Origin of the sequence: Nocardia sp. NPDC050378 (assembly GCF_040655675.1) — a bacterium.
GTDB lineage: Bacteria > Actinomycetota > Actinomycetes > Mycobacteriales > Mycobacteriaceae > Nocardia > Nocardia coubleae.
Genome location: NZ_JBFAKI010000001.1, coordinates 458,628 through 687,028 on the forward strand (window position 1 = coordinate 458,628; position 228,401 = coordinate 687,028).

Here is a 228,401-nt window from a genome sequence, read left to right on the forward strand (position 1 = left end):
GCCATGAACGGCTTCCACGCCTATCAGGACTGGCGTGCGATGCGCGAGCGCAGCCTCGCCCTGCTCGCCGCCCGCGGCAGCGACGACCTCGACGTTCTCGCCGTCTCGGCCCGGCTGGCCGCCGCTGCCCGCGCCGCCGACGACTCCGCCCTGCTCGACCGTTCCGGTCTCGGTGCCCTGCACGCCGCCCTCGCCGCGGCCACCGCGCAGACCCCGGTCGACGGCGCCCGACGCCGTGCCGCCGTGCTCGCCCGGGTGCTCGCCGACACCAGGGCCCGCATCGCCGAACAGATCACCGCACTGCGCGCGGGCACCGAGACCGCGCGCATCCGGGAGGAGCGGGTCGCTCTGCTCGCCGAGCGCGACGGCGGCCGTCAGACCGGTCTCGCGGCGGTGCGCAGCCAGGTGCAGCTGGCCCGCGTCGACCTGTCGACCGAGGTGGGGGCCATGGTCCGGGCCCTGCACATGCGCTCCCGTGCCGAGCTCGACCGCTGCGACCGCACCGAACTGCGCGCCTACCCCGAGCGCTTGCAGCAGGCCGCCGGTGAGCTGTCGGCCGCGGTCGACGCCGCCATCGACGAGCGCGTACTCGAGACCGCGCGGCGCGTCGGCACCGCCGCACCCGCCCAGCGCCGCTACGACGCGGCGCCCAGAGTGGGTCCGGAACCCACGCCGAGGCACCGTGGTGTCGAAGATCACCTGGTGATCGCGCTCGGCGCGTCGGCCGGTGTCGGTCTAGGCCGGTTGATCGTCGCGCCGCTGTCGCTGGTGCCGACGCTCGACGTGGCGAGCGTGCCGGTGGCGTTGCTGCTCGGCGCCGGTGCGGCGGCATGGGTGGTGCGTGCGCGCGGGCAACTGGCCGAACGCAGTCACATGTCACAGTGGGTGTCGGAGGCGCTGGTGAATGTGAAAGCCCAGCTCGAGCAGCGTGTCGCGGCCGTTCTGGTGGACGTGGAGGCGGAGCTGGCCGAACATGTCGTCCGCGAATCCACGGCCCGCGCGGTGGCTGTGGACCGGCGCATCGCCGAGCTCGACACGCTCGTCCGGCGCCTCGCCGCGGAGCGGCCCGCACAACTTTCCGCCTGCGAACGCGATATCGCGACACTCGACCAGGTGTGACGAGAACGATTGGTCCACCCGCCGATGGGTACTAGGTTGGGCGAACCCGATTCCTTATCGATCGTCAGATCGCGTTAACCTTTAAGCAGGAACCTGGGCGTCCTGCTCCGTGCCAGTCGATGCGCGGCTCCGTCCGTGTGCGGCCCTGTACGCCGTCCATTGGGGTTGTGCGGTGGCTGGTTCGCTGCCGGACGTCTTCCCGCCACGGTGGCGCCCCCGCCCATCTCAGGAGAGTTTTCATGACCTCAGCGACCATTCCTGGTCTTCGTGGATCCGACGGCACCGCGCCGACCGAGCACAGTGAACTGCTCGCCTGGGTACAGGAAGTCGCAGAGCTCACTCAGCCTGACCGCGTTGTCTGGGCCGACGGCTCCGACGCGGAATGGGATCGCCTGACCACGCAGCTGGTCGAAGCGGGCACGTTCAAGAAGCTCGACGAGAAGAAGAAACCGAACTCCTTCCTCGCCCTGTCCGACCCCTCCGATGTGGCTCGCGTGGAATCGCGCACCTACATCTGCTCCAAGACCGAGGCCGACGCGGGCCCGACCAACAACTGGGTCGACCCCGCCGAGATGCGCGCCACCATGACCGAGCTGTACCGCGGCTCGATGAAGGGCCGCACCATGTACGTGGTGCCGTTCTGCATGGGCCCGCTCGGCGCCGAGGACCCCAAGCTGGGCGTGGAGATCACCGACTCCGAGTACGTGGTCGTCTCGATGCGCGTGATGACCCGCATGGGCCAGGCGGCGCTGGACAAGCTCGGCACCGATCGTCCGTTCGTGAAGGCGCTGCATTCCGTCGGCGCTCCGCTGGCCGAGGGCCAGGCCGACGTGCCGTGGCCGTGCAGCGACACCAAGTACATCACCCACTTCCCCGAGGACCGCGAGATCTGGTCCTACGGCTCGGGCTACGGCGGCAACGCGCTGCTCGGCAAGAAGTGCTACTCGCTGCGTATCGCCTCGGCGATGGCCCACGACGAGGGCTGGCTGGCCGAGCACATGCTGATCCTCAAGCTGATCTCGCCCGAGAACAAGGCCTACTACATCGCCGCCGCGTTCCCCAGCGCCTGCGGTAAGACCAACCTGGCGATGATCCAGCCGACCATCCCCGGCTGGCGCGCGGAGACCCTCGGCGACGACATCGCCTGGATGCGTTTCGGCAAGGACGGCCGCCTCTACGCGGTGAACCCGGAGTTCGGTTTCTTCGGCGTGGCGCCGGGCACCAACCACAGCTCCAACCCCAACGCGATGGCCACCATCGATGCGGGCAACACCGTCTACACCAACGTCGCCCAGACCGACGACAACGATGTGTGGTGGGAGGGCCTGGAAGGCGACCCGCAGCACCTCATCGACTGGAAGGGCAACGACTGGACCCCCGAGTCCGGCACGCACGCCGCGCACCCGAACTCGCGCTACTGCACCCCGATGTCGCAGTGCCCGATCCTGGCCCCCGAGTGGGACGACCCGCAGGGCGTGCCGATCTCGGCGATCCTGTTCGGTGGTCGCCGTAAGACCACCGTCCCGCTGGTGACCGAGTCGTTCGGCTGGGAGCACGGCGTGTTCATGGGCGCGACCATGGGCTCGGAGCAGACCGCCGCCGCCGAGGGCCAGGTCGGCACCGTCCGCCGCGACCCGATGGCGATGCTGCCGTTCCTCGGCTACCACGTGGGCGACTACCTCGACCACTGGATCGAACTGGGCAAGAACGCCGACTCCACCAAGCTGCCGAAGATCTTCTACGTCAACTGGTTCCGTCGTGGTGCCGACGGCCGCTTCCTGTGGCCCGGATTCGGTGAGAACTCCCGCGTGCTGGAGTGGATCGTCGGCCGCATCGAGGGTTCGACCGGCGCGTCGTCCACCCCCGTCGGTCACGTCCCCACGGCCGCCGACCTCGACCTGGACGGCCTCGATGTCGACCCGGCCGATGTCGACGAGGCCCTCGCGGTGAACGCCGACGAGTGGCGCCAGGAGATCCCGTCGATCGAGGAATGGTTCGAGTTCATCGGCGACCGGCTCCCCTCGGGCGTCCGCGACGAGTTCGAGGCGCTCAAGCAGCGCCTCGGCTGATCCCCCGAACAACGACCGCCCGCACCGGGTTTCCGGTGCGGGCGGTTTCGTGCTATTCGGGGAAGGGCGCGAACTTGATGAACTGGGTGAATCCGGTCGACATGAGCCAGGCCACCCGCCCTTCGGGGACCGCGGCGGCTTCGGCGGCGAACAACGCGGTCAGGTGCTTCTTCAGCTGGTGGCGCGGGTGCCGGGTGAGCAGTTCGCCGACCCACCGGGGATCGAGGTCGGCCAGCCGATCGCCGAGCACGTCCACCGACGCGCCCGCGGACACGAAACCGCCCGGGTCGCCGAGGTTCGCCGCGATGCCGGGGGTGAGATGGGCGGCGATGGCCGCACCGATGGTCGCGGCCCGTTCGGCGGAGGCACCGTGCCGCCGGGCGAGGCCGACCGCGCTCTCCCCGCCGACCACCGCGAAACACCTGCCAGGCGTGGGCTTTTCGAGGGCGATGTCGTGCAACAGGCAGGAGACGTAGGCGATTTCGTCGTCGTACTCGGCGCCGTCGAGGTCGGCGAGAGCGCGACCGAAGAAGTAGGTGCGGAACGAATGCGCCAGCAGTGCGCCCGAAAGCTCCTCGCGCGCATGTAGTTCCGCCTCTCTGGCCAGCCGGGTGTCCGGGAGCCGCACGTCCTCGACGCGTCCGGTGCCGCGCCGACCGAGTGCCAAGCGCAGCCATCCCGGCGCGAATCTCGGTACGGTGCGCCCGAGTACCGCCAACAGCCGACGGCGCTGCGCCGCGGTGAGGTTCCCGCCGGTGCGCTGTGCCCAGGTCCAATCGAGGCCTGCCGGATTCGTCATCAGATCTCCCTTGTCGTGCCTGCGTCAAGCAAAGCCGGAGCGGGGCGGGGAGAACGAGTGGCAGGCATGCCAGCAGTGCCCGGATTCGTGCCAAACTCGGGGAGTGATCTCGGTGGCCGCACTCGCCCTGGACGGCGTGATGACCTACGACCTCGCGTGCGTGGTCCAGATCTTCCGCCACGGACCGGGCCGGACCGGCGAGCCCGCCGGCTTCGACATGCGAACCTGCGGTGTGCGGCCCGGCCCGGTGTGGACACCGAACGGCTTCGAGCTGCGGGTGGAGCACGGTGTCGAGCTGCTCGCCGACGCCGATCTGATCGTGGTCCCCGGCATCGGCCTCCCGACCCTGCCCACCCCACCCCCGGCGCTCGACGCCCTGCGTGCGGCCGCCGCCCGGGGCGCAACCATCGCCAGTATCTGTATCGGCGCCTTCGTCCTCGCCGAGGCCGGGCTGCTCGACGGCCGCCCGGCCACCACCCACTGGGGTTACTGCGACGAATTCGCCCAGCTCTACCCGGCCGTGAAACTCGACCCCACCGCCCTCTACGTCGACGACGGTGACATCCTGACCTCGGCGGGCCTGTCCGCCGGATTGGATCTGTGCCTGCACATCGTGCGCCGCGAACTCGGTGCCGCGGCCGCCGCCGACCTCGCCCGCTGGAACGTGGTGCCGCCGCACCGCGAAGGTGGTCAGGCGCAGTACATTCCGCGGCCGATGGCTCGCGTCGCGGCGCACGGTGGCATGGCGGCCACGCTCGATTGGGCAGCGGCCAATCCCGTGGACGCCGTTGATGTCTCAGCGCTTGCCGCGCACGCGTTGATGAGCGAGCGGACTTTCATCCGCCGCTTCAAGGCCGAGGTCGGCACCACGCCGCGCGCCTGGCTCGACGCGCAACGGCTCGGACGGGCCAGGGAACTGCTCGAGCGAACCACGCTCACCGTGGAGACCGTTGCCCAGCGATCGGGCTTCGGCAGTGTGACGGCCCTGCGCGAACACTTACGTGCGGCCACCGGGCTTACACCGTCCGCATATCGACGCTCATTGCGTCATTGACCCACTTTCCCGACGCGGAGTTTCCTTTCGGGCACAAAATAAGACGATTCCCCCGTGTGAATTTCGGGTACCTATTTCGATGACAGAGAGTCGCTGGGGCAAGGGAATCGCCGTCACCTATATTCCCAGTCAGGTTTCTGTGAACGTCGCACCATCCCCGAGCAAACTCCGTTGAGATCGACGCTGAGAGGTGGTTGACGCATGACCGATCTGGTGACCCGCCCGGAGGACGACACCTGCTCGAGCACGCCACTGCACCGGGTGGCAGGTCGCCTGCAGCGAGTCCTGCCACCCGGATGGCGCGTCGACGTGGTCGACCTGCCCGCCAACGGCGAGGTACGTGCCCAGCCGGTGCTGCGGGTAGTGATGCCGGAGGACTAGCCGGTCCAGCCCATCGGCATCAGCACCGACTTCTGCTCACAGAAGGCGTCCAGGCCCTCGGGCCCGTTCTCGCGGCCGATGCCGGAACTCTTGTACCCACCGAACGGCGCGGTGGGGTCGAAGGCGTACCAGTTGATCGCGTAGGTGCCCGTGCGCACCCGTGCGGCGATCTTCGCGCCGCGTTCGATGTCGGTGGTCCAGACCGAGCCCGCCAGGCCGTACACGGAGTCGTTGGCGATGGCGACGGCCTCGTCCTCGGTGTCGTAGGGAATCACCGACAGCACCGGCCCGAAGATCTCCTCCTGGGCGATGGTGCTGGAGTTGTCCACGTCGGCGAAGATCGTCGGCTCGACGAACCAGCCGCGCTCCACGCCGTCGGGCCTGCCGCCGCCGAGGACCAGCCGCGCGCCCTCGGCCTTGCCCTTGGCGATGTAGCCCTCCACGCGCTCGCGCTGGCGCTCGCTGATCAGTGGGCCGAACTGTACCGACGGGTCGGTGGGGTCACCGGTCTTCAGGGTGCTCACGTGGGCGACGAGCGCGTCGAGGATCTCTTCGTAGCGGCTGCGCGGTGCGAGGATGCGGGTCTGCGCGACACAGCCCTGGCCGCTGTTCATCAGACCGGAGAACGCGAGAACGGGAATGCTCGCCGCCAGATCGACGTCGTCGAGGATGATCGCGGCCGACTTGCCGCCCAATTCGAGGGAAACGGTCTTGAGTTGTTCGCCGGCGAGAGCGGCGAGTTTCCGGCCGACGGCGGTACTTCCGGTGAAGGTCACCTTGTCGACGCCGGGATGACCGGCCAGGTATTCGCTCGCCTCCGCCTCGGCGGGCAGCACCGAGATCACGCCGTCCGGCACGCCTGCCTCGGTGAAGATATCGGCGAGGATATTCGCGCTGAGCGGGGTGAGTGGCGACGGTTTGAGCACGATCGTGCACCCGGCGAGCAATGCGGGCGCGAGTTTGTTCACCGCGAGGAACATCGGAACATTCCACGCGGTAATAGCGGCGACGACACCGCGCGGTTCCCGTGACACACGGGTAGTTCCGAACGGGCCGACCCGAGTCTCGTTCCAGGGGAAGGTCTTAGCGAGCGAGACTAACGCGTCGAGCGCCGCGACGGCGGGAATTTGGTTGAATGTCAAGGCGCCTACCGTTGTTGCGCCCATCTCGGCCGTGAGTGCGGCGAGCAATTCCGGGGAACGCTGCTCGATGAGCCGCGCGGCCTTGCCGAGTACCTCGGCTCGTTCCAGTGGATCCTTCTTCGGCCACGGTCCGCTGTCGAAGGCGTCGCGTGCCGCGGCGACCGCGGCGTCGACGTCGTCCTTCGTTACCGCGGGCACGCTGCCCACGGTCTCCTCGGTGGCCGGTGAGACCACGGGAATGCGGTCACTACCGGCCGGGGTGGTCCACTTGCCGCCGATGAACAGACTGTCGTAGTGCATGAGAACACGTTACAGTTTGGCGGCCGGATTGTCTGCAACACGTTCTACTTTGCCTGGTCGCGGGCACTCTGAAGTGCGCGAATTCCAACCCGTCGGTTCGCTTTTCGGGAAAACGCACTATTGCGTTCTCGTGGTGAAAAGGGGATGCTTTAGCTACTGATCAGCTCGCTCGATTCATCGGACCTTTACAGCGAATTGGGGAGACCGACTCATGGCTGTGCAAGTGATCGGCCGATCGTTGATGACCAGCGACCAGACCGACCATCAAGCGAAGAGTGTGGGCAGTGGAGGATGGGTTGTGTCATTCCTTCCGGGCCGCACACTGACGATCGAGCAGGCAACTGCCGCCATTCAGGCCGCTGAGGCGGTCGCGATGGTCGGCGCGCTCGCCGATCAGGTCGGCCTGACCACGTTGGAGACCGTCGGCCTCGCGATTCAGGAATCCCCGTGGGCCAGTTCGTTACCCGAGCCGGTGCGCCGGACGCGGCGATTGAGCTGGCTGGCCTGAGTCACCGTTTCATCGCCACCACAACGAGATTGCTCACGAGTAGCTCGCGAATCACCGGAATCCGAACCAGCCACCACGCCCAGCGCGGGTGATAACGAGGGAAAACGGTTCGCACGTCCGCCGATGTCGTTGCCGCCCAGCGCAAACCCTCGGCGGCGGTGACAGCGAACAGTGACCTGCCGAATCTGTTCTTGGGTTCACGACCGTGCTTACGGACGTACCTTCGGGCCGCGTACTCGCCGCCGAGGTAATGCCACAGCCCGGTCTCGTGCCCGCCGAACGGCCCGTGCCACACCGTGTACGAGTAGACGACGAGCCCGCCGGGCTTGGTCACGCGGACCATCTCGTCGGCCATCGCCCACGGCTCGGGGACGTGTTCGGCGACGTTGGAGGAGAAGCACACGTCGAAGGCGTTGTCGCGGAAGGGGAGTGCCATGCCCGAGCCGCGCACCGAACCGGCCACCCGCAGGCCGGCGGCATGCATCTCCGACGGGTCGGGTTCCACCGAGATATAGCGCGCACCGCGTGCGGTGAACTCGTCGGCGAAGTAGCCGGGTCCGCCACCGACGTCGAGCACGACGGTTCCGGCGAGATCGTGGCCGGTGATGTCGGCGTAGTAGTCGTCGATCATCTCGGCGCTGTCGGTGGCGATGCCGCCGTAGAACCTGGCCGGGTCGGACTGCTCGAACCGGAAGCTCGTCAGCAGGCGCAGGGAGCGGCGCAGCGTGGCGCGACGGGCGAAGCGGGGGGCTCGGCCCGGCTGGTCGGTTCTCGGCGGGGATGCGGTCGGCACGGCAGGAGTTTAGGGGCTCGGCGGCGGCACATCGCGGCCGTGTGCGTGTTCGGCGGTGATATTGCCGTGTCGCGTGGGCCACACCCGCTAGGGTGGTGGCCGACGTTTGTCCGAAGCCGATCCGATTGCGAGCCCGACCGTGCGTGAAGTCCTCCTGTTGTGCTGGCGTGACACGGGGCACCCACAGGGCGGCGGCAGTGAGCGGTACCTGGAGCAGGTGGGTGCGCAGCTGGCGGCCCGTGGGGTCAAGGTCACCCTGCGTACGGCCGGGTACCCCGGTGCGTCGCGACGCGAGCGGATCGACGGCATCGACATCAGCCGCGCCGGTGGTCGCTTCACCGTGTACCCGCGCGCGCTGGCCGCCATCGTCGCAGGTCGGCTCGGTGTCGGCCCGCTGCGCGGTGTGCGGCCCGACGTGGTGATCGACACCCAGAACGGCATCCCGTTCTTCGCGGCGGTCACCGGTGTGCCGTCGGTGGTGCTCGTGCACCACGGGCATCGTGAGCAGTGGCCGGTCGCCGGGCGGCTGGTCGGGCGGATCGGCTGGTGGATCGAGTCCAAGCTGTCGCCGCGCGTGCACCGCGACAACCAGTACCTCACGGTGTCGCTGCCCTCGGCCGAGGAGCTGTCGGTGCTCGGGGTGGACCGCGAACGCATCGCCGTCGTCCGCAACGGTGCCGAGCCGGTGCCCGCCGAGGTCGTCCCCGGCGGCACGAGCACCCGCGCCACCCACCCACGCATCGCCGTGCTGTCCCGTCTCGTCCCGCACAAGCAGATCGAAGACGCCCTCACCGCCGTCGCCACGCTGCGCGAGCGCTTCCCCGATGTGCACCTGGACGTGATCGGCGACGGCTGGTGGGCGCCGAACCTGCGCGCGTGCGCCGAGGAGCTCGGCATCACCGACGCCGTCACCTTCCACGGCCACGTCGACGAACGCCGCAAGCACGAGATCCTGTCCACCGCGTGGGTGCACGTGATGCCCTCCCGTAAGGAGGGCTGGGGCCTGGCCGTCATCGAAGCCGCCCAGCACGGTGTACCCACCATCGGCTACCGCAGCTCCCGGGGTCTGACCGACTCCATTGTCGACGGCGTCACCGGCCTGCTCGTAGACGACGCCCCCGCCCTGGCCCGAGCCGCCGCCGACCTCCTCGCCGACCCGGAAACCCGCTCCATGATGGGCGAAAAGGCCCGCGCCCGCGCCCACGAATTCTCCTGGGAACAAACAGGTTCCGGCGTCTACGAAGTCCTCGCCGCAGCGGCCCGAGGCGACTACACCACCGGCCTCGTCGCCCCCTCGGCGATCAGTCGCTGAACACGTCGTCGACAGTCTGCGCCCCGATCTCCCGCGGTGACCATAGCGAGCGAACTAGATCGTCACTCGAATGTGGCCATCTTGACGCGGCGTGTTCCGGGACGCGCGGGCGGCTGGCCGGGTGACACTCCGTCAGTTGGGTTTTCGGCGGAGGGCGGCGGTCAGGAGGGCTCCGAGTAGGAGGGTGGCCCAGAGGAGGTGGGCGGTGGCGGAGATTCGGCGTTGGGTGGGGGTTGCGGTGTCGGTGGGGGTTGGGTTGGGGATTCGGTAGAGGGCTAGGTCGGGGTCTTCGTAGGTGAGTTGGGTTGTGGTCAGGGTGGATCGGGAGGCGCCGAGGGGGCCGGGGGTGGTGCGTTCTATGAGGATCCAGCCGACGCCGAGGGCGGCTAGGTCGGTGGCGGGGGCACCTTCGAGCAATGCCGTTTCAACTGTGCGGGCGCGGTTTCCTTCGCCTGCTACGGCGTAGCCACGGACGCGGAGTTCGCCTGTTTGGAGGACGTCGTTGGGCAGGATGCGGGGGGCCGGGTCGAGGACGGGAGCTGTTCCGCTGTAGGGGAATCGGCGGAACATGCCTGCGGGGAGGACGGCTACGTCGCCCGGTGCGTCGATATGTTCGACGACCTTTTCCCAGCCGGCGGGGTAGTGGACGGGGCGCATCTCGCCGCCGACGCCCCAGGTCAGATCAGGGAGAGGGAGAATCAGCAGTCCGATGAAAAATGTTGCGACAGCGGCTTTTCCGGTTCGTGCACCGTCTTGGATCGTCGGCGCGAACCTGCGGGCGAAGGTGAGCACGGTGGTGCAGGCGGCCGCCGCACACAACACATACGCCGGCATCGCGAGCGCCACGTATTTCTGGCTGTCACGCAACAACCCCGCACCGGGCACGTGCGCGACCAACCATTCGCCGACCGCGATCCCCCCGCTGGTCGCCCCGAGCGCGGGCACGACCACGGCCACCACCGCGATGACCAGCAGCGCCCGGTGCCCCCGCGCCCACACCGCCCGCACTCCGAGCGCGACTATCCCGAGCAACAACATCGTGGCGACGAACGCCACCGGCGTTGTCCGACTGGCCGGAACCGCCTCCGCGTTCCAGATCCCCCCGAGCCCGGCCAGGCTCCCCAACGTCCCCAACCACGGCTCCGCCCGCGCCGCGAAGGCCGAAACCCCCTCGGGATCCGACGGTTCGGCACCGGCCCCCAACGCGGTCGCCGTCAACCACGGCGCGCAGGTCAGCACCCACAGCAGGCCGGCGGGCACCAGATTCCGCCGCCCGACCAGCGCCAACCCGATGATCGCCGCCAACAACGACCCGGTCGGCGTGAGCCCGGCAGCCGCGAACGCCGCGACCAACGCAGCCCATTGGCCTACATCGACTCGAAGCCGACGAGCGCGAGCGCCGGAAGCGACCTCGATCTGCCGGCTCGCTCGTTCCGGGCCGGCCCCCGGGCTGTCTTGGTCGTCGCCGACCTCGGTGTGTGCGAGGTCGGCTCCGCTGTTCGAGCCGCCGATGTCGTGCTCGCGTTCTACGCCGGTGACGTCACTACCGATCTCGGTTGCGACACCGCCTGCACCTTCCCCGGCGATCTCATGACCGCTGCCGACATCGTGCCCATTCGAGTCCGCCCAGGCGCGGCTGTCTCGGCCTCGTCGGGACGCGGTCACCGACCCCGACTCGCGAAGTCGCACCGCCGCCAACGCCGTCCAAGGCAACGCCGCGTACCCGGCGAGCAGACTCCAGTGCCCCTGGAGCAACCGCTCGGCGACGAACGGATTCCACAGTGCGAGGGTCGCCGCCACGAGTTGGGGCCCGGTGGTCGCGCCGACGAAACGGCGGGCGAGGACGGCGGCACCGTAACCGGCCGACCACAGGGAAACGATCAGGATGGCTTTGACGAGGATGCCGCCGTCGACGACGGGGGAGAGGGCGGCGAGCAGCGCGTCCTGGGGCACCGCGCGTGGCGCCGCCGCGCCGAGCCCGAGCGCGGAGTCCGTCAGATAAGAGCGCGGGGTACTCACCGCGTCGCGCAGCAGCAGGTACCCGGAGCCTGCCAGCGGGCCGACGATCACCGCCGTGAGGAGCGCGCAGTACGCGGCAACCCAGAGCCTCGCGCTACCTGTCACATCAGAGCACCCTAGATGCTGCGGGGAGCGCAGCGGGGCCCACCCTGATCTGGACCGACCACCCGAAGGGCCTCGCCTCGAACGCGCCGGCGCTCCGGAAGCGAAGCTCGAGGTGAGTCCGCTCGGACTCACATTTCGGGGTACCGCTCACCGCATGGGCGATGAGGTGCGACGATGGGGCGTGTCTTCGGTCCGCCGCCCCCCTGTTGTTGCCGATCTGACGTGGGTCACGGCCGGCGCGATGACCGCCAATGTCGCCGGTTACCTGCTGCAGATGTTGGCCGGTCGCTGGCTCGGTGTGACCGGCTTCAGCGAGTTCGCGAGTCTGCTCGCGGTCCAGTTGTTGTGCGCGGTGCCCGCCTTGGCGATGCAGAACGTGGTGGCGCGCGAAGTGGTGCGCGGCGCCGGTCTGCGCGCGGTGCGGGCGATGCAGTGGCGGTGCGCGGCACTGGTCGCGGCGGTCGCGGTGGTGCTGATCCCGGTCGTCGCGACGGTGCTGCACGTCGGTGTGCCGGCTGCGGCCGCTGCCCTCGGCGCCGCTCCCGCTCTGGTGATCCTGTCCGGTGAACAGGGAATCCTCCAGGGCGCCAACCAGTTCCGTGCGCTGGCCACCGTTCTCGCGCTGGCTGGAACCGCTCGCGTCGCGCCTGCGCTGATCGCCCTCGCCCTCGGCGGCGGATCCGCAGGTGCCCTGCTCGCGGCAGCAGGCGGGCTCGTCGTCGCCGCGATCGTCGCGGGCCGCATCGTCGGTTCGGCGACCACAGGCGAACCAGCGACCGCTTCGCCGCGCGATTCCGCATCACCTCGTCGGGCCGCGTCGACGGCCACACCGATGCGAGATTCGACAGATCCAGCGAGTCGCGCCGAGTCGATCGCCGAGCCATGGCGCGCCACCACTCCGAGCCGAGCCGACTCGCGCACCCGAAAGTCCGGTGCACACTCGCTCGCGGCGCGCCTGTTCGGCAGCGCACATCCGGATGCGATCGGCGTCCTGCCGGTATTGCGCGCGGTTCAGGTGCAGGCCGCGCTGATGGCCCTGTCCTCGGCCGACCTGATCGTCGTGCGCATCGTCCTCGACGACGCCGACGCCAGCCGCTACTCCCTCGGCACCATCGCCACCAAGATCGCCTTCTGGCTCCCGCAGGCCGTTGGCGTGGTGCTGTACCCGCGCATGGCCCAGCCGACGCATTCGGCCCGCGCCATCCGCGACGCCCTGTCGGTGCTGTCGCTGATCGGCATCGTGGCGGTCGTCGGCGCCGCCCTGGCCGCTCCGCTCGCGCCCCTGTTCGCGGGTCAGGACTACTCGCCCATCCAAGGCATGCTGTGGATTTTCGCGCTGCACGGCGCCATGCTCGCGGTCCTGCAGGGTGCGCTGCTGTCGGCGATCGCGGTGGAACGCACCGGCCTGGCGATGGTCACCTGGGTGGGATTGGCCGTGGAGGTCGCGCTGATGCTCGCCTTCGCCGACAGCATCGGTTCGCTCATCGGCATCGCTGTCTGCGTCGCCGCCGTCACCACGACGATCGTCGCCTTGGTCGTGTTGCGCACCGCGCGAAACGACGACGGCCCCGGTCGGTGACCAGGGCCGTCGTGAACCGTCGCGCTCAGGGGCGTTTGTTCGTGTCGATCTGTTCGGTCGGCGAATCGTAGTCACCGCGCGGGAACTGGGTGGTCGGCGCTTCGTCGCCGTCCCAGCGGGTGGCGCCGGTGTCGGCGGCGGTGGGCGCGGGCGTGGGCCGGGTGCCACGCGGCGACGCGTGGGCCGGAGCGCTACCACCGCGCAGACCGAGGAACAGGCCTGCCAGCAGCGCGATCACGCCGAGGATGCCGAGCACGATCGGCACGATGCGCCCGAACAGCGACAGCTTGTCGGTGTTCTCCTCGGCGATGGCCAGCTGCGACTCCACGGTCGACTCGTCGAAGACGATGTGCGACTTGAGCGCGGTCACCTCGGGCTTGTCGGCCGTGCGCGCGTAGAACAGGTGGATCGATTCACCACCCTTGACGACGGTGCCGGTCTGCGGCTCGACCCACAGGTCACGCACGTTGGTGTAGTAGCGGGTCATGGTGACCGGCGCGTCGGCGGGCACATCGGTGACGCCCCACTTGGCGGCGGGCAGGGTGAGCCGGTTGGTCGGCGACTTCACCACGTCCCAGGTGCTGGTGACCGGCGCGATCATCTGGAACCGGTACACCTTGGTGCTGTTGATCTCGGTCTCTTCGATGAAGTTGGCGTCGAAGGACTTTCGCACGTTGATGTCGAAGTACGGGTACGTCTTCTTCTCGGTACCGATCGGGAAGCGGTAGCCGATGCCGGTGTGCTGCACCGGTTCCATCACGCTGCCGTCCTTGTTGACGGTGACCGCGATGGAGCCGTTGGGCTCCTCGTCGACCGGCATGCCGGTGGTGCGCGAGATGGTGACGCGGTCGATGGCCGCGGTGAGCAGGCCCGTGTCACCCTGCACATCGGTGCGGCGCAGCGTCTGACCCGCCTGCAGCGTCATCTTGTCGGCGTCGGAGGGCTCCTCGACGGTGACGAAACGTTGCGAGATCAGCGGCACGTTCTTGTCGACAACGGCCGGACCGTCACCGGAGGTCAGCGACTTGGAGTCGAGGACGAGACTGTCCTCGCCCGGCTGGTTCTCCGCGATGGTGGTGATCTCGAGGTCGAGCGGAGTCTTGGCCACCTTGCTCACGGTGTAGGTGGGGATCATGAGCGCGGCAACAAGCAATGCCGCGCCCAGACCCACGAGCACGCAGGCGACCGTCCTTCTGGTACCGGCACTCAGTGCCATGCAAACTCTCCTCGTCGTTCGAACACGGATTGAGCCGACACTAACAGCCCATGACGACGGAAGGCGGCGCTGTGCCCGCTAAATCGCCGACACGGCAGACTGGACCCCGATGACGAGCCCGCACGCCCCCGTTCCGCCGCCGCGCGCCTTCATCCCCGCCCTGGAAGGAATGCGTGGGATGGCGGCGCTCGGCGTGCTCGTCACCCACGTGGCTTTCCAGACCGCGGCATCCGGAACACCGGTGCTCGGGCCGATTCTGGAGCGCTTCGACATGGCGGTCGCGGTGTTCTTCGCGCTGTCGGGTTTCCTGCTGTGGCGTCCGCACGCGGCGGCCGCGCACGGGGTGGGTGCGGCGCCGTCGACCGCGCGGTACCTGCTGCACCGTTTCGCCAGGATCATGCCCGCCTATTGGGCCGTCGTGGTGTTCGTGCTCGTGTTGCTGCCCGGCGCCGCGCAGACGGCGAACCTGCGGGTATGGGTGTCGAATCTGTTCCTGCTGCAGGTGTTCGTCCCCTTGACACTCACCGACGGCCTCACCCAGATGTGGAGCCTGTCGGTGGAGGTGGCCTTCTACCTGGTGCTTCCGGTGTTGGCGTTGGCGTTCGTCCGGCTGCGTGGTCCGTCGGCGCGGTGGCGGGTCCCGGCGCTGTGCGCGCTGGCCGCGGTGAGCCTGACGTGGAACCTGTGGCCGGTGCCGACACCCGACGCCATCCACGCCGACAACTGGCTGCCCGCCTACATCCCGTGGTTCGCGGCGGGCATGCTGCTCGCCGAGCTGATCTACCGCCTGCGCACCGATGCCCGCTGGCCGAAGCTGCTGGCGAATCAGCCGCTGATGTGGGGCTTCGCGCTGATCGCGTTCCTGATCTCGGCGACGGAGTTCGGCGGACCGGCCGGTCTGGAACGTGCCGAGCCGTGGCAGTACGCGGTGAAAATGCTGCTCGGTGCGATCATCGGCTTCGGCCTGCTGGCGCCGCTGGTGCTGCGCCCGGCCGACGCGCCACCGCATCGCTGGCTGGAATCGCGCACGGCGGCGGTGCTCGGCCGGTGGTCCTACGGGGTGTTCCTGTGGCACCTGGTCGTACTGTCCATGGTGTTCCCGGTGTTCAGCCTGTTGCCGTTCAGCGGCAGCTTCCTGTACGTCCTCGTGCTCACCACCGCGCTCACATTGCCGCTGGCCGCCGCGAGCTACGCGCTGATCGAGGAACCCGCGCGCCGGCTGGCCCGGCGCTGGGACAAGCGAAGGGCTGTGCAGGAAGCCGCCCGCGTCTGAGCCCGGTGAGGCGGCATTGTCGGGCGACATCCCGTCCGCTCGCCTCGATGGAGTCGGCCGGACACAGGTCAGTGCCGGCGTGGAAGTGCGGCGACTCCCACCGCGACAACAGCGATGACCGCGGGTGCCTGCGCCCAGATCGAGCCACCCATGTAGGCGGTCCCCGACCGCCACGTGCCGGTCGACAACGCCGCCACCGAGACCAACGTCCCGACACCGGCGACCCAGGGCAGTACCCGGCTGGTGACAGCAGGCCGGAAGTGACTGCACACAACCGCGACAACTGTGCACACCACCCCGAACGGACCGGAAACCACCGCCACCGCACCGGTGAGGCCGAGCGTTGCCAGTGGACGGTTACCCCACGTGGTCGGTGCGGGGCCGAGGTCGGGAAGGGGTCGTCTACGCGGAATGGCAAGCAGTGCGAGCGGAATCAGCAGCAGCAGACCACCGAAGATCGCCAGCCGGTACCAGCGGTCGTCCGGGAACGAGACGGTGATCTCCCCGGTGGCCTCCGCCGGAACCAGCCACCCCTGCTGCCACCCGTCGACGACAACGGGCTTCAGTAGCTGCCCGTCGGCGGTGTGCGCTTCCCAACCGACGTTGGTGCTCAACGGCAAGACGAGCAATCGTGTCGTCGCCGGATCGGCTGGCGGCGCGGCGGGGCTGTCGCTGGTTACATCGCGGGCGGGGGGTGAATCAGGACCACGGGTCGAGCCGTCGGCATCGGTCGGGCTCGCGGGCACATCAGCACTGTGCTCGCCGGTAGGGTCGGTGGGTTCGTCTGCGGTGCCGCCGACCGGTCCAGTGGGCTCCTCGCCTTTGCTGTTCTCGTCGGCAGGGCTCGATTCGGAAGGTTCACCGGCCCTGCCCAGGATCGGGGTAGCCGGAAGATCGGTGCGCGGCAGCCGAATTCGGTCGACCGTGAACAGTTCGGTCGGCACGACGGTGAGGTCGGGCTTGCCGGGCAGCAACTCGATATCGGCCGCGTCCAGTTCGCAAGGGCGGGCGGAAACCGGTGCACCCGAACGGAGTTCGTCGGCGGTCGCGGTGACGGTCGTGTGTACGGCGCGCCCGCCGATGGCGATCACGGGTCCGGCCTCGCAGCCGATGGTGACGAGCCGGTCACCGGGGGCGCGGGCCGGGTAGTCGGGGCCGAGTACTTCCACTTCGGCGAGACCGGCGGGCTGGGTGAGCACGAAGCCGAGCGCGGTGCGGTCGAGCACCTCGTTCCACTGCTGAATGCTCACCTCGACCCGATCGGTGACGGTGGGGTGCAGCGAGATCCGTGCGGGTTCGCCGTGTTCGCGTTCGGGCAGTTCGCGCATCTGCGGGCCGTTGCCGAGGTTCACCAGGACGGAGGTGGCGGTGGCGGGCAGACCGCCGAGGGCCGTGGTGATGTCGAGCCCGGTCACCAGTGCGGGTTCCGGAAGTTCCAGTACCAGCGTGGGTTTGGCCCCGGCGAGTCCACGGACGGTGGCCTCCGGTGCGGTCCAGGTGGTTCGGGGGTCGCCGTCGGTGGCGGCGAAGGCGGCGCCGCGCAGGTCGGCCACATCCGCCTTGCCGCGCGCGATCGGTCTGTCCGGGTCGGTGAGCAGCGCTTCCAGCGCGGGCCCGGGCCGGGTGCGTACCGTCAGGTCGGTGCTCACCCGCATCGGTTCGGGCACCGAAAGGGTCCGCCCGAAGACGCCGGGTTCCTCGGCGGGCAGACCGAGTCCCTTGCTGCAGTGCACGCGCAGCGGCCCGTCGAAACACGCACTGCGACCGGGGAATTCCTGACCGAGGTCCCAGCCGGTCACCGTGGTGCCCGCCGGAACCTCGGGAAGCACGACGCGATGCCGGATATCGACGCGGACCGGTGCTTCACGTACCGAATAGTCGTCGAGGGTGAGTTCACTGATCCCGAATTGCCCACCACGGGTACCGGTTTCGGTGCGGGCGGCGGTGATCATCACCCAGTCGGTCCGGCCCGCGGGCAGCGCCACGGTGGCCGGCGCACCGGGTTCGGTGATCCGGGCCGACACGGTGCCGCGCGGCGTGCGCACCTCCACCCACTTCACCGGGTCGCCGAGCGCGGCGGCGGTGGTCGTGAACTGCAGGGAACCGCTGGTGATCGGCTTGTCCAGATCCAGCCTGAGCCACTGGCCGAGTGCGGATTCCGCGCCGTTGCTGATCCATGCGGTGCTCGGGTCGCCGTCAACGGCGGCGGCGGTGGAGCTGCCGGGTGCCGCGCCGCCGATCTGGGTGGCATCGGCTGCCGAACTCGAGCTGGTCACCTTGGCACCGGACCACTGGCCACGGACGAGTTCGGTTCCGTCGACCGGATAGTCGGGGACGAGATTGTGGGTGCGCCGGGCGTCGTCCGTGGCGCGAACGGCGGAGTTGTGGTTGTCCACCCGCCCGAAGTCCGCTTCCCGGTCCATCGGTGTGTCGGTCAGCAGCACCGGCTCGGTGGGCAGTCCGGCCCGCGCCGCGTCGGCTTCGAGAAGTACTGGGGCGCTCGCGCCGTCACGCCGGACACGCTCGAGCACCTCCGGCCCGCCGCGTACGACGGGAACCGAATCGAGACCCACCGTGTAGGCGCCGTGGATGGAATCGGGTGCGCCGGTGCCGCTGCGTACCTGCGTCGGCGTGCCCGGCGTCGCGGGATCCACCCGGTAGATCTCGATGGCCGGGTACGACGGCAGCAGGTCGTTGTCGACGACCAGCCCGGCGTCGTCGGCGCGCGGTCCGATGGGCGCGCCGAATTCGGCGACCTTGGTCAGTCCCGGTGAACCCTCGACGGCTTGGTGCGCCAGCATCGGCCGGGTGGAACGGGAGGTCTCCGGGTCGAGATCATTGCGCAACACCACGACTCCGATGCCCTGACTCACCAGGGTGGCGGCCAGCCCGGTCGACGGTCGTCCGTCGGCGATGAGCCGCTGCACCGAATCCATGGCCCGGATGGTGCCCGGCGGATTCAGCGGCACCGAATCGCGCACGGCCCATGGGGTACTCGCCAGCGCCTGGAGTGGTTCGTCGCGGGTGAGTCCCCAGATCTGGCTGCCGAAGGGCGCGCCAGGGACCACCAACGCGCGGGTGTCGGCGGCATTGTCGGCCAGCCATCGCGCGGTGTCGGTCCAGTAGGCGGGCACCCGGTCGTAGGCGCCGCGCGGGGCGAGTCGGCCGGTCCACGCCAGCGAGGTCGCGAGGGTGAGCGCGGCGAGAACCAGGGCCGCCACGGCCACGACCCGATCGCGCTCCGGATGAGCGAAAGCATTGCGCCACACCGGCATCGGCGCCGACGCGGGCAGCGGCACCCGGCCGAGCAGGTGCGCGAGCCCGACCACCAGCGGCAACCGGATCAGCGGCTCCAGCTTGTGCACATTGCGCAGCGGCGCACCACCGGAGTCGAGGAAGATCCGCACCGATTCCGCGAACGGCCCACCGAGCGTGCCGACATACCCGGCGCAGATCCCCGCCAATCCCACACACAGGATCAGCACGAAGCGCCCGCGATACGGCATCGACGACCGCGCGAGCCCTGCCATTCCCGCCGCCGCGAGCAGCCCGGTGGCGAGCACCGCGGCGGGCTGGGTCACCAGCACGGCCCCCGCGATCCGCTCGGGCGACACGAACGGCGTCCAGCTGTCGGTACCGCGCAATACCTCGCTCAGCGCCGCCCACTGCGTGGTCACCCCCGACGACTCGATGTAGTCGAGGAACGGCGGACTCACCTTCCCGAGCAGCAGCAGCGGCACCACCCACCAGAACGTGGCGAGCACGAGCAACGGAATCCACGCCCGCGTGAACCGCCACCACCGCCGATTCGGCCGGTAGGAGGCCCACCACAGCGCGGCGGGCAGGAACGCGGCCACCGTCGCGACAGCATTCACCGACCCCATCAACGCGAGCGCGAGCGCACTACCAGCGGGCGAGAGCATTCCGCCGCGTGTGGGTCCAGGCGCGACCGACTCGCCGGTGCTCGCGCCGCGACCGGCCCGCACCACTCGGCCACGCAGGCGACCGACTTCGCCGGGCTCGGTGTTCCCGACCGCGCTCCCCGCAGTGCCGGCGGTGGCAGGCTTGGCCACGCTGTCGTCCGGCGCGTTGTCGCTTGGACTGTCGGACCGCTCGCTGTCGGGCCGCGGACTTTCCGGCGCCGCGTCGACCCTCGTGGACTTACCGCGCAGTGCGACGCCGAGCGCGGCGGGCGCGAGCAGTACCCACGGCGCCAGCATCATCGGCAGCGTCTCCGAGGAGATCGAGCCGAGCGTGGTGAGCACCCGCGGCGACAACGCGAACGCGACACCCGCGATCACCCGCGACCCGCGCGCCCCGATGCCGAGGGTTTCGCAGAGCTTGACGATGCCCCAGAATCCGGCGAGCAGCAGCAACGCCCACCAGACGCGCTGGGTCACCCAGGCGGGTACATGCAGAAGGTGTCCCGCGGAGAAGAACGCGCCGTGCGGGAAGAAGTAGCCGTAGGCCTGGTTCTGCACCTGACCCATGGGCGCCTGGCTGCTCCACAGGTGCGCGGCGCGCGCGAGGAAACCGAGGGGGTTCTGGGCGAGGTCGTATTTGGTGTCGGCGACGGTGAGGCCGGGCGCCTGCGCGAAGGTCAGGACGAAGGCGGCTACGACCGAGCCGACGAACCAGCGCCAGCCCAGTGGCGCCTTGTTCAGGTGCCCCGAGGGGCGCGACGCACGGGCCTGCGCGTCAGCGGCTGCCGTATTCAGGAGCGTTGAGCAGCGAGGAGTCCTTGTCACCGCTGCGGTCGATCGAGGGAGCCGTGTTCTGCTGCACCGCTGCCGTGATGGCGAAGACGGCGATCGCGCTCAGCAGGGCGCCGCCGACCGCGCTGGCAACAGCCGGAACAGCAAACTTCATCGCGCACTCCAATACGTCGACGTCGGGGCCTGTCTGGTGGCCAACCTAGCAGGTGTGCGCCGGTAGGTCAGCGTTCGGGCAGTTCGCAACGCAGGGCGGCGAGCAGAGTGCGGAATTTGGCGGTGGTCTCGGCCAGTTCCTCGGCCGGATCGGAGTCGGCGACGATCCCGCCGCCCGCGCTCGCCCGCAGCACGCGCCGGTCGGCCGACAGTTCCCCGCCCCGGATGGCGACCACCCATTCACCGTCGCCGTGGCTGTCGCACCAGCCCACCGCCCCGCCGTAGAAACCGCGCCGTTCGTCGGCGGTGACGGCGTCGAGCGCCGCGGCGAAAGGGGTGCCGTTCACGGCGGGCGTCGGATGCAGCAGCAGTGCCAGGTCGAGCGCGGTGGTCGACGGGTCACGCAACACCCCGCTGATGGGGGTGGCGAGGTGCCAGACCTGTTCGGTGCTCAGCAGTTCGGGCCGCTCAGGGATGCGCAGTTCCGCGCACACGGGTCCGAGTTGCTGCCGGATCCACTCGATGACGAATCCGTGCTCGTCGTTGTTCTTGCTGCTGGACAACAACTTACGGGCCTGCGCCGCGTCGGCTGCGGCATCGGGCAGGCGCGGCAACGTGCCCGCGAGCGGATGCAGGCTCACGCGGTCACCGTGGCGCGTGACCAGTACCTCGGGCGTCGCGCCGAGCAATGTCTGCGATGCCCGGCCCGCCACCGACAGGTCGACCGCGTACACATTGGCCGTCGGATGCCTGGTGAGCAGGTACCCCGCGAGCACTTCGGGATCCAGCGGCGCATCGGCTTCGACGACAACGCTGCGCGCGGCGACCACCTTGCGCAACTCGTCGGCCGGATCGGCCAGCTGTTCCACCAGCTTGCGAACGCGCGCCACATGCTCTGCCGCACTGGGCGTTTCAGTCACAACGCGCATCTGCGGCAACGGCGGGAGCGCGGCCGGACGCCACGGCCCGGCCATGTGCAGAGCGGTCTCGGGCTGCCACAGCGCGGCGGGTTCGCGGGGATCGAACGGCAACGCACCGACCACCAACTCGGGCGCCGCGTCGCGCAGCGCCGCGACCGCCGCCGTCGGATCGGCGAAACTCGCGCGCACCCCCTCGGCGCGCAGCACCGCGTCCGGCCGGGCCAGCAGAAATCGGTTCATAGTGCTTCGACCATAACGCCGGGAACCCACCGCCGAACCGCGAGAGCGACGCAACTCTCAGTGCTCGGGCGGCACCAGGAACACCGGCCGGTGCCCGTGCTTGAGCACCGCCTCGGCCACACTGCTGTGCAGCAGCGCACGCAGCCCGGTATTACCCCGTGTACCTGCGACGATGATGTCCACATCGAGCTCGTCGGCACAGTCGACGATGGCGTTCCAGATGGTTGTCGTGCACTCGACGGTTCGGGCCTCGGCATCGATACCGGCCTGCTTGGCCAGCTGCACACCTTCGGCATTGATCTTGCGGGCATCGGTGTAGGCGATGTCCTCGATCTCCTCGTCGGGCACCCATTCCGGTTGCATCACCCCGGCGAGCCCGGAGATGCGGGCGGCTTGGCGGACCATCGGTTCCCAGGCGGTGAGCAGAATGGCGCGTTCGGCGGAGAGGAACCGGCCCGCGTACTGCACAGCGCGCTTGGCATGTTCGGAACCGTCGTAGGCGATGAGCATCCGATCGCACGGCATGACGACCTCCTGCGCAGGGTCTTTCCCCCAGGTTACCCGGCTATTTGCCGCTTGAACCCAACCTGACGACGCCACCGGTTCCGGTCCGGGTCTACCGTGGAGTGCATGCGGAAATCGCCTGTGGTCGTGTTCGCAGTTGTCGCCGCCGTCGCCACCGCGTGTTCGGGAGGGTCGTCGACCGAGACGACCACCGCCGCGAGCAGCAGCGGAACGGCACCGTCGTCGGAGAGCGGCTCGCCTGCCGCCACCACCGGAGCCCAAAAATCCTGCGGGGCCGACTATCTCGACACCTTCTCGCAGCGTGAGAAGCTCGCCCAGCTGCTCACCGTCGGCATCACCGGCGCCGACGACGCCACGAATGTGGTGACCACCGAGCAGGTCGGCGGCATCTTCGTCGGTAGCTGGACCGATCCGGGCCTGCTCGATCGCGCCCAGCTCGACGCGGTGAAGGCCCTCGCCAAGGCGCCCCTGATGGTGACCATCGACGAGGAGGGCGGGCGGGTCTCGCGCGCGTCGGCCGTGATCGGTGAGGCACCCTCGGCTCGGGTGGTCGCCCAGACCCAGACGCCCGAACAGCACTACCAGAACACGCTCACCCGCTCGAAGGCGTTGAAGGACCTGGGCATCACGGTCGATTTCGCACCAGACACCGATGTGAGCGCCCAGCCCGACAACAGCGTCATCGGCGACCGCTCCTACAGCGATGACCCGCAGGTGGTCACCGAATACGCCGACGCCTACATCCGCGCCTCCAACGAGGTCGGCCTCGGTTCGGTCATCAAGCATTTCCCCGGGCACGGCTCCGGTTCCGGCGATTCGCACACGGGCGCGGTGCGCACGCCCCCGTTCGACGAGCTGAAGACCAAGGACCTGGTCCCGTTCCGGAATCTGGTGAACTCCGGCGCCGCCGTGATGGTCGGCCACCTCGACGTGCCCGGCCTCACCGAACCCGACACTCCGGCCAGCATCAGCCCGGCCGTGATGTCGCTGCTGCGTGAAGGCACCGGCTACGGCGCGGCGCCGTTCAACGGCCCGATCTTCACCGACGATCTGGGTGGCATGGCCGCCATCACCGACCGCATGACGATCGCCGAAGCCGTCGAGGCCGCGCTCGTCGCCGGGGCCGACAACGCGCTCTGGATCACCACCGATGCGGTGCCGCAGGTACTCGACCGCTTGGAGCTGTCGGTGTCGAGTGGCAAACTGCCCGCTGATCGAGTCGATGCGTCGGTGCTGCGGATGGCCCGCTACAAGGGTGTCGCACTGGGCTGCTGAGCGGCGTGGCGACTGTGCGGCAAATGGGCACGGGTGAAACTTACCTTCAAGTAAGATGGAGTCTCACCCTGCGGTAGGAGAGTGGATGGCAGGCGGGACGAAGCGGCTTCCCCGGGCGGTTCGCGAGCAGCAGATGCTCGATGCCGCCGTCGAGGTATTCGCACGCAAAGGCTTCCACGACACATCGATGGACGCGATCGCCGCCGAGGCGAAGATCTCCAAACCCATGCTCTACCTGTATTACGGCTCCAAGGACGAGCTTTTCCGCGCGTGCATCCAGCGCGAGGGACTTCGCCTGATCGAGGCCGTCGCGCCCGCGGGCAATCCCAAACTCAAGCCGCACGAACAGGTGCGAACGGCGCTCGAGGGCTTCCTCGATTTCGTCGACCGCAACCGGCAGTCCTGGCAGGTTCTCTACCGGCAGGCAATCGGTCAGCAAGCATTCGCCGCCGAGATCGAGAACGCCCGCGAGCGCGTCATCGAACTCACCGCGAAACTGCTGGAATCCAGTGCCAGGCACGCCGAGCCCGGTACCAATTTCGAGGTGGTCGCCGCCGCCGTGATCGGGGCGGGTGAGGCCATCGCCGACCGCGTCGCCGGTGGCCGCATCGAGGTGGCCGAGGCGGTCGACCTGCTCGACGATCTGGCCTGGCGCGGTCTGGCGGGCCGCAAACCCGAGTAGCGGTTGCTCCGACCGCCGCGACCTGCGATCGTGCTTGTCTGGTAGTTCAAGACCGACGGGGTGGCAGTGTTCGGAGTGTTGAAGCCGTGTGCGCACGGTGCGGCGAAGTACGGCATCGATCCGGACCAGTGGCAGGCACATATGTGCGGGCTGTGCCTCGGTCTGCGCGACCGCCACGGCCAGCTGGCCCGCGCGGCGACCAATACCGACGCGATCGTGCTCAGCGTCCTCACCGAGGCTCAGTCGGGCGCGGGCTCCCGGGCGAACGCCGCGCCCTGCCCGTTGCGCGGTATGCGCCGGGCCTCGGTGGTCGCGGCCGACGCGCCGGGTGTCCAGCTGGCAGCGACAGCGTCACTTCTCCTGGGAGCGGCCAAGATTCGCGACCATATCGACGACGGCGATGCGGGCACCTTCGCCCGGACGCCGATGCGCAAGGTCTCCAGTTCATGGGCCGCCCGCGCCCAGCGTCAAGCCGACAGCATCGGCCTCGACGTGTCACCGCTGCTGGCGGCCATCGCCTCGCAGCCAGACCTGGAAGCGCGCGCCACGGGTCGCGCTGTCGACGTACGGTCGGCTGGTGCGCGAGGTAGGCGCGAACTCGGCGCGAAGTCGGCCGCCGCGCGGGGTACAGGCCTGCGCCGAGCCGACGCGGAGCCGGCCGGTCGGGCGCCATCGGCAGGCGGGCAGCCTGCGGCGGCACCGGGTGCACGGGCAGGCGGGCGGCAGCTGGACGTCGAAATCACCCTCGACGAGCTCACCGGCCCCACTCAGCTGTGCGCGGCGACCTTGTTCGGCCACACCGCAACCCTGGCGGGGCGACCGGAAAACGTTGCGGCGCTTCAGGAGATCGGTCGCCACGTCGGCCGCATCGCCCACCTCGCCGACGCCATCGAAGACCTCGAACGCGACCGTGCGCGCGGCCGCTTCAACCCCCTCGACGCCACCGGCACCGACATGCCGCGCGCCTACGAACTGGTCCGCGAAAGCGAGGCGAGCATCCGCCGTGCGGCCGCCGAGGCACACCTCGACCAGGTGCCGACGGTGCGCTGGGCCCTGCTCGACCCGCTGGCGGCATTACTGCGCAACCTCGGCCGTGGACTCGGGCTGATCACCGGGCACGCCTGTCGTGCCTCGGCGAATCACGACCCCTACCGATTCCCTTCCGCACCGGACCAGAAGCCGTCCGCGTCCGGACCCGGCCGCGACTTCGGTCCGCTCCGGGCGATCGGCCAGATCTGCGGCGTCTACTGCACCGGTGCGGCGTGCTGCGTCGACCACAACAGTCCTTGCGACGGCAGGCGCAAGAAGGCCTGGCGCAAGAAGTGCAAGGACTGCTGCGACGCGTGCGAGTGCTGCGGCAACTGTGGCGAGTGCGGCAAATGCTGCGGCGACGGTTGCTGCTGCGACTGCAACTGCTAGGAAAACCTCACTCGCACTTCACGATCGGGATGGGGTCGTACTTCACGGTCCGTGTGTGCCGCGAGATCTGCTGCCCCGTCTTGCGATCGGTGATCACTCGGGTATCGGAGATGGTGAATCCGGGCGCGCCTTCGGAGGCGATGCAGTCCTTACCCTTGGGCAGGGTGATCTCGGTCGGTTCCGTCGGCTTGGACTTCTCGCCCGTAATCGACTCCACATCAACAGTTTTCGTCCCCCAGAGCCGCACCGTGATGTCGGACCCGGTGGCGACGGCCTGGATGAACACGCCGTGTTCGGAGTTGTTGCGGAAGGCGAGGTCGATCGCGCCGTCGAACACCGTCGCCTCGCGCGCGGCGGGGTAGCGCGAGATGTAGTAGCTGTGCTCGGTGTGCCCGGCGTCTTCCATGCCCGCGAAGTAGGCGGCGTTGTACAGCGTGGTGGCGAACTGGCTGATGCCACCGCCGACCGCCGTGCTCGGCCTGCCCTTGTCGATGATCCCGGACTCGACATACCCTTCCGCGGCGGTGCGCGGACCGGTGAACCCGTTGAGCGAGAACGTATCTCCCGGCTTCACGACGGCACCGTTCACCTTGGCGGCAACGGTCCGGATGTTCACCCCGGAGGGCCCGCTGAACCCGCCGGTGGTGAATTCGCCGATGGTTTCGTTGATGCCGAGCTTCTCGGCGGCCTCGGTGGTGAGCTTCGGTTCGATGCGCTGGTAGACGGCCTCGAACGCCCGCTCACCCGGTTGGGTGAGCAGCGCGGGCAGCTTCTCCAGCGTCTTCGCCCAGTCGATCTTTTCGCCGACCACGGCCGGTACGACCGTAGGCTTTCCGGCGCCGACGGTGAACGTGGCGTCCTTGGGCTCGATCTCGGTGGTCACCACCTGTGGTCCGAGCAGCCCGATCACGGCATCGTTGTCGATCTGCGGTGCGAGCCCGCCGTTGCCGTCGGGTACGAAACTCAGCACGCTCGCGATCTGCTCGGGCGTCAGGGCCACCCGGGTGTCCTTGGCCGCCAACGTGATCGGCGAGGCGACAGCGGGTGTGGCGATATCGCGCAACGCAGCCTGCACCGCTTCGGTTCGCACCTCGACCGGCGCCGCGACGACGGGCAGGTCGAGCAGGCTCACCTCGGCCCAGCGCTCGGTGATGGTGCTGCGCGCGCCGTCGATGTCGAGCACCCGGCCCGGGACCGGCGGCACCGCGACGGGTGCACCGTTCTCGAAGCGAACGGTGCCTTCCACGGTGGGGTTGTCGTGGGTGCGGAACGTGCTCAGCTGCTGATCGAGCGCCGCATTGTCAACGGTGCTGGACACGGGGACGTCGCGCGTCCCGAACAGTGAGACCAATCGGCCGACCGGGTTCAGCGGCTGACCGCCGACGGCATCCCAGGTGGCGTCCCAGTCGATGCCGAGACCGGCCGCCGAGGGCACCATGCTGGCCTGCACATCGCCGATGCGCACGGGCAGCGGTTGGTCGGCGCGCGGTCCGAGGACGCTGCGCAGCTTGGCATCGGCCTCGCTCTGGTCCATGCCGCCGACCTCCACGCCGGCGACGACGACGCCGCGCGGCACCTCGCCCACGTTCAGCGCTAAGTCGGCCAGGTAGGCGGCGGTGCCGACCGCGAACACGGCACCGACGGCGATCCCGATCCGCTTGACCAGCTGCTGGTCGCCCGGCGGGGTCGGCTGAGGCGCCTGTGGGCGGTGGTCACGGGCGATGGTGCTGATGGGCTGGGTGGGCAGGGCGGTGGTGTCGGCATCGAAAGTGCGATTTGCTTCGAGCAGCTTGCGTAGTCCGACCTCGCCCCGCCCTCGGTCCGCCGGTCGTCCGGCGGTCGACTCGCTGGGCACGGAGGTCCTTCCGTTTCATGGGCCCCGTTGGGTTTACCGGGTGCTCGCCAAGGGTAACGGCCCGGCGCGCACTCGGCAGCCCGGCGAAGTGGGGCAGACAACAGGAAGGCCCCGTGTAGTTGCCGGGTCGGGGGTCTGGCAACTACACGGAGCCGATCTGTTTATCGCGGCCCTCACCGGGGCGTTACAGCCGATTTTCGGTCGATTTCGACCGGGCGCGCGATGCCGCCGGGCAGCTGGGCTCGGTCGCGCGCGACAATCAGGGGTGAGACTCGCCACCAGGGACCGGACAACGAGGGAGAACTGATGCAGTTGGGAATGATCGGCCTCGGCCGGATGGGCGCCAATATCGTGCGCCGCATCGTGCGTGACGGGCACAGCGCCGTCGGGCACGAGCGCCACCAGGGCCACATCGACGAGCTGTCCGCCGAGCTCGGCGACAGCTTCCGGGGCAGCACCGACCTGAAGGAATTCGTCGGGATGCTCGACGCGCCACGGGTGGTGTGGGTGATGATTCCCGCCGGTGCCACCGGCGCCGCGATCGACGAGCTCGCCGATCTGCTCGAGCCGGGCGACACCATCATCGACGGCGGCAACAGCCGCTACCACGAGGACATCAAGCGCTCGAAGGCGCTGGCCCCCAAGGGCATCCACTACCTCGATGTCGGTACCTCGGGCGGCGTCTTCGGTCTGGAACGCGGCTTCTGCCTGATGATCGGCGGCGAGGACGAGCAGGTGCGCAGGCTCGAGCCGCTGTTCAAGTCGATCGCGCCCGGTGTCGATGCCGCACCGCGCACCCCCGGCCGCACCGGTGAGCCCACCCCGTCCGAGCAGGGCTGGCTGCACTGCGGCCCGGCGGGCGCGGGTCATTTCGTGAAGATGGTGCACAACGGCATCGAGTACGGCGCGATGAGCGCCTACGCCGAGGGCCTGAACATCCTCAAGCACGCCGATATGGGCGCCGATCACGGCGGCGAGCACTCCGCCGAGGAAACCCCGCTCGAGCACCCGGAGTACTACCAGTACAAGCTCGACATCCCGGAGATCACCGAGGTGTGGCGGCGTGGCTCGGTGGTGGCCTCCTGGCTGCTCGACCTCACCGCGGGCGCGCTGTTCGCCGACCCCAACCTCGATTCCTTCAGCGGTCGGGTGTCCGATTCCGGCGAGGGTCGCTGGACCATCGACGCCGCCATCGACACCGCCGTCCCGGTTCCGGTGCTGTCGGCCGCGCTGTTCCAGCGCTTCTCCTCGCGCGGGGAGGCCGAATACGCCGACAAGATGCTCTCGGCCATGCGCAAGGCGTTCGGCGGCCACATCGAGCTGCCGAAGTAGACGTCCGCACCCGGCCGCCCGTCATCACGGGCGGCCGGTCCGCGTGGGGCACAAACTTCCGGAGAATACCTGGTCAAGCATGTCTTCAAGAGTAAAACAAGGATGTTCCACAAATAGTGGAACACGTTCCTGTTTTCCAGGACAACTGTCCAGTTCCACCGTTACCTTGTCGCCAGAGGGGGAGCACCACTCGATGAGGATTCGCCCCACCCGTTCAGGGTGCGGCTTTGGAGGAAATCATGTTCCGGACTTCGCGCACCGCCGCGGGAATCGCCACGACCGCGCTGGTCGTCGCCTGCGCGGGCGTAGCCCTCGGCTCCGGCGTCGCCGCCGCCGACACCACCTGCTCGGTTCGTAGTCACGCCGAGAAGCGCGACGCGAGCACCGTCGGCGTCACCCACGTCTACGACAAGATCGCGAGCGCCGAGGAGATCGGCGTGGGCACCACGGTCACCTACAAGGTGGTCGTCGGGACCACCGGCATCGGCAACCCCTACGTCAACACCATCACCGACTTCCCACCCAGCGGCTTCGGTGCCCCCGTCAAGACCACTGTCACCGCCTATCACGCCATCGGCGGCCAGGTCACCGAGGATGTGACGCCCGAACCGAACGCGGGCGGCTGGAAGGTCACCAGCACCGGCTGGTTCGTGAACTCGGGCAACCCCGTGACCCTCACCATCACCTACCCGGTTCCGTCCTCGTTGCAGCCAGGTCAGCAGGTGACCAGCGGTGGTGTCGGCGTCGCGGGCACGGTGGGCGTGAGCAACGAAATGCCCAACCTCACCGCGTGTTTCACCGCGCGCGGCGCCAATGCGGGCGAGACGGTGATCGGCAGTCTCGGCGAGAACGGCCTCGGATCCTCCGAGGGTCAGCTGAGCTCCACCGGTTCGGCGACCGACATCCTCTCCGACGTGCTGCGCAACCTGATCGGCAGCTGATGTTCGCCCGGCTGTGTTCGATCGTGGCAGCGGTCTCGGCGTCGATCGTGCTCACGGTCGGCACGGCCGGGGCCGACGTCTCCCGCCTCGACAGCGTCGAGCGGCCCGGCCAGCGGCAGCAGACGCTGCACGTGTACTCCGCGTCGATGGACCGGGTGATCCCGTTGCGGGTCATCACACCCTTCGACACCAGCGAACCCCGCCCGACCCTGTATCTGCTGAACGGGGCGGGCGGGGGCGAGGACGTGGCGAACTGGTACGACCAGACCGACATCGTCGAGTTCTTCGCCGACAAGAACGTCAACGTGGTCACCCCCGCCGAGGGCGCGTTCTCCTACTACACCGACTGGCAGCGCGACGACCCCGAGCTCGGACGCAACAAGTGGCAGACCTTCCTCACCGAGGAGCTACCGCCGATCATCGACGCCACCCTCGACACCACCGGGGTGAATGCCGTTGCGGGCCTGTCCATGTCGGCCACGTCCGCCTTGAACCTGGCCATCACCGCGCCCGACCGCTACCGCGCCGTCGGTGCCTTCAGCGGCTGCGCCACGGTCGAAGATCCGATGAGCCGCGCGTTCATCGACCTGGTTCTGGCCCGCGCCGGCGCCGATCCGGTGAACATGTGGGGCCCGCCCGACCACCCCGCCTGGCGTGCCAACGACGCCTACCTCAACGCGGATCGACTGCGCGGCAAGGCGATCTACCTGTCCAGCGCCTCCGGGCTCCCCGGGCCCGCCGAAACCCTTCCGCCCGGAGCGACTCCCGGCAAAGCCCTCGGCATGGCCAACCAGATCATGCTCGGCGGTGCCATCGAAGCGGCGGCCAACTTCTGTACTCAGCGGCTGGCTGCTCGCCTTGCCGAGTTGAACATCCCGGCGCACACCGTGTTCCGGCCTGCTGGCGCGCACACCTGGCACTACTGGGAGCAGGATCTGCACGCCTCCTGGCCGGTGCTCGCCGCCGCGATCGGCACGGAATAGCCAGTTACACAATAAGTTTCGCGAGTCAAGCCCCCACAAGTTTCGGAAACGCGCTCGCTGAAACCCCCGATGTGACAGTTAGCTCTGCTCAGTTACCCGAGAGGTTCCCCCATGCACCGTCGAATGATCCGAGTCCTCGTCACCACCGCTGCCGTCGCGGGCATCGCCGCGGGCGCCACCTCCCCGGCCCTCGCAGCACCCGCGCAGCCCGCGGTCATCGCCGAGACCGGTTCCGCGGGCACCGGCTCCGCGCTGGTCGACTTCCCCCTCGGCATCATGAAGATCCTCGTTTGCGGCATCTGGGCATCCTCCGAACCCCACCCCAGCCCGATCTGCCGCTGACCTGAGAACGCGAACGGCGGGTGGCTTCCTCGGAAGCCACCCGCCGTTGTCGTGTGTTTTAGCGCTCGATGATCGCGACGACGCCCTGGCCGCCCGCAGCGCAGATGGAGACCAGCGCGCGACCGGAACCCTTCTCCGCCAGCATCTTCGCGGTGGATGCGACGATCCGGCCGCCGGTCGCGGCGAACGGGTGGCCCGCGGCGAGCGAGGAACCGTTCACATTGAGCTTGCTGCGGTCGATCGAGCCGAGCGCGCCGTCGAGACCCAGGCGCTCCTTGCAGTAGGCGTCGGACTCCCACGCGGCGAGCGTGCACAGCACCACGGAGGCGAAAGCCTCGTGGATCTCGTAGTAGTCGAAGTCCTGCAGTGTCAGGCCGTTGCGGGCAAGCAGACGCGGCACCGCGTAGGTGGGCGCCATCAGCAGGCCGTCGGGGCCGTGGATGTAGTCCACCGAGGCCACCTCGGAGTCCACCAGGTGCGCGAGCACCGGCAGCTTGCGCTCGGCGGCCCACTCGTCGGTCGACAGCAGCACCGCCGACGCGCCGTCGGTGAGCGGGGTGGAGTTGCCCGCGGTCATGGTGGCGTCGCCCAGCTTGGTGCCGAACACCGGCTTCAGCGTGGCCAGCTTCTCGACCGTCGAACCGGGACGCAGGTTGTCGTCGCGGGTCAGGCCGAGGAACGGGGTGATCAGGTCGTCGAAGAAACCACGGTCGTAGGCGGCGGCCATGTTCTTGTGCGAGAGATAGGCCAGCTCGTCCTGTGCCTCGCGGGAGACGCCGAATTCCTTGGCGGTGATGGCGGCGTGCTCACCCATCGACAGCCCGGTGCGCGGCTCGGCGTTGCGCGGGATCTCGATGCCGAGCATCGAGGGCCGCAGCTGCCCGACCAGCTTGAGCCGGTCCTTGTTGGTCTTGGCGCGGTTGGCGTTGAGCATCCACTCGCGCATGTCCTCGCTCACGCCGATCGGCGCGTCGGAGGTGGTGTCGGTACCGCCGCCGATGCCCGCGTCGATGCGGCCCATCGCGATCGCGTCGCCGACGGTCGCCACGGCCTGCAGGCCGGTGCCACAGGCGAGCTGCAGGTCGTGTGCGGGGGTGTAGGGCGAGAGCTTGGAACCGAGCACGCTCTCACGGATCAGGCTGTGCTCGCCGACGCGCTTGAGCACGGCGCCGCCGACGACCATGCCGAGGCGTTCGCCCTGCAGGCCGAAGCGGCTGACCAGCCCGTCGAGGGTGGCGGTGAACATGTCCTGGTTGGACGCGTGCGCGTAGGCCTTGTCGGAGCGCGCGAACGGGATTCGGTTACCGCCAACGATCGCGACCGGGCGCTGCGTCTTCGCGGTTTTGGCGGTACTTGCCTTGGCCGCCGTCGAGCGGGCTTTGCTTGTCACTCGAGTTCTCCATGGTCTCGTCGGGTGATCGGTTGTCATCCAACTTACTCTGGAGTAAGTTCGTTGTCGACACCGTACCCGCGAATGTGAAGGTAGGAACAGTGGCAGCCAAGAGCAAGGGCGCACCCAACCTCTACGGATCCTTCATCCACTCCGCCCCCGGCGCGTTCCTCGCGAGCAAGCTGGGCCTGCCCCAGCCCGCGGAGCTGCGCCGCTACAAGGCAGGCGAGCCCGCGCTTCCGGGCCCGGTGCTGCTCGGCGGCAAGGGTCGCCTCGCCGAGCCGATCCGTGCCCTGCTCACCGATTACACCATCGCCGACTCGTTCGAGTCCGGAACCAAGTACGGCGCGCTGGTCTTCGATGCCACCGGTATCGACTCCATCGAGAAGCTCGAGCAGCTGTTCGAGTTCTTCCAGCCCGCCATGCGCAACATCGCGCCGTCGGGCCGCGTCGTGGTGCTCGGCAGCACACCGGAGCTGGTCGGTTCGGTCGACGAGCAGATCGCCCAGCGCGCGCTCGAGGGCTTCACCCGGTCCGTGGCCAAGGAGCTGCTGCGCGGCGCCACCGCCCAGCTCGTCTACGTGCACCCCGAGGCCGGCTCCTCGGCCACCGGTGTCGAGTCGACCCTGCGCTTCCTGCTCTCGGCCAAGTCGGCGTTCGTCGACGGCCAGGTCATCCGCGTCGGCAAGGCCGAGTCCGTCGCCCCCGCCAGCTGGGACAAGCCCCTCGCGGGCAAGGTCGCCGTGGTCACCGGCGCCGCGCGCGGTATCGGCGCAACCATCGCCGAGGTGTTCGCCCGTGACGGCGCCACCGTGATCGTCGCCGACATCCCCGCCGCCGGTGAGGCCCTGTCCGAGACCGCCAACAAGGTCGGCGCCACCGCCCTGGCGCTCGACGTCACCGCGCCCGACGCCGCCGAGCGCCTCGCCGAGTTCGCCACCGAGCGCTTCGGCGGCATCGACATCGTCGTCCACAACGCCGGCATCACCCGCGACAAGCTGCTCGCCAACATGGACGAGGGCCGCTGGAACTCGGTCATCAACGTCAACCTCGCCGCACCGCACCGCATCACCTCCGGCCTCGTCGCCAAGGGTGTGCTCAAGGAGGGTGGCCGCGTGATCGACGTGTCCTCCATCGCCGGCATCGCGGGCAACCGCGGCCAGACCAACTACGGCGCCTCCAAGGCGGGCGTCATCGGCATGGTCGACGCCGAGGCGCCGCTGCTGTCGGAGAAGGGCATCACCATCAACGCGGTGGCGCCCGGCTTCATCGAAACCGCCATGACCGCCGCCATCCCCGTCGGCACCCGCGAGGCGGGCCGCCTGATGAGCTCGCTGCTGCAGGGCGGCCAGACCGTCGACGTCGCCGAGACCATCGCCTACTTCGCCAGCCCGGCGTCGAACGCGGTGAGCGGCAACGTTGTTCGCGTCTGCGGGCAGAGCCTGATCGGCGCCTGATGACCGAGACCATCACGCTCACCGAGATCCCGGGCAACGGCGCGCTGTACGCGAAGGCGGCGATCGGCGCAGTCCCGCTGCCCGCGCCGCTCTCGGGCCGCAAGCCCGCCCTGCCCGACCGGCGGGTCACCATCGAGGGTGTCCAGGTCGACCCCGACCACCTCGCCGCCTACTGCCACGCCACCGGCCTGCGCTTCGGCGATACCCTCCCGCTCACCTATCCGTTCGTCCTGGCGTTCCCGCTGATGATGGAACTGCTTGTGGCGCGCGACTTCCCGTTCACCGCAGTGGGTTCGGTGCACTTCTCGAACGTCATCGAACGCACCCGTGAGATCTCGGCGGCCGAGCCGTTGGACTTCACCGTCTACACCGAGAACCTGCGGGAACACCCGAAGGGCCTGCTGGTGGACGCGGTCACCGAGATCCGCGTCGGCCGGGAACTGGTGTGGCGTCAGGTGGCGACCATGCTGCACCAGCAGCGCACCTCGCTGTCCGGTGGCCCGAAGTCCGCGCCCCCCGCCGACGAGGTCCCGCCGCCCCCGCTGCGTGTCCAGCGCGTCGACCAGAAGATGATCAACCGCTACGCCGCCGCTTCGGGCGATCGCAACCCGATCCACGTCTCCGGAATCGGCGCCAAGGCAATGGGTTTCCCCACCACCATCGCCCACGGCATGTGGTCGGCGGCGACCATCCTCGGCACCATCGAGGGCCGGGTCCCCGAAAAGGCCACCTACACGGTCAAATTCGGTAAGCCGATCCTCCTGCCTTCCTCGGTGAACATCTACGCCGAGAAGGCCGATACCGGCTGGGATCTGTCGATGCTGCACCCCAAGAAGGGTTTCCCCCACCTCACCGCCACCGTGCGCTGAGTTCTTCGTTGCCGGAAGGCCGCGTATCCCATTCGGGATATGCGGCCTTTTCCGTTGTGCACGTGGTTATATGGCGGGCAACATGTAGCTATACAGTGTCAATCAAACCGGTTGCGCGACAATCGTTCTGGCTGATCGTTCTGTTACTGGTCCAGCGTGTGACATCAATCATGGTGTACGCCAGGTATTAGCTGGGTATCAAGATGGGTTCGGCACCGTGCCGAAAGATCACGAGTGCATCGGGCTTCGGGTCGAATCCGCCTCTGAGCCGCAACCGACCGCTTGTACTGCAGTGTTCAACTTTTCCACCTGGCATCGAGTTCTCGATTCCGAACGATCGTTCTGAAACCCTCGCACCGCTCTCCGATTACCTCCACCTCGACGGCAAATGTTCAGCATTGCCCTGGCAAGTGCCCCGAAAACAAGTGTCTGCGGAACTGTCCGCCACCCGTGTTAGAAACATTCCAGTCGGCAACGCTGTCGGCAATCATGCTTAATACCAAGGGGTTTCACTTCATGAAGAAGATCCGCACGCTCGGCTTCGGCATCGCCCTCGCGGCCGGCATCGCCATGTTCGGCACCGGCGTCGCCTCCGCCGCCGAAGAGCCCGCAACCGGCTCCTCCGAAAGCCTGGCCGCCATCGTCGAGGCCCTGTCGTCCGGTTCGGCTGCTGCGGAGGACCCGACCGATCCGGCCACCGACATCGCCGAGGAGCCGGCGGAGACCCCGGACACCGGTTCGGCTGACAGCCTGGCCACCATCCTCGAGGCCCTGTCCTCGGGTTCGGCCGGCGCGGAAGAGCCGACCGATCCGGCCGACATCGCGGAGGAGCCCGCGGAGACTCCGGACACCGGTTCGGCTGACAGCCTGGCTACCATCCTCGAGGCCCTGTCCTCGGGCTCCGCCGGCGCCGAAGAGCCGACCGACCCGGACACCACCACCCCCTGATTCATCAGCACGTAGAAAGCAAATGCCCCGTCCCCCGACGGGGCATTTGCCATACCGGCACGCGGCCCTCGACACACAACTCGGCGGCTCGGTCCTGGTCGAGATGACCGAAGAAGACCTTGTCGCCGAACGGCCAGTGGAACATGGGGTCGCGCTTCGTATACGGCGCCGCCGAATCCAGGAAAAGGCCGCCATCGACAACCCTCACCGAGCACGGTCTTCGCCGGCAGTGCGTTTCCGGCGCTTCTTCGGTCAGTCCGGCAGCTCATAGGGAAACTCTGGGTCGGTGTAGGCAGTGCCGTAGCGCGACACACATACGGTCGGTGTCCGCATCGTGTTTGCCGCGCGCGTTCAGAGCACCTCTCGTCGAATACTGCGGGGGCGGTGCTGATTACTAATCATTCGGAGGATCGGCTGTGTACAAGATGAGGGCATTTGGGTCTGCTGTCGTGGTGGGGCTCGCGTTGACGTTGTCGGGGGCTCAGGCTTCGGCGGTTCCCGGCCTGCCCAGCGGTTCGTCGGAGGTCGTCACGCCGACCGCCGAATCGATCAGCGCTGCGTTTCCGCGGTTGGTTCCGCAGAGTGCGGAAAGTGAAATCGGGTACCGGGGTGCGACCTGCTGGCAGACCGATCGCGGGTACGTTCCCAGCGCCAATGCCGGCGACCCGGAATTCGGCAACTGGGCGTGGCAGTGGCGGTGTTATGGCGGAGGGGATGGCAACGACCCCCTCTATCGGATCTACGCCTACCACTCCGCCGTCGACGTTCAGTCGGTGGTCGCCGCCCTCCCTCCGTCATCGGTGACAACCGACCTCAATCACGGCCGCGCGTACACGAACCATCAGTACACCAACAACGGAAACAAGATCATCACCACCTTTTCGGGCGACGCCCAACGCGCAACCTTCCTCATGTTCACCGACGGATACGGCACACCGGACGAGGTCATGAACTGGTGGCGGGATGCCCCACTGAACTAGCATCCCGTCACCCGCAGGGCGCCCGCAGCACAGAAGATTTCACCCTTTGCCTGGTTACGCGCTGATCGAGATCTGTCAACCTCGGCATCACGCTCGAAGAGGTCGCCGTTGAGCCGCATCCTTCTCCAACATGCTCTGACTGACCCAGGTCTCAGACCGCTGCCCGCGCGAGTGGAAGATCTCCTGCGAAATCTCGCGGCTCCACCTCGTCTGGCCGCTCACCTTCGAGCAGTTCACGAGGTCGCGTGGGAGCTGGCCGACTGGGTCGACAGCCACTATCGAGGCCTGTTGTTCGACCGCGATGCGGTGCTGTTCGGCGCGGCAACACATGACATCGGCAAGATTCTCCATCCCGAGGAACTGTCGGGGCCGGGTTCGGCCCACGAGCTGGCCGGGTACGAACTACTTGTGGCACAAGGCTTTGCCGAGGAATCGGCGCGCTTCGCGTGGACCCACGGCTCGTGGACCGCGCCCGAGGTGCGGATGGAGGATTTGCTCGTCAGTCTGGCCGACAAGGTGTGGAAGGCGAAGCGCGTTCCTGAACTCGAGGAGTTGGTGGTGCGGCACCTGGCCGTCGCTGATAGCCGGGAATCCTGGCAGGTATTCATGGCACTCGATGACGAACTCGACCGGATCGCCGCCGATGCCGACCGAAGACTCGCATTCCAGGCACGCTATCCGGTCAGTGCGTGACTTCGTGTCGCGCGAGCTGGCTGGTTATCCGGCGGTGAGGTCGGCCGGGGTCGGGACTACCACTCCGTAGATGTCGCCGATGGTGGCGAGGGCGGCGGCGTGGAGTTGGGGGGCGGTGACTTCGGCGAGGGGGCGGGTGGCGCAGGCGTTGGCTACGACGGTGGGCTTGTTGCCTCGGAGGAAGGCGCCTTCGGTGGTGAAGGTGACGCACATGTGGGTCATGAAGCCGGCGATGACGACGGATTCGTTGCCTGCGGCGTCGACCAGGTCGCCCAGTTCGGTGTCGACGAAGGAGTTGGGGAAGGACTTCACCACGACGGCTTCGTCGGCGGTGGGGGTGAGTTTGGGGTGGATTCGTCCGATGTCGGTGGTGATGTCGTAGGGGCTGCCCTCGCCGCCGTTGTGCATCACGTGGATGACGGTGGTGCCTGCTTGCCGGGCCTTCTCGAGCAGGTCGGCGGCGGCGTCGATCGCCTGTTCCCAGCCGGTCAGTTCCATGACACCGCGGGTGTAGGTGTTCTGATAGTCGACCAGGATCAGGGTCGAGGTGGCGAGGGCGGCGGGGGTTTCGTCGAGGCCGCTGAGCTGGCGCAGGGTTGTGGAGGTCATGGGTTCAACGCTATGGCCGGGCGGTGATGTCTGCAATGTCATGTAACCTGCAGATTAGGACATCGGCAGGAGGTGGATGGTGGGACGGCTCATTGTGGTGGTGCTGTTCGAGGGGGTCGACCTGCTCGACGTGACGGGGCCGCCCGAGGTGTTCTCGCTGCTGCAACGGGAGATGGACGAGCCGACCGGCTACGAGGTGGTGCTGGCCGCCGAGACGCTGGATCCCGTCACGACCTCAGCGGGTGTCCGGGTGCTGCCCGACGTGACGTTCGACGGGTTGGCCGGGCGGCGGATCGACACGATCGTCGTGCCGGGCGCGGTCGAGACCGATGAACGACGACAAGTTCGCGCGGTCGTGGAACCCGCTGTAGTAAAGGCTGTTTCGACGATGGCGACCGGTGCGCGCCGGGTGGCTTCGGTGTGTGTCGGTGCGCATGTGCTCGCGGCGGCGGGGTTGCTCGACGGCAAGCGCGCCACCACGCACTGGTCGACCGCGCACCAACTCGCCGCCGAGCATCCGGCGGTGCGGGTCGATGCCGATCCGATCTATATCCGCGACGACAATGTATGGACCGGTGCGGGGCTCACCGCCTGTCTCGATCTCACGTTGGCGCTGGTCGCCGACGACTTCGGTGAGGAACTCGCGCTGCGCGTCGCCCGTCAGCTGGTGATGTTCCTGAAGCGGCCGAGTGGGCAGAGTCAGTTCAGTGTGTCGCTCGAGCCGGTCTCCACCACCCGTCGCATCGACGAGCTGCGGCACTACATCGCGGGCAATATCGCGCGTCCGCTCACGGTGACCGAGCTGGCCGAACAAGCGCACGTGAGCGAACGCCAGCTCACCCGGATCTTTCGGACCGAGCTGGGGATGACGCCTGCCGCTTATATCGAGGCGGCGCGGGTGGAGGTCGCGCGGCATCGGCTCGAGACGACCGACGAAACGCTGCAGCGCATCGCGGCGGGCTGTGGGTTCAACACCGTCGACACGCTGGCGCGTGCCTTTCGCCGCCGGCTCGACACCACGCCTGCGGAGTACCGGAATCGGTTCCGCATCGGGTGATCACTAAGCTGTCGACTTTACGGTGAATTGATGAGTAACAAGGGGATTCGGGTGTTCGGTATCGCGGAAGAATGGCCGACGTGGCCGGTTACGACAATGCTGTGGGCGATGACGGGTCTGATACGCCTGCTGACCAGCGGTTCGGGCGCCTGAGCAAACCCTCGGCTGCTGTCTTGCCCCCCTTTCAGACGTCTGCCGAGCGGTCTGGCGTGGTGTTAGACATCTTGTGCGGCGGAAATTCGCCGCAAATCTGAAAGATGAGGGGTTCACAATGGCAAAGATTCGTGCATTCGGTGTGGCGATGGTCGCGGCGGCTGGCATGTCGATGATGGGCATGGGGGTCGCGGCCGCCGAGGAACCGGCCACCGGGTCGTCGGAACTGCTGAGCGGGCTCACCTCGGGCACCGCGGAGACCGAGCCCGTCGCGGAGGAGCCGACCGGCTCGCTCGAGGGCCTGGACCTTGCGGCCCTGCTCGCCCTGCTGAGCAGCGGCTCGGGCGAGGCCGAGACCGTGGCGGAGGAGCCCGCCACCGGTTCTGCCGAAGGTCTGGACCTGGCCGCGCTGCTCGCGCTGCTGAGCAGCGGCACCGCCGAGACGCCTGCCGAGTAACAGGCCCTGGACCGGGTGCGAACGCACCGACGGGATCGGCCGTCGGTGCAGATGAGTTCTTCTCACGTTCATCCGAATTATGTGCTGCGTAATTCGGCGCTGATAAGAAGTGACTATTCGTCTAGAAGGAGAAGCATGTTCGACACCCTGGTCCAGATCCTGCCCCTGCTCGCCGCCTTCGCCTCCGGGTCGGCCGGCTGAGCATCGAGGCAGTGCAACACGGCGCCCGTCGGATTTCGACGGGCGCCGTTTTGTTGTATCTACCGCGACGGGATCATCCGGTACAGCCACCACGGGCGGGTGGGGAAGGCCGGGTCGTAGATGCGCAGCAGGTAGCGGCGTTCGACGCCGGTGGTGCGGTCGCGCACCCGCACATGCCGCCGGGCGACATCTTGCGGCCGGATCTCACTGGCCCACACCGCATCCCAATCGGGTGAGACGGCACAGGCGGTCGTGATCGCGGTGACGCGCTGAGTGGGAGCCAATGGCGACAGCATGCGGAAGGCGTGCACGAGCACCTGAGCTTCGGTGGTCCAGTCGAGCAGGGTCTTCTTGGCGGCCGGGTTCAGGAACATCCATTCGAGCAGGTTCACCCCGGCGCCGGTGCCGGGGAAGATGCGCTGATACTCGGCGTTCGCGGCGAGCAGGTCCATGGTGGGGAAGCGCTGGTAGCAGGCCGGATGGGTGAGACTGCCGAGGTCGGCGAGATCCTCGGTCGACGGTGCCGTCGGCGCGGCGCCGGTATCGACCGACGGCAGACCGAGCACGAGAATGTGCTTCCTGTACCACGGCGGCACATCGAGACTGTCGAAAAGCCGTTGCAGCATCGCGGTATTGGGCACCAGCGCCCCGGTCTCGATCTGTGTGACCAGCAGCGGCGCCATCTGCGCACGAGCCGCCAGCTCCGCCCGCGCCAACCCCGCCGCCAACCGCCGCTCGCGCAAATACACACTGAGCGCAGAACTTTCAGCCATCCCAACCCCCGAGCCTCACCCCGACGACGGTAAAGCCAAGAGTACGCCGCAAAGATCACCCGGAAACAACGAAACGGCCCGGAGCTCGAAAGCTCCGGGCCGTCCGGGAGAGACGAACCTAGAGGGTGTTCAGGTCGATTGCGGCGGCCATCGCTCGGTAGCCTGCCGCGTTCGGGTGCTTGTGGTCGCCGGAGTCGAAGGCGGGGTCGAGGCGCTCCGGGTCGGCCGGGTCGGCGACAGCGGTGTTGAAGTCGGCGACGGCGTCGAATTCGCCGCTGGTGCGGATCCATTCGTTCAGTGCGCGCAGTTTGGCGGCGGAGGTGGGGGTGTAGTACTCGGCGCCCTTCATCGGCAGGAGGGTTCCGCCGATCACGCGCAGCCCGGCTCGGTGGGCCCGGGCGATCATGTCGCGGTAGCCCGCGATCAGCTGTTCGACGGTGACGACCGGGTTGGGCTTGTAGGTCGGCAGATCGACCTCCGAGAAGCCGATATCGTTCAGTCCGCCGAGCATGACGACCGTGCGGGCACCGTCCTGGGCGAGGACGTCACGGTCGAAGCGGCGCAATGCGCTCTCGCCGTACCAGGGCGAATCGCTGATGATGGTGTTGCCGCCGATGCCCGCGTTGAGGACGGGGCGGGGGGTGCCTGCGGCGGCGAGGCGGTCGGCCAGGGCGTCGGGGTAGCGGTTGTTGCCGTCGTTGTCGGAGCCGAAACCGTCGGTGATCGAGTCACCGAACGCGACGATCGCATCCGCGGAGGCGGCGCCGCTCATCTGCACGCTCGACAGGTAGTACCAGGAGTGGGTTGTCTCGGTGAAGGCGGTGGCGTCGGCGTCGATGGCGTGGTTGCCTGGCGCGCGGTAGGACGTCGCATAGCCCTGGGCGTGGAAGGTGGCGGGCCCGGTGGGTTCGTCCAGATACAAAGTGACCGTGGCAAATTCGAGCGGAGACAGGTTCAGCTCGGCGGGGTCGCTGGTCAGGTCGGCGCCGGGGGCGATGGTGGTGGCTTCGCTGCCGTGGAAGCGGAGGGGGCGCAGCGTGTCCTGATGAACGCGAGCCCCGGAATCGGTACGGGCGATCGTGGCCGAGGCGATGCGCAGATCGGTGCGGCCGAAGCGGTTGGAAAGGGTGATCCGGGCGGAATCACCGCCGGTGGTGACCCGGACGACCTGCCGGAGTGTGTGCTGGGCGAATCCGTCGAGCGACCAGTTCGGCTCGAAACCGGTGCTCGGCTGCTGCATCGGCACCGACCAGGCGGTGCTGGCGGTGTCGGCGGCGGCGGCCTGGGTGTTGGCGCAGGCTGCGGTGAGGGTGGCGGTGATCGCGATGGCGGCGGTCATCATCTTCTTCCAGACGTGCATGGGTTCGTCGATTCTCGGTAGTCGGTCTAGCCGCGGCGCTCGAGCGCACGGGCGAACAGGGTGGTGAGCAGGGCGGCGGCGGCCAGAGCCGCGCCGATCCAGGCGGGCGCGGTCAGCCCGAACCCGGCGTCGATGGCGGCGGCGCCGAGCCAGGAGGCCACCGCGATGCCGATATTGAAGGCGGAGATATTGGCGGCCGAGCCGAGCGCCGATTCGCCGCCCGCGGTGTCGAGTACGCGCATCTGCACTGCGGGGACGATGGCGAAACCGGTCGCGCCGAGCGCGAGGATGCCGACGGCCGCGCCGACCGGATGCCCGGCGACTACCGCGAAGATCATCAGCACCACGGTCAGTGCGGCGAGCGCGCCGATCAGCGTAGGTAGCAGGGCGCGGTCGGCCAGTCGGCCGCCGACGATATTTCCCGCGAACAGGCCGACGCCGAAAACGACGAGCAGCCACGGGACGGCACCGTCGGGCAGGCCGGTCACCTCGGTCAGGATCGGTTCGAAGAAGGTGAACGCCGCGAAGACGGCACCGAATCCGAGCGCGGTGATCGACAGCGCCAGCCACACCTGCGGCCGAGCGAACACAGCCAATTGCTCTGTCAGAGAGATGGATTCGCCGCTTGGCTGATGCGGAACCAGCATGAGGACGGCGAGCAGCGCGGCCACCCCGACGGCGGTCACCGCCCAGAATGTCGACCGCCAGCCGAATGCCTGGCCGAGCGCCGTGCCCAGCGGCACGCCGGCGACATTGGCCAGGGTGAGCCCGGTGAACATCGTGGCGATGGCGGCCGCCCGGCGGTCGGGTGCCACCAGGCTCGCCGCCACCACGGAACCGATGCCGAAGAACGCGCCGTGGGTGAGCGCGGCGACGATCCGGCCGGTGAGCAGCAGTTCATAGGTGGGGGCCAGGGCCGACAGCAGGTTGCCCGCGATGAAGAGGCCCATGAGTGTCGCGAGCATGGTCTTGCGAGGGACCCGCGAACCCAGCGCGGTCATCAGCGGCGCTCCGACGGCGACGCCCGCGGCATAACCGGAAACCAGCAGGCCTGCGGTCGGGACCGAGATGGACAGGTCGTCGCCGATCACGCCCAGCAGTCCGACGATGACGAATTCGGTGAGGCCGATGCCGAAGGCGCCCAGCGCAAGCGCGCCGAGGGCGAGGGTCGGCCGGTCGGTCCCCGCCCGGGGCGGGGCGGTCAGTGTCGTGGTCATGTGAGTGTGCAACTCCCTTAGTGGGAAAATTGTTCCGTTAAGCCCATTCGTGTCGGTACCCGGACGTACGGTTTCGAATGGAGTGATTTCAGACTGCCGGTCGCGTTCACGTGCATCAACGGCCGTCGCCGACATGGTCGATTAGCGGGAGTTATGGAACGGCAGGAGATCGAGATCTTCCTGGCTCTATGCGAGGAATTGCACTTCGGACGGGCCGCGGAACGGCTGTATCTGACGCAGGCGCGGGTCAGCCAAACCATCAAGAAGCTCGAACGCCACTTCGGCGCACAACTTTTCGAACGCACCAGCCGCCAGGTGCGGCTCACGCCGGTCGGCCGGATCCTGCGCGACGACCTGATTCCGATTCACGCGCAACTGAACCGGGCCATCGAACGCGCGCAGGCGGCGGCACGCAGCGTGGAAGGGACACTGCGCGTGGGCTACCTCGGCGGTTTGGCGGCGAGCCTGCTGGTCGACACCGTCCTGGAGTTCCGGAACCGTCATCCCGAATGCGAGGTACACGCCCGCGAGGTCCACCTGGGCGATGTCTTCGGCCCGCTACGCCGCGACGAACTCGACCTGGTCATCAGCCACTCCCCGGTCGGCGAAAACGACGTGGTCGCCGGGCCGGCCCTGCTCACCGAGCCCACGGGCCTGGTGGTTCCGCGCGATCACGCCCTCGCCCGCAGAAGTTCGATCGACAGCACCACGGGGGGCCTCGAGGTGATCGCCATCGGCGGACCCGCAAGCGCGTACTGGCACCGCTACCTCGACGAAACCTGGCACATCAGTCCGGCAGGCCCGAACGGTGCGCAAACCTTCGAAGACGTACTGACCGCCGTCGCTTTCGGCGCCGGGGTCCACCCGGCCGGTGCACATGCCGAGCGGCATTACCCCCGGCGAGGAACGGTCTACGTACCGTTCAGCGACGGACAGGGACACGTGTGGCGCCCGGTATGGATACCTGGCGCGGAGACGGCGCGCCTACGAGCCTTCGTGCAGATGCTGCTCGAGTCAGTTGCTCAGCGAGGTGCGGACCACTACTTCGCTTGAGTGAGGGTATAGACGGCAGCCGCCGGCACGGGGGAGTGCACAGGGTATCCGGTCGCGCCAAGCTTGAGAACATGGAGGCCAATTTCAAGGTTGCCTCGTTAACCTTGAAATTACGTTGCTGCCCAATCCTGATCTTCTGGCGCGTCCGGCTACCCGCCGCGAAGCGGTAAGTACCTCCGCGTTGGAAGGCACCTACGCGACACTCAGCGATGTCTTCGAGGCGGACTTTCTCGAGCGTGGCCAAATGTCCGCCTCGGTCAGCGAGGTGCAGAACTACGTCAGCGCGGCGGAACACGCCTACGGATGGCTTGCCGAAGGTCGGCCCATCACTCTGAGCATGATCGAGCAATTGCACCAGGTTCTGATCGATGGGACACCGAGCGATGGCCCGGAAGCCGGTCACGTTCGGACAACGCAGGTGTTCATCGGCGCCGGACGTGGGCGGGTTCCTACGGCTAGGTATGTTCCTCCGCCCCCGGGCGATCTTCTTCGGGATGGTCTGCTCGATTGGGAGCAGTGGATTCGGCAGCCGTCCTCCACGCCGTCATTGATCCGCATCGCGGCCGCGCACTATCAATTCGAATCGCTGCACCCCTGCAACGATGGAAACGGTCGTCTGGGACGATTGATTGCTGTTCTTCAGCTCATGGCGTACCGGGAGTTGCGCTATCCCATCCTGAACATCTCGCCGTGGCTGGAACGAAACCGCACGGAATACTTGGATCAGCTGCTCCGCGTCTCCACCACCGGTGAATGGGACAACTGGGTCCAATTCTTCTGTGCCGCAGTGCATGCCGAGTCGATCGAGGTGGTCAGCCGCGTCGATCGATTGGTGTCGCTCCGCTCGGACTTCCATCAACGACTCGTCGCTGCCCGTGTGAAGGGCGTTGCGCTGCGGATCGCCGACGACCTGATCGGCTACCCCATGATTACCGCCACGCTTGCCAGCGAGCTGTACGGCGTGAGCTACCAAGCCGCCAACCAGGCAATAAAGCGACTGACCGAACTCGGAATTCTGAAGCAACGCGGCAGCGGTCGATACGACCGGATCTTCTCCAGTGGTGCTGTCCTGCAGGCTCTCGACTACTGACCTGAAATGGCAAACGGCCCGGAGCAAACGCTCCGGGCCGTTCCTTCAAGCTGTCAACCTCAGAAGGCGGCTTCGTCCAGCTCCATGATGTCGTTGTCCAGCGTGGTGAGGATCTGACGGGTGGCGGTCAGCTCCGGCAGGACGTTGCGGGCGAAGAACTGCGCCGAGGCGACCTTGCCGGTGTAGAACGGCACGTCGGAGCCGGTGGCGCCGTTGTCGAGGGCGGCCAGGGCGATCTCGGCCTGGTTCAGCAGCATCCAGCCGATGAACAGGTCGCCGACGGCCATCAGGAAGCGGACCGAACCCAGGCCGACCTTGTACAGCTCGGACGGCTGCTCCTGGGCACCCATCAGGTGGCCGGTCAGGGTGGCGGCCATGGCCTGCACGTCCTCGAGCGCGGTGGCGAGCAGCTTGCGCTCACCCTTGAGACGCTCGTTGGCGTTGTCGGCGTCCAGGAACTTCTGGATCTGGCCCGCCACGTGGGCCAGGGCCACACCGCGGTCGCGGGCGATCTTGCGGAAGAAGAAGTCCTGCGCCTGGATGGCGGTGGTGCCCTCGTACAGCGAGTCGATCTTGGCGTCGCGGATGTACTGCTCGATCGGGTAGTCCTGCAGGAAGCCGGAGCCACCGAAGGTCTGCAGCGAATCGGTCAGGTACTGGTAGGCGCGCTCGGAACCGACACCCTTGACGATCGGGAGCAGCAGGTCGTTCACGCGGAACGCGACGTCCTTGTCGGCACCCGAGACGGCCTCGGCGATCTCCGGGTTCTGGTGCGCGGCGGTGTAGAGGTAGATGGCACGCAGGCCCTCGGCGTAGGCCTTCTGCATGGCCAGCGCGCGACGCACGTCCGGGTGGTGGGTGATGGTCACACGCGGCGCGGTCTTGTCGGTCATCTGGGTGAGGTCGGCACCCTGCACGCGGGTCTTGGCGTACTCGAGCGCGTTCAGGTAACCGGTCGACAGGGTCGCGATGGCCTTGGTGCCCACCATCATTCGCGCGTTCTCGATGACGTCGAACATCTGGGCGATGCCGTTGTGCACCTCGCCGACCAGCCAGCCCTTGGCGGGGACGCCGTGGCCACCGAAGGTGAGCTCACAGGTGGCCGAGGCCTTGATACCCATCTTGTGCTCGACGTTGGTGACGAACACACCGTTGCGGTCGCCGAAGGTCTCGGTCTCGAAGTCGAAGTGGGTCTTCGGGACGTAGAACAGCGACAGGCCCTTGGTGCCCGGTCCGGCGCCCTCGGGGCGGGCCAGCACCAGGTGCATGATGTTTTCGAACATGTCGTCGGAGTCGGCCGAGGTGATGAAGCGCTTCACGCCCTCGATGTGCCAGGAGCCGTCCTCCTGCTTGATCGCCTTGGTGCGGCCGGCGCCGACGTCGGAGCCCGCGTCGGGCTCGGTCAGCACCATGGTGGCGCCCCAGTTGCGCTCGGCGATCTTCTTCGCCCATTCCTTCTGTTCATCGGTGCCGTTGTTGTAGAACACCTGAGCGAAGCCCGCGCCTGCGGCGTACATCTGGATCGGCGGGTTGGCGCCGAGCACCATCTCGGCCAGCGCCCAGCCGATGACCGACGGGGCACCGAGGCCACCGAGCTCCTCGCGCAGCGGGACCTTGACCCACTCGCCGTCCTCGAGCGCCTTGTAGGACTTCTTGAAGGACTCGGGGATGGTGACGGTGTGGGTGTTCGGGTCGAAGACCGGCGGGTTGCGGTCGGCGTCGGCGAACGACTCGGCCAGCGGGCCCTCGGCCAGGCGACGGACCTCGGAGAGCATTTCCTTGACGGTGTCGGTGTCGAGGTCGCCGAAGGCGCCCGCGTCGAGCACCTTGCCGACGCCGAGAACCTCGAAGAGGTTGAACTCGAGGTCGCGAACGTTTGCCTTGTAGTGGCCCATGTGAGTACTCACTCTCCGTTGAGTTCTGGTGCGGTCGGTTGTGTGCCGTTCCCGCCCGTCAGGTCGTCCACCGGGTAGCTGACCGGTTTTCCGCATGCTACTCGCGGGTAACTTATCTGCCATATTACCGATGGGTAAGGCTCTCGGCAAAGGGGTTCGCCGGCAATGTGACGTGAAAAACACGCGCGCGTGCCGAGACGTTGCTCGCGGCGACCGCGGGGCTACCGTGAGGTGTGCGCATCGAGACGTCAGCCGGACCGGCCGAGATCGAGCTCGACGAGGTGGCCGATCCGGCATTCCTGCTGGTGATGACCCATGGGGCGGGCGGCGGCGTCGATGCGAAAGACATTCTCACCGTGCGTGATTCGGCCCTCGCCGCGGGTGCCGCGGTAGCCCGTGTGGTGCAGCCGTACCGGGTTGCCGGACGGCGGGCGCCGGGCAATGCGGTGGCCCAGGACCAGGCATGGGTCCAGATCGTCACGGCGTTGCGCGATCGATTTCCCGGTGTGTCGCTCGTGCAGGGCGGCCGGAGCAATGGTGCGCGGGTGGCGTGCCGGACGGCCGTCGAGCTGGGTGCGCGCGGGGTGATCGCCTTGTCCTTCCCGCTGCACCCGCCCGGAAAGCCGGAGAAGTCCCGGCGCGACGAGCTGGTGTCGGTGGGCGACGCGCAGGTGGTCGTCATCAACGGCGGCAGCGACCCGTTCGGGATCCCCGACCCCGCCGATGCCGCCGAGGTACGCGTCATTCCAAAGCAACCCCATTCCTTCCGCACCGGATTCGACGTGATCGCGGCGACAGTGCAACCGTGGTTCGGCCGGTGGAGTTAGGCTTTCGGCACATCGGACCAGGTAGGGGGAGCCAATGAAAGCGCTCATCGTGTGCACGTCCAAGGCGCTCGGCAACACCAGGAAGGTCGCCGACGCCATCGGCTCGGTGCTCGACGCGCGGGTGGTTGATCCGGCCGAGATCAGCGCCGCCGAGCTGGGTGATTACGACCTGATCGGATTCGGATCGGGGGTGTACTGGATGTCGCTCGACGCCCGGCTGCGCGCCTTCGTCGGCGCGCTGCCCGCCGGACAGAACCGTGACGCCTTCATCTTCGCGACCAGCGGGCTGCCCGAACTGCGGGTGCGTCCCTATCTGCGCAATCTCGGCGAGCAGCTCGAAGGCAAAGGGTTCGAGCTGGTCGGTGGGTTCTCGTGCCGTGGGCTCGACACGATGGGACCGCTCGGGCTGGTCGGCGGGCTGAACAAGGGGCGGCCCAACGCGGACGATCTGGCGTCGGCGCGGGAATTCGCCGAGCAGCTGCGCGGTCGTTTCGACTGACGCCGCGGACTGTCGTCGAGCAGCCTCGCGGTCGTTTCGACCGCTTGTCGTCGCGGCTTTCGCCCAGCAGTTACTCGGCAGGTTCGGACAGTTCGGCCACGACCAGCGAGTCGATGGCGTCCGGCCCCTCGGTGGGGCGGAACACCTCGCGGGCGGTGGTGACGGTGACGCCGGTGCCGTCCAGGTCGGCGCGGATGTCCTCCGGGGTGAACAGGATGCTCGGGTCCTGAGGGCCGCCGTAACCGTCGGTGATGTTGCGGGTGGCGTGGCCCAGGACCAGCAGCATGCCGCCGGGGGCGAGCATCGACGCGAGTTGATGGAGGAGCGGGCGCCGCTCCTGCGGTGGCATATGGACGAAGACCATCAGGATCAGTTCGAACGGACCGCTGACCCCCGCAGCATCGAGGTCGGTGATGTCGGCGCAGGTCCACTCGACGCGCGAACGTACCGAACGCGACAGGCGTGCGGCGACCGTTCGCCCCTTGTCGATACCCACCTGGGCGAAGTCGACGGCCTGCACCTGCCAGCCGTGAGTGGCCAGCCACAGCGCGTGACGGCCTTCACCGCAGGCCAGATCGAGGGCGCGCATCGGGGCGGCGGTGCCGTCGGCTTGCAGCGGGAGCCTGCGGTCGAGGCCGTGGACGTATTCGACAACCGTGCTGTTGGGCGGTGCGCCCCAGACCAATTCGCTGCGGGCATAGCGTGCGTCCCACTCCGCCGCGTCCATGCTGTTCCGCCTCCCCGCGAATTCTGGCCAGACTCAGGTGCGTTCTCGGTTGCGACGCGGCTGGCGGGATGTCGCTGTCATGGTAGCCCGTGCCCGGTGAGTTACCCATGTGCTTACTTGCGGTGGTCGAACTGTCAGAGGGATGTGCGCATCAGGATGACGTTGTACTGGGTGTGGACGGTTGTGAGGAAATAGAGGTCGCGGCCGGTCTGGTACGGGAAGATCTGTGGGGCGTACGCGGTGGGCAGTTCGCGGGCATCGATGAGGATCTCGGGCGGGCTCCACGGGCCTTCCGGTGACGGTGCGCGGCGCAGCACCACCGAGTTGCCGGGGTCGGTGGTGAGGGAGACGAACTGGCCGAGGTGCTCGTTGTACATGACCGACAGTTCGGCTGCCCCGGCCATGATGGGGGCCGCGGCGTTCGCGTCGCCGCGCTGCCAGCCACCGCCGTCCCAGTACTCGTAGGCGTCCAGATTCTCGATCTCGCCCTCGGGCACGCGGGCGAGGAAGGCTTCGTTGTCGCGGCCAGGCGGGGTGCCGAACTCGTAGACGTAGCCGCCGTCCTTCAGGAAAGCATTCATCTGGAACTTGTTGTGGCCGTGGTCGTTCGGCCTCCGAGTATGGGCAAGGTCCGCCCATGTCTCGCCGTTGTCCGACGACGCGGCCAGCCCCGAGTAGTTCGTGCTCCATTCGCCGGGCGCATCCCAGCTGCGCACCGACATCAACGACATGTACTGCACCCCGCCGACCGACACGCCCGCCGTGGGAATCCGGCTGATCTCCTCGCCGTCCTTCGGGCTGAAGACGAGTTCGCGGGCCTGGCCGATACCGTCGCGCACCACGCTGTGGAAATGGATGCCCTCGGCCGGATTGCGGCTGAAACTGCGGGCCAGGAAATTCGAGCGCCAAGCCCACTTGCTGTCGCGCAACAGGTTCGGGAGGCCGACGCCCGCGGTGTCACCGAAGGCGGTGAGCATCTCGCCGTGCCCGTTGTCCCACATGATCCCCAGGTCGGTGCCGAGGACGTTGTAGGTGTGGGTGGCGTTCGGGCTCGCCATGCCGGTCACCTGGAACACGGCCTGTGCCCGGCCGTGCAAGACCGGCAGGCCGTAGGTGCCGTTGAGGACCGGGATCGGGTTGATCGCGTTCGGGTCGGCCGCGGCGGGCGCCGTCCCCACGAGCAGTAGTGCGGTGGCCCCCGTCAATACGGTCATCGCGAGCGAGTTCACGTCAGCCTCCGGGCACACGGGAATAAGCACACCCGGTTGAAGCGGGTGCACTTTTCCGTCGGATTGAGTGAACTGAAACTAACAGCCGGAGGCGGAAGAAAGTACTGTGACGCGGCCTAGAGTTGGGGTTGGGTTTATTTGTCCGCGTCAGCGAATAATTGCCTTACGCAGCAGCAGGGGGATTTGTGCCGCCCGCTCCGCGGCGAAACTGCCGCGTGCGCGTCGATGCCAGGAACGGTCGAACAGGCGCTTGGCGGCGGCGACCGCGCGGGGATCGCGGGCCGCGATCCGATCGGCCAGGGACTCGGCGGCGGCCACCGGATCGTCGGCGATATCGGTGACCAGACCGATCCTCCTGGCGTGATCGGCGTCGACGCGCTCGGCGGTCATGGTGAGCAGCAGGGCCTGATCGATGCCGATGAGCTGCGACAACGATGCGGTGCCCGACATGTCGGGAATGAGGCCGTGCGCGGCTTCCATCACCGAGAACTCGGCGTCCGGGGCGGCGATGCGGAAGTCGGCCGCGAGGGCGAGTTGCAGTCCGCCGCCGAAGCAGCGGCCGTGCACCGCGGCGATCACCGGGACGTCAAGGCGACGCCATGCCCAGCAGGCTTCCTGAAAAGTATTGGTGCCCCGCCACGGTCGCGGCAGGAATTCACGCACAATGGCGATCGGGTCGCGCGTCGCAGCGGCTATATCGAGTCCGCTACTGAAACTCGGGCCGTTACCTGTCACGATGACCGCGCGAATTTCTTTGTGCCCGGACACCGCATCTGCCGCTGCGACTAGGTCACGCAACATTTCCAGCGTCAGTCCGTTGTGTTTCGCCGGACGATTCAGCGTGACATAAGCGCGTGCGTTCTCGAACCGCAGATCGATGTGCTCTCCCATGACCCGATCTTACTCGTGAGTCAGTTCAAGGGTATGGCTCATCCGTCGCCGTTCGGGCATGATCCATGGCGGCCACGCATCGGCCGATGCGCGTCGACCGGGAGGACACAGAGTGCGGATCTGTCTGATCGCCGCAGCGCTGATAGCGCTGCCGGCACTGTCGGCCTGCGGCAGCGACGAGCCTGCGGTAACCCAGGCAGAACTGTCGAAGTCCCTGCAGGACAAGGGTTTGAAGGACGTATCACTCGCCGACTGCGCCGCCCAGGTCTTCCTCGACTCGGGCATGTCCCAAGGCGGCCTGCGCGTGATGGTCGCCAACGGCCAGGCCGGCGACCAGGCCAAGGAGCTCAACGAGGAAGACGCGGCCAAAGTGGGAGCGGCTCAAGCGAAGATCGCCGCCGAGTGCGTGAAGCTGGGCGGCTGACGCCGGGACGGTCCTGCGTTCGGATCGTTGTCGGTGGTAGCTGATTCGATGTGCTCATGAGCGAGCCCGATCTGTACACCTTGATCCGCGAACACATCCCCAAGCGATACCAGGATGACTATCGGCTCGCCGTGCGCGACGCGATCCGTCTCATGCATGCGAAGGACGACGACGAGATCGTCGGATGGCTCGGTGGCGCACCGGTGTTGCCGGAGGGCTTCGACTGGCCGAGAACCGAGGGGCACTACTACGAACACGTCGCCACCATCGATCTGGGCAAGCTACCCGCGATAGATCTGAATTTGCCTGATGCGGGGACCATTTCGCTGTTTCATGACGGCGGTGGGATCGTCTGCTGGTTCCCCGCCGGGGTGGCGACCACCGAGGCTGATATCCCGTCTCGGCTGGTCGACCAGCGCAGGGCGTACCCGCGCATACCGTTGACCTGCCGGATCATCCCCACGCTACCCACCTGCTATGAGATGCCGCTGCCTGCCCTGGACGATTGGGAAGACGAGTTCGACGAGCTGCTGTTCGAGGCGGCGGAGAAATTCGACGCGGCACGGTCGGCCGTTACTGAACCCTGGCATCAGATCGGCGGCTGGTCGTACCAGATTCAGGGTGAGAACGACCGCGGAGTTCTGCCCGGTAGCGCGGCGGAACAGCGCTTCTACTCGCACCGGGATCTGCCGGAGGGGCAGCTGTTGCTTGTCCAGATCGACCACGACGGTGGCAATGGCATCGGGTTCGGTGACATGGGGATGTTCTACTGCTTCATCGCACCGGAAGACCTGGCGGCGGGGAATCTCGGCGCGGCAGTGGCGTATTCGGAAAGCCACTGACGCGGTGGTGGTCGGGCTCAGCGGGGATATGGCTTCGATCACATGGGTTGACCTGAATTTAAGTTGAGGTTGGAGGCTGTGGCAGCGCCAGAGCTGGTGCGATCGTCCAGAGGAGGGGCCTCAATGAGCAACTGGCACGTCGATTCCGAAGGGTCGCGAGGCGGTCTTGGTACGGCTCCGCTGCGAGTCGCGGTGGTTGTCGGCAGCACCCGGGAGGGTCGGTTCGGTACGACCGTCGCGGACTGGTTCGTCGGTGAGCTCCGGCGCGACGGCGCCCTGGAGGTGGAGATCGTCGATACCCGGCAGGTCGCGCTGTCGCACGCCTTCGGTGTGGTCACCGATCACCCGTCGCGGGCAGAGACGACTGAAAAGCTCTCCCGCGCGGACGCTTTCGTGGTGGTGACACCAGAGTACAACCACAGCTACCCGGGTGCGTTGAAGAACCTGATCGACGAACATCACGTCGAATGGCAGGCCAAGCCGGTGGGTTTCGTTTCCTACGGCGGGATCTCCGGCGGTCTGCGCGCGGTGGAACACTTGCGGCCCGTCTTCGCCGAACTACACGCGGTCACCATCCGCGACACGGTCAGCTTCGCGAACCCGTGGCGGCGATTCGACGACGCGGGCGAGCTGGCCGATCCGGTCGACGCGGTCACCGCCACCAAGATCATGCTGAGGCAATTGACTTGGTGGGGTGAGGCGTTGCGTACCGCCCGTGCCGCGAACCCGTACGGGGCGTGAGAGTCGTGACCACTACCGCGAAGACTGCCGCGTCGCCCGTCGCCGCCCGCAATCCGATGACGATCGCCCTCGTGCTTGTACTCGGCACGATCATGGCGACGCTGGACCAGACCATCGTCAATGTCTCGATCAACACGCTGTCCGCGGAATTCGACGCGGGACTGAACACCATCCAGTGGGTGGCGACCGGTTACTCGCTCGCGCTCGGCGCCGTGGTGCCTGCCTCGGCCTGGCTGGTCGGCCGGTTCGGAGCCAAACGGCTGTACCTGACCGCGGTCGCCGCGTTCGCGATCGGCTCCGTGCTGGCCGGGCTGGCCTGGAACATGGAGTCGCTCATCGCTTTCCGGGTCGTACAGGGAGCGAGTGGCGGGCTGCTCATGCCGGTCGCGATGACGATCCTGCTGCGCGCGGCCGGGCCGGACGGGCTCGGGCGGCTGATGAGCACCCTTGGTCTGGCCATTCTGGTCGGCCCCCTGCTCGGGCCCGTGATCGGCGGCTACCTGATCGACGAGGTGTCGTGGCGGTGGATGTTCTTCATCAATCTGCCGATGGGGGTGTTGGTGCTGGTCCTGGCCGCGCGGATCGTGCCCGCCGATCTGCCGGAACCGCGGCACGCACTCGACCTACCCGGGCTCCTGTTGATGTCGCCCGGCCTGGCCCTGGTGATCTACGGGGTTACCGCAGCAGGTGAGCAGGTCGGATTCGCCACGCCCGGCGTGCTCGTCCCGCTGCTGGTAGGGGCCGGGCTCATCGCCGGCTTCGTGCGCCGGTCCTTGACCACCGCGCATCCGCTGCTGAATCTGCGGGTGCTCGGCAACCGGATCAGCGGTACCTCCGCCGTGCTGCTCGCTTTGTTCGCCGCCGGCTACTTCGGTTCGATGCTTCTGCTGCCCTTGTATTTTCAAGTGGTCCGGGGTGAATCCGCTCTGGTGGCAGGCGCACTGGGCATCCCGTTCGCGATGGCTTCCGGTCTCACCGTGCAGGTGGCGGGCCGGCTGATCGACCGGATTCCGCCCGGTCGCTACCTGCCGGTCTCGATCACGGTGGCGCTCACCGGGTTCGTGCTGTTCATCGTCCAGCTGGACGCGGACGCGTCGTACTGGGCACTCGGCGCGAGCATGCTGCTCATGGGCGCCGGTGGTGGCGGCACGATGATGCCGGTCATCACGACCGCGACCCGATCGCTGAGCCGGGAGGATCAGCCTGCGGGATCGACGGTGCTGAACATGATCAGCACCACCGCCCTCGCGGTCGGCACCGCGGTGTCGTCGGTGACCCTGGGCGCTATGCTCCCGGTGACCGGCGGGCTGCAAGCGCTGCACGGCATGGAGCCGGCCCGGCGCGCCGACATCGCTCCCGCCCTGGCCGAAGCGTTCCAGCACACCTACCTGATCGCTCCCGTTATGATCACGCTCGCGTTGATCCCGGCCCTGCTGCTACCGCGCCGGTCGGCCGGCGGACCAGCCGCGGGATGAGCCGGAACCAGGCGGGCAGCGCTCCGCGCGGAGGCCTGAGTACTCAGCGGGAGCCGGCTGGACGAGTAAGTGGCATAGATGGCGCAGTCTGGTTGTCTATCCTGCCGTCATGTTCTCATCGAGCGGCTGGGCTCGCGTTCTTGCCGGACTCGGGGCCTGCGTCGCTGCGGTACTGGTGTTGGTCTACTCGTTCTTGTTGATGGTGGAAGGTGCACCGGACAGGAGGTCTCGGCGGGCAGCCACAACCTCCTCGTCACCAAGCTGGTCGTTGTGGGCCTCGCGGGTGTGGCATTGATCGTCGGTGCTGCGAGCGGGTGGCGGCGGGCGATCGTCGCCGGCTGCTCGTTGTACTTCATCGATTTCGCACTCTGGCTCATTTGGTCCACCGGAACTTTCCGGCTTCCGACCTACGAGCACCCCGACCCCGGCCCGGTCGCGCTACCACCGGTGTTCTGGTTGATCCTGATCACCGTGTGGGTCGTCTTCCCCGGACTGCTCGCAGCCCTCGCGCATCGACAGTCCCTATAACCACCGGCCGCACAAAAAGCCTCCCCGCGTTCAGGGCTGGCCTGAGTTCGTGGGGAGGCGGGAGAGCCGATGACGGGAATCGAACCCGCGCTACCTGCTTGGGAAGTAGGAGATTGAACGGGCAGGGCGGTCTGACCTGCGTTTGCTGTTGTGCGATGGGCACCTCGGTTTACCCCTGCTGACCCTGGCTCATGGCACGCATGTGGCACGACGGATCTCCGCGCCACAGCGCCCCGCCCTCGACCATCAAGTCCGGTAACCACGGTGCTAGCAAATCTGGCAGGACAGAATCGCTACCGGACCTCTGCCAGCGCCAGCGCCGACGCAAGGTAGGTGGTGGTTGGGCGGGTGACGGTGGACCCGCAGATTAATCGACTAAACCGCGGTTGCCGCCAAGACGGAGGCGGCATGATGTCTACATGAGCCGAATCGAGTGGACGCGAACGAGCCCTGACGATATCGAGGAAGCCGTTTCCATGTTTATCTGCCGACTCTATCCTGGGGGGTTTCGTGTACGGCCATCGAGAGGCGATGGTGGCATTGATGTTTGTGTCCCAACTGAACCGAACCATTTTGAGATTTATCAGGTGAAGCGATTTGCGTCCAATTTGACTGCGACACAAAAGGCGCAAGCCATTAAGTCGCACAAGCGAATAGCCGCTTACGCTAAAAAGCAAGGGTGGGAAATCGATAAGTGGTATCTGACAATGCCACTCGATCCGACAAAGGAGAATCTGACCTGGCTGAAAGCGTTAGAGGCATCCGCAGAGTTTCCATGCGAATGGCGAGGTCTGACACATATCGATGGATGGGCTGCAAAGTTTCCAGATATTGTCGACTACTACTTCGAAAATGGGCGGTCGCGACTTCAAGATGAGCTCGCCAGGTTTGCGGCTATATCTGGGCTGATGATGCCCGGGGGAACTTCCATAAGTCCGAGCGGCTACACACACCTCACACCCTCCGACACTCTCAACGGGCTTACCCAGCTCAGGGAAGCACTCAACACGCGTGATCCTCATTTCTATTATGATTTCTCTGTTACCGGCACGCCACCGACATGGAATTATGAAGATTCGACCAAACCTTCATTAGCGGCCCGAGCTGTTCGACAGGTGGGAGATAGCTACGTTACATTCGACGTGCATGCCCGATGTGTCGAATCGTTGCGCGAGAGGCCAATTCAAGCCCGGATGACCCTGGTTGCGGAGCCGGGCAGCGACAACGAGCGAGAACTGCAAGAGTTCATGAAATATGGTCGAGTTCCTCGCGGTTCGATAACCGCACGAGGAATGGATATCGATCTTCCAGGCGGCCTGGGGCAAGTAGGCGAAGATGGGCAAGTTCGTATACTTGAGCCCGATCGCGAAGAGAGTTCGTTCGAACGGCGCTTGGATATCCTGTCTTCAGATCGGCAGGTTATAGGGTCGGTTGAGGTCAAGATGTACCCACCACTAATTAGCCCTGATGGCAACGGGGTGTCGAATAGGGGAATCGACAAGAGTGGAGTACTTGAACTAGAGACCCTGACTGTACTCAAGCCAAATCCGGAAATGACCGTTCGCTTCCGGTTTGGCACTGTTGAGGGTAAGCATCCCGACGAGGTCGAGCCGACGCTGTCAGTCATCTCCGGACTCCGGGTGGGGAATCTGTTTCAGCTCAGCGCTTCCAGGGGGTCAAAGAAGGCGCCTCCCGAAGAAATTAGAGCGGAAATGATGCCTGAAGCTGACATGGCATACTTTGGGCTCATGTTAAAGTACGCCCGGGCGTTGATGGTAATTCAAGAACACACGGACGTCGAGATAGTCATTCCCGAATTTCAAACTCTAAACGATCTGAGGATTTCAGAAGTCCTGCGCGCCGCTCGACTTCTGAAAGGTGAAACGATAGAGATTACGTGGAACAGGTCAGAGCTGGTGGCATATGCTGACACGCCGAGACCGACAACACCTTTCGCTATCGCGCTCGCGGAACCTCTGATAGTGCCTGTCGGAAACACTGAAATCGCCCTAGGAATGAAGCGAACGGTTATTGAAGCGGCAGAGGTTGTAAGCGTTGAAGGGCGATCCGACGGCAACCAAACTTTCACCATAGAGCCCGCGCAAGGTAGGAACACAGGGCAAGTGGACTGGCTGGGTATTCCTCCGGCAGATTCGTGATGATCGACGACCGGTTGGCCTTATGCGGTGCTTCCACTGGCCAATTTGCCGACACACGCCCGGCTTTGGGATCACCTAGGCGGGCTTCTGCGTGCCTGGACCACGGTTGGCCCTGCTGCTCTGGGTTGGGTCGCACACACTGGGCTGGCTCAGCGCCTGCCCGATAAGGCCTGCCTTTCACGCGCAGAGGCTCACAGGTCAAGGGTGGCGATAGCCATCAGCGAAGCTGACGCTAATGCGCCCTTGAGGTGTGAGGGGCGCGGGATCACAATGCAGGCCAACCCAGAACAGGGCCACGCGGCCACCGGTCGCGATACCACCGACCTCACCGCGGTTTCGTTCAGCAATTCACCGCGCCGGGGTTCCTGGCCTGGGGTCGGCTTCGTTGGCGACCCGCTACCGGCCTCGTTGACGGCGGCCGGGAGGTGAGAAAGGGGGCCGAAGCCCCCTCCCGGGCTAGGCGTATTCGGTCATGGCGGTCTCGGTGGCGAGGTAGTCGGTGAGGCAGGGCTGGCAGGCGAAGAGGGGCTTCCAGGGGCCGGGCTCGTGCTCGGGAAAGACGGTGGTAGCGGGTGCGGTGGTGCAGGCCCAGCAGGTGGGGGCGGTGGTGATGATCATGATCGGGGTTCCTCTCCGGTCGGGGTGGTCTGGCTGAGGGCGTCTCGATCACGACTGCGGTGGGTGTCAAGGGTTGCGAAGCAATCACGTAGTGACGCCGTAGGCGCCCTTGATGCCCGCCGTAGTCGTGATAGCCCTTGGATCAGTCAGACCGCCACGACCGGAGAGGAAACATGGTGAGCGTCGCCGCGGAACTGGGTGCGTCGCAACGCGAGCCATGACCAACTGAGCGGAACGACTGGACATGCTGCGACCTGACCGAACCAGAACAACCGACCCGGGGCAGGGTGGCGACCATTCGCCGGGGCTGGTGACGGTTCGGTGACCCCGTGCCCAAGTCCGGCAGATGGGTCTATGAGGCAAGCGAGCGAAGCTCGTGCGGCAGCACCGTATAGGAGTCGGTGTGCTGGTGGCCGTCGATCGGGGCAGATGCCAGGCCGAATCGGGTTCGTGAAGTCGTTCAGCAATTCTGCCGGGCTGGTTCCTCGTGCCCGTTGACGCTTCCGGGTCCGTGCGGATTGAGCATTCAGGAGCTCCGGCGTCTGCCGTAAGCGCGTGCTCGTCGCCGACGCGCCGACGCGCCCAGGCGGCGCCTTACCAGCCTGGTTGCGCGTCGAAGCGCGGCGGCGGCGCGCATGCGCCGCCGCAGGCGCCTTGACTCTATATAGCGAAATTCAGCAACAACTCCGTGTGGTGACGGGCGCTGCGGTTGCTACTGCGAGACGACTTGGCCGTGAACGGCGTCGAGTAGCGCGGACATGCTGGTGATCGTCGCTGCTGGCGCGTAGGGAGCGAAACGCTCGACCTTGCCGGGCTTGTTCGCGTAGGCGATCGCGGGGACGGCTGCGGAGTTGGCTGCCTGTAGGTCGGTGGCTGAGTCGCCGGTAAATGTGGCGGCCGTGGCCTCGGTTCGTAGACCGGTCAGGGCGGCGTGGAGTAGGTGCGGGTTCGGCTTGAGTGCGGTAGCCGCTGAGCTGCGCGCGTAGATGCCTGCGACGTGTGTACGGAGTCCGTGACGGCGGAGATAGGCGTCGATCGCGGCAATGGAGTTGTTGCTGACGATTGCGACTGAACCGCCGTGCCTGGCTGCTCCGTCGCGAATTACGTTGTGGGCGTGCGGTGTTGGCGTTGCAACTGCGACGGCTTCGACCTCGAGGCGGGTTAGTTCCTGCTCGGTTGAAACGGCTACCGCGTCTGAGAGTTCGGCGGCGTAGTCGAGGAGGTCGAACGGATCGGATGTGGCGCCGAGGTGAGCGGGCAGAGGGACACCCATCGCGGCGCCGAGTCGTTCGGCAACGCGTCGGCTCGACAGGCCAGCGAACACGGAACAAACCGGGCCGTCGAAGTCGAGCAGAAGGCACGGCCGGGCAGCGATGAGGGCTCGGAGTTCGGTCACGGTCGGTAGTCCTGTGCGACCGAGTTCCAAATGCTGTCGAACCACAACAGCGACTGTGCGACGAACTGGCTGCCCGTCGAGTCGGGGTCGACATCGCGGGCGTGGTGGAACAGCGTCGCGTCTTTGCCCATGAGATCCCACATCGCGACGTTCTCACCGTCGAGCGGGATCGTGTGCTCGACCACCGGGTAGTAGCCGGAGAACGCCTGTTCGCCGTTGAGTATGTACAGCTTGAACAGCGGGACAGCCGGGTAAGTCCTGATTTGAGCTGTCGCGGTGGGGACCAGGCCGAGACGACCGAGCTCCTCGACCGACTCAACGATTGCACTGCTATGGCGCTCCATGATCTTGGTTGCGCGCTTGCGGAACGCAGGGCTGTCCTGGAGGTCGTCCACTCGGGCCGGGAGTGACCAAGGCTGCGACGGGTCCGGCAGTAGCAGTCGGATGCTGAGGCTTTCTGGTCGTAGCCGTCCCTCGCGGATTCGGTCGAGTGGTTCGGCGATAGCCCCATGAAGGGTTTCCCCGGAGAATCCGGCGAAGTCGACGGTGACGTTGGTGGACTCGAATGCCTGCTCGATGTGTGGGCGAAGGCCTACGGGGCGTTCCGTCCGTTCGCGAACGTAGGTGCCGCTCCCGGGCCTGCTGACAACTAGACCCTCCTCGCGAAGGGTGCGAATGGCTGATTCGGCAGTGGCCTTCGCGACGCCGAATCGCTCGACCAGTTGGGGGCCAGACGGTAGCCGCTCGCCCGGCGCGAACTTCCGGGTGAGGATGGCGGCTCGCAGGATGTTGGCGATTTGCTGCGATGCCGGTCGCGGGTCGTCGGGGTCGATTGTCTCCATTCGCCCAGCATAAGGGCCCTTCCCTAGGCAAGTCATGTAGCTATTGACCTCCCTAGGGAGCTAAGCTAACCTGAAAGCTACCTAGGGAACCTAGGGGCTTGGCAAGGCCAAATATGGCGCATCCGATATTTCTGTCTATCCCCACTGACACACAGGAGCTGATTTCAATGGCACTCAAGGACATGTGGATTCCCACCGACTTCGCCGCCGTCTTCCCGCAGGGGCTGATGCTGGTGGGCGACATCGAGCCGGACGAGGAGTTCAGCTCGGATCGCAACGCGCCCAAGCGGCAGAAGATCGACATGGACCGCGACGGCAACGGCTCGCGTATGCGGCTGTGGAAGGCCACGGTCATGGACCCGGCCGGTGCGGGCAAGGGTGCGAAGAATACCGGTTTGGACATCACGTTCGTCTCCGATGTCGTTCCGGTGCCGGTCGCGGCTGAGGTGATGCCCGGTTTCCGGCCGATCCAGTTGGAAGGGCTGATGCTCAAGCCGCGTGTGGTCGGCAACGGTGAGTTCAAGTCGATCGGGTTCTACATCCGGGCCACGGGCATCGTCGGTGACAACTCGGGCGCGAAGGTCAACGAGCCTGCAGCACGTAAGGCCGCGTGATCGCCATGTCTCACGTGAGTATGTCGGCCATCCTGCTCGACTCGGTCGCTGTCGAGTACCACCCAGCCAGCGTCGATGACACCTTCGATTTCGTGCACCCGGCCAAGGTCTGGGTGAGGCTGGAAACCAGGGACGCGCATTCGACGGTGTTCCTCGATATCGAGCACGTTCGCCAGCTCGCCGAGGAACTCCCGAAGCTGCTGATGGTTCATGATGCGTCCGAGCACGTGGCCAAGGAGCAGGCTGCGGCCCTGGCTGAGGCGGCCTGAGATGGGCACGGCGGATCAGCAGTCCTCGGGTATGCGGTGGGCGCGCTGGTCCGCCGTCCTGGTTCTGATCGGTATCGGTGCCGCGGCGTTCGTGTTGTCGTTCGCGGCGCTGCAAGACCTCGCGATCATGGGCGGCACACCACGGGGTTTGGCGTGGTTGTTCCCGGTGATCGTGGACGGCACCATTATCCAAGCCACGATGGCCGTGGTCGCTCTGCCACCGGAATCGGCTGAGCGGTCCTGGTTCTCCCGCATCCTTGTCGGCGGGGCGGCGGTGTCGGTGTCGAGCAACTCGATTCACGCCTACCTGACCGGCCACGGCTGGGGCGGTGCCCTACTGGCAGCGATCCCACCCCTCGCCCTGCTCATCGACACACACGGCCTGGTCCTGCTTCGCCGTGCGGCACAACAGGAATCGGCTCCGGCTGTGGCCGAGTCGGCACCCGACACACCTGCCGTCGCGCCTGATCCGGCGCCCACGGTCGAACCCTCCCTTCCTGGCCCGGTCCCTGCATCGGCGCCGACCTTCCACACTTCTCCGCGTTCGGCTGCGCCGTTGCTGCCTGTCGCGGTCCCGATCCCTACAGGGGGCAACTGACATGTCTGACTATTCGTTCATCTCGGTCACGTCGCCGACCTACGACTGTGACTTCGACGTCCGCTACCTCGAAGACTTCGGCAAGATCCTCGCCTCCCTCGGCTGCGGTGATCTGTACCTGACCCCGTTCGACGCTGCCGACCTCGCAGACAAACTGGTTGCGGCGCTGGACGTCTACGCCTCGACTCTGCGGGCGGTGGCGTGATGGGGCCGCGTTTGGTTTTCGTGTCGGTCGTGCTGCTGGGTCTGCTGTCGACCCCGGTGGTCGTGCCGATGATCTTGGCCGGTGAAGAGTCCGGCGATGGTCCGAACGTGGTGTCGTCGGTGAATCCGCTGGTGCTGGGGTGCTCGATGTTCTGCGACGACGGCCCGGCCGTGATGCCGCTGCCCGGCCCCGAAGTTCCCGCGTGTGTGGCGTTCTGCGATGACGGCCCGGTGTCGCTGCCCATGACCTCGTCGGGGGTGAAGTGATGGGTTCGACGATTGTTCCGCTCGCGGCCGTGTTGGCCTCGGGGCTGATGTTGTGGTGGCGACACCTCGACAGCCCCACCCGCCCGGTGGGTGACGTGGACCTGTTCGCGGGAGTGCCGGCCGAATTGCGCACCGCCGCCATGGTGCTGACCGATGTGCGCCACCTCAAGCTGATGTGGTTGGCGGTCGGGTTGGGTTCGGAAACCGGGTGGCCCCACGTCGTCGGTGGGGTCGACCTGATCCCGTCCGGGGCGGTGTTCGACGTGCAGATGATCGGTGGGCAGAAGCTCACCGACTGGACCAACGAACAAACCCGCGACGCTCTCGCACACTACCTCGGTGTCGGCAAAGTCTTCGTCCAGCAATCGGGTCCGTCGTTCGTGCGGGTGGAGCTGCGGACCTTCGACACCCTCGCGGCCGCGGTCGATGTCCCGGACGTGAGGGCCTCGACAGGGGTCGATCTGGAAGCGGTGCTGACCGGGGTTCGTGAAGACGGGCAACTGTGGTTGCTGCGGGTGCTGTATGCCCACATCCTGCTCGCTGGTGCGACCGGTTCGGGCAAGGGCTCGGTGTTGTGGTCGATCATCCGGGGTATCGGTCCGGCGATCAAAGCCGGGTTCGTGGATGTGTGGATGGCAGACCCGAAGGGCGGCATGGAATTCGGGCGCGGCTCCCGGATGTGGGTGCGGTTCCAGTGGACCGCTGACGGCATCCTCGCCCTGCTCGCCGAAGCAGTCGAGGTGATGCAGAACCGGGCTGCGGAACTGCGCTCGGCCGGTATCCGCAAGCACGTCCCGACCACGGACGCACCGCTGATCCTGATCGTGATCGATGAGGCTGCCGCCCTGTCGGCCTATGCCAATCGTGAACAGCGCCAGGAGTTCGAACGCCTGCTCGGTCTGCTGCTGTCGCAGGGGCGTGCGGTCGGGGTCTCGGTGATCGCCGCGTTGCAGGACCCGTCGAAGGAGACGATGCCGTTCCGGCAGCTGTTCCCGGTGCGGATCGGGCTGCGCCTGGATGAGCCTTCCCAAACCGCGATGATCCACGGCTACGGCGCCAAAGATCGCGGCGCTTTGTGCCATGAGATCCCTGAGACCACACCGGGTGTGGGCTATGTCGGGGAGGACGGCACCGCCGAGTTCGTGCGGGTGCGGGCGTTCTGGGTCTCCGACGAACAGATCGACGCGATTGTCGACGCCTACGCCCCGACCCCGACCATCACCACCGCTGATGACAGCGACGAATTCGACCCCACCACCTTCGACCCGGACTACATCCCCGGCGAAGACGACAACCCGATGGAGCGTGCGGCATGAAACGCGGACTCGTCACCGAATCCCACGTCGTCATCTACTGCGACACCTGCGGAGATGTCCTCACCGACGCCGATGGGGAATCGATCTGCTTCGACACCACCCACCAGGCCGTCGGATTCCTCAACGTCAAGGTTTCGGGCTGGTCCTACGACGGCGACCGCGTCACCTGCGATGCCTGCTCCGGAGCCGCGGAATGCGCCGCCAAAGGACACCGCTGGGCCCCGGGCTGGCAGCAGGAGATCTGGCCCGTATCCGGCGCCCAAACGGCCTGCAACAACTGCGGCATCACCAAATCCGAACTCGCACAGGAGAAGTGACTATGAGGAACCACAACACCGGCCTCGCTGACGTGACCGACTTCGCCGCCCGTGCCCGCTGCCGTGCCGAAGCCCGCGGCCTCGACCCGGCCACCGTGGCGGCAACCGTGCTCGCCGAAACCGGCACCGTCCCAGCCTGGAACGACTACGCCGAAACGGGCGGATGGGACGACGTGGCATGACCACTCGCAAGCCCAAAGCCGCAGGACCACAACCGAACCCGGTTGTGGCTAGAGCGGCCGAGGAAGTCGCCGCAGCGAAGAAGAACACCCACCAGCTCGAACTGTTCCCTGTGACCGATCTGTACCGGAAGAAGACGCCATGAGCCGTACTCAGAAGATCACCATCACCGAGCAGGTCGACTACTTCGACGTGATCCTCGACGCGCTCGGGCGGGCCATGATCGCCGCTGTTGTCGGGGTCGGGTGGTTGCTGTGGTGGGCGGTGCTGTTCCCAATGGTCTCGGCCCCGATCGCCGCTGTTGTCGCGGCGTGGGTGCTGCTCGGGTGGGTTGCCGGGCTGGGGGTGGCCGGGGTAGCTGTCGCGGGGATGGTGCTGTGGCGACTGCGGAGTCCGCAGACCTTCGAGCGCTTGCTGTCCAGTCGCATCCGCTCCCGGTGGTTGGCCTGGTTCCGGTACCGGCGCCGCTGGGCCACCCTGCTCACCGCCTGCGACCTGGTCAACCGTGACGGGGACCGGGTGCTGGTTCCGCGGCTGGTCTCGGTCCACATCGGCGACGCCCTCGACACGGTGCACGCCCGGATGTTGCCCGGCCACACTCCCGACTCCTGGGCACGCCGGGCTGATGCCCTCGCCCACGGGTTCGGTGCCCGACAGGCACGGCTCCGATTCTCCGGGCCCGGACAACTGGCGATCACCTTCCGCCGCTCCGATGCCCTGGCCGAACCGATCCTCGCTCCGATCGAATCCATCGCCGGATTCAAGACCGTTCCCGGCACCGAAGCCGCATGAGCACACACACCACTACGACCGAGGGAGGCCGCACCATGTCCACCACGACCGCTACGGCCTCTCTCGGCCGTTCCACCGCACCGATCATCGGTCTTGCGCCGAACCGGGAAACCGCGGCTGATCGTCGCGCGATGCCCGACATCACCGACATCGCCGAAGCTGCCGCCGAGAAAGAAGGCGTGTGCGCTCGGGTCGTCCCCATGCGCGCCTTCGACCCCATTACCTCCCGCACGTCGTACGTCGGGGCGCCGTGCAAGTCGACGGTGGCCTCGGTCTGCCCCGCCTGCGCCAAGGCGAACCGGTACCTGCGCATGACACAGTTGCGCGAGGGGTGGTGCGCCGAACACGAACCGGTCGACCCCGAAACCGTCGTCACCCCAGCACAGCAAGACGTCTTGGGCGCTCGCGCATTGCTGTTCAACGATTACCACGATGCTCGCCGCGCTGGGGATCATGAACTCGCCGAAGCTATCAAGGCTCTGGTGGCCGACCTCGACACCGAGCTCCGCGAACTCGGCGTGCGTGGTCGACTCCCCGCCCTCGATGAGAAGCCACGCCGCAAAGCCAAATCGACCCGTCGCCGTGACGACGTGCCGGACCTGCCGCGTAAGAAGGTGAACAAGAACCTCACCATCGGGCAGGCGTACGCCGAGGGCAAGTACCGGCCCTCGACGTTCTTCACGCTGACCCTGCCGTCGTACGGGTCGATCAACCGTGTCCGTGACCGGGAAACCGGTGAGATGGTCTCGGACGGTTCCCCGCGTGACCCGGACTCCTACGACTACACCCGGCAGGCTCGCGACACGATCCACCTGGCCAAGCTGTTCGACAGGTGGGTTCAGAACCTGCGGCGTGCGGTCGGCTGGAACGTCCAGTACTGGGCTTCGGTCGAACCTCAGAAACGCGGGGCACCGCACCTGCACATCGCGATCCGGGGTTCCATCCCGACGAAACTGCTCTACCAGGTCACCGCCGCTACCTACGTCAACGTGTGGTGGCCGCACTTCGACCGCCCCGTCTACACCGATGCGAACATGCCGGTCTGGGACTACTCCGCCGGCACTTTCGTCGACCCCCGCACCCACAAACCGCTGACCTACTGGGATGACGCACTGGCGGTCATGGATACCGTCGATGACCTCGAGCCAGCTCACACGATGCGGTTCGGTGGGCAGGCCAAGCCGGTGCCGATCCTCGGCGGGTCTGAAGAGATGGACACCAAGGTTCGGTACCTGACGAAGTACCTCACCAAGTCAATCAGCGAAGTCCTCGAACCGGACTCGACCCGCGTCGCCGTGCACTACGACCGGTTATACGCGGAGTTGTGCGACACCCCGTGCTCGCCCCGCTGCGGGGTCTGGCTGCGCTACGGCATCGTCCCCAAGGGCGCCAGCGAGAAGACCCAACCGGGCAAGTGCAAAGGCAACGCACACCGCCGCGAAACCCTCGGCCTGCCCGGCCGCCGCTGCCTCAACTCCGGCAAGTGGTCGGGCAAAACGATCCCGGACCACAAAGCCGAACGCCTCGACTACGTTCGCGCCGAACTCGCCCGCGTCGGCATCATCAAACCGGACACCTCGCACCTGCGGATCACCCCGGTACACCCTGGCGACAAAGACGCGCCCCCACGCTCACACCTGGTCATGAACCTCGTCACGCGGCGGATCAACGAACGCGCCGAGTACACAACGGCCAGGCTCGCGATAGACGAAGGACCACCAGGCGTTTCACGTGAAACCGTTGTGCCACAACAACGTTCAACAAACCAGCAGACGGCAGCATAGGGAGGGTGAGGAAAATGGCAACCGAGAGCGGCTCGGAATATCTGACGGTCGAGCAGGCCGCCGAGTATCTCGGCACGGGTGTCCGGTTCATTCGGCGCATCGTGGCGGAGCGGCGGGTGGTGTTCTACAAGGTTGGGAACTACGTGCGGTTCAAGCGGTCGGACCTGGAAGCGTTCGCGCAGGCCGGTCGTGTCGATGTTGCGCCGAGCTATCAGGCGGTGGCGTGATGGGTGGAAAGCGGGCCTTCGGGAGCGTGCGCAAGTTGCCGTCGGGTCGGTGGCAGGCGCGCTATCGCGGACCAGACGGCCAAATGCGCCCTGCGCCAAGGACATTTGCGACCAAGCGTGCGGCAGAGCAGTGGTTGTCCACTACCGAGGTGGCGATCCTTCAGGGCGACTGGATTGATCCCGAGCGGAGCAAGATCCTTGTCGGTCAGTACGTGAAGCGGTGGATCGATCAGCGTCCGGGCCTGCGACCCAAGACGCTCGAACTGTATCGGTGGCTGTTGCGCGCTCACGTCGAATCGACCGCGCTGGGTGGAACGGAACTCGGCAGGCTGACGACGCCGATGGTTCGGCAATGGCGTTCGGAACGGCTCGACGCGGGCGTATCGGAGATTACGACGGCGAAGGCGTATCGCCTCGTTCGAGCTGCGTTGAACACTGCGGTGGACGAGGACAAGATCATTCCTCGCAATCCGTTCCGTGTGAAGGGTGCCGACAAGGAGACCAGTGCAGAGCGCCCTGTGCTCTCAGTCGGTCAGGTGTTCGCGCTGTCCAAGGCTGTTCCGGATCGCTATCGGGTCCTGGTCCTGATGACGGCGTTTCTGTCGCTGCGCTGGGGTGAGGCTGCCGCGCTGACTCGCTCGGACATCACAGAGGGCGCCAAAAACGTTCGCATCGGAAAGTCGCTGCTGGAAATCGTGGGGAAGGGGCTGGTGGTGGCCGCACCGAAGTCGCGGGCGGGAGTTCGGACGCTGACCGTTCCCGAAGCCATCCGCGCCGACATCCTTTCCCACCTCGAGCTCTACGTCGACAACCGGCCGGATGCCTACGTCTTCACCGGGGTGAAGGGGAACCCGCTGCGACGGACGAACTTCACCAAGATCGTGAAATGGCGGATGCTCACGGCGTCGGTCGGCGTCCCGGGTATTCACTTCCACGACCTTCGCCACGCCGGAAACCTCTGGGCGTCGAAGTCGGGAATGTCGACCAAGGACCTGATGGCGCGCATGGGGCACGACGACATGCGGGCCGCGCTGATCTACCAGCGGGCTACCGACAGTGCCGAACGCCGGATTGCCGACGATCTTTCGCGGATGGCGACGGAGTATCGCGAGGGCCGTTCCAGCGCGTGAGTGGCACGTGTGTGGCACGGCGGCTCTGCGTGGTGCCGCTCTCACAACTACAGAAACGACGAAAGCCCCCGGATCACCTGGGGGCTTTCTCTTTGAGCCGATGACGGGAATCGAACCCGCGCTACCTGCTTGGGAAGCAGGAGTTCTACCATTGAACTACATCGGCAGTTGTGCGATCGCGACTCTATCAGAACTGGCGTGCGGGGATGCAAGTCTTCGGGGGCTCGGTCGGGTGGTGGGGGCGTCACCTGCTTAAACTGGGCCGGTGCTGCTCTCCGATCGTGACATTCGCGCCGAGATCGCCGCTGGGCGGCTCGGGGTCGAGCCGATGCTCGAGTCGATGGTTCAGCCGTCGAGTATCGATGTTCGGCTCGACGGGCTGTTCCGGGTGTTCGACAACAGCCGGTACACCCATATCGATCCGGCCCAGCAGCAGGACGAGCTGACCAGTCTGGTCGAGCCGAAGCCGGGGGAGCCGTTCGTGCTGCATCCGGGGGAGTTCGTGCTGGGGTCGACGCTGGAGATGTGCACCTTGCCCGACGACCTGGCGGGGCGATTGGAGGGCAAGTCGAGTCTGGGCAGGCTCGGATTGCTCACGCATTCGACGGCGGGGTTCATCGACCCGGGATTCAGTGGGCACATCACGCTCGAGCTGTCGAATGTGGCGAATCTGCCGATCACCCTGTGGCCGGGGATGAAGATCGGGCAGCTGTGCCTGATCCGGTTGACGAGCCCGGCCGAGCATCCGTACGGGAGTGCGGCGGCCGGGTCGAAGTATCAGGGCCAGCGGGGGCCGACGCCGTCGCGGTCGTACCTGAATTTTCCCCTGTCGCCCGATTCGCTCAACGCGGTCGAGACGCGCTGAGGACCGACTTCCAGGGCGATCCGCAGCACCTGCGTGAGCGGCGGGAAAGCGTCGCCAGGGCACGGCGGACGCACCCAGTGGCAGCCCTCGCGGCTCCAGCGGCCGAGGCTGGTCGGAAGCATGACGGCGCTGCCGATGCCGGGGACGTCGATATCGAGGCCCGACAGTTCGGCGGCGAGATCGTCGGTGGGTCTGGCATCGGGTGTGGCCAGCACGCTCCAGCGGATCTGACGGGCGAGCACGGGACCTTCCGCCCGTTGCTCACGCAATCGCGCGAACACTTTCTCGGCGCGTGCGGTCGGCAGATGGACCACACACAGCCGATCGGTGATCGGCAACATCACGAAGCCACCACGCTCGCGCACGGGCAGCCCGAATTCGCGCTGGTAGCAACGCACCCAGTCATCGACAGTCCTGGCTTCCACCCCTTCAGGATCACCCCTCACGGCGGTCGGTGACCACTGCCCCGCACCGCCCTTTCGCTGCCTCAGACAACCGATTCGGCGAACCTGTGGTGTGTCTCACTGTCGCGCTCGTACTCTGGAAGATGTTGTCCATCGGATGAGGTGACGTCGTGGTCGGGGAGTGGACGGGTAGAGAGGCCAGAGCTCTTCGCGATGCCAAACGAATGAGCATCCGGGAGTTCGCGGCTCATCTGGGCGTGCACGAACGGCTGGTGTCGAAATGGGAAGCCGGTGGGTCGCGGGTGAAGCCGCGGCCGGTGAACCAGGCGGCACTCGATACGTCGCTGGCCCGCTCCGACGAGGTGGTCCGCGCCAGGTTCACGGCGCTGCTCGCCCCGGCGGGCGAGACCGACCTGCTCGCCTTCGTCGACGCGGGGGTAAGCAAAAGCGCTGTGCCCGAGTTGATGTCGGAGAGGGAGTTGATCATGGCGGCTGCGCACGAGGCCAGCGAACACGCGGCCGCCGCGGAGAGCACCAATGTCGGACCGACAACGTTGGCCCAGCTCGATGCCGACGTGCGACGGATCGCCACGGAATACGTCTATGCCGCACCGGCTCCCATGATGGTGGAGATGCTGCGGGTGCGGCGGCGGGTGTACCGGCTGCTCGACGGCCAGCAGAAACCGGTGGACACCTCGCACCTGTATTTACTGGCGGGCACCCTGTCCGGGTTGCTCGCCAACGCGAGCACCGACCTCGGCTATCTCGACGCCGCGGGCGAACAGATCAGGGCCGCTTGGGCTTACGCCGAACTCAGCGGGCACAACGGGTTACGCGCGTGGACGCGCGGTATGCACGCGCTGATCGAGAACTGGTCGGATCGCCCACGAAACGCCGTCCAATTAGCCCGTGGTGGACAGGAATTCGCGCCGGGCGGATTGGCGCGCGTGCGGTTGCTCAATATCGAGGCGCGGGTGTGGGCGCGGCTGGGGAACGACTCCGAGACCGACCGATGCCTACGCGCGGCCGAGTCGGTCGATCCGGACCGGCGCGAGGAACTGCACGACGAGATCGGCGGGGTCTTCGGCTTCCCGACAGCCAAGGCCGCCTACTACGCGGGCGCCACCTGCATCCAGCTCGGTCGCGCCGAACCGGCGCTCGCGGCCACCGAACGCGCGATCGCGCTGTACTCGAGCGGACCGCCGCTGCAGCGTTCCTACGGTGCCGAGTCGCTGGCGCGCGTCGACAACGCGGCCGCGCACCTCATCAACGGAAGTATCGACGGCGCGGCCGACGCGCTGCGCCCGGTGCTCGGCCTGCCGGAGGACCGGCGCATCGCTCAGCTGGGCGAACGGCTGGTCGGTCTGCGCCGCCGGATCGCCGCCCCGAACTACCGCAACGCGGTCGAAGCGCGCGGGCTCGACGAGCGCATCGAGGAGTTCTGCCTGGAAACGGCGGCTCAGGCGGGCAAACCCCGCCTGTGAATGTGGTCGGCAACCATCTTTAACATGGGGTGGGTGAGTCCACAGCATCCGCATGTCGCCCCGCGCGTCCTCGAGCAGTCGAAGAAACTGCAGGACGTGGTCTACGAGATCCGTGGGCCGGTACACGCGCAGGCAGCACGCCTGGAGGCCGAGGGGCATCGCATCCTCAAGCTCAACATCGGCAACCCGGCCCCGTTCGGGTTCGAGGCGCCCGATGTGATCATGCGCGACATGATCGCGGCGCTGCCGTACGCGCAGGGGTACTCCGAGTCCAAGGGCATCCTGTCGGCGCGGCGCGCGATCGTCACCCGCTACGAGCTGGTGCCGGGCTTTCCCGAGCTCGACGTGGACGACGTCTACCTGGGCAACGGCGTGTCGGAGCTGATCACCGTCACCATGCAGGCGCTGCTCGACAACGGCGACGAGGTGCTGATCCCGGCGCCGGACTACCCGCTGTGGACGGCCATGACCAGCCTCGCCGGCGGCACCCCGGTGCACTACCTGTGCGACGAGGAGAACGGCTGGCAGCCCGATATCGCCGATATCGAATCGAAGATCACCGACCGCACCAAGGCGCTGCTGGTGATCAATCCGAACAACCCGACGGGCGCGGTGTACTCGGCGGAGGTGCTGCAGCAGATCGTCGACCTGGCGCGCAAGCACCGGCTGCTGCTGCTCGCCGACGAGATCTACGACAAGATCCTCTACGACGACGCCAAGCACATCTCGCTGGCCTCGCTGGCTCCCGACCTGCTGTGCCTGACGTTCAACGGCCTGTCCAAGGCCTACCGGGTGGCCGGGTACCGCTCGGGGTGGCTGGCGATCACGGGACCCAAGGATCACGCGGCCGGGTTCCTCGAGGGGATCGACCTGCTCGCCTCGTCCCGGTTGTGCCCGAATGTACCTGCTCAGCACGCCATTCAGGTAGCGCTGGGCGGTCATCAGAGCATCGAGGACCTGATCCTGCCCGGCGGGCGGTTGCTCGAGCAGCGCGATGTGGCGTGGGAGCGGCTGAACATGATCCCTGGCGTGTCGTGTGTGAAGCCGCGCGGCGCGCTGTATGCCTTCCCCCGTCTGGATCCGAATGTGCACGAGATCCACGACGACGGGAAGCTTGTGCTCGATCTGTTGTTACAAGAGAAGATCCTCATGGTGCAGGGCACGGGCTTCAACTGGCCCGCCACCGACCATTTGCGGATCGTGACGCTGCCGTGGGCGCGGGACCTCGCGGTGGCGATCGAAAGGTTCGGTAACTTCTTGTCCAGTTACCGACAGTGAGTGTCACTGTGTCAGGGGCCTTGACGGGGGCGGCATAGGGTTAGACCGGCTGAAACCAACCCAGGGTTCGGAAATCTGGGGATTTTGAAGATGCACTAGCGCAAAAGTCCAACTTTTGTGTACAGTGGGCTTCGGCGCTTCGGCGCCCCGGCCCGGTCGTCTACCCCCCCTGGACGACCGAGAGCCCTAGGTACGAGCGCCTACCCCCCTGGGCGCCTGCCTGACGGGCGGCGGAGACAACCCCCTGCTCTCCGCCGCCCGGTACCGCCTCCCCGCGAATTTTGGCCGGACTCAGGTGCGGGGTTTCTTTGCGTTGGCGGCCAGACTTGCGTTCTTGGTGCTGGTAGCCCGGGCCCGGTGATTACCCATGTTCTTGCGAGATCTGGGGCTGCGTTCTTCGGCTGCGTGAGTCGTTCTTGAAAACGGATTCCCTTAAGCTCTCTCGGGTGAGCGATCATCATCACCACCATCACCACGATCATTCGGGGCCCATCGCTATCGGGGCTACCGCTGCCAAGGTTGTCGTCGGGCTGTTGGCGGTTATCGGGGTGGCGGTGTTGATTGCTACCGCGCTGTTGTGGCCGAGTAAGCCCGAGATCGATATTCCCGCGCCGATGGGGACCGTCAGTGGTGGGGCGGTGCAGACCGAGGCCGGGACCGTCGTCATGCAGGATGTCGGGCTGTGTGGGAGTCCCTCGCACGGGAAGGCGTTTCCCGACAAGCCGGTGCAGCCGCAGGTGGGGTACTCGTGTCAGCGCAGCATCATCGACATCCGGTCGGGGCCCGACGAGGGTAAGAAGACCCTGTTCGAAATCGCGCCGGGACCGGGGCAACCCGATCTGCGGGTGGGCGACGAGATCCGGATCGTGCGGGCGGCCGACCCGAGCGGCGGGACCATCTACGGATTCGAGGACTACTCCCGCGGGTTGCCGCTGACATTGATCGTGATCGCGTTCGTCGCGGTGATCTGCATCGTCGCGCGGTGGCGCGGGTTCCGGGCGCTCGTCGGGCTGTGTTTCGCCTTCGGCGTCGTGGTGATCTTCCTGCTGCCCGCTCTGCTCGACGGGAAACCGGCGATCCCCGTCGCGCTCGTGTCGGGAGCGCTGATCCTCTACGTGGTGCTCTACCTCGCGCACGGACTGAATCTGCGGACCAGTTCGGCTCTGCTCGGCACGCTGGCATCGATGCTCGTGGCGGCGGCATTGTCGTGGCTGACGTTGAAGGTCACCCACCTCACCGGGCTGTCCGAAGAACAGAACACCAACGTGGCCACCTACATCCAGCACGTCAGCATCACGGGGCTGCTGCTCGCGGGGTTCATCATCGGCTCGCTCGGCGTGCTCAACGACGTCACCATCACCCAGGCCTCGGCCGCCTTCGAACTCGCCGCACTCGACGAAGGGGCGTCGCGGCGCGAGATCTTCACCGCCGCCATGCGCGTGGGACGCGACCACATCGCCAGCACCGTCTACACCCTCGTGCTCGCCTACGCCGGTGGCGCGCTACCGCTGCTGCTGCTGTTCAGCGTCGCCGGACGGTCCATCACCGATGTGCTCACCGGTGACGCCGTCGCCATCGAGATCACCCGATCCGCGGTCGGCGGTATCGCCCTCGCTCTGTCGGTCCCGCTGACCACCGGCATCGCGGTGCTGCTCGCCCGGCCCTTCGGGGCACAGAAGGCGACCGTCGCGCCGCCACGCGCCCGGCACGCGAGGAACTGACTTACCGCCCGGGCGGCGGCATACCGGGCAGCACCACCGGCGGCAACGTCGGCACGATGATCGGCGGCAGACCCGGCACCACGGTGAAGGTGTTGGGCCCCTGCGTCGGCACCGGTTCCTCCGTCGGGGTATTCGGCGGAAGCTGGACGGGCGGCGCCGCCACTGTGCCGTGCACCGCTTCGGTCGTCGACGGCGGCGCCGTGGTGGGCACGGTCGGGCGCGGCGTCGAACTGGCCGGTACCGCCTGCGAACCGTCGCTGGAATTGCCGCTCTCGAGCACCTCGGGGCCGTAACCGAGGCCGATACCGATCGCCGCGACCACCGCCAGCGAACTCACCGTGAGCACCGCGCCGTTCAACTCCCGGCGACTGTGGCCGCGACCGGTCAGCGCGGCGAGCGGACGCCTGCCACGGGTCGGGGCGGTGAGCCAGGCGGGCGTCACATCGTCGAGCTGCTCGATGGGTGCGATCGGCGGCGCGACCGGTGCCTGCGCGACCTGCGCGGGCCTGGCCAGCAACGCGGCGCCCCGCGCCAACGCTGTCTCCGGTTCGAGCGGGACGATCACCGGCACCCCGATCGTGCGTTCGAGCACCCGCGCGATCAGCGGAATCCGGGCGCCGCCACCGATCACCAGCACCGCCTGCACCGGATGCTGGGCCCGGATGATGACATCGCGGGTCATCCGCGCCGACGACTCGATCGCCAGCATCATCAGCGCTTCGAAGTTCTCCTGGGTGAGCAGCACCAGCCCCTGCTCACTGGGCAGTGCCACCGCATTGCTGGTCGACAGCTGCTCCTTGGCCGCCCGGCACAACGCGTCGAGCGCGGCCAGGCCGGCCGGATCGGCGGGGTGGGCGATCCGGCCCGATGCGATCTGCTGCTCGCGGATCAGCGAATCGAGGTAGTCGCCGCTGATGTCGCTGATGCGTTCACACTGGTGCACATCGCTGGTTCGCGCGTCGACCACGCTCACCGTGAGACCGGAACTGCCCAGGTCGTAGACGGCCAGCGTGGCTACTTCACGCAGGTCGGCGGTGGCGTGCGCGAAATGCACGGCGGCAACGGCTTCGGGAATCAGCTGATAGTTGGTGAGTTGCCTGCGGGCCATGGCGGCGCGGATGGCCCGAGCCTGCGGTTCGCTGCGGAAGGTGACGGTGGTCGCCGCGACCTCGGGGCCCGCGGCGAGGGTCGCGGCGATCGCGTCGGCCGCTGATTCTTCCGCGTGTTGTTCGGGGACCGGAAGGGTATGCACCTGAAAGGAATTCGGTGCACCACCGGGCTGGGGGCGCGCCAGGCGCACCGTCGCCGCTCCGACGGAAACTCCCAAAACCGCACTCATCAGCTGCCCATCTCGTTGCACGACATGCGGAGCCTGCACAACCTGCCAGCCCCCGCCCGCCGTAACTCTACGGGGTGCCGAGTCCGGCGTACACCCACCCGGCATCACGCCAGGCGTGACGATCCAGACAATTGCGACCATCGATGATCGAGCGGGAACGTACCACCGGTTCCAGATCGGCGGGCGTCAAATCCGTGAATTCATTCCATTCGGTAAGGACCAGAACCACATCGGCGCGATCACACGCCTCGGCGACGGATGTCGCGTAGTTCAGTGTGGGGAAGACGCGACGCGAATTCTCCACCGCTTTCGGGTCGTACACGGTGACCACGGCGCCGTGCAGCTGGATCATCCCGGCCACGTTGAGCGCGGGCGAATCGCGCACGTCATCGGACTCCGGCTTGAACGCCGCGCCGAGGACAGCGACGTTCGCGCCGAGCAGGGAACCACCGCAGGCGCGGGCGGCCATGTCGACCACTTTGGTGCGGCGGCGCATATTGATGTTGTCGACCTCGCGCAAGAATGCGACCGCATGGTCGGCGCCGAGTTCGCCCGAGCGGGCCATGAAAGCGCGAATGTCCTTCGGTAAGCAGCCGCCGCCGAAACCCAGTCCGGCATTGAGGAATCGGCGACCGATGCGCGCGTCGTAACCGAGCGCGTCGGCGAGCATCGTGACATCGGCGCCCGTTGCCTCACAGACTTCGGAAACAGCGTTGATGAACGAAATCTTTGTGGCCAGAAAGGCATTCGCCGAAACTTTCACCAATTCGGCGGTGGCTAAATCGGTGAGGAGGAAGGGGATTTCGGCTGAGATGAGATCGGCGTAGATGTCGCGAATGTGTTGTTCGACCCAATCGGCGCGCTCGCGGGTGCGGTCCAGGCCGAGGACGAGGCGGTCGGGGCGCAGGGTGTCGTGCACCGCGAAGCCCTCGCGCAGGAATTCGGGGTTCCAGGCCACCTCCACGTCGACGTCGGTCAGCGCGCGAGCCCTGATGCCGAGGGCGGCAGCGGTTCCCACCGGGACGGTCGACTTGCCGACGATCATCGCCGGGCGTTCCAGCATCGGCGCGAGGGTGTCGACCACGGCGTGCACGTACTTCAGGTCGGCGCCGTACTCGCCCTTCTTCTGCGGTGTGCCGACACCGAGGAAGTGGACGTCGGCGTGCGCGGCCGCGTCCTCGTAGTCGGTGGTGAAGCGCAGCCTGCCCGCCGCGAGGTTGCGTTGCAGCACCTCGTCCAGGCCGGGTTCGTAGAACGGCACCACCCCGTCGGCCAGTTTGGCCACCTTGCCGGGGTCGACATCGACCCCGACCACATCGTGCCCCAGCTCGGCCATACACGCTGCGTGCGTGGCCCCCAGGTACCCCGTTCCGAAGACTGTGCATCGCATACTCTCGTTGGTAAGCGGCGCGCGTGGCTACGCCGCGTCAGCGAGGCAAGGGCGGGCGCAACATCTGGTGTACAGGGGGGAACGTGAGTTCGTCCCGCCGTTGTACGGGGCTTCTACCTGCGGTGATATGTCGCTGGTGTGTGCATGGTTCGCTTCGTGGGCGTGCATCGAGCAGTGGCTAGCTCGGTTTGTGGTGCCGTCGGCCGCGGTCGCTTTCACAAGGTCGGACCAGGCCCGTGACTTCGAGCATGACGGAGCGGTTGTAGTTCCAGACCGAGGTCGAGCGCCAGGCGAAGGCGGTGGGTGGGTGGTCGCCGGTGAGGGCCAGACCGTCCTCGTAGACGTAGAGGCGGGCGTTGTTCAGGCGGGTGAATACCCAGCGTTGATACGGGCCGAAGACCTCACGCAGTGCACCTAGATTGTGTTGTGCCGCCCGGTGTCACCAATGCTGCTGTGCAGCACGATGTTTGATCCTGTGGCACAACTTATCCGGGATCCGGCCGCTCGGCCAGTGGTGTTGCCTCTCTCGGGTGGGTGCTCGGTCGGTGTCGCTCGAGGCGGGTCAGCCCGGCTCGGTGACCGGATGGGGGCATACCATCGGCGGATGCGCCGCAAGGTGGTGGTGGGTTGTGTGGTCGTCGTGGTGTTGTTCGGGGTGGTGCTGTGGCCGGTGTACGGGCGGCCGCAGACGGATGAGCCGCGGCGTGCGGATGCGATTCTGGTGCTCGGTGGAGCGCATGACGGTCGTGAAGAGCTCGGGTTGCGGTTGGCCGCAGAGGGATTCGCGCCGCGGGTGCTGATATCGGATCCGTATGAGCGCAGTGCGATGGTGAATCGGATCTGCCACGGGGGCTACTCGTTCGAGGTGATCTGTTTCGATCCGAGTCCACGGACCACACTCGGCGAAGGCCGCGCCCTCGCCCGTCTCGGTGCCGACTGGGATCGCGTCATCGTCGTCACCTTCACGCCCCACATCTCTCGCGCCCGCTACATCCTCGGCAAATGCTGGCCCGGCGAACTCCTTTTCGTCGACCCACGCCCCCACCTCTCACCCGCCCGCTGGGCCTGGGACTACGTCTACCAATCCGCGGGCTACGTCAAGGCCTGGTTCGCCGACTGCTGAATCAACTGGTCGACAGCCGGTGATGCGGCTGACCTGTTACCTCGGCGATCGTCTGATAGTCGTTGTCCACATGCATCACGGTCGCTCCGTGGACCTCCGCTGTCGCTGCGATGACCAAGTTCGGGATAGGTATTGGATGGGCACCACGTTCGGCTAGCAGACCTTGCACGGCAAGTGCGCGATCCATTACCTCCTCGGTGACCGGCAGCCACACCAGCGACTTCTGCAGGCCGATCCGTTCGTTGTAATCGGACAGCGTTCGCGCCGAATACCCGATCTCGAGGGCGGTGAGATGGCATGCGGCGACAAGTGCTCCCGGCATGCTGGTGGCAGCGTGAAAATCCGCAGCAGCTGCGGGGTCCCGGAGGACCCACTCGAAGGCGGACTTGTCCGCCAACATGAACATCGTCCTCAGCGCCAGGCCCCCTGCATTCCCTCTGCTGACAAGTCGGTGCCGGTATCGCGCAGATGCTGGAGCATCTTCGCCACAGCACGTCGGTTCGCGACCTCGCGTAGTGCGGCGTTGACCGTCGCCACCTTGGTCTTGGTCCCCAACTCTTCTGCGGCCAGGCTCAAGGCATCTGGCAGTGCCCCCAATACACAGCAGTGAGGCGCGGATTCTTGGAATCCGCGCCTCACTGGTTGTTCAGTTTGTCAGTTCTTGCGGCCGGGAGCCTTTGCTCCGGACTTGAAGCCGAGGCCGCCGGGCTTGGCGGTCGGCGGGGCCACCGGTGGGGTGCCGTTGCCGTTGGAAGGTGTGGGCTCGTGGGCCGTGTCTTCCTGGGCGGTGGGCTCAGCCGGGGTTTCCGGTTCGGCGGGGGCCGCTGCCGGTTCCGCCGGCTTCGGGGCGCCGGGGGCCTTGGGGCCGGGGCGCTTGAAGCCGGACTTCATGGCGAGGCCCTTGGCCGCGACGGTCGGCTTGGTTTCGGTGGGGGCCGAAACCGGTTCGGCGGCAGGGGCTTCGGGGGCCGGTGCGGACTCGGTCGGGGAGTCGGCGGCGGGGGCCTGTGCCGATTCCGCGGGCTTCGGAGCACCCGGCGCCTTCGGGCCGGGGCGCTTGAAGCCGGACTTCATCGCGAGGCCCTTGGCGGCGACCGTGGGCTTGCTCTCCGTGGCAGCGGCTTCGGCGGGCGCTTCCGCAGCCGGAGCCGCATCAGCAGCCGGAGCCGCATCGGCGGCCGGGGCGGCAGGAGCCTTGGCGCCGGGCGCCTTCGCGCCGCCCTTCATGCCGAGTCCGCCACCGGGGGCCTTGGCACCACCCTTCATGCCGAGACCCTTGACCGGGGGAGCGGTGGTTTCGGGGGTCGACTCGGCGGCCGGAGCTTCGGCAGCGGGCGCCTTCGCACCCGGGGCCTTCGCGCCGCCCTTCATGCCGAGACCGCCACCGGGCGCCTTCGCCCCGCCCTTCATACCGAGGCCCTTGGCGGGCGCGGCCGGAGCCGACTCCGCGTCGGCGGCAGGGGCCTTCGCGCCGGGCGCCTTGGCGGCACCCTTCATACCCAGGCCACCACCGGGCGCCTTGGCAGCGCCCTTCATACCGAGTCCGCCACCGGCCGGTGCGGCCTTCGGGGCAGCTTCGGCGGGGGCTTCGGCGACCGGCTCCGGCTCGGCTTCGGGCTCCGGCTCGGGTTCGGCCTTCGGCTCCTGGACGACGAGCAGGTTCGCCGACAGCTCGGCGGCATCGATGCGGGTGATCGAGTCGAGCATCAGCTGCGACACGTCGACCACCTCGACGCCCTCGCCCTGGCCCTGCTCCTGACGCGCGGTGACGCCGTCGTTGAGCATGACGCGGCAGAACGGGCAGCCGGTGGCGATCTTGGTCGGGTTGGTGGACAGCGCCTCGTCGACACGGTCGACGTTGATGCGCTTGCCGAGCTGCTCCTCCATCCACATGCGGGCGCCACCGGCACCACAGCACATGGAACGTTCGCCGTGGCGCGGCATTTCGACCAGAGTCGAACCGGAGGCTTCCATCAGCTCACGCGGCGCGTTGTAGATCTTGTTGTGGCGACCGAGGTAGCAGGGGTCGTGGTAGGTGATGTTCTGCGACACCGTGGCCACCGGCACCAGCTTCTTCTGCCGCACCAGGCGGTTCAGCAGCTGGGTGTGGTGCACGACCTCGTAGGTGCCACCGACCTGCGGGTACTCGTTGTTGAGCGCGTTGAAGCAGTGCGCGCAGGTGACGACGATCTTCTTCTTGGACTGCTCGACACCCTCGAACACCGAGTTGATGACCTCGATGTTCTGCATCGCCAGCTGCTGGAACAGGAACTCGTTGCCGGCGCGGCGAGCCGAGTCACCGGTGCAGGTCTCCTCGGCGCCCAGCACCATGAACTTGGTGCCCGCGGTGGCGAGGAGTTCGGCGACGGCCTTGGTGGTCTTCTTGGCGCGGTCCTCGTAGGCGCCGGCGCAACCGACCCAGAACAGGTACTCGTAGCCGTCGAAGCTGTCGGCGTCCTTACCGAAGACCGGGATGTCGAAGTCGACTTCCTTGATCCAGTTCAGGCGGTCCTTGGAGTTCTGGCCCCACGGGTTGCCCTTGTTCTCCAGGTTCTTGAACAGACCGGCGAGCTCGGAGGGGAACTCCGACTCGATCAGCACCTGGTAGCGGCGCATGTCGATGATGTGGTCGACGTGCTCGATGTCGACGGGGCACTGCTCCACGCAGGCACCACAGGTGGTGCAGCTCCACAGCACCTCGGGGTCGATCACACCGTGCACGTCCTCGCCGCCGACGAGCGGGCGCTCGGCCTCGGTGCGGGCTTCCTCGGTGATCTTGGCCAGCTTGGCCTCGTCGGGCTTGCCGTCGGCGTCGACCAGACCGATCTCGTCGCCGCCCATGTCCTTGCGGCCGCCGGCCAGCAGGTAGGGCGCCTTGGCGTAGCCGTGGTCGCGCAGCGACATGATGAGCAGCTTGGGCGAGAGCGGCTTACCGGTGTTCCAGGCGGGGCACTGCGACTGGCAGCGACCACACTCGGTGCAGGTGGTGAAGTCCAGCCAGCCCTTCCAGGAGAAGTCCTCCATCTTGCCCGCGCCGAGGGTGTCGGTGTCGGGGTCGACGTTCTCGATGGTGAGGACCTTGCCGTCCGACATCATCGGCTTGGCGGCGCCGAGGGCGACGCCGCCGTCGGCCTCACGCTTGAAGTAGATGTTGGGGAACGCGGCGAACCGGTGCCAGGCGACGCCCCAGTTGACGTTGCGGCTGACCACGACGACCCAGACCAGCGCGGCCATCAGCTTGAAGAAGGCGAAGACCGAGACCGCTTCCGCGCTGGCGGGCAGCACCGAGGCGATGTGCATGCTGACGAAGTCGCTGCTGGCGTGGGATTCGCCGGTGTAGGCCAGGACGAGGGACTTCGCGCCGAGCATGCTGATGCCCTCGACGAGCACGATGAGCTCGACGAAGTAGGCGGCGAAGAAGTTGGAGCCGGAGAAGCGCGACTGCCGGGCGGGGACGCGAGGGTGGTTCAGCTGACGGATGACGATCAGCACGATCGCGCCGATGATGGTGCCGAGGGCGAGCAGTTCGTCGAGCAGGTGGTAGACGAAGGTGTTACCGACCAGCGGCCAGGTGAAGGTGGGGCTGAAGATCTGCCCCTGCGCCTGGAAGACCGTGACGAAGCCGAGCATGAAGCCGACCATGACGAGCCAGTGCGCCCAGCCGACGGTCCGGAACTTCACCATGCGCGTGTGCGCGGCGAACTCCTTGATCATGGTGGCGAACCGCGGCACGAACGGAGTGAACCGGTCGGGGGCGGGCTGCCCGAGCATGATCGTCCGAGCCATCTTCCGGATGGCGAGGCCGAACCCGATCCACGCGGGGACACCGACCAGAATGGAGATGATGCCCAACGTCAAAGATATGGGGCTCATGCTGTGGCCTTTCGTTCACGAAGCGACGCGGTGCCGCTCGTCCCAGGTCGCATCATAGTACGGTCCAAGTTACCCGCCAGTAAGGGTACGGATTCTATGTTACCGATGGGTAGCTTCGATGTCTTCCCGGAGCTGAGGATCATCCTAACGGTGCAGTTCAGGGGTTTATTTGGCGCATGGCCGTTGCGGCTCGTTCCGGGATCGCGCAGGAGGGGTCCGCGTGTCGGCTTGTGCCGGTGGCGGGTGCGGCGGCCGGGTGCGTGCGCTGAGACGCGACGCCCAGCGCGGATGTGGAACAAGATGGAATTAATCTATCGTCCAGTTGGTTTGGTCCGTGAAACAAATCCCGGCGAATTCACATCCTCACCTGAGCGAGCTCATGGCTGTGAGTTGCGTAGACCATTCTATTCTCGGGGCGTCAGCTGGGCGGATCGTGACATCGGGGCATGAACATGCCTGTCCAACTGTAGGTTTCACCAGTTGGACACCGTCAGGTCGGTTCGTTACCGGCCGGTCGGGCAGGGCGCCGCACGCTACTGACCTGCGCGGCGACCTGGGCGGGGGTCTCGGATCGAACACTTGCCCGAATTGACTCACTGCGATATTTTTTTACGCGGCTCTTGATCTTGATATCGATGCACAGCTTGAAAGACTGGGGGGCTTGATAGGTGAATCGCCCGCTGAAATCCAACCGGGTAAAACAGTCTGTGGAAATCGCGTCGCTCGTCATGGCGGGCTCCCCCCGATTCGAAGGGGAGGACCCCGCTCATATCGAGCGGCTGGTCGAGGCGGAATGGCCTTTGCCGCCCATTCTCGTCCATCGTCCGACGAATCGAATCATCGACGGATTTCACCGGACGAGCGCGGCGCTACGCAAAGGTCTCACGCACATCGACGCGTATATGGTCGATGGTTCCGAAGAATTGGCGTTCATTCTCGGCGTGCAGGAGAATGTGCGGCACGGCCTGCCGTTGTCGCTGGCCGATCGCCGGGCCGCGGCGGAACGTATCATCCGTTCCCATCCGCACTGGTCGAATCGGTCGATCGCCACCGCTGCCGGGCTTTCCGCGAAAACTGTGGCCTCGATCCGGAGCGGTACCGGCGATACGTCGCAAGCGAGCCATCGGCTCGGCAGTGACGGCAGGCTCCGGCCGGTCGACACGAATTCGGCGCGCAAGACGGCCGCCGAACTCCTGCTGGCCCGCCCCGATGCCTCGCTGCGTTCCATCGCCCGCGAAGTGGGCCTCTCGCCGTCGACCGTCCGCGACGTCCGGGCCCGGCTGGAAAGCGGCATGGGCCCGCTCGTCCAGCCCGACGACACCAGGACACCGGTGCCCGGCGGACCGGCGGAGAACGACCGGCTCGCGCCGACACCGCACAAGAAGCAGGTGGACCTCGACGCCCTGCTCGCCGTGCTCTCCCGCGACCCGGCGCTGCGGATGAGCGTCGGCGGGCGCGAATTGCTGCGGTGGCTGCATCAGCATGCGGTGAACGCGGGTGACGCCGAGAAGATCGTCGAATTCGTGCGGCCCCATTCCTCCTACCACGTGATCGAACTCGCCAACCAATGCGCGGCCAACTGGGCGAATATCGCCCAGGCCCTGCAAGCCGCTTCCGATAATGCGTACGGTAATTCGCCGGGCGCCCGTTCGGCCTGAATCTCCGAACTGTTTCCCATTCTTACGGACCTAAGGATCGGCATGTCCAAAATCGCCGTTGTCACCAGTGGACTGCAATACGACATCGTCGGGAAGAATCCCGAGCGAGAAGCCGCTATCGCGGCCGCGACGCCCCGGGTGAACGAATTCCTGACCGAGATGCGTAAACGGGGCTGCACGGTTTATCATCTGCAACTCTTGAATCAGCCCGACGACCCGCTGGCCGAGCGGTACGACGGTCGCGTACCGGCACTGCGCGGAACTCCCGGCGCCGAGGTGATCCGGGAATTCGTCGACCCCGACGACGTGATCCAGGAACGCAGTAAGGACAGTGGCTTCTACGAAACCGACCTGCACGACCGGCTCCAGGCCGAGGGCGTGGAAGCCCTGGTGCTGATCGGTCTGCAGACCCAGATCTGTATCCAGACCACCGCCGCCGACGCCTTCTTCCGTGGCTACATCGTCGCGGTCCCCGGCGACTGCGTGTTCTCGGCGCAGGAGGCCGACCGGGTGCGGGCGCTGGACTGGCTGGAGAGCTACTGCGCCACCGTCGCCGACTCCGCCGAGATCCTGCGGCTCATCGACACCACCGGCGGCCTCCCGCGCAAGGAGACCAAGACACCATGACCGTGGCCACGCAGCACATCCAGCTCGACCACGGCACCGGCGCGGTGCTCTCGGGCGAGCTGGTCGACTTCATCGCGCGCACCCTCGGCGACGTATACGTGGGGGAGATGGAGGACAGCGCGGTTCTGCCCGTGGAGGGCGACCGGATCGCGATGACCACCGACAGCTTCGTGGTTGACCCCCCGTTCTTCGGCAACGGCGACATCGGCAAGATCGCGGTCTGCGGCACGGTCAACGACCTGGCCGTCTCGGGTGCGGTGCCGCGCTATCTCACCCTCGGACTCATTCTCGAGGCCGGATTGTCCTTCGACCAGCTCGAGCGCGTACTCACGTCGGTGCGCGAGACCGCGCGCGAGGCGCGGGTGCAGATCGTGTGCGGTGACACGAAGGTGGTGCGGGCGGGCGAGGCCGATCAGCTGTACCTCAACACCAGTGGTGTCGGGTTCTTCCTGCGCGAACCGCTGCGGATGGACGCGGTCCGCCCCGGCGACGCGGTGATCCTGTCGGGCCCGATCGGCAATCACACGGTGCACCTGCTCTCCATCCGGGAGGGGCTCGGCTTCGAGAGCCGGGTGCTCAGCGACTGCGCGCCGCTCAACCTGATGATCGACAGCGTCTTCGCGGCAGTGCCGCGCGAGGCGGTGCGGTCGATGCGTGACGTGACGCGCGGTGGTCTCTCGGCGGTGCTGCACGAATACGCGGGGCGTATGGGCAAGGCCATCACCATCGACGAGCAGTCGCTGCCCATCCAGCACGAGACCGCGATGGCGGCGGACATGCTCGGCATCAATCCGCTGAATTGCGCCAACGAGGGCTGCCTGGCGATCTTCGCCGATCCGGCCGCCGCCGACCACATCGTGGCCGCGCTGCGCGGGCACGAGTACGGCAGGCACGCCACGGTAATCGGGGAGGTGACCGGCCGGGACGGCGCGGCGGTCGTGCTGCGTGACACCGCCGGACGCGAATCGGTACTGCAACCACTGCGGGGCGCCGAGCTGCCCCGCCTGTGCTGACCGGGCCGCCATGACCGCCACCTGGCAGATCAGGGTCACCGGGGTCGTGCAGGGCGTCGGGTATCGCCCGTTCGTCTACAAACTCGCCCGCGAACGGCAGCTCACGGGCTGGGTGCGCAACGACCCCGAGGGCGTGCTCGTCGAGGCGAGCGGCGCCGAGGCCGCGCTGGAATCGTTCTGCGCGGAGCTGGCCGACCGGGCGCCCGAGCTGGCGCGGGTGGACCGGGTGGTGACGCAGAGCCGGGTGGCGGGCGGGTCGGCCGCGTCGAGCTTCGAGATCGTGCACAGCGAGCACACGGGGGAGAAGGTGGCGCTCGTCCCCGCCGACACCCACGTGTGTGCGGACTGCCTAGCCGAGCTGCGCGACCCGGCCGACCGGCGCTATCGCTACCCGTTCATCAACTGCACCAACTGCGGGCCACGGTATTCGATCATCCGGGCGTTGCCCTACGACCGATCACAGACCACCATGCGTGCGTTCACGATGTGCGCGGATTGCGCTGCGGAATACCGGAATCCGATGAGCAGGCGGTTCCACGCGCAGCCGAACGCGTGCCCTGACTGTGGGCCGAGGCTGTTCCTCGCCTACCCCGACGGGACGGTGCACGAGGACGCGTTGAGCCGGAGTGTGCGTGAGCTGTCGGCCGGTCGGATCGTCGCGGTGAAAAGTGTTGGCGGTTTCCATCTGGCCGTCGATGCGATGAATGCCGCGTCGGTGGCGCTGCTGCGCAAGCGCAAGCGGCGCGATTCGAAACCATTCGCGGTGATGGTGCGGGATCTGGATACGGCGCATCGGATCGTCGAACTGTCGCCTGCCGAGGAGCAGGTGCTGCGTTCGCCCGCACGACCGATCCTGTTGGCACGTAAGCGAACCGATGCGGTTCCGGAAAGTGTCGCGCCACGGAATCCGAACCTGGGGGTGATGCTGCCCTCGGCACCGCATCACCACCTGCTGCTCGACGAGGCCGACACCGATGTGCTCGTGATGACCAGCGGCAATGTGTCGGGATATCCCATCGTGCACCGCAATGAGGACGCGTTGGCACACCTTTTCGAGATCGCGGACGCGATTCTGTACCACGATCGCGAAATCGAGTCCAGGGTGGACGATTCCGTGGTCCGCGTGTCGATCCACCCGGATCTGGACGGGCCACTGCTGACCTTCCTGCGCCGTGCGCGCGGGTACGCGCCGTACCCGGTGGAGGTGGGTCGTCCGCTGCGGCCGCTGGTCGCCTATGGCGCCGAACTCAAGACGACGGTCGCGCTGTCGGCAGGCACGCGGGTGTATCTGAGCCAGCACATCGGCGATCTGAAGAACGACGAGACGTTCGACTCGCACCGCCGAACCGCTGCCCACCTGGCCTCGCTGTACGACCTGCGACCCGAGGCCGGGGTGTACGACATGCACCCGGACTTCCGGATCAACCGGGGCCACAGCGGTATCGGGGAGACCGGTGAGCCGATCGCGGTGCAGCACCATCACGCGCACATGGCGGCCTGCATGGCGGACAACAAGCTCGACGGGCCCGCGATCGGTGTGGTGTTCGACGGGGCCGGGTACGGCACGGACGGCACCATCTGGGGCGGTGAGTTCCTGGTCGGTGACTACGGCAAGGTCGAACGGGCCGCACATCTGCGGCGAGTGACGCTGATCGGTGGTGATCAGGCTGTGCGCGAACCGATCCGGACGGGCGTCGCTGTCGGTGTCGACGCGCTCGGGGCCATCGATGCCGCGGTGCGAGCGTTTCCGGTGCTCGAGACGCTCGACGACGATCGCAGACACGTCTACGCGACCATGTGCGCCCGTGGCATCAACTCGCCCGAGGTGACAAGTATGGGGCGCTTGTTCGACGGGGTGGCGGCTCTGCTCGGGGTGTGTTCGCGGGCCGAATACGAGGCGCAGGGCCCGATCGAACTCGAGGGCCTGCTCGATCGCGACCTCACGCTCGTCGACGGCTACGAGTTCGGCTATACCGCAGGAGAAGTCGACCACCGGCCGGTGATCCGTGCGATAGCGGCCGACCTGGCCGCCGGGACCGCGCTCGAACGGATCAGCAGGCGGTTCCACAGCGGGGTCGTCGCCATGGTCGTCCGGCAGTGCCGGAACCTGGCCGACACCACCGGTATTCGGCAGGTGGTGCTCTCCGGCGGCGTGTTCCTCAATGAGTTCCTGCTGGTCAACTGCATGGTGATGCTCGAACGCGCCGGACTGGCGGTGTACAGCCATCGGCAGGTTCCGCCGAACGACGGTGGTATCGCCCTGGGGCAGTTGCTGGTGGCCGACCGGGCGAAACAGGAGTGATGATGGGTTCTTCGCAATTCGCGGTGGTGCTGCCGATCGCGCTCGTGGTGGTGATGCTGGGCCTCGGGCTCACGCTGACACCCGACGACTTCCGGCGGGTGGTCCGCCATCCCAGAGCGGCGGCCGTCGCCCTCGTCTGCCAGCTCGTGGTGCTGCCACTGATCTGCGTGCTGCTCGTGCTCGCCTTCGGGCTCACCGGGGTGCTCGCGGTGGGCATGATGCTGCTCGTCGCCTCGCCGGGCGGCACCTCGGCCAACCTGTTCAGCCACCTCGCCGGTGGCGATGTGGCGCTCAACATCATGCTCACCGCGATCAACTCGGTGATCGCGGCGTTCACCATGCCGCTGGTGATCACCTTGTCGGTGGCGGCGTTCATGGACGGTGACGCCTCGGTCGGGCTGCAGCCGGCCAAGCTGGTGCAGGTGATCGTCATCGTGCTGGTGCCGGTGGCCGTCGGGATGTGGATCAGGCACGCCAGGCCCGCGTTCGCCGACCGGATGGGTAAACCGGTGAAGCTCGGTTCCATGGTGGTGCTGGTCATGGCGGTGGGTGTGGCCGTCGGGTCCGAATTCGACACGCTCCGTGCGAACTTCGGCAAGCTCGGCGCGATCACCGTGCTGCTGTCTGCGCTGAGCCTGGCTGTCGGCTATTACGTGCCGCGCTGGTTCGGGGTCGATATCCGGCAGGCCATCGCCTCGTCCATGGAGATCGGCATCCACAACGCGACGCTGGCCATCGCGGTCGCGGTGTCGGCGCTCGGCAGCGAGGCGATGGCGGTGCCCGCCGCCACCTACGGGATCGTGATGGGCGGGCCGGCGGCGGTCGCGGCGTTCCTGCTGGCGCGACGGTCCCGCGCGGAATCGGGTGCGCCCGCGCCGGTCGCCGCGACCGCGCTGCCATGAGCTAGGGGAACCGTTTGGCGATGGCCTCGGCGATCTCGACGGGCGCGTGCTCCTGGATGAACTGGCGGGCCTGCGGCAGCTCGACGACCTCCACGTCGGTGAAGGTCGACACCATGCGAGGAATGTGGGCCTTGGGCCGGTACACCATGTCGCGCATGCCCCAGACCAGCAGCGTCGGCTTGTCGGCGAGGACCGCGGGCACGTCGCGGGCGAGCTGGGCCATCAGTGGGCGCGCGTCGACGATCTGCTTGGCGATCACCGCGAGACCCTTGCGTGCCTCCGGTGACGGCTGCACCAACCGGTAGTGGTCGATCTCGGCCGGGCTCAATGTCTTACCGAGTTCCGACAGCAACACCCGCTCGACGAGGAAGTTCTGCTCGCGTACCCGCCGCTGCATCGGTCCGGTGCGGATGGCCTGGGCGAAGACCCGGTTCGCCATCGCCTCGATGGGCCAGAAGATGGTGTTGCCCAGCACGATCCCGCGCAGGCGGTCGGCTCTCGGGATGCAGGCGCCCAGGCCGATCGGGCCACCCCAGTCGTGCCCCATCAGCACGTAGTCGTCGAGGCCGAGGTGGTCGATGAGCTCGCCGAGGATGCCGGTGTGCTCGGCGACGGTGTAGCCGAAACCCTCGGGCCGCTCGGACAACCCGAAGCCGAGATAGTCGACGGCGACGCACCGGTACCTGGTGCGCAGCTCGGCGATGACGTGACGGTAGAGGAAACTCCAGGCGGGGACGCCGTGGCAGAACAGAATCGTCGGCCCCGATCCCTCATCGATGTAGTGGACACGGCCTGCGGACGAGTCGAACCAGCGTGACTCGAAGGGGTAGAGGTTCTTGTCGGGCACGAAGTCGATCAGCATAGGGAAACCTATACCCCATTTGTGAAACGGCCGGAGTGTGCAACCGGAGAAAGCGCCGGTTGCACACACTGCCGCTCTTTCCGGAACTCGGGTATGGTCGCCCCAGCCGCCTCTTCCGCGGCCGGGCCGCAAACGGGTGACGAGTGGGCTTTGATTGTGACTGGAACAATTCCTGAACCGACGCTTGACGAATTCCTGCATAAATCGGCGGAGAAAAGAATCGACTGGGTTAACTCGTCCGACGGATTCACCACGGGCACGGTGGAACGGGTCGGCCTGTTTCTCTCGTTCGCACGGCCGCGCACCTGCCTGCCCGGGATGCTCGCGTTTTATCTGGGTTGTGTACTGCTGGACGTGCCGATGGGTGTCGACGTTCTGCTCGGCTTCTTCGTCACGTTCCTCTACAGCGCCGTGGCGAATCTGTTCAATGCCTATTCCGATATCGCGGAAGACAATGAGAACATCCCGGCCCGCTTGTACCTGCTCGGCCTGTACGGGCGCCGGCGCCTGCTCCGGAGCAGTTACGCCGCCGGTGCGGTGATGCTCGTGGCCGCGGCCGTGGTGAGCCCAGCATTCCTGCTGCTCACGGCCCTGTGTCTGCTCATCGCCCACCAGTACTCGTTGCCGCCGCTGCGGATGAAGGCGCGGCCGATGGGTTCGCTCGTGTTCTTCGCGCTCGACGTGACATTGCCCTTCCTGATGGCGCCCGCCGTCGTGGAGAACGGTCCGGCGATCACGGGAAACTGGTCCTTCCTCAGCATGGCCGCGTATTTGTTGCTCTGGTTCGTCGCGAAGGGATTCGTGAAGAACCTGCCCGATTTCGAGGGCGACCGCCAAGCCGGATTGTCGACCTCGGCCACCATTTTCGCGACACGGCAGCAGGCGGCTGTCGCTGCTGCCGTCGCCACTGTTCTCGTTTATCTCGGGCCGCTTTTCCTGGTGGTCGCCGGGCAATTCGAAGCGAAGTACTTGTTTGTGCTGATCTGGTTCCCGGTGGCGTGTGTGCAAGGTGCGCGGATGATACTGCGCGACGACAATCAATCGGCGAACAACATGCTTCGATTCGACATGATCGTATCGACGGGATATCTGTCGACCTGGGTGTTGCTGGCGGATCCGTCTATTACTTCACTGCTGGTCGTCGCCGGATCTCTGGTGGTCATTTTCGCGATGGACGCGCTGAAACTCGATACCCGGAAAAAGGAAGACATCGGGTGACGGCGGAAAGGACGACAGCGGTGCGCGACACGGTATTGCTGAACGAATATCGATCCGGTGAGGAGGCCGATACTTCGGCGGCCGCGCTCGATCTGTCCAATAACGCACTGCCCTTCGCGCCCCTGCCGAGCGTGCGCACCGCGATCGCCGACGAGGTGGAACACGCGGCCGCGTACCCCGCCGCCGCGTACGGCGATTTGCGCGGCGCCATCGCCGAATTCGCCAGGTGCACACCGGATCAGGTCGTCGTCGGGCCGGGCAGTGTCGGCGTGCTCGCCTATCTGCTGCGCTGGGTCGCCGGCCACGGTGGGCGGGTCGTCTACGCGGTGCCCGCGTTCGACGCCTACGAACGGGTGGTCCTCGGCGCGGGCGGTATCGCGGTGCCGGTGATCGGGACACCGGACCGATGGCAGCCCTTGACGGAGATGGTCGCCGCGGCGGGTGACGACGCGGCCGCGATCCTGATCTGCTCACCGCACAACCCGACCGGTGAACAGGTGAGGCCCGAGGAGATCGAGCAGGTATTGGCGCGGGTGCCGGACCACACGATCGTCGTGGTGGACGAGGCGTATATCGAATTCGACCGGGACAACGACCGGTCGGCGGCCCTGCGAATGGCCGAGGAACACCCCAATCTCGTTGTGCTTCGCACCTTTTCGAAGGCGTACGGGCTGGCCGGACTGCGGGTCGGTTACGCGGTCGGTCACGGTGACCTGATCGGCGCCTGCCGATCGATGGCGATGCCGTTCGGGGTGAACCGGCTCGCGGTGGCCGCGGCCGTCGCCTCGCTCGGCGTGGTGAACGAGCTGGAGGCACAGGTCGATTCGGTGATCGCGGTGCGGACCGACTTCGTCGCGGCCATTCGCGAACACGGCATCGATGTGCCCGATTCGTCCGGCAACTTCGTCTGGGTGCCGACGCCGAATCCGGCGGCACTCGTGGCGCACCTCGCCGAGTCGGGTATCGCGGTGCGCTGCTACCCGGACGCGGGCGTCCGGATCACGGTTCCTGCCAGGGGGCACCTCGCCGACGTCGTCGACGTACTCGCGCGGGGATACAGACGAGTGGAGGCACTGACATGCAGATGAACACCAACCTTGGCGCCGACGTGCTCGGGCGGCCACGGTTCGCCGACGCCCTGGTCGACCGGCTGATCGGCCACGATGTGCGCTACCTGTTCGGCATGCCTGCCGAATCGGTGAACTGTTTGGTCGATGCGGTAGGGCGGCGGTCGGAGATCGAGCTGATCGCGGTGCGTCACGAGAGCGCGTCCGCCTGGATGGCGGTCGGTTACGCGCAGGGGTCGGGCACCGTCGGGGTGTGCTTCGGCACGGCCGGGCCGGGCGCCACCCACCTGCTGCCCGGCGTGTACGGCGGGCTCTACGACCGGGTGCCGGTGCTGGCGATCTCCGGCCAGGTGGCGCGCGCCGAGATCGGCACGAAATCGTTCCAGGAGATCGACTCGGCGCGACTGTTCCGTGACGGAACGTGGCGCTCCACCGACATCGTCTCGCCGGATCAGCTCGCCGTCTTCGACCAGACAGTGCTGTCGGTGCGACTCGAGCAGACCTCCGCGCACCTGGCCGTGCCGTCCGACGTGCTCAATTCACCCATCGAGGGGCTCGAGCAACAGAGCCCGTACCGGTTCGGCGCACGGACAGCGCCCGACGTGGACAAGAAGCGCGTCGAAGATCTGGCCGACTACCTGTGCTCCACACCGGGCGTCATCGTGCTCGGCGCGGGCGGCCGGGCGGTGGCGGACTGTGCGCTGCTGCTCGCGGACGCGCTGGGTGTGCCGATCGTGGCCCTGCCCGAAGCGGGGATTCCGGACTGGTCGGTGCCGCCCGTCGAAGAGTCCGACGCCCGCCAGGTGCTGTTGATCGGCAGGCCGACCGCGGGTGTGGCACGGCACTTTCCGTCGCTCGACCTGCTGCTCGAGATCACCGATGTGGCCACGTCGGGATTCGACGAGGAAAGCAGGCGGATCGGGATCGCGGGGGAGGTTCCGCAGATCCTGCACGCGTTGGTGTCGGCCGTGTGGAGCAGGCGCGGTACCCCGGCAGCGGCGAGCGCCCCTGTCGCACCGACAGATCCGAACGCACCCGCGGGCTGGGGTGTGCTCGCCGACGCGCTCGCCGGTGTGTCGGTGGCGGTCGATCCCGGGGCGACGAGGGAGCTCGCCCGCCGTTATCTCGGTGAGCGCGCGCACCTGCACAGTGCCTGGAATCTCGAGGCCGAGGGTTCGGCGCTGCCGCTGGCCATCGGTCTGGCCCTCGCGAACGGCGCTCGCTCCTACGCGCTCACCGACCTGGACTCGCTCGACCAGTACATCTCCGAATTCTCCACTGCCGCACGGTATGACGTGCCGGTGACCGTGGTATGCCGGGCCGAACCCGGTGTGCCGGTGAGCGACCTGGCCAAGGCGTTCGGTATCGGGGTGTTCTGGGCCGGCGACGCCACCGAACTGCGGTCCCGCCTGAGCGAGGACCGGCACGGTCCGGCGCTGATCCTCACCTCGGCGCTCGCGGACGACCGGCCCGCTCCGGCACCGGATGTCGATGTCGTCGACTACGTCACCGATCTGTTCGCGGCACTCGCGCACCGGGGCATCGGCTCCGCGTACCTGTCGAAGAACAGCCGTGCGCGGCTCGGTGCCACCGCTGAGCTGAACCTGCACGTCGTCGCCGATGTCCAGGCCGCGGCCATGCGGGCGAGCGCGGCGTACAAGGCCGACGCAACCACCTCCTGCGCTGTGGTGACCACGCCCGCCGAACTCCTCGGCCAGCTCAACGGGCTCTACGACGCCGCCTTCGACGACGCGTCCGTGGTGCTGGTCTCCGTCGAGACCACACCCTGGCTGCTCGATCCCGTCGACGTGCTCGCCGACATCGCCGCCGTCTCGGTGGTTCTCGACGGTGGTGACAAGGATGCGGTACGGCTGCGCGACGCCTTCACGACCATCGCCGGTGGTGGACGCGGCGTCACCCACATCCACGTGACACGCGCCGCGATCGCCGCCCGCACCAGCGCCGCCCTCGTCGACAGCGCGCGGTCGTTCGCGATCCCGCCGTCGCTGATCGGTCTGCCCGGCCGGGCGACCGCGGCACCCGAGGACATCGTGCGCGCCGCCGAACTCATCGATGCCGCCGGGGACATCTCGATCATCGTCGGGCGCGGGGCGGCGGGCGCGCGACGCGAACTCGTCGAACTGGCGGCTCGCACAGGCAGTCCGCTCTACTGCACGATGGGTGCGCTGGCGGCCGACGTGGTCGGCGAACACTGCGCGGGACTGGTCGGCACCTCCGGGACCGACGACGCCATGCAGCGGGTCCGGCGCAGCGGGCTCGTGATCGTTGTCGGAGTGTCATGGCGCGGTTCGGCTTTCGAGATGGTCGGGCACAACCCGGTGATCTCGGTGAACACCGATCCGCTCACCTTCCTTCGCCTGCCGTCGGATTCGGTCGGCCTGCTCGGTGACGCGCGGGAAACCCTCGAAGCTCTGGTCGGCCTGCTCGGCGAGGAGCGCGACGCACCCGAGGCCACCGAACGGCCGCGTCGCAAGCCGAGGGAGAGCGCACGCAAGCTGCGCGCCGCCACGGTGGCCCAGATCATCGACAGCGAACTGGCGGACCTCGACAAGCCGTCCACCTTGAGCGTCGACGTCGGCATAAACACGCTCTGGGCCTACCGCTACGTGCGCTCGGCGCACCGCTACCTGTGGACCGCCTCGTTCGCGACCATGGGATTCGCGGTACCCGCCGCCGTCGACGTGGCCGTGCGCCACCCCGACGAGGTGTCCGTGGCGATCGTCGGCGACGGCGGCATCGGCATCACCCTCGCCGAACTGCGCAACGCCGCCGACGTGCGTTCGCCGCTGGTGATCGTGGTGTTCAACAACAACGCCCTGGCCGCGATCAAATTCGAGAGCTGGATCATGGGCTGGCCCGACCGGGCGTCGGGCTTCCACGAAATCGACTTCGCCGGGTTCGCCAGGCACTGCGGCGTGCGCGCGACAACGGTGCGCAGCGCCAAGGAATTCGGCAACGCCTTCCGCACCGCACTCGCCGGTGCCGGGCCGACGCTGATCGACGCCAGAATCCCCGCCGCCGAAGCACCCGTGCTCGCCGGGCGCGCGCACATCCGCCAGTTCGCCGGCCTGCTCACCGGGTGGGCCCGCGACGGCAAGAACGCCCGCACCGGCGCCCTGTCCACCCTGCTGGCCTTCGGCGCGGAGAAGGCGGTGCGCGTCGCGCGTCGCGCCGACCCGCGCCGGTGAAACCCGAGGAGATCGCGATGGCCGGAACACGCCCCGCCACCCCGCAGGCCATGTTCACCCGAATCGCACCGCGCTACGACGCGGTGAACTCGCTGCTCACCCTCGGCGGCGACAAACGGTTACGCCGCCGCGCCGTCCGCGCGCTCGACCTGCGGCCGGGCGCCGAAGTGCTCGATATCGCCGCCGGGACGGCCGAGATCGGCGCCGCGCTGGCAGCCGTGTACCCGCTGCGCCTGTCGTATGTGGCCGTCGACCTCAACGAGCAGATGCTCGCCGTCGCCGAGCGGAAATTCGCCCGGTTGCGCCGCAAGCGGCCGAGCAACGACTGGCAGCTGGCCCTCGGCAGCGCGGAATCGCTCGACTTCCCTTCGTCGAGCTTCGACGCCGCCGTGATGTGTTTCGCGCTCGACGACATGGACGACCCCGCCGCCGCGCTCGCCGAGACTGTGCGGGTGCTGCGCGCCGACGGGCGGTTCCTGCTGATCGAACTCGCCATGCCCGACAGCCCGCTGCTGCGCAATCTGCTGAGACTGCGGCTGCGACTCATCCGCGGTGTCGCCGCCATCGCGGGCATGGATTCCGTCGCCCACATGACCAGGGAAGTCGAACTCGATCGCGGCGTCGAACACACCCTCGCGCGCTGCGAGAACGCCGGCCTGGAACTGGAATCCACGGCCCGGCACCTCGGCGGGCTGGTCCGTGCCCACGTCTTCCGTAAGAGGAAAGGTTTGTGATGACCGAGAAATGTCCCCACGCCACGGCGGAGAAGGTGCCCTCCGTCACCGGAATCACCAGTCGCAGGCTCTCCAACCGGCACCTGCCCGGCCCGCCCGGCCACCTGATCATGGGCTCCTATCCGGAATACGCCAAGGACCGCAACAAATTCCTGCGGGACGCGGTGCGCCGGTACGGCGATGTGGTGCGGATCAAACTGCCGCTGCGCGACCTGGTGGTGATCGCCAATCCCGAAGACGCACACGCGGCGATGGGCGACACCTCCGGCGACTACAGCAAATTCGGCAACTACCATCCCGCGATCGCCAAGCGGCAGAACGGATTGTCCTTCATCGAGGGCGAATTGTTCCGCGAGCGGCGCCGCATCGTCAGCCCGCTGGTGACCCGCGACGGCCTCAAGAGCACCTTTCACGCCAATGCCGATGCCTACCTGGCAAGCCTCGAGTCGAATATCGCCGCCGCGACAGACGCCGACGGGGTGACCGACCTGCAGGAGGCGATCTTCCAAACGCTGCTGCGCGGCGTGCTGGCCCAGACCTTCACGGAACCGTTCACGCCCAAGGAAATTCACGATCTGCACGACGGTCTGTCGACGTTCACGAAGTTCCTCGGTTCCACGCTGAAGATCGCGGATCCGCCGAATCTGGTTCGCCCCTGGGGCCGGTACAAGATCCGGCCGTGGGCGGTGTACTCGGCGGGCAAGATCGTGCGCGACCGGGTGGTCGAACGGCAGAACTCGCCCTCGCTCGGCACCTACAACGACGTGCTCGACGGCATGCTCGCCGGCTACAAGAAGCTCAAGACCCCGATGACGTTCTGGGACCTGTGCTTCGACGTGGCGACCATGACCAGTGCCTCCTACGGCACGACGGCGGGGGCCATCACCCAGACCGTCGTGCGGACCTGCCTGGCCGAGGAAGCCAAGAACCGGCTGGTCGAAGAGGCCGGTTCGGTCGACCTGTCCAAGCCGACCATCGAATCGGTGCGCAGCATGCACTGGGTGAAGGCGTGCTTCGAGGAAGGCATGCGCATGCAGGGCCTTCCACTGCTGCTGCGATTCACCGCGCGGGGCGCGAACTATCAGGGCTACGACATCGCGCCCAACACCATGCTCGGCGTGCCGATCTCGACGATCCACCGCGACCCGCGCTGGTGGACCGACCCCGATGTGTTCGACCCCGAACGCTTCTACGACCAGAGCAAGCGGGTCGACCAGCCGCGCGTGCTGCACTACCTGGCCTGGGGTGCGGGCCCGCACCGCTGCACCGGCGCGCAGCTCGGCTACCTCATCGCGCCGTACCTGGTCGCGCTCATCTTCAGCCGCTACAAGATCGAGCTCCCGCCGAACTGGCAGCTCGTGGAAGACCCCGGCCTCGCGCCGATGATCAAGGGCGGCTTCAACGTCCGGCTCACCCCCCGATAACCCACCGACGAGAGATCCGAGAGATTCGCATGAAATTCGCAGAGCGGTACGACATCGCGGCCCCCATCTACGACCGGACGGCGTGGTTCCTGTCCCTCGGCGGCATCGACAAACTGCATCCAGGCCTGGTCGAAGGCCTCGACCTGACCGGTAAGAAGGTGGCCGACCTCGGGTGCGGCACCGGCCTCGCCTTCCCGGCGTTGCTCTCCGCCGTCGGGCCGACCGGACACGTGATCGGGGTGGACAACAACGCCGCCATTCTCGCCAAGGCGCAGAAGCGGGTCGACGAGAACCATTGGCCCAATGTCACTCTGCTCACCGAGGACATCGCCGAACTGCCCGTGAACCAGGATGTGGACGTCCTGTTCAGCTGTATCGCGTTCAGCTGTGTGCCGCACCCGTCGGACAAGTTGGCCGAACTGCTCGGCAACCTCACGCCGGGCACCCAGGTGCGCATCATCGACGCGCTGCCCCGCACATCGGGGCTGAGCCGGTACCCGATCAACGGCTACAACTTCGTGAAGTCGGGCATCGTCGGATCGCATTTCCGGGAACTGCACCCGTTCGAACAGGTCTTCCGTGACCGGCTGACCGACGTGGTCGTCGACTACCTGCACGGCGGCATGTACACCCGCCTGACCGGCGTCAAAGGCGCGTAGGCATTCCGCGCGCACCGGCGTCGACGTCGGTGCGCGCGGCCCTTGGTTACACCTTCTCGAGAGACGGCCGAAGTGAGTATCTGGGAACTGAAAGTCGACGGCGGTGGCAAGACATTCGGCGAAACCACCGTGCTCGACGACGTGGACTTCCACGTGGATCGCGGGGAATTCCTCGCCGTGCTCGGCCCGAGCGGCAGCGGCAAATCGACACTGCTGCGCGTGCTGGCCGGACTCGAACAGCTGAGCACCGGAACCATCAGCTGGAGCACCGACGGTGCCCGGCCGCGCACCGGGGTGGTCTTCCAGCAGGCGCTGCTGCTGCCCTGGCTCACCGTCATCGACAACATCTCGCTCGCCGGCCGGTTCGCCGCGCACCGGCGCGAGTTCGACAAGGACTACCCCGAAACCCTGCTCGCCCGTTTCGGTTTGGGGTCGCTGGCGCAGCGGTACCCGGGCGAACTGTCGGGCGGGCAGGCACAGCGCGTCGCCGTGCTGCGTGCGGCCGCCACCCGGCCCCGGCTGCTGCTGCTCGACGAGCCGTTCAGCGCCCTCGACCCGGCCACCCGCCTTGACCTGCGAAAATGGCTGGCCGAACTCGTCACCGAGATCGAGGCGACGGTCGTGCTCATCACCCACGACGTCGACGAGGCGATGGATCTGGCCGACCGCGTCGTGCTGCTCGACAAGGGTCGCATCCGGCGCGAATGGACCGAGGTGCGCGACGGCGGCGACGCCTTGCGCGCCGATATCCTCGGGCAGTACCACCCGGACGAAGTAGTGGTGTCGTGAGCGGGCTTTCACGACGTCACCTGCTCGCCGGGGCGGCCGGGCTCACCGCGGCCGCCGGGCTCTACGGGTCGGCCGACCTGGTCCGCAGCGCGGCAGGCGCCGGGCAACGGCGCGAACAGGCGCTGCGGATCGGGTACCTGCCGATCACCGACGCGGCGCCGCTGCTGATCGCGCACTCGGCACACCTCTACCCCGCGGGATCGGTGAGCAGCGCCAAACCGGTGATGTTCCGCAGCTGGTCGGGGCTGGCGGAAGCGTTCGTCTCACGTCAGGTGGATGTGGCGCATCTGTTGATGCCCATGGCGATTCAGCTGCGGCAGGTGCTCGGCGCGAACGTGCGGGTGCTCGGGTGGAACCACACCAACGGGTCGGCACTCACCGTCGCACCCGACATCACCGAACTGGAACAGCTGATCGGCACGCAGGTGGCCATCCCGTTCTGGTGGTCGATCCACAACATCGTGCTGCAGAAACTCCTGCGCGCCCACGACATCACACCCGTGGTGCGCAGGCCGGCCTCGCGCGCCAAACGGACCGTCGAGCTCATCGTGATGAGTCCCTCGGACATGGTTCCCGCCCTGGCCAACAGGTCCATCTCCGGCTACGTGGTCGCCGACCCGTTCAACGCCATCGCCCAGATCAAGAAGATCGGGCGCATCCACGTGTTCCTCGGCGACGTATGGCGTGAACACGCCTGCTGCGTGTTGGTGACCCGCGACGACGTGATCGCCGAACGACCGCACGCCGTCCAGGCCGTGACCGACGCGGTGGTCGCGGCGCAGCTGCGCATCAGCACCGACCGGCCGCGCGCCGCGGAAGCGCTCACCACCGGCAGCTACCTGCCACAACCCTTGCCCGCCGTGCGGACCGCGCTCGCCTACCCCGATCCGCCCTACCAGTTCCAGCGGCCCGACTGGTCGCCGCAGCTGGTGGGATTTCAGCCCTACCCGTACCCGAGCTTCACCCGGCGGCTGGTCGAGGAGATGCACGAGACCGTCGTCGACGGCGACCGGGGCTTCCTCGACACCCTCGACCCGGCCCGCGCGCACAGCGAGCTCGTCGACGACACCTTCGTGCTGAATTCCCTTGCCGCACAGGGTGGGCGACAAGCGTTCGGGCTCACCGGCCTCGACCGAACTGAACAGGTGCACCTGCTGTGACTACAACGACCCAAGCCCCACCGAAAACCGGCTCGACCGTCTCGCGCTCGGTCCTGGCCAGGGTGTGGCCGCCGGTGCTCGCCGTGCTCGTCACCGTCGGATTGTGGTGGACGGCGACCACGGTGTTCTCCCCGGAACACTCGTTGCTGCGCCGCACCGCGCCCCAGCACGTGCTACCCGCCATCGCCGATCTGCACGAACGCGGTGTGCTCGTCTCCGACGCGGGAATCAGCCTGTGGCGGTTGCTGATCGGGCTCGCGATCGCCACCGTGCTCGGCGTGCCGATCGGGTTGCTGATCGGGCTCAGCACCCGGATCGAACAGGCCGCCTCGCCCGTGGTGCAGTTCCTGGGAATGATCTCGCCCCTGTCGTGGACCCCGATCGCCATCGCCGTGTTCGGCATCGGCAACCAGCCGGTGTACTTCCTCGTCGCCGCGGCGGCCGTGTGGCCGATCATGCTGAACACGGTGTCGGGGGTGCACGCCATCGACCGCGGCTTCCTCGACGTGGCCCGCTCGTTCCACGCGACCCGGGCCGAGCAGCTGCGCGTGGTCATCATTCCGGCGGTGCGCGACCACATCCGCACCGGGCTGCGGCTCGGGCTCGGCACGGCCTGGATCGTGCTCGTGCCCGCCGAGATGCTCGGTGTGCGATCGGGACTCGGGTACCAGATCCTCAATGCCCGTGACCAGCTCGCTTACGATCAGGTGGTCGCCATCATCCTGGTGATCGGCGTGCTCGGATCGGCCGTCGATTTCCTTGCGGGCAGGTTGCCGGGCCGGTCGCTGAACAGTCGTTCGTACCGATAGTTATGTGATGTATGTCACTGACATGTTTGCCCCGGTCGGGCCGTGTTTGTGATTGAGCATGGGAAACCCCCTCTGTCGGCGGCACGGGTTAGGGCAGCCTCACCCGTGCCCCTGGAAACTGTGCTGGCATCAGGGGTTTCGGTCTACTAGGCTCCAGACGTTCTGTCTGCTGTGCCGGTCTTCACACTGCTCGGGGAGAAGTTGGGAGCATCTCACAAGGGTGCACCCGCTTGACGAGTCTCGCGTGTCGCTTGATCGCACGCCGCAACAAACCTGATGGATAGGAACCTCAATGAACTTCCGTAAAACCGCTGCGGGTGCCGCACTGGTTATCGGGGCGATGACTGTGTCGCTGGGGACCGCGCACGCCGAGCCTGTCCCCGCTCCGGCACAGGACATCAAGTACTCGGTCAAGATGGTCGACAAGACCATCGTCGCGACCCTGCAGAACGGCACCTTCGCCATCGTCGAGCAAGAAGGCGAAACCCCCGAAGCGCCCAAGACCAAGATCGCCGAGATCAAGGACACCACCGGCGCCACCGTCGTCTCGCTGCCGATCGACTTCACGATCAACGGCACCGACATCCCGGCCAAGGCCGAGGTCGTCAAGGACAACACCGTCCTGGAGCTCACTCCCGAACGTCCCGCGGGCGTCGAGCTGGGCACCGAGCCGGTCGGCGTCAAGCCGGTCCTGAAGGCCGACCCCATCGCCTCGGCCCAGGAAAACCAGAAGGCCATCAACGACTTCTCCTCGAAGTTCAGCATCGGCACCGCTATCGGCACCTTCGTCGGTACCGCCATCGGCGCCGTGGTCGGCTGTGTCTTCGGTCTGCCGCTGTTCGGTGTGGGCTGCCTCGCGGGTCTGCCGCTCGGTGCGGCTGTCGGTGGCATCATCGGCATGATCGCGATCGGTGGGCCGACGATGCTCGCCGCCGGTATCGAGCTGATCAATGTGATGCAGGCGCCGGAGGGCACCACGGTTTGGGCTGAGAAGCCTAAGAACTAAGGTTTTTCGTTCGAAGCCCCGCTCCCTTGTGGAGCGGGGCTTTTGCGTGGTTGGGGTGCGGTCATGGCGGACTTGGGTGGTGCGGTGTGGCTGGGAGTGCGGTAGGTGGCCCACTGAGTGGCGCAGTAGGGCTGGGAGTGCGAGAGCCGAAGGCCTTGGGTGATTCGCCGCCCGGGTGGGTTTCCCCGCAGTCCGCCATGACCGCATTCCCAGCCCCGCCCGTCCCGGCCCTCCAGGGGCCGCGCTCGAGCGCGCCAGCGCTCCAAAAACACAGCCCAATACCTCTGTGGTGCACAAAACCCCAAGGCTGTTCCACACGGCTGAAACCTCGCCCCACAGCGACCCCCAGAAACGGCAAAGGCCGGTAGCTCAACGCTACCGGCCTCCACCGTCGTTCAGGGCATGCTCACTGCCCGCCAGGGCGTCAGTTCGTACGAACCGCCAGGCCGGGGTTGTCCGACAGGACCACGCTCAGCGGCTGCGCGAAGAGCTGGGGGGTGTCGCCGGTGATGGCGCCGATGATGTTGGGGATTTCGCAGATCGGGTAGTCGGCGACCGACGACGCGCTGGAGATGCCGAGGGCCATCCGGCCGGTGACGATCGCACCGCCGGAATCGCCGGGCAGCGCGCAGATGTTGGCGGAGAAGCTCTGGGTGAGCTGGCGATCGCCGACCTGCACGGTCTGGTCGACACCGTTGACGATGCCGCAGCTGAACCCGGTCCGCGAACCCGACTTGCACACGGGGGCGCCGACGACCGGCACACCGACGCCGTCGACGGCGATGGGCGCCGCGCCGGGGACGGTGACGAGGTTGTTCTCGAAGCGTGCGCGCGCGTTGTCGTTCACGCGGATGATCGAGTAGTCCTGCTCGCCGAGGATCGACTTCTGGAAGGTGCCGAGCTGGGCGCCGGCACGGTCACCGTTCATCTCGTACACGGCGGCGGCGGAACCGGTGCCCGCCGACTCCAGGTCGGGGTTGCAGTGGCCCGCGGAGATGTTCACGACGTTGCCGGAGCGGTCGGTGCCGTTGAAGCCGAACGAGCAGCGCAGCGAGCTGTTGCCCGCGATGGCGGCGTAGCCCTCGCCACCGGCGATCGGGCCGGTGCCGTTGCCCGCCACGGGAGTGGCTTCCAGGTCGATCTTCTCACCGGCCACCGGCGGCGCGGTGACGACGACGCGGGCCGGGTCGATGAAGCTGGGCAGGGGCAGCCCGGCCTGCTCGACGCGCACGGCGATCGCGTTGTTCACGGTGTCGATGACGACGCCACGCACCAGGTTGGCGATCTCCGGCGGCGCGGCGGCCAGCCAGTTCTCGAACGCGGTCTTCTCACCGCGCAGCATGGATTCGCTCTTGGCGACGTTGCGGACCTCGAAACCGGCCGATTCGGCGGCGGCGCGGGCCTCGTCGGCACCGGGGCCCTGGGCCAGCGCGACGACGGCGTTGCCCTGGTCGTTGAGCCAGGAACCGGCGAACACCTGCGGGAACTGACGCTGGGCGGTGGTGGCGAACGCGGCGACCTGCTGGGCCTCGTCGGCGCGGCGCAGGTATTCCTGCGGGGAGAGCTTCAGATCACGGCTCACGGCCTCGATCAGCTGGGCGGGCAGATCGACCGCGGGTTCGGCGTCGGCCACTGCCATCGTGGGGCCGAACAGCAGAATCGCCGCCGAAGCGGCGATCACGGACTTGCGAGCTCGTCTGGAGCTTCGTGCGAGGGGGGCGCGACCCATACGTGGCAGGAGCATGATCGAACTATATGGGCTCGGACCGGTTATGCCTACTCGGACCGGGCAAGAGATTTCGCTCACCCGGTCCGTTCGGTGATTCGTTCGGTACTAACCCGCGTTGGGGTTGGTACGCACCATGATTCCGCTGCCGAGACCGCCACCGGAATTGGCCTCGATATCGGCCAGGATCGGCCGGATCGGCACACCGAGGGTCGCGGTGCCGCCGAAGGGCGCGAGCTGGGTGTTGGCCTCGGTGCAGTTGGGCGCCTCGGCGGCGTTGGAGCCGCTGGTGATGCCGAGCGCGAGGGTGCCCGACACGATCGCGCCGCCGCTGTCACCACCGAGGGTGCAGGCGCTGGTGGCGAAACCACGGATCGTCTTGCTGACACCCTCGGCGGTGAACAGCTGGGTCTCCACGTGATCGGCCGAGACGAAACCACAGGTGAAGGTGGACGACTGACCAGTTTTGCAGACCGGCGCACCGGTCACCGGTTCGGCGGTGCCGGTGATGGCGAGGGTGGTGCCGTTGGCGCCACGCACCCGGGCCTGGTCCATGCCCGCGTTCACCGCCCGCTCGTTGAGCTTGATGACCGAGTAGTCCAGCGCGCCCGGCCCGCCGAGCACGGACATGGCGAACTGACCGACCTCGGGACTGTTGGGGATGTCGCGCACGTTCGGCACGTACACCGCGGCGGGTGTGCCGTGGTCGACATTCGGATTGCAGTGGCCCGCAGAGATGTTCAGCGCGTTGCCCGCCGCGTCGGTGCTGTTGAAACCGAACGAGCACACATCGACACCGCGAAGGTCGGCGTCGTGCAGGTCCTTGGCCGCGGTGATGTAGGTGTCGCCGCCCATCGGCCGGTTCACCACCTCGCCACCGCCGCCCGGCGTGATGACCACCTTGATGGTGGCGATCAGGGTCGGCAGGTTCAGCAGGTGGCCGGTGCTGGAATTGGCGATGCTCATAACGATCTGGCTGTTGAGCACGTCGATGGCGATCGAGCTGATCGGCGCGGAGATCTCGCGCGGCAGCGTCGAGATCCACTGACTCAGTTGCAGCAGAGCGCCTTCCAGTCCGCCGGCCGAGATCGGGGCGAGATGGGTCTGGTAGCCGTCCGCGGCGGCCAGGCGACCGGTCTCGGCATCGGTCACCGCGACAACGGCTTTGCCCTCGGGCGTGAGCCAGGCACCGGCGAAGGTGTCGGGATTCTCGGCGCGGAAGTCGGCGGCGTAGGCGCGCAGTTCCTGGGCGCGCGCGGCGCGGTCGAGGTATTCGTTCGGGGTCATGCCCAGGTCGCGCGAGATGGCTGTCACCAGTTCGGCGGGTAGGGCGTCGGCCGAAAGCTGCTGCGGCGCAGCGGGTTGCGCGCTAGCGACACCGGAGCCGAGCAGAGGGGCGAGAAGAACGGTCGCGGCGAACCCGGCGGAGGCTGCCTTGACCGCGGCGCGACGCGCCACCAACTTGCGCATGAAATCCCTTCGTCACCGAACGAGTGACCGAGACCACCGCCGGCGGCGGGTATGTCGGTCAGCGCATCACTCTAAGGCACGCCCGCCGATGAGGTGCGATTACCCGCTACCAGCTTCGGTTTTGCGCCAACCGGGGATCTCGAGCGGCGGCGGAAGCTCGCCGGGCTCGCGGGGCTGGAAGGGGAACGGCCGGGTGGTCGTGGTGCGGCCGGGCGTCGTCGTCGGCGTGGTGGTGGTCGGTGACGGCGTGGTGGTCGTCGGAGCTTCGGTGGTGGTCGGCTCCTCGGTGGTCGTCGTCGGTTCCGGGGTGGTGGTGACGACCGGTTCCTCGGTGGTCGTCTCCGGCGGCGGAGCGACCACGGGAGTGGGAGCCGGTTGCTGGGTCGTCTCCGAGTGCGCGTCCGAGATGGTCGGCGGCTCGGTCGGCTCGGTGCCGCGCAGCAGCACCGACACCGCGATGCCACCGAGCACCAGGCCGATCAGCGCGGCCCCGGCGATCAACAGCGGCGTCTTGGTCCGCGCCGGAGCCGGCGTGGGGGCCGGGGCGGGCGACGGCACGGTGACGGCCATCGCCTTGGTCGGCTGCTGCACCGGAAGCGCCGCCGAATACGCCTGCGCGACCACGACCGGCGGCTCCACAGCGGGCATCACATCGGTCTTCACCAGGGAGTTCTCGGTGACGATCGGATCCGGCGGTGTCGCGCCGGCCGGGGTCGCCAGCACCGCGACCAGCGCGGCCTCGGCGGCCGACGACGCGAACGCCTTCCCGCGATCCACGCCCTCGGCGGGCTGGGGCAGCTCGTCCTCACCGAGCAGCGCCACCGATTTCAGACCCAGATAGTCCAGCGCCTCACGGACGCCGCGCACCACTTCCGGCGACCACTGCGCCGGATGCGTCGCGTAGAACTCGGCCGGGCCGCTCAGATGCTCGGTGGTGAGATCGATGAGGCAGAACATGGCCGTGGCCAGCAGGTCTTCGGACCGATAGGCCTCGCCGCCGTCGACATCGACACCGGCCGGATCGCCGATCGCGCGGACGAAACCGGAGATCGCGTGTGCCTTCCCGGACAGCGGTGCGTCGCCGAGGGCGGCGTCGCCGTCGTCGGACATGTGCAGCACCGACGACCGCTCGACGAAATGCTTCGCCCCGTCGTCGGTGACCACCGCGGCGACACACTCGTCGTCGGCGATACGCAAGCCGACTCCAGTGGCCATCCGGTTACCTCGCTTCGACGTTCGTGGTCTGCGGCGAGTCCGGCGGTCACACCAGGAGTGAGCCGTGTCCCATCGCGCGCAGCATCGACAATAATTCCGATCGTGAACGTGCGCCTATCCGACGTCGGATACGCGCCACGTGATGCTCCACGGTCTTGGCGGAAATGTACAGCCGTGCGCCGATCTCCCGGTAGGTGAGACCGAGTAGCACCAGTTCGGCGACCTCGCGTTCACGGTCGCTGAGCGCGGCGGAGTCGCCGTTCGGCGGCACCGGTCCGGGCTGGACTCGCGGCGCCGACCGCGTGGCTTGGTGTTCTTGCTCGACCGGCTTGGCCTGAGCGCGCACCGAACGGGCGAGCTTGAGCAGAGCAGTCGCGGTCGCCGAATCACCGACCGCGAGGGCGGCCTCGCTGGCCAGGCGGGCGGCATCCCAGGTGAGTCCGAGTTGGCCCAGTGCCGACACGGCGGCCTGCACCTCGGCCGCCGCCACTTGCCCGCGCAGCACCAGCACCCAGGTGCGCCCGGCGTCGGCCAGCACGGCGGCCTGCCGGTCACCCGCTTCCGCTGCGGTCTTGAGGGCGTGGGCATGGGCCAGCAATTCGCGCGGTGATTCGTCGGCCAGCGCGGCCTGCACGCCGTACCAGTGGAAGCAGTTGGCCCAGGCGGGCGCGCGACCCAGGGTGCGTAGCAACGCCTTAGCCGCGGCGACCAGCGGTTCGATACGACGCACGTCGCGCAGACGGATGCCGGCCAGCCACAATTCGCCGATCGGCAGCAGGCTCAGCAGGTCGGCTTCCAGTTCGTCGAACAGCGGGCAGGCGGCTTGCCACGCGCGGGCCAGGGTCGCGTGATCGCCACTGCGACGGGCCAGCCCCACCGCCAGCGCGTGCGCGAGGAATTGATCACGCGGGGCCAGCGTGGCGATGTCGACCCCGGCCAGCGTGCTCGCGGCGCAGCGTTCGTCACCGCCGAGTAATGCTGTCCACGCTGTCAGCACCGGAGGCTGGCGGGCACCGCCCAGCTCGGCTGCGCGACGCAGCGCGTCCTCGGCCCGGCGGGGCTCGCCGGTGCTGAGGCACAGGATCGTGGCCACTGAAACGGCCGAGCACGGCAGGAGCCGCTCGTCGGTGGGGTCGGTGTTGCCCGCTTGGATCAGTGCGGAGATCGCGGCGCTCGTTCCCGCGCCGTGCGGATCGAGCGAGTCGGCGAGCGCAGCGGCGATGAGCCGGGCCGCCGCGTCGGACTCCGTCGGCGGCCAGCGCGGTGCGCTCTCGGCCATGCGGTGCGCCGCTGTCACATCACCGGCCACTGTCAGCACCATCGCGGCGGACGCCCAATCCGAACCGGCTCGGTTTGGGCCGAGCCAGTTGTACAGGCCCGCCGCGCGGCTGACCAGACCTCGGCGGATGAGCACACTTGCGCAGATCCGCACGGCGGCAGCGAGTTCGGTGGGCGCGACACCTTCACCGGTGAGCAGCGGCTCGGCAAGGCGCAGGGCGGTCTCGGTGTCTCCCGCACAGGCGGCGGCCTCCGCCCAACGTAACGCGATCGACTCGACGTCGGCGCCGGCAGCCGCCGCGGCGGCGAAGTATCGTGCGGGCTGACGCGACTTCTCGGCGGCGCGACACAGGAATTCGGCCAACCGGGTATCGATGACACCGGATTCGGCCAGGACGAGTGCTGTGCGGTCGCGAAGCAGCCCCGCGTCGATTCGCGTACTGAGCAGTCGGCGCTGCACCTCGAGATAGCGACGGTCACCTAGCAGCGTCCGCAAGGGGCCCACCGCGCCCGTGAGGAGCAGGTCGGCGTCGTTGACCAGGGCGCCCGCGCGGGCCCGGTCGATCAGTGCCCGCGCGGTGTCGGAGTCGACGCCGAGAACCTCGGTGAGTTCGATGGCATCCAGACCGGCTCCGGTAGCGGCGATGACGAGCGTTTCGAGCAGATCGGGCTCGGCCGCGTCGAGAACTGAGCGTGTCCAGATGGCGACGGCTCTTTCGACTGCGGCAGTGCCCGATTCGAGGGTCGCGGTGCGGGTGGCCGAGAGCGCGGCGACCACGCCCGCGGGGATGCCCTCTGTCAGCTGGTGGATGTGCGATGCGAGCGGTGGGGAGACCGCCATACCAAGTTCCCTGGCGAACGTTGCCACGCCCACACTGCCCAGCGCGCGCAGGTCCACCGTGCGACCGTGGCGCGTCATCGCCTCGGTGAGGGCGCGCAGCCTGGGATCATGGGGTCGTGGCTGGGTGGCCAGAACCATCGATCGTTGCCCGGATTCGATTGCCCGACAAAGGCTGCGCAGCTCGGCGTCGGTGCATCCGTGCACGTTGTCGGCGATGAGAACGGCGTTGTCGGCCCACCGACCGCCGCCGCGCACGAACTCGGTGACCGCGATGCCTCGCCCACGCAAATGTGCTCGCACGGCATTGAGCAACACCGACTTGCCCGTACCGGACCGGCCGCGAATCAGCAACAGAACCGGCTGCTGCGCGGTGGTGTCGAGTTCGCGGAGAACAGTTCGGGCATGGGGGAAGGTGTCGAGGGCGATCTCAGCCACCGTTTCCTCCGAAGACCCGGCCCGGCAGCTGGGTGCCCGATTCGAGCGTCTCGTCGACCACGCCGCCGACGCCGTCGAGCAGTTCGCCGGGGTTGACCTCGACGGAAGGAACCTGCGGCCGGGGTGCGGGTGCGGGTGCGGGTGCGGGAGCGGGTGCGGGAGCGGGGCCGGGGGCCGGCGCCGGAGCGGGGGCCGGCGCCGGGGCTTGGTGAGCGGAGGTCGGTCCTGGTTGCGCCGGGGCCGGAGCGGGCTGACCCGGGGCGGGCGCCGGGGCCGACCCGACAGGGGCTGCCGGGGTGTCTGCGGTGGTACTGCCGCCAGGGCCGGCAGCGGGCGAGCCGACGGGGACGGCCGCCGTGGGCGTGGTGCCGTTCGGTACGCCCTGCTGGGGCTGATCGGCTACGGCCGAGTCGGTGGCGCCTGCGGTTTCCGGCGCGCCACCGGTGCTTGTCGTCGCGGTGACGCCGGGGACCGCCCCGGTCGGCGAAGTGGCTTCGGAGGGAGAGAAATGGGTCACTCCGCCGACGGCGAGTGTTCCGGTGGCCAGCGCGGCCATCACAGCGGCCGCCGCGGCGACGATGGCGGCCCGCTTGCGGGTAGACATCCCGAGGCGGGCGGGTTCGGAAGGCGGCAACGTCGACGCTGCGGCGATCACCGGCTCGGCGGCCGCGGGAACCGTGACCGCTGTGCCGACGGGAGTGGTTTCGGCGGGCGCGAGGACCGACACCGCGTCCAAGGCGATTTCGGCAGCTCCGCGCGCGGTGCAGGTCGCCGGGTCGGCGCACATCATCACCGGCAGACCGAACTCGGAGGAGATGGTCTCGGCGACCAACGGCATCGCGCCGCCGCCACCGGTGAGCAGCACCCGGCCCACATCACTGAGCGTGAGCCCGGCGCGGTGCACCGCGTCCTCGATCAGCCCCATCGAGTCGAGTAGGGGCGCGCGCAGCAGGTCTTCCAATTCACCGCGAGTCAACCTGACCGTTTCGGTGCGGGTCGCACCGAGCTTGCCCACCGGAATCACAGTCGCGGTAGTTCTGGACAGCTCTTCCTTCGCGATTCCGCAGCGTGTTCGCAATGCCGACAATTCCTCTTCGACCCTCGGATCGAATGGATCGATGTCGGCTCCCTCCAGCAGGTTTGCCAGCACGTAGCGCAACGTAGCCAGATCGAATTCCGAGCCCGCGATCGCGGTGCTGTGTACCGGGGCGCCGAGCAAGCCTGCCTGCTCACCTGTGCGCAGGACGGTCACCGTCAACCCGCTCGCGCCGAGGTCGTAGACCACCAGCGCGCCGTCGTCGAGAAGGCCGTGCTCTTTTTCGTAGCGGCGCAGCGCGGCCAGCGGTTCCGGCACCAGTCGTACCTGGGGCAGCCCGGCTCGTGCGAACGCGGCACGTGCCGCCTCGACCGTTTGTGCCGGCCACCAGGGCGGGTAGCAGGCGACGACGGTCGTCGCGTCGGCGAATCCGGCGGTCGCGCCGGTCACTTCGTCGACCAGTGCACGGCCCGCCGCGCCCATGAGCTCGGCCGCGTTGTGTGTGGAACCATCTTCTGCCAAGAGGTTTACCGGGTCGCCGACCCGAGACAGATAGTCGTCGACGATCACCCCGCGCGCGTGGCTGTTCGCGTCGGCGAAGCTCACCGAGCCGTCGACGCCGATCAACAAGGCGCTGCGATGTGTCACCACGATCGCGTCGGTGCCGTCGGCTGTCGTGGCCGCGGCGACCGAATTCACCGCTCCGACAGTGATGCCGAGCGCCAGACGCTCTGTCATTGGACAACCCCGTTCGCAGGACTCCCGGTGGACCGGTCGACGATGTGTGCAGCGAAATCGCCGGATGGCCGGCGCCTTACTGCGTCTGTCGGTTGCCAGCGGGCAGCTGTTACCCCCGAAAGGGTGAGTACGGGGAATTTCCCCTATTCGACGACGAGCCCCTAATGGGAAGAGTTCGGCGCGAACTAGGCATTTGCCCCGTTTTCGGTAACGGCGAGTCGGTCTAGCGTGAAAGACATTCCAACGACAACAGATCGGGCACTCCGCCCACGATCTGGAGGAGCTGATCTCGATGACACCCAACGCGATTCTGGAGTTCATCCTCAATCTGCTGCGCGACCCGCAAGCGGCGGCGAGTTACTGCGCCGACCCGGCTGCCGCGCTGGCTCAGGCCTGCCTCGTCGAGGTGAGCCCGGAGGACATCTCTGCCGTCGCCCCCATGGTGGCGGAATCCGCGCTGGTCAGTGGCGGCTCCCAGCTGCAGGCCATCGTGGCTGCCGGCGCCGCCGCGACCACGAGCGCCGCGCTCGCTTCGACCGCCACCGCGGCCGCCGCCGTCACCGCGGCGACCGCCGTCGACGCCGACCTCGGCATCGACCTCGGCCTCGGCCTCGGCGCCACCGCTTCGGTCCTCGCCGACGCCGCGGCCCAGGTCGGCGCGGGTATCAACGCCGCCGTCTCGGCGGTCACCGACACCGACATCGACATCGACGGCGACGTCGGCCTCGGCCTCGAAGGGGCGATCGACGCCGCCGCAGGCCTCGGCCTGCAAGGTGCCTTGAACGGCGCCGTCGGCGCAGGAGCAGACCTCGCCGCGGGCCTGCAGACCTCTCTCAACGGCATCGTCGGCGCGGGCGCCGACCTCACGACCGGAATCGAAGGCGCGTTGAACGGCGCGCTCGGTGCGGGGGCCGGCCTGAGTGGTGCGCTGAATGGTGTAGTCGGCGCGGGTGGCGGCGTGGCGGCTGGTCTCGACGGTGCGCTGACCGGTGCCGTCGGCGCTGGGCTCAGCGGCGCGGTGGACGGTGTGGTCGGGGCCGGTAGCGATCTCGCCGGCAGTCTGGATGGCGGATTGACCGGTGCCGTGGGCGCCGGTGCGGCAGTGGGTGGCGCGTTGGGCGGCGTTGCCGGTGCGGTTGCCGGCGTGAACGGTGCTCTTGCGGGTGCCGCCGACGCCGGCGCGCAGATCGGGGCCGGGCTGGACGGTGCTGTGGCTGGTGCGGTCGGTGCCGGTGCGGGACTGGCCGCCGGGATCGACGGTGTGGTGGCGGGGACCGCTGGACTCACCTCCGAGATCGGAACCGGCCTGGGTGGACAGCTCAGTGGTGGGTTGGACGCGGGCCTGAGCGGTGCGACCACCGCTGCTGGAAGTCTCGGTGCCGGGCTGGGGGCTGCGGCGAATGCCGGGGCACAGGCTGCCGGTGGTCTCGGTGCCGCCGCGACCACCACGGCGATCACCGGGCTCGATGGTGCCGTCGGTGCGGGCGCGCAGATCGGGACCGGTCTGGAGACCGGCCTCGACGGTGTGGCGTCGTCGGGTACCGGTGTGATCGGTGGCCTGACCGGTGGTGCGAGTGGCGGTCTCGGTCTCGACGGGCTGCTCACCGGCGGCGGTAGCGCTTCGGCGGGCACCGGTCTCGACACGGCGCTGTCCGCTACGTCGGGTATCGACCTGACCACAGGTCTGCAGGGCGGCATAGACACCGGCGCGACCCTGGCGGGCTCGGCCACCTCGGGTGCCGCGACCGGTCTCGGCGCGACGCTGGAATCCGCCGCCGGGCTGAGCACCGTCGCGCAAGCCGGAGTGCACGGTCTCACCGAAACAGGGAGCGACCTCGCCGGTTCGGCGGTTGTCGGCGCCCAGGCCGGCCTCGGCGGTGCGGTCGATACCACCACCGGACTCACGGGCAGCGCAACTGGTGGCGCTCAGGCGGGCCTCGAGGCCGGCACGGGTCTCGAGACCGGTCTCGGCGGCGTCGCCGACGCGGGCCTGTCCGGCACCGTTGCGGGCGGTACGCAGCTCGCGGGCGATCTCGGCGCCACCGTCGAGGGCGCCGCCCAGGGCAGCACCGCCTTCGACGGGGCGACGACGGCCCAGGCCGAGAGCACGTTCGAGGCGACCTCTCAGGGCGCGGTGACCACCGCGGCCGACACCTGGTCCGCGGTCGACGTCTCGAGCGCGTTCGGTTCCGGATTGCACGGTTCGGGCCTCGGCGGTGAGGCATCGCTGTTCGGCGAGTCGAGTACTGTCGCCGAGACCGGTGCCGAAACGCACACCGACGGAATGTTCCACTGAGCGAAACGGGCGCGGCGATGTCGACTCTCGCACCGAATGCGGTGCCGCTGGCGACGGTGTTGGCCGACACCGTCGCCGCGGCTCGCGCCGCAGGCCGTGACGACCTGGTAGGGCGCTTGGAGCAGGCCGCCGATCGGGTGCGCGACCCGCGGCACCGGATCGTCGTCACCGGCCAGCTCGGTCAGGGCAAGAGCCGGTTCGTGAACGCGCTGCTCGGTCTCGATGTGTGCGCGGTCGGCGACGACACGACGACGCTGATCCCGCTGCAGCTGTCCTACGGTGCGCAGCAGCGGGCGTTCCTTGTGCTCAGCGCACCCGGCACGGACGAGACGCGGGTGCAGATCCCGTTCGACGAACTGGGCACCATCGATGCGCGCAACGCGCACGCCCGAGGCAGGCGGATCGTGCGCATCGAGGCCGAGCTCCCGAACCAACTGCTCGCCGACGGCATCGTCCTGATCGACACGCCTGGCGTCGGCGGTCACGGAAACGCCTGTGCCGCAGGCGTGCTCGGCATCGCCGCGGCCGCCGACGCGGTGCTGGTGCTGTCCGACGCCTCCACCGAGCTCACCGAACCCGAACTCACTTTCATCCGGCAGATCCGGGAACTGTGCCCCACTGTCGCGGTGCTGCTCACAAAGACCGACCTGTACCCGCACTGGCATCAGGTGCTCGGCGCCGATCGAAACCATCTGGCCCGTGCCGAAGCCGACGTCGCCCTGATCCCGGTCTCGGCACTACTGCGCGCGCACGCGCTGCGTCTACAGGACGCGCAGCTGGGCGCCGAGTCGGGATTCGGTGTGCTGTTCGGGTTTCTGCGCGACCGGGTCGTCGCCCGCGATCAAGCGGTCACCCGGCAGGCCGTCGCCCGCGAGTTGCATTCGGCAGCTGAACATCTGGCGTTGGCACTGGGCAGCGAATTGGTCGCCCTGCGCGACCCGGCGGCGGGCTCGGTCGCGGTGAACGAACTGCAATCGGCTCGCATCGCCGCCGCGGATCTGCAGCGGCGCACCGCGAGCTGGCAGCAGACACTCACCGACGGCATCACCGATCTCGTCGGCGATGTCGACCACGACCTGCGCGAACGTCTGCGCGGTATCGCCCGAACCGGCCAGGAGTGGATCGACGAGAACGACCCGGGCAGGCATTGGGGGGCGATCGCCGAATGGCTGTCGGAGTCCGTCGATACGGCCCTCGGCGAGAATCTGCTTCTCACCTATCGCAGGGCCGAACTGCTCGCCGAACGCATCGCGGACCATTTCAGAGAGGTCGGCGCCGTCGAGCTGCCTGAGATGCACGCCGACATCGACGACGAGAGCAGCCTGGCCGGCTCGGGGTCGCTGGCAGATCTCGAGCCGGACATCGGCTTCACCAGCAAGATCCTGGTCGGCATGCGCGGTTCCTACGGCGGCGTACTGATGATCGGGCTGGCCACGACGTTCGCGGGTCTGGCGATGCTGAACCCGATCTCGCTCGGCGCCGGCCTGATCGTCGGCGGCAAGGCGTACCGAGACGACAAGACCGCTCGCCTCGCGCGCCGGCGGATCGAGGCCAACGCTGAGGTCCGCCGCTTTCTCGACGATGTGGCGTTCCAGGCGGGCAAGGACACCAAAGATCGTCTGCACCGCATTCACCGCGTCCTGCGCGACCATTTCGCCGGGGTGGCCGAGCGCAGCCTGCGTTCGATAGATGCCTCCCTGCGGGCGGCACAGGACGCGGCGACGACGGCCGCCGCGCACCGCGCCGAGCGCGCCGTAATCCTCGAGCGTCAATTGAACGCGGTCGCCGAGTTGCGCCGCTACGCCGATTCGATGCAAACCGAGCTGGAACGGGCCGGCGGTACGGTATCCGGGTGACCCACCGTTTCGACACCGCCGCGTCCGGTGGCCGGACCGCGCCGAGAATCTTGGCCGAGGCGCATGAGCTGGTCGGTACGGCGGCGCGGGTGTTCGGCCGGGACGAATACGCGCGCAGCCTACTGGCCGAATGCGAGTACCGCTTGCGTCAGCCGCTGCGCGTCGCGCTGGCCGGCTCGATCAAGGCGGGCAAGTCGACCCTGCTCAATGCGCTCGTCGGCCAGGCCGTCGCTCCGACCGACGCGACCGAGTGCACGCGCGTGGTGACCTGGTATCGCGACAGCGCTACTCCCACTGTCACCGCGCACGCCGCCGATGGTGCTCGAGCGAACGTGATCGTGCGACGTGGGAGCGGCGCGCACGGCCTCACCTTCGACCTGAGTGCCTTGGACTGGGATTCCCACGGCACTCACGAGGTCGACCACCTCGAGGTCGGCTGGCCGTCGGCCGCGCTGGCCCACACCACGATCATCGATACTCCGGGCACATCGTCGCTCTCGCGTGAGGTATCGATGCGCACCGCGCGGCTGCTCACACCCGACGAGTCAGCGGGCGACCGACGCGGGTCCGCAGTGGTGGCTCCCGGTGCGGACGCCGTTGTCTATCTGCTGCGCCGTCTCGATGCCACCGACGTCCGATTCCTCGAGCGGATCGGTGCTGGGGCGGGAGGCGGCGGTCCGCTCGGGGTGATCGGTGTGGTCTCGCGCGCGGACGAGATCGGTGCGGGACGCATCGATGCCCTGCATTCCGCGCGCGATATCGCGGCCCGGTTCGCCGGTGAGCTGGAACGAACCGGGTTGTGTCAGGAGGTGATTCCGGTGGCGGGTCTGCTCGCGTTCGCCGCGTCGACCCTGCGTCAGCCCGAGTTCGCGGCGTTCGAAGCGCTGTCGAGGGTGCCCGCCGAGGATCTCGCGGTTGCGTTGCTTTCCGCGGACCGCTTCGCTCGCGCCGATATCGCCCTGCCGGTGCGTCCCGAACTGCGTGCCCAGCTGGTGGATCGCTTCGGCCTGTTCGGTATTCGTATGGCAACCATGCTGATTCGGCTCGGCGTGCGCGACTCCGCCGCACTGGCAGCGGAATTGGCCGCACGCAGCGGCATCGATGACCTGCGGTCGGTGCTCGAGATCCAATTCGGTCAGCGCGCCGAGGAATTGAAGGTGCATTCGGCGCTGAGCGCACTCAACCGAATCCTCACCGCCTACCCCGGCACCGAGGCCGACCGGCTGCTACCCCGGGTCCGGGCCCGCCTCGCCGACGTGCACGGCTTCACCGAGTTACGCCTCCTCGGCCGTCTCCGCGCCGATGAACTCCCGCTCCCGGCCCCGTTGCTGAGCGAGCTGCACCGCCTCCTCGGCGGCGCGGGTGTAGCTCCGCACATCCGCCTCGGCCTGCCCGCTGACGTCGACCCGCGGATCCTGCGCACCACGGCTGTCACCGCCGTCCGCACCTGGCGCACCCGAGCCGCCCACCCCTTGGCCGATCAGGCCACCGCCGTCGCCTGTCGGGCCGCAGCCCGCAGTGCCGAGGGAATTCTCGCCGACCTCTCCCGCTGACCCACACCGTCCTCCTTCGCAAGCGCGGGGAAATTTTCTCAGGTGGCGGGAATGAATCGCCGCAGCTGTCGGTTGTGCAGATCAACGATGTTGAGCGCATGTCACTCAAGTTCGGGTTGACGCCCGGCGGAGCCGACAGGCAGGATTGAGCGCATCACGCTCAGCGTTGCTGGGAGTTGTCGTCAATTATCAGGAGGAACCCACTATGGCTCGTGCGGTCGGAATCGACCTCGGGACCACGAACTCTGTCGTCTCCGTGCTGGAAGGCGGCGAGCCGGTCGTCGTCGCGAACTCGGAGGGCTCGCGCACCACGCCGTCGATCGTCGCGTTCGCGAAGAACGGTGAGGTTCTCGTCGGTCAGCCTGCCAAGAACCAGGCCGTCACCAACGTCGACCGCACCATCCGCTCGGTCAAGCGCCACATCGGCACCGACTGGACCGTGGAGATCGACGGCAAGAAGTACACCCCGCAGGAAATCTCCGCGCGCACGCTGATGAAGCTCAAGCGCGACGCCGAGGCCTACCTCGGTGAGGAGATCACCGACGCGGTCATCACCGTCCCGGCCTACTTCGAGGACGCCCAGCGTCAGGCCACCAAGGAAGCCGGTCAGATCGCCGGTCTGAACGTGCTGCGCATCGTCAACGAGCCCACCGCGGCCGCGCTGGCATACGGCCTGGACAAGGGCGACAAAGAGCAGACCATCCTGGTCTTCGACCTCGGTGGCGGCACCTTCGACGTCTCGCTGCTGGAAATCGGCGAGGGCGTCGTCGAGGTCCGTGCCACCTCCGGTGACAACCACCTCGGTGGTGACGACTGGGACGAGCGCATCGTCAACTGGCTCGTCGACAAGTTCAAGGCCAGCTCGGGCATCGACCTGACCAAGGACAAGATGGCCATGCAGCGTCTGCGTGAGGCCGCCGAGAAGGCGAAGATCGAGCTGTCCTCCAGCCAGAGCACCTCGATCAACCTGCCCTACATCACCGTCGACGCGGACAAGAACCCGCTGTTCCTCGACGAGCAGCTCACCCGCGCCGAGTTCCAGAAGATCACCTCCGATCTGCTGGATCGCACCCGCGCGCCGTTCCAGTCCGTCATCAAGGACGCCGGCATCAACGTGGCCGACATCGACCATGTCGTGCTGGTCGGTGGCTCCACCCGTATGCCCGCCGTCTCCGACCTGGTCAAGGAACTGACCGGTGGCCGTGAGCCGAACAAGGGCGTGAACCCGGACGAGGTCGTCGCCGTCGGCGCCGCCCTGCAGGCCGGTGTGCTCAAGGGTGAGGTCAAGGACGTCCTGCTGCTCGATGTGACCCCGCTGTCGCTGGGTATCGAGACCAAGGGTGGCGTGATGACCAAGCTCATCGAGCGCAACACCACCATCCCGACCAAGCGCTCGGAGACCTTCACCACCGCCGACGACAACCAGCCGTCGGTGCAGATCCAGGTGTTCCAGGGTGAGCGCGAGATCGCCTCGCACAACAAGCTGCTCGGCTCCTTCGAGCTGACCGGCCTGCCCCCGGCCCCGCGCGGCGTGCCGCAGATCGAGGTCACCTTCGACATCGACGCGAACGGCATCGTCCACGTCACCGCGAAGGACAAGGGCACCGGCAAGGAGAACAAGATCAAGATCCAGGACGGCTCCGGCCTGTCCAAGGAAGAGATCGACCGGATGGTCAAGGACGCCGAGGCGCACGCCGCCGAGGACAAGGCCCGCCGCGAGGAGGCCGAGACCCGCAACCAGGCCGAGTCGCTGGTGCACCAGACCGAGAAGTTCATCAAGGACAACGAGGACAAGGTCCCGGCCGACACCAAGTCGAAGGTCGAAGAGGCCATCGCCGACGCCAAGAAGGCGCTCGAGGGCACTGATATCGCCGCAGTGAAGTCGGCGGTGGAGAAGCTGGCCACCGAGTCGCAGGCCCTGGGCCAGGCGCTCTACGAGGCCGGTGCCGCCGAAGGCCAGTCCGCTGACGGTGCGGGCCCGAACACCGCGGCCGACGACCAGGTCGTCGATGCCGAGGTCGTGGACGAGCCGGTTGATACGGAGAAGAAGTGACCGAGGCCAACTCCGAACAGGAATTGATCGAGGAGACCGCCGCCGAAGCCCCCGAGGCCGACGCGGCACCGGATCAGGACTCCGCCCCCGAGGTGGAGTCCGCCCCGGAACCCGAGGTCGAGGCAGCCCCGGCGAGCGACGAGCTCGCCGAGCGCACCGCCGACCTGCAGCGGTTGACCGCGGAGTACGCGAACTACCGCCGCCGGGTCGAGCGCGATCGCCAGGCCAATATCGACGCGGCCAAGGCGAGCGTGGTCACCGAATTGCTCGGTGTGCTCGACGATCTGGACCGCGCCAGGGCGCACGGCGACCTGGATTCCGGCCCGTTGAAGTCGGTCGCCGACAAGCTCGAGACCGCGCTCACCAAGCAGGGTCTGGTCGAATTCGGCGCCGTCGGTGACCCGTTCGACCCGACGTTGCACGAGGCCGTGCAGCACGAGGGTTCGGGTTCGGAGCCGGTGATCGGCGTGGTCATGCGCAAGGGCTATCGGTTCGGCGATCGGGTGCTTCGGCACGCGATGGTCGGGGTAACCGATCCCGAGACCGTGGGGGCATCGGATTCGGATGCCGACGCCGATAACGAATAGCGTGAGAGGAGGAGATGCCCGGTGAGTCAACGGGAGTGGATCGAGAAGGACTTCTACAAGGAGCTGGGTGTCTCCTCCGGCGCGTCGCAGGACGAGATCAAGAAGGCCTACCGCAAGCTCGCGCGTGACCTGCACCCGGACTCCAACCCGGGTGACACGAAGGCCGAGGAGCGGTTCAAGGCTGTCAGCGAAGCGAACGCGGTGCTGTCGGATCCGGCCAAGCGCAAGGAGTACGACGAGACGCGGCGCCTGTTCGCCGGCGGTGGTGGGCGCGGCTACGGCGGCGGCTTCACTCCCGGTGCGGGCGGCGGGTTCTCGCAGGAGTTCAACCTGGGCGACATCTTCGGCCAGCCCGGCGCTGCCGGTGCAGGCGACGGTGGCCTCGGCGACTTGCTCGGCGGCCTGTTCAACCGGGGCGGGCGCGCGTCGAGCCGTCCGCGCCGTGGTGCCGATGTGGAAACCGAGACCACGCTGGGCTTCCGTGAGGCGGCCCAGGGTGTCACCGTTCCGCTGCGGATGACGAGCCCGTCACCGTGCACCACGTGTCACGGCAGCGGCGCCAAGCCGGGCACCAGCCCGCGCGTGTGCCCGCATTGCAACGGCGCGGGTGTGGTGAGCCGCAATCAGGGCGCGTTCGGTTTCAGCGAACCGTGCGACGACTGCCGCGGTACCGGCTCGATCATCGACGACCCGTGCACCGATTGCGCGGGCACCGGCATCCAGAACCGCACCCGCACCATCACCGTCCGCATCCCTCCGGGTGTCAGCGACGGGCAGAAGATCCGGCTCGCCGGTCAGGGTGAGGCGGGCCTGCGCGGCGCGCCGTCGGGTGACCTGTATGTCACGGTGCACGTGAGCCAGGACAAGGTCTTCGGCCGTCAGGGCGACGACCTCACCCTGGTGCTGCCGGTGAGCTACGCCGAATTGGTGCTCGGGACAACCGTTTCGGTGCCCACGCTGGACGGCCGGGTCGGTGTGAAGGTGCCCCCGGGTACCGCCGACGGGCGTATCCTGCGGGTACGTGGCCGGGGTGTGCCCAAGCGCGGTCCGGCCGGTGGTGCAGGTGACCTGCTGGTGACGGTGAAGGTCGCGGTTCCGCAGGCTCTCGATGCCGAGGCGACCGAGGCCCTGAAGCGGTACCAGGAGGCGGAGAAGGCGAGCGGTTTCGATCCGCGTGCAGGATGGGCAGGTGCGTGATGTCCGATAGTCCGAAGTCTGCGTCGGGTTCCTCGCGTGCCGAGTTCTTCATGATCTCGGTGGCGGCTCAGTTGGCGGGGATGCACGCGCAGACGTTGCGTACCTACGACCGGCTGGGTTTGGTCACCCCGCAACGTACTTCGGGTGGGGGACGCCGTTACTCGGCTCGCGATGTGGAGCTGTTGCGTGAAGTGCAGCGGCTGTCGCAGGACGAGGGCGTCAACCTGGCGGGCATCAAACGCATCATCGAGCTCACCAATCAGGTGGAGGCTCTGCAGCAGCGGGTGGATGAGATGAGCGCGGAGCTGGAGCGGTTGCGGGCTGGTTACCGGCCCGATCTGTCTCCGCCGCAACGCAGTACCGCGCTCGTGGTGTGGCAGCCACGTCATCGCCGCTGAGGCACTCGTTACGCCGAGCCCCCGGTTCGCTTGTCCGCCACGGCGGTCGCGGATCGGGGGCTCTGTCGTGTGCTGGTCAATCCCCGGCGATCGGCTGGTGACTATCCAGCAACTCCTTTATTTTCGATCTTGCCGTCCGGAAGTAGTAGCGCGCGGCGAGGACGTCCGAATTCCGGGCCCAATCGGTCACGTCCACGCCTCATTCACGGGCTCTAGGTCTGTTTCTTTGGCGCGCCACCGGGTCTGTATCCAGTTTTGTCAGAATTACATGCGTGATGTTTAAGAGTACGATTCCTAAGCTGGCAAACCTCGCCTAGACTTCTCGCATCGGCTGCTGACGAGTGTCCTCCCAGCCCGTCACTCGCCGGCGCGACAAGCGTTCGATGGCGAAACGAGGTTGTGACACATATGGATTCGCGGACTGTCGCTTTGATCCGTACCACGTTCAAGGCGGTTGCTGCGGAAGAGGGTGGGTCCGAGACGCTGGCGAGGTCGTTCTACTCGATCCTGTTCACGGACTACCCCGGTGTCCGTGATTTCTTCCCAGCCGCCATGGATGCCCAGCGCGACCGTCTCGTCCACGCCATCTCCTACGCGCTGGACCGGCTCGAGGAACCCGACAAGCTGTTGCCGTTCCTCGCTCAGCTCGGCCGCGACCATCGCAAGTACGGCGTGCAACCGGCGCACTATGTGGCGGTGGCCAATTCGCTGAAGTCGGCGATCCGCGCGTGTGTGGGCGACGAGATGTGGACCGACGAGGTCGCCGCCGCCTGGGACGAGGGCTTGGCCAATATCAGCGGCGCGATGATCGGTGCCGCCGACAAGGAAACCAGTCCCGCCGCGTGGACCGCCACCGTCGTCGAGTGCCGCGAAGTGTTGCGCAACCTGTCGATCGTCCGGGTCCAGCTCGAACATCCGATGGAGTACGCCGCAGGCCAGTACCTCAGTGTGCAGGTGCCCTCGCGCCCGCGTATGTGGCGTTACCTGTCACCCGCCAATCCCGCGAACAGCAACGGCGAGATCGAATTCCACATCCGCAGTGTGCTCGGCGGCTGGGTGAGTCCGGCGATCGTGTCGCACACCACCGTCGGTGACCAGTGGTTACTCGGCGCCCCCCTCGGCGGTCTCGGTGTGCCGCGCAACACCAAGCGCAAGATGCTGATGATCGGTTGCGGCACCGGCATCGCCCCCTTGCGCGCCCAGATCATGGCGATGGCTCAGCGCCGGGTGAACCCGAAGGTCCACCTGTTCGTCGGCGGCCACCACCCGTGCGACCTCTACGACCTCCAGGTCCTGAGCCAACTGGCCGTCGCCAACAAGTGGCTCACCGTCACCCCCGTCACCGAACACGAAGAAAACCCCTGGTGGTACTACGATTCCGGCGAACCCCAGGTCGAACTTCCCGGCCTGGAACCTCGCATGACGGGCCAGATCGGCAAGGTAGTAGCCGCCTTCGGCCCCTGGGCCGACCGCGACGTCCAAATAGTCGGCTCCCCCTCCATGGTCCAAACCACCAAATTCCGCCTCATGGCCGCAGGCACCCAAGCCAAGTCCATCCGCCACGATCCCTTGTTCTGAGCCCGACCCCGATCAGCTGGCATCATCGTCGCTGCGTGCGTGCTCGTCGACCGAATCGACCGCCGCCACGAACTAGCCGTCCAATCCGATCTGTCCGGCCCACCGAAACCTCAGCGTCGCAGTCGATAGCGCGATGACCAGCCAGCCTTGCCCGTCGACCCCGACGGTCAGGTACCCGGACACCTCCCGTGCCGAAAGAACATGCCGCAGTCGGTCGCTGATCCGGGCGAGCTCGTCGACAACACGGTCCACCTGCTCGCCGACCTACTCGGTGCCGGTAGACAATCCGAGCACCCAGCCATCGGACTTCCGAGGCAGTTTGGGTGCGGGTCCCGTCTGCCCGGCACGCCAGTGAGCGGTCGGTGCGAGACCCAGCGCCGCAGTCACCTCAGCCGGGTCGAAAGCGCCAGTCAACCGCAGCGAAACGGCGATTCGTAGGTGTTGATGCTCAAGCACCCTCGGTAGTGATATTGACTGGGGGAGTGCCGCCGGCGATGAGGCGGTCGGTGGTGGTGGCGACCATGGCGGGGGAGCCGCAGATCAACACCTGGTGCCGGGCGAAAGGGCCGTGGGCGGCGGCTACGTCGGCCAGTGTGCCGTGCAGCATTCCCGAGGGGGCGAAACCGATATCGACGCGGGTCTGTTCGTGCCATTCATCGCGAATCGGCGGGTCGTCGGGGCTTTCGACCACGGGAATCACCGTGAGCCAGGGCAATTCACCCGACAGCAGGTACAGCATGTCGGCGGCGTAGAGGTCGCGTGGGCTGCGGCCGCCGAAGAAAAGGTAGGTGCGTGGCGGGTTTTCGCGGCGGGCCAGGTCGAGGATCTGGGCGCGCATCGGCGCCAGTCCGGTGCCGCCCGCGATCATCACCACTTCGGTCGCGTCGGGGTCGACGGCGAACACGGTGTGCGGTGCGTTGATTCGCCATTGATCGCCCGGCTGGGTGTCGGCCACGATCGACCCCGAGCACCACCCGCCCGGCACCGTCCGCACGTGGAATTCGAGTTTGCCGTCCAGCGAGGGCGGCAGCGCGGGCGACAACCGTCGCCGCACCCCCGGATGCTGCGGCACCTCCACCTCCACCGACCCGCCCGCGGCGAACGGGACGAAGTCACCGATCAACCGGATCACGGCCAGATCGTTGCGCAGCCGATGATGACCGACAACAGTCGCGGTCCAGGCCGGGTGGGGAAACTCGGTGCTCATCAGTCACTTTCGCGCGGTCAGCCGACGGGATCGGCCGCGATGATATCGGTCGGGGTGCCCGCCCGGATGAGGGCGCGACGGGTGTCGTCGATCATCTTGGCGGATCCGGCTATCTGGATCTGCCGATCGGCCCAGGCGCCGAAACTGGTGACCACCGCTCCGAGGTTGCCGGTGAGCCTGCGGTGCATGCCCGGCGGCGGTTCCGACGGGGTGGGCGGATACCACCACGGGTTGTCGGGCTCCTCGCACACCGGCACGATCGTGAGCCACGGATTCGATTGCGACAGTTGCCACATGTTGTTCACGTCGTACAGGTCGCCGGGGAAGCGTCCGCCGATGAAGAAGTGCACGCGCGGGTTGATGCCGCGCTGACTCATCTCGATCAGCTGCGCGCGCAGCGGCGCGATCCCGGTGCCCGAGCCGATCATCAGCACGTCGCGCCCGGATTCGCGGTCCACCTGCAGCCCGCCGAGCGGTCCGGCGATCTTCCACCGGTCGCCCACTTTGGTGTCGTTCACGATGGCCGGGCTCACCCAGCCGCCGCTCACCCGCCGCACATGGAATTCGATCTCGCCGTAGGGGTTGGCGGGGATGGCGGGCGAGAGGTAACGCCACATGTTCGGCCGCTGCGGCACCGCGATCGGCACATACTGGCCCGCCTTGAACGGGATCGGGCTGTCGGCCTGCAGCCGCACGATCGCCAGATCGTCGAGCACCCGGCGATGACCGACCACCGTCGCGTCCCAGTACGGCTGCGACTTGTCCTGGTTGGCGCCGATCGCCATGGCCGCCGAGATCACGATGGTGACATCGCGCCAGCCCTCGTCGAGTTCCCGGTTCCAGCGGTTGCCGTGGTAGGTGCGCAGCGCACCGAGCAACGCGAGCCCCGCCATGTCGTAGTGATCGGCCTCGACCCCGTACTTGCGGTGGTCGCGCGCCAATTGCTCGAGGAACCGCTGAGCGCGGTCGAAGTCGTCGAGATGCTCGAGGACGAACTGCACCGCCGTGGTCAGCCGTTTGGGCTGCATGTCCATGGTCGGCGGAAAGAGATCACGCAATCTTGGGTCCTGTGCGAACAGGTGCCCGTAAAAAGCCCTGGTCAGCCGCTCGGGGCCGCCCGGTGCCTCCATCACTCCGCGAAAATCGGCGCGGACCAGCGCAAGCGAACGCGCATCCACGTCGTCAAGCTCCCTTTCCTAGAATTGTTGCCCGGTGGCCCCGCCCCCACGGCGGGCGCCGTCTCAAGTATCCCCCGAAAACGCCAGCTCGGTGCAGGGATGCTCATCACGCCTCGCGGATCGTATGCCCAGCGCTGCCGCGCGTCCGCGAGTTCGCGTCATCGATATGGGTCGGTGATCTTCCGTAGTTCCTCGAGCGCCCCGCGCAGGGCGGTCGACCGTCGTGGCCCGAGGTGGGCGAGCCACTCCGATTCCACCTGGCCCGCCGCCTGATTCGCGACCTCGACGGCCCGTGCCCCCTTGTCCGACAGCCGCAGCAGGCGCGCGCGGCCGTCGCTGGGGTCGGGTTCGCGTCGCAGGTATCCGGCGCGCACCAGCTGGTCGACGAGCACCCCCGCGGTCTGCTTGGTGACCTGCGCCTGGGCGGCCAAGTCGGTCAACCGCGACCCGTCCGGCCCGATCCTCGCGACCAGTCGCGCCTGGGCCTGGGTCAGGTCGTCGAAGCCGCCCTCGCTCAGTGCGTCGAGCACCCGCCGCTCCATCTCCCGGTACGGGATGAAGAGCAGGACTCCGAGGTTGAGCTCGTCAGCGGGCATGACACTCCTTGATTCGGTCAGTAACACTGACTATATTAGTCAGAAAGGCTGACTACAAGGAGCCGAGCATGGACCCCGATCAGTACTGGCGAACCATCATCGATCAGCGCCGCGCCATCGCCGGGCTCCTGGCCGAGCTCACTCCGGCCGAACTCGACGCCCCTTCGCTGTGCGCGGGCTGGCGCGTCCGCGATGTCGCCGCGCACGTCGCGCTGGCACCCCAGCCACCCGGCCCGCTCGCCATGCTGCGCGAGGCCGCCCGCGCCCACGGCAGCTTCCACCGCCTCAACCACGACCTGGCCGTCCGCTACGCCGACACCACCCCCGACCTCGCCACCGCACTCACGAGCCTGGCCGATTCCCGCGACCTGCCCGTGGTCACCAACCACCGCAACATCCACTTCGACGTGATCGTCCACGCCCAGGACATCGCCCGCCCGCTCGCGCGCACGATCGAAATCGACGCGCAGGCGTGCGTGGTTGCCGCACAGCGTGTCTGGACGATGGGGTGGCCGTTCTGGGCCCGCCGCCGGCTACGCGGTGTGTCCCTCGTGGCCGACGACTCCGCATGGGCCGTTGGTAGCGGTCCCGAAATCCGGGGCTCCACGTTGGATCTGCTCCTACTTCTCACCGGAAGGCCGAGCGTTTTACCCGCCCTGACGGGTGCGGGCGTGGAGTCGCTGACCACACGATGAGCGACCGGCTGCTACCGGTTTGCCCGCCGCTCGGACCCGGTTCCGTGTCCGAAGCCCGTGCTAATCTCCCTGGTCAAAGCAGTGGACCGGCGAGAAGGGGTGGGGATGAAACGGGCGGGGATCGCGCTAGTGCTCGCAGGTCTGGCGGTTGTCGGGGCAGCCGGATGCGAGGAGGGGAAGTCGACGTCTTCGGGGACGACTACGACGGCCAAGCCGGTGTTGTGGAATCCGTGTACGGAGATTCCTGATGCGTTGTTGACGGAAGTCGGGGTCGACCCGGCGACCGAGGAAAAAGGCGTTGGCGGTGTTCCGCAATCGGGCTGGGAGATCTGTGCGTGGGATGCGCGCGAGTTCTCGCTCACCGTGTACACGACGAACAAGACGGTTGATCAGTTCGAACAGAAACCTGGCAACGTCGACTTTCGGGACGTAACCATCGCAGGCCGTTCGGGTCGTGAGTTCAAGGTCAGCGGTGCATCGAAGGACCTCGGCTGCGATGTGGTCTTTCCCGCGCAGCTCGGCGTCGTCCAGTTGCAGATCCTCAATTCGCCCCTCGAGTCCGGCCTCGACGACCCCTGCGAGTACTTGGCCCGCGCGGGCGAAGTGCTGGTTCCGATCTTTCCGAGCTGACCGGGGAGGGCTCCGTGAGTGAGAACACCGCCTACAGCGCGTTGCTCGCCCAGGCGAAGGCCGGCGAGGTCTACCTCAACGACGAGGCTGCCGCCTTCCACATGTACAAAGCCTGCGATGACCGCCTGACTGTTCTTCGCGAAATTCTGGGCATTACCCGCCGAACGCAGAACGTGAGCGGTTTCGGCGACTTTCAGATCGGCAAGGATCTCGAGAAGAAGTTCCTCGTTCAAGCCACGGGCGATCCGAACTCGATCGATGCCGTGGTGATGAAGGACATCGAAGCCGTGCAGCAACTCCGCGAAGTCTTCGCCATTTCCTTCAAACGTCTCACCAGCACCGACATCGAAAACGCCAACGCCATGGACTACCTCTCCGAGCAGGTGACCCCATGACCGGCATGCAGAGCATCAACGGCCTCGACCTCTACGGCAAACTGCGCGACCTCGTCTCCTTCTCCGGCGACGACGGCGAACTCGACGGTTCCGAAATCGCCGACATCCAGGACGAATACAACGACCAGCGCGCCGTCACCCGGCAGCAGGCGAGCCAGCTCGGTTTCGACGGAGAATTCCGCCCACAAACGGTGGTCAAGAACGACCTGTTCGCCGGTACCGTCGCCGAGCTTCGCGCCAAGGTCGACAAGATCGATCTCGATGCCGTGAACGATCTGATCGGTGCGTGGACCGAGATCTCCACCCGAAACGCCACCTCCCTCGACGAGTTCCGCAAGCAGATCTCGCGTGGGATGTCGCCCGATGTCTGGGCGGGTTCGGCCGCGAACGCCGCCGCCCAGACCGTCGCGGCCTACGACGCCACGGGAAAACAAGTCACCACCGCGGCCGCCCTCACCAGCAACAAACTGGTCGAATTGCGAACGGGCCTCGAACCGACGAAACGTCTTGTGCCCCATCAACCCGAGCATCGCAGCGGCGTCGACAACTTCACCGGCCTGTTCACCGGCCGAGCGTGGCGCGATGACGATGTGGCGGAGGAGAATGCGCGCGTCGAGGCGGTGCGTGTGCTCCAAACCGTTTATGCGCCGGTCATTTACGAGTCCGACACGAATGTTCCGGTCATTCCGGTCCCCAAGGCTGTGGACAACGCTGGGGATCCCGAAATCCCCAGCGGCGGTGCGCGTCCCGGCGATCAAGGCTCGCCGACCGGTGAGCCCGCGGCGACAGCGAGCACATCCGCGGCCGTCACCCCGACGACCGACCCAGGCGAAACGCCCGGCGACACCTCCGCCGACGACGATGACCAGAATTCTTCCGAGGACGACACCCCACAGACGACCGATCCCTCATCGACCACCCCGGCCTCGACGACTCCCGCCGCGACCACCCCGCAGTCCACGACGCCGGGACCTCCCGGAAGTCCGAGCGGCACAGGTCTCCCCGGTGGTGGCTCCCCGGGCTCGGGCGTGCCGGGTGCCGGTTCCCCCGGAGCCAGTTCGCCGGGGGCGGGTGCGGCGGTCCCCGGCAACCCCGCGTCGGCCGGCGCAGGGGCGAACCGTGGCGGCGGAGCTGGCGCTGCGGGCCGCTCCGGGATGCCCGGCATGATGGGACCGGGCGCGGGACGTGGCGGCGGCAAGGACGACGAGTCGACCAAGGGCATCCCCGACTACCTCGTCACGCAGGACAACGGCGAGGAGCTCACCGGTCTGGACAGCCTGCCCAAGATGGTCCCGCCCGTCATCGGCGCCGACTGAGTGCCGATCTCGATGGAACAGAGTAGATTTCCCGTGCGCACCTGGCATCTCACCGCCCTCGACTTCCGCACCCTGTGGGAAGCCGCGGGGCGCGACGTCCTCCCGTATCCCTTACAGCACCAGTACACCGACGTCGAGACCTACGCCGAGGTCCTGCGCCTGCGTCGCAAGGCCGCCGAGAACCTGATGGCCGAATTCGACTCCGACCTCGACCGCGCCATGGCCGCCCTGCTCGCCCCCCACGCCCGCGTCGAGGTGGCGGGAGCCTCCCGCGGCGTGCGAACCATCCGCGCTCACGGCGGCACCCGCGACACCTACGCCTCGCTCGCCGTCCAGGCCCCCGGCGACACCCGCAACCCCGGCGACATCACCCTGCACTTGATGACCCCCAACGCCTTGGCCGCCGCCGTCCTCTCCACCCTCCCCAAAGTCGCACCCGGCCGTGGCCGCGAAATCCGCGTCACCGCAGCCGAACTCGCGGCCCCCCGCCCCCACACCCGCGACCGCTGGAACCCCACCCCCCGAGAACAACTCGAATCCTTCCTCGCCAAACCCACCGACACCCTCACCCACATCGGCGTCTACGCCCACGCCAGCGTCGACAACCGCCACACCGAAGGCCGCGACGACTTCCAGCTCCACGACCTCCCCGGCGACGGCCGCTACGTCTTCTACGGCGAAACCACCTTCACCGTGAAACCCACCACCCCCACCCGAATCCACAAAACCCTCACCACCATCCTCGAATCCACCGCCACCAGAGCCCGCACCGGCACCTACCGCCCCGCCTGACCGTCGAGGACGTCCGGGAGATCGCGCGGTACCTGTGCTGCGACCGGTCGCCGTCGGCGGTGGACCCGGCGGCTCGAGGCGAATGGATCAGATTGCCAGGACGGTCTTTCCCCGTGCACTCCCTGCGCCGAGTACGGCGGGAGCGGCTTCCAGCGGCACCGTCATCTGGACCGGTACCACCACGTCGCCTGCCGTCACTCGCCCGAGCAAACGGCTCAGTTCCGGGCCGCGTCCTTTGGATTCGAAGTTGCCGCCGGTGATGCCGCGCGCGGTGAGTGCCTGTTCGTCGGCGGCCCAGACGGTCGAGTAGGCGTGGCCGCCGCGGCGGACGAGGGTGGCGTGGTCGGCGAAGGCCGGTGCGGTGCTGACCAGGTCGAACAGGACGTCGATGCCGTCGGGGTGGGTGAAGCGCACGGCGTCGACGATGGTCGAGTCGACCTGGGTGGACGAGTCGTGCGGGTCGGGGCGGGCCTGGGTGTAGTCGACGGTTTCGGCGGCGCCGAGGCGGGCGACCTGGTCGGTGGCATCGGCGCGGGCGGTCGCGATCACGTGGGCGCCCGCGATATTGGCCAGCTGTACAAGGAAGGAACCGACACCGCCGGTGGCGCCGACGATCAGCACGGTCTGGCCGGGCTGGATGTGGGCGGCGTCGACCAGGTCCTGGGCGGTGAGCCCGGCGATGGGCAGGGCGGCGGCCGCGACCGTGGTGATGCCGTCGGGGATCTTCACCAGCGTGGCGTCTTCGGGAACCGTCGCGTACTGGGCCCAGCTGCCGTGGCCTGCGGGAGCCGTCAGGAATTTGCCGACCACCTTGTCGCCCACGGCGAACGAGGTGACGCCCGACCCGACCGCCGACACGGTGCCCGCGCCGTCCACGCCGAGGATCATGGGGAAGTCGGTCGGCATTTTTCCTTCGAGCAGCCCGTCGGCCATCTTCAGGTCGAACGGGTTCACCCCCGCGGCGTCCAAGGCGACCTGCACTTCACCCGGACCGGGTTCGGGCACCGGCATATCGGCGAGTTCGGGCGTGGCACCGAACTTGTGAACCACGATGGCGCGCATGGTCGACAACTCCTCGTATCGGGGGTGATCCAGGCACCGCAATCCTAGGCTGAGGGGGCTCCGACATGCGGCGTAGCGTGCGGCGGCGTGGCGAACCGGCGAGAAAAAGATTAAGTTGAGCGGAACAGACTCAACTTTGCCGACGTTGAACAAGTCGATACCGGAATAACCCCGAGGAGATCAGTGGACTCGTTCAATCCCACCACCAAGACCCAGGCGGCCCTGACGGCCGCCCTGCAGGCCGCGTCGGCGGCGGGCAACCCGGAGATCCGTCCGGCGCACTTGCTGGTGGCGTTGCTGGATCAGACCGATGGCATCGCCGCCCCGCTGCTCAAGGCCATCGGTGTCGACCCCGCGACCGTCGAACGGGAAGCGGGCGACCTTGCCGATCGGCTGCCGCGCGCCACCGGCGCCACGACCACCCCTCAGCTCGGCCGCGAGGCGCTGGCCGCGATCACGGCCGCGCAAAGGCTGGCCACCGAACTCGGCGACGAATACGTCTCCACCGAGAACCTGCTGTTCGGCCTGGCCGACGGCAGCGGCGAGGTGGCCGAGCTGTTGCGCAGGCACGGCGCCACTCCCGAGGCGTTGCGTGACGCCTTCACCACGGTGCGCGGCAGTGCGCGGGTCACCAATCCCGACCCCGAAGCCTCCTACCAGGCACTCGAGAAGTACTCGACCGACCTCACCGAGGCCGCCCGCACCGGCAAACTCGACCCGGTGATCGGCCGTGACACCGAGATCCGCCGTGTGGTGCAAGTACTTTCGCGGCGCACCAAGAACAACCCGGTGCTCATCGGTGAACCGGGCGTCGGTAAGACCGCCATCGTCGAGGGCCTCGCCAAGCGCATCGTCGACGGTGACGTGCCGGAGTCGTTGCGCGGCAAGAAGGTCGTCTCGCTCGACCTCGGCGCGATGGTCGCGGGCGCGAAGTATCGCGGCGAGTTCGAGGAGCGGCTCAAGGCCGTGCTCGACGACATCAAGAACAGCGCGGGCGAGATCATCACCTTCATCGACGAGCTGCACACCATCGTCGGCGCGGGCAGTACCGGCGACTCGTCGATGGACGCGGGCAACATGGTCAAACCGCTGCTCGCGCGCGGTGAGCTGCGCCTGGTCGGCGCGACGACGCTCGACGAGTACCGCAAGTACATCGAGAAGGACGCCGCACTGGAACGCCGCTTCCAGCAGGTGCTGGTCGGCGAGCCGACGGTGGCCGACACCATCGGCATCCTGCGCGGCATCAAGGAACGCTACGAGGTGCACCACGGTGTGCGGATCACCGACTCCGCGCTGGTGGCGGCCGCGACGCTGTCGGACCGCTACATCACCTCCCGCTTCCTGCCGGACAAGGCGATCGACCTGATCGACGAGTCGGCGTCGCGGCTGCGCATGGAAATCGACTCGCGCCCGGTCGAAATCGACGAGGTGGAGCGCGCGGTGCGGCGCCTCGAGATCGAGGAGGTCGCGCTCGAGAAGGAGACCGACGAGGCGTCCAAGCAGCGCCTGGAGAAACTGCGCCAGGAACTGGCCGACGACCGCGAGAAGCTCAACCAGCTCACCACTCGCTGGCAGAACGAGAAGAACGCCATCGACTCGGTGCGCGGGCTCAAGGAGGAGCTCGAGCGCCTGCGCGGCGAATCCGAACGCGCCGAACGCGACGGTGATCTCGGCAAGGCCGCCGAGCTGCGCTACGGCCGCATCCCGGCACTGGAGAAGCAGCTGGCCGCGGCCGAAGAGGCCAGCGGTGCCGCCGCGAGCGGTGAGGTGATGCTCAACGAGGAGGTCACCCCGGACGACATCGCCGATGTGGTCTCGTCGTGGACCGGTGTGCCGGTGGGGCGGATGCTCGAGGGCGAAACCGCGAAACTGCTGCGGATGGAGACCGAGGTCGCCGGGCGGGTCGTCGGCCAGGAAGAGGCCGTGCAGGCGGTGTCCGACGCGGTGCGCCGCTCGCGTGCGGGGGTGGCCGACCCGAACCGCCCGACGGGCTCGTTCATGTTCGTCGGTCCGACCGGTGTCGGTAAGACCGAGCTGGCCAAGTCGCTGGCGGAGTTCCTGTTCGCCGACGAACGCGCCATGGTCCGCATCGATATGAGCGAGTACAGCGAGAAGCACTCGGTGGCTCGCCTGGTCGGCGCGCCTCCCGGTTACGTCGGGTACGACCAGGGTGGTCAGCTCACCGAAGCGGTGCGCAGGCGGCCGTATTCGGTGGTGCTGTTCGACGAGATCGAGAAGGCACACCCGGACGTGTTCGACATCCTGCTGCAGGTGCTCGACGAGGGCAGGCTCACCGACAGCCAGGGCCGCACGGTCGATTTCCGCAACACCATCCTCATCCTCACCTCCAACCTCGGTGCCGGTGGCACCAAGGACCAGGTGATGGACGCGGTGCGCCGAGCGTTCAAGCCGGAGTTCCTCAACCGGCTCGACGACGTGGTGATGTTCCACGCGCTCGACGCGAAACAGCTGGAGTCGATCGTCGACATCAACCTGCGCCAGCTGCAGAAACGGTTGTCGCAGCGCAGGCTCACCCTCGATGTCACCGAGGAGGCCAAGCAGTGGCTCGCGGTGCGCGGTTACGACCCCGCCTACGGCGCGCGCCCGCTGCGCAGGCTGATCCAGCAGGCCATCGGCGACAGCCTGGCCAAGGAACTGCTCTCCGGCACGGTCACCGATGGTGACACGGTGTCGGTGAGTGTGGACGACGCGGCCGACAAGCTGGTCGTCGGACGCGAAGTTGTCAGGAGTTCATGATTTATCCACAGCCCGGTGCGTAGGAACCTCTCTACGCGCCGGGCTGACCTACGCTGGGGACATGACGAATCCGAACGATCCGTGGGGACAACGCCCGGAGGATTCGCCGACGGAACGGCTGGGTTCGCCAGGGAACGAAACCACACGGCCGTACGGCGGTGGGTTCGACGAGTGGGGACAACCGCCGAACCCCACCCAGGCACTACCGCCGCACGACGCTCAATGGGGACCGTATGAAAGTGGTTATCCCGCAGAGCAACCCGCGCCCCAACCGGCCTACGGGCAGGGATACCCGCCCGCCCCGCCGCCGGGCTACGGGCCGCAACAGCAGCCCGAATATCCACCGCGACCACAGGACGGCGACCAGGAACCGCCGAAGAAGCACACCGGCCTGTGGATCGCCCTCGGCCTGGCCGTCGTGGCGCTCATCGCCTTCGGCGGCATCCTGGCCGGTCTGATGCTCACCGGTGGCGGCGGTTCCGACAACGACACCGCCGCCGCTCCACCCACCACCCAGACCCTGCAACCACCGACCAGGCAAACCACCCCGACCGCGCCGCCGAGCGCGAGCGGCCTGCCCGGCTTACCCGGCCTCGGTGGCACCGAAGACCTCGGCGCCACCATGGGCAGCATCACCGCCAACACCGGCTCCGAGATCACCATGAGCACCCTCGGCGGGTCGAGTGTGCGGGTGCTGATCGACGAGGCCACGCAGGTGATCTCGCTGAGCACCACCAAGGCGAGCGAACTTCCGGTGGGTGACATGGTTATGGTGCAGGGCGACAAGAACCCAGACGGGTCGATCCGCGCCAAGATCATCATCAGCACGGCGCTCCCGAGCGGCCCCCGATGAGCGACCCGCGCGTCGAATCCCCGGTGCTACCGGGCAATCACGGCGACGGCTGGATAGGCTAGGCGACGATGACGGCTATGTGGTTCGGCTTGGCGGCGATCGCACTCGTTGGTGCGGTCGTACTGCTGTATTTCGATCGGGTCCAGCGACAGCGCACCGGACACGCCCGCCAGGTGTGGGCGAAGTCCCAGGGTTATACCTATGTGTCGGTGGAGCCCGCCCTCGCCTCGACGTGGCGGCGCGGCGCGCTGACCAAGCTCGGGTACCTGTCCGCGGTCGACGTGGTCTCCGGCATCCGTAAGGGCGAGAAGTTCGTGCTCTTCGATCTGGAAGACGCCGCCACCCTGGTGGCCGTGCGCCGTCAGATCGGCTCCGAGATCGATGTCGACATGCGGCTCAAGACCGCGTCGCCGCCCAAGGACCACGATCTGGAACTGCTCGGCGCCATCGGCGACCGGGTCGTGTTCGCCACCGACCCCGAGATCGCCCGGCACGCCGTCGACCAGCGGATGGTCGGCTTCATCGAATCCCTGTCCGACACGGTGCAGATGCTGTGGAGCGAGGGCAACTGGACCCTCGGCATGCTCCCGGTCGGCAGCGGGTCCAAGGACTGGGAGACAGCGATCGACGCCGTGCTCCGCCTGTCGGGTCTGCTGCACGTGCTGCCGCCGGTGGCCGAGCCGAACGAATACACCCGTCCCCGTTCGGGAATCGGCGAACCGTCGCCCGACGGGTTCCGCGACGAGTACGACGACGACTACACTCCGGCCGGCCGCGTGCCCGATACCGACGGCCGCGCTCGCTTCCCCGGTCCCGACGACGAAGCCGATGTCGACGATCACTACGGCCGCGCCGCCGAACCGCTGTTCCCCGCGCGCCCCGCCCAGGCACCCGACGACGACTACGACCGTCTGCCGCCGCGCAAACCCGCCTTCGCGGCCGACCCGGATTTCGATCCCGACCTCGACGACCCCGATTTCGAGGACCAGCCCGCACCCGGCCGCCGTCCGCTCGGTGAACCGCCGAAGCGCCCGTCGCTCGCCGTCGTCCCGGAACCGCGCCCGCGCGTGGAGCCGCCGCGTCCGCGCCCGGAGGAACCGCGTCCGCGCGCCGACGATCAGCGTGCCGACGACGAGTCCGACCAGCCCGGTGGCCCCTTCCACCCCGGCTTCCGCCCCTACCAGGGCCCCGTCCCCAAGTGATCCCGATGCCGTGACACGGCATCACCCGTCGACCCGAATCGACCAGCTATGACCGATATCCCCGCGCGCCTGCCCGGTGCGTCCCGACCCGTCGCCCTGATCACCGGCCCGACCTCCGGCATCGGCCTCGGCTTCGCCCACCGCCTCGCCGCCCTCGGCTACGACCTGGTGCTCGTCGCCAGGAACGAGGTGCGGTTGCGTGGCCTCGCCGACGAACTCGGCCGCCGGTACGCCACCTCCGCCGAGGTCCTCGTCGCCGACCTGGCCGATGACGACGACCGCGCCCGGGTCGCCGAACGTGCCGAGGCCGGCCTCCAATTCCTGGTCAACAACGCCGGTTTCGCGCACTCGGGGGAGTTCTGGACCCTCGAGCCCGCCGAGTTGCAGGCCCAGCTCGATGTGAACGTCACCTCGGTCGTGCAGCTCACCAGGGCCGCGCTGCCCGCGATGATCGCGGCCGCGTCCGGTTCGATCGTCAATGTGGCCAGCGTGGCGGGACTCGTGCCCGGCCGTGGGTCCACCTATTCGGCGTCGAAGGCTTACGTCGTCGCCTTCACCGAAGGTCTCGCGGGTGGGCTGTCGGGCACCGGTGTGCGCATCCAGGCCCTGTGCCCCGGCTTCGTGCACACCGAGTTCCACGAGCGAGCCGGCATCGAGATGAGTTCGCTGCCCAAGGCGCTGTGGCTCGAGGTGGACCAGGTGGTCGACGGCTGCCTGCACGACCTGGAAGCGGGCCGGGTCATCAGCGTTCCCGGCCTGCAATACAAGGTCATCACCACGGTGGCGGGGATGGTTCCGCGCACCCTCATCACGCGGCTCAATCGCGGCCTGTTCAACGCACGCGGCAGGACCTAGGGCATGGCGTGGGCCCCGGCGGCGGCAGCGTAGCGTAATCGCGCAGGGCCCACGCAGATGACCGAAAGGAAACCGCATGATCGACCAGGCACGTCAGGCGCTCACCGAAGCCGATCGCGACCAGTTGGCCGCGCTCGTGCGCGAGCTCGCGGTCGTGCACGGCAAGGTGACTCTGTCCTCGGGCAAGGAGGCCGACTACTACGTCGACCTGCGCCGCGCGACGCTGCAACACCAGGCCGCCCCGCTGATCGGGTCGTTGCTGCGTGAGCTGGTCGCCGACTGGGACTTCGACGCCGTCGGCGGGCTCACCATGGGCGCCGATCCCGTCGCGATGGCCGTCATGCACGCGCCCGGTCGCCCGATCGATGCCTTCGTCGTCCGCAAGGCCGCCAAGGCCCACGGCATGCAGCGTCAGATCGAGGGCCCCAACGTCGTCGGCAAACGGGTGCTGGTGGTCGAGGACACCACAACCACCGGCAATTCGCCGCTCACCGCCGTGCGCGCGCTGCGCGACGCGGGTGCCATCGTGGTGGGTGTGGCCACCGTCGTGGACCGTGAAACCGGTGCTGACCAGGTGATCGCCGCCGAGGGGCTGGAGTACCGGTCCATCCTCGGTCTGGACGACTTGGCTCTGAGTTAGCCTGAACATCGGAAAACTCGGACGGCGACGAAGCCGTCCGGCAGGCTTTAAGGACGTGTGAGTCACCCGTGGTGAGCATTGCAGTTAACAAAGGTCGCGACAATGTCGCGATGCTCGGGATCGGTGCCTACCGCCCGCAGCGCATCGTCAGCAATGCCGAGGTGTGTGAGGTTCTCGACTCGACGCCCGATTGGATCTTCGAACGCACCGGCATCCACAACCGGCGCTGGATCAGCGGCGACGAGACCATCCGCTCGATCGCGGCGGCCGCGGGCGAGCGCGCGCTGAAGAACAGCTCGGTCGACCGCGCCAAGATCGGGGCGGTCCTGCTGTGCACCTCCAGCTGGCTCAAGCTCACCCCGCACGGCGCGCCGTCGGTGGCCTACGACCTCGGCCTCAACGGTGTGGCCGCGTTCGACCTCACCTCCGGCTGCGGCGGTTTCGGCTACGGCCTCGGTGTCGCCGCCGACCTGATCCGCGCCGGTTCGGCCGAATACGTGCTGGTGATCGGCGCCGAGACCATGACGGTCGGTCTCGACCCGACCGACCGCGGCACCGCGATGATCTTCGGTGACGGCGCGGGCGCCGTCGTCGTCGGCCCGGCCGAGGAGAACGGTATCTCGCCGACGGTGTGGGGCAGCGACGGCGAGAACGCCGAGGCCATCGCCCAGGACGTCGACTTCCTCGCCTACATGAACAAGGCCCAGGCCATGCAGGGCACCGACCCCGAGGTGGAGCCGATCGGGCGCATGTCGCTGCACATGGAGGGCCCCAAGGTCTTCCGGTGGGCCGCCGTCACCCTGCCGCGCGCCCTGTCCGCGGCGTTGGACGCCTCCGGGGTGGCCAAGGAGGACATCGAGGTGTTCATCCCGCACCAGGCCAATGCCCGCATCAACGAGCTGATGAAGAAGAACCTCGGCCTGGCCGAGAACATCCCGATGGCCAACGACATCGAGAACACCGGCAACACCTCGGCCGCCTCGATCCCGCTGGCCATGGAGGAGATGCTGGTGACCGGCAAGGCCAAGGGCGGTCAGCTGGCGCTGCTGCTCGGCTTCGGCGCCGGCCTGAGCTACGCGGGCCAGGTCGTCACCCTGCCGCCCGCCCCGAAGGAACCGAGCTTCTGACGATGCGTCCGTTGCGCGCGGGCTATCTCGTGGCGGCGGCGGTCACCGTATTCGGTGCCGTCACCGGCCGCGAACGCCTGCAATGGGTGGCCAAGCCCCTGCTGATGCCGTTGCTCGCGGCCGACGCGGTGACCAGCGGCGCCGTCGACCCGGCCGAGCGCCGGGTCCTGCTCGGCTCGCTGGCCGCCGCCACCGTGGGCGATGTCCTGCTCATCGACCCGGACGACGACCGCCGCCTCATCGCGGGCGCCTCGTCGTTCGCGATGATGCAGACCGGTTACTCGCTGCTGTGGTGGCAGCGTGGGGCGCGTCCCCGTCCCGAGATCGCCGTGCCGCGTCTGCTCGCCTGGGCAGGCGCGGCCGCGCTGCTCCGCGCCAAGGCACCGGCACTCGCTCTGCCGCTCACCGCGTACGGCGCGACTCTCGGAACCGCCGCGACCCTCGCCTCGGATCCTGCCCTGGCCCCCGACGCGAAAAACGTTGCCGGGCTGAATATTCCGAACGAGGACCCGCGCAGCCGCTACGGCTTGGGCGCGCTGCTGTTCACCGTGTCCGACGGCCTGATCGTCCTGCGCCGCCTCTTCGCGAAGTCCGAAAAATCCCGCCGCCTCACCGAGGGCGTCATTCTCGCGACCTACGCGGCGGCCCAGTACCACCTCACCGTGGCGCCGCCGAACCCGGCTGCTACGGCTGCTGCCCAGGGCGCGCGCTGAGCACGGCGCAGTCTGAGCCCGGCACCCGCGCTGAGCCCAGCGCCCGGCACGCGTTGAGCCCGGGGCCGCGCTGAGCCCGGCGCCGGTTTGCGCTCGAGTGGCACGCCGACTGCCTCGACGGCAACCTGGCGGCACAGGTGTACACGGCTACGGACGGCCATCGGTGACCCGAAGGCCGGACTACACGTGCCGAGGGCTCAGCTCACCGCGAGGAACGTCAGCACTGTCGCACCGATACGGATGATGTCACCATCGCCTAGCAAAGCCCCACTGTCGATGGGCAATTCGTTCACATACACACCATTGGCCGAATGCAGATCCTTGATCAACAGGCCGGCCCGGCTCGGCATGATGTGCGCGTGATAGCGGCTCGCCTTGGGATCGTCGAGGACGAGTTCGTTGTCGGTCATGCGCCCGATTCGCAAGCCGCCGTGCGGAATCGGGATGGTCCGGCCGTCGGCGAAGCGCAGATTGCCGTTGCGGATCGAGCGCGGCACCTCGGTGACGGTCTCCGTCATCGCGGCGGCGACCTGCTCGGATCGCTTGAAGGCCTGCACATTCAGCGGCTCCTGGCGAAGGACGCGCTGCTCGAGTTCGATCAGCGCCGCGCCCGGATCGATGCCGAGCTCCTCGGCGAGGACGGACCGCACCCGCCGGCACGCCTCGAGCGCGTCGGCCTGGCGACCCGACAGGTACAGCGCGGTGATGAGCTGACCCCACAGCGGTTCACGCAGCGGGTTCTCGTTGGTCATGGTGACCAACTCACCGATCACCGAAGAGGAACGCCCACAGGCGATTTCGGCGTCGATGCGGGCCGAGGCGGCGAGCAGCCGCTCCTCGTTCATCGCGGTGGCGAAACCGTCGGCGAACTGCAGGCCGGCCAGATCGGCCAGCGCACGCCCCGACCACTCCCGCAGCGCCGCGCCGAACAGGTTGGCCGCACCGGGATGGTCACCGGCGTCGAGGCAGCGCGAACCGGCCTCGCGCGCGTTCTCGAAACGGCCGAGATCGCAAGCGGTGTCGGGGATTTCGAGCCGGTATCCGGCGCCCTCGGTGCGCAGCACCTGGGCGGAATCGATCCCGGCGTTGCGCAGCGCCTTACGGATGTTGGAGACGAACACCTGCAGGCTCGCCGCGTACGAGTCGGGCGGATCCTCGTTCCACACCATCTCGGCGAGCACAGCCGACGACACCGCGCGCCGCCGGTTGACGGTGAGCGCGGCAAGCAGCGCGCGCGGCTTGGGCCCGCCGACCGCCACCGGCTCACCGCCGACGAGCAGTCGAACGGGCCCGAGCACACGGACATCAAGACTCATGAGCTCGGGCCCCGTTTGTTCGATACTTCGATCAGGAACCGCTGACGGAGCGACCGGCCGACTTGAGGTCGTTGCAGGCCTCGAGCACGCGCGCGGCCATCGAGGTCTCGGCCTTCTTCAGGTAGCTGCGCGGGTCGTAGGTCTTCTTGTTGCCGACCTCGCCGTCGATCTTGAGCACACCGTCGTAGTTGGTGAACATGTGCCCGGCGACCGGACGGGTGAAGGCGTACTGGGTGTCGGTGTCGACGTTCATCTTCACCACGCCGTAGCGCAGCGAGTCCTCGATCTCGGACTTCAGCGAGCCCGAACCACCGTGGAACACGAAGTCGAACGGCTGCGCGTCCGACGCCAGGCCCAGCTTGGCGGCCGCGACGCGCTGGCCCTCGGCCAGTACCTCGGGCTTGAGCACCACGTTGCCCGGCTTGTACACACCGTGCACGTTGCCGAAGGTGGCGGCGAGCAGGTACTTGCCGTTCTCGCCCGCACCGAGCGCGTCGATGGTCTTCTCGAAGTCCTCGGGCGAGGTGTAGAGCTTGTCGTTGATCTCGGCCTCCACACCGTCCTCTTCACCGCCGACGACGCCGATCTCGACCTCGAGGATGATGTTGGCGGCCTTCGAGAGCTTGAGCAGCTCCTTGGCGATCTCGAGGTTCTCGTCGATCGGGATGGCCGAACCGTCCCACATGTGCGACTGGAACAGCGGGTTGCGGCCGTTGTTCACGCGCTCCTGGGAGATGGCCAGCAGCGGGCGCACGTAGGTGTCGAGCTTGTCCTTGGGGCAATGGTCGGTGTGCAGCGCGATGGTCACGTCGTACTTCGCGGCGACCACGTGCGCGAACTCGGCCAGCGCGACCGCGCCGGTGACCATGTCCTTCACACCCTGGCCCGAGGCGAATTCGGCGCCGCCGGTGGAGAACTGGATGATGCCGTCGCTCCCGGCCTCCGCGAAGCCCTTGATGGCGGCGTTGATCGTCTCCGACGAAGTGCAGTTGATAGCCGGGAATGCGAACGAGTGCGCCTTGGCCCGGCCGAGCATCTCGGCGTAGACCTCCGGAGTCGCGATAGGCACAGCAGTGACCTCCGTCTGTGGGGAGCAAAAAACCAATTCTGTCAGGCCACACCCTAGGTTAGGAAGTGATCGGGGAGTTCACCGGCTTGTTTCCACCAGGTCGGCCACAGCCACTCACTTCACAGTTCGGACCGGTACTGTGGGGCCCGTGACTTTGCTGGCGGTTTCCGATGTGATGACGCACAACCTCGCGTTGACCCAGTTGCTGGACCCGATGTATCTGCTCCAGGACACGTGGCTGAAGAACGCGGTGCTACCCGCCATCCTGGCGATTGTCTTCATCGAGACCGGTCTGCTGTTCCCGTTGCTGCCCGGTGACTCGCTGCTGTTCACCGGTGGCATGCTGGCCGCGCAGGGCAGCCCGAACATCTGGGTGCTCGTCCCGCTGGTGATCGTCACCGCGTTCGCGGGCGACCAGTGCGCGTACTGGATCGGGCGAAAAATCGGGCCCGCGATCTTCCGCAAGGAGGACAGCCGCTTCTTCAAGAAGCAGTACGTCGTCGAGACCCACGAGTTCTTCGAGAAGCACGGCCCCAAGACGATCATCCTGGCCAGGTTCGTGCCGATCGTCCGCACGTTCATGCCGGTGCTCGCCGGTGTGTCGAAGATGAGCTACCGCAAGTACGTGGCGTTCGACATCGTCGGCGCCGTGCTGTGGGGCGGCGGCGTGACGATCATCGGCTACTTCCTCGGCAATGTGCCCTTCATTCGCGACCATGTGGAAGCGATCTTCCTGCTGATCGTGTTCGTCTCGATCCTGCCCGCAGTCATCACCGTCGGTAAGAAGGTGCTCGCGCGCCGCGCTCTGCCCGTGGTGCCCGTGGTGCCCGTGGTGCCCGTGGTGCCCGCCGAGCCTGCCGAACTGGCCGTCTCGACGAACAAGACGCTCTGATCGACGTGACAGCGGGACCATCCACCTACGCCGTCGGCAGCTTCGATCCGCTGGTCTCGGCCGGGCCCGCTGTGGTCTGCACGGTCGTGCTGGTGTTCGTGTTCCTGGAATGCGCGTTCATCATCGGGCTGTTCCTGCCCGGCGATTCGATGCTGATCACCGCGGGTATCGTGCTCGCCTCCCACGCCAACGGCGAAGCGCAGGTGTGGGGGCTGTCCGTCGGCACCATGCTGGCGGCGATCGCCGGGAACCAAGTGGGATACCTGGTCGGCCAACGCACCGGCCATCGAGTGGTCGCGCGCAAGAACGGCCGCTACATCAATACCGAGAACCTGGCGAAGGTGACCCATCTGCTGGAACGGCACGGGTTCTTCGCGGTGATGATCGCCCGCTGGATCCCGTGGGTGCGCACGCTGTGCCCGATGGTCGCGGGCGCGGCCGGGATGGATCACCGCAAGTACACGATCGCCAGCACCATCGGTGCGATCATCTGGGCGCCGGTGCTGCTGCTCATCGGCTATTACGCGGGTGAGTTCCTCGAGCGGGTGTCGTGGTTGATGCCCGCGGTGATCGGCACCCTCGTCGTCGGCCTGATCATCGGCACGGTGATCGGCATCCGGCACTACCGCCAGGAGATGGCCAAGCCCGCCGAGGACTACGAAGTCGAGTGCGAGGCGAGCGTCGGCGAGCGCTAGAGGCCCGCGGCACTCACCTGGTAGGCGGCTTCCATCAGCATCCAACCCGACAGCTGCACCGACAGGTCGCGTTCGGGAACCACCGACGCGGTCACCGAACCGCCCGCGGTGAACTTGCCCGCGCCCGCCGAACCGCCCGGCAGGCGGGCCGGTTTGCTCCAGTCGTAGCCGAACAACGGTTCGCCCTCCACCTCGAGGCGGTTGCTCCAGGCGGCGGTGGCCGAGGTCTTCACGATGGCCGCGGCGATGCGGCGCGCGGCTTCGGGTCGTTTGCCCTCGCCCGGCAGCATCAGCGCGACGACGGCCAGGTAGCGGGCGAGGATGCCGTTGAACAGGCCGCCGTCGCCCCCGCCGCCGCCGGAGATCACCAGCCGGTGGGTCATATGGTCTTCCACCGCGTCGACCAGGTCGACGGCGCGGTCGATGTGGCGGTCGTCGTCGGTGTGTACCGCCAGCTCGGCCTCCAGACCGAGCACCACACCCTGGCAGTAGGTGAACGTGGGCCGTTCGATCTCGCCGGAGGGCAGGTGGATGCCATCGAGGATGAGACCGGTCTGCGGGTCGCGCAGGGTGTCGTGCAGCCAGTCGGCCATCTGCTGCGCGCGTTCGACCTGCCCCAGTCGCAGCAGCGCGATGCCGGCGGGGCCGTTCGCCGGTGCGTTGTAGAAGTCGGACCTGACCCGCCACGGGATGCCGCCGCCGACACCCGGGTTCCACGCGCTGTAGAGCTGCTGTTCCAGGGCGAGCAGACCGCCGCGCGCCGCGCTGAGTTCCTGGGTGCGTTCGGCGCGTTCGAGCGCGATGGCCAGCCAGGCCATGTCGTCGTAGTAGCGGTTTGTCCAGCTGGTGATGTTGCGCATGCGGTGCGAGCGCGCGATGGCGGCGATGCGCCTGCGCCGGGCCGGTGTCGGAACCCGGTTCGCGGCGTCGATCGCACAGTCGAGCAGGTGCGCCTGCCACCAGTAGTGCCAGCTGCCGAACAGGCGCTCGCGGCGGGTGGCCGGCCACCCGACGACGCCCAATTCCGTTCCGGGACAACCCCACAGCGCGCGCAGGTGGCGCGAGATGATGGCCGATTCGGCCATGTCGGCGCGTTCGGACCACAGCGCAGGCGTCGGTATGGATCCGGTATCAGTCGGCTGCGGGCGCCGGCCCCCACGCGAGGTCATGGGGTCCATGTTGCCAGGTCGGTGTGCGTGCGAGGCAAGGAAATTGTGGTCTGTGGCGACCGGTGTGGCGTGGCAGACCTGATGTGACGCGCGGGATTCAGGTGATCGGCCAGGCCAGCGACAGATCAGCGTGCTGACGGATCCAGGTGTGCATGGCGATGCCCGCCGCGACGCCCGCGTTGATGCTGCGGGTCGAACCGAACTGGGAGATCGAAACTGTCAGGGCCGCAGCGTTTTTCGCGTCGTCGCTGACGCCGGGGCCCTCCTGACCGAACAGCAGCAGGCATTCGCGCGGCAGCTGGGCGGTTTCGAGCGGCACCGAGCCGGGCACATTGTCGACGGCCACCACGGTGAGTCCTTCGCGGACGGCGTAGTCGCGCAGCTCGGTCAGGTCGGCGTGGTGGACCAGATGCTGGTAGCGGTCGGTGACCATGGCGCCGCGCCGGTTCCAGCGGCGCCGGCCGACGATGTGCACCGCGGCGGCGGCGAAGGCGTTGGCGGTGCGGACCACGGTCCCGATATTGGCGTCGTGACCGAAGTTCTCGATGGCCACGTGGAAGGGGAAGCGGCGAGCGTCGATGTCGGCGACGATCGCCTCGCGCTTCCAGTACCGGTAGGCGTCGACCACATTGCGGCGGTCGCCCTCGGCGAGCAGCACCGGGTCGTAGCGGTCGTCGGTGGGAGCGGGCGTGCCGTACTCCTGCTCCCACGGGCCGAGACCGTGTGGATGTTCACCCCACTCGGTGGGTCCCGCGACGTCGGCCTCTGGTTCGATCACCCGCAGGATGCTAGCTCAGTAGGTGGATGTGTCCGCCGACGCACCGATCACCATGAGCACCACCGCGAGCACGAGGAACAGCAGCATGATGCCGAGCATCGCGGAGCCGATGATGCCCATGATGTAACCCGCGTACACCTGCGAACGGCCGCCGATCGTGCCGTTGGACGCGTCGATCTCGGCCAGCGCCGACTTGGCCTTGAGCCAGGCGAACGGCGCGGTGAGACCGCAGAACGACACCCCGATCACCCCGAGCACCAGCACGAGGGTCGACTCCGGGTGGTCCGGCGGACGGTAGTAGCCCTGCGGCGGCAGCGGGTAACTCATAGGCCGGATGGTAGCCGGGCAATCAGCCCTGCTCGGTCGTCACCCGTCCCGTTCGATGCCGAGCCTCAGGTCAGCCGGATTTCCGCGGCGGCGCGGCCGAAGAGCTTGCGGCCCTCCGAGGTTCCGCTCAGCAGAACGGTGGCCGCGCGGCGGTCGGTGTCGATCGACTTGATCTTGCCGGAGAACTGGATCTCGCCCGCCGCGGTCGGTGGGACCGGGACGAAACCGGAGAAACGCACGGCCAGCTTCTCGATGGCGGTCGGGTCGCCCAGCCAGTCCGTGAGGTACTGAGCCGCCAGGCCCATGGTGAGCAGGCCGTGGGCGACGACGGTCGGCAGGCCGGCCAGTTCGGCGGCGCGGTCGCTGAAGTGGATCGGGTTGGGGTCGCCCGAGACGCCCGCGTAGTTGGCGAGGTCGCCACGGGTGACACGCGCGGTGGCGACCGGCAGCTCCATACCCTTGCTCAACGATTCGAACGCGGGGCCGGTGTGCACGGGCACGAACTCGCGCGGCGGCACGGCGGGGGCGGGGCCGGTGCGGCGGATCAGCAGGTCGTCGGCGATGCCGGTGTCGCCGGGGCGCGGGTGCATGCTGATGTTCTCGACGGCCTCGACGATATTGGGGTCGACCTCCACGCCGCGGCGCGCGACGATGGTCGTCGTTCCCTGTACCGCCACCTCGTCGTGCTGGTTCACCAACTTGAACCCGACATTGACGAAGTCGTTGTCGGCGAACTGGCGGATCGACTCGATCTCGATCTCCGTGCGGATCCGGTCGCCTGCCAGCATCGGGCGGAAGATCTCGAACACCTGGTCGGTCTGCAGCACCTGCGACAGGTCGTACTCGGTGAGTACGCCGTCGAGCAGGGCGCGGGTGGCGCTCATCCCGATCACCGACGCGAAGGTCGGCGGCGCGATCACCGCGTCGTAGCCGAGCTTGCGGGCATCGACCTCGTTCTGGTGCGCGAGGTGCGTGTTCTGCACCGCCCGGGCGAATTCGCGGATCTTCTCGCGCCCCACCTCGTAGTGATCGCGGAATCCGAAGCGCTGGCCCACCAGCGCCGCCTCCGGGACCACAGCATCGATGTCCGGCTGCGACGTTGTGTGTTCCGTGCTCATGATCCGAAAAATGATACTGGGTGCACAGCGCCCGATACCAGTTATGTGTGACCCGTCATAGCACCTCTGACCGGCGCTACGACGGGTCATCACCGGTTCAGGGGGCAGCCGTGGGGTCGCACACCTTCCAGCCGCCGTCGGTCTTCTGCAGGTCGAAGGTGCGTGCGGTGCGCTTGGACTCCGCCGCCGTGTACACCGTGGCCTCGGCCAGCGCCGTGTCGTCGGTGATCCGCACCGCGTCCACGCGGTCGACCACCGGGATGGACCCCTGCTCGGTCGAGAGCTGATGCACACCCTGGAACTGTTCGGTACTGATGCCCTGGTAGAAGTCGTGCAGCTGTCCGCAGGTGGTGGACCGCAGGGTTTCGAGATCACCCTCGCGCAGCGCGTCGGTGTACTCACCGATCACCGCCCGCACCTGCCCCTCCGGCGAATTGTCACCCGTCGTCATCAACACGAAGCCCACGATCAACGCGATGACGAGCACCGCCGCACCCGCCGCCGCCAACAGCAACCGCTTCGACCGACCCGCCCCGGCGGCGTTCGCCTGCTGCTGCGGTGCGGCCCCTTGCTGACCCGGCTCGATCCGCTGCGGAGGTGCGACCTGCCGCTGCCCGTCCGCCAGGTGATGCGCAGGTCGTGTGGGCTGGATATCAGCAGGAGAAGGTGCCCCCGGCCCCTGGCCACGAGCAATACCCGCCCCCTGCGGACCTTGCTGCGCCGACGGGCGCGTCTCCTCGACCCCTGGTCCTTGCAGCCCGCGAGGAGCTCCCGGACCTTGGGGTGCCGATGGCCGTGTGTTTTCGGCCCCGGGGCCCTGCGGCCCTCGAGATGCTGCCGGTCCTTGCGGTCCGCGTGGTCCTTGGGGTGGGGACGGCCGTGTGTCTTCGACGCCGGGCCCCTGTGGTCCCTGGTGCCCTGCCTGCCTTGGCCCCGCGGGACCGCGCGGCGTGCTGGGCGGCGGTGTCACGGCCCGCCCGCCGACAACCCGATCCGTCCCTCGCTGCACCGGAAAAGTGGTAGTAGGCGCGTCCGCGGGATTGACCACCCGCATAGCAACGGTCTGATCCTCCGACCCGGATTCACCTGCCCCAGTAGAGCTCTCGCCCTTCTTCAACACCCCGCCGGCCCCAGCACCAGCGGCAGCCGCAGCGGCAGCAGCCCCAGCTGCACCGCCGAGAGCTTTATCGCCGCTCCCACCCGTCTGGTCCTGCGCCCGGGAATCACCGCGCTGCGGCCCGGAACTCGTGAAGAACTTCTCCGTCGCATCGGAGCCCTGCGAATCACCCTCACGCACAGCGGATTCAGAGCCAACAGTTCGAGACTGCCCCGCATCGTTCCCGTCGGCTTCCGTCCCGCCGACACCACCTTGCCCGCTGTTCGCCCGGCCGACACCACCGTTCTCGCCACGCGACTCCTCTCGCGCACCACGGTCGTCGGGTGCACCAGCCCGCTCAATGTCGCGTGCAGCCTGCTCATTGCGCGAATCACCTTGTGTATCCGGAGTATTCGCGATTGCGGCCTGTTCGTCCGCATTCGGGCGCTGCTCGCCACGCTGCTCACCAACCCCCGAGCGATCCACGTGCTCCGCGTCACCTCGGCTCCCCGCCGAAACGCCGCTGTTTGCTGCGGAAGCATCACGGTTGGCGGACGCAGCGGAGGATTCGATCGAATCGCTTGTGCCGGGTCCTGATCCACGCACGTCAGTGGGCGCACCCTGCTGCCCGGCGGTGGGACGAGCACCCGGCTCCATCCCGACGGTCGGCACATCTGCCGCACCCTGCTCGCCTCGATCGGCAGACGTCGACGGTCCGCGTCCGGGGATCCGCATCGCGGTAGTCGGCGCATCGGCCCCACCGAGGCCCGCGGAATCAGGCCGTACCGGCGAATCGCCTTCGCCGCCAGTCGATTCCCCGGGAAGCCCCTTCGACAACCCTGCCAACGGCGATCCGCCCGCCGCCGCCGCGCCCGGCTCGCGTCCTTGCCCGGCAGCCGGGCCCTGCCCACTGCCACGTTCGCCGGCCGCACCCGGCGCATTCGCCGGCCGGTCACCACGCTGCTGCGATCCGGCTCCACGCTCCGCACCGCCCACACCACTACCGCCGCGAGTACCACCCTCGCCGCCACGGGGGTGGCCACCCTGACCAGGCCGATTCGCTGGTGCCCCGGCCGCAGAGCTCTGCTGACTCTCGACAACGCCTCCGGGACGACCTCGATCGCCTGCCTGTTCACCCGAAGGACGCTGTGCGGCAGGCCCATTCGTTGCCCGCGCGACCGGCGCCGCACGTCCTGGCCCGGGCCGACCCCCTTGGGGTGCACCAGAAGCGTTGGGCCCGTTCGGCCCTGGTGCGTGCCCCGGTCGCCCACCCGCAGCCCTGGGGTCACCGGACCCCGGTGCGCCCGGGCGATCGTTCGAGGGCCCACTCGCTGGTCGCCCGACCGATCCAGCGCCGGGCCCGTTCATCGGACGCCCAGCCGGCCCGGACGGGCTACCCGGACCATCGGCCCCCGGCACATCGACCGGCCGCCCGGCAGCGCCGGGGTTGTTCGGACCACGGTTCGCCGCGTTGCCCGCTCTCGGCGGCATCACATTCCCACCCTGGGGAGGACGATTTCCCGGACCGGCGGGGCGTTGAGAACCGGGCCCCTGCGGACCATCCACCCGCGGCGCGGCCGGACCCTGCGGCGCACCAGGCCCACCGGCAGGTCGGAATCCGGGCCCATAAGAACGTCCCGCACCCTGATCTCCCGGCAGCTCACTGCGCCGGATGACGACAGTCTCCGAGGTTCCGGCGGTGGCGCGCTCCGGCTCGGTCACCGCGTGCGGCACCGATTTCGGCGCTTCGGAACCCGGCCGGGTCGACTCGTCGGGCGACGGGTCGGCGTCAGGGTGTGTCCCGGCCGCACCGGGACCACGGTCCTCGGCTGCTGGGTTGTTCTCGTCGGTCGGGTCGGACACCTAGTACCCCTCGCTCAGGCTCGAACGTTGAACTCGTGCCCAGCCTAATGCGCGGCGCGCGGGGGAGTTCGTCGATCACCCGTGGCGGGGTGGGTGGGCGTGGCGGTGCACAATGAACCCATGACCTCCTTCGGTGACCTGCTCGGACCGCAGCCGGTCCTCCTCCCTGAACTGATCGACGCCGAAGACGCCATCGCGGCGGGCACCGACCCCGTGAAGGTCGCCGCCGATCATCCGGCCGCGTCGATCGCGTGGGCCCAGCTCGCCGAGGCGGCGCTCGAGCGCAGCAACGGCGAGGTCGATCACGACACCGTCGCCGCCTACGCCTTCGCCCGCACCGGCTACCACCGCGGCCTCGACCTGCTGCGCCGCAACGGCTGGAAGGGTTTCGGCCCGGTGCCGTGGTCGCACGAACCCAACCAGGGTTTCCTGCGCAGCGTCGGTGCGCTGGCCAAGGCCGCGCAGGTGATCGGTGAGACCGAGGAATACGCCCGCTGCCTCGACCTGCTCGAAGACTGCGACCCCAACGCCGCCACCGAACTCGGTCTCGACTAGCCGGTCACCGGTTCGCAGGTGAGCGAGCACAGGCCGTTCGTCGAGGTCGCTACGCCCGTCGTAGCGGCCGCGAAGGTGAGTACCGTCGGCCGGTTCCGGCAATCGGTCGAGCGGTTGCGGCTGTCGGCGATTCCGATCATCCAGTGCGCGCTGGGTGCCGCGCTGGCCTGGTTCATCGCCCACGACGTGATCGGCCATATCGAGCCGTTCTTCGCCCCGACGGCGGCCGTGGTGTCGATCGGTATCTCGTTCGGCGCACGCATCCGCCGCTCGGTGGAGCTGGTCGTCGGGGTCGCGGTCGGCATCGGTATCGGTGACCTGTTCATCGCCCAGGTGGGAACCGGTGTGTGGCAGGTGGCGCTGGTCGTCGGCGGTGCGATGGCGGTGTCGGTGTTCCTCGACTCCGGGGCCATCATGACGATTCAGGCGGCGGGTTCGGCCGTGCTCGTCTCCACGTTGAACCAGGCTCCGGGCGCGGGTCCGTCCCGCATGATCGACGCGCTCGTCGGTGGCCTCGTCGGTGTGTTGATGGTGGCCGCCATCCCGCTGCATCCGGTTCGTCGCGCGCGTGAGCACGCCGCACAGGTGCTGGATGTGATGAGCAAATCCATGACCGAGTGCGCCGACGGTCTGCTCGAGCAGAGTGCGGACAAGGTGCACGACGCGCTCACCGCCGTACGCGCCACCCAAAGCCAGATCGACGGACTCCGCTCCGCGCTCGAGGGTGGCCGTGAGGTGAGCCGCATCTCCCCGCTGTACTGGAATTCGCGAAAACGCCTCGCCCGCATCCGGGCCACCGCCGACCCGCTCGACAACGCCGTGCGCAACACCCGTGTGCTGCTGCGCCGTTCGCTCACCCTCGTCCGCGACGACGAGGTGCTCGATCCGCGCCTGATCGACCTGCTCCGCCAGCTCGGCGGCGCCACCGACGTGGTGCGCAAGATGATGCTCGCCGACCCGGGCGAGCAGCCCGACCAGGCCGAGGCGGCCCGCTGCCTGCGCAGCGTCGCCAAGAACGCGCGTCCGGAACTCGTTGTGGGCGCGGGCCTTTCAGCGCATGTGGTGTTCGCTCAGATTCGTTCGATCGTGGTCGACCTGATGGTGGTGTGCGGAATGCAACGCATCTCCGCGATCGCGCTGCTCCCGCCGACCGTGCCGAATCCGTATGTCCCGCCGGAGGACTGACCCGGGCCGTCAGTACCAGAAGCGCGTCAACCGGCTGCCGTTGCCCGCCCAATACTGCGGGATGCCGGAAACATCGAACAGTAAGTACACGGCCTCGAAGAACACCCGGCTGAGCGGGGTGAAAAAGATGACGGCGAATAGAATCAACATGCCGTACGGCTTGAACTGGTCGAGCGAGCGCCGCGTCTGGTAGCTCAGCGACGGCTCGATGATCCCGTACCCGTCGAGTCCCGGCACCGGAAGAATGTTCAGCAGAAATGCTGTGAGCTGCAGGAACGCCAGGAAACTCAGCCCGAACCAGAACGCAGCGTGTTCGGTGGCCGAGCCCATCGCACGGATCACGATCAGCAGCACGATCGCGCACAGCAGATTCGAGAACGGGCCGACCGCGCTCACCAGACGCTGTATGCCCGAACGGAATCGGGTGGTGTCCAGGTAAACCGCACCACCCGGCAGACCGATCCCGCCGAGCGCGATGAACAGCAGCGGTAAGGCGATCGACAACACCGGATGGCTGTATTTCAGCGGATTCAGCGTGAGATAACCACGCGCCTCCACATCGTGATCACCGGCCCGCCACGCCACATAGGCGTGCGCGAATTCGTGCAGGCACAGACTCACGATCCAGCCGAACACCACCAGGACGAACACGCCGACCTTGGCGCGCACCGAGGACACGTCGGCGTCCCACGCCAGCGCGCCACCGAGCACGGTGACGGCCACGATCAGCAGAAACACCGGACTCGGTCGCACCGCGCCACGGGTGCTGGGAAAGGAGTAACTCATCGCACCAATAGCCAGGGTTGTTCGAAGCGGTAGAAGGTCGAGCGGGGGACCGTGCGTTCGGCGGTGATCCCGTCGCGGGTCACGATCGCGCCCGGCGTGCCGAGCTGGGCGGCGCGCCCGCCGACCCAGCCGCGTTTGCGCAGACCCTTGCGTACCCGCGCCCGCACCCCCGGCATCGCCATCGTCGGGGAGATCAGCATGGTCGTCACCGTGCCGGTGAACAGCAAGGTGTCGTCGACGTAGGCCTCGCCCTCGAGCTTGGCGCCCTCGACGCCGGTGATGCTCGCCCGGCCAACCAGCACCGTGCCCGTGTCGTCGCGGATCAGCGGCGTCTCGACGGCCCGGCCTTCCAGCGCGGTCTTGGCGGCCGCGTTGCCGGTGCCGGTCTGATAGACCCGCGAGGCATAGGTGGTCTCGACCGGCACGTAGCCGATCTCCACGTGCAGCCGTTCGGTGCGCATCAGATGGGTGAGCACGGACGCCAGGCCCGCGTCGTCGCCCAGCACGATCAGCCGGGGGAGGCTGTCGGCGGCCAGCACCGGCAGCAGCTCATCGATCACGGCGACATCGGGTAACCGCTCGGTCTGCGTGGTGGGGAGTGAGGCGAGAGCGATCGGGACCGGCAGGTCACCACATCGGAGAACGTGGGTACTCAAACTGCGGTACACCCTCCTCGGTCGGGTCGACGGTGTGTCGCCCATGAGCGCGGCAATCCCCCTGCCGGCAAGTAACCGTAACCGATGATGGCACGCCCGCCGGGCGCGGGTCGGGGCGCTGGACAGGGCACGCGAGTGCCGTCGGCTAGACTGTGTCTCCGGCCACCGCCTCAGTACGGCAGGTAGCTGCAGTACAAGCGTGCTGCTGTCGATCTGTAGGAGACTCCGAAATGCCGGCTATCGTCCTCATCGGCGCCCAGTGGGGCGACGAGGGTAAGGGCAAAGCTACCGATCTGCTCGGTGAGCGGTTGCAGTGGGTAGTCCGTTATCAGGGCGGCAACAACGCCGGTCATACGGTGGTGCTCCCCAACGGTGACAAGTTCGCGCTGCACCTGATCCCGTCCGGCATTCTCACCCCCGGTGTGAAGAACGTCATCGGCAACGGCGTCGTCGTCGATCCGGGTGTGCTGCTCGAGGAACTCGCCGGACTCGAGGAGCGCGGTGTCGACACCTCCGGCCTGCTGCTCTCGGCCGACGCGCACCTGATCATGCCGTACCACGTGGCCATCGATAAGGTCACCGAACGCTTCCTCGGCAACCGCAAGATCGGCACCACCGGTCGCGGCATCGGCCCCTGCTACCAGGACAAGGTCGCCCGCGTCGGCGTGCGCGTCGCGGATGTGCTCGACGAGAAGATCCTCACCCAGAAGGTCGAGGCCGCACTGGAATTCAAGAACCAGGTGCTGGTGAAGATCTACAACCGCCGCGCGCTGGACCCGCAGCAGGTGGTGGACGAGGTGCTCGCGCAGGCCGAGTCGTTCAAGCACCGCATCTCCGACACCCGCCTCGAGCTGAACCTGGCGCTCGAGCGGGGCGAAACCGTGCTGCTGGAAGGCTCGCAGGGCACCCTGCTCGACGTCGACCACGGCACCTACCCGTTCGTCACCTCCTCGAACCCGACCGCGGGCGGCGCCGCGGTGGGTTCGGGCATCGGCCCGAACAAGATCGACACGGTGCTCGGCATCCTCAAGTGCTACACCACCCGCGTCGGCTCGGGTCCCTTCCCGACCGAACTGTTCGACAACTTCGGTGAGTTCCTCGCCAAGAACGGCGGCGAGGTCGGTGTCACCACCGGTCGCGCCCGCCGCTGCGGTTGGTTCGACGCCGTGATCAGCCGGTACGCCACCCGCGTCAACGGCGTCACCGACTACTTCCTCACCAAGCTGGACGTGCTGTCCGGGCTGGACACGGTGCCGATCTGCGTGGCCTACGAGATCGACGGCGAGCGGGTCGAGCAGATGCCGACCACCCAGACCGAGTTCCACCACGCCAAGCCGATCTACGAAGAGATGCCGGGTTGGTGGGAGGACATCTCCGCCGCCCGCACGTTCGAGGACCTGCCCGCCAACGCGCAGGCGTATGTGCTTCGGCTGGAAGAACTTTCGGGTGCGCGGATCTCGTGCATCGGCGTGGGTCCGGGTCGCGATCAGACGATCGTCCGCCACGACGTGCTGGCCTAGTTCCCCGTCGAGCCCGGTGTCGCAGCAGCGGCGCCGGGCTTTGTCGTCCCCGCACCCCCGACACGCTCGGACAATGCGGACACGCTATCGATTTGAGCATCCCCCTGGCTAACGCTATGGTCGCTGCGGCACGCGGGGACGTGCCGCTTTCCTCTAGCTTGTGAGTGGGTGTTCGGCGTGGTCCGTCGGTGTGCTGGTGTGTGGGGATCGACGGGGCGGGTGTCTGCTCGGGCGGTCGCGGGAGTGTTGCCGATGGCGGTTGCGGTGGCGTGTGCGGGTGTCGCGCTGGCTGTGCCGCAGCCGGGTGTGACCGATGAGGTGCCGGTGCAGCCGGGAGTGAACACGCCGGGCGAGGAGGGGCGTTCCAGTCTCGGGGATTTCGAGGGGCCCGATTCGCTGGCCTATCTGGCGCCGGAACCGCAGGAAACGCGGCCGGTGCCCGACTACACCACCCCCGCGCCGCCCGTCGTGATCGAGGAACTGCACCTTCCTGAACCGGTCGAGCCCGTCGCCCCGATCGCGCCGCCGCCGCGCACGCTGCGCGTAGGCGACTTCACCGCCCCGGCTCCGGAGGAACTTCCGGCCGAGATCCTCGACGGCGTGAACACCACCGCCGCCGATGTCGAAGCGGCCATCGCCACCCAGGGTCGCTCGATCGGCATCAACCCGAGCCGCTCCGACAAGATCGCCGCCGCAACGGTGGGTGGAGCTCTCGCGGGCGCCGCCATCGCCGGTGTCCCGGCCGCCGCCGTTGGCGCGGTCGGCGGCGGCCTCGCCGGTGCGGCTGTCGGCGCGGGTGTGGGATTCGTGGTCGGCGCCGCGGGCACAGCCGGTGCGACCGCGATCCTGGCCGGTGCGGCGGCTATTCCGACGGCCGGGCCTGGCGCGGTGCCCATCATCATCGGCGGCTTCACCGCGGCGTGGCCCATCGCGGCCGCGACGACGGGTGCGGGCGCGGCCATCGGCGCGGCAGCCGGTGCCGCCCTCGGTGCCGCAGCCCTCGGCATCCCGGCCGCGGCGGCCGGCGCCGTGGCGGGTGGCGTCCTCGGCAGCGGTTACGGCGCCACCCTCTGACACTCACGCGAGGTTGCGGGGCGTCCACCGCCCTCGAACACCGGCTCAGCAGCGCCCCTCGCGACCTGGACAGTCGATCACCACGCTCTGGTGGCGGCATCGCCCGAGGGTCGAACGCCATCAGAGCGTGGTGATGATCCGTCCAAGTCGCGGTTCCGGTGCGGTCGCGGTGGAGAAGAACGTGGTCACGGTCGGGCGGGTGACCCCAGCTGAGGACCGCGGTCGGGGGTAGCGTCGGGAATGGTTCGGATGGAGGTGGTCGATGGTGCGCAGGATGATCGTGGTCGGGATGTTCGCGGTGGGTGCGCTCACCGGGTGTTCGACGCCGGAGGCGCCCGCACCGGTGCCGAGCGCCTCGCCGGTGCTGTCCACCACCGCGCTGCCGCCCGCGCAGACCCTCGCCCCGTCGCAGCAGCGCAACGAGCGCATCCGGGGAATGCTGTACACGGCGGGGTGCGTCAGCAATGCGTGCGTGCAGACCTATTTCGCCTGCATGGACGGCTACCTGTCGGGCGAACCGTGCCAGTTCTTCCGGGACCACCCGCCCCCGCCCTGACCGCTGCGGCGGATGCTGGATTCGCCGACGGCGAGTGATCGCGGACGCGGCGCCGATATCGACCACGAAGTGCCGAATTCGCCGTGACGCAACGGTCCGAGGCAGCTGCGCGGGCCAGGTAGGTTGGCGCCATGACACTCAGGATGGACAACGTCGGCATCGTCGTCGAGGACCTGGAAGGGGCCATCGAGTTCTTCCGGGAGCTCGGGCTCGAACTGCAGGGTCAGGGCATGATCGAGGGCGAATGGGCTGGTCGCGTCACGGGCCTGGGCGACCAGCGGGTCGAGGTCGCGATGATGCGCACGCCGGACGGCCACAGTTCGATCGAGCTGTCGCGCTTTCTGGAGCCTGCGGTCGTCGCCGACCATCGCACCGCGCCCGTGAACGCCCTGGGCTACCTGCGCGTGATGTTCGCGGTCGACGACATCGACGACACGCTCGCGCGACTGGAAGCACGCGGTGCGGAGCTGGTGAGCGCCGAGGTCGTTCGCTACGAGGACGCCTACCGGCTCTGCTACCTGCGCGGCCCCGAGGGCATCCTCATCGGGCTCGCGCAGGAACTCGGCTGAGACGACGTTCGTCCGCCTCCGGACGCCGCGCGAGGGCGAGGCACGATTCTCGCGCCGACGACTACCGTGCGCGCGTGAGGAATTCACCGATCGCGGGGGCGAGCACGGAGATCTTCGGGTTGTGGCTCACGCCGGGGAGCTCGGCGAACTCGGCGTTCGGCACCACCTCGGCGGCGGCCTTCGCACCCTTGGTGAGCAGGGGTGCGGTGCGTTCGCCCGCGAGAACGAGGACGGGAACCGAGATGCCGCGCCATTCGGCGGGATCGAGTTTCTGCCCGCGCATGTAGGGCTTCATCACGGCCCAGTCGTGTGCCGTCGAATTCGACGTGGCGGCAAGCTGTTTCCAGAACGGCGTCACCCGCATCACCGCGACCATCAGCCCCGGCATCCCCATCGCCTTGGTCATGTAGTAGCGAACCGTCTTGTCGCGCTTGCCTTCCGCGATCAGCGGATGCAGCTTGGTTTCCAGATCCTTCGGCGGCACATGATGTTTGGCATCGACCACGAAGGGCGGCTCGAACGCGACCACCTCGGTGACACCGGGAATCTCGCGCGCCGCGAGCAGGGCAAGCGCCGCGCCCGACGACCACCCGAACAGCGCCGCCTTCCCGCCCGCCGCCTCGACGAGCGCGGCGATGTCGGCGATCTCGTTGGCCACGTCGTACACACCGGGGGAGTCGGTGCTGTCACCGCGCCCGCGCCGGTCGTAGTTGAGCACCGTCAGGGCGTAGTCGTCGGCGAGAGTCTGCGCGAGCTCGGTCATGGTCTTGAACTCGCGGAAGCTGAAGGCCCCGCCGATCAGGATGACCGTCCCCGCGGTCCCGTCGCCGACCCGGTCGTAAGCGATCGTTGTGCCGTCGGCCGACGTGACTGTCCGCATGATGTTCCTCTCGATAGCTGACCACCGCAGTGCGACGGTACGCGACCCTGCGCGCCCGCCCTCCGGCTCCTCGGAACAGACGGTCCGGGCCCACCCGATTCATCGCTCAGAACAGCATGGGTTCACCGAAGCCCGGTGTGCGCTCGATTTCGAGCAGGCGCGCCTTGGTGCCGATGCCGCCGGGCGCGGAGAATCCGTGCAGCGCGTGGTCGGCGGCGAGCACTCGATGGCAGGGGATGATGAGGGGGATCGGGTTGCGGCCGAGGGCTTGTCCGACGGCCTGCGCGGAGCCGGGCGCGCCGATCCGGACGGCGATGTCGCCGTAGCTGAGGGTGCGGCCCGGGTCGATGTCGCGGGTCACCGCGTAGACGGCACGGTGGAATTCGGGAACGCCCGGCAGGTCCACCTCGATCCAGCGCAGCGCGTCGACGGTGCCCGCGAGGTGCGCTCGGATGCCCGCGATCGCCGCGACGATCGCGGGGCCGGGCTCGCCTTCGGCCACCGGTTGCCCGCCGAAAGGCCGGGTGATGTGGGCCAGCGTCTGCTCTTCGCTCGCCTCGGGCAGCGCGAACCGGACGACGGTGTCGTCGCGCCAGGCGATGGCGCACAGCCCGATGGCGGTGTCGAAGAGGGCCGCGACCACGGTGCCGGTCCGTGTCGAGTCAGCTCCGGAACTCATGAGCACAGTGTGCGCCGCCCCGGTGACAGGTTTCGGCCCGACCCGCCGCTCACGCGGCGAGACGGCCGCTGTCCGGCTTCGAATTCAGTCCAGTTTCCGGCGACTGGACTGGTTCGTCATGACCGCGACTGCGAAGGGCTTCGAGATCGCGGTATTGGCGCTGGTCGTCGTAGGTGCCGAAGGCTCGGTCATGGGGTGATTCCTGGAACGGCCAGAACGGCAGTTCCCCCTCTTTGGGGGCGAAATGGTAGACGGCATAGCCCACGGCGAAGGCGATGGCGAGAGCGAGGAAGGTGGTCATAATCCAAGAATCCGCCCACTGGCCTTGTCAAAAAATAGCCACTCACGGAATACTGGACTTTATGGCGACAAGAGTGATCGGCGCGGCGGGCCTGGCCCGCGACCTCGGCCGGTGGCGCGACCCCGAGACCGACGGCGACGAGCGTCGCCCCCACCGGCCCGCCTACCTGGCGCTGGCCGAGGCCATCCGGCTGCTGATCCACGACGGGCGGGCCCCGCTCGGCGTAGCGTTGCCGAGCGAGCGTGATCTGGCGGCCACTCTCGGCGTCAGCCGCACCACCATCACCTCCACGTACTCGCTGCTGCGCGAGCACGGCTACCTCATCAGCCGTCAGGGTTCGCGCAGCACGGTCGCGTTGCCGCCGAGCATTCAGCACGACGGTGCCCGCCCGGCGCGCGGCATCATGGCGCTGATGGCGCAGCCGGAACTGCCGACCATCGACATGACCTACGCCGCCATGTCCGCACCGCCGGAACTGCACGACGCGTATTCGGCGGCGCTACAAGGTATTCCGGCCTACCTCGGCACTCACGGCATGGACCCGGTCGGTGTGCTCGCGCTGCGCGAGGCCCTGGCCCGCCGCTACACCGCGCGCGGCCTGCCCACCGAACCCGACCAGATCCTGGTGACTCTCGGTGCGCAACACGGACTTCGGCTGCTGCTCAATGTGCTCACCTCACCGGCCGCCCGCGTCCTGATCGACCATCCGTCCTATCCGAACGCGATCGAGGCGATCCGCGATGTCGGCGCGCGCCCCATCCCGGTGCCGCTACGTCCTGAATTCCCCAGTGCCGGTTGGGATCTGGAAGGGTTGCGCAGTACCGCCCGGCAGACGGCGGCCACCCTGGCCTACCTCGTGCCGGACTTCAACAACCCCACCGGCCTGCTCCTCGACGCCGACGGTCGCGCCGAACTGGCCGCCATCGCCCGCGACACCAGAATGACCATCGTCGTCGACGAGTCGATGCGCGACCTCAACCTCTCCGACGACGAGATGCCGCCGCCCGTCGCGGCTTTCGCGAAGGGCTCGGAGATCATCACCATCGGTTCGGCGTCCAAGTCGTTCTGGGGTGGCCTGCGCGTGGGGTGGGTGCGCACCAATCAGGCGCTCATCACCAAGCTGCTCGGCATCCGCGCCACCGTCGACCTCGGCACCCCGGTCATGGACCAGCTGGCCACCGTCCACCTGCTGGAGAACGCCGAACCCATCCTCGACCGGCGCCGCGTCCAGCTGCGTGCCCAGCGTGCCACCCTGCTCGCGGCCGTGGCCGAGGAGTTGCCCGATTGGCACATAGCCCCTGGCGCGGGTGGCATGTCGGTATGGGCGCAGCTGCCGAGTCCGGTGTCGACCGCACTGGCCGCCACCGCACCCAACCACGGTGTATTGCTCGCCGCCGGACCACGTTTCGGCGTGCAGGGTGCGTTCGAACGGTTCATCCGACTGCCGTTCACGCATCCCGAGGCGGATCTGCGGCTGGCTGTGAAGTCGATCGCCGCGGCCTACACCGCGCTCACGCCGCGCGCCGCCGACCCACTCCAGCCGCTCACCTGCTACTGAGCCCAGACATCCTCGATCGGCGTCGCCGCGCTCGGCGGGGGTGTCGGGGTGCCGCCCTGGGTGCGCGAGAACCGCGGCGCGGGCGCGTGCTGCACCACGTCCTCGATCTCGATCAGCCCTTCGCGGGCGCGGATGTGCTCGTTGCGCGTGGCCTCGGTGAAGGTGAGCACCGGGGTGGTGCAGGCGTCGGTGCCCTCGAAGATCGCGGTCCACTCGTCGCGGGTCTTGCTCTTGAACTTCTCGGTGAACAACTTGCGTAGCTGCTCCTGGCCGTCCGGGTCGAGCTGCTGCGGCAGGCCCTCCGGGTCGATACCGAGACCGGCGAGCAGTTGCTCGTAGAACTGCGGCTCGATCGCGCCGACCGCCATGTACTTGCCGTCGGCGGTTTCGTAGGTGTCGTAGAACGCCATTCCGGTGTCGAGCAGGTTCTCGCCGCGTTCGTCGGACCACAGGCCGACACCGCGCATGCCCCACACGAAGTGCGAAAGGGCAAGTGCCCCGTCGACCATCGCGGCATCGATCACCTGTCCCTTGCCCGAGGTCGCGCGCTCGACGAGCGCGGCGAGCACACCGGTCACCAGGAACATCGAACCGCCGCCGAAGTCGCCGACCATGTTCAGCGGCGGCACCGGCCGCTCGCCCTTGCGTCCGATGGCGTTGAGCACGCCGGTGAGCGAGATGTAGTTGATGTCGTGGCCCGCGCGATCGGCCATCGGACCGTACTGGCCCCACCCGGTCATCCGGCCGTAGATCAGGCGCGGGTTGCGCGCCAGCGCGTCGTCGGGGCCCAGACCCATCCGCTCGGTGACGCCGGGCCGGAAGCCCTCGAGCAGCACGTCGGCCTTCTCGACCAGGTCGAGCACCTTGGCCACGTCGGCGGGGTCCTTCAGATTCGCTTCGACGATGGTGCGCCCGCGCCACTGCGGGCGTTCCAGGAAGCCGGGCAGCTGTCCACGCCGCTGCACCCGCACCACGTCGGCGCCGAGATCGGCCAGTAGCAGGGCGGCGTGCGGGCCCGGGCCGATCCCGGCCAGCTCGATGACCTTGATGCCCGCGAGGGGGCCCTGACCGGTGGTGCTCACGTGGTGACCTCATTCGTCGTCGAACGGTATTGACAATCCGACAATAGCGCCGGGGTGGCGGCACCGGTAGACCATGCGCGAGAATTCGCCGAGCGCGACTCGGCGCGATATGGGAGGAACCCGGCAGTGAGCGTATGGGGTGAGGTCCTCGTCGGCCTCGTCATTCTGGTCGGCATCATCGGCGTGATCGTGCCCATCCTGCCCGGGGTGATCCTGATCTTCGCGGCCGTCGCGGTGTGGGCGTTCCTCACCGGCGGTGCGGGTGCCTGGATGGTGTTCGCCATCGCCTCGGTGGCACTGATCCTGTCGGGCGTCGTGAAATACACCTGGCCGGGGCGCCGGATGCGCGAAGCGGGCGTGTCGAATCGGGCGTTGCTCGTCGGTGCCGTCTTCGGCATCGTCGGGTTCTTCGTGATCCCGGTGGTCGGGTTGTTCATCGGGTTCGTGCTCGGCGTGTACGTGGCGGAACTGCAGCGGTTGAAGACGCATGACACCGCTTGGCCCGCGACGATGCACGCGCTCAAGGGTGTCGGACTGTCGATGCTGGTCGAACTGTTCGGCGCACTCATCGCCTCCGGCGTCTGGCTCGTCGGGGCGGTGCTGGTCTGAGCGTGGTCAGCCGGCCGCGTGCTCGGGATCGGCGCGCCGGGAACCGGTAACGGCTCGCGATCAAGGTCTTTCGATGATCGGCAGTGGGCGCGTCTGGTCGTCGCCCGCCCCGGGGAGGGCCGACCGGGGGATCGGAAGTGTCGGGTTGTCGCGGGCAGCAACCGGTTTCGGATTCGGCCGGCTCACTGCGGGCAGGCGGTAGCACTCGCGGGCGTTGTCCTCGAGGACCGCGTACATGTCGGCGCCGACGACCTGGCAGATCAGGTCGATATCGGCGTCCTCGAACGGCCTGCCCGCCCTGGTGCCCGGCAGGTCGGAACCGAACATGAGTGCGCGGGGGTTGACAGCGTGGATGCGGCGCAGCGTTTCGGCCACGTCCATATCGACTCGGCCGAACCCGGTCGCCTTCACCTTCGCGCCGCGGTCGACGAGATCCAGCAGGTAGGGCAGACCCTCGGCGGACATGCCGAGATGATCGATGGACAGCGCGGGAAGTTTGGAGATCACCGGCTGCAACGATGCGAGCATCTGCCCGTCGATGTAGAGCTCCACGTGCCATCCGGCCAGTTCATGGGCGCGCAGGGCCTGCAAGGTCATCTGGGTGATGTCGGCGGCGGCGCGTTTGAGGTTGAACCGGATCGCCCGTACGCCTGCCCGGTCCAGATCGAGGATCTCCTCGTCACCGGCATCCAGATCCAGGCGGGTGACGCCGACCCACTCCGGGCCGAGCTCGCTCAGGGCGGCCTTCAGGTACGTCTGATCGGTGCCTTGGAACGATGCGCTGACAACGGCTCCGCCGCGTACATCGAAGTGCGCCATCCGTTTTCGATAATCCGCGATCGTATAGGGCTCCGGCAGGTAGCCCTCGTTCTCGATCAGCGGAAACCGCGGATCGATGATGTGAACATGCGCGTCGAACACTGGTACAGGATGCCTCGAGCTAGGCGGATCGGCCGACTTCGACCGAGAAAACAGGCGGGTACGCGCGGAAAAGGCCGGTGGGCGAGGGTTCTGCTCTCGCGTCCACCGGCCTTGTCATCGCTGTCAGGCCTTGTGGGGCTCGCTAGCGCGGAGCATGTCTTCTCGCTCCACGACCTTGACGCGCTCGCGGCCCTCGGGCTCGCCGAGGGCGCGTTCGTGGGCGTCGAGGCGGTACCAGCCGGCCCAGGTGGTGAACGGGATGCCCTTGCCCTCGAGGAACTCGGTGACGGCGTCCAGCTCGGGCTTCGGCGCGGGGGTGAAGTTCTTCGCGTCGTCGAGCAGGCAGGCGATGGTCTCGTTGGCGTCGCCCTTGGTGTGGCCGATCAGGCCGACGGGGCCACGCTTGATCCAGCCGGTGACGTAGGTGGCGGGCATGAAACGGGCCGCACCCTCGGCGCTCTCGTCGGCGATCACGCGACCGGCCTCGTTGGGCACGGTGCCTGCCTGATCGTCGAACGGCAGCTGGTTGATGTTCTGTGACAGGTAACCGACGGCGCGGTAGACGGCCTGCACGTCCCACTGCTTGAACTCGCCGGTGCCCTTGACGTTGCCGGTGCCGTCGAGCTGGGTGCGCTCGGTCTTGAGACCGACGACCCGGCCGTTCTCGTCGCCGACGATCTCGGCGGGCGACTCGAAGAAGTGCAGGAACAGCTTGTGCGGGCGGTTGCCCTGGTCGCGGATGGCCCACTGCTCGAGGGTGTTGGCGACCATGTCGACCTGCTTGGAGTTGCGGCGCGCGGCCTCGGAACCCTCGTCGTAGTCGATGTCCTCGGGGTCGACGATCACCTCGATGGTCGGCGAGTGGTCGAGTTCACGCAGCTCGAGGGGGGTGAACTTGGCCTGCGCGGGACCGCGACGCCCGAAGACGTGCACCTCGACGGCCTTGTTCTCCTTGAGCCCCTTGTAGACGTTCGGCGGGATCTCGGTGGGCAGCAGCTCGTCGCCGGTCTTGGCGAGCACGCGCGCCACGTCCAGGGCCACGTTGCCGACGCCGAGCACGGCGACCTTCTCGGCATCCAGCGGCCACGAACGGGGCACGTCGGGGTGCCCGTCGTACCAGGAGACGAAGTCGGCGGCGCCGTAGGAACCGTCGAGGTCGATGCCGGGGATCGGCAGCGCGCGGTCGGCGTTGGCACCGGTGGAGAAGATCACCGCGTCGTAGAACTGCCGCAGGTCGTCGAGGGTGATGTCGGTGCCGTAGTCGATGTTGCCGAGCAGGCGCACCTGATCCTTGTCGAGCACCTTGTGCAGGGCGGTGATGATGCCCTTGATGCGCGGGTGGTCGGGCGCGACGCCGTAGCGGATGAGACCGAAGGGCGCGGGCATGCGCTCGTAGAGGTCGATGCTGACCTCGGCGTCGGACTTCATCAACGCGTCGGCGGCGTAGATACCGGCCGGTCCCGCACCCACGATCGCGATGCGAAGCGGGCGAGTCGCTGTCTGTTCGGTCATTGTCTACGCGCACCCTTTGGTCGAGAAACGATGTGACGGCGTCAACTTAGCTTAGGCTAAGTCGGAAACCGGCTACCGGCCGCTGCCGTCCTCGTCGGCGGCAGGCCGTAATCAACGCGATTCTAGCTGCGGTGTTGCGGCAACCCGGCGCGCGGTGTAGCTGCCCGGCCCGGGTCTGTCAGGATTACCACATGAGCGAGGAGCAAACAGGCTCGGACGATCAGCCCATCGAGGTCGATCAGACCGACAAGCGGTCCATCGTCCCGTTCGTCGCGGCCGCGGTGATCGCGGTCGTCGTGCTCATCAGCATCGTCGTCGGCGGGCTCCTCGCACCCGCTGAGAAAAATGTCACAGAGGCCGATCGGCTCGCGGCCGCCGTCACCAACTATATCGACGCGCGCTCGCGCACCGATCAGCGTCCGCCGCCCGGGGTGGCGTGCCCCGGGTTCGACGAGGCGAAATCGGGTCTCACCGAACGGCTCGGCGGCCCGGAATCAGCGGTGACGATCGACAAGAAGGGCTTTTCAAACGCCACCGTCAACGGCAACCGGGCCAAGATCGACGCCACGGTTTCGGTGGGCGGGCAGGCGACGTCGAGCACCTGGAATCTCACCCGGGTCGACGGCGCCTGGCTGGTGTGCACCCCCTGAGGGGTTTGACACGGTGACCAGTGCCGGGGCAATCTCAGATCGCAAGGTCATGAGTACCAGCGTCAAGCCCCGGCTCGCTGGTCGGCAACCCTCCTCCGCGGTGGGGTGCTCCGGGTGACGACCTGGCCGTGTGCTGGACTCCCCCGCCTCGGCAAGAGCGGATTCACGCAGGAGGATCGACATGAGTTACGCCGGCGACATCACCCCTGAGAAGGCGTGGGAAATCCTGACCGAGCATCCCGACGCGGTGCTGGTCGACGTGCGCACCGAAGGCGAGTGGGCCCACATCGGCATTCCCGACACCAGCTCCATCGAGCGCCCCGCGCACTTCATCGAATGGGTCGACGGCACCGGCGCGCGCAACCCGCGCTTCGGTGAGCAGCTCGAACAGGTCCTCGCCGACCGCCCGGCCGACGCACCCGTGGTGTTCCTGTGTCGCTCGGGTCAGCGCTCGGCGCACGCGGCGACGGTGGCCACCGCGGCGGGGATCACCCCGTCCTACAACGTGCTCGACGGTTTCGAGGGCGGCCCCGACGCGTTCGGGCAGCGCGGCAGCACCGGCTGGCGCGCCGTCGGCCTGCCGTGGCGCCAGGCATTAGGAGACTTCGCATGATCACCGGTGGTTCCTTCGACAAGCCGCTGCCCGAAGGGGTCGGTCCCGCCACCCTCGGCGTGCGCGGTGGCCTGCGTCGTTCCGGATTCGACGAGACGTCCGAGGCGCTCTACCTGACTTCCGGCTTCGTCTACGAGAACGCCGAGGCCGCCGAGGCCGCGTTCACCGGCGATGTCGAACACTTCGTCTACTCCCGCTTCGGCAACCCGACGGTGGCCATGTTCGAGGAGCGCATCCGCCTGCTCGACGGCGCCGAGGCCGCGTTCGCGACCGCCTCGGGCATGTCGGCGGTGTTCACCGCGCTGGGCGCGCTGCTGAAGGCAGGCGACCGGCTCGTCGCCGCGCGCAGTCTGTTCGGTTCCTGCTTCGTGGTGTGCAACGAGATCCTGCCGCGCTGGGGGATCGAGACCGTCTTCGTCGACGGCGACGACCTCTCGCAGTGGGAGCAGGCTCTGTCGGTACCCACCCAGGCCGTGTTCTTCGAGACCCCGGCCAACCCGATGCAAACCCTCGTCGACGTCCGCAGGGTCACCGAACTGGCCCACGCCGCAGGCGCGAAAGTGGTGCTGGACAACGTCTTCGCCACCCCGCTGCTGCAGCGCGGGTTCGAACTCGGCGCCGACGTGGTCGTCTACTCCGGCACCAAGCACATCGACGGCCAGGGCCGCGTCCTCGGCGGCGCCATCCTCGGCGCCAAGGACTACATCGATGGTCCCGTGAAAACCCTGATGCGCCACACCGGTCCGGCGCTGAGTCCGTTCAACGCTTGGACCTTGCTCAAGGGGCTGGAGACGATGCCGCTTCGCGTGCGTCAGTCGACCGAATCGGCACTGCGGGTCGCCGAGTTCCTGGAGACGAACAAGTCGGTGGAATGGGTGAAGTACCCCTTCCTGCCGTCACATCCGCAGCATGCCCTGGCCAAGGAGCAGATGTCGGGCGGCGGCACCGTCGTCACCTTCGCCCTGCACGGCGACGACGGCAAGAAGCGAGCCTTCGAGGTCCTCAACCGCCTGCGCATCATCGACATCTCCAACAATCTCGGCGACGCCAAGACGATGATCACCCACCCCGCCACCACCACCCACCGAGCCATGGGCCCCGAAGGCCGCGCCTCCATCGGTCTCTCCGACGGCGTGGTCCGCATCTCGGTCGGCCTGGAAGACATCGAAGACCTCCTGGGCGACCTCGACCACGCGCTGAGCTAGTTCGGGTGGATCGACCCGGCGAAGGCGCACACTAGTGCCGACGTGGCCGCGGGCTCGGTAGCTCCTCGAACATGACGACGACCATGGTCGCGGCAGGTCAGCCCAGCGCGCGCAGACGGGGAGCCAGGTCGCGCTGGAAGAGGTCGAGGAAGCGGAGTTGGTCGTGGCCGGGGGCGTGGAAGACCAGGTGGTTGAGGCCCGCGTCTAGGTAGGGCTTGATCTGGGCGACGGCCTCGTCGGGGTCGCTGGCGACGATCCAGCGCTTGGCGACCTGTTCGATGGGCAGGGCGTCGGCGGCGGCTTCCATCTCGATGGGGTCGGTGATGTCGTGCTTCTGTTCGGGGGTCAGCGACAGGGGCGCCCAGAAGCGGGTGTTCTCCAGGGCGAGTTCGGGATCGGTGTCGTAGGAGATCTTGATCTCGATCATCTTGTCGATCGCGGACAGGTCGCGCTCGGCCTTGGCCGCGCCCTCGGCGACGGCGGGCAGCAGCTTCTCGGTGTAGAGGTCCATGCCCTTGCCCGAGGTGCAGATGAAACCGTCACCGGCGCGGCCCGCGTACCTGGCGACGACAGGGCCGCCCGCCGCGATGTAGACCGGGATGCCGTCCTTCGGCACGTCGTAGATCGAGGCGCCGACGGTGTGGTAGTACTCGCCGTCGAAATCGACGCGGTCGCCGAGCCACAGTTCGCGCATCAACCGCACGGCCTCACGCAGCCGGGCGAAACGCTCCTTGAAGTCGGGCCATTCGCCCTTGTATCCGGTGGCGATCTCGTTGAGCGCCTCGCCGGTGCCGACACCGAGCATCACGCGGCCCGGGTACAGGCAGCCGAAGGTGGCGAAGGCCTGCGCGATCACCGCCGGGTTGTAGCGGAAGGTCGGGGTGAGCACCGAGGTGCCGAGCATGATGCGCTCGGTGCGTTCGCCCGCGGCCGCGAGCCAGGCCAGCGAGAACGGGGCGTGGCCACCGTTGTGGCGCCACGGCTGGAAGTGGTCGCTCACGGTCGCGCTGTCGAGGCCGTGTTGCTCGGCGGCCACCGCCAACTCGACCAGCTCTCGTGGTCCGAACTGCTCCGCCGACGCCTTGTACCCGAGCTTGAGATCGACCATTCCAGCCACTCCTGTTCCTCCGCTGACCGCTGCCTCCTCGACCCTAGCGTGCGGCCCGCGATCCGCACCGTCACCGTTTCGTCTCCCACCGCGCCGGGTTTTAGCGGATGATTAGCTGGTGACCGCCAAGGACGAACAGATCTTGTCGTATCTGACCGATATGGACGGCGTGCTGGTGCACGAGGATCAGTTGATCCCCGGCGCCGACGAGTTCCTCGCCGAACTGCGCGAGAACGAGATCCCGTTCCTCGTGCTGACCAACAATTCGATCCGGACCCCGCGCGATCTGCAGGCCCGGCTGCGCCACACGGGCCTCGACATCCCGGAGGAGTCGATCTGGACCTCGGCGCTGGCCACGGCGACCTTTCTCGACGACCAGCGACCCAACGGCACCGCCTATGTGGTGGGCGAGTCCGGGCTCACCACGGCGCTGCACGAGATCGGGTATGTGCTCACCGACAGCGACCCCGATTACGTGGTGCTCGGCGAGACGCGCACCTATTCGTTCGAGGCCATCACCACCGCCATCCGCCTGGTGGACCGAGGCGCGAAATTCATCGCGACCAATCCCGACGCCACCGGCCCGTCGCGCGACGGGGTGTTGCCCGCCACCGGGTCGGTCGCCGCGCTCATCACCCGTGCCACCGGCAAGGACCCCTATTACGTCGGCAAGCCGAACCCGCTGATGATGCGTTCGGCGCTGCGCCGCATCGGCGCGCATTCACAGTCGACGGTGATGATCGGCGACCGCATGGACACCGACGTGATCGCGGGTCTGGAAGCGGGCATGCGCACGGTGCTGGTCACCTCGGGCATCTCCACCAAGACCTCGGTCGAGAAGTACCCGTTCCGGCCGACGCTGGTCGTCGATTCGGTCGCTGACCTGCTCAATCGCACGCGCACCCCGTTCGTGGAGCGCTAGCCGGGCATGTGAGCCCCGTCGCATCGGAATAGGTTTCCGCCCTCCGCCGTTATAGTTGCCATGGCAACCAAAGGAGGGTCCGTGCAGTTCGGAATCTTCAGCGTCGGCGATGTGACCACCGATCCCACCACCGGCCGTACCCCCACCGAAGCCGAGCGGATCAAGGCGATGGTCGCGATCGCGCAGAAGGCCGAGGAAGTCGGGCTCGATGTGTTCGCGACCGGCGAGCACCACAACCCGCCCTTCGTGCCGTCGTCGCCGACCACCATGCTCGGCTATATCGCGGCACGCACCGACAAGATCCTGCTCTCCACCTCGACCACGCTCATCACCACCAACGACCCGGTGAAGATCGCCGAGGACTACGCGATGTTGCAGCACCTGGCCGACGGCCGGGTGGACCTGATGCTCGGTCGCGGCAACACCGGCCCGGTGTATCCGTGGTTCGGCAAGGACATCCGCGACGGCATCCCGCTCGCCATCGAGAACTACCACCTGCTGCACCGGCTGTGGCGCGAAGAGGTCGTCGACTGGCAGGGCAAATTCCGCACCCCGCTGCAGTCGTTCACCTCGACACCACGCCCGCTCGACGATGTCGCGCCGTTCGTGTGGCACGGGTCGATCCGCAGTCCGGAGATCGCCGAACAGGCCGCCTACTACGGTGACGGCTTCTTCGCCAACCACATCTTCTGGCCGACCGACCACTTCCAGCGGCTGATCGAGCTGTACCGCCGCCGCTACGAGCACTACGGGCACGGCAGCGCCGACCAGGCCATCGTCGGTCTCGGCGGGCAGGTGTTCCTGCGCAAGAACTCCCAGGACGCGGTTCGTGAATTCCGGCCGTACTTCGACAACGCGCCGGTCTACGGACACGGTCCGTCGCTCGAGGAGTTCACCGAGCAGACACCGCTCACCGTCGGCAGCCCGCAGCAGGTCATCGAGAAGACGCTCACCTTCCGCGAGAACTTCGGCGACTACCAGCGTCAGCTGTTCCTGATCGACCACGCCGGCCTGCCGCTGAAGACGGTGCTCGAGCAGCTGGACCTGCTGGGTGAGGAAGTGATTCCGGTGCTGCGCAAGGAATTGGCGGCCGGTCGCCCGGCCCACGTGCCGGACGCGCCGACGCACGCCGCCCTGGTGGCGGCGAAGACCGCGACGGAGGTGACCGCATGAGTTTCCGCATCGGTGTGGTGTCGGCGGGGCTGTCGCAGCCCTCGTCGACGCGGCTGCTGGCGCAGCGGCTGGCCGCCGCCACGGCCGCACGCCTCGGCGGCGACGTCGAACTCGACTTCGTGGACCTGCGCGAGCACGCCCGCGACCTGGCCGACAACCTGACCACCGGCTTCGCGCCGCCCGCGCTGCGCACAGCGATCGACAAAGTGGTCACCGCCGACGCGCTGATCGCGGTGACACCGATCTTCAGCGCCTCCTACAGCGGCTTGTTCAAAACGTTCTTCGATGTGCTGGAACCGGATTCGCTGGCCGGCCTGCCCGTGCTGGCCGGTGCCACCGGCGGCACCGAGCGTCACTCGCTGGCGCTCGAGCACGCCGTTCGCCCACTGTTCGCCTATCTGCGCGCCGTCGTCGTACCGACCGCTGTCTACGCCGCGTCGTCGGACTGGGGCAGCGAGGACAGCGCTCTCGACGACCGAATCGACCGCGCGGCAGCCGAATTGGCAGCTCTATTGCGCGGCCGTACGACCACGAACCGACCCGCCGATCCCTACGCCGAGCCGACACCCTTCGCGGATCTGCTCGCGGCGGGCCTACCCGACTGACCGATCACCGAAAACACCCCCCCGAAAAGGAGAAATCATGACCACCGCACTCGCCACCGGTCTCACCGCGGGCACCTGGACCATCGACCCCGCCCACTCCGCCGTCGGCTTCTCCGTACGGCACCTGATGGTGAGCAAGGTCCGCGGCCGCTTCACCGACTTCGACGGCGCGCTCGTCATCGGTGAGGACGGCACCGCCTCCGCGCACGCCGAGATCCGCGTCGACTCCCTCACCACCGACAACGCCCAGCGCGACGCCCACCTGGCCACCGCCGACTTCTTCCACGCCGAGCAGTTTCCGGTGATGACCTTCAAGTCCACCGGATTCCGTGGCGAGGGTAGCGAATTCGTCGTAGACGGTGAGTTCACCGTGCGCGGCAATACCAAGCCGGTCTCGCTCGACGTCGAGTTCCTCGGCGTGAACGCGGGCATGGGCAACGGCAAGGTCGCCGGTTTCGAGGCCAAGACCGTGGTCTCGCGCCGCGACTTCGGTCTCGACATCGATATGCCCCTGCCCGACGGCGGCGCGGTGATCGGCGACAAGATCACCCTCACCCTCGAGATCGAGGCCGTCCTGCAGGACTGACCTCAATCGGGTGCCGACGCCCTCGCGACCATTTCCGGTCGCGAGGGCGTTGTGCTCTGTCCCCGCCGCGACCCGTCGACGGTATGGGTGACAGTGCGCGAGAGCTGGTCAGCGATGTTCCTCGGCGATAATGGTGTCGAGGACCGCCGACAACCGGGTGAGGGTTTCGACGGTCGCGGCGAACTCGGCGGTGCCGAGCGCATCGGCCAGGCGGCGGGCCAGCACCTCGTGCTGCGGGTCGATGCGACGGATGGCCGCCGACCCCTCCTCGCTGAGCGCGACAAGTTTGGCCCGCTTGTGCGCCGGGTTCGGCCGGTATTCGCACAGCCCCTTGCCGACCAGGATGTCGGCCACCCGCTGCACGCTCTGCCGGGTGATGCCGATGGCCCGGGCGATCCCGGCGACCGGCAGCGGTTGGTGTTCCACCGCCGCCATCACCTGCCACCAGGCCACCGATATTCCGGCGGGTGCGGCCAATGCTTCACCGAGGGTGAGGAATTGGCCGTTGAGCCGGTAGACGGTGAGCGCGGCCGCGTCGAGTAGCTGCTGTTCGTCGTTCAATCTGCTTGTCCACCTGCGTTTTCGGCGAGCGCGAAGTAGCCCGTGGGGTCCTTCTGCCCGAACAGCTGGTACCAGGCATCGAGTACCTGCGGTTCGAAAAGATCGAGGCGGACGAAGATCTCGCGCGCGAACTCGAACGGCGACATGGCGTCGGCGGTGATGAGGTCGCCGTCGGTCACCGCCGACTCCTCGACATAGTGCTCGGCGCCGCAATAGCCGCTGGAGGCAAGGTATTCGGCGGCGTTGCTGGTGTGTGGGCGGTCGTCGAGCAAGCCTTCCTTTGCGAGTCCGAGGGTGGCGCCACAGATCGCCGCGACCGGTACACCCGCCGCGAGGAATTCCCGCGCCATCCGGGCGAACGGAGCCAGGTCGTCGCCCGCGTCCCACAGGTCGGCGCCGGGCAGGATCAGCATCGCGCTGTCGGCGGGGTCGATGTCGGCCAGGGCCAGGTCGGGGGTCACCCGCATGCGTCCGGCAGTGGTGACGGGCGCGGTGGTGAGTCCGACCGTCGCCACCTCGAACCGCCCCGGCTCGCGATGCCAGGAGTCGTCGGCGATATTGACCGTCGCCGCGCCGACTTCCCAGTCCGAGAGAGTGTCGTACACAGCCACGTGAACTGTCTTCTTGGTCATGACAGCATACTGTCATTAATGACAGAATGCTGTCAATAAGAATTTTGTTACCCACTGATAGGCGCTCCTCCGTAGGCTGACGCACAACCGGTGCGAGACAAGGGAGTTCGCCACGATGATCGACCCGGTGCAGGGGCTGACCGGCACCATCACCTCACCGATTCGTGCCGCGGGCGCACTCGGCGAAGTGCTCGTCGCCATTCGCGGCGGCACGGAGCTGTATCTCGCGCGCGCCGACGAACCGATCGAGGCGGGCGCCACCGTGCTCATCGTCGCGGTCAATCCGGGCAGGCTCGTCGACGTCGTGCCCTGGATTCCGCTCGCACCGCAACTGCCGCAAGACAACTGAAAGCAAGGGAGGCTCAGATGCTGGGCTATCACGTTCCTGATCCCGACGAGGCCATGCTGGTCAGCGGTGCCAAGGTCAAGGACAACGCACCGTTCAAGGTGATCATCGGTCGCGGCACCTGGGTGATACCGCTGTTCCGCAAGGTCAGCTACCTGTCGCTGGCCATGTTCGAATCCGAGATCCGCGAGCGCTGCGTCACCAAGCAGGCCATCCAGCTCGACGTGCGCGCGGTGATCGCGTTCAAGGTCGCCAACGACACCCAGTCCATCGTCAATGCGGCACAGCGCTTCCTGTCCGAGCAGGAGAAGGAGATGTCGGTGCTCACCGGCCGCATCTTCTCCGGTCACCTGCGCTCGATCGTCGGCTCGATGACCGTAGAGGAGATCATCCGCGAACGCCAGAAGCTGGCCGACGAGGTGCTCATCGCGTCCAAGGTGGAGATGAGCAATATCGGCCTGTGGGTCGATTCGTTCCAGATCCAGTCGATCGACGACGGCAACCTCGGCTACATCGAAGCCCTCGCCGCCCCGCACAACGCGGCCGTGCAGCGCGACGCCCAGATCGCCCAGGCCCAGGCCGCCCAGCGCGCCGCCGAGGCCGAACAGGAATCGTTGCGCCGCCGCGCCGAGTACGAACGCGAGACCTCGCTGCTCAAGGCGCAGTACCAGCGCGACATCGACAAGGCCAACGCCGAAGCCGCACAGGCGGGCCCGCTCGCCGACGCGGTCGCCCGGCAGGAGGTCCTCACCGCGCAGGCGGAACAGGCACGCAAGAACGCCGAACTGCGAGAGCAGGAACTTCAGGCCGAGGTCGTGAAGCCCGCACTCGCCGAGGCCGAACGGGTCCGCATCCTCGCCGAGGCCGAAGCCGACCGCACCCGCATCCAGGCCGAGGCCGCCGCCTCCAACAACCGCATCGCCCTCGACCAGCTGCTCATCGAGCAACTCCCCGAGATCGTCCGCCAGGCCTCCCACGGCCTCGCAGGCGCCAACCTCACCGTCCTCAACGGACCCGACGGCGTGAGCGAACTGGTCAACGGCATGGTCGGTCAGGGCCTGACCGTCTTCAACTCCCTGCAGAAGGCCCTGTCCAACGGCGAGCCGAAGCCCGAACCTCTGGACAAGTGATCATCAGGCTCGGGTGGATTTCGGCTCTCGGCCGAAACCGCCACCAGAGCGTGGTGATCGAGCGTCCGGGTCAGGCGCGGCGGAGGGCGAAGATGCGCAGGTCGCGGGTGGTGCGATCGCGGTAGGCGGCGTAGGCGCCGGTGATCTCGACGAAGCGGGCGAAGATCGCCTCTTTGTCCGCGTCGGGGACGAGGGTGGCGGTCACCGGGATGCGTTCGCCCGCGATGGCGACGGTGGCTTGCGGGTTCGCGAGGAGATTGACGGTCCAGGCGGGGTGCTTGGCCTGGCCGAAATTGGAGCCGACCACGTAGAGGGTGTCGCCGTCGTGGACGTAGAGCAGCGGCTGGGTGCGTTGCTGCCCGGATTTGCGGCCGGTGGTCGTCAGCAGGATCACCGGCGCGCCGATCGGGCCGAGCACGGTGTACTTGGCGTCGGTGCGCTCGAGCACGGCCCGGTCCAATGGGGTCAGGGTGCGGATCAGCAGCGAGCCCGGCTTGGTCGCGGCGAAACGGTTGGCGGCGCGCGAGAGCGGGTTCGTACGCGAACCCCAGATTCGATCCGGGAACTGCGGTGTCATGGGCCGACTGTAACCGCGACGATCGCGCCACACCGAACCCCGGGATCGCCGCCGATTAACTAAGCTCGCGAGCATGGTCGAACCAGCGCCGTCCACCGTGTACATCGCCTCGCCCGAGGGCGACACCGGAAAGTCAACGGTCGCCCTCGGTGTCCTGCAGATGCTGTGCGCCACGACAGCGCGCGTCGGCGTGTTCCGGCCGATCACCCGGTCGGCCACCGCACCCGACTACATCCTCGAGCTGCTGCTCGAACACAGCACCGCCGACATCAGCTACGAGCAGGCCGTCGGCGTCAGCTACGAGGACGTGCACCGCGACCCCGACGCCGCCATCAGCGAGATCGTGATGCGGTTCCACGATGTGGCCAAGGCCTGCGACGCGGTGGTGATCGTCGGCAGCGACTACACCGATGTGGCCAGCCCGAGCGAGCTGCGCTACAACGCCCGCATCGCGGTGAACCTCGGCGCCCCGGTGCTGCTCGTGGTGCGCGGCGCCGAACGCACGCCCGCCGAGGTGAAGCAGCTCGTCGAACTCTGTGCGAGCGAGCTCGCCGGCGAGCACGCGCAACTGGTCGCGGTGATCGCCAACCGCTGCGCCCCCGACGGGATGGACGAGATCTGCGCCGCCCTGGCCGATTTCGACGTGCCGTCGTGGACGCTGCCGGAGGTGCCGCTGCTGATGGCCCCGACCATGGGTGAACTGTGCGAGGCCATCGACGGTGAAATCTACAGCGGCGACCCGGAATTGCTGCAGCGCGAGGCACTGCGCATCATGGTCGGCGGCATGACCGCCGAGCACATCCTCGAACGGCTCTCCGACGGCGTCGTGGTGATCGCGCCCGGCGACCGTTCCGACGTGCTGCTCGGCGTCATGAATGCCCATGAGGCGGCAGGCTTTCCGTCGCTGGCCGGAGTCATCATGAACGGTGGCATCCGCCCGCACCCGGCCATCGCCCGGCTGATGGAGGGTCTGCAACCCAAGCTGCCGATCCTCACCACCGAACTCGGCACCTACGACACCGCCAGCGCGGTGCACCGCACCCGTGGCCGCATGTGGGCGGGCAGCCCGCTCAAGGTCGACACCGCGCTCGCGCTGATGGAACAGCGCGTCGACGCGTCGGCCCTGCTCGAACGCATCCAGGTGCCCTCCTCGACGGTGGTCACCCCGCAGATGTTCGAGTACCGCCTGATCGAACGTGCCCGCTCCGACCGCAAACGCATCGTGCTGCCCGAAGGCGACGACGACCGCATCCTGCGCGCCGCCGGCCGGGTGCTGCAGCGCAAGATCGCCGACCTGACGATCCTCGGCGACGAGGCCGCCGTGCGTTCTCGCGCCGCCGAACTCGGCGTCGACATCGCCGCCGCGCAGGTACTCGACCCGCGCACCTCCGGCTACCTCGACGAATTCGCCGCCGAGTACACCGAATTGCGCAAACACAAGGGCATGACGCTGGAGCGGGCCCGCGAAACCATGGCCGACATCTCGTACTTCGGCACCATGATGGTCTACAAGGGCATCGCCGACGGCATGGTCTCCGGTGCCGCGCACACCACGGCGCACACCATCCGGCCCTCCTTCGAGATCATCAAGACCACTCCCGGCGTCTCCACCGTGTCGAGTGTGTTCCTGATGTGTCTGGCCGACCGGGTGCTCGCCTACGGCGACTGCGCCGTCGTACCCGACCCCACCTCCGAGCAGCTGGCCGATATCGCGGTGTCCTCGGCGGCCACGGCGGCCCGGTTCGGGATCGAGCCACGGGTGGCGATGCTGTCGTACTCGACGGGTGCGTCGGGTACCGGTGCCGATGTCGACAAGGTCCGTGCCGCAACCGAATTCGTGCGCGAGCGCGCGCCGGAACTGCCGGTCGAGGGGCCGATCCAGTACGACGCGGCGATCGAGCCCGCGGTGGCGAGCGCGAAGATGCCCGACTCCGATGTCGCGGGCAAGGCAACGGTTTTCGTCTTCCCGGATCTCAACACCGGCAACAACACCTACAAGGCGGTGCAGCGCAGCGCCGGTGCCGTCGCCATCGGGCCGGTGCTGCAGGGTCTGCGCAAGCCGGTGAACGATCTGTCGCGCGGCGCACTGGTGGCCGACATCGTGAATACCGTGGCGATCACCGCCATTCAAGCGCAGGGAGACGCGAAGTGAGTGACCTGGTCCTGGTGCTGAACTCCGGGTCGTCGTCGATCAAATACCAGCTGCTGCACGCGGATTCGGGTGAAGTGGTCGCCTCCGGGCTGGCCGAGAAGATCGGTGAGGCGCACGGTGGGCGCATCGTGCACGAGTGCGGTGGGCGAAAACTGGTGCACGACGGGCCGATCGCCGATCACCGCGACGGGTTGCGGCAGGCCTTCGAGATGTTTCGGGAGACGGGCGTCGACCTGACCACGGTCGGTGTCGGGGCCGTCGGGCACCGGGTGGTGCACGGCGGCGAGGTGTTCTGGGAGCCGACGATCGTCACCGACGACGTACTCGCCACCATCCGCGACCTGTCCGAGCTGGCGCCACTGCACAACCCGGCCAATGCCGTCGGTATCGAGTCGACGCGTGAATTGCTGCCCGGCATCCCGCAGGTCGCCGTGTTCGATACCGCCTTCTTCCACGGCCTGCCCGATGCCGCCAAGACCTACGCGATCGACGCGAAAGTCGCCGCCGCGCACGGCATTCGCAAATACGGGTTCCACGGCACCTCGCACCAGTACGTCTCGGAGAAGGCCGCCGAGTTCCTCGGCCGCGACTACACCGAGCTCAACCAGATCGTCTTCCACCTCGGCAACGGTGCGTCCGCGTCGGCGATCCGGGGTGGCGTCGCGATCGACACCACCATGGGGATGACGCCGCTCGAGGGCTTGGTGATGGGTACCAGGCCCGGCGACCTCGACCCCGGCATCCTCCCGCACCTGGTACGCGTGGCCGACCTCGACCTCGCGCAGGTCGAGCAGCTGCTCAATCGCAATTCCGGGCTCAAGGGGTTGTCCGGCGTCAACGACTTCCGTGAGCTGGGTGAACTCGTCGAAAACGGTGACGCCGCCGCGAAGCTGGCCTACGACGTCTACATCCACCGCCTGCGCCGCTACCTGGGCGCGTACCTGGTGGAGCTCGGGGCGGTGGATGTCATCGTCTTCACCGCAGGCGTCGGCGAGAACGCCGCGAACGTGCGCGCGGACACCCTCGCCGGGCTCTCGGGCCTTGGCATCGAGGTCGACCCGGCCCGCAACGAGACCCGGACGCCCGGCATCCGCCGCATCTCCCCGGAATTCTCCCCGGTCGAGATCCTGGTCGTCCCCACCAACGAAGAACTCGCCATCGCCCGGGCCGCCCACGCCCTCACAACCTGACAAGCAGGGGGACTCGCGCCCACCGGGTTCGGCGGGCGGCCGGTGTCTCAGAACCAGGTTTTGGCGCGCAGGGAGTTGGCCAGGTCGATGAGGGCGTAGCGGTGGGTGCGGTCGGCGGCATTGCGGGCCAGGGCGCGCAGGCCGGTTTCGGTGCCGTCGCGTAGGTCGCGTTCGTCGAAAGAGCGACCGAAGATCTTGGCGTCCTTGCGTTTCGGTGAATTGCCTGCCTGCAGCCAGGCCAGGGCGGTGCCCTGTACCAGGGTGCGCATGAGGGTGGCGCGGTGTTCACCGGGCGGGACGGACTGGGCGCGGGAGGCGGCCAGGCGCAGCACCTGCTCGTCCAGGTCGGCGACGGGAGCGCTGGTGAGCAGCAACAGGATTGCCGTTGTCTGGGCGGTGGTGAAGTGGCGCGATGCGGCCGGAACGTCGTCGAGGGCGTGCACGGCTTCATTCACCCGGCCCGCCACGGCCAGCTGCCTGGCCAGGCCGAAGGCGGCGCTCACCACGGCGCGGTCGGTACGCCATACGGTGTCGTAATAGCGTTCCGCGAAGACACGCCACTGTTCGGGTTCCGGGGAATCCCAGTGCTGCAGAATGAGTTCCGCTGTCGCGGCGAGCGCCAGCTTGGGGGCGATCTCACCGGGGAGCACGCGAAGTACTGCCTCGAACGAGTCGAACGCGGCCTCGTAGTCGAGTTCGAGCAGATGGGCCTGACCGGCGAACCAGTCCGCGCGCCAATCGGAATCGGTCGGCACCCGCTCGAGCAGATGCAGAACGGCGGCCGATTCGCCGAGCTCCAGCCGGGCGCGGGCCTCGGCGAAGAGGAGTTCGTTCGCGAGGGTTTCGGGTGCGTTGTCCGGGTCGGCCTCGGCACGTTCGCGGGCATCGTGCAGGGCTTCCAGGACGCGCTCGGGCTCGGGGTTGGCGGTGGCGGCCAGCAGGGGAGCGGCCGGGTCGGCGGGGTCGATCAGCGGGATCGGCAGGGCCGCGACCACTTCGCCCGAGTCCATCAGCGGGGAGCGGCCGACGCCGTCGAGGTACGCGTCGGTCTGGCTGATGAGTTCCTCGGTGCCGAAACTGGTGCGCTGTGGACTGAACACTGTGGACAGCTGGGGATGTTCGGTGTCGGTGTCCTTGGCGAGGATCTCGCGCAATACCCCGGCCAGCTGCGCCGACATCGCCCGCGCCGAAGGGAAGCGCCGGTCAGGATCGGGATCGGTCGCGGTGAGCAGGAAACGGTGGAAGAACTCGTAGCGGGCGAGCACGGGTTCGGCGGCGGGCTCGGGGAGCCCGTCGAGGTAGCGGCCGTGCTCGCTCGGCAGGTGCAGGGTAAGGGCGGCGAGAGTGCGGCCGACCGTGTACACGTCGGAGGCAGGTGTCGGTCCGGTCCTGGCGATCTCGGGCGCCTGGAAACCTTTGGTGCCGTACAGGTTTCCGTAGGCCTCGATCGTCGCCACGGCACCGAGGTCGATGAGTTTCACCTGGTCCTCGGTGACCATCACATTGTCGGGCTTGAGGTCGTTGTAGGTGAGCCCGATCGAATGCAGGTGTTCGAGCGCGGGCAGCACCTCGAGCACATAGGCGATGGCCTCGGCCACCGGCATCCGTTCACCGTGCGGGCGGGCATCGAGGATGTCGCGCAACGACTTTCCGCCCACGTACTCCATGACGATGTAGCCGATGCTCGACCCGTCACCGGCGGTGTGCTCGACGAAGTTGTGGATCTTGACGATGCTCGGATGCGCCACCTCGGCCAGGAACTGCCGCTCGGCTACCGCCACGGCCTGCGCCTCGGCGTCGCCCGCGTGCAGCAAGCCCTTGAGCACCACCCACCGGTCGCTGACATTGCGGTCGATCGCGAGGTAGATCCAGCCGAGCCCGCCGTGCGCGAGGCAACCCTGGATCTCGTACTGCCCGCCGACCATGTCGCCCTCGTGTAGGGAGGGCCGGAAATCATAAGCGGCACCACAGGTTCGGCACTCGCCACTGCTCGACGCGGCCCGCGCCGGCGTCGACCGCCCCACCGGGTCCCCGCACCGCCAGCAGAACCGCCGCCCCTCCGATACCACCGGATCGGTGAGCACCGCATCCCGTGGATCAGCGGGCGTCACGGTCGGGATCGGCACCAACCCGGCCCCCAACCGCCGCGTCGGCCGAGACCGGGCCGTCCGCACACTCCGCCCCGACCGCACCGTCGCCCCGGACTCCGCTTCCGCAGGTTCGGCTGTGCGTTCAGCCGCCTGGGTGGCAGCCGCAGCCCCCGACTGGGCAGCCGCGGTAGGGCGTTCGGCCGCTTGCGTAGCAGCCGCAGCCCCGGACTCGGCAGGCGGGGCAGTGCGTTCGGCCGCCTGGGTAGCCGCATAGGCTCCCAGCTCGGTGGCACTGAACTGGTCCGTTCGCTGTGCGGCCTGCGTATCCGAAAGGTCGTCCATGGGCGCCCTTGTCGACGCCTGAGTCGCGGGAGGTTCGTCGCCGCGTATCGGGCGAGGTCCGCCGAGGGGGAGTTTCGGGAGGGGTTCGGTTTCGTCGTCCTCGGTGGCGGGTGGCAGCGTCCACCCGCCGGGGAGCGTGCCGGGTTTCGGGCGTTGGGTGAGGCTGGTGGGTTCGGGGCGTGGGGCGAGCTCTTGTGCCGCGTCGCCGGTGTGTGACTGATCGTCCGGGTCGCCGTGGCCCGGTGCGTTTTTCGATGGCGTTGTACTCATCGCGATCAGTCCTGGTACTTCGGTGCGGGTGGCGTCGCCTCGCCGAGCGTGGACAGCCAGCGGCGGTGGATGCGGGTCCAGGTGCCGTCGGTGCGGATGCGGTCCAGGGTCGCGTTGACGAAGCGGACCAGGTCGTCGTCGCCCTTGGGGATGCCGATGCCGTAGGGCTCGGCACTGATGCTGGCACCGACCACCTCGGTGTAGGGGTCCTGGGCGGCGAGACCGGCGAGGATGGCGTCGTCGGTACTCACCGCGTCGACCTGGCGTTGCTGCAGGACGACGAGGCAGTCCGCCCAGGTCGGGACCGTGAGGATGGTCGCGGCCGGCTGATCGCGGCGGATGTGGTCCAGCGAGGTGGTGCCGCGCACCACACACACCCGTTTGCCCGCCAGGTCCGCGAGGCCACCGATCCCGGAATTCTTCATCGCGAGCACGCGCTGATCGGCGCGCAGGTACACCGTCGAGAACGCCACCCGCTCGCGCCGTTCGCAGGTGATCGTCATCGTCTTGGCCACCAGGTCGACGGTGTGCTCCTGCAATGCCTTCTCCCGCTCTTCCGAAGCGAGACTTCGGTATTCGATCAGGTCCGGATTGCCGAGCAGATCGCGGGCGATCTCGCGGGCGATATCGGCGTCGAAGCCGACGATGCGCCCGGTCACCGGGTCGCGGAAGCTGAACAGATTGCTGCCCGCGTCCAGCCCCACGACCAGCCTGCCGCGCGCGCGGATGGCCGCGATCGTCGGGCCGTCGGCGGTGCTCGGACGCAGGCTCGCGGTCGGATCACCGCACTGCTCGCCGGTGCGCGGTGGCAGCGGGGTGTCGGTGCCGATGGGAATCGCCTTGGCGGGCAACGGCGGTTCGGAGTACACCGTGTGTTCGTCGGGCACCGGCGTGCTGGTGTCGGAACAGCCGCCGAGCAACCCGACCAGCAGCAGCGCCGCGACGGCGCGCCCCCGCCTCACCGGTACTCCCGCAGCCGGGGCCAGAGCCCGAGCGCCACACACACGGCTGCGACGATGCCGAGCACCAGGGCGCCGGGAGCCAGGAACGAGAGCACGTCGGTGGCCTGGGATACCTTGTCGCGCAACCGATCCCGGGTGGCTGTCCGAGCGTCGTCGAGGGCGCGTTCCAGTGCGTCGACCTGGGCGGTCGAATCGGCGGCGCTCGGGCCGGTCGCCACGGCGGCGGCCCCGACGAAGTCACCACGCTGGAGGGTGTCGTTCATCCGCTGATGCGCCGACTGCCAGCGGGTCAGCGCGGCGCGCGCGTCGGTCACCTCGTCGGCGGCCGGTGCGCCGGAGGGGTAACCGTCGAGAAGTTCGGCGAGCCGGGCGGCATTGGCGTCGAACGTGCGGTCGTAGTCGCCGGTGGCGTCGCGGCGCACCAGCTTCACCATTTCGGCGGCCCTGGCCTGCTGCACCAGGATCCGGCTCTCGGCCAGCCGGGCGGCGGGCACCGCGCCCTCGTCGCGGCAGCGGATCATCGCCATCGCCGACACCGACCCGCCCACCACCGTCCACAGCAGGGTGAGGGCCACCATCGCGGTACCGATCAGCAGGCCCATGTTGAATACCCGCCGCGACCGGCGCGCCAGCTCCATCTGCACGTAGACGAGCGCGGCGAGCGTGAGCACGAGCAGCCCGATCGCGACCCACGGCGGCTGCACGTGCCGGTGCTGGGCGGCGGTCACCGCGTCGAAGCGGTGGTCTTCGAGTTCCTCGGCCATCGGCAGCAGGGCGGTCTGCATCTGGTGCGAGGCCTCGCTCAGATACGCCGCGCCCACCGGGAAACCGTTGCGGTTGTTGGCCCGCGCGGTCTCGATCAGCCCGGTGTAGACGGGCAGGCCGGTCGCGATGCCCGTGCGCAGGCGCCGGTCGGTGCCCGCCGGGTCGGCCGCTTCCTCGGCGGAGATGTGACCGGCCTGGGTGACCAGCTCGGCGGCCGCCTCACCGATGGCCTGGGTATAGCGGTCGCGCACCTCCTCGGGCTCGACCCCACCCGCGATGAAGGCGCGGCCCGCGGCGGCGTCGGCGATCGAAAGCGAGGTGTAGAGGTGGTTGGCCGAATGCGCGTCGGGTTCGGTGTCGTCGAGCAGTACGCCCAAAGCTTGCTTGCGCTCGCTCACGGTCGTCGAAGTCACCATGCCCGCGGCTACGCAGAGCATCATCAGCACCAGCCCGGCGGCGAGCAATCGACCCGGCGTCGACCGCGCGAACCCCCGCAGACGGGCGGGCTGGAACTGCGCGCGCAGGGCTTTCACATCGGGTGCGGGCGGTCGATCGGCGACGAGCACCTGCCTGCGTGATGGCATCCGCCGCGTCGTGGTTTGCGGGCCGGTACCTGCCCCCACCTGCGGTGACGGGCCGGTACGGACAGCCGCGACCTCGGTCGCCGCCTCGCGGTTTCCCGGTTCGACCATCGCTCACCTCCCCGTCCTGTCCGCGCACCCGTCCTGGTGCGGAGTTTATTGTGGTCGTACCGGTGCCGCAGCCCCTCAGACACCCCCGTGGCGGTTGCTGCACGGCTGCTAGGGAGAGGGTATTGGATGCGCGGTGACGGAGACGGGTGGGCGGACAGCCCGGGTGGCGTCCGGCACTGGGGCAAGTTCGGTGCGGCGGGTCTGCTGCTGCGCGCACCGCTGCCCGGTGGTGGCTCGGCGGTGCTGCTGCAGCATCGGGCCGCGTGGAGTCATCAGGGCGGCACGTGGGCGCTGCCCGGCGGTGCCCGCGATTCCCACGAGACCGCCCGGCACGCGGCGGTCCGCGAAGCCGAGGAAGAGGCCGGGATCAGCGCCGAGGCCGTGCGCGTGCGCGCCGAACGCCTCACCATGACCGCCCCCAGCGGCTGGACCTACACCACGGTCGTCGCCGACGCGGCGAGCACGCTGCCGACCGTCCCCAACCAGGAGAGCACCGAACTGGCCTGGGTCCCCGAGGACGACGTCACCGCCCTCCCGCTGCACCCCGGTTTCGCCGCCGCCTGGGTCGGCCTGCGCGCGGTCCCCCTGCGCGTCGTCGATGTCACCCCCGACCTCGCCCCCGCCCTGCCCCGCACGGTCGACCTGTCCGGCCGCGGCTTCTACTGGCTGCACACCACGGTCACCGGCCCCGGCGCCGAAATCCTCCTCGACAACCCGACCACCGGCCCCACCGTCACCCGAGCCGACCTCCTGTCCTGAACCGGCCCGAGCCCCGAGGCTTCGACCCGCCGCCAAGTCACAGCGGAGGCCCAGGTTCAGGACGCGGCGAGAAGGGCTGCTTTGAGCTCGCGGGCGGCCGCTTCGGGGTCGGCGGCCTCGGTGATCGCGCGGACGACGACCACGCGGCGCGCGCCTGCTTCGAGGACTTCCGGGAGGCGCTCGGTGTCGATGCCGCCGATCGCGAACCAGGGGAGCGTCGGGTGGGAGTCGGCGGTGGTGCGGATCAGGTCGACGCCCGCGGCTTGCCTGCCCGGTTTGGTCGGGGTGGTCCAGATGGGGCCGGTGCAGAAGTAGTCGAGGTGGCCGTCGATCGCGGCCAGACCGGCCTGGTTGCGGTTGTGGGTGGAACGGCCGATCACCACATCGGGGCCGAGGATGCGGCGCGCGTAGGCGGGCGGGAGATCACCCTGGCCCAGGTGGAGCACGTCGGCGCCGGCGGCGAGGGCGATATCGGCGCGATCGTTCACCGCGAGCAGCGCGCCGTGCCGCCGGGTGGCCGCCTTGATCTCGGCGAGCGCACCGAGTTCGGCCTTCGCCTCGAGCGGCCCGAACTCGGCCTCGCCCGGCGACCCTTTGTCACGCAACTGCACGATGTCGACGCCACCGGCTAGCGCGGCATCGACGAACCTGGCCAGATCGCCCTTCTCCCGGCGCGCGTCGGTGCACAGATACAGCAGGGCCGAGGAGAGGCGTTCCCTTGGCGGGACGGAACGGTTCGGATGGGAGGGCTGCACAGTGTCGACGGTAGTCGCGCTACCGTGGAACCGCGAACGTCGAAACCCCGACGCCGCCGGACTCGCGCCAAGCCACCGAGCCCGGCTTCGACAAAACCCGTCGATGTTCGACCAGCTGTGCGCGGCCGAAAACCTGCGGCGCCGGCCGCAAATGTTACGGAGGATCGGTGATGCGGACACTGGCGGTTGTCGGCGGCGGTGCCGTCGGACTCGCCGCCGCGTGGCGGGCCGCCGAGGCGGGCTGGACCGTCACCGTGTTCGACCCGGCCCCCGGAACCGGTGCGTCCTTTGTCGCGGGCGGCATGCTCGCCCCGCTGTCGGAGGGCTGGCCAGGTGAGGACCGCGTGCTGGAATTCGGTGCCGCGGCACTGGCCGCCTGGCCGTCCTTCGCCGAGCAGCTGCGCGCGATCACCGGCGAGTCCGTCTTCGTCGCCGCCGAGACCCTCACCGTCGCCCTCGACGCCGCCGACGCCCAGGACCTGCGCACCGTCGCGGACTGGCTCGCTGGTTTCGGCCACGATCTTCCTGTTCTCGACCGCGCCGGGGTCCGGGCGCTGGAACCGGCGCTGGCCCGCACCGTCCGCGCGGGCCTGCACGCCAGGACGGAACCGGCCGTCGACAATCGCCGCGTCCTGCGCGCACTGCACGCCGCCTGCGCCGCTTCGGGCGTCGAGATCCGCGCGGAGTCTGTTGCCGCACTGGACGATCTTCCGCACGATCGGCTCGTCCTCGCGGCGGGCGCACGGTCCGCCGAGCTGTGGCCGGGTCTGCCGGTACGCCCGGTGAAGGGCGAGATCCTGCGGTTGCGCCGCAGGCCGGGTGTGAGCCCACCGCCGACCCGGGTGATCCGTGCGCGGGTGCACGGCAGACCGGTCTACCTGGTGCCAAGGGCGGACGGAATCGTCCTCGGCGCCACCCAATACGAGGCCGGTCTCGACACGACGGTCACCGTCGGCGGGGTCCGCGACCTGATCGCCGACGCCGAAGCGATCCTGCCCGGCATCGGCGAATACGAGCTGGCCGAGGCCGCCGCCGGTTCCCGCCCCGCCACCCCCGACAACCTGCCGCTGCTCGGTCCACTCGACGACCGGGTACTCGCGGCCACCGGACACGGCCGCAACGGCATGCTCACCCTCGCGCTGACCGCGACCCTCGTTCCCGGCCTGCTCGACGGTGTCACCACGCCGGTCGCGGAACTGGCCGCACCGCAACGTTTTCCAGCATCAGTGCTGTCTCGAGGAGGAACCCGATGACCATCCCGATCGGCGTCACCGTCAACGGTGCCGACCACGAGTTCGCCGAGCCGCTCAGCGTCCGCGAACTGCTCACCCGGCTCGAATTGCCCTGTCAGGGTGTGGCATTGGCGGTCGACGGTGCGGTGTTCCCGAAGTCGCGCTGGGACGAACCGGTCGGCCGCGGCTGGACCATCGAGGTGCTCACGGCGGTGCAGGGTGGCTGACCTCGCACCATTGCGGATCGCGGACAAGGAGTTCGGTTCGCGGCTCATCATGGGCACCGGCGGCGCCGAGAACCTCGCCGTACTCGAGCAGGCCCTGATCGCCTCGGGCACCGAACTCACCACGGTCGCCATGCGCCGCGTCGACGCGGTCGGCGGCACCGGTGTGCTCGACCTGCTGAAACGCCTGAACATCACCCTGCTGCCGAACACAGCGGGCTGCCGCACCGCCGCCGAGGCCGTGCTCACCGCGCAGCTCGCGCGCGAGGCGCTGGAGACGAACTGGGTGAAGCTCGAGGTCGTCGCCGACGAGCGCACGCTGCTGCCGGACCCGTTCGAACTGCTCGACGCCGCCGAGAAGCTGGTCGACGACGGTTTCGTCGTCCTGCCCTACACCACCGACGACCCCACCCTTGCCCGCCGCCTCGAAGACGCCGGTTGCGCCGCCGTGATGCCGCTCGGCTCACCGATCGGCACCGGTCTCGGTATCGGCAACCCGCACAATATCGAGATGATCGTGGCGGGCGCGGGCGTGCCGGTGATCCTGGACGCGGGCATCGGCACGGCCAGCGATGCCGTGCTCGCCATGGAACTCGGCTGCTCGGCCGTCCTGCTCGCCACCGCCGTCACCAGGGCGCGCGAACCCGAGCTGATGGCGTCGGCGATGGCCGCGGCCGTGCGCGGCGGCTACCTGGCCCGGCAGGCGGGCCGCATCCCGAAGCGTTTCTGGGCTCAGGCTTCTTCCCCAGCCCGCTAAGGGTTCGGGTCATCCTCGAGGATGACCCGACTCGCGACTTCCAGGCGACGCGCGCGCCGGATGTGCCGGGGCATGCTGGACGCATGATCGAGCTGAGGGGCCTGACCAAGAAATTCGGCCAGACCGTCGCGGTCGAGGATCTCTCGTTCACCGTCCAGCCTGGACAGGTGACCGGATTCCTGGGACCCAACGGTGCGGGTAAATCGACGACGATGCGGATGATCCTGGGATTGGACAAACCCACCGCGGGCACCGCGTTGATCGGCGGCAAGCTGTACCAGGAGCTCGAGCGGCCGCTCACCCAGGTGGGTGCGCTGCTCGACGCCAAATGGGTACACCCCAACCGGTCGGCGCGCGCGCACCTGCAGTGGCTCGCCGCGTCCAACGACCTGCCCAAGGACCGCGTCGAGGAGGTGCTGCGGCTGGTCGGCCTGTCCGAGGTGGCGAGTAAGAACGCGGGCGGTTTCTCGCTCGGTATGTCACAGCGGCTCGGCCTTGCCGGCGCGTTGCTGGGTGATCCGAAGGTGCTGCTGTTCGACGAGCCGGTCAACGGTCTCGACCCCGAGGGCATCCTGTGGATCCGCCGGTTCATGCAGCGCCTCGCCGCCGAGGGCCGCACGGTGCTGGTCTCGAGCCACCTGCTTTCGGAGATGGCGCAGACCGCCGACCATCTGATCGTCATCGGTCGCGGCAAACTCATCGCCGACACCACCACCAAGGAGTTCATCGAACGCGCGTCCGAACAGTCGGTGCGCGTGCGGAGCCCACAACTGGACCAGCTGCGCAGCCTGCTCACCTCGCACGGCATGACCGTGCGTGAGGACGGCGACGCCGCGCTGGTCGTCACCGGCGTGACCAGCGACGAGGTCGGCAAGGTGGCCGGAACCAACAGCGTCACGCTCTACGAGCTGGCACCGCAGCAGGCCTCCCTCGAGGAGGCGTTCATGCGGATGACCGGCGGCGCCGTGGAATACCACGGCGGGGGAATCGATCAGGTGATGGGAGGTGCGCTCTGATGGGCGTGCTCGCTGCGGAACGAATCAAACTCACCTCCACCCGTTCGCCGTGGTGGTGCTCGGCGGTGGTGGTGCTGCTCGGCATCGGCCTCGCGGCCCTGATGGCCGTCATCACCAGTGTCGACACCTCCCAGGCGACCGAGCCGGGCGAGGGCCCGCCGATGCTCACCCCGAGCCTGGCGACATCGGGCGTGACCGGCTTCGGCGTGATGGTGCTGATGATCATGGCCGCGCTCACGGTGACCAGCGAATACCGCTTCGGGGTGATCCGGACGAGTTTCCTCGCGGTGCCCAACCGGTCGAAGGTGATCGTGTCCAAGGCCGGTCTGGTCGGCGTGTACGCGGCGGTGCTGACGGGCGTGCTCGCGCTGGCGGCCTTCGTGGTGGCCAAGGCGATCGTCGGTGACGATGCCCCGATGCTGGTGCTCGACGGCAACTGGCGCGCCATCTACGGCATCCCGATCTACGCCTTCCTGAGCGTGCTGCTCGCGGTCGGCGTGGGTGTGCTGGTTCGCCAGTCCGCGGCCGCCATCTCGCTCATCGTGCTGTGGCCGCTGCTCATCGAAAGCCTGCTCGGCGCGTTCGGCAGCTTCGGCCGCGCGGTCAACCCGTTCCTGCCCTTCGCCAACGCGAACCGTTTCCTGTCGGTGGAGGAGGTCTCGGGCGACTGGCACTGGGGAGTGTGGGGCAGCCTGGCCTACTTCGCCGCGTTCTGCGTCATCGTGTTCGCCGGCGCCCTGGTAGTCGTCAACCGCCGCGACGCTTGACCGTACGAAATACCTGCCCGGGCTGCCCTCGCAATCGCCCGGGCCGCGTGGGACGACCTTGTCGGGAGGCCGTCCCGGAACCCCCGGCGTCCGCTGCCCGGACGCCGGGGGTTTTGCGTTCCGCGGTAGTTCCGGGGTGGGGTGCGTCCCCTGTAGGCTCAGCGCGTGAGTGAAACGCCTTCTGGCGCGCCGGATCCGCGACAGCGTGACGCTGACGCCGAGGTGTTCATCCCGTTGGAGCCGACCGTCGATCCCGACTCCGAGGAGTCCCGGGCCCGCAACGGTCGTCGTCGTGTGCAGATCTCGTCGAAACTGCAGGCCGCCAACCGCCGTGCCGATGTGATCGGCGCGTTGCGCAAGGCCCGTCAGCAGCTGCCGGGCGACCCGGCGTTCGGTGATCCACTGTCGGTGTCCGGGCCCGGTGGGGCGCGGGCGGTGGCCAGGGTCGCCGACCGGATCGCCGGTGGCGCGCCGACGGCGGCACGCGAGATCGGTTTCGGCGCGCTGCAGGTGTGGCAGGCCGCCCTCGAGCGCGTGGGGCGTGGCCGGGGCACCGAGGAGGTGACGATCGTGTTCACCGACCTGGTCGGCTTCTCCAGCTGGGCGCTCGCCGCGGGCGACGAACGCACCCTCGATCTGTTGCGCAAGGTGGCCAAGGCCATCGAACCGCCGATCGCCGAGCGCGGCGGCCAGGTGGTCAAACGCATGGGCGACGGCCTGATGGCCGTGTTCTCCTCACCCGACCGCGCGGTGCGCGCCGCCCTCGCGGCCCGCCGCAACCTCGAGGACGTGGAGGTGCAGGGCTACAAACCGCGCATGCGCATCGGCCTGCACACCGGTTCCCCGCGCGAGATCGGCGGCGACTGGCTCGGCGTCGACGTGAACATCGCCGCCCGCATGATGGAGGCAGGCGGCAACGGCAACACCATGATCTCCAGCACGACCATGGCCGCCCTGCGCCCGGAAACCCTCACCGACCTGGGCGTCACCGCCAAGCTCTACCGCCGCAACTTCTGGGCCGCCCCCCTCAACGGCGTCCCCGAAGACGTGAAGATCTTCAAACTGACCCCGGCCTGAACGGCGCTCAGAGCCAGAGGAAGGCCCCGGCGGCGGCGAGGGCGGCCGCGGCGATCAGGGCGATCGACATCGCGCGATTGTTCTTCCAGGTGGTGTAGGCGCCGCCGAGCAGGAAACCGGCGAGGGCGAAGAGCAGGACCGCAGACATGCTCCCCATCTTGCCTGGTGAATTGCCCGCAGTTAACAAGCACGCATGCTTGCTTTTTTACGGGACCGATGTGATCCTGGGTGCCATGAGTGCACTCTCCGCTGACCCGGACGTGATCCGGATCGGTAATTGCTCCGGTTTCTACGGCGACCGGCTCAGCGCAATGCGCGAAATGCTCGAGGGCGGCGATCTCGACGTGCTCACCGGTGACTACCTCGCCGAACTCACCATGCTGATCCTCGGCCGCGACCGGATGAAGGACCCGAGCCTCGGCTACGCCAAGACCTTCGTCAAGCAGATCGAGGAGTGCCTCGGTCTGGCGCTGGAGCGCAACGTCCAGATCGTCACCAACGCGGGCGGCCTGAATCCGGCCGGGCTGGCCGAGCGGCTGCGCGAGGTCGCCGCCGACCTCGGTCTGGATGCCGAGATCGCGCACGTCGAAGGCGACGACCTCGTCGCCCGGGCGGGCGAGCTCGGCCTCGGTCAGCCGCTCACGGCCAATGCCTACCTCGGCGCCTGGGGCATCGTGGAGTGCCTGAACTCCGGCGCCGACATCGTCGTCACCGGCCGGGTCACCGACGCCTCGGTGATCGTCGGCCCGGCGGCGGCCCACTTCGGTTGGGGCAGAACCGATTACGATGCGCTCGCCGGTGCCGTGGTGGCGGGCCATGTGATCGAGTGCAGCACGCAGGCCACCGGCGGCAACTTCGCCTTCTTCACCGAACTCGGTGATCTCGGCCGCCCCGGTTTCCCGATCGCCGAGATCCGTCGTGACGGGTCGAGCGTCATCACCAAGCACGCGGGCACGGGCGGCGCGGTCACCGTGGACACGGTCGAAGCGCAGCTCATGTACGAGATCCAGAGCCCGCGCTACGCCGGACCCGATGTGACCACCCGCCTGGACAGCATCGCCCTGAGTCAGGAGGGCCCGGACCGCGTTCTCATCAGCGGTGTCACCGGTGAGGCGCCGCCGCCGCAGCTCAAGGTCTCGCTCAACACATTGGGCGGCTTCCGCAACGAGATGTCGTTCATTCTCACCGGCCTGGAGATCGAGGCGAAAGCCGAACTGGCGCAACGGCAGCTCGAATCGTGGCTGCCGGTGAAGCCCGCCGAGATCAGCTGGACCCTTGCCCGTCTGGACCGTCCGGATGCCGGCACCGAGGAGCAGGCCAGCGCCATCCTCCGCTGTGTGGTGCGCGACCCGGATCCGAACAAGGTCGGTCGCGGGTTCTCCAATGTCGCTGTCGAATTGGCGCTCGCCAGTTACCCGGGTTGCACCTTCACCGCGCTGCCCGGCAACGGTTCGCCCTACGGTGTATTCACCCCCGGTTACGTCGACGCGCACGAGGTACCCCACGTCGCGGTCCTCGCCGACGGTACGCGTGTCGATATCGCGCCCGCAACGGAAACCCGTGCGCTCGAACCGCTTCCGGAACCCGAGCTCCCGGAACCGCTGCCGCCCACCGAGACCCGCCGTGTCCCACTCGGCAGCATCGCGCTGGCCCGCAGTGGTGACAAGGGCGGTGACGCCAATATCGGCGTCTGGGTGCGCACCGACGAGCAGTGGCGCTGGCTCGTGCACACCCTCACCGTCGAGAAGCTGCGCGAATTGCTGCCCGAGACAGCCGAACTCGACGTCACCCGCCACGTACTGCCCAACCTGCGGGCGATCAACTTCATCATCACCGGCCTGCTCGGCAAGGGCGTCGCCTACCAGGCGCGTTTCGACCCGCAGGCCAAGGGGCTCGGCGAATGGCTGCGCTCTCGCCACATCGACATGCCGACGGAGCTGCTCGCATGATCGGTCAGCGCCCGGAGGCGGCAGCGGAGCGTAACCACGGAGGGCGCCCGAGCATGCGACAGGAGACACCAGCATGACATCTGTATGGGACACGCCGGAACGAAAAGAGCTGCGCGCCACCGTGCGCGGGTTCGTCGAGCGCGAGATCCTGCCCGACCTGGACTCCTGGGAGCGCGAGGGCGCCTTGCCGCGTGAGCTGCACAAGAAGGCGGGCGAACTCGGACTGCTCGGCATCGAGTACCCCGAATTCGCCGGTGGCGAGGGCGGTTCGCCCATCGATGGCGTCATCGTCGGCGAGGAGTTCCACTACGCGGGTGCCTCCGGCGGTACCTGGGCCTCGCTGTTCACGTGCGGAATCTCCTTGCCGCACATCATCGGCTCGGGCAACCAGGAGCAGATCGACCGCTGGGTGAAGCCGACCCTGGCCGGTGACCTGATCGGCTCGCTGGCCATCACCGAACCCGGCGGCGGCTCCGACGTCGGCCACCTCACCACCTCGGCGGTGCGTGACGGCGACGAGTACATCATCAACGGCGCCAAGACCTTCATCACCTCGGCCTGCCGCGCCGACTTCATCGTCACCGCCGTGCGTACCGGTGGGCCCGGTGCCGCCGGTGTCTCACTGATCATCGTGCCGACCGACACGCCGGGTTTCGAGGTCACCCGCAAGCTGGAGAAGATGGGCTGGCTGGCCTCGGACACCGGCGAGCTGTCGTTCACCGATGTGCGGGTGCCCGCGACCAACCTGGTCGGCGCCGAGAACTCCGGTTTCGCGCAGATCGCGAGCGCGTTCGTGAGCGAGCGGGTCGGCCTGGCCGTGCAGGCGTACTCGATGGCCCAGCGCGCGCTCGACCTCACCCTCGAGTGGTGCCGCAACCGGGAGACCTTCGGCCGCCCGCTGATCAGCCGCCAGTCGGTGCAGATGACGCTCACCGAGATGGCCCGCCGCGTCGACATCGCCCGCGTGTACACCCGCTCGCTGGTCGAGCGCGTGGAGAACGGCGAGCAGGGCCTCATCGCGGAGGTCTGCTTCGCCAAGAACACCGCCGTCGAGACCGTGGAATGGGTCGCCAACCAGGCCGTCCAGCTGCACGGCGGCATGGGCTACATGCGCGAGTCCGAGGTGGAGCGCATCTACCGCGACATCCGCATCATCGGCATCGGTGGCGGCACCAACGAGATCCTGACCATGCTGGCGTCGAAAGTATTGGGGTACCAGTCGTGACGACCTTCCGTTCCACCCTCGACACCGCGTCGCCGGAGTACACCGCGGCCGCGGAGGCGATGGCGACCAAGCTCACCGAGGTCGAGGCCGAGTTCGCCAAGGCCATCGCCGGTGGCGGCCCCGAGAAGGTGGCCCGTCATCACAAGCGCGGCAAGCTCACCGCGCGCGAGCGCATCGAGCTGCTGCTCGACGAGGACTCGCCGTTCCTCGAGCTGTGCCCGCTCGCGGCCTGGGGTAGCGACTTCCACGTCGGCGCGTCGACGATCGCCGGTATCGGGATCGTCGAGGGCGTCGAGTGCATGATCGTCGCGCCCGATCCGACCGTGCGCGGTGGCACGTCCAACCCGTGGACGCTGCGGAAAACCCTGCGCATCAACGACATCGTCCGGGAGAACCGCCTGCCGGTGATCTCGCTGGTCGAATCCGGTGGCGCCGATCTGCCGACGCAGAAGGAAGTCTTCATCCCGGGCGGCGCGATGTTCCGCGACCTCACCCAGGCCTCGGCCGCCGGAATCCCCACCATCTCCCTGGTTTTCGGCAACTCGACCGCGGGCGGCGCCTACATCCCCGGCATGTCCGACTACGTGGTGATGGTCAAGGAAGGCGCGAAGGTCTTCCTGGCCGGGCCGCCGCTGGTGAAGATGGCCACCGGTGAGGACTCCGACGACGAGACCCTCGGCGGGGCCGAGATGCACGCCCGCACTTCGGGTCTGGCCGACTACATGGCCGCCGACGAGCAGGACGCCATCCGTATCGGCCGCGGCATCGTGCGCAGGCTGAACTGGAAGAAGCAGGGCCCCGAGCCGCGTGCCGAGGTGATCTCGCCGCTCTACGATCCCGAGGAACTGCTGGGCATCGTGCCCTCGGATCTGAAGATCCCGTTCGATCCGCGCGAGGTGATCGCCCGCGTCGTCGACGGCTCCGACTTCGACGAGTTCAAGCCGCTCTACGGTTCCAGCCTGGTCACCGGCTGGGCCGAGATCAACGGGTTCCCGATCGGCATCCTGGCCAACGCGCGCGGTGTGCTGTTCTCCGAGGAATCGCAGAAGGCCACCCAGTTCATCCAGTTGGCGAACAAGAAGAACACGCCACTGCTGTTCCTGCACAACACCACCGGTTACATGGTCGGTAAGGACTACGAGCACGGCGGCATCATCAAGCACGGCGCGATGATGATCAACGCGGTGGCCAACTCGAAGGTCCCGCACATCTCGCTGCTGATCGGCGCGTCCTACGGCGCCGGGCACTACGGCATGTGTGGCCGCGCGTTCAACCCGCGCTTCCTGTTCGCCTGGCCGAGCGCGAAGTCGGCCGTGATGGGCGGCGCGCAGCTGGGCGGCGTGCTCACCATCGTGCAGCGCGGCGCGGCCGAGGCCAAGGGCCTGCCGTTCGACGAGGAGGCGGCCGCCGGTCTGGCCGCCATGGTCGAGGCGCAGATCGAGGCCGAGGCGATGCCGATGTTCCTGTCGGGCAGGCTCTTCGACGACGGCATCATCGACCCCCGTGACACCCGCACCGTGCTGGGGATGGCTCTGTCGGCCATCCACACGGCACCGATCAAGGGCGCCGAGGGCTTCGGCGTCTTCCGAATGTGAGGCGCGAAATGACTTCAGCAGCGCGAAGCGATTCCGTGAGCGGCGGCGGCGGCCGGGCGACGGGCGGGCCCATTACGAATGTTCTTGTCGCCAACCGTGGTGAGATCGCGCGCCGCGTGTTCGCCACCTGCCGTCGGATGGGTATCGCTACCACCGCGGTGTACTCCGACGCGGATGCCGCGGCTCCGCACGTGTCCGAGGCCGACGCCGCCATCCGGCTGCCGGGCAACACCCCGGCCGAGACCTACCTGCGCGGCGAGCTGATCATCGAAGCCGCGCTCGCGGCCGGTGCCGATGCCATCCACCCCGGCTACGGATTCCTCTCCGAGAACGCCGAATTCGCGCGCTCGGTGCTCGACGCGGGCCTGGTGTGGATCGGTCCGCCGGTCGCGGCCATCGAGCAGATGGGCTCGAAGGTCGAGTCGAAGAAGATGATGGACGCCGCCGGTGTCCCCGTTCTCGCCGAGCTCGATCCCGCCGAAGTCACCGAGGCGCACCTGCCGGTGCTCATCAAGGCCTCCGCCGGTGGTGGCGGTCGCGGTATGCGCGTGGTGCGTGAGCTGGGTGACCTGCGCGATCAGATCGCCGCCGCACAGCGCGAGGCCGAATCCGCGTTCGGCGATCCTACGGTGTTCTGCGAGCGCTACCTCGAGACCGGCCGCCACATCGAAGTCCAGGTCATGTCCGATACCTTCGGCAAGACCTGGGCCGTCGGCGAGCGGGAGTGCTCGATCCAGCGTCGTCATCAGAAGGTTGTCGAAGAGGCTCCTTCGCCGCTGGTCGAGAAGATCGACGGCATGCGTGATCGGCTGTTCGAGGCGGCGCGGCTGGCCGCCGAGGCGATCGGGTACGAGGGTGCGGGCACCGTCGAGTTCCTCGCCGACGAGAAGGGCGACTTCTTCTTCCTGGAGATGAACACCCGTCTGCAGGTGGAACATCCGGTCACCGAGCAGACCACCGGCCTGGACCTGGTCCGCCTGCAGTTGCAGGTGGCCTCCGGTCTGCCGCTGCCCGCCACCCAGCCCTCCCTGCGCGGACACTCGATCGAGGTCCGGCTCTACGCCGAGGATCCGGCGCACGACTGGCAGCCGCAGAGCGGTCCCGTGCACAAGATCGAGATCCCCTTCACCGCAGGCGAATTCACCGTGCTCGACCAGCCGGGTGTGCGCCTGGACACCGGTGTCGTCGACGGTTCGGTCGTCGGCGTGCACTACGACCCGATGCTGGCCAAGGTCATCTCCTACGCCGAAACCCGCGCCGAGGCGGCGCATCTGCTCGCCACCGCGCTCCAGCGGGCCAAGCTGCACGGTCTGGTTACCAACCGCGACCTGCTCGTGCGTGTGCTGCGGCACCCCGCGTTCCTCGCCGGTGACACCGACACCGCCTTCTTCGCCACCCACGACCTGGCCGCGCTGTCCGCGCCGCTGGTGTCCGAGGCCGACGAGGCGCTCTCGATCGTCGCCGCCGCCCTCGCGGATTCGGCCGCCAACCACGCCGCCAACCGCTTCGGCAGGCTGGCACCGAGCGGCTGGCGCAACCTGGCGTCGGAGCCGCAGCGCAAGTCCTACGAGAGTCGCGTCAGCGGGACCTATGAGGTGCGTTACCGGTTCGACCGGTCCGGTGCCGTGACGGTCGAGGGCCACGACGGCCTGGAACTGATCTCCGCGACGCCTCATCGCGTCGTGCTCGCGGTGCCGGGTGAGCGTGGCCCGGTGCGCCGCCAGTTCGAGATCGCCCGTTACGACGACCTGGTCGCGGTCGACTCGCCGCTCGGCCCCGTGGCCGTGCGCAGGCTGCCGCGCTTCACCGACCCGTCCGAGCAGGTCGCGGCCGGTTCGCTGCTCGCGCCCATGCCCGGCAGCGTGATCCGGCTCGGCGCCGCCGAGGGCGATCACGTCACCCAGGGCCAGCCGATTCTGTGGCTGGAAGCCATGAAGATGGAGCACACCATCGTCGCGCCGGCCACCGGCGTACTCAGTGCGTTGAACGTGACCGTCGGCCAGCAGGTCGAGGTCGGAACCGTCCTCGCCGTCGTCGAGGAAGAAGAGCAGGAGCAGACAGCATGAGCTTCCACGAAACCGAAGAGCAGAAGGCGCTGCGCGCGGCGGTCGCCTCGCTGGCGACCAAGTACAACTACCGCGACTACGTGCTGCCGCTCTCGCGCAAGAACGAGCCGCTGAGCGAACTGTGGGACGAGGCGGGCAAGCTCGGCTTCCTCGGCGTGAACCTGCCCGAGGAGTACGGCGGCGGTGGCGCGGGCATGTACGAGCTGGCGCTGGTGCAGGAGGAGCTCTCGGCGCAGGGCGCGGGCCTGCTGCTGATGGTGGTCTCCCCGGCCATCTGCGGCACCATCATCACCAAGTACGGCACCGACGCGCAGAAGCAGACCTGGCTGCCCAAGCTCGCCGACGGTTCGTCGAAGATGGTCTTCGCGATCACCGAGCCCGATGCCGGTTCCAACTCGCACCAGATCACCACCACCGCCCGCCGTGACGGCGGCGACTGGATCCTCAACGGCCGCAAGCTCTTCATCTCCGGTGTCGATCAGGCCGAGGCGATCCTGGTGGTCTCGCGTACCGAGGACCACAAGACCGGCAAGCTCAAGCCCGCGCTGTTCATCGTCCCCGTAGACGCCCCCGGCCTGGTCAAGAACGTCCAGGAGATGGACGTCATCGAGCCGGACAACCAGTTCACGCTGTTCTTCGACGACGTGCGCCTGCCCGCCGACGCCCTCGTCGGCTCCGAGGACGCGGCACTGGCGCAGCTGTTCGCCGGGCTGAACCCCGAGCGCATCATGGGCTCGGCCATGGCCATCGGCCTGGGCCGCTACGCCATCGACCGTGCGGTGGAATACGCCAAGGAACGCACCGTGTGGAAGACGCCGATCGGTGCGCACCAGGGGATTTCGCACCCGCTGGCCCAGATCAAGATCGAGTTGGAACTGGCCAAGCTGATGATGCAGAAGGCCGCGACGCTCTACGACGCGGGCGACGAGTTCGGGGCCGCCGAGGCGGCCAACATGGCCAAGTACGCGGCTGCTGAGGCCAGCATCAAGGCGCTTGATCAGGCGATCCAGACCCACGGTGGGTCGGGTCTGACCAAGGAGGTCGGGTTGTCTGCGATGCTGCAGGCCGCGCGGATCATGCGGATCGCGCCGGTCAGTCGCGAGATGATTCTGAACTTTGTGGCTCAGCACTCGTTGGGGTTGCCGCGGTCGTACTGAGTGTTTTGTGTTCGAAGGAGGCCGGGCCGCTACGCCGCTTCGCGGCGGACCCTCCTCGAGGTCGGGTCGTGCGGGGCTGGGAGTGCGGTCATGGCGGACTTATTGCGACTGAACAGGAGTTGTTTCGATGAGTGAATCGGCTGATGCGCCTTATCTGCGTTATGAGGTGGTCGATGGGTTCGCCACGCTGACCTTCGACTCTCCGCACAACCGGAATGCGTTGTCCTCGAAACTGGTTCGTGAGCTGCTCGAGGGCTTCGATCGGGCGGCGGGGGATGCGGCTGTGCGCGGGATCGTGCTCACCCATACGGGGGACACGTTCTGTGCGGGGGCCGATCTGAAGGAGGCGAGTACCGCCGATCCGGCGGTGGCCGCCGACCAGCGGACGCGAGTGATGATCGACGTGTTGCGCGGGATTCTCACCTCGCCCAAACCGGTGATCGCGCAGATCGACGGGAATGTGCGGGCGGGTGGTATGGGCATCATCGGTGCCTGCGATCTGGTCGTGGCGGGGCCGTCGAGCAGTTTCGCGCTCACCGAGGTGCGGATCGGGATGGCGCCGTTCATGATTTCGCTCACGCTGGTTCCGCGCATGGACCAGCGGTCGGCCAGTCGCTACTTCCTCACGGGGGAGAAGTTCGACGCGGCGACGGCGCGGGAGATCGGGCTGGTCACCATCGCGGCCGACGATCCGTCGGCCGAGGTGAAACGCCTGTGTGGACAACTGCGCAAGGGGTCACCGCAGGGATTGGCGGAGTCGAAGAAGCTCGTCAACGCGACGTTGCTCGCCGACTTCGACGCCCGGGTGGAGGAGCTCGCGCAGCGCTCGGCGGGGTTCTTCGGCACCCCGGAGGTGATCGAGGGTATGACGGCCTTTTTCCAGAAGCGCCCGCCGAGCTGGGCACAATAAGCCCATGGCGACACCCCACGAACCGAAGCAGGACCGCAGCCGGGCCACCCGGCAGCGGCTGCTCGAGGCGACCATCGACTGCCTTGCCGAGATGGGCTGGGCCGCCGCGACGGTGTCGGTGGTCGCCGAGCGGGCGGGAGTGTCACGCGGGGCGGCCCAGCACCATTTCCCCACCCGCGAGGACCTGATCACGGCGGCACTCGAGTACATGTTCGAGTTCCGGATGGACCAGGCCAAGGCCGAGGCCGAAATGGTGCGCGAGGTCGCACAGGGTATCGGCCGCACGCGGGCGGTGGTGTCGGCGCTCATCGAGTCCTACACGACCCCGTTCTTCAAAGCCGCACTGCAGGTGTGGACGCACGCTGCCGCCGACCCGGCCCTGCGCGAACGCATCGTTCCGCTCGAGGCCCGCTTCGGCCGCATCTCGCACCGCCGCGCCGTCGAAGCGCTCGGCGTCGATGATTCCGATCCCGTCGCGCACCATCTCGTGCAGGCGACCCTCGACCTGGCTCGCGGTCTGGGCCTCGCCGACGTCCTCACCGACGACTCGGCCCGTCGCAAACTCATCGTCGATCAGTGGGCGGCCACCCTGCACACGGCATTGAACCTGGCTCACTGAAGCCCTGGGCATACGCTTGCGCAGGTGGGCGGCCTCAGGGCAGCCCCGACAACGCCCTGATCACCCCACGCGACGAACCCGCACCACACTGTCGGACCGCTCGCCCTCGACCCCGTCGGGACTGGTCGATGGAATCGTGACGAAGTCGGCGGCCGCCACCTCCCAGGCCCCGGGCGCGAGGTCCAGTTGCTCGACGACTTCCTCGATGGTCGGGAAGTGCACGGCATGCGGCGGATTGTCGGCCACCCAGGTGGGCCAGCCCGCGTGCCCGCCGACGATCAGCGACCCGCCCGGCGCCACGGCCGCGAGCGCCCGGCGCAGGATGCGCGCCCGTTCGTCGGGTCGTTCCACCGGGGAGTGCAGGAACTGGGCGGAAACCAGGTCGAAGGTGCCCTCGGGGAAGGTTTCCATGAGGTCGTGGCGCTGCCATTCGATGCTCACGCCCGCCTCGGCAGCGTGCTGGGCGCCGCGTTCCATGGCGGTGGCCGACACGTCGACCGCGGTCACCTGCCAGCCGCGAGCAGCCAGCCAGATGGCGTCGCCACCTTCACCGCAACCCAGGTCCAAAGCGGTACCCGGCGTCAGGTCGGCGGCTTCGCGGACGAGGGTGGCGTTGGCGTTGCCGGTCCAGATCTGCTCGCGCTCGCGGTAGAAGTCTTCCCAGAACTGTTCGGCGGTCGGCGTGGTCTCGGTCATGGATGCTCCTGATGGTGCGGATCTGCTCGGATGTTCTCGATAGTGCACAGCACGTCAAAAACTTGGCAACATTCGTTGCCGGTACGGCAAAAGATGGCCGACGAGGAGGGGCAGCAGTGCGTCCAGCCACGCGGGCAGCGATACTGCCAGTGTGACGCGCGTGCATCGGAAGGCCGACGAGGTCCCAGCCCGGCGTGTGGACGCGCGCACCGAACGCTGGCGGGCCCACCGCGTCCAGGTGCGGATCGAATTCGTCGAAGCGGCCTTCCGTGCCCTCGACGCGCACGGCCCGGACGTGAGCATGGGCGACATCGCCAAGGAAGCGGGCGCCGCCAAGCCCAAGCTGTACCGGCACTTCGAGGACAAGACCGATCTCTACAACGCGATCGTCGACCGGGTGCGCGAAATGCTCTGGGAGCGGCTGCTCGGCGGGATCGACCTCACCCACGACTCGGCAGCCGAACTGGTGCGCCGCGCGGCCGCCGAGTACGTGGCGGTGGTGTCGGAGCACCCGAATGTCTTCCGGTTCATGCTGCACAGCCATTTCAGCCAGCAGGCCCGCGAAACCGAACGGGCCCTGGCCGCCGCCCGCCAATCGGCCAGGCGCGCCGCCGAATTCATCGCCGGGTTGCTGCCGGAGGAGTCGGTCGACGTGGCGGGCATCGAATTGGTGAGCTATTCGATTTTCGGGGCGGTCGCCTCGGCGACGGATTGGTGGCTCGGCGCCAACCAGCGCGAGGTGTCGGCGATGCCCGTGGAGCGGTTCATCGATTATCTGGCCGAGAGTATTTCGGCGCTGGCACAAGCCCACGCTCGCTTCAACGGCGTCCGCATCGACCCCGCGCAGCCTTTGCGCGACGCGTTCGTCACTGTTCCGCCTCCCCGCGAATTCAAGCCAGACTGAGGAACGGATCGAGCAGCGTCGGCGGCCAGACAATGCTCGTTGGTTGCGCTAGCCCGTGCCCGGCGAGTTACCCATGTCCTTACGAAATCTGGCTCACCTGTCTGAGTGGAGTCTCCACAGCGGCGACACGGGCCCGTGACCAGCACCGAGGTTGTAGGACGCCGCCAGGCAGCGGTAGGTCCATTCCTTGGCGAAGGCCACCGCGTCGGGCACGGAGTACCCGTGGGCGAGCGCGCTCGCGATGGCCGCGGCCAAGGTGTCGCCACCGCCGTGATCGTTGCCGGTGGCGATACGAGGTGCGCTGAATTCCTGAAAGGTGTCGCCGTCGAAGAGCAGGTCTGTGCTGGTCTCCGACGTGCGTAGGTGCCCGCCCTTGACGATGGCCCACTGCGCGCCGAGGGCGTGCAGCGCTTCGGCGGCCTTGCGGGCGGTCGGGTCGTCGACCACCTCGATGCCGGTGATGAGCCGCACCTCGTCGAGATTCGGCGTGACGACGGTGGCGAGCGGGATGAGTGTGGTGCGCACGGCGTCGAGCGCCGAGGCGTGCAGCAGCGGGTCGCCATGCATGGACGCCGCGACCGGGTCGACGACCAGCGGCACCGTGCCCTGGCGTCCGATCCCGACCTCGCGGCACACCGCCGCCACCGATTCGATGATGGCGGTGGACGCGAGCATCCCCGTCTTGGCCGCACCGATCCCGATATCGCGCACGACCACCCGCACTTGATCGGCGACGATCCGCGGCGGAATCTCGTGAAAACCGCTGACGCCCACGGTGTTCTGCACCGTCACCGCCGCGACGGCGACACAGGCGTGCACCCCGCACATGGCCATGGTCCGCGAATCGGCCTGGATACCCGCGCCGCCACCGGAGTCGGTGCCCGCGATGGTGAGCGCGCGAACAGGAGTTTGGCCATCGGGGGCGAGCGGCAACATCTTCACGCCCCAACCCTACGACCGCCTGTCCGATTTCCTGGACCCAACCGGTTACAGCAATTGAAAACCATTATCATTAACCCGTGACCACTACCGATTCGCCCGCCCGCCTGCCCGTCACCGTCCTGTCCGGCTTCCTCGGCGCGGGCAAGACCACCCTGCTCAATCACATCCTGGCCAACCGCGAAGGCCGCCGGGTCGCGGTGATCGTCAACGACATGAGCGAGGTGAACATCGACGCCGCGCTCGTCGCGGGTCAGGGCCACCTCGATCGCACCGAGGAGAAACTCGTCGAACTCACCAACGGCTGCATCTGCTGCACGCTGCGCGAGGACCTGATCGAAGCCGTCGCGCGGCTCGCCCGCGAGGGCCGGTTCGACCAGTTGGTGATCGAGTCGACCGGCATCTCCGAGCCGATGCCGGTGGCCGCCACCTTCGACTGGGAATTCGAGGACGGATTCCGCCTCGGCGATGTGGCCCGCCTCGACACCATGGTCACCGTCGTCGACGCCTCGACCTTCCTCGCCGAACTGGTGCGCGGCCAAGCCCTCGCCGAGCGCGAACTCGAAGCGGGCGAGGGTGACTCGCGTACCATCGCCGACCTGCTCGTGGATCAGGTGGAGTTCGCCGACGTACTGCTGGTGAACAAGACCGACCTGGTCAGTGCGAACGCCGCCGCGACGGTCGAGGCCACTGTGCGCAGGCTCAACCCACGTGCCCACATCCTGCGCACCGAGAAGGGTGTGGTCGACCTGGGCGAAGTGCTGTCCACGGGTCGCTACAACCCGGTCGTCGCCGCCGAAACAGACGGCTGGGCCGAGGAATTGGCAGGCGGACACACACCCGAGACCGAGGAATACGGCATCAGCAGTCTCACCTTCACCGCCGACCGACCCTTCCATCCGCAACGCCTGGCCGACGCGCTGACGACCCTGCGCGGCATGCTCCGCAGCAAAGGTTTCTGCTGGATCGCCAGCCGCCCCGAGCTGGCCGCGATCTGGTCGCAGGCTGGACCCAATCTCACCTTCGAACCGGGCGCGTGGTGGTCGGCGCTCGAGGTACCCGCCGGGCAGGAGATCGTGTTCATCGGCGTGCGGCTCGACGCGGCGGCGGTGCGGCGCGAACTGAGCGCGGCCCTGCTCACCGACGCGGAATTCGCCGCGGGCGCGCCCGTGTGGGCGACCTACGACGACCCGTTCCCCGCCTGGGGCGACCTGCACGAACACCACTGATCGTCGACTTCGTTACGCACATGTCGGTGCGCTGGTGCATGATTCGAATGGGCCTCGGCCCACGCACCGATGAGGGGAGCGTGGGCCGGGGCACCGGGACTCAGGACAGGCCGGCGAAGAACTGCCGGATATCGCCCACCAGCACCTGGGGCGCCTCGTGGGCGGCGTAGTGCCCGGCGGCATCGTTGGCTCCGCCCGCGCCGGTGCGCACGTCGTAGGAATTCCAGCTGACGATAGCGCTGTGGTCGCGTTCGGCGAAGCGCCGGATGGACTGGAAGTCGCCGGCGAACATGGCCAATCCGGTCGGCACGGTGGTGGGTGTGCTCGGGTGCTCGGCGGCGTGCGCGTCCTCGTAGTAGAACCGCAGCGACGAACCCGAGGTGCCGGTGAGCCAGTACAGCGCCACATTCGCGATCACGAAGCGCGCGTCGAGCGATTCACCGAACAGCTGCGCGTTCCAGCCGAGCAGACCGATCGGTGAATCGGCAAGCGCGTAGGCCAGGGTCTGCGGCTGCTGGCTGTGCAGGGTGTTGAACGCCATCTTGTTCTCGTGGAACCACTGCAGGTGTTGCAGCGCGGCCATATCCGCCTCCGACATGCCTTCGAACTCGGCCGGGTCGCCGGACGGGAAGGAGAACAGCTGGGTGACGTGCACGCCGATCACCCGCTCCGGCGCGATCCGTCCGATCTCGGGGGAGACCATCGATCCGCCGTCGTTGCCGATGGCGCCGTAGCGCTCGTAACCGAGGCGCGTCATCAGCTCGGCCCACGCGCGAGCGGTGCGGTAGCGGTTCCAGCCGGTGCTGCGGGTGGGCCCTGAGAACCCGAACCCCGACAGCGACGGGATGACCAGGTGGAACGCCGGATCCTCGGCGGATTCGGGTTCGGTGAGCGGTGCGATCACATCCACGTATTCCAGGATCGAGCCCGGCCAGCCGTGGGTGAGGATCACCGGCGTCGCATCGGCGCGCGAGGAACGGATGTGCAGGAAATGGATGTTCTCGCCGTCGATCTCGGTGGTGAACTGCGGGTAGGCGTTCAGCTCGGCTTCTACCGCGCGCCAGTCGAATTCCTCCAGCCAGTACTTCGCCAGAGCACGGACCCGGTCGCCGGGAACGCCGTAGGCATCGCCCACGCCGGGCAGTTCGTCCGGGTAGAGCGCGTTGCGCAGCCGGGCGGCGAGATCGTCGAGCCGGGCCTGGGGGACATCGATGCGGAAGGGCGTGACGGTCATGTCGGGTCCTCTTCTTGAAACGGAATGCTTTGTTCTGTTCCAACCGTAACAGAACGGATTATTCCGTTTCAAGTGGTAGGCTGATATTCATGCCGAAGCAGAACGAAACCCCAGCTCAGCCCCGCTTGCCCGGCCGCAAAGCGCAGGCCGCGCGCAATGACGGACTGATTCTCGAGGCCGCACGGGCGGTGTTCCTCGACGATCCGACCGCGCCGATCGCCGCGGTCGCCGAGCGCGCGGGCGTCGGCATCAGCGCCCTCTACCGCCGCTATCCGAGCAAGGAAGTGCTGCTACGCACGCTGTGCCACGACGGGCTTCGGCGCTACAACGCGGAAGCCGATGCGGCACTCGATGATTCGGACGGCTGGTGCGGGTTCGTCGGCTTCCTCGAGCGGGTGGTCGACGCCGACGTGCACTCGCTCACGGTGCGGCTGGCCGGCACCTTCACCCCCGACGACGCGATGCTGCCCGACGTGCTGCATTCCGGTGAGGTCACCGAGGAACTGGTCCGCCGCGCCCATGCCACCGGCCGGCTGCGTACCGACGTGAGCGCCCTGGACATCGGCCTGATCCTCGAGGCGTGCGCCGCGATCACCATGCCCGACCAGGCGCGCACCGCCGAACTGCGCCGCCGGGTCCTCGCCCTGCTGATCGACGGCCTGCGTGCCGAGGGTGAGCTGCCCGGTCCACCACCCGCGCCGGGGGAATTCGCTTGGCGTTGGGAGCGCAAAGCCTGACGTGGTGGCACACTTGGCACGCTGCGAGTCATCACACCAACCGCGGGAGGCGCGTCGTGAACTGGACACTGGAAGTCGTTGTCGTTCCGGTTTCGGATATCGACCGGGCCAAGGATTTCTACGCGAACAAGCTCGGCTTCACCGTCGACCACGACACGGTGATCTCCGACGAGGTGCGTATCGTCCAGCTCACCCCGCCAGGCTCCGGCTGCTCCATCGTGATCGGCAAGGGCGCCGTCCCGCACATGCCGCCGGGTTCGCTGAAGGGCCTGCAGTTGGTGGTGCCCGATATCGAGCAGGCGCGCGCCGAACTCGTGGCCCGCGGCGTCGAGGTGACCGACGTGCAGGTGCTCGGTGTGAACCCCTCGCCCACACCGCATCCACTCGACAATGTCGGCTTCGTGTTCTTCAGCGATCCCGACGGCAACGGGTGGGGTGTGCAGCAGATTTCCAGCCGCGCCGGGTAATCCTCGAGCTGATCGCAACCCTGTCGTGGCGCGGCAGGGGCGGGGCACCATGCATCCATGTTGTCTGCATCGCGCACCGTAACCGTGGACCGGCCGCTGTATCGCCGACCCGGTCTGCTGCGCGCGGTCTCGCCCTTGGCACTGCTGTTGCTGTGGCAGATCGGCAGCACCAGCGGCTGGATTCCGGCCAAGAAACTGCCCGCCCCGTCGGCGGTGTTCGAGGCGGGTCTCGAGATCTATCGGTCCGGTCAGCTCGGTGACGCGCTGCTGGTATCGGGTCAGCGCGCGCTCTACGGTTTCGCGCTCGGCGCGGTGCTCGCGCTGGCGTTCGGTGTGCTGGCCGGGCTCAGCAAGATCGGTGAGTACGCACTCGACCCGCCGTTGCAGATGATCCGCACCATCCCGCTGTTCGGCCTGATCCCGCTGTTCATCATCTGGTTCGGTATCGGCGAGGAACCGAAGGTCTATCTGATCGCGCTCGGTGTGTTCTTCCCGCTCTACCTCAACACCTATTCCGGTATCCGCCAGCTCGACCCGAAGCTGCTCGAACTCGGGAACGCCCTTCGGCTGAACCTCGGGGAACGGTTGCGGCTGCTGATTCTGCCCGGCGCCCTGCCACAGATCCTGGTGGGCGCGCGCCAAAGTCTCGGCATCGCTTGGCTTTCGCTCATCGTCGCCGAGCAGATCAACGCGAGCGCCGGCCTCGGCTTCGTCGTCAACAACGCCCGCGAATTCCTGCGCACCGACATCGTGGTGTTCGGGTTGGTGATCTACAGCCTGCTCGGCCTGTTCACCGATTCGCTGGTGCGACTGGCCGAACGCCGCGCGCTGCGCTGGCGACCGGGGGCGCGATGATGTGCGCGCCCACCGCGCCACGCGGTCCGCAAGGCGCATCACCGTCCGCTACAGCTGCCTCGAGGTGCCACGTGCGCCGACCGACCATCGTCCGCCGTTCGATTGCGAGGCCCACTCGATGACCGTTGCTACCACCATCGCCCCGCGCACGGCCGTCGCCGCGCGAATAACCGCACTGAGCAAGAGTTTCGGTGAGCGCACCGTCCTCGACGGCATCGATCTCGAGATCGGCGCGGGTGAGATCGTCGCCCTCGTCGGACGCAGTGGCTCGGGCAAATCCACCCTGCTGCGGATTCTCGGTGGCCTCGATTCGGCAAGTACCGGTCAGGTTCTCGTCGAGGGGCGGCCGACGATCGTCTTCCAGGAATCCCGGCTGATCCCGTGGCAGCCGGTGGTCCGCAATGTCGCGCTCGGCAGACCGGCGCCGCGAAACCGCCGGGCCGACGAACACGCCGCGCGCGAGGTCCTCACCGAGGTCGGCCTGGCCGCCCGCGCCGACGCCTGGCCGCTCACGCTTTCCGGCGGGGAGGCCCAACGTGCCGCGCTGGCACGGGCTCTGGTGGCCGAGCCGACTCTGCTCCTGCTCGACGAGCCGTTCGGCGCCCTCGACGCCCTGACCCGGCTCACCATGCACGACCTGCTGCTCGGCCTGCACGCCGAGCGCGCCTTCGGCGTGCTGCTGGTGACCCACGACGTGCTCGAGGCGATCACCCTCGTCAACCGCGTGCTCGTCCTCGACGACGGCCACATCGCCGCCGACGTCCCCATCGACCTCCCACGCCCGCGCACCACCGCGGCACCGGAGGTCGCCGAGTACGCGACCCGGTTGCTCGCGCTGCTCGGCGTCACCCACTGACCCACCCGTCCATCGCACGAAAGTTGTTCCCGTGAAACGCACTCCGAAGTCCCGTCTGGCCGGACTCGCCCTCGCCGTCGTCGCCGCGCTCTCGCTGAGCGCCTGCGGCGACGACGCGGCGACCGAGGCGGCTCCGTCGGGGCCGGTCGACCTGAGCACGGTGACGCTGAAAGTCGGTGATCAGAAGGCGATCTCGATCGAGGTGCTGCTGAAGGCGTCGGGGCAGCTGGAAAACCTTCCCTACAAGATCGAGTTCTCCACTTTCACCGCCGGACTGCCGCTGGTCGAGGCGGCCAGCGCGGGCGGCATCGATATCGCCCAGACCGGTAACACCCCGGTCATCTTCGGTGCGGCCGCCGATGCCGATATCAAGATCGTCGGCGCGCTCTCGGCCACCGGCAAGGGCGATGCGATCCTGGTCGGCAAGGATTCGCCGATCGCTTCGGTCGCGGCGCTGAAGGGCAAGAAGGTCGCCGTCTACAAGGGCAGTTCGGCGAACGCCAACCTGCTGCTGCAATTGAAGAAGGCGGGCTTGTCGCTGAGCGACGTCGAACCGGTCTACCTCTCACCCGGTGACGGCTACACGGCCCTCACCAGGGGAGATGTCGACGCCTGGGCCACCTGGGACCCGTACACCGCCATCGCCGAGAAGGAGATCGGCGCCAAGTCCATCGCCACCGCCGACCAGGCCGCCAACGGCTACAACTTCTGGGCCGCGGGCAACAAGACCCTCGCCGACCCGGGCAAGTCGGCCGCGCTCGCCGACTTCTTCCAGCGCTACGCGGCCGCGACCAAGTGGTCCTCGGACAACCTCGACACCTGGTCGGCGAAATACGCCGAACTCACCCAGATCAGCGTCGACGCCTCCCGCACCACCTGGACCCGCTCGATCAAGGAACCGATCCAGCTCACCGACCAGGTGATCGCCTCCGAACAGGAGATCGCCGACGCCTTCACCGACGCCAAGGCCATCCCCGGCAAGGTCGACTTCGGCTCCTACGTCGACACCAGGTTCGACAAGTCCTGAGATCGGCACCGAGCGGCGCCTACGATCCGTCCGGGTCGTAGGCGCCGCTCTCGCGTTCACCTGGTGTGGCGCTTCCCCGGGGAACCGGTACCGAGCGGTTACGTTGACCTGGGCGGTCGAGCGCCACGGAAACCGATCACGACCAGGATGGTGACAGGTGGACGAGCAGACGAAGACCTACGGGTCGGTGCGCTGGGTGATGCTCGGGGTGCTGTGCGCCAGCCTGTTGCTGGTGGCGATGGATGCCACGATTCTCAATGTGGCGTTGCCGTCGTTGATCGACGATCTGCACGTCGGGCCGCTCGAGCAGTTGTGGATCATCGACATCTACGGCCTCGTGCTCGGCGGGTTGCTCATCACCACCGGTGCGCTGGGGGACCGGTGGGGGCGCAAGTTGTTGTTCATCAGCGGGTTTCTGCTGTTCGGTATCGCTTCGGTGATCGCGGCCACCGCGGGCAGTGCGGCGCAGCTGATCGTCGGGCGGGTGCTGCTCGGTATCGGGGGCGCGATGGTGATGCCGTCGACGTTGTCGCTGATCCGCAACATCTTCACCGACGTCCGCGAGCGCACCATGGCCATCGGGATCTGGGCGGCGGTCGCCGGGGTCGGTGCGACGGTCGGTCCGATCGTCGGCGGATTCCTGGTTGAGCATTTCGGCTGGTCGTCGGCGTTCTGGCTGAACGTGCCGGTGGTGCTGGTGACGGTGGTCGTCGGGTTGTGGGTGCTGCCGGAGTACCGGACCCCGCAGGCGGGTCGGCTCGATTGGTTCTCGGCGGTACTGTCCGTCGCGGGCGTCGTCTGCCTGGCGTGGGGCATCAAGCATCTGGCCAAAGGCGAGGCGACACTGGTGGATTGGGCGATGCTGCTGATCGGTGTGGGCGCGCTGGCCTGGTTCGCCCGCCGCCAGCTCCGGTCGGCCGATCCGCTGCTGGATGTGCGCCTGTTCCGCAACGGCGCGTTCACCGCGGCCGCCGTCGCGACCCTGCTCGCCATGATGGCCATCGGCGCCGCCATGTTCCTGATCTCGCTGTGGTTGCAGTATGTGCACGGCTACAGCCCCTCGCAGGCGGGCATCCGGATGTTGCCCGCCGCCCTCACTCTGCTCACGGCGTCGCTGCTCACGCCGATGCTGATGGAGAGATTCGGGGTCCGCGCGGTGCTCGGCGTCGGCCTCGGCGCGGTCGCGCTCGGCTTCCTGTTGCTCGCGGTGAGCCCGGAACCGACGTCGTATCCGGTGGTGGCGCTGGTGCTCGTCTCCTTCGGGCTCGGTGACGGGATGGCCGTCACCGCGGCCGCCGCCGTGCTCGTCGGTGCCGTTTCCGCCGACCGGGCGGGTCAGGCGGGCGCGGTCGAGGAGACCAATTACGAGGTCGGTGTCGGTTTCGGGGTGGCGCTGCTGGGCAGCCTGCACGCCAGGATCTTCACCGAGCACATGACCCATCTGCCCGTTCCGCCCGACCGCGTGGAGCAGGCGAGCGGTTCGGTGGGCGGTGCCGCCGAAGTCGCCTCGGACCTGCCGGAACCCGCGCGCACCGAGCTGCTCGGCGCCGCCACCCACGCCTTCGATTCCGCCCTCACCACCACGTCGTATCTGTCGGCCGCCGTCGTGGCCGTGGTGACGGTCGGTGCCGTCTGGCTGGTGCCGAAGGGCTTTCAGGTGAGTGGCGGACACTGACCCTTGACGCAACCAACTGGTTGCCATACCGTGAGTAGCAACCAATCGGTTGCAACACAGGAGGAAGCGCCATGGGATTTCCCGATCAGATCGTGCGAACCGTCGAACTCGCCCACCCGCCCGCCAAGGTATGGGCGGCGATCACCACCGCCGAGGGGCTCGCGAGCTGGTTCGGCAATACCGCCGAGATCGACCTGCGCCCGGGCGGCGACATGCGGATGACCTGGAACGAGGGCTTCGCCGCCGACATGCGCGTGGAGCGGGTCGAGGAGCCGACCGTCTTCGGCTACACCTGGCCCATCAACGGCCTGCCCGACGACGACCCGCGCCGCACCTACGTCGAATTCCGCCTCGAACCGACCGGCGCGGGCACTCGGCTCACCGTGGTCGAATCCGGCTTCGCGCAGTTGCCGGAGGCCACGCACAAGGAGGCCTTCGAGGGCAATGTCGGCGGCTGGAAGAGCGAGCTGGGTGAGCTCGTCGAGTACCTCGATGCGGCCTGAGACCGAGGCAACCGCCGAACGGGTCTTCGTCGCGCTGGCCGATCCGAGCCGTCGCGCGGTCCTCGCCGCGCTGGCCGCCGACGGTCCGGCGACCGCGACCGACCTCGCCGATCGCCTGCCCATCACCCGGCAGGCGATCGCCAAACACCTTGCCCTGCTCGCGGACGCGGGTTTGGTGATCGCGGAACCCGGTGAACGGCGTCGCGTGCGCTACCGCCTCGATTCCGCCCCCATGCGGGTGGCCCAGCAGTTCCTGGCCGCCCTGTCCCGTGACTGGGACGGTCCACTCGACGCGCTCCGCCGCCACCTCGACGGCTGAGCCGAACACAGGAAAAGCCATGAGCGACTTCACCGCGACAATCACCGTGCACAAGACCCCGGACGAAGCCTTCGCCGCCATCAACGATGTCTGGTCGTGGTGGTCGGAGACCGTCGAGGGCACCTCGGGAACGGTCGGCGACAGCTACCGTTTCGAGGTGCCCGGCATCCATCGCTGCACCATGACCACCACCGAATCGATCCCCGGCAAGCGACTGGTCTGGCACGTCACCGACTCCCACCTCGCCTTCATCTCCGACACCGCCGAATGGGAGAACACCGACGTCGTCTTCGACATCACCGAAACCGCCGCAGGCACCGAAATCCGGTTCACCCACGTGGGTTTGGCGCCGGAGGTCGAATGCTACGAGGTGTGCGCCAATGCCTGGGGCGCCTACCTCACCACCAGCCTCCACGGCCTGCTCACGACCGGAAAGGGTGACCCGTTCCGTCGCACGAGTACCGGCGAATCGGAACTGATCAAGCACGGGAACGCCGAACTGGTAAACCTCGACGCCCTGCGCTGATCGCCGTGTGGCCGGTACGTTCGATGCTGTGCACGAGCATCCGGCCGAAACCTTTGTGAGCGCGGCGGCGAGCTTCGCCGCCCTGGTCCGCGAGATCCCCGCCGACAGCTGGGCGGGGCCGGGTTTGGGTGAGTGGGATCTGCGATCGCTGGTCGGTCACACGTCCCGCTCGCTCACCACCGTCACCGCTTATCTCGAGCAGCCCGCCGAGGTGGAGGACGTGGCGAGCCCGCAGGAGTACTACGCCATGGCGAAAGCCTATGCGGCGCGGGCCGGTAGCGAGGCGATCGTGCGGCGCGGACGCGACGCGGCCACCGAACTCGGCGACGACCCCGCCGCGGCGATCGACGCCCTGGCCGCCGCCGCGACCGCCGCGGTCACCGGCGCCGAGGATCGGTTGATCACCGTCATCGGTGGACTCGGCATGCGGCTCTACACCTACCTGCCCACCCGGACCTTCGAGTTGGCCGTGCACAGTCTCGACATCGCCACCGCGACCGGCCTGCCCTGCGAGCTACCCGAGGATGTGCTCACCGAGGCCATCGTGCTGGCCGCGAGCACCGCGGTCCACCTCGGCGAAGGGGTACCGGTGCTGTCGGCATTGACCGGCAGAACGACCCTGCCCCAGGGCTTTTCCGTGGTCTGACGAAGCCTTGCGGCACATTCGCAGCGCGCGGCGTGATGTGGGCGCGTCGCGGCGTGCGGGTGGGTCGGCGCCGGATACGACCGGATGTCCGCACCGAATGTCAACGCGTGGGCCAAAGCGGCTGCGCGCTGCCGAAAGTTTCCTATCCGCGTGGTGCGATCAACAGGGTCTGGGTGCTGCGACCGATCGGGCCCGTCTCGTCGAACAGCGCCGATTCCGCGAGGCCGATGCCGTGCGGTTGCGGGTGGGTCACCGCATCCAGGCACACCCACTCGCCGACCGGCTGACGATGCAGGGTGACGGTGAGGTCGGTGTTGATGAACAGGTACTTGGACCAGTCGAGCACCGCGCTCACCCCATTGCCGGAATCAGCGGCAGCCAGGGCGCGTTCCAGCGGGCTCGGGGTGGTGCCCGCGACGATCGGGTACTTCAATTTGATCCAGCAGACGGCAGGGCCGGGGGCCGCGAATGATCCTGTACTGAACCGGTATTCGATTCCGGTGTGGAACCCGACCCGCTGATTCGACGGGAACGTCCCCGGCTGCGCGTCGGCAGGCAGCGGCCTCGTGCCGCTCGGCAGAAACTCCGGCGGCAGATCCAGCGGCGGCTCCGACAGCTTCAACCGCCAGGCCACCGCCCGCATCACCGGCCCCCGCTCCGCCGACAACGTCGCCTCGATCAGCTCCACACTGCGCCCCGACCGCACCACCTCGGCCCGCACGGTCAACGGCGCCAACGGCACCGGCCCGAGAATCTCCACCGCCACCCGCCCCACCTGAAACCCGTCGCGAGGCTCACACCGCTCGATCACATGACCCAACAGCGCCGACGGCGGCCCCGCATGCTGCGCATCCGGCGACCAAGGACCCCGGGTCAGCTCGGTCGAGTCGAAGCGATTCGGGTCCGCCGGGTCGGGAACATAGAAGGCATCGGTCACCTGTCCGACCGTACCTGCCCGGCCCCCGACCGCCGACCCCCCGATTCGCCTTCGCGATTCGAGAGCAACGATGCGGAGCGGGCTTCGGGTAGGCCTTTCGACAGGCTTGAACCGGCTCGGACAATCGGTGGACGGCAGCGATCACCACACCAACTAGCGGCTACTGTTCGGCGGTGTTCGTGCTCTGTGTATCGGTTGTGCCTGCCATTCTCTGGGTTTCGACCACCGCTACCCGGCGAGGCCGCTGGATCGGTCTCGTGGTCCTCGCCTCGCTCGCCGCCGCGCAGTTCGTGGTGGCACGGCGGTGGGTCTTTCCCGAAGGCACGGCCACGTTGCTGTTCGTTCTCACCTGGCTAGTCATCGGGATGCTGCTACTCGGACCGTGGCTGGAAACCGACTCGAGCACGCCGCGAACGGCTAGCTGGCGGTGGCGCTTGTGTTATTCCGTCAGCGTGGTGCTCTGCCTGGTCACGGCGACCGTAGCCGTCCTGCTCGCGGTGGCCTTCTCGATGTTCGGCGCGTGGGCATGGGTCCCCGCCGAGGACGCGCTGGAACCGCTACCCGAGGGCGTGGTCGTGCGTGAAAACGCGGACGTCGGCTGTACGGCGCGATCCTCGAACAGTGACTGCACGCGGCGATTCGTCATCGACCAGCCCGGTGCGAGCGCCGGCGACACCTCCGCGCGCCTGCGCCAGGTACTGACCGAAACGCGCTCCTGCGCCTTCGAGCACCGCACCCTTCGGGAAATCGACTATTGGTGGGGCACCTGCCCGGTATCCGGCTGGCCCCTGGACCGCCACGAAACTACCGTGTCCATCACAACCACCGGCCCGACCGCGGTCACCCTCGACTTGTCCTACCTGGACGATTGGTGATCGAGCTGGTGCAGTCGGCCGATGGCCTACCTATGCGGAGCCGCTGGTCACCAGAGTGAGCAAGTCGAGCAGGGGGCGGATGGGGCAGGGGTTGATGTCGGTCGAGGTGCAGCCGATATCGGTCGATCCGGCGACCGGTGTGGCCGCATGGGCCGCACCGATCGGTGCGGCGAGGGAAAGGGCGGCGGCTGCGGCGGCCCCGGCGATGACGCGTGTGGTTCGGGTGGACATGACAGCACCCTACGGATCACGGGGAGTAGCAACAGCCCCCGAAATCCTGGGGTGGATTTCGGGGGCTGATTACTGCGGTCAGGAGACGACCGGCAGATACACCTGGTTGCCGTGGTCGGCGAACTCGGCGGACTTCTCCGCCATGCCCGCTTCGATGGCGGCGACGTCGGTGAGGCCTTGTTTCTCGGCGTACTCGCGGACGTCGGCGGAGATGCGCATGGAGCAGAACTTCGGGCCGCACATGGAGCAGAAGTGGGCGGTTTTGGCGGGTTCGGCGGGCAGGGTTTCGTCGTGGTATTCGCGGGCGGTGTCCGGGTCGAGGGAGAGCGCGAACTGGTCGTGCCAGCGGAATTCGAAACGGGCCTTGGACAATTCGTTGTCGCGGTCCTGGGCGTGCGGGTGGCCCTTGGCGAGGTCGGCGGCGTGGGCGGCGATCTTGTAGGTGATCACGCCGACTTTCACGTCGTCGCGGTTGGGCAGGCCCAGGTGCTCCTTGGGGGTGACGTAGCAGAGCATGGCGGTGCCCGCCTGGGCGATGATGGCCGCGCCGATGGCCGAGGTGATGTGGTCGTAGGCGGGCGCGATATCGGTGGCGAGCGGGCCGAGGGTGTAGAACGGAGCCTCTTCGCACAGTTCTTCTTCGAGGCGAACGTTCTCGACGATCTTGTGCATCGGCACGTGGCCGGGACCTTCGATCATCACCTGCACGCCATAGGATTTCGCGATCTTGGTGAGTTCGCCGAGGGTCCGCAGTTCGGCGAACTGGGCCTCGTCGTTGGCGTCGGCGATGGAACCGGGGCGCAGGCCGTCACCGAGGGAGAAGGTGACGTCGTACTTCGCCAGGATCTCGCACAGCTCCCGGAAGTGCGTGTACAGGAACGATTCCTGGTGATGGGCCAGACACCACGCGGCCATGATGGAACCGCCCCGCGAGACGATGCCGGTGACGCGCTTGGCCGTGAGCGGGATGTAGCGCAGCAGCACGCCCGCGTGCACGGTCATGTAGTCGACACCCTGCTCGCACTGCTCGATCACGGTGTCGCGGTACAGCTCCCAGGTGAGCTTGGTCGGGTCACCGTTCACCTTCTCCAGCGCCTGGTAGATCGGCACCGTGCCGATCGGGACCGGCGAATTGCGCAGGATCCACTCGCGGGTCTCGTGGATGTTCTTGCCGGTCGACAGGTCCATGATGGTGTCGGCGCCCCACCGCGAGGCCCACACCATCTTCTCCACCTCCTCGGCGATCGACGACGACACCGCCGAGTTGCCGATATTGGCGTTGATCTTCACCAGGAACTTCTTGCCGATGATGGTCGGCTCGAGTTCGGGGTGGTTGTGGTTGGCCGGGATCACCGCGCGCCCGGCGGCGACCTCCTCGCGCACGAGTTCGGCCGAGACGCCTTCGCGGGCGGCGATGAAGCGCATCTCGTCGGTGACGACGCCCTGGCGGGCCCAGTGCAGCTGGGTGGGCGGGCCGTCGATCTGCGGCTTGACCCATTCGTCGCGCAGTTTCGGCAGACCGGCCTCGAGGTCGATCACCGCGTTGTCGTCGGTGTAAGGACCCGACGTGTCGTAGACGTCGAAGTGGTCTCCGTTGGTGAGGTTGATCCGGCGCACGGGAATGCGCAGGCCGTCGACCTCTTTGTAGTGTTTGACGCTGCCCTGGATGGGTCCGGTGGTGACGGTGTCGACTCCGGCGGTGTTGCCGTTCGACGACGTGGCTGTGCCCATGAACAGTCCTCCCTACGCCGGCATTACCCGGTCAGGTTCATACGGTCGACGGCCCTCGATCGCCCGAAGAATGGGCTAGCCGTCCTCTCAGCCCGCTGGTGCGAGCCCCCGTGTTGATGTGGAATTCTCCGCCGCCGACGATACCCGCCGGGCGGTGCGACCCGCCCGGCGATCGGGGTTATGCGGAGGTCTTCTCGAGTGTCGGATGTGCGGCCGGGAGGTCGTCGTCGGCCTCGTGTAAACCGAACCTGTTGTGCAGCTTCGCGAGTGGCTTGGGCGCCCACCAGTTCCAGGTGCCCATCATCCGCATGAGGGCGGGTGCGAGCAGGCCGCGGATGACCGTCGCGTCGCTGATGACGGCGAGCGCACAGCCGAGCCCGAACAGCTTCATCATCGACACACCGGAGGTCGCGACGCCGAGGAACACGATGCTCATCAGCAGCGCGGCGGCGGTGAAGATGCGCCCGGTGCGGGCCACGCCCATCGCGACCGCCTCGGTATTGCCCTCGGTGGTCCTGGGCCCGGCCAGCCATTCCTCGCGGATGCGGGAGAGCAGGAACACCTCGTAGTCCATGGACGCGCCGAAGGCCAGGCTGAACATGAGGATGGGCATGGCCAGGTTCAGGGTGCCGGTGGCCTGGAAACCGAGCAGCCCGGACAGGTGCCCGTCCTGGAAGATCCACACCATCGCGCCGAAGGTGGCCGCCAGCGACAGGATATTGAGCGCGAGCGCCTTCACCGGGAGCACGACGCTGCCGGTGAACAGGAACAACAGCACCAGCGTCGTGATCGCGATCAGGGCACCGGCCAGCGGCAACTTGCCGGTGATGGCCTCCACGGAATCCTGGTTCAGCGCGGCGGGACCGGTGACGAGCGCGTCGGTGGGCGCGGGCACGGCACGCAGCGTGTCGAGCTGGTCGCGGCCCGCGTCGGAGTAGGGGTCGAGCCGGGTGGCGACCGACAGGTACGCACCCGCCGACGGGTCCGACATCTCCGGCACACCCGCCGCCACCCGCAGGCCGTTGCGGTACACCGCCGCGCTGCTCAGCACCGCCGGTACGTCGGGCACCTTGGACAGCTCGCGTGCGTACGCGTCCAGCTCGGCCGGGCCGCCGCGGAATTCGCGCAGCACGATGGTCGCGCTCGACGCCATGTCGGCATCGAATTCGGTGCGCAGTACATCGCCGACTTCACGGCTGGCGACTTCGGTGGGCAGCGAGCGATCGTCGGGGTAACCGAATTGCACGCCGAGGAACGGCGACCCGAGCAGCAGCAGGAACGCGGTCGTGGCCAGCGCGATCGGCAGCGGCCGCTTCATCACCGCGGTCACCAGGCGGTACCAGAAGGTCTGCCGCGGCTGCTTCTCCTCGCGCGGCGCCAGCCGGAACAGTTTGCGCAGTGGTGTGCGCAGGTCCCCGGCGTCGATGCGGTGCCCGACCAGCATGAGCAGCGCGGGCAGGACGATGACGGCGGCGGCCGTGGCGGCGGCGACCACCGCGATGCCCGCGTAGGCGAACGACTTGAAGAAGTACTGGGGGAACACCAGCAGCGCCGACAGCGACAGCGCGACCACCAGTGCCGAGTACACCACGGTCCGCCCGGCTGTCCGGATCGACCGGATCACCGCCTCGGTGGGTGTGGATCCGCCGGTGAGTTCCTCGCGGTAGCGGCTCACGATGAACAGGCTGTAGTCGATGGCCAGCGCCAGACCGAGGGCGGTGGTCATGTTCAGCGCGAAGATCGACACATCGGTGACGGCGGTGAGCACCCGCAGAATGCCGAGCGCGGCAGCGATCGCGAACAAGCCGATGACCACCGGTAACGCGGCCGCGACGAGACTGCCGAACACCAGCGCCAGCAACAGGCCCGTGATGGGGATGGCGATGGCCTCGGCCAGGATCAGGTCTTTGCTGATCTGGGTGTTGATATCGGAGAACGTGGCGGCCAGACCGCCCGCCTCGATGGTCACCGGCCCGTCGTGGTCCGCCAGTGCCTTGGTGATCTTGCCCGCCCGGTCCGGCAGTTGGGCGTCGTCGCCCTCGATACTGGCGAGGATGAGCGCACGGTTGCCGTCCTTGCTGCGCAGCGCCTGCTTCAGGTCGGGCCGCGAGGTCCAGTACGACTGCACCCCGCTGACCTCGGGATAGGTGCGCAGCGCGGCCACGGCGGCATCGGCGGCGGCGCGGGCGTCGGGGGAGTCGACCGACACCGGATCGGTGACGAGCAGGACATAATTCGGTTCACTACCGGGGAAGTGCTCGCTCAGATACTGACTGGCCCGCACCGAATCGAGATCCTCGGTGACGAATCCGCCCGATTTCATGTTCGAGTGCACGGTGGCGCCGATCGCGCCGCACAGGATCATCAGCAGCAGCGCGACCGCGACGATCAGTCGCGGCCTGCCGACAGCGATATGGGCGATTCTCGTCAACATCCTCGGCACCCTTTAGTTCGAAGTATCGAGTCGTCACCGTATCGTGGCAAGAATTCCGACCGATACCACCTCAGGGTGGAAGGATGCCCGTTATGATCTCCGCCCCTGGGTGGAGGCTACGGGTTCGTACCCGCGCTGCCGAGCCGGACTGGCAGTGCGTAGAGCAAACCGGCGGCCGAGCGTCCGGTGGCGGCAGACCTCACTTCATGGGGCGCCGCGCGCCGGCAGGATTCGACCGCTGACCTCGCCGAGACCGATACGCCTGCCCGCGGTGCCCGGTGCGGTCGCGGTGATCGTCACGTCGTCGCCGTCGGCGAGGAACGTGCGGGTTTCCTTGCCCACCGTGATGGGTTCTGTTCCACCCCAGGACAATTCGATGAACGAGCCGCGCTGGGTCGGTTCCGGGCCGGAGACGGTGCCCGAGGCGTAGAGGTCGCCGGGGCGGACGGAGGCCCCGTTGGCGGTGAGGTGGGCCAGCATCTGCGCCGGTGACCAGTACATCCGCGCGTACGGTGGTCTGCTGACGACCTGCCCGTTCCACGACACCGCCAGGTCGATATCGAGCCCCTGGTCCGCGGTCGCACACAGATACGGCAGCGGTTCCGGTTCCTGGGTCGGTAGCGGTACCCGCGCCTGTTCCAACGCGGCCAACGGGGTGACCCATGCCGACAGCGAAGTCGCGAAGGACTTCCCGAGGAACGGTCCGAGCGGCTGGTACTCCCAGGCCTGGATATCGCGCGCGGACCAGTCGTTCACCAGAGCGACCCCGAAGACGTGCGCGGCGAAATCGTCGACACCCACCGGAACGCCGAGCGTCGACCCGGTGCCGACCACGAACCCCAATTCCGCTTCGATATCGAGCCGCTGTGACGGGCCGAATTCCGGTGCACCCGAATCGGTCCGGCGTTGCCCCTGTGGTCGGATCACCGGGGTTCCGGAAACCACGACGGTGCCCGCCCGCCCGTGATATCCCACCGGCAGATGACGCCAATTCGGCAGCAACGGTTCACCGTCGGGCCGGAACAGCCTGCCCAGATTCGTCGCGTGGTCGATGCTCGCGTAGAAATCGACGTAATCGCCGATCGTCACCGGCAATGCCATCCGCACCGAACGCACAGGATGCACCACCTCGACAGGCAAAGCCGTGTCCGCCAATTCACGCAGCCGCGCCCGAACAACGCCCCACCGAGCGGACCCGGCCGCGAGAAAGGCGTTGAGATCGGGGCGGGCGAAGACCGGATCGCCGAGCAGTGCGGCGAGATCCAGGACCATATCGCCGAGCCGCACACCGACCCGGAACGATTCACCCGGCGGCGCGAACACCCCGTAGGGCATGTTCTCCGGCCCGAACAGCGAGTCCGGCGCCACCTCCACGCGAAGCGACCGCCCGCTCACCGCGGCCCACGCCCCGACCAGGTCCACGCATATCCGGGATCCTCGCAGGCCAGCGCGCCTTCTCCGAGCTGCAACGGCCGGAAGGTGTCTACCATCACCGCCAGCTCGTCGAAGAATTCCGCACCGATACTGCGCTCGTAGGCGCCGGGTTGCGGGCCGTGCGCGTAACCGCCGGGATGCACCGATACCGAACCCTGCGCGATCCCGGAACCCTTGCGCGCCTCGTAGTTTCCGCCGCAATAGAACATGATTTCGTCGGAATCCACATTCGAGTGGTAGTAGGGCACCGGAATCGAGAGCGGGTGGTAGTCCACCTTGCGCGGCACGAAATTGCAGATCACGAAATTGGTGCCCTCGAAGGCCTGATGCACCGGCGGTGGCTGATGCACCCGCCCGGTGATCGGCTCGAAATCGGCGATGTCGAAAGTGAACGGATACAGGCAACCATCCCAGCCGACCACATCGAAAGGATGAGTGGCATAGGTCAACCGGGTACCGATCACCTCCGCTCCGGCGCGATGCTTGACCAGCACCTCCACGTCGGTGCCCTCGGCGAGCAACGGTGTGGTCGGTCCGTGCAGATCCCGCTCGCAGTACGGTGAATTCTCCAGCAGCTGACCGAATTTCGACAGGTACCGCTTGGGTGGGGTGATGTGGCTCGACGCCTCGATCACATACGCGCGCAACGGCGCTCCACCCGTCGGCAGCCAGCGGTGCGTCGTCGCTCGCGGCATGAGCAGCTGGTCGCCCTGATGCACCGGCACCGTGCCGAACACGCTCTCCACCACCGCCGCACCGGATTCCACGTACACCAGCTCGTCGCCGATGGCATTGCGGTACAGCGGCGACGCCGCCTCGGCGACCACGTACGAGATCCGCACATCGGCATTCGCCAGCAGCAGCCGTCGGCCCGTCACCGGATCGGTCGCGGCGGGTGTGTCGCCGGGGAACAGGTCGGGCAACCGCAGATGACGATGGCGCAGTGGATGATTCGGTGTCAGCGACTGATCGCCCAGCTCCCACACCGTCGAGTCGACGATGGCGGGCGGCAGGCCCCGGTGATAGAGCAGCGAGGAGTCTCCGGAGAACCCCTCCTCGCCCATGAGCTCCTCGTAGTAGAGGTTGCCCCGCTCATCGCGATGCTGCGTGTGCCGCTTGGGCGGCACCGTCCCAACACACCGGTAGAACATGCACAACCTCCCGCGGGCCGGATATTCCTGACCCCACGGTACCGCTGTGGATAAGTCTCAGTCGGTGAACTCGGCGATCACCGGGGCGTGGTCGCTGGCGCCTTTGCCCTTGCGTTCCTCGCGGTCGACGAAGGCGTCCTTGGTGCGGTCGGCGAGGGCGGGGGAGGCCAGCACGAAGTCGATGCGCATGCCCTCCTTGCGGGGGAAACGCAGCTGGGTGTAGTCCCAGTAGGTGTAGACGCCGGGGCCGGGCGCGAAGGGGCGCATCACGTCACGGAAGCCGGTGTCGAGCATGGCCTGGAAGGCGGCGCGCTCGGGAGCGGAGGTGTGGGTCTTGCCCTCGAAGAGCTTCGGATTCCACACGTCGTCGTCGGTGGGCGCGATATTCCAGTCGCCGACCAGGGCGATCTGGGCCGAGGGGTCCTCGGTGAGCCAGCGGGCGGCATCGGCGCGCAGTGTCGAGAGCCACTCGAGTTTGTAGGCGTAGTGCGGGTCGCCGAGCGAGCGGCCGTTGGGGACGTAGAGGCTCCACACCCGCACCCCGCCGCACGTCGCGCCGATCGCCCGCGACTCGACCACCGGCGAGTCGAGCAGCGAGTCGCCCGCGTTCTTGTCGAAACCGGGCTGATCGGGGAACGCCACCTCCACGTCGTCGAGCCCGACCCGCGACACGATGGCCACACCGTTCCACTGGTTGAGCCCGATATGGGCCACCTCGTACCCGGCCGCCTCGAACTGCTCGAACGGGAACTGATCGTCGCGGCACTTGGTTTCCTGCAGCGCGAGCACGTCGATGTCGTGGCGGTCGAGCAACGCCGTCGCCCGGTCGACGCGGGAGCGGATCGAGTTCACATTCCAGGTGGCCAGACGCACGTGCGAGGTCCTTTCCGGGGTTGTCTACCGAGGTTACCGGGGGTTATCCCTGCGGCGCGGCGTAGCGGTAGCTGTGGTGTTCGATGAAGCCGAGTTCGCGGTAGAGGGCCAGTGCGGTGGCGTTGCCGACTTCGACTTGGACGTAGGCGTGGGTGGCGCCCTGGTCGGCGCCCCAGCGGATCAGCTCGGCGCAGACCAGGGTGGCCAGGCCGTTGCGGCGGTGCGCGGCGGCCACGGCGACGCAGGTGAGGCCGACCCAGCGCCTGCCGTCCGGCGCCGTGGTCACCGCGCCGCGCCCGATGGCGAGGGCGTCGGGCACACCGAGGGTGGCGAAGCCGACGGTGCCGTCGAGGACGGAGGTGAGTACGTCGCGGTCGGGTTCGCGAACGGCCGGGTCGAGCGGGATCTCACCACGGTAGCGGTGGGTACGCAACCAGCCCTCGTCCGGTCGGGCGGCGATGCGAACCATCGAAGGGCCCTGGGGCAGCACGAAGTTCGAGATGTCCAGGCCGAGCACCACGGTCTCGCTCCAGCTGTTCCAGCCGGGCGGAACCGGGGCGAGCCGGTCGGGTAGTTGCAGCAGCAGCGGCAGGCCGCGCGCGGTGTACCAGTCGGCGATCCGGTGCATCGTCTCGATCGACAAGGTGGCGGGCACGCCCGACTCACCAAGCGGCACAGCTGAATTCGCCCGGCCGGTGTACCCGTTGCCCGCGCGGGCCAGCCAGCCGTCGATCCATGTGTGCTCGACACCGGGCCAGCCGCCCGCCGCCGCCGTCTCCAGCGACCGGATCTCCTTGGTCCGAATCGGCCTCGGTCCCAGCGCCTTCAGCGCGACGACCCGATCCGGCGCGACCGAAACCACCTCGCCCTCGGCGGTGCGCACCGACGGCGGCGTCATCGACACCAGCTCACCGATCACATCGGTGAGCGGTTGTGGATAACCCTCGGGCAGCTGATACCGCATCACCACCCGCTTGCCGATGGGGATGTCTGTCATGGTTGTCGGCCGCCTCGATCCGGACTGACCGGAGGGTGCGACGAAGGAGTGCCCGGAGGGAGGGAAGATCGAGGGAACAGGCCGACGACCCGCGGCGCAGGCCGCCATGTTTCAGTCATTGCCGAAGGGGTCGGGGACGGTGCCCGGGACCCAGCTCAAACCCGGCTTGCCCCAACCGTTTCGCTTGATCGCCTTCTTGGCGGCGCGGGCGTTGCGGCCGATCAGCACGTCGACGTAGAGGAAGCCGTCGAGGTGGCCCACCTCGTGCTGCAGCATGCGCGCGAAGAAACCGGTGCCTTCGATGTCGACCGGTTCGCCGTGCTCGTCGGTGCCCGTGACGCGCGCCCAGTCGGCGCGGCCGGTGGGGAACTGCTCACCGGGCACCGACAGGCAGCCCTCCTCGTCGTCCTCGGGATCGGGCATGGTCTCCGGGATCTCGGAGGTCTCGAGTACCGGGTTGACGACGGTGCCCTTGCGGCGGATCTGGTTGCCCTCGGCGTCGAAATCGGGGCAGTCGTAGACGAACAGCCGCTTGCCGACCCCGACCTGGTTGGCCGCGAGGCCGACACCCTTGGAGGCCTCGAGCGTTTCGTACATGTCCGCGATCAGCCCGGCCAGCTCCGCCGGGGTCTCCGTCACCGGGGCGGTAGCGGTGTGGAGAACGGGGTCACCGACGATCACGATCGGGAGAATTGCCATGGTGGCCATTATCGCCGCAGTATCGCCCGCGCGAGCGGCGACCCCTGTGCGCCGCGACACCCCTACTGGCGCTGCGTCGATGGTGCCGACCCCGAAAGCCCTGCGTGGTTACGCTGCGCTACCGCATCCGGGCCCGCCGCGGTCGACACGCCGGGGCAGCGGTCGAAGGATCGGGTGGGCTCATGGTTGAATGATCCGCGACGTGCAAGCGTCATTTTCATCTCGTGATACTCGGCGAGGGAGCAAGATGGACGGCGCAGCGGCTCGGCACATCCCCCAGGATTCGGCCGACGATGGCTCCGGTCTCAGTCGGCGTGAGCTCGACATCCTCGACTTCGAACGCAAATGGTGGAAGTACGCGGGCGCCAAGGAAGACGCGATCCGCGACCTGTTCTCGATGTCGGCCACCAGGTACTACCAGGTGCTCAATGCCGTCGTCGACAAGGAAGAAGCACTGGCGGCCGACCCGATGCTGGTCAAGCGACTGCGCCGGTTGCGTGCGAGCAGGCAGAAGGCCCGCGCCGCCCGCCGACTCGGTTTCCAGGTCTGAGATGCGAGCGACATCGCGGCCGATGCGACTAGGGTTGCGCGGGTGAGCAACCCGAATCCCACCCCCGGCGGCCCACCGCTGCGCGCGCTGGCGATGGTGTTGATCGCGCTGGCCATCGTCTTCGCCGGCCTGGGTGCGATGTCGTTGTCGAATTCCGGTGCCGAGGCGGCCGATCCGGTCGAGCAGACCGAGACCACCACCTCGAGCGCGGTGGCGCAGGCCCCGGCGACCACGGCCGCCCCGACCACCACCAGCGCGGCCGCCGCCCCGACGACGACAACCACCGTCGCGCCGACCACCACGACCACGACCACCACGCAGGCCGCGGCGACGAGCGACAAGGACATCCCCGTCCGCGTCCTGAACAACAGCCTCGTCGCGGGCCTGGCCGCGCGCACCGCGAGCGAACTCGGCGCGGCGGGCTGGACCAATGTGAGCACCGGCAACTACAGCGGCTCGAACCTCACGACGACCACGGTGTACTACGGCACCGCACCGGGCGAAGAGGCCGCGGCCGCCGAGATCGCCGCGCAGGTCGGCGGAACCGTGGCCCCCAAGACCGCCGACGCCACGCCCGGTGTCGTCGTCGTCCTGACAGGACGCTGAGCCGGCACGGCACGCGGTGCCGCAGGGCGAGTTCGCGCTGTGGCATCATCTTCAGCGGTACTGCCCCAGTCCGATAAGGAGTCCCTGATGGCCACGTCGTCCACTCGTCGCCCGTCCTGGCGCATTGTGACCCCGGTTGTCGCGGTCGCCGCGTTCGGGCTCGCCGCCTGCACCAACAGCCAGGAGTCGAGTGACGTCAAGGGCACCACGCCGCCGGTGTGGACCGGATCGTCCGCCCCCGCGGGCGGTGGCGAGGACCACGGCACCGGCCATCCGGCTCCCTCTGCCTCCGGCGCACCCGGCGCGCACGGCGACGATCACGGCGCCTCGACCGGCGGTCTGAAGGCCGAGCTGAAGAACAGCGCGGGCGCCGGTGTCGGCACCGCGACCATCGTCGCCGAGGGCAATCACCTGGTCGTCACCGTCGAGGCACACGGCCTGACCCCCGGCTTCCACGGCCTGCACTTCCACCAGAACGGCACGTGCGAGGGCGACTTCACCTCGGCCGGTGGGCATCTGCAAGTCGGCGGGGCCACCGCGCACCCGGCCAGCGGCGACCTCACCTCCCTGCAGGTCGGTGCCGACGGCTCGGCCAAGCTGGTCACCCGCACCGACACCGTCACCCTCGACAACATCAAGGGCAAGGCCCTGATCGTGCACGCGGGTGCCGACAACTTCGGCAACATCCCGCCGCGCTACACTCGGGAAGGCGGCACCGGCCCGGACGAGACCACCCTGTCCACCGGTGACGCGGGTGCCCGAGTGGCCTGCGGCGTCGTCGGTTAGCGAGACCCGCTGATGGCCGGGGCAATTCAGCCGGTGCCGTTTCGCGGTTCGCCCCGGCCGACAATCGGCATCGAATGGGAGATCGCGCTCGTCGACAAGGTCACACGCGATCTGTCCAATACCGCCTCGGCGGTGTTCGACGCCGTCGGCGACCTGCGCGCCCACGACGGGACGCAGCAGGTCACCAAGGAATTGCTGCGCAATACGGTGGAATTGGTCACCGGTGTGCACGAGACCGTCGGCGGCGCGGTCGAGGACCTGCGCACCACGATGGACGCCGTGCGCCGCGCGGCCGACCCGCTCGGTGTCGACCTGTTCTGCGCGGGCACGCACCCGTTCGCCCAGTGGTCGGCCCAACAGCTCACGCGCTCACCGCATTACGACGAGCTGATCGAGCGCACCCAGTGGTGGGGCAGGCAGATGCTCATCTGGGGCGTGCACGTGCACGTGGGAGTCTCCCACCGCGACAAGGTCTTTCCCATCCTGAACTCGCTGCTGCTGTCGTATCCGCATCTGCTCGCGCTCTCGGCGTCCTCGCCGATGTGGTCCGGTGACGACACCGGTTACGCCAGCAACCGCGCGCTGATGTTCCAGCAGCTGCCCACCGCCGGACTGCCCTTCCAGTTCGAGAACTGGCGCCAGTTCGAGGGTTTCGTGCACGACCAGATGAAAACCGGTGTGTTCGAACAACTCGGCGGCATGCACTGGGACATCCGGCCAGCGCCGAAGTGGGGCACCATCGAGGTCCGCGTGTGCGACGGGCTGTCCAGCCGGGCCGAACTCGCCTCGGTGGCCGCGCTGATCCACTGCCTCGTCGTCGATCTGGAACGCAGGCTCGACGACGGCGAGGACCTGCCGACTCTGCCGCCCTGGCATGTGCAGGAGAACAAATGGCGGGCCGCGCGCTACGGACTCGACGCCATCGTGGTCGTCGACGACGCGAGTAATGAGCGTTTGGTCACAGACGATCTGATGGACCTGCTCACCCGGTTGGAGCCGACCGCGCGCCGTCTCGGCTGCGCCGACGAGCTCGCCGCCGTGGCCGAGATTCCCCGCCACGGCGCCTCCTACCAGCGTCAACGCCGAGTTGCCGCGCAGTCCCAGGGTGATCTTGTCGCGGTGGTCGACTCCCTGGTGCGCGAGCTGGATCAGTAGCGTTCAACTGCCCAGCCCGGTGGCGTTAACCCGCCGTTTACGATGGGTGGATGCTTGTCGAACATCCGCGTGCTGCCGCGGGGGGTGCCACCCTCGGTTCCCGTCTGCGCGAACCGAGGACGCTCGCCGCGGTCGCGGTGTCGGCGGTCCTGCTGCTGCTGATCGGCCTGCAGATCGCGGCGTCGATCAGCGGCTTCGAAGGACCACTCGCCAGCTTGGCGCGCGACTACGTCGGCACGCCCAAGTCGATGTCGGTTCCGTGGGCGGGCCTCGTCCTCGCGCTGGTCGGGGTGTCGGCGCGCAGGCGGGTGTTCGCGGTCAGTGCCGCGATCGGGATCGACGCGGTGTTCGTCGCGCTGCGGCTGCTCGACGGTAAACCGTTCACCGTCGGCAACGGGCCGACCATCGTGCTCACCGCTCTCGCGATCATCGCGGCGGTGCGCTGGCAGGGGCGTGAACGTACCGACGCGCTGAAGGCCGCGGCACTGGGTGCCTTGCTCATCCTGGCGACGAAGGTCGGCGACGTGTGGTTGCACGTCACCTCGGCGGTGCACCCGACGGTGCTCGACGAATACCTGCTGCTCGCCGATCACGCGCTCGGCGACCCGTCGTGGGTGGTCGGCCGGGTGCTCGAGGTCCTCGGGCCCGAGGTGTACGCGGTGCTGCACTGGGTCTACATCGAGCTGCCGGTGGCGGCCATCGTTGTCGCGGTGTGGCAGTTGCGCCGCGTGGTCACCACGGGAATCTGGCCGGGGCACTATCTGGTTCGCACGTTCCTGGTGCTCGGGTTGGTCGGGCCGCTGTTCTATGTGCTGTTCCCCGTGGTCGGCCCGATGTTCGCCTTCGGCGCCGACGGCAATGGTTTCCAGCTCGGCAACTTCTGGCCCTCGGCGCTGCCGCCGATCGGGCAGAGCCCGGCGCCGCTGCCGTTCGACGAGTTCACCCCGCGCAACTGCATGCCCTCGATGCACACCGCATGGGCGCTGTCGCTGTTCATCCACACGCGTCGCGACGTCGACGGCAGCCGCGCGCCCGCGTGGTTGCGCTGGGGCGGGGCGTTCTGGCTGGCCGCGACCGTCGCGGCGACACTCGGTTTCGGTTACCACTACGGCGTGGATCTGGTGGCGGGCGCGGTGCTGTGCCTGACCGTCGAATCTGCGCTGCGTGCACCCGAGCGAGGCTGGGACGCGGCACGGATCCGCCTGGTCGCCCTCGGATCGGCCGTGTTCGGTGGTCTGCTGCTCGGTTACCGTTACCTGGCTGTCGAGATGGCGCAGTACCCGGTGCTGGCCGGGGCCATCGTGATCGGTCTGCTCGCGGCGGTCGCCGTGGCCTTCCACCTCACCTGGTTCGCCGCCGCGCCCGACCGGGCACCGGCCGCGGTTCGGGTGTAGTCAGTCCACCTCGTCGCCGAGTTCGTTCACGCGCAACAGGCCGTCGCGGTGCCGTTGCTCGCGGTAGGCGGTGCGCCCGAGCAGATGCGCGACCACCGGCGCGGTGATGATCGTGAACAGTCCGGTCAGTACGAGCATCCACACATTCGCGTCGCCGCGCAGGTCGATCCCGGTGCCGATGAGAACCAAGATCAGGCCGATCACCTGTGGTTTCGTCGCCGCGTGCATCCGGGTGAGGGTGTCGGGGAAGCGCACGATCCCCAGTGCGGCCGTGCACGCGAGGACACAGCCGAGCACGATCAGCGGCGCCGACACCCACTCCAAGCCGCTCATCGGTCGTCCCGCACACGAAAGCGCGTCACCGCGGCCGATCCGAGGAAGCCGACGAGGGCCAGCGCGACGATCGCCGGGACCACGGTGGTGTCGTTGCTGTAGGCCGCCCACACCGCGAGCCCGGACGCGGCGATGGCCATCAGCGAGTCGATCCCGACCACCCGGTCGAGGGTGCTCGGTCCGGCGAGGACGCGGTAGGCGGTGCAGATGGCGGCGAACGACAGCAGTACCGCCGCGATGACGGCGACGACGGTCATACCTGAACCTCCGGTCCGTGATGCCGCTCGCCTGGTCGCTCGAAGGCGTCGATGATGAGCCGTTCCAGGCGGCGGGTGGTGCGGTAGAAGTCGTCGACCGCCTTGTCGCTGCCCACATCGAGCACGTGGACGTACACCACGCAGCGCTGACGGTCGATCTCGAGCACCATGGTGCCGGGAATGAGATTGAGCAGATCGGTGCAGATCACCAGCACCAGATCCGACTGGATGCCGAGGGCCACGCGCAGCACACCCGACACCGGTGGTCCCGAGGGCCGCAGCGCGAACCAGGCCACCTGCACGCTCGACTCGAGTGCGTAATAGGTTGCCGCGGCGATCAATTCGAGGAACGACAGCGGGTGGAACCGGCCGGTCACCGGGATCCGTGGCAGGGGAAGCGCGAACACGACGATCAGCGCGACCACGCCACCGGCGAGCACATTGGCCGCGCTGAGATCTCCCCACAGGGCCACCCACACGGCGGTCAGCCAGGCGAGGACGCCTAGTCGTAAGACGTTCTGCCGGTTCACGAGCCGGCGAAACACCGTCATCGCGGCTCCTGTCTGCCGAGGACGGATTCGATATACACCGACGGGTCGTTCAGATCGGCCGCGGCGCGTTCGGCGATACCGAGCACGGGTCCGGCGAACACGGTGAGCGCGAGACCCGCGGTGATCAGCCCGGCGGTGGCCAGCACCATCAGCGCGGGCATGCGGCCGGGGTCGGTGCGGTCCTCGTACTGCACGTCGGTCGAATCCTCCACCAGGGTAGGTGGTTTCGCGGCGCTGAGATGTCCCTCGGGCGCTTCTTCGCGCGGGCGCCAGAACGCCTTGCCCCAGACCCGTGCCACCGCGTAGAGCGTGAGCAGGCTGGTGATCACGGAACCGGCGACCAGCACCCAGGCCAGCACGCTACCGTCGGCCGCACCGGCCTCGAGCAGGGTGAGCTTGCCGATGAAGCCCGAGAACGGCGGAATACCCCCGAGATTCAGCGCCGGAATCAGAAACAGCAGCCCGAGTAGCGGGCTCGCCGAGGCGAGCCCACCGAGGCGGCGCAGCGACACCGACCCGGCCTGGCGCTCGATCAGGCCGACGGCGAGGAACAGCGCCGTCTGTACCAGAATGTGGTGGGCCACATAGAACACCGCGCCGGTGAGCCCGGCCGACCCGGTCAGTCCGATACCGAAGATCATGTACCCGATGTGGCTCACGAGGGTGAACGACAGCAGCCGCCGGATATCGGTCTGGGCGACCGCGCCGAGGATTCCGACGAGCATGGTCGCCAGTCCGCACACCAGCAGGATGTCGTCGAACGCGCCGTCCGGGAACCACAGCGTGTGCGTCCGGATGATCGCGTACACACCGACCTTCGTGAGCAGGCCGGCGAACACGGCGGTCACCGGCGCGGGCGCGGTGGGGTAGGAGTCGGGCAGCCAGCTCGACAGCGGGAACACCGCCGCCTTGATCCCGAACGCCACGAGCAGCACGGCGTAGCAGGCCGTGCGCACCCCCTGCGGTGTCGCCTCGAGCCGAACGGCCAGCTGCGCGAGGTTCAGCGTCCCGGTGGCCGCGTAGGTCAGCCCGATGCCGATCAGGAAGATCATCGACGACACCATCGACACCATCACGTACGCGATGCCGGTGCGGATGCGTTCCTCGGTGGCGCCGACGGTGAGCAGCACGAACGAGGCGGCTAGCAGCAGCTCGAACCCGACGAACAGGTTGAACAGGTCACCGGCCAGGAACGCCATCGACACACCGGCCGTGAGCACCAGGTAGGTGGGCCGGTAGATGGAGGTGGGCTGGTTCTCGTCGCCGTCGGATATGTTCTGCCCCGCACCGTAGATCGACACGAGGAGCAGGACGAACGCCGAGACCAGCAGCATGGCCGCGCTGAGCCGGTCGACGACGAGGGTGATGCCGATCGGGGTCGGCCAGCCGCCTACCTGCACCGCCGTCGTGCCGTCGCGGTCGGCGAGATACAGCAGCACCGCGCTGATGGCGAGCACACCCGACAGCGCGACCATCGACACCAGCCGCTGGACACGCGGTCGGCGCCCGAAGATCAGGGTGACCGCGGCGGCGAGCAGCGGGACAAGCACCGGCAGCGCGGCGAGGTCGGGAAGCAGCTGCGGGGAGAGGGTCATTCGGCCGGGTCCTCGCTCTCGCGCCGGGCCGCGACCTGCGTGTCCTCGGGGTCGTTGCGGACGTCTTCGGTGGTGGTCAGCCGGTAGGCGCGATAGGCGAGGGCGAGCACGAACGCGGCCAGGCCCATCGTGATGACGATGGCGGTGAGCACCATCGCCTGGGCCAGCGGATCGGCCATGCCGTCGGGCGAGGTGTCCGAGCCGGACAGCACCGGTGGGTTCCCGTCCGGCCCGCCGCCGACGGTGAGAATCAGCAGATTCACCGCGTTGCCGAGCAGGATGATTCCCAGCAGCATCTTCGACACCACCCGCTCGAGCACCAGATACACCCCGCAGGCGGTGAGCACGCCGATCGTGAGCAGCAGGACGAGGTTGGCACTCATGAGATCTCCTTGTCCAGGCGGGCGCCGAGGC

220 protein-coding genes, 1 tRNA gene, 1 pseudogene and 2 riboswitches (2 of these 224 cut by a window edge) are annotated in these 228,401 nt (G+C 67.9%); of the genes and pseudogenes, 140 read left to right on the forward strand and 82 right to left on the reverse strand.

Annotation, left to right across the window (positions count from 1 at the left end; translation table 11 throughout):
- Together AB0I35_RS02115 and AB0I35_RS02120 are read left to right on the forward strand one after the other, a co-directional pair.
- Positions 1-1,119, forward strand: the 3' portion of a protein-coding gene (locus tag AB0I35_RS02115; RefSeq protein ID WP_357393536.1) for a hypothetical protein. 327 nt of this gene lie to the left of the window's left edge; the window shows 1,119 of its 1,446 coding nt (coding positions 328-1,446); its start codon lies off the left edge, out of view; the stop codon is at positions 1,117-1,119.
- 239 nt (positions 1,120-1,358) lie between these two features.
- A complete protein-coding gene (locus tag AB0I35_RS02120; protein WP_067497193.1) occupies positions 1,359-3,188 on the forward strand; it encodes a phosphoenolpyruvate carboxykinase (GTP) in 1,830 nt (609 codons plus the stop codon).
- Positions 3,189-3,240: 52 nt separating this feature from the next.
- Here the strand turns inward: AB0I35_RS02120 and AB0I35_RS02125 are convergent, their stop codons facing one another.
- On the reverse strand, positions 3,241-3,987 hold the full coding sequence (locus AB0I35_RS02125) for an HD domain-containing protein (RefSeq protein ID WP_357393538.1): 747 nt from the start codon (positions 3,985-3,987) through the stop codon (positions 3,241-3,243).
- Between the two features lie 103 nt (positions 3,988-4,090).
- On the opposite strand from AB0I35_RS02125, the gene AB0I35_RS02130 reads away from it, so the two are divergent.
- Together AB0I35_RS02130 and AB0I35_RS02135 are read left to right on the forward strand one after the other, a co-directional pair.
- Positions 4,091-5,041 carry a helix-turn-helix domain-containing protein gene (locus AB0I35_RS02130; RefSeq protein ID WP_357393539.1) on the forward strand — a complete coding sequence of 317 codons (951 nt, stop codon included), beginning with the start codon at positions 4,091-4,093 and terminating at the stop codon, positions 5,039-5,041.
- Positions 5,042-5,242: 201 nt separating this feature from the next.
- Entirely contained in the window at positions 5,243-5,422 is a 180-nt protein-coding gene (locus AB0I35_RS02135; RefSeq protein WP_357150668.1) for a hypothetical protein, read from the forward strand.
- Here the strand turns inward: AB0I35_RS02135 and AB0I35_RS02140 are convergent.
- Positions 5,419-6,864, reverse strand: a complete 1,446-nt coding sequence (locus tag AB0I35_RS02140) for an aldehyde dehydrogenase (RefSeq protein ID WP_357393541.1) — start codon at positions 6,862-6,864, stop codon at positions 5,419-5,421. The two genes, AB0I35_RS02135 and AB0I35_RS02140, sit on opposite strands and share 4 nt — an antisense overlap.
- A gap of 298 nt (positions 6,865-7,162) precedes the next feature.
- Between AB0I35_RS02140 and AB0I35_RS02145 the strand changes: the two genes are divergently transcribed.
- Entirely contained in the window at positions 7,163-7,372 is a 210-nt protein-coding gene (locus AB0I35_RS02145; protein WP_357393543.1) for a hypothetical protein, read from the forward strand.
- A gap of 1 nt (position 7,373) precedes the next feature.
- On the opposite strand, the gene AB0I35_RS02150 is transcribed toward AB0I35_RS02145, so the two are convergent.
- Positions 7,374-8,165: a class I SAM-dependent methyltransferase gene (locus AB0I35_RS02150; protein WP_357393545.1), complete on the reverse strand. Its 792-nt coding sequence runs from the start codon at positions 8,163-8,165 to the stop codon at positions 7,374-7,376.
- A gap of 139 nt (positions 8,166-8,304) precedes the next feature.
- On the opposite strand from AB0I35_RS02150, the gene AB0I35_RS02155 reads away from it, so the two are divergent.
- Positions 8,305-9,477 carry a glycosyltransferase family 4 protein gene (locus tag AB0I35_RS02155; protein WP_357393547.1) on the forward strand — a complete coding sequence of 391 codons (1,173 nt, stop codon included), beginning with the start codon at positions 8,305-8,307 and terminating at the stop codon, positions 9,475-9,477.
- Between the two features lie 132 nt (positions 9,478-9,609).
- Here AB0I35_RS02155 and AB0I35_RS02160 read toward each other — a convergent pair whose 3' ends face one another.
- Entirely contained in the window at positions 9,610-11,601 is a 1,992-nt protein-coding gene (locus tag AB0I35_RS02160) for a hypothetical protein (RefSeq protein ID WP_357393549.1), read from the reverse strand.
- A 241-nt stretch (positions 11,602-11,842) separates the two neighbouring features.
- On the opposite strand from AB0I35_RS02160, the gene AB0I35_RS02165 reads away from it, so the two are divergent.
- Complete coding sequence (locus AB0I35_RS02165) at positions 11,843-13,180, forward strand: polysaccharide biosynthesis protein (RefSeq protein ID WP_357393551.1); 1,338 nt, start codon at positions 11,843-11,845, stop codon at positions 13,178-13,180.
- Positions 13,181-13,205: 25 nt separating this feature from the next.
- On the opposite strand, the gene AB0I35_RS02170 is transcribed toward AB0I35_RS02165, so the two are convergent.
- Entirely contained in the window at positions 13,206-14,396 is a 1,191-nt protein-coding gene (locus AB0I35_RS02170; protein WP_357393553.1) for a DUF3068 domain-containing protein, read from the reverse strand.
- A gap of 109 nt (positions 14,397-14,505) precedes the next feature.
- Here AB0I35_RS02170 and AB0I35_RS02175 point away from each other — a divergent pair, with 109 nt between their 5' ends.
- Entirely contained in the window at positions 14,506-15,669 is a 1,164-nt protein-coding gene (locus tag AB0I35_RS02175) for an acyltransferase (RefSeq protein ID WP_357393555.1), read from the forward strand.
- A 68-nt stretch (positions 15,670-15,737) separates the two neighbouring features.
- On the opposite strand, the gene AB0I35_RS02180 is transcribed toward AB0I35_RS02175, so the two are convergent.
- From AB0I35_RS02180 to AB0I35_RS02195, 4 genes are all read right to left on the reverse strand, one after another.
- Entirely contained in the window at positions 15,738-20,333 is a 4,596-nt protein-coding gene (locus AB0I35_RS02180) for an alpha-(1->3)-arabinofuranosyltransferase (RefSeq protein WP_357394149.1), read from the reverse strand.
- Between the two features lie 34 nt (positions 20,334-20,367).
- The gene (locus AB0I35_RS02185; protein ID WP_022566695.1) at positions 20,368-20,538 is read right to left on the reverse strand and encodes a DUF2613 domain-containing protein; all 171 of its coding nucleotides are present in this window, start codon (positions 20,536-20,538) and stop codon (positions 20,368-20,370) included.
- A 67-nt stretch (positions 20,539-20,605) separates the two neighbouring features.
- The gene (locus AB0I35_RS02190; RefSeq protein WP_357393557.1) at positions 20,606-21,697 is read right to left on the reverse strand and encodes an isochorismate synthase; all 1,092 of its coding nucleotides are present in this window, start codon (positions 21,695-21,697) and stop codon (positions 20,606-20,608) included.
- A gap of 57 nt (positions 21,698-21,754) precedes the next feature.
- Positions 21,755-22,222, reverse strand: a complete 468-nt coding sequence (locus AB0I35_RS02195) for a universal stress protein (RefSeq protein ID WP_067497170.1) — start codon at positions 22,220-22,222, stop codon at positions 21,755-21,757.
- A 105-nt stretch (positions 22,223-22,327) separates the two neighbouring features.
- Between AB0I35_RS02195 and AB0I35_RS02200 the strand changes: the two genes are divergently transcribed.
- The 3 genes from AB0I35_RS02200 to AB0I35_RS02210 all read left to right on the forward strand — a co-directional run bounded on the left by AB0I35_RS02200 (position 22,328) and on the right by AB0I35_RS02210 (position 25,598).
- Entirely contained in the window at positions 22,328-23,497 is a 1,170-nt protein-coding gene (locus AB0I35_RS02200; protein WP_357393559.1) for a glycoside hydrolase family 3 N-terminal domain-containing protein, read from the forward strand.
- An 85-nt stretch (positions 23,498-23,582) separates the two neighbouring features.
- Entirely contained in the window at positions 23,583-24,179 is a 597-nt protein-coding gene (locus tag AB0I35_RS02205) for a TetR/AcrR family transcriptional regulator (RefSeq protein ID WP_067497168.1), read from the forward strand.
- A gap of 66 nt (positions 24,180-24,245) precedes the next feature.
- Complete coding sequence (locus AB0I35_RS02210; protein WP_357393561.1) at positions 24,246-25,598, forward strand: DUF5685 family protein; 1,353 nt, start codon at positions 24,246-24,248, stop codon at positions 25,596-25,598.
- A 7-nt stretch (positions 25,599-25,605) separates the two neighbouring features.
- Here the strand turns inward: AB0I35_RS02210 and AB0I35_RS02215 are convergent, their stop codons facing one another.
- The gene (locus AB0I35_RS02215) at positions 25,606-27,453 is read right to left on the reverse strand and encodes a VanW family protein (RefSeq protein WP_357393564.1); all 1,848 of its coding nucleotides are present in this window, start codon (positions 27,451-27,453) and stop codon (positions 25,606-25,608) included.
- A gap of 306 nt (positions 27,454-27,759) precedes the next feature.
- Here AB0I35_RS02215 and gnd point away from each other — a divergent pair, with 306 nt between their 5' ends.
- The 4 genes from gnd to AB0I35_RS02235 all read left to right on the forward strand — a co-directional run bounded on the left by gnd (position 27,760) and on the right by AB0I35_RS02235 (position 31,051).
- On the forward strand, positions 27,760-28,785 hold the full coding sequence (gnd, locus tag AB0I35_RS02220) for a phosphogluconate dehydrogenase (NAD(+)-dependent, decarboxylating) (RefSeq protein WP_067497162.1): 1,026 nt from the start codon (positions 27,760-27,762) through the stop codon (positions 28,783-28,785).
- Positions 28,786-29,024: 239 nt separating this feature from the next.
- Positions 29,025-29,726: a hypothetical protein gene (locus AB0I35_RS02225; RefSeq protein ID WP_225281528.1), complete on the forward strand. Its 702-nt coding sequence runs from the start codon at positions 29,025-29,027 to the stop codon at positions 29,724-29,726.
- Positions 29,727-29,749: 23 nt separating this feature from the next.
- Positions 29,750-30,709, forward strand: a complete 960-nt coding sequence (locus AB0I35_RS02230) for an alpha/beta hydrolase family protein (protein ID WP_357393566.1) — start codon at positions 29,750-29,752, stop codon at positions 30,707-30,709.
- Positions 30,710-30,820: 111 nt separating this feature from the next.
- Positions 30,821-31,051, forward strand: coding sequence for a hypothetical protein (locus AB0I35_RS02235; RefSeq protein ID WP_357393568.1), 231 nt, complete (start codon positions 30,821-30,823; stop codon positions 31,049-31,051).
- Positions 31,052-31,109: 58 nt separating this feature from the next.
- Here the strand turns inward: AB0I35_RS02235 and AB0I35_RS02240 are convergent, their stop codons facing one another.
- Positions 31,110-32,441, reverse strand: coding sequence for an acetyl-CoA C-acetyltransferase (locus tag AB0I35_RS02240; RefSeq protein WP_067978445.1), 1,332 nt, complete (start codon positions 32,439-32,441; stop codon positions 31,110-31,112).
- A gap of 101 nt (positions 32,442-32,542) precedes the next feature.
- Here AB0I35_RS02240 and AB0I35_RS02245 point away from each other — a divergent pair, with 101 nt between their 5' ends.
- From AB0I35_RS02245 to AB0I35_RS02265, 5 genes are all read left to right on the forward strand, one after another.
- Complete coding sequence (locus AB0I35_RS02245) at positions 32,543-33,898, forward strand: 3-oxoacyl-ACP reductase (protein WP_357393571.1); 1,356 nt, start codon at positions 32,543-32,545, stop codon at positions 33,896-33,898.
- On the forward strand, positions 33,898-34,767 hold the full coding sequence (locus tag AB0I35_RS02250) for a MaoC/PaaZ C-terminal domain-containing protein (RefSeq protein ID WP_357393573.1): 870 nt from the start codon (positions 33,898-33,900) through the stop codon (positions 34,765-34,767). Before AB0I35_RS02245 ends, AB0I35_RS02250 begins: the two co-directional genes overlap by 1 nt.
- A gap of 516 nt (positions 34,768-35,283) precedes the next feature.
- Positions 35,284-35,715 (forward strand): hypothetical protein, encoded by a 432-nt coding sequence (locus AB0I35_RS02255; protein ID WP_357393575.1) that lies wholly within the window; start codon positions 35,284-35,286, stop codon positions 35,713-35,715.
- 416 nt (positions 35,716-36,131) lie between these two features.
- On the forward strand, positions 36,132-36,695 hold the full coding sequence (locus AB0I35_RS02260) for a hypothetical protein (protein WP_357393577.1): 564 nt from the start codon (positions 36,132-36,134) through the stop codon (positions 36,693-36,695).
- A 171-nt stretch (positions 36,696-36,866) separates the two neighbouring features.
- Positions 36,867-37,388, forward strand: a complete 522-nt coding sequence (locus AB0I35_RS02265) for an HD domain-containing protein (RefSeq protein ID WP_357393579.1) — start codon at positions 36,867-36,869, stop codon at positions 37,386-37,388.
- Positions 37,389-37,412: 24 nt separating this feature from the next.
- Here AB0I35_RS02265 and AB0I35_RS02270 read toward each other — a convergent pair whose 3' ends face one another.
- The gene (locus AB0I35_RS02270) at positions 37,413-37,997 is read right to left on the reverse strand and encodes a cysteine hydrolase family protein (protein ID WP_357393581.1); all 585 of its coding nucleotides are present in this window, start codon (positions 37,995-37,997) and stop codon (positions 37,413-37,415) included.
- 79 nt (positions 37,998-38,076) lie between these two features.
- Between AB0I35_RS02270 and AB0I35_RS02275 the strand changes: the two genes are divergently transcribed.
- From AB0I35_RS02275 to AB0I35_RS02290, 4 genes are all read left to right on the forward strand, one after another.
- Positions 38,077-39,054, forward strand: a complete 978-nt coding sequence (locus tag AB0I35_RS02275; RefSeq protein WP_357393583.1) for a DJ-1/PfpI family protein — start codon at positions 38,077-38,079, stop codon at positions 39,052-39,054.
- Positions 39,055-39,084: 30 nt separating this feature from the next.
- On the forward strand, positions 39,085-39,207 hold the full coding sequence (locus tag AB0I35_RS02280) for a hypothetical protein (protein ID WP_357393585.1): 123 nt from the start codon (positions 39,085-39,087) through the stop codon (positions 39,205-39,207).
- 118 nt (positions 39,208-39,325) lie between these two features.
- Entirely contained in the window at positions 39,326-39,664 is a 339-nt protein-coding gene (locus AB0I35_RS02285) for a hypothetical protein (protein ID WP_356985502.1), read from the forward strand.
- A 51-nt stretch (positions 39,665-39,715) separates the two neighbouring features.
- Complete coding sequence (locus tag AB0I35_RS02290; protein ID WP_357150644.1) at positions 39,716-39,865, forward strand: hypothetical protein; 150 nt, start codon at positions 39,716-39,718, stop codon at positions 39,863-39,865.
- A 59-nt stretch (positions 39,866-39,924) separates the two neighbouring features.
- Here AB0I35_RS02290 and AB0I35_RS02295 read toward each other — a convergent pair whose 3' ends face one another.
- The 3 genes from AB0I35_RS02295 to AB0I35_RS02305 form a co-directional block, all read right to left on the reverse strand.
- Positions 39,925-40,638, reverse strand: coding sequence for a helix-turn-helix domain-containing protein (locus tag AB0I35_RS02295; protein ID WP_357393587.1), 714 nt, complete (start codon positions 40,636-40,638; stop codon positions 39,925-39,927).
- 118 nt (positions 40,639-40,756) lie between these two features.
- Complete coding sequence (locus AB0I35_RS02300) at positions 40,757-41,998, reverse strand: SGNH/GDSL hydrolase family protein (RefSeq protein ID WP_357393589.1); 1,242 nt, start codon at positions 41,996-41,998, stop codon at positions 40,757-40,759.
- Positions 41,999-42,024: 26 nt separating this feature from the next.
- Positions 42,025-43,215 (reverse strand): MFS transporter, encoded by a 1,191-nt coding sequence (locus AB0I35_RS02305; RefSeq protein WP_357393591.1) that lies wholly within the window; start codon positions 43,213-43,215, stop codon positions 42,025-42,027.
- A 153-nt stretch (positions 43,216-43,368) separates the two neighbouring features.
- Between AB0I35_RS02305 and AB0I35_RS02310 the strand changes: the two genes are divergently transcribed.
- Entirely contained in the window at positions 43,369-44,268 is a 900-nt protein-coding gene (locus tag AB0I35_RS02310) for a LysR family transcriptional regulator (RefSeq protein WP_357393592.1), read from the forward strand.
- Positions 44,269-44,383: 115 nt separating this feature from the next.
- Complete coding sequence (locus tag AB0I35_RS02315; RefSeq protein ID WP_357393594.1) at positions 44,384-45,358, forward strand: Fic/DOC family N-terminal domain-containing protein; 975 nt, start codon at positions 44,384-44,386, stop codon at positions 45,356-45,358.
- 59 nt (positions 45,359-45,417) lie between these two features.
- Here AB0I35_RS02315 and AB0I35_RS02320 read toward each other — a convergent pair whose 3' ends face one another.
- A complete protein-coding gene (locus tag AB0I35_RS02320) occupies positions 45,418-47,253 on the reverse strand; it encodes an acyl-CoA dehydrogenase (protein ID WP_357394152.1) in 1,836 nt (611 codons plus the stop codon).
- 233 nt (positions 47,254-47,486) lie between these two features.
- Between AB0I35_RS02320 and AB0I35_RS02325 the strand changes: the two genes are divergently transcribed.
- Positions 47,487-48,080 (forward strand): alpha/beta family hydrolase, encoded by a 594-nt coding sequence (locus AB0I35_RS02325; protein WP_357393596.1) that lies wholly within the window; start codon positions 47,487-47,489, stop codon positions 48,078-48,080.
- Positions 48,081-48,114: 34 nt separating this feature from the next.
- Positions 48,115-48,579 carry a flavodoxin family protein gene (locus tag AB0I35_RS02330; RefSeq protein WP_357393598.1) on the forward strand — a complete coding sequence of 155 codons (465 nt, stop codon included), beginning with the start codon at positions 48,115-48,117 and terminating at the stop codon, positions 48,577-48,579.
- A 70-nt stretch (positions 48,580-48,649) separates the two neighbouring features.
- On the opposite strand, the gene AB0I35_RS02335 is transcribed toward AB0I35_RS02330, so the two are convergent.
- From AB0I35_RS02335 to AB0I35_RS02345, 3 genes are all read right to left on the reverse strand, one after another.
- Positions 48,650-49,306, reverse strand: a complete 657-nt coding sequence (locus tag AB0I35_RS02335; RefSeq protein WP_357393600.1) for a class I SAM-dependent methyltransferase — start codon at positions 49,304-49,306, stop codon at positions 48,650-48,652.
- A 134-nt stretch (positions 49,307-49,440) separates the two neighbouring features.
- Positions 49,441-50,520, reverse strand: coding sequence for a DUF4185 domain-containing protein (locus AB0I35_RS02340; RefSeq protein WP_357393602.1), 1,080 nt, complete (start codon positions 50,518-50,520; stop codon positions 49,441-49,443).
- Between the two features lie 162 nt (positions 50,521-50,682).
- Positions 50,683-51,426, reverse strand: a complete 744-nt coding sequence (locus tag AB0I35_RS02345) for a crotonase/enoyl-CoA hydratase family protein (RefSeq protein ID WP_357393604.1) — start codon at positions 51,424-51,426, stop codon at positions 50,683-50,685.
- A 112-nt stretch (positions 51,427-51,538) separates the two neighbouring features.
- On the opposite strand from AB0I35_RS02345, the gene AB0I35_RS02350 reads away from it, so the two are divergent.
- The 6 genes from AB0I35_RS02350 (at position 51,539) to AB0I35_RS02375 (ending at position 57,595) form a co-directional block, all read left to right on the forward strand.
- Positions 51,539-51,850 carry a hypothetical protein gene (locus AB0I35_RS02350; protein WP_357393606.1) on the forward strand — a complete coding sequence of 104 codons (312 nt, stop codon included), beginning with the start codon at positions 51,539-51,541 and terminating at the stop codon, positions 51,848-51,850.
- Positions 51,851-51,906: 56 nt separating this feature from the next.
- Entirely contained in the window at positions 51,907-52,692 is a 786-nt protein-coding gene (locus AB0I35_RS02355) for a YwqG family protein (protein WP_357393608.1), read from the forward strand.
- Between the two features lie 123 nt (positions 52,693-52,815).
- Positions 52,816-53,433, forward strand: coding sequence for an NAD(P)H-dependent oxidoreductase (locus AB0I35_RS02360; protein WP_357393610.1), 618 nt, complete (start codon positions 52,816-52,818; stop codon positions 53,431-53,433).
- A 5-nt stretch (positions 53,434-53,438) separates the two neighbouring features.
- Complete coding sequence (locus tag AB0I35_RS02365; protein ID WP_357393612.1) at positions 53,439-54,908, forward strand: DHA2 family efflux MFS transporter permease subunit; 1,470 nt, start codon at positions 53,439-53,441, stop codon at positions 54,906-54,908.
- A gap of 78 nt (positions 54,909-54,986) precedes the next feature.
- Positions 54,987-55,436, forward strand: a complete 450-nt coding sequence (locus AB0I35_RS02370; protein ID WP_357393614.1) for a hypothetical protein — start codon at positions 54,987-54,989, stop codon at positions 55,434-55,436.
- A 419-nt stretch (positions 55,437-55,855) separates the two neighbouring features.
- Entirely contained in the window at positions 55,856-57,595 is a 1,740-nt protein-coding gene (locus AB0I35_RS02375; RefSeq protein WP_357393616.1) for a hypothetical protein, read from the forward strand.
- A 456-nt stretch (positions 57,596-58,051) separates the two neighbouring features.
- On the opposite strand, the gene AB0I35_RS02380 is transcribed toward AB0I35_RS02375, so the two are convergent.
- The 4 genes and pseudogenes from AB0I35_RS02380 to AB0I35_RS02395 form a co-directional block, all read right to left on the reverse strand.
- A complete protein-coding gene (locus AB0I35_RS02380; protein WP_357393618.1) occupies positions 58,052-58,213 on the reverse strand; it encodes a hypothetical protein in 162 nt (53 codons plus the stop codon).
- A 712-nt stretch (positions 58,214-58,925) separates the two neighbouring features.
- Positions 58,926-59,609: an HAD hydrolase-like protein gene (locus AB0I35_RS02385; protein ID WP_357393620.1), complete on the reverse strand. Its 684-nt coding sequence runs from the start codon at positions 59,607-59,609 to the stop codon at positions 58,926-58,928.
- Positions 59,606-60,004: a hypothetical protein gene (locus tag AB0I35_RS02390; protein ID WP_357394186.1), complete on the reverse strand. Its 399-nt coding sequence runs from the start codon at positions 60,002-60,004 to the stop codon at positions 59,606-59,608. Before AB0I35_RS02390 ends, AB0I35_RS02385 begins: the two co-directional genes overlap by 4 nt.
- Before the next feature lie 234 nt (positions 60,005-60,238).
- Positions 60,239-60,487: pseudogene (locus tag AB0I35_RS02395) on the reverse strand (winged helix-turn-helix domain-containing protein); the annotation flags it as partial.
- Positions 60,488-60,618: 131 nt separating this feature from the next.
- Here AB0I35_RS02395 and AB0I35_RS02400 point away from each other — a divergent pair.
- The 13 genes from AB0I35_RS02400 (at position 60,619) to AB0I35_RS02460 (ending at position 68,149) form a co-directional block, all read left to right on the forward strand.
- Complete coding sequence (locus AB0I35_RS02400) at positions 60,619-61,065, forward strand: hypothetical protein (protein ID WP_357393622.1); 447 nt, start codon at positions 60,619-60,621, stop codon at positions 61,063-61,065.
- 5 nt (positions 61,066-61,070) lie between these two features.
- Positions 61,071-61,334 (forward strand): hypothetical protein, encoded by a 264-nt coding sequence (locus AB0I35_RS02405; RefSeq protein ID WP_357393624.1) that lies wholly within the window; start codon positions 61,071-61,073, stop codon positions 61,332-61,334.
- A 1-nt stretch (position 61,335) separates the two neighbouring features.
- Positions 61,336-61,932 carry a DUF2637 domain-containing protein gene (locus tag AB0I35_RS02410; protein ID WP_357393626.1) on the forward strand — a complete coding sequence of 199 codons (597 nt, stop codon included), beginning with the start codon at positions 61,336-61,338 and terminating at the stop codon, positions 61,930-61,932.
- Position 61,933: 1 nt separating this feature from the next.
- Positions 61,934-62,137, forward strand: coding sequence for a hypothetical protein (locus AB0I35_RS02415; protein WP_357393628.1), 204 nt, complete (start codon positions 61,934-61,936; stop codon positions 62,135-62,137).
- Positions 62,137-62,403, forward strand: a complete 267-nt coding sequence (locus AB0I35_RS02420; protein WP_357393630.1) for a hypothetical protein — start codon at positions 62,137-62,139, stop codon at positions 62,401-62,403. The genes AB0I35_RS02415 and AB0I35_RS02420 overlap by 1 nt, the downstream gene beginning before the upstream one ends.
- Positions 62,403-63,719: an FtsK/SpoIIIE domain-containing protein gene (locus AB0I35_RS02425; RefSeq protein WP_357393632.1), complete on the forward strand. Its 1,317-nt coding sequence runs from the start codon at positions 62,403-62,405 to the stop codon at positions 63,717-63,719. Before AB0I35_RS02420 ends, AB0I35_RS02425 begins: the two co-directional genes overlap by 1 nt.
- The gene (locus tag AB0I35_RS02430) at positions 63,716-64,036 is read left to right on the forward strand and encodes a hypothetical protein (RefSeq protein ID WP_357393634.1); all 321 of its coding nucleotides are present in this window, start codon (positions 63,716-63,718) and stop codon (positions 64,034-64,036) included. The genes AB0I35_RS02425 and AB0I35_RS02430 overlap by 4 nt, the downstream gene beginning before the upstream one ends.
- A 2-nt stretch (positions 64,037-64,038) precedes the next feature.
- Positions 64,039-64,218, forward strand: a complete 180-nt coding sequence (locus tag AB0I35_RS02435; protein ID WP_357393635.1) for a hypothetical protein — start codon at positions 64,039-64,041, stop codon at positions 64,216-64,218.
- Complete coding sequence (locus AB0I35_RS02440) at positions 64,215-64,361, forward strand: hypothetical protein (protein WP_357393637.1); 147 nt, start codon at positions 64,215-64,217, stop codon at positions 64,359-64,361. The genes AB0I35_RS02435 and AB0I35_RS02440 overlap by 4 nt, the downstream gene beginning before the upstream one ends.
- Entirely contained in the window at positions 64,358-65,008 is a 651-nt protein-coding gene (locus AB0I35_RS02445) for a hypothetical protein (RefSeq protein WP_357393639.1), read from the forward strand. Before AB0I35_RS02440 ends, AB0I35_RS02445 begins: the two co-directional genes overlap by 4 nt.
- Before the next feature lie 35 nt (positions 65,009-65,043).
- Entirely contained in the window at positions 65,044-66,792 is a 1,749-nt protein-coding gene (locus AB0I35_RS02450) for a replication initiator (RefSeq protein WP_357393641.1), read from the forward strand.
- Between the two features lie 14 nt (positions 66,793-66,806).
- The gene (locus tag AB0I35_RS02455) at positions 66,807-67,019 is read left to right on the forward strand and encodes a helix-turn-helix domain-containing protein (RefSeq protein ID WP_357393643.1); all 213 of its coding nucleotides are present in this window, start codon (positions 66,807-66,809) and stop codon (positions 67,017-67,019) included.
- 149 nt (positions 67,020-67,168) lie between these two features.
- Positions 67,169-68,149 carry a tyrosine-type recombinase/integrase gene (locus AB0I35_RS02460; protein WP_357393645.1) on the forward strand — a complete coding sequence of 327 codons (981 nt, stop codon included), beginning with the start codon at positions 67,169-67,171 and terminating at the stop codon, positions 68,147-68,149.
- Between the two features lie 95 nt (positions 68,150-68,244).
- On the opposite strand, the gene AB0I35_RS02465 is transcribed toward AB0I35_RS02460, so the two are convergent.
- Positions 68,245-68,315: transfer RNA gene (locus AB0I35_RS02465), tRNA-Gly, on the reverse strand.
- Positions 68,316-68,414: 99 nt separating this feature from the next.
- Between AB0I35_RS02465 and dcd the strand changes: the two genes are divergently transcribed.
- On the forward strand, positions 68,415-69,014 hold the full coding sequence (gene dcd, locus AB0I35_RS02470; protein ID WP_067497111.1) for a dCTP deaminase: 600 nt from the start codon (positions 68,415-68,417) through the stop codon (positions 69,012-69,014).
- Here the strand turns inward: dcd and AB0I35_RS02475 are convergent.
- Positions 68,927-69,439: a hypothetical protein gene (locus AB0I35_RS02475; protein WP_357393647.1), complete on the reverse strand. Its 513-nt coding sequence runs from the start codon at positions 69,437-69,439 to the stop codon at positions 68,927-68,929. The genes dcd and AB0I35_RS02475 overlap by 88 nt on opposite strands.
- Positions 69,440-69,588: 149 nt before the next feature.
- Here AB0I35_RS02475 and AB0I35_RS02480 point away from each other — a divergent pair, with 149 nt between their 5' ends.
- The 3 genes from AB0I35_RS02480 (at position 69,589) to AB0I35_RS02490 (ending at position 73,901) form a co-directional block, all read left to right on the forward strand.
- Positions 69,589-70,902: a helix-turn-helix domain-containing protein gene (locus AB0I35_RS02480; RefSeq protein WP_357393649.1), complete on the forward strand. Its 1,314-nt coding sequence runs from the start codon at positions 69,589-69,591 to the stop codon at positions 70,900-70,902.
- Positions 70,903-70,926: 24 nt separating this feature from the next.
- On the forward strand, positions 70,927-72,180 hold the full coding sequence (locus AB0I35_RS02485) for a pyridoxal phosphate-dependent aminotransferase (RefSeq protein ID WP_067643759.1): 1,254 nt from the start codon (positions 70,927-70,929) through the stop codon (positions 72,178-72,180).
- Positions 72,181-72,626: 446 nt separating this feature from the next.
- Positions 72,627-73,901, forward strand: a complete 1,275-nt coding sequence (locus AB0I35_RS02490) for a YibE/F family protein (protein WP_357393651.1) — start codon at positions 72,627-72,629, stop codon at positions 73,899-73,901.
- A gap of 1 nt (position 73,902) precedes the next feature.
- Here the strand turns inward: AB0I35_RS02490 and AB0I35_RS02495 are convergent, their stop codons facing one another.
- Together AB0I35_RS02495 and AB0I35_RS02500 are read right to left on the reverse strand one after the other, a co-directional pair.
- Positions 73,903-75,240 carry an Hsp70 family protein gene (locus AB0I35_RS02495; RefSeq protein WP_357393653.1) on the reverse strand — a complete coding sequence of 446 codons (1,338 nt, stop codon included), beginning with the start codon at positions 75,238-75,240 and terminating at the stop codon, positions 73,903-73,905.
- A 67-nt stretch (positions 75,241-75,307) separates the two neighbouring features.
- Positions 75,308-76,630, reverse strand: coding sequence for a UDP-glucose/GDP-mannose dehydrogenase family protein (locus AB0I35_RS02500; RefSeq protein WP_357393655.1), 1,323 nt, complete (start codon positions 76,628-76,630; stop codon positions 75,308-75,310).
- 604 nt (positions 76,631-77,234) lie between these two features.
- On the opposite strand from AB0I35_RS02500, the gene AB0I35_RS02505 reads away from it, so the two are divergent.
- Complete coding sequence (locus tag AB0I35_RS02505) at positions 77,235-77,753, forward strand: YdcF family protein (RefSeq protein WP_357393657.1); 519 nt, start codon at positions 77,235-77,237, stop codon at positions 77,751-77,753.
- Between the two features lies 1 nt (position 77,754).
- On the opposite strand, the gene AB0I35_RS02510 is transcribed toward AB0I35_RS02505, so the two are convergent.
- Positions 77,755-78,153: a PIN domain-containing protein gene (locus tag AB0I35_RS02510; RefSeq protein ID WP_357393659.1), complete on the reverse strand. Its 399-nt coding sequence runs from the start codon at positions 78,151-78,153 to the stop codon at positions 77,755-77,757.
- A gap of 254 nt (positions 78,154-78,407) precedes the next feature.
- Positions 78,408-81,626, reverse strand: a complete 3,219-nt coding sequence (locus AB0I35_RS02515; protein ID WP_357393661.1) for a (Fe-S)-binding protein — start codon at positions 81,624-81,626, stop codon at positions 78,408-78,410.
- Between the two features lie 668 nt (positions 81,627-82,294).
- Here AB0I35_RS02515 and AB0I35_RS02520 point away from each other — a divergent pair.
- The 5 genes from AB0I35_RS02520 to AB0I35_RS02540 are packed head-to-tail and all read left to right on the forward strand — an operon-like array spanning position 82,295 to position 88,128.
- The gene (locus tag AB0I35_RS02520) at positions 82,295-83,284 is read left to right on the forward strand and encodes a ParB N-terminal domain-containing protein (protein ID WP_357393663.1); all 990 of its coding nucleotides are present in this window, start codon (positions 82,295-82,297) and stop codon (positions 83,282-83,284) included.
- Positions 83,285-83,326: 42 nt separating this feature from the next.
- Complete coding sequence (locus AB0I35_RS02525; protein ID WP_357393665.1) at positions 83,327-83,911, forward strand: cysteine hydrolase; 585 nt, start codon at positions 83,327-83,329, stop codon at positions 83,909-83,911.
- Positions 83,908-84,924, forward strand: coding sequence for a hydrogenase expression/formation protein HypE (gene hypE / locus AB0I35_RS02530; protein ID WP_357393667.1), 1,017 nt, complete (start codon positions 83,908-83,910; stop codon positions 84,922-84,924). The genes AB0I35_RS02525 and hypE overlap by 4 nt, the downstream gene beginning before the upstream one ends.
- Positions 84,925-84,934: 10 nt before the next feature.
- Positions 84,935-87,226, forward strand: a complete 2,292-nt coding sequence (gene hypF / locus AB0I35_RS02535; RefSeq protein ID WP_357393669.1) for a carbamoyltransferase HypF — start codon at positions 84,935-84,937, stop codon at positions 87,224-87,226.
- A gap of 2 nt (positions 87,227-87,228) precedes the next feature.
- The gene (locus tag AB0I35_RS02540; protein WP_357393671.1) at positions 87,229-88,128 is read left to right on the forward strand and encodes a bile acid:sodium symporter family protein; all 900 of its coding nucleotides are present in this window, start codon (positions 87,229-87,231) and stop codon (positions 88,126-88,128) included.
- Between the two features lies 1 nt (position 88,129).
- Here the strand turns inward: AB0I35_RS02540 and AB0I35_RS02545 are convergent, their stop codons facing one another.
- Positions 88,130-88,990 carry a haloalkane dehalogenase gene (locus AB0I35_RS02545; RefSeq protein WP_357393673.1) on the reverse strand — a complete coding sequence of 287 codons (861 nt, stop codon included), beginning with the start codon at positions 88,988-88,990 and terminating at the stop codon, positions 88,130-88,132.
- 93 nt (positions 88,991-89,083) lie between these two features.
- On the opposite strand from AB0I35_RS02545, the gene AB0I35_RS02550 reads away from it, so the two are divergent.
- The 10 genes from AB0I35_RS02550 to AB0I35_RS02595 all read left to right on the forward strand — a co-directional run bounded on the left by AB0I35_RS02550 (position 89,084) and on the right by AB0I35_RS02595 (position 101,065).
- Positions 89,084-90,208, forward strand: a complete 1,125-nt coding sequence (locus AB0I35_RS02550) for a UbiA family prenyltransferase (RefSeq protein WP_357393675.1) — start codon at positions 89,084-89,086, stop codon at positions 90,206-90,208.
- 20 nt (positions 90,209-90,228) lie between these two features.
- On the forward strand, positions 90,229-91,296 hold the full coding sequence (locus AB0I35_RS02555) for an aminotransferase class I/II-fold pyridoxal phosphate-dependent enzyme (protein WP_357393677.1): 1,068 nt from the start codon (positions 90,229-90,231) through the stop codon (positions 91,294-91,296).
- Entirely contained in the window at positions 91,293-94,484 is a 3,192-nt protein-coding gene (locus tag AB0I35_RS02560) for a thiamine pyrophosphate-dependent enzyme (RefSeq protein WP_357393679.1), read from the forward strand. Before AB0I35_RS02555 ends, AB0I35_RS02560 begins: the two co-directional genes overlap by 4 nt.
- 17 nt (positions 94,485-94,501) lie before the next feature.
- Entirely contained in the window at positions 94,502-95,218 is a 717-nt protein-coding gene (locus tag AB0I35_RS02565; protein ID WP_357393681.1) for a class I SAM-dependent methyltransferase, read from the forward strand.
- Positions 95,218-96,642 (forward strand): cytochrome P450, encoded by a 1,425-nt coding sequence (locus AB0I35_RS02570; RefSeq protein ID WP_357393683.1) that lies wholly within the window; start codon positions 95,218-95,220, stop codon positions 96,640-96,642. The genes AB0I35_RS02565 and AB0I35_RS02570 overlap by 1 nt, the downstream gene beginning before the upstream one ends.
- A gap of 29 nt (positions 96,643-96,671) precedes the next feature.
- On the forward strand, positions 96,672-97,301 hold the full coding sequence (locus AB0I35_RS02575; RefSeq protein ID WP_181698768.1) for a methyltransferase domain-containing protein: 630 nt from the start codon (positions 96,672-96,674) through the stop codon (positions 97,299-97,301).
- Positions 97,302-97,430: 129 nt separating this feature from the next.
- On the forward strand, positions 97,431-98,090 hold the full coding sequence (locus tag AB0I35_RS02580; protein ID WP_357394155.1) for an ATP-binding cassette domain-containing protein: 660 nt from the start codon (positions 97,431-97,433) through the stop codon (positions 98,088-98,090).
- Positions 98,087-99,250: an ABC transporter substrate-binding protein gene (locus AB0I35_RS02585; protein ID WP_357393685.1), complete on the forward strand. Its 1,164-nt coding sequence runs from the start codon at positions 98,087-98,089 to the stop codon at positions 99,248-99,250. The genes AB0I35_RS02580 and AB0I35_RS02585 overlap by 4 nt, the downstream gene beginning before the upstream one ends.
- Positions 99,247-100,059, forward strand: a complete 813-nt coding sequence (locus tag AB0I35_RS02590; RefSeq protein WP_357393687.1) for an ABC transporter permease — start codon at positions 99,247-99,249, stop codon at positions 100,057-100,059. The genes AB0I35_RS02585 and AB0I35_RS02590 overlap by 4 nt, the downstream gene beginning before the upstream one ends.
- A 292-nt stretch (positions 100,060-100,351) precedes the next feature.
- Complete coding sequence (locus AB0I35_RS02595) at positions 100,352-101,065, forward strand: hypothetical protein (protein ID WP_357393689.1); 714 nt, start codon at positions 100,352-100,354, stop codon at positions 101,063-101,065.
- A gap of 424 nt (positions 101,066-101,489) precedes the next feature.
- Here AB0I35_RS02595 and AB0I35_RS02600 read toward each other — a convergent pair whose 3' ends face one another.
- From AB0I35_RS02600 to AB0I35_RS02620, 5 genes are all read right to left on the reverse strand, one after another.
- Positions 101,490-102,809 carry a S1 family peptidase gene (locus AB0I35_RS02600; RefSeq protein ID WP_357393691.1) on the reverse strand — a complete coding sequence of 440 codons (1,320 nt, stop codon included), beginning with the start codon at positions 102,807-102,809 and terminating at the stop codon, positions 101,490-101,492.
- 90 nt (positions 102,810-102,899) lie between these two features.
- The gene (locus AB0I35_RS02605) at positions 102,900-104,261 is read right to left on the reverse strand and encodes a S1 family peptidase (protein WP_357393693.1); all 1,362 of its coding nucleotides are present in this window, start codon (positions 104,259-104,261) and stop codon (positions 102,900-102,902) included.
- Between the two features lie 99 nt (positions 104,262-104,360).
- On the reverse strand, positions 104,361-105,476 hold the full coding sequence (locus AB0I35_RS02610) for a hypothetical protein (protein ID WP_357393694.1): 1,116 nt from the start codon (positions 105,474-105,476) through the stop codon (positions 104,361-104,363).
- A gap of 46 nt (positions 105,477-105,522) precedes the next feature.
- Entirely contained in the window at positions 105,523-108,030 is a 2,508-nt protein-coding gene (locus AB0I35_RS02615; protein WP_357393696.1) for a LuxR C-terminal-related transcriptional regulator, read from the reverse strand.
- A complete protein-coding gene (locus AB0I35_RS02620; protein WP_357393698.1) occupies positions 108,023-109,804 on the reverse strand; it encodes an Hsp70 family protein in 1,782 nt (593 codons plus the stop codon). The genes AB0I35_RS02615 and AB0I35_RS02620 overlap by 8 nt, the downstream gene beginning before the upstream one ends.
- Before the next feature lie 292 nt (positions 109,805-110,096).
- Here AB0I35_RS02620 and AB0I35_RS02625 point away from each other — a divergent pair, with 292 nt between their 5' ends.
- From AB0I35_RS02625 to AB0I35_RS02660, 8 genes are all read left to right on the forward strand, one after another.
- Complete coding sequence (locus AB0I35_RS02625; RefSeq protein ID WP_357393700.1) at positions 110,097-112,100, forward strand: IniB N-terminal domain-containing protein; 2,004 nt, start codon at positions 110,097-110,099, stop codon at positions 112,098-112,100.
- Positions 112,101-112,117: 17 nt separating this feature from the next.
- Positions 112,118-113,956 (forward strand): dynamin family protein, encoded by a 1,839-nt coding sequence (locus AB0I35_RS02630; RefSeq protein WP_357393702.1) that lies wholly within the window; start codon positions 112,118-112,120, stop codon positions 113,954-113,956.
- A gap of 89 nt (positions 113,957-114,045) precedes the next feature.
- Positions 114,046-115,509 carry a dynamin family protein gene (locus tag AB0I35_RS02635; RefSeq protein ID WP_357394157.1) on the forward strand — a complete coding sequence of 488 codons (1,464 nt, stop codon included), beginning with the start codon at positions 114,046-114,048 and terminating at the stop codon, positions 115,507-115,509.
- Positions 115,510-115,714: 205 nt separating this feature from the next.
- The gene (gene dnaK / locus AB0I35_RS02640) at positions 115,715-117,562 is read left to right on the forward strand and encodes a molecular chaperone DnaK (RefSeq protein ID WP_357393704.1); all 1,848 of its coding nucleotides are present in this window, start codon (positions 115,715-115,717) and stop codon (positions 117,560-117,562) included.
- Positions 117,559-118,149 (forward strand): nucleotide exchange factor GrpE, encoded by a 591-nt coding sequence (gene grpE / locus AB0I35_RS02645; protein WP_357393706.1) that lies wholly within the window; start codon positions 117,559-117,561, stop codon positions 118,147-118,149. The genes dnaK and grpE overlap by 4 nt, the downstream gene beginning before the upstream one ends.
- A 21-nt stretch (positions 118,150-118,170) precedes the next feature.
- Positions 118,171-119,346 (forward strand): molecular chaperone DnaJ, encoded by a 1,176-nt coding sequence (dnaJ, locus tag AB0I35_RS02650; RefSeq protein WP_357393708.1) that lies wholly within the window; start codon positions 118,171-118,173, stop codon positions 119,344-119,346.
- Positions 119,346-119,744: a helix-turn-helix transcriptional regulator gene (locus AB0I35_RS02655; protein ID WP_357393710.1), complete on the forward strand. Its 399-nt coding sequence runs from the start codon at positions 119,346-119,348 to the stop codon at positions 119,742-119,744. Before dnaJ ends, AB0I35_RS02655 begins: the two co-directional genes overlap by 1 nt.
- A gap of 408 nt (positions 119,745-120,152) precedes the next feature.
- A complete protein-coding gene (locus tag AB0I35_RS02660; protein ID WP_357393712.1) occupies positions 120,153-121,322 on the forward strand; it encodes a globin domain-containing protein in 1,170 nt (389 codons plus the stop codon).
- Positions 121,323-121,586: 264 nt separating this feature from the next.
- Here the strand turns inward: AB0I35_RS02660 and AB0I35_RS02665 are convergent, their stop codons facing one another.
- The 4 genes from AB0I35_RS02665 to AB0I35_RS02680 all read right to left on the reverse strand — a co-directional run bounded on the left by AB0I35_RS02665 (position 121,587) and on the right by AB0I35_RS02680 (position 124,303).
- A complete protein-coding gene (locus AB0I35_RS02665) occupies positions 121,587-121,778 on the reverse strand; it encodes a DUF4279 domain-containing protein (RefSeq protein WP_357393714.1) in 192 nt (63 codons plus the stop codon).
- A complete protein-coding gene (locus AB0I35_RS02670) occupies positions 121,771-122,529 on the reverse strand; it encodes an FAD-binding oxidoreductase (protein WP_357393716.1) in 759 nt (252 codons plus the stop codon). The genes AB0I35_RS02665 and AB0I35_RS02670 overlap by 8 nt, the downstream gene beginning before the upstream one ends.
- A 17-nt stretch (positions 122,530-122,546) precedes the next feature.
- Positions 122,547-123,707: an FAD-binding oxidoreductase gene (locus tag AB0I35_RS02675; protein WP_357393718.1), complete on the reverse strand. Its 1,161-nt coding sequence runs from the start codon at positions 123,705-123,707 to the stop codon at positions 122,547-122,549.
- Between the two features lie 158 nt (positions 123,708-123,865).
- The gene (locus tag AB0I35_RS02680; RefSeq protein WP_357393720.1) at positions 123,866-124,303 is read right to left on the reverse strand and encodes a MarR family transcriptional regulator; all 438 of its coding nucleotides are present in this window, start codon (positions 124,301-124,303) and stop codon (positions 123,866-123,868) included.
- A 68-nt stretch (positions 124,304-124,371) separates the two neighbouring features.
- Between AB0I35_RS02680 and AB0I35_RS02685 the strand changes: the two genes are divergently transcribed.
- The 5 genes from AB0I35_RS02685 (at position 124,372) to AB0I35_RS02705 (ending at position 128,131) form a co-directional block, all read left to right on the forward strand.
- Positions 124,372-124,998 (forward strand): maleylpyruvate isomerase family mycothiol-dependent enzyme, encoded by a 627-nt coding sequence (locus AB0I35_RS02685; RefSeq protein WP_357393722.1) that lies wholly within the window; start codon positions 124,372-124,374, stop codon positions 124,996-124,998.
- A 105-nt stretch (positions 124,999-125,103) separates the two neighbouring features.
- The gene (locus AB0I35_RS02690; protein WP_357150392.1) at positions 125,104-125,628 is read left to right on the forward strand and encodes a DUF3558 domain-containing protein; all 525 of its coding nucleotides are present in this window, start codon (positions 125,104-125,106) and stop codon (positions 125,626-125,628) included.
- A gap of 14 nt (positions 125,629-125,642) precedes the next feature.
- Positions 125,643-126,023: a hypothetical protein gene (locus AB0I35_RS02695; protein ID WP_357393724.1), complete on the forward strand. Its 381-nt coding sequence runs from the start codon at positions 125,643-125,645 to the stop codon at positions 126,021-126,023.
- Entirely contained in the window at positions 126,020-127,339 is a 1,320-nt protein-coding gene (locus AB0I35_RS02700; protein WP_357393726.1) for a hypothetical protein, read from the forward strand. The genes AB0I35_RS02695 and AB0I35_RS02700 overlap by 4 nt, the downstream gene beginning before the upstream one ends.
- Positions 127,340-127,372: 33 nt before the next feature.
- Complete coding sequence (locus tag AB0I35_RS02705; RefSeq protein ID WP_357393728.1) at positions 127,373-128,131, forward strand: ESX secretion-associated protein EspG; 759 nt, start codon at positions 127,373-127,375, stop codon at positions 128,129-128,131.
- An 87-nt stretch (positions 128,132-128,218) separates the two neighbouring features.
- On the opposite strand, the gene AB0I35_RS02710 is transcribed toward AB0I35_RS02705, so the two are convergent.
- Positions 128,219-129,193, reverse strand: coding sequence for an NADP-dependent oxidoreductase (locus AB0I35_RS02710; protein WP_357393730.1), 975 nt, complete (start codon positions 129,191-129,193; stop codon positions 128,219-128,221).
- A gap of 183 nt (positions 129,194-129,376) precedes the next feature.
- Here AB0I35_RS02710 and clpB point away from each other — a divergent pair, with 183 nt between their 5' ends.
- The 7 genes from clpB (at position 129,377) to AB0I35_RS02745 (ending at position 137,340) form a co-directional block, all read left to right on the forward strand.
- A complete protein-coding gene (clpB, locus tag AB0I35_RS02715) occupies positions 129,377-131,950 on the forward strand; it encodes an ATP-dependent chaperone ClpB (protein WP_357393732.1) in 2,574 nt (857 codons plus the stop codon).
- Positions 131,951-132,011: 61 nt separating this feature from the next.
- A complete protein-coding gene (locus AB0I35_RS02720; RefSeq protein WP_357393734.1) occupies positions 132,012-132,803 on the forward strand; it encodes a DUF5666 domain-containing protein in 792 nt (263 codons plus the stop codon).
- A gap of 68 nt (positions 132,804-132,871) precedes the next feature.
- On the forward strand, positions 132,872-134,005 hold the full coding sequence (locus AB0I35_RS02725; protein WP_357393736.1) for a hypothetical protein: 1,134 nt from the start codon (positions 132,872-132,874) through the stop codon (positions 134,003-134,005).
- Between the two features lie 48 nt (positions 134,006-134,053).
- A complete protein-coding gene (locus AB0I35_RS02730) occupies positions 134,054-134,860 on the forward strand; it encodes an SDR family NAD(P)-dependent oxidoreductase (protein WP_067484317.1) in 807 nt (268 codons plus the stop codon).
- Between the two features lie 76 nt (positions 134,861-134,936).
- Positions 134,937-135,500 carry an orotate phosphoribosyltransferase gene (gene pyrE, locus AB0I35_RS02735; protein ID WP_357393738.1) on the forward strand — a complete coding sequence of 188 codons (564 nt, stop codon included), beginning with the start codon at positions 134,937-134,939 and terminating at the stop codon, positions 135,498-135,500.
- Positions 135,501-135,568: 68 nt separating this feature from the next.
- On the forward strand, positions 135,569-136,627 hold the full coding sequence (locus tag AB0I35_RS02740) for a beta-ketoacyl-ACP synthase 3 (protein ID WP_357393740.1): 1,059 nt from the start codon (positions 135,569-135,571) through the stop codon (positions 136,625-136,627).
- Between the two features lie 2 nt (positions 136,628-136,629).
- Positions 136,630-137,340: a lysoplasmalogenase gene (locus AB0I35_RS02745; RefSeq protein ID WP_357393742.1), complete on the forward strand. Its 711-nt coding sequence runs from the start codon at positions 136,630-136,632 to the stop codon at positions 137,338-137,340.
- Positions 137,341-137,537: 197 nt separating this feature from the next.
- Here the strand turns inward: AB0I35_RS02745 and AB0I35_RS02750 are convergent, their stop codons facing one another.
- Positions 137,538-138,656 (reverse strand): BTAD domain-containing putative transcriptional regulator, encoded by a 1,119-nt coding sequence (locus tag AB0I35_RS02750; RefSeq protein WP_181699922.1) that lies wholly within the window; start codon positions 138,654-138,656, stop codon positions 137,538-137,540.
- A gap of 31 nt (positions 138,657-138,687) precedes the next feature.
- Positions 138,688-139,725, reverse strand: coding sequence for a class II fructose-bisphosphate aldolase (gene fbaA, locus AB0I35_RS02755; RefSeq protein ID WP_357393744.1), 1,038 nt, complete (start codon positions 139,723-139,725; stop codon positions 138,688-138,690).
- A gap of 172 nt (positions 139,726-139,897) precedes the next feature.
- Between fbaA and AB0I35_RS02760 the strand changes: the two genes are divergently transcribed.
- Complete coding sequence (locus AB0I35_RS02760) at positions 139,898-140,617, forward strand: VTT domain-containing protein (protein WP_357394159.1); 720 nt, start codon at positions 139,898-139,900, stop codon at positions 140,615-140,617.
- 5 nt (positions 140,618-140,622) lie between these two features.
- Positions 140,623-141,312 carry a DedA family protein gene (locus tag AB0I35_RS02765; RefSeq protein WP_067484333.1) on the forward strand — a complete coding sequence of 230 codons (690 nt, stop codon included), beginning with the start codon at positions 140,623-140,625 and terminating at the stop codon, positions 141,310-141,312.
- Here the strand turns inward: AB0I35_RS02765 and AB0I35_RS02770 are convergent.
- From AB0I35_RS02770 to AB0I35_RS02790, 5 genes are all read right to left on the reverse strand, one after another.
- A complete protein-coding gene (locus AB0I35_RS02770; protein WP_357394161.1) occupies positions 141,309-142,397 on the reverse strand; it encodes a glycoside hydrolase family 76 protein in 1,089 nt (362 codons plus the stop codon). The two genes, AB0I35_RS02765 and AB0I35_RS02770, sit on opposite strands and share 4 nt — an antisense overlap.
- Before the next feature lie 181 nt (positions 142,398-142,578).
- Positions 142,579-143,259: a TrmH family RNA methyltransferase gene (locus tag AB0I35_RS02775; RefSeq protein WP_357393746.1), complete on the reverse strand. Its 681-nt coding sequence runs from the start codon at positions 143,257-143,259 to the stop codon at positions 142,579-142,581.
- Positions 143,260-143,274: 15 nt separating this feature from the next.
- Positions 143,275-143,586 (reverse strand): DUF4190 domain-containing protein, encoded by a 312-nt coding sequence (locus AB0I35_RS02780; protein ID WP_067642141.1) that lies wholly within the window; start codon positions 143,584-143,586, stop codon positions 143,275-143,277.
- A 65-nt stretch (positions 143,587-143,651) separates the two neighbouring features.
- Positions 143,652-144,704, reverse strand: a complete 1,053-nt coding sequence (locus AB0I35_RS02785; protein ID WP_357393748.1) for a fused (3R)-hydroxyacyl-ACP dehydratase subunits HadA/HadB — start codon at positions 144,702-144,704, stop codon at positions 143,652-143,654.
- Positions 144,705-144,801: 97 nt separating this feature from the next.
- Positions 144,802-145,218, reverse strand: coding sequence for a hypothetical protein (locus AB0I35_RS02790; protein WP_357393749.1), 417 nt, complete (start codon positions 145,216-145,218; stop codon positions 144,802-144,804).
- Positions 145,219-147,783: 2,565 nt separating this feature from the next.
- Between AB0I35_RS02790 and AB0I35_RS02795 the strand changes: the two genes are divergently transcribed.
- Together AB0I35_RS02795 and AB0I35_RS02800 are read left to right on the forward strand one after the other, a co-directional pair.
- Positions 147,784-148,218, forward strand: coding sequence for a DUF3151 domain-containing protein (locus AB0I35_RS02795; protein ID WP_067484401.1), 435 nt, complete (start codon positions 147,784-147,786; stop codon positions 148,216-148,218).
- Positions 148,219-148,293: 75 nt separating this feature from the next.
- Positions 148,294-149,403, forward strand: a complete 1,110-nt coding sequence (locus tag AB0I35_RS02800; RefSeq protein WP_243749823.1) for an FUSC family protein — start codon at positions 148,294-148,296, stop codon at positions 149,401-149,403.
- Positions 149,404-149,412: 9 nt separating this feature from the next.
- Here AB0I35_RS02800 and AB0I35_RS02805 read toward each other — a convergent pair whose 3' ends face one another.
- Positions 149,413-150,189, reverse strand: a complete 777-nt coding sequence (locus AB0I35_RS02805) for a site-2 protease family protein (RefSeq protein ID WP_357393751.1) — start codon at positions 150,187-150,189, stop codon at positions 149,413-149,415.
- A complete protein-coding gene (locus AB0I35_RS02810; RefSeq protein ID WP_357150377.1) occupies positions 150,186-150,845 on the reverse strand; it encodes a hypothetical protein in 660 nt (219 codons plus the stop codon). Before AB0I35_RS02810 ends, AB0I35_RS02805 begins: the two co-directional genes overlap by 4 nt.
- A gap of 230 nt (positions 150,846-151,075) precedes the next feature.
- On the opposite strand from AB0I35_RS02810, the gene AB0I35_RS02815 reads away from it, so the two are divergent.
- From AB0I35_RS02815 to AB0I35_RS02830, 4 genes are all read left to right on the forward strand, one after another.
- The gene (locus AB0I35_RS02815) at positions 151,076-152,365 is read left to right on the forward strand and encodes an adenylosuccinate synthase (RefSeq protein ID WP_067484365.1); all 1,290 of its coding nucleotides are present in this window, start codon (positions 151,076-151,078) and stop codon (positions 152,363-152,365) included.
- Positions 152,366-152,617: 252 nt separating this feature from the next.
- Positions 152,618-153,439, forward strand: coding sequence for a hypothetical protein (locus tag AB0I35_RS02820; protein ID WP_357393753.1), 822 nt, complete (start codon positions 152,618-152,620; stop codon positions 153,437-153,439).
- Positions 153,440-153,701: 262 nt separating this feature from the next.
- Positions 153,702-153,995, forward strand: a complete 294-nt coding sequence (locus AB0I35_RS02825; protein WP_357393755.1) for a hypothetical protein — start codon at positions 153,702-153,704, stop codon at positions 153,993-153,995.
- Positions 153,996-154,126: 131 nt separating this feature from the next.
- Complete coding sequence (locus AB0I35_RS02830) at positions 154,127-154,564, forward strand: VOC family protein (protein ID WP_357393757.1); 438 nt, start codon at positions 154,127-154,129, stop codon at positions 154,562-154,564.
- Positions 154,565-154,625: 61 nt separating this feature from the next.
- Here the strand turns inward: AB0I35_RS02830 and AB0I35_RS02835 are convergent, their stop codons facing one another.
- The 3 genes from AB0I35_RS02835 to AB0I35_RS02845 all read right to left on the reverse strand — a co-directional run bounded on the left by AB0I35_RS02835 (position 154,626) and on the right by AB0I35_RS02845 (position 156,424).
- Positions 154,626-155,444 carry an alpha/beta hydrolase gene (locus AB0I35_RS02835; RefSeq protein ID WP_357393759.1) on the reverse strand — a complete coding sequence of 273 codons (819 nt, stop codon included), beginning with the start codon at positions 155,442-155,444 and terminating at the stop codon, positions 154,626-154,628.
- A 106-nt stretch (positions 155,445-155,550) separates the two neighbouring features.
- Positions 155,551-156,123, reverse strand: coding sequence for a methylated-DNA--[protein]-cysteine S-methyltransferase (locus AB0I35_RS02840; RefSeq protein ID WP_357393761.1), 573 nt, complete (start codon positions 156,121-156,123; stop codon positions 155,551-155,553).
- Positions 156,124-156,172: 49 nt separating this feature from the next.
- Positions 156,173-156,424: a hypothetical protein gene (locus AB0I35_RS02845; RefSeq protein WP_357393763.1), complete on the reverse strand. Its 252-nt coding sequence runs from the start codon at positions 156,422-156,424 to the stop codon at positions 156,173-156,175.
- Between the two features lie 61 nt (positions 156,425-156,485).
- Here AB0I35_RS02845 and AB0I35_RS02850 point away from each other — a divergent pair, with 61 nt between their 5' ends.
- Positions 156,486-157,982 carry a PLP-dependent aminotransferase family protein gene (locus tag AB0I35_RS02850; protein ID WP_357393765.1) on the forward strand — a complete coding sequence of 499 codons (1,497 nt, stop codon included), beginning with the start codon at positions 156,486-156,488 and terminating at the stop codon, positions 157,980-157,982.
- On the opposite strand, the gene AB0I35_RS02855 is transcribed toward AB0I35_RS02850, so the two are convergent.
- Positions 157,976-159,064: a CaiB/BaiF CoA-transferase family protein gene (locus AB0I35_RS02855; RefSeq protein ID WP_357393767.1), complete on the reverse strand. Its 1,089-nt coding sequence runs from the start codon at positions 159,062-159,064 to the stop codon at positions 157,976-157,978. The genes AB0I35_RS02850 and AB0I35_RS02855 overlap by 7 nt on opposite strands.
- Before the next feature lie 126 nt (positions 159,065-159,190).
- On the opposite strand from AB0I35_RS02855, the gene AB0I35_RS02860 reads away from it, so the two are divergent.
- A complete protein-coding gene (locus tag AB0I35_RS02860) occupies positions 159,191-159,673 on the forward strand; it encodes a DUF456 domain-containing protein (protein WP_357393770.1) in 483 nt (160 codons plus the stop codon).
- A gap of 60 nt (positions 159,674-159,733) precedes the next feature.
- Here AB0I35_RS02860 and AB0I35_RS02865 read toward each other — a convergent pair whose 3' ends face one another.
- Together AB0I35_RS02865 and AB0I35_RS02870 are read right to left on the reverse strand one after the other, a co-directional pair.
- Positions 159,734-160,594: an amidohydrolase family protein gene (locus AB0I35_RS02865; RefSeq protein ID WP_357393772.1), complete on the reverse strand. Its 861-nt coding sequence runs from the start codon at positions 160,592-160,594 to the stop codon at positions 159,734-159,736.
- A 123-nt stretch (positions 160,595-160,717) separates the two neighbouring features.
- Positions 160,718-162,106 (reverse strand): FAD-dependent oxidoreductase, encoded by a 1,389-nt coding sequence (locus tag AB0I35_RS02870; protein ID WP_357150368.1) that lies wholly within the window; start codon positions 162,104-162,106, stop codon positions 160,718-160,720.
- 191 nt (positions 162,107-162,297) lie between these two features.
- Here AB0I35_RS02870 and AB0I35_RS02875 point away from each other — a divergent pair, with 191 nt between their 5' ends.
- From AB0I35_RS02875 to AB0I35_RS02885, 3 genes are all read left to right on the forward strand, one after another.
- Positions 162,298-162,756 (forward strand): hypothetical protein, encoded by a 459-nt coding sequence (locus tag AB0I35_RS02875; RefSeq protein ID WP_357393774.1) that lies wholly within the window; start codon positions 162,298-162,300, stop codon positions 162,754-162,756.
- Between the two features lie 45 nt (positions 162,757-162,801).
- Positions 162,802-162,920, forward strand: a riboswitch (SAM riboswitch).
- A 17-nt stretch (positions 162,921-162,937) separates the two neighbouring features.
- A complete protein-coding gene (locus AB0I35_RS02880; RefSeq protein ID WP_357393776.1) occupies positions 162,938-163,369 on the forward strand; it encodes a rhodanese-like domain-containing protein in 432 nt (143 codons plus the stop codon).
- On the forward strand, positions 163,366-164,574 hold the full coding sequence (locus AB0I35_RS02885) for an O-succinylhomoserine sulfhydrylase (RefSeq protein ID WP_357393778.1): 1,209 nt from the start codon (positions 163,366-163,368) through the stop codon (positions 164,572-164,574). The genes AB0I35_RS02880 and AB0I35_RS02885 overlap by 4 nt, the downstream gene beginning before the upstream one ends.
- 97 nt (positions 164,575-164,671) lie before the next feature.
- On the opposite strand, the gene fgd is transcribed toward AB0I35_RS02885, so the two are convergent.
- Positions 164,672-165,682 carry a glucose-6-phosphate dehydrogenase (coenzyme-F420) gene (gene fgd, locus AB0I35_RS02890; protein WP_357393780.1) on the reverse strand — a complete coding sequence of 337 codons (1,011 nt, stop codon included), beginning with the start codon at positions 165,680-165,682 and terminating at the stop codon, positions 164,672-164,674.
- 118 nt (positions 165,683-165,800) lie between these two features.
- Here fgd and AB0I35_RS02895 point away from each other — a divergent pair, with 118 nt between their 5' ends.
- The 4 genes from AB0I35_RS02895 to AB0I35_RS02910 all read left to right on the forward strand — a co-directional run bounded on the left by AB0I35_RS02895 (position 165,801) and on the right by AB0I35_RS02910 (position 168,968).
- Positions 165,801-166,604 (forward strand): HAD-IIA family hydrolase, encoded by an 804-nt coding sequence (locus tag AB0I35_RS02895; RefSeq protein WP_357393782.1) that lies wholly within the window; start codon positions 165,801-165,803, stop codon positions 166,602-166,604.
- Between the two features lie 81 nt (positions 166,605-166,685).
- Complete coding sequence (locus AB0I35_RS02900; RefSeq protein WP_357393784.1) at positions 166,686-167,777, forward strand: LLM class flavin-dependent oxidoreductase; 1,092 nt, start codon at positions 166,686-166,688, stop codon at positions 167,775-167,777.
- Positions 167,774-168,382, forward strand: coding sequence for a CE1759 family FMN reductase (locus AB0I35_RS02905; RefSeq protein ID WP_357393786.1), 609 nt, complete (start codon positions 167,774-167,776; stop codon positions 168,380-168,382). Before AB0I35_RS02900 ends, AB0I35_RS02905 begins: the two co-directional genes overlap by 4 nt.
- 37 nt (positions 168,383-168,419) lie before the next feature.
- Positions 168,420-168,968 carry a YceI family protein gene (locus tag AB0I35_RS02910; RefSeq protein ID WP_357393788.1) on the forward strand — a complete coding sequence of 183 codons (549 nt, stop codon included), beginning with the start codon at positions 168,420-168,422 and terminating at the stop codon, positions 168,966-168,968.
- 108 nt (positions 168,969-169,076) lie between these two features.
- On the opposite strand, the gene AB0I35_RS02915 is transcribed toward AB0I35_RS02910, so the two are convergent.
- Positions 169,077-169,529 (reverse strand): MarR family transcriptional regulator, encoded by a 453-nt coding sequence (locus AB0I35_RS02915; RefSeq protein WP_357393790.1) that lies wholly within the window; start codon positions 169,527-169,529, stop codon positions 169,077-169,079.
- Positions 169,526-170,161: a DJ-1/PfpI family protein gene (locus AB0I35_RS02920; protein ID WP_357393792.1), complete on the reverse strand. Its 636-nt coding sequence runs from the start codon at positions 170,159-170,161 to the stop codon at positions 169,526-169,528. Before AB0I35_RS02920 ends, AB0I35_RS02915 begins: the two co-directional genes overlap by 4 nt.
- Before the next feature lie 115 nt (positions 170,162-170,276).
- On the opposite strand from AB0I35_RS02920, the gene AB0I35_RS02925 reads away from it, so the two are divergent.
- Together AB0I35_RS02925 and AB0I35_RS02930 are read left to right on the forward strand one after the other, a co-directional pair.
- Entirely contained in the window at positions 170,277-170,510 is a 234-nt protein-coding gene (locus AB0I35_RS02925) for a hypothetical protein (RefSeq protein WP_357393794.1), read from the forward strand.
- 17 nt (positions 170,511-170,527) lie between these two features.
- Positions 170,528-171,637, forward strand: a complete 1,110-nt coding sequence (locus AB0I35_RS02930; RefSeq protein WP_357393796.1) for an SPFH domain-containing protein — start codon at positions 170,528-170,530, stop codon at positions 171,635-171,637.
- Positions 171,638-171,707: 70 nt separating this feature from the next.
- On the opposite strand, the gene AB0I35_RS02935 is transcribed toward AB0I35_RS02930, so the two are convergent.
- A complete protein-coding gene (locus AB0I35_RS02935; RefSeq protein ID WP_357393798.1) occupies positions 171,708-172,214 on the reverse strand; it encodes a nitroreductase/quinone reductase family protein in 507 nt (168 codons plus the stop codon).
- 73 nt (positions 172,215-172,287) lie between these two features.
- On the opposite strand from AB0I35_RS02935, the gene pta reads away from it, so the two are divergent.
- Positions 172,288-174,366 (forward strand): phosphate acetyltransferase, encoded by a 2,079-nt coding sequence (gene pta, locus AB0I35_RS02940; protein WP_357393800.1) that lies wholly within the window; start codon positions 172,288-172,290, stop codon positions 174,364-174,366.
- Positions 174,363-175,556 carry an acetate kinase gene (locus tag AB0I35_RS02945; RefSeq protein WP_357393802.1) on the forward strand — a complete coding sequence of 398 codons (1,194 nt, stop codon included), beginning with the start codon at positions 174,363-174,365 and terminating at the stop codon, positions 175,554-175,556. The genes pta and AB0I35_RS02945 overlap by 4 nt, the downstream gene beginning before the upstream one ends.
- Positions 175,557-175,603: 47 nt before the next feature.
- Here the strand turns inward: AB0I35_RS02945 and AB0I35_RS02950 are convergent, their stop codons facing one another.
- From AB0I35_RS02950 to AB0I35_RS02960, 3 genes are all read right to left on the reverse strand, one after another.
- The gene (locus tag AB0I35_RS02950; RefSeq protein WP_357394163.1) at positions 175,604-178,105 is read right to left on the reverse strand and encodes a tetratricopeptide repeat protein; all 2,502 of its coding nucleotides are present in this window, start codon (positions 178,103-178,105) and stop codon (positions 175,604-175,606) included.
- A gap of 158 nt (positions 178,106-178,263) precedes the next feature.
- The gene (locus AB0I35_RS02955) at positions 178,264-179,220 is read right to left on the reverse strand and encodes a glutamate ABC transporter substrate-binding protein (protein ID WP_357393804.1); all 957 of its coding nucleotides are present in this window, start codon (positions 179,218-179,220) and stop codon (positions 178,264-178,266) included.
- Positions 179,217-180,677, reverse strand: a complete 1,461-nt coding sequence (locus AB0I35_RS02960) for a hypothetical protein (protein WP_357393806.1) — start codon at positions 180,675-180,677, stop codon at positions 179,217-179,219. Before AB0I35_RS02960 ends, AB0I35_RS02955 begins: the two co-directional genes overlap by 4 nt.
- Before the next feature lie 126 nt (positions 180,678-180,803).
- Between AB0I35_RS02960 and AB0I35_RS02965 the strand changes: the two genes are divergently transcribed.
- Positions 180,804-181,436: an NUDIX hydrolase gene (locus AB0I35_RS02965; RefSeq protein ID WP_357150357.1), complete on the forward strand. Its 633-nt coding sequence runs from the start codon at positions 180,804-180,806 to the stop codon at positions 181,434-181,436.
- Positions 181,437-181,492: 56 nt separating this feature from the next.
- On the opposite strand, the gene thiE is transcribed toward AB0I35_RS02965, so the two are convergent.
- Positions 181,493-182,191 carry a thiamine phosphate synthase gene (thiE, locus tag AB0I35_RS02970; protein WP_357393808.1) on the reverse strand — a complete coding sequence of 233 codons (699 nt, stop codon included), beginning with the start codon at positions 182,189-182,191 and terminating at the stop codon, positions 181,493-181,495.
- A 170-nt stretch (positions 182,192-182,361) separates the two neighbouring features.
- Here thiE and thiO point away from each other — a divergent pair, with 170 nt between their 5' ends.
- The 6 genes from thiO to AB0I35_RS03000 all read left to right on the forward strand — a co-directional run bounded on the left by thiO (position 182,362) and on the right by AB0I35_RS03000 (position 187,264).
- Complete coding sequence (gene thiO / locus AB0I35_RS02975) at positions 182,362-183,444, forward strand: glycine oxidase ThiO (RefSeq protein ID WP_357393810.1); 1,083 nt, start codon at positions 182,362-182,364, stop codon at positions 183,442-183,444.
- On the forward strand, positions 183,441-183,650 hold the full coding sequence (gene thiS / locus AB0I35_RS02980; protein ID WP_067484462.1) for a sulfur carrier protein ThiS: 210 nt from the start codon (positions 183,441-183,443) through the stop codon (positions 183,648-183,650). The genes thiO and thiS overlap by 4 nt, the downstream gene beginning before the upstream one ends.
- Positions 183,643-184,404: a thiazole synthase gene (locus AB0I35_RS02985; RefSeq protein WP_357393812.1), complete on the forward strand. Its 762-nt coding sequence runs from the start codon at positions 183,643-183,645 to the stop codon at positions 184,402-184,404. The genes thiS and AB0I35_RS02985 overlap by 8 nt, the downstream gene beginning before the upstream one ends.
- An 83-nt stretch (positions 184,405-184,487) precedes the next feature.
- Positions 184,488-185,420, forward strand: a complete 933-nt coding sequence (locus tag AB0I35_RS02990; RefSeq protein WP_357393814.1) for an ATP-binding cassette domain-containing protein — start codon at positions 184,488-184,490, stop codon at positions 185,418-185,420.
- Positions 185,420-186,187 (forward strand): ABC transporter permease, encoded by a 768-nt coding sequence (locus AB0I35_RS02995; protein WP_357150353.1) that lies wholly within the window; start codon positions 185,420-185,422, stop codon positions 186,185-186,187. The genes AB0I35_RS02990 and AB0I35_RS02995 overlap by 1 nt, the downstream gene beginning before the upstream one ends.
- A 294-nt stretch (positions 186,188-186,481) precedes the next feature.
- Positions 186,482-187,264, forward strand: coding sequence for an adenylate/guanylate cyclase domain-containing protein (locus AB0I35_RS03000; RefSeq protein WP_357394165.1), 783 nt, complete (start codon positions 186,482-186,484; stop codon positions 187,262-187,264).
- A gap of 7 nt (positions 187,265-187,271) precedes the next feature.
- Here AB0I35_RS03000 and AB0I35_RS03005 read toward each other — a convergent pair whose 3' ends face one another.
- Positions 187,272-187,412, reverse strand: a complete 141-nt coding sequence (locus AB0I35_RS03005) for a hypothetical protein (protein ID WP_166655701.1) — start codon at positions 187,410-187,412, stop codon at positions 187,272-187,274.
- 85 nt (positions 187,413-187,497) lie between these two features.
- Here AB0I35_RS03005 and AB0I35_RS03010 point away from each other — a divergent pair, with 85 nt between their 5' ends.
- The 7 genes from AB0I35_RS03010 to AB0I35_RS03040 all read left to right on the forward strand — a co-directional run bounded on the left by AB0I35_RS03010 (position 187,498) and on the right by AB0I35_RS03040 (position 196,785).
- Positions 187,498-189,213, forward strand: coding sequence for an acyclic terpene utilization AtuA family protein (locus AB0I35_RS03010; protein ID WP_357393816.1), 1,716 nt, complete (start codon positions 187,498-187,500; stop codon positions 189,211-189,213).
- A gap of 73 nt (positions 189,214-189,286) precedes the next feature.
- On the forward strand, positions 189,287-190,438 hold the full coding sequence (locus AB0I35_RS03015) for an acyl-CoA dehydrogenase family protein (RefSeq protein ID WP_357393818.1): 1,152 nt from the start codon (positions 189,287-189,289) through the stop codon (positions 190,436-190,438).
- Entirely contained in the window at positions 190,435-192,033 is a 1,599-nt protein-coding gene (locus tag AB0I35_RS03020) for a carboxyl transferase domain-containing protein (protein ID WP_280219151.1), read from the forward strand. The genes AB0I35_RS03015 and AB0I35_RS03020 overlap by 4 nt, the downstream gene beginning before the upstream one ends.
- A gap of 8 nt (positions 192,034-192,041) precedes the next feature.
- Positions 192,042-194,099 carry a biotin carboxylase N-terminal domain-containing protein gene (locus AB0I35_RS03025; RefSeq protein ID WP_357393820.1) on the forward strand — a complete coding sequence of 686 codons (2,058 nt, stop codon included), beginning with the start codon at positions 192,042-192,044 and terminating at the stop codon, positions 194,097-194,099.
- Positions 194,096-195,256, forward strand: a complete 1,161-nt coding sequence (locus tag AB0I35_RS03030) for an acyl-CoA dehydrogenase family protein (RefSeq protein ID WP_357393822.1) — start codon at positions 194,096-194,098, stop codon at positions 195,254-195,256. Before AB0I35_RS03025 ends, AB0I35_RS03030 begins: the two co-directional genes overlap by 4 nt.
- A 127-nt stretch (positions 195,257-195,383) precedes the next feature.
- Positions 195,384-196,166 (forward strand): enoyl-CoA hydratase family protein, encoded by a 783-nt coding sequence (locus AB0I35_RS03035; protein ID WP_357393823.1) that lies wholly within the window; start codon positions 195,384-195,386, stop codon positions 196,164-196,166.
- 4 nt (positions 196,167-196,170) lie between these two features.
- Positions 196,171-196,785 carry a TetR family transcriptional regulator gene (locus tag AB0I35_RS03040; protein WP_357393825.1) on the forward strand — a complete coding sequence of 205 codons (615 nt, stop codon included), beginning with the start codon at positions 196,171-196,173 and terminating at the stop codon, positions 196,783-196,785.
- A 60-nt stretch (positions 196,786-196,845) separates the two neighbouring features.
- On the opposite strand, the gene AB0I35_RS03045 is transcribed toward AB0I35_RS03040, so the two are convergent.
- A complete protein-coding gene (locus tag AB0I35_RS03045) occupies positions 196,846-197,481 on the reverse strand; it encodes a class I SAM-dependent methyltransferase (protein WP_357393827.1) in 636 nt (211 codons plus the stop codon).
- Positions 197,482-197,632: 151 nt separating this feature from the next.
- Here AB0I35_RS03045 and AB0I35_RS03050 point away from each other — a divergent pair, with 151 nt between their 5' ends.
- A complete protein-coding gene (locus AB0I35_RS03050; protein ID WP_357393829.1) occupies positions 197,633-198,385 on the forward strand; it encodes a TetR/AcrR family transcriptional regulator in 753 nt (250 codons plus the stop codon).
- Positions 198,386-198,478: 93 nt separating this feature from the next.
- On the opposite strand, the gene thiD is transcribed toward AB0I35_RS03050, so the two are convergent.
- Positions 198,479-199,327, reverse strand: coding sequence for a bifunctional hydroxymethylpyrimidine kinase/phosphomethylpyrimidine kinase (gene thiD, locus AB0I35_RS03055; protein ID WP_357393831.1), 849 nt, complete (start codon positions 199,325-199,327; stop codon positions 198,479-198,481).
- 77 nt (positions 199,328-199,404) lie between these two features.
- On the opposite strand from thiD, the gene AB0I35_RS03060 reads away from it, so the two are divergent.
- Complete coding sequence (locus AB0I35_RS03060) at positions 199,405-200,553, forward strand: GTP-binding protein (RefSeq protein WP_357393833.1); 1,149 nt, start codon at positions 199,405-199,407, stop codon at positions 200,551-200,553.
- A 100-nt stretch (positions 200,554-200,653) separates the two neighbouring features.
- On the opposite strand, the gene AB0I35_RS03065 is transcribed toward AB0I35_RS03060, so the two are convergent.
- Positions 200,654-201,787, reverse strand: coding sequence for an epoxide hydrolase family protein (locus tag AB0I35_RS03065; protein WP_357393834.1), 1,134 nt, complete (start codon positions 201,785-201,787; stop codon positions 200,654-200,656).
- Between the two features lie 89 nt (positions 201,788-201,876).
- On the opposite strand from AB0I35_RS03065, the gene AB0I35_RS03070 reads away from it, so the two are divergent.
- From AB0I35_RS03070 to AB0I35_RS03115, 10 genes are all read left to right on the forward strand, one after another.
- On the forward strand, positions 201,877-202,524 hold the full coding sequence (locus AB0I35_RS03070) for a TetR/AcrR family transcriptional regulator (protein WP_357393836.1): 648 nt from the start codon (positions 201,877-201,879) through the stop codon (positions 202,522-202,524).
- Between the two features lie 56 nt (positions 202,525-202,580).
- Positions 202,581-202,991 (forward strand): VOC family protein, encoded by a 411-nt coding sequence (locus AB0I35_RS03075; protein ID WP_357393838.1) that lies wholly within the window; start codon positions 202,581-202,583, stop codon positions 202,989-202,991.
- Positions 202,992-203,048: 57 nt separating this feature from the next.
- Positions 203,049-203,846, forward strand: coding sequence for an ABC transporter permease (locus tag AB0I35_RS03080; RefSeq protein ID WP_357393840.1), 798 nt, complete (start codon positions 203,049-203,051; stop codon positions 203,844-203,846).
- A gap of 118 nt (positions 203,847-203,964) precedes the next feature.
- Positions 203,965-204,702 (forward strand): ABC transporter ATP-binding protein, encoded by a 738-nt coding sequence (locus AB0I35_RS03085; protein ID WP_357393842.1) that lies wholly within the window; start codon positions 203,965-203,967, stop codon positions 204,700-204,702.
- Between the two features lie 31 nt (positions 204,703-204,733).
- Positions 204,734-205,729, forward strand: coding sequence for an ABC transporter substrate-binding protein (locus AB0I35_RS03090; protein ID WP_357393843.1), 996 nt, complete (start codon positions 204,734-204,736; stop codon positions 205,727-205,729).
- A 157-nt stretch (positions 205,730-205,886) separates the two neighbouring features.
- Entirely contained in the window at positions 205,887-207,404 is a 1,518-nt protein-coding gene (locus tag AB0I35_RS03095; RefSeq protein WP_357393845.1) for an MFS transporter, read from the forward strand.
- 71 nt (positions 207,405-207,475) lie between these two features.
- Entirely contained in the window at positions 207,476-207,907 is a 432-nt protein-coding gene (locus AB0I35_RS03100) for an SRPBCC domain-containing protein (protein WP_357393847.1), read from the forward strand.
- Positions 207,897-208,226: a helix-turn-helix domain-containing protein gene (locus tag AB0I35_RS03105; protein ID WP_067484519.1), complete on the forward strand. Its 330-nt coding sequence runs from the start codon at positions 207,897-207,899 to the stop codon at positions 208,224-208,226. The genes AB0I35_RS03100 and AB0I35_RS03105 overlap by 11 nt, the downstream gene beginning before the upstream one ends.
- Before the next feature lie 19 nt (positions 208,227-208,245).
- On the forward strand, positions 208,246-208,752 hold the full coding sequence (locus tag AB0I35_RS03110) for an SRPBCC domain-containing protein (protein WP_357393849.1): 507 nt from the start codon (positions 208,246-208,248) through the stop codon (positions 208,750-208,752).
- A 28-nt stretch (positions 208,753-208,780) separates the two neighbouring features.
- The gene (locus AB0I35_RS03115) at positions 208,781-209,398 is read left to right on the forward strand and encodes a maleylpyruvate isomerase N-terminal domain-containing protein (RefSeq protein ID WP_357393851.1); all 618 of its coding nucleotides are present in this window, start codon (positions 208,781-208,783) and stop codon (positions 209,396-209,398) included.
- A 142-nt stretch (positions 209,399-209,540) separates the two neighbouring features.
- On the opposite strand, the gene AB0I35_RS03120 is transcribed toward AB0I35_RS03115, so the two are convergent.
- Positions 209,541-210,335, reverse strand: coding sequence for a thioesterase family protein (locus AB0I35_RS03120; RefSeq protein WP_357393853.1), 795 nt, complete (start codon positions 210,333-210,335; stop codon positions 209,541-209,543).
- 197 nt (positions 210,336-210,532) lie between these two features.
- Here AB0I35_RS03120 and AB0I35_RS03125 point away from each other — a divergent pair, with 197 nt between their 5' ends.
- A complete protein-coding gene (locus AB0I35_RS03125; protein ID WP_357393854.1) occupies positions 210,533-211,210 on the forward strand; it encodes a hypothetical protein in 678 nt (225 codons plus the stop codon).
- A gap of 30 nt (positions 211,211-211,240) precedes the next feature.
- Here the strand turns inward: AB0I35_RS03125 and AB0I35_RS03130 are convergent, their stop codons facing one another.
- From AB0I35_RS03130 to AB0I35_RS03165, 8 genes are all read right to left on the reverse strand, one after another.
- Complete coding sequence (locus AB0I35_RS03130; protein ID WP_357393856.1) at positions 211,241-211,441, reverse strand: hypothetical protein; 201 nt, start codon at positions 211,439-211,441, stop codon at positions 211,241-211,243.
- A gap of 78 nt (positions 211,442-211,519) precedes the next feature.
- Positions 211,520-213,172, reverse strand: coding sequence for a phosphomethylpyrimidine synthase ThiC (gene thiC, locus AB0I35_RS03135; RefSeq protein ID WP_357393858.1), 1,653 nt, complete (start codon positions 213,170-213,172; stop codon positions 211,520-211,522).
- Positions 213,167-213,294: riboswitch (TPP riboswitch) on the reverse strand. It overlaps the preceding gene by 6 nt.
- 56 nt (positions 213,295-213,350) lie before the next feature.
- A complete protein-coding gene (locus AB0I35_RS03140) occupies positions 213,351-215,606 on the reverse strand; it encodes an MMPL family transporter (RefSeq protein WP_357393860.1) in 2,256 nt (751 codons plus the stop codon).
- A 204-nt stretch (positions 215,607-215,810) separates the two neighbouring features.
- Positions 215,811-216,980, reverse strand: coding sequence for a fumarylacetoacetase (gene fahA, locus AB0I35_RS03145; RefSeq protein WP_357394167.1), 1,170 nt, complete (start codon positions 216,978-216,980; stop codon positions 215,811-215,813).
- Between the two features lie 17 nt (positions 216,981-216,997).
- Positions 216,998-218,191, reverse strand: a complete 1,194-nt coding sequence (locus tag AB0I35_RS03150; RefSeq protein WP_357393862.1) for a homogentisate 1,2-dioxygenase domain-containing protein — start codon at positions 218,189-218,191, stop codon at positions 216,998-217,000.
- A 57-nt stretch (positions 218,192-218,248) separates the two neighbouring features.
- On the reverse strand, positions 218,249-219,064 hold the full coding sequence (locus AB0I35_RS03155) for an exodeoxyribonuclease III (protein ID WP_357393864.1): 816 nt from the start codon (positions 219,062-219,064) through the stop codon (positions 218,249-218,251).
- A gap of 43 nt (positions 219,065-219,107) precedes the next feature.
- Positions 219,108-220,061, reverse strand: coding sequence for a GNAT family N-acetyltransferase (locus AB0I35_RS03160; RefSeq protein WP_357393866.1), 954 nt, complete (start codon positions 220,059-220,061; stop codon positions 219,108-219,110).
- 111 nt (positions 220,062-220,172) lie between these two features.
- Complete coding sequence (locus AB0I35_RS03165) at positions 220,173-220,760, reverse strand: peptide deformylase (RefSeq protein ID WP_357393868.1); 588 nt, start codon at positions 220,758-220,760, stop codon at positions 220,173-220,175.
- A gap of 247 nt (positions 220,761-221,007) precedes the next feature.
- Here AB0I35_RS03165 and AB0I35_RS03170 point away from each other — a divergent pair, with 247 nt between their 5' ends.
- The 5 genes from AB0I35_RS03170 to AB0I35_RS03190 all read left to right on the forward strand — a co-directional run bounded on the left by AB0I35_RS03170 (position 221,008) and on the right by AB0I35_RS03190 (position 225,251).
- Complete coding sequence (locus AB0I35_RS03170) at positions 221,008-221,310, forward strand: DUF3263 domain-containing protein (RefSeq protein WP_357393870.1); 303 nt, start codon at positions 221,008-221,010, stop codon at positions 221,308-221,310.
- 42 nt (positions 221,311-221,352) lie between these two features.
- The gene (locus AB0I35_RS03175) at positions 221,353-221,916 is read left to right on the forward strand and encodes a LytR C-terminal domain-containing protein (RefSeq protein ID WP_067484555.1); all 564 of its coding nucleotides are present in this window, start codon (positions 221,353-221,355) and stop codon (positions 221,914-221,916) included.
- An 87-nt stretch (positions 221,917-222,003) separates the two neighbouring features.
- Positions 222,004-222,702 carry a superoxide dismutase family protein gene (locus tag AB0I35_RS03180; RefSeq protein ID WP_357393872.1) on the forward strand — a complete coding sequence of 233 codons (699 nt, stop codon included), beginning with the start codon at positions 222,004-222,006 and terminating at the stop codon, positions 222,700-222,702.
- A gap of 12 nt (positions 222,703-222,714) precedes the next feature.
- On the forward strand, positions 222,715-223,857 hold the full coding sequence (locus AB0I35_RS03185; protein WP_357393874.1) for a glutamate--cysteine ligase: 1,143 nt from the start codon (positions 222,715-222,717) through the stop codon (positions 223,855-223,857).
- A gap of 50 nt (positions 223,858-223,907) precedes the next feature.
- Positions 223,908-225,251 (forward strand): DUF5933 domain-containing protein, encoded by a 1,344-nt coding sequence (locus AB0I35_RS03190; protein WP_357393876.1) that lies wholly within the window; start codon positions 223,908-223,910, stop codon positions 225,249-225,251.
- Here the strand turns inward: AB0I35_RS03190 and mnhG are convergent, their stop codons facing one another.
- The 6 genes in view from mnhG to AB0I35_RS03220 are tightly spaced (each overlapping or abutting the next) and all read right to left on the reverse strand, a layout consistent with a single transcriptional unit that may run on beyond the window.
- Entirely contained in the window at positions 225,252-225,584 is a 333-nt protein-coding gene (gene mnhG / locus AB0I35_RS03195) for a monovalent cation/H(+) antiporter subunit G (RefSeq protein WP_357393878.1), read from the reverse strand. It lies immediately after the preceding gene.
- Positions 225,581-225,841 (reverse strand): monovalent cation/H+ antiporter complex subunit F, encoded by a 261-nt coding sequence (locus AB0I35_RS03200; protein ID WP_225278374.1) that lies wholly within the window; start codon positions 225,839-225,841, stop codon positions 225,581-225,583. The genes mnhG and AB0I35_RS03200 overlap by 4 nt, the downstream gene beginning before the upstream one ends.
- Positions 225,838-226,392 carry a Na+/H+ antiporter subunit E gene (locus AB0I35_RS03205; RefSeq protein ID WP_357393880.1) on the reverse strand — a complete coding sequence of 185 codons (555 nt, stop codon included), beginning with the start codon at positions 226,390-226,392 and terminating at the stop codon, positions 225,838-225,840. The genes AB0I35_RS03200 and AB0I35_RS03205 overlap by 4 nt, the downstream gene beginning before the upstream one ends.
- Positions 226,389-227,987, reverse strand: coding sequence for a Na+/H+ antiporter subunit D (locus AB0I35_RS03210; protein WP_357393882.1), 1,599 nt, complete (start codon positions 227,985-227,987; stop codon positions 226,389-226,391). The genes AB0I35_RS03205 and AB0I35_RS03210 overlap by 4 nt, the downstream gene beginning before the upstream one ends.
- Positions 227,984-228,370, reverse strand: a complete 387-nt coding sequence (locus AB0I35_RS03215) for a Na(+)/H(+) antiporter subunit C (RefSeq protein WP_357393884.1) — start codon at positions 228,368-228,370, stop codon at positions 227,984-227,986. The genes AB0I35_RS03210 and AB0I35_RS03215 overlap by 4 nt, the downstream gene beginning before the upstream one ends.
- On the reverse strand, positions 228,367-228,401 hold the 3' end of the coding sequence (locus tag AB0I35_RS03220) for a Na+/H+ antiporter subunit A (RefSeq protein ID WP_357393886.1). The gene runs 2,749 nt beyond the window's last position; only the last 35 of its 2,784 coding nucleotides appear in the window; its start codon lies off the right edge, out of view; the stop codon is at positions 228,367-228,369. Before AB0I35_RS03220 ends, AB0I35_RS03215 begins: the two co-directional genes overlap by 4 nt.

Bases quoted from the DNA above. Each gene is read 5' to 3' on its own strand.
- AB0I35_RS03015 (WP_357393818.1), top strand. From the start codon at position 189,287: ATGACATCTGTATGGGACACGCCGGAACGAAAAGAGCTGCGCGCCACC.
- AB0I35_RS03180 (WP_357393872.1), top strand. From the start codon at position 222,004: ATGGCCACGTCGTCCACTCGTCGCCCGTCCTGGCGCATTGTGACCCCG.
- AB0I35_RS03200 (WP_225278374.1), bottom strand. From the start codon at position 225,841: ATGACCGTCGTCGCCGTCATCGCGGCGGTACTGCTGTCGTTCGCCGCC.
- AB0I35_RS02770 (WP_357394161.1), bottom strand. From the start codon at position 142,397: ATGGCCGAATCGGCCATCATCTCGCGCCACCTGCGCGCGCTGTGGGGT.
- AB0I35_RS02850 (WP_357393765.1), top strand. From the start codon at position 156,486: ATGGCGACAAGAGTGATCGGCGCGGCGGGCCTGGCCCGCGACCTCGGC.
- AB0I35_RS02140 (WP_357393541.1), bottom strand. From the start codon at position 6,864: ATGCACTACGACAGTCTGTTCATCGGCGGCAAGTGGACCACCCCGGCC.
- AB0I35_RS03150 (WP_357393862.1), bottom strand. From the start codon at position 218,191: ATGTTCTACCGGTGTGTTGGGACGGTGCCGCCCAAGCGGCACACGCAG.
- AB0I35_RS02700 (WP_357393726.1), top strand. From the start codon at position 126,020: ATGACCGGCATGCAGAGCATCAACGGCCTCGACCTCTACGGCAAACTG.
- AB0I35_RS03105 (WP_067484519.1), top strand. From the start codon at position 207,897: ATGCGGCCTGAGACCGAGGCAACCGCCGAACGGGTCTTCGTCGCGCTG.
- AB0I35_RS02320 (WP_357394152.1), bottom strand. From the start codon at position 47,253: ATGGGCCACTACAAGGCAAACGTTCGCGACCTCGAGTTCAACCTCTTC.
- AB0I35_RS03085 (WP_357393842.1), top strand. From the start codon at position 203,965: ATGACCGTTGCTACCACCATCGCCCCGCGCACGGCCGTCGCCGCGCGA.
- AB0I35_RS02285 (WP_356985502.1), top strand. From the start codon at position 39,326: ATGGCAAAGATTCGTGCATTCGGTGTGGCGATGGTCGCGGCGGCTGGC.
- AB0I35_RS02495 (WP_357393653.1), bottom strand. From the start codon at position 75,240: ATGAGTGCGGTTTTGGGAGTTTCCGTCGGAGCGGCGACGGTGCGCCTG.
- AB0I35_RS02805 (WP_357393751.1), bottom strand. From the start codon at position 150,189: ATGAGTTACTCCTTTCCCAGCACCCGTGGCGCGGTGCGACCGAGTCCG.
- AB0I35_RS03130 (WP_357393856.1), bottom strand. From the start codon at position 211,441: ATGTCCACCCGAACCACACGCGTCATCGCCGGGGCCGCCGCAGCCGCC.
- AB0I35_RS02920 (WP_357393792.1), bottom strand. From the start codon at position 170,161: ATGACCAAGAAGACAGTTCACGTGGCTGTGTACGACACTCTCTCGGAC.
- AB0I35_RS03035 (WP_357393823.1), top strand. From the start codon at position 195,384: ATGAGTGAATCGGCTGATGCGCCTTATCTGCGTTATGAGGTGGTCGAT.
- AB0I35_RS02205 (WP_067497168.1), top strand. From the start codon at position 23,583: ATGGCAGGCGGGACGAAGCGGCTTCCCCGGGCGGTTCGCGAGCAGCAG.
- fgd (WP_357393780.1), bottom strand. From the start codon at position 165,682: ATGGTCGATCTCAAGCTCGGGTACAAGGCGTCGGCGGAGCAGTTCGGA.
- AB0I35_RS02545 (WP_357393673.1), bottom strand. From the start codon at position 88,990: ATGCTGATCGACTTCGTGCCCGACAAGAACCTCTACCCCTTCGAGTCA.
- AB0I35_RS02310 (WP_357393592.1), top strand. From the start codon at position 43,369: ATGGAACGGCAGGAGATCGAGATCTTCCTGGCTCTATGCGAGGAATTG.
- AB0I35_RS03170 (WP_357393870.1), top strand. From the start codon at position 221,008: ATGGACGGCGCAGCGGCTCGGCACATCCCCCAGGATTCGGCCGACGAT.
- AB0I35_RS02170 (WP_357393553.1), bottom strand. From the start codon at position 14,396: ATGGCACTGAGTGCCGGTACCAGAAGGACGGTCGCCTGCGTGCTCGTG.
- AB0I35_RS02565 (WP_357393681.1), top strand. From the start codon at position 94,502: ATGGCCGGAACACGCCCCGCCACCCCGCAGGCCATGTTCACCCGAATC.
- AB0I35_RS02655 (WP_357393710.1), top strand. From the start codon at position 119,346: ATGTCCGATAGTCCGAAGTCTGCGTCGGGTTCCTCGCGTGCCGAGTTC.
- AB0I35_RS02255 (WP_357393575.1), top strand. From the start codon at position 35,284: ATGAAGAAGATCCGCACGCTCGGCTTCGGCATCGCCCTCGCGGCCGGC.
- AB0I35_RS02340 (WP_357393602.1), bottom strand. From the start codon at position 50,520: ATGACCGTATTGACGGGGGCCACCGCACTACTGCTCGTGGGGACGGCG.
- AB0I35_RS02515 (WP_357393661.1), bottom strand. From the start codon at position 81,626: ATGAGCCCCATATCTTTGACGTTGGGCATCATCTCCATTCTGGTCGGT.
- AB0I35_RS02125 (WP_357393538.1), bottom strand. From the start codon at position 3,987: ATGACGAATCCGGCAGGCCTCGATTGGACCTGGGCACAGCGCACCGGC.
- AB0I35_RS02410 (WP_357393626.1), top strand. From the start codon at position 61,336: ATGGGCACGGCGGATCAGCAGTCCTCGGGTATGCGGTGGGCGCGCTGG.
- AB0I35_RS02505 (WP_357393657.1), top strand. From the start codon at position 77,235: ATGCGCCGCAAGGTGGTGGTGGGTTGTGTGGTCGTCGTGGTGTTGTTC.
- AB0I35_RS02785 (WP_357393748.1), bottom strand. From the start codon at position 144,704: ATGAGCACGGAACACACAACGTCGCAGCCGGACATCGATGCTGTGGTC.
- AB0I35_RS03025 (WP_357393820.1), top strand. From the start codon at position 192,042: ATGACTTCAGCAGCGCGAAGCGATTCCGTGAGCGGCGGCGGCGGCCGG.
- thiS (WP_067484462.1), top strand. From the start codon at position 183,441: ATGACCATCCCGATCGGCGTCACCGTCAACGGTGCCGACCACGAGTTC.
- hypE (WP_357393667.1), top strand. From the start codon at position 83,908: ATGACCGTGGCCACGCAGCACATCCAGCTCGACCACGGCACCGGCGCG.
- AB0I35_RS02910 (WP_357393788.1), top strand. From the start codon at position 168,420: ATGACCACCGCACTCGCCACCGGTCTCACCGCGGGCACCTGGACCATC.
- AB0I35_RS02820 (WP_357393753.1), top strand. From the start codon at position 152,618: ATGGCGGTTGCGGTGGCGTGTGCGGGTGTCGCGCTGGCTGTGCCGCAG.
- mnhG (WP_357393878.1), bottom strand. From the start codon at position 225,584: ATGAGCGGCTTGGAGTGGGTGTCGGCGCCGCTGATCGTGCTCGGCTGT.
- AB0I35_RS02720 (WP_357393734.1), top strand. From the start codon at position 132,012: ATGACGAATCCGAACGATCCGTGGGGACAACGCCCGGAGGATTCGCCG.
- AB0I35_RS03030 (WP_357393822.1), top strand. From the start codon at position 194,096: ATGAGCTTCCACGAAACCGAAGAGCAGAAGGCGCTGCGCGCGGCGGTC.
- thiC (WP_357393858.1), bottom strand. From the start codon at position 213,172: ATGGGCACAGCCACGTCGTCGAACGGCAACACCGCCGGAGTCGACACC.
- AB0I35_RS02595 (WP_357393689.1), top strand. From the start codon at position 100,352: ATGAACTTCCGTAAAACCGCTGCGGGTGCCGCACTGGTTATCGGGGCG.
- AB0I35_RS02620 (WP_357393698.1), bottom strand. From the start codon at position 109,804: ATGACAGAGCGTCTGGCGCTCGGCATCACTGTCGGAGCGGTGAATTCG.
- AB0I35_RS02690 (WP_357150392.1), top strand. From the start codon at position 125,104: ATGAAACGGGCGGGGATCGCGCTAGTGCTCGCAGGTCTGGCGGTTGTC.
- AB0I35_RS02745 (WP_357393742.1), top strand. From the start codon at position 136,630: ATGCGTCCGTTGCGCGCGGGCTATCTCGTGGCGGCGGCGGTCACCGTA.
- AB0I35_RS03215 (WP_357393884.1), bottom strand. From the start codon at position 228,370: ATGAGTGCCAACCTCGTCCTGCTGCTCACGATCGGCGTGCTCACCGCC.
- AB0I35_RS02355 (WP_357393608.1), top strand. From the start codon at position 51,907: ATGAGCGAGCCCGATCTGTACACCTTGATCCGCGAACACATCCCCAAG.
- AB0I35_RS02485 (WP_067643759.1), top strand. From the start codon at position 70,927: ATGGGGTGGGTGAGTCCACAGCATCCGCATGTCGCCCCGCGCGTCCTC.
- AB0I35_RS02345 (WP_357393604.1), bottom strand. From the start codon at position 51,426: ATGGGAGAGCACATCGATCTGCGGTTCGAGAACGCACGCGCTTATGTC.
- AB0I35_RS02925 (WP_357393794.1), top strand. From the start codon at position 170,277: ATGATCGACCCGGTGCAGGGGCTGACCGGCACCATCACCTCACCGATT.
- AB0I35_RS02290 (WP_357150644.1), top strand. From the start codon at position 39,716: ATGAGTTCTTCTCACGTTCATCCGAATTATGTGCTGCGTAATTCGGCG.
- AB0I35_RS02235 (WP_357393568.1), top strand. From the start codon at position 30,821: ATGCACCGTCGAATGATCCGAGTCCTCGTCACCACCGCTGCCGTCGCG.
- AB0I35_RS02660 (WP_357393712.1), top strand. From the start codon at position 120,153: ATGGATTCGCGGACTGTCGCTTTGATCCGTACCACGTTCAAGGCGGTT.
- AB0I35_RS02190 (WP_357393557.1), bottom strand. From the start codon at position 21,697: ATGAACCGATTTCTGCTGGCCCGGCCGGACGCGGTGCTGCGCGCCGAG.
- AB0I35_RS02185 (WP_022566695.1), bottom strand. From the start codon at position 20,538: ATGAAGTTTGCTGTTCCGGCTGTTGCCAGCGCGGTCGGCGGCGCCCTG.
- thiO (WP_357393810.1), top strand. From the start codon at position 182,362: ATGCGGACACTGGCGGTTGTCGGCGGCGGTGCCGTCGGACTCGCCGCC.
- AB0I35_RS02880 (WP_357393776.1), top strand. From the start codon at position 162,938: ATGAGTTACGCCGGCGACATCACCCCTGAGAAGGCGTGGGAAATCCTG.
- AB0I35_RS02875 (WP_357393774.1), top strand. From the start codon at position 162,298: ATGAGCGAGGAGCAAACAGGCTCGGACGATCAGCCCATCGAGGTCGAT.
- AB0I35_RS03205 (WP_357393880.1), bottom strand. From the start codon at position 226,392: ATGACGGTGTTTCGCCGGCTCGTGAACCGGCAGAACGTCTTACGACTA.
- AB0I35_RS02330 (WP_357393598.1), top strand. From the start codon at position 48,115: ATGAAAGCGCTCATCGTGTGCACGTCCAAGGCGCTCGGCAACACCAGG.
- AB0I35_RS02425 (WP_357393632.1), top strand. From the start codon at position 62,403: ATGGGTTCGACGATTGTTCCGCTCGCGGCCGTGTTGGCCTCGGGGCTG.
- AB0I35_RS02370 (WP_357393614.1), top strand. From the start codon at position 54,987: ATGGCGCAGTCTGGTTGTCTATCCTGCCGTCATGTTCTCATCGAGCGG.
- AB0I35_RS02445 (WP_357393639.1), top strand. From the start codon at position 64,358: ATGAGCCGTACTCAGAAGATCACCATCACCGAGCAGGTCGACTACTTC.
- AB0I35_RS02380 (WP_357393618.1), bottom strand. From the start codon at position 58,213: ATGATCATCACCACCGCCCCCACCTGCTGGGCCTGCACCACCGCACCC.
- dnaK (WP_357393704.1), top strand. From the start codon at position 115,715: ATGGCTCGTGCGGTCGGAATCGACCTCGGGACCACGAACTCTGTCGTC.
- AB0I35_RS02550 (WP_357393675.1), top strand. From the start codon at position 89,084: ATGGTCGCCCCAGCCGCCTCTTCCGCGGCCGGGCCGCAAACGGGTGAC.
- AB0I35_RS02415 (WP_357393628.1), top strand. From the start codon at position 61,934: ATGTCTGACTATTCGTTCATCTCGGTCACGTCGCCGACCTACGACTGT.
- pta (WP_357393800.1), top strand. From the start codon at position 172,288: ATGGTCGAACCAGCGCCGTCCACCGTGTACATCGCCTCGCCCGAGGGC.
- AB0I35_RS02195 (WP_067497170.1), bottom strand. From the start codon at position 22,222: ATGCCGTGCGATCGGATGCTCATCGCCTACGACGGTTCCGAACATGCC.
- AB0I35_RS02830 (WP_357393757.1), top strand. From the start codon at position 154,127: ATGACACTCAGGATGGACAACGTCGGCATCGTCGTCGAGGACCTGGAA.
- AB0I35_RS03080 (WP_357393840.1), top strand. From the start codon at position 203,049: ATGTTGTCTGCATCGCGCACCGTAACCGTGGACCGGCCGCTGTATCGC.
- AB0I35_RS02300 (WP_357393589.1), bottom strand. From the start codon at position 41,998: ATGCACGTCTGGAAGAAGATGATGACCGCCGCCATCGCGATCACCGCC.
- AB0I35_RS02135 (WP_357150668.1), top strand. From the start codon at position 5,243: ATGACCGATCTGGTGACCCGCCCGGAGGACGACACCTGCTCGAGCACG.
- AB0I35_RS02270 (WP_357393581.1), bottom strand. From the start codon at position 37,997: ATGACCTCCACAACCCTGCGCCAGCTCAGCGGCCTCGACGAAACCCCC.
- AB0I35_RS03210 (WP_357393882.1), bottom strand. From the start codon at position 227,987: ATGACCCTCTCCCCGCAGCTGCTTCCCGACCTCGCCGCGCTGCCGGTG.
- pyrE (WP_357393738.1), top strand. From the start codon at position 134,937: ATGATCGACCAGGCACGTCAGGCGCTCACCGAAGCCGATCGCGACCAG.
- AB0I35_RS02560 (WP_357393679.1), top strand. From the start codon at position 91,293: ATGAACACCAACCTTGGCGCCGACGTGCTCGGGCGGCCACGGTTCGCC.
- AB0I35_RS02280 (WP_357393585.1), top strand. From the start codon at position 39,085: ATGAGTAACAAGGGGATTCGGGTGTTCGGTATCGCGGAAGAATGGCCG.
- AB0I35_RS02165 (WP_357393551.1), top strand. From the start codon at position 11,843: ATGACCGCCAATGTCGCCGGTTACCTGCTGCAGATGTTGGCCGGTCGC.
- AB0I35_RS02630 (WP_357393702.1), top strand. From the start codon at position 112,118: ATGTCGACTCTCGCACCGAATGCGGTGCCGCTGGCGACGGTGTTGGCC.
- AB0I35_RS02525 (WP_357393665.1), top strand. From the start codon at position 83,327: ATGTCCAAAATCGCCGTTGTCACCAGTGGACTGCAATACGACATCGTC.
- AB0I35_RS02605 (WP_357393693.1), bottom strand. From the start codon at position 104,261: ATGCGCAAGTTGGTGGCGCGTCGCGCCGCGGTCAAGGCAGCCTCCGCC.
- AB0I35_RS02990 (WP_357393814.1), top strand. From the start codon at position 184,488: ATGATCGAGCTGAGGGGCCTGACCAAGAAATTCGGCCAGACCGTCGCG.
- AB0I35_RS02870 (WP_357150368.1), bottom strand. From the start codon at position 162,106: ATGACCGAACAGACAGCGACTCGCCCGCTTCGCATCGCGATCGTGGGT.
- AB0I35_RS02750 (WP_181699922.1), bottom strand. From the start codon at position 138,656: ATGAGTCTTGATGTCCGTGTGCTCGGGCCCGTTCGACTGCTCGTCGGC.
- AB0I35_RS02440 (WP_357393637.1), top strand. From the start codon at position 64,215: ATGACCACTCGCAAGCCCAAAGCCGCAGGACCACAACCGAACCCGGTT.
- AB0I35_RS02405 (WP_357393624.1), top strand. From the start codon at position 61,071: ATGTCTCACGTGAGTATGTCGGCCATCCTGCTCGACTCGGTCGCTGTC.
- AB0I35_RS02625 (WP_357393700.1), top strand. From the start codon at position 110,097: ATGACACCCAACGCGATTCTGGAGTTCATCCTCAATCTGCTGCGCGAC.
- AB0I35_RS02120 (WP_067497193.1), top strand. From the start codon at position 1,359: ATGACCTCAGCGACCATTCCTGGTCTTCGTGGATCCGACGGCACCGCG.
- AB0I35_RS02305 (WP_357393591.1), bottom strand. From the start codon at position 43,215: ATGACCACGACACTGACCGCCCCGCCCCGGGCGGGGACCGACCGGCCG.
- AB0I35_RS02450 (WP_357393641.1), top strand. From the start codon at position 65,044: ATGTCCACCACGACCGCTACGGCCTCTCTCGGCCGTTCCACCGCACCG.
- AB0I35_RS02570 (WP_357393683.1), top strand. From the start codon at position 95,218: ATGACCGAGAAATGTCCCCACGCCACGGCGGAGAAGGTGCCCTCCGTC.
- AB0I35_RS02930 (WP_357393796.1), top strand. From the start codon at position 170,528: ATGCTGGGCTATCACGTTCCTGATCCCGACGAGGCCATGCTGGTCAGC.
- AB0I35_RS02680 (WP_357393720.1), bottom strand. From the start codon at position 124,303: ATGCCCGCTGACGAGCTCAACCTCGGAGTCCTGCTCTTCATCCCGTAC.
- AB0I35_RS02815 (WP_067484365.1), top strand. From the start codon at position 151,076: ATGCCGGCTATCGTCCTCATCGGCGCCCAGTGGGGCGACGAGGGTAAG.
- AB0I35_RS02835 (WP_357393759.1), bottom strand. From the start codon at position 155,444: ATGCGGACAGTCACGTCGGCCGACGGCACAACGATCGCTTACGACCGG.
- AB0I35_RS02250 (WP_357393573.1), top strand. From the start codon at position 33,898: ATGACCGAGACCATCACGCTCACCGAGATCCCGGGCAACGGCGCGCTG.
- AB0I35_RS02200 (WP_357393559.1), top strand. From the start codon at position 22,328: ATGCGGAAATCGCCTGTGGTCGTGTTCGCAGTTGTCGCCGCCGTCGCC.
- AB0I35_RS03110 (WP_357393849.1), top strand. From the start codon at position 208,246: ATGAGCGACTTCACCGCGACAATCACCGTGCACAAGACCCCGGACGAA.
- AB0I35_RS02540 (WP_357393671.1), top strand. From the start codon at position 87,229: ATGGGTTCTTCGCAATTCGCGGTGGTGCTGCCGATCGCGCTCGTGGTG.
- AB0I35_RS02730 (WP_067484317.1), top strand. From the start codon at position 134,054: ATGACCGATATCCCCGCGCGCCTGCCCGGTGCGTCCCGACCCGTCGCC.
- AB0I35_RS02455 (WP_357393643.1), top strand. From the start codon at position 66,807: ATGGCAACCGAGAGCGGCTCGGAATATCTGACGGTCGAGCAGGCCGCC.
- AB0I35_RS03040 (WP_357393825.1), top strand. From the start codon at position 196,171: ATGGCGACACCCCACGAACCGAAGCAGGACCGCAGCCGGGCCACCCGG.
- AB0I35_RS02510 (WP_357393659.1), bottom strand. From the start codon at position 78,153: ATGTTGGCGGACAAGTCCGCCTTCGAGTGGGTCCTCCGGGACCCCGCA.
- AB0I35_RS03100 (WP_357393847.1), top strand. From the start codon at position 207,476: ATGGGATTTCCCGATCAGATCGTGCGAACCGTCGAACTCGCCCACCCG.
- AB0I35_RS03005 (WP_166655701.1), bottom strand. From the start codon at position 187,412: ATGTCTGCGGTCCTGCTCTTCGCCCTCGCCGGTTTCCTGCTCGGCGGC.
- AB0I35_RS02935 (WP_357393798.1), bottom strand. From the start codon at position 172,214: ATGACACCGCAGTTCCCGGATCGAATCTGGGGTTCGCGTACGAACCCG.
- AB0I35_RS02360 (WP_357393610.1), top strand. From the start codon at position 52,816: ATGAGCAACTGGCACGTCGATTCCGAAGGGTCGCGAGGCGGTCTTGGT.
- AB0I35_RS03185 (WP_357393874.1), top strand. From the start codon at position 222,715: ATGGCCGGGGCAATTCAGCCGGTGCCGTTTCGCGGTTCGCCCCGGCCG.
- AB0I35_RS02335 (WP_357393600.1), bottom strand. From the start codon at position 49,306: ATGGACGCGGCGGAGTGGGACGCACGCTATGCCCGCAGCGAATTGGTC.
- AB0I35_RS02420 (WP_357393630.1), top strand. From the start codon at position 62,137: ATGGGGCCGCGTTTGGTTTTCGTGTCGGTCGTGCTGCTGGGTCTGCTG.
- AB0I35_RS03190 (WP_357393876.1), top strand. From the start codon at position 223,908: ATGCTTGTCGAACATCCGCGTGCTGCCGCGGGGGGTGCCACCCTCGGT.
- AB0I35_RS02710 (WP_357393730.1), bottom strand. From the start codon at position 129,193: ATGCGCGCCATCGTGGTTCACAAGTTCGGTGCCACGCCCGAACTCGCC.
- AB0I35_RS03070 (WP_357393836.1), top strand. From the start codon at position 201,877: ATGCCGAAGCAGAACGAAACCCCAGCTCAGCCCCGCTTGCCCGGCCGC.
- AB0I35_RS03065 (WP_357393834.1), bottom strand. From the start codon at position 201,787: ATGACCGTCACGCCCTTCCGCATCGATGTCCCCCAGGCCCGGCTCGAC.
- AB0I35_RS03140 (WP_357393860.1), bottom strand. From the start codon at position 215,606: ATGTTGACGAGAATCGCCCATATCGCTGTCGGCAGGCCGCGACTGATC.
- AB0I35_RS02500 (WP_357393655.1), bottom strand. From the start codon at position 76,630: ATGCGATGCACAGTCTTCGGAACGGGGTACCTGGGGGCCACGCACGCA.
- AB0I35_RS03010 (WP_357393816.1), top strand. From the start codon at position 187,498: ATGAGTGCACTCTCCGCTGACCCGGACGTGATCCGGATCGGTAATTGC.
- AB0I35_RS02995 (WP_357150353.1), top strand. From the start codon at position 185,420: ATGGGCGTGCTCGCTGCGGAACGAATCAAACTCACCTCCACCCGTTCG.
- AB0I35_RS02825 (WP_357393755.1), top strand. From the start codon at position 153,702: ATGGTGCGCAGGATGATCGTGGTCGGGATGTTCGCGGTGGGTGCGCTC.
- AB0I35_RS02430 (WP_357393634.1), top strand. From the start codon at position 63,716: ATGAAACGCGGACTCGTCACCGAATCCCACGTCGTCATCTACTGCGAC.
- AB0I35_RS03160 (WP_357393866.1), bottom strand. From the start codon at position 220,061: ATGACAGACATCCCCATCGGCAAGCGGGTGGTGATGCGGTATCAGCTG.
- AB0I35_RS02610 (WP_357393694.1), bottom strand. From the start codon at position 105,476: ATGGCCACTGGAGTCGGCTTGCGTATCGCCGACGACGAGTGTGTCGCC.
- AB0I35_RS02965 (WP_357150357.1), top strand. From the start codon at position 180,804: ATGCGCGGTGACGGAGACGGGTGGGCGGACAGCCCGGGTGGCGTCCGG.
- AB0I35_RS02400 (WP_357393622.1), top strand. From the start codon at position 60,619: ATGGCACTCAAGGACATGTGGATTCCCACCGACTTCGCCGCCGTCTTC.
- AB0I35_RS02600 (WP_357393691.1), bottom strand. From the start codon at position 102,809: ATGCTCCTGCCACGTATGGGTCGCGCCCCCCTCGCACGAAGCTCCAGA.
- AB0I35_RS02885 (WP_357393778.1), top strand. From the start codon at position 163,366: ATGATCACCGGTGGTTCCTTCGACAAGCCGCTGCCCGAAGGGGTCGGT.
- AB0I35_RS03165 (WP_357393868.1), bottom strand. From the start codon at position 220,760: ATGGCAATTCTCCCGATCGTGATCGTCGGTGACCCCGTTCTCCACACC.
- AB0I35_RS02685 (WP_357393722.1), top strand. From the start codon at position 124,372: ATGGACCCCGATCAGTACTGGCGAACCATCATCGATCAGCGCCGCGCC.
- AB0I35_RS02780 (WP_067642141.1), bottom strand. From the start codon at position 143,586: ATGAGTTACCCGCTGCCGCCGCAGGGCTACTACCGTCCGCCGGACCAC.
- AB0I35_RS02840 (WP_357393761.1), bottom strand. From the start codon at position 156,123: ATGAGTTCCGGAGCTGACTCGACACGGACCGGCACCGTGGTCGCGGCC.
- AB0I35_RS02295 (WP_357393587.1), bottom strand. From the start codon at position 40,638: ATGGCTGAAAGTTCTGCGCTCAGTGTGTATTTGCGCGAGCGGCGGTTG.
- gnd (WP_067497162.1), top strand. From the start codon at position 27,760: ATGCAGTTGGGAATGATCGGCCTCGGCCGGATGGGCGCCAATATCGTG.
- AB0I35_RS02845 (WP_357393763.1), bottom strand. From the start codon at position 156,424: ATGACCACCTTCCTCGCTCTCGCCATCGCCTTCGCCGTGGGCTATGCC.
- AB0I35_RS02435 (WP_357393635.1), top strand. From the start codon at position 64,039: ATGAGGAACCACAACACCGGCCTCGCTGACGTGACCGACTTCGCCGCC.
- AB0I35_RS02795 (WP_067484401.1), top strand. From the start codon at position 147,784: ATGACCTCCTTCGGTGACCTGCTCGGACCGCAGCCGGTCCTCCTCCCT.
- AB0I35_RS02670 (WP_357393716.1), bottom strand. From the start codon at position 122,529: ATGAGCACCGAGTTTCCCCACCCGGCCTGGACCGCGACTGTTGTCGGT.
- AB0I35_RS02375 (WP_357393616.1), top strand. From the start codon at position 55,856: ATGAGCCGAATCGAGTGGACGCGAACGAGCCCTGACGATATCGAGGAA.
- AB0I35_RS02225 (WP_225281528.1), top strand. From the start codon at position 29,025: ATGTTCCGGACTTCGCGCACCGCCGCGGGAATCGCCACGACCGCGCTG.
- AB0I35_RS02575 (WP_181698768.1), top strand. From the start codon at position 96,672: ATGAAATTCGCAGAGCGGTACGACATCGCGGCCCCCATCTACGACCGG.
- AB0I35_RS03045 (WP_357393827.1), bottom strand. From the start codon at position 197,481: ATGACCGAGACCACGCCGACCGCCGAACAGTTCTGGGAAGACTTCTAC.
- AB0I35_RS02905 (WP_357393786.1), top strand. From the start codon at position 167,774: ATGAGTTTCCGCATCGGTGTGGTGTCGGCGGGGCTGTCGCAGCCCTCG.
- hypF (WP_357393669.1), top strand. From the start codon at position 84,935: ATGACCGCCACCTGGCAGATCAGGGTCACCGGGGTCGTGCAGGGCGTC.
- AB0I35_RS02175 (WP_357393555.1), top strand. From the start codon at position 14,506: ATGACGAGCCCGCACGCCCCCGTTCCGCCGCCGCGCGCCTTCATCCCC.
- AB0I35_RS02725 (WP_357393736.1), top strand. From the start codon at position 132,872: ATGACGGCTATGTGGTTCGGCTTGGCGGCGATCGCACTCGTTGGTGCG.
- AB0I35_RS02960 (WP_357393806.1), bottom strand. From the start codon at position 180,677: ATGGTCGAACCGGGAAACCGCGAGGCGGCGACCGAGGTCGCGGCTGTC.